Origin of the sequence: Pseudodesulfovibrio sp. zrk46 (genome assembly GCF_012516435.1) — a bacterium.
Classification (GTDB): domain Bacteria; phylum Desulfobacterota; class Desulfovibrionia; order Desulfovibrionales; family Desulfovibrionaceae; genus Pseudodesulfovibrio.
This window is the reverse complement of sequence record NZ_CP051216.1, coordinates 1,479,422-1,710,107: the sequence shown is the minus strand read 5'-3', so window position 1 is coordinate 1,710,107 and position 230,686 is coordinate 1,479,422. Positions and strand designations below refer to the sequence as shown.

General features: G+C 57.1%; 203 protein-coding genes (1 of these 203 only partly in view). 92 read left to right on the top strand and 111 right to left on the bottom strand.

Annotated features, from left to right (window positions below; all coding sequences use genetic code 11):
• The 5 genes from HFN16_RS07755 to HFN16_RS07735 form a co-directional block, all read left to right on the top strand.
• Positions 1-984, top strand: partial view of a homoserine O-acetyltransferase gene (locus HFN16_RS07755; RefSeq protein ID WP_168890213.1) — the 3' portion only. Its footprint begins 207 nt before the window's first position; the window shows 984 of its 1,191 coding nt (coding positions 208-1,191); the start codon falls outside the window, past its left edge; its stop codon occupies positions 982-984.
• Positions 974-1,576 carry a methionine biosynthesis protein MetW gene (gene metW, locus HFN16_RS07750; RefSeq protein WP_168890212.1) on the top strand — a complete coding sequence of 201 codons (603 nt, stop codon included), beginning with the start codon at positions 974-976 and terminating at the stop codon, positions 1,574-1,576. Before HFN16_RS07755 ends, metW begins: the two co-directional genes overlap by 11 nt.
• An 875-nt stretch (positions 1,577-2,451) precedes the next feature.
• Positions 2,452-3,447, top strand: coding sequence for a glycosyltransferase family 4 protein (locus HFN16_RS07745; protein ID WP_168890211.1), 996 nt, complete (start codon positions 2,452-2,454; stop codon positions 3,445-3,447).
• Between the two features lie 9 nt (positions 3,448-3,456).
• Positions 3,457-4,275, top strand: a complete 819-nt coding sequence (locus tag HFN16_RS07740) for a TatD family hydrolase (protein ID WP_168890210.1) — start codon at positions 3,457-3,459, stop codon at positions 4,273-4,275.
• A 17-nt stretch (positions 4,276-4,292) separates the two neighbouring features.
• Positions 4,293-4,706, top strand: coding sequence for a PaaI family thioesterase (locus tag HFN16_RS07735; RefSeq protein WP_168890209.1), 414 nt, complete (start codon positions 4,293-4,295; stop codon positions 4,704-4,706).
• Positions 4,707-4,818: 112 nt separating this feature from the next.
• Here the strand turns inward: HFN16_RS07735 and HFN16_RS07730 are convergent, their stop codons facing one another.
• From HFN16_RS07730 to eno, 5 genes are all read right to left on the bottom strand, one after another.
• Entirely contained in the window at positions 4,819-5,226 is a 408-nt protein-coding gene (locus tag HFN16_RS07730; RefSeq protein ID WP_168890208.1) for a bacteriohemerythrin, read from the bottom strand.
• Between the two features lie 20 nt (positions 5,227-5,246).
• Positions 5,247-7,163 carry an adenylate/guanylate cyclase domain-containing protein gene (locus HFN16_RS07725; RefSeq protein ID WP_168890207.1) on the bottom strand — a complete coding sequence of 639 codons (1,917 nt, stop codon included), beginning with the start codon at positions 7,161-7,163 and terminating at the stop codon, positions 5,247-5,249.
• 285 nt (positions 7,164-7,448) lie between these two features.
• Positions 7,449-9,521: a methyl-accepting chemotaxis protein gene (locus tag HFN16_RS18890; RefSeq protein WP_247648475.1), complete on the bottom strand. Its 2,073-nt coding sequence runs from the start codon at positions 9,519-9,521 to the stop codon at positions 7,449-7,451.
• 142 nt (positions 9,522-9,663) lie between these two features.
• The gene (folD, locus tag HFN16_RS07715; protein ID WP_168890206.1) at positions 9,664-10,521 is read right to left on the bottom strand and encodes a bifunctional methylenetetrahydrofolate dehydrogenase/methenyltetrahydrofolate cyclohydrolase FolD; all 858 of its coding nucleotides are present in this window, start codon (positions 10,519-10,521) and stop codon (positions 9,664-9,666) included.
• A 408-nt stretch (positions 10,522-10,929) separates the two neighbouring features.
• A complete protein-coding gene (gene eno / locus HFN16_RS07710; RefSeq protein ID WP_168890205.1) occupies positions 10,930-12,219 on the bottom strand; it encodes a phosphopyruvate hydratase in 1,290 nt (429 codons plus the stop codon).
• A gap of 356 nt (positions 12,220-12,575) precedes the next feature.
• Here eno and HFN16_RS07705 point away from each other — a divergent pair, with 356 nt between their 5' ends.
• Positions 12,576-14,576, top strand: coding sequence for a methyl-accepting chemotaxis protein (locus HFN16_RS07705; protein ID WP_168890204.1), 2,001 nt, complete (start codon positions 12,576-12,578; stop codon positions 14,574-14,576).
• Between the two features lie 90 nt (positions 14,577-14,666).
• Here HFN16_RS07705 and HFN16_RS07700 read toward each other — a convergent pair whose 3' ends face one another.
• Entirely contained in the window at positions 14,667-15,437 is a 771-nt protein-coding gene (locus HFN16_RS07700) for a type III pantothenate kinase (protein WP_168890203.1), read from the bottom strand.
• A gap of 123 nt (positions 15,438-15,560) precedes the next feature.
• Positions 15,561-17,702, bottom strand: a complete 2,142-nt coding sequence (locus HFN16_RS07695; protein ID WP_168890202.1) for a Cache 3/Cache 2 fusion domain-containing protein — start codon at positions 17,700-17,702, stop codon at positions 15,561-15,563.
• Between the two features lie 204 nt (positions 17,703-17,906).
• On the opposite strand from HFN16_RS07695, the gene HFN16_RS07690 reads away from it, so the two are divergent.
• The 4 genes from HFN16_RS07690 (at position 17,907) to HFN16_RS07675 (ending at position 24,672) form a co-directional block, all read left to right on the top strand.
• A complete protein-coding gene (locus tag HFN16_RS07690) occupies positions 17,907-18,950 on the top strand; it encodes a hypothetical protein (protein ID WP_168890201.1) in 1,044 nt (347 codons plus the stop codon).
• 3 nt (positions 18,951-18,953) lie between these two features.
• Entirely contained in the window at positions 18,954-21,470 is a 2,517-nt protein-coding gene (locus HFN16_RS07685; protein WP_168890200.1) for a cytochrome ubiquinol oxidase subunit I, read from the top strand.
• Positions 21,471-21,624: 154 nt separating this feature from the next.
• A complete protein-coding gene (locus HFN16_RS07680; protein ID WP_168890199.1) occupies positions 21,625-21,882 on the top strand; it encodes a hypothetical protein in 258 nt (85 codons plus the stop codon).
• Positions 21,883-22,260: 378 nt separating this feature from the next.
• Positions 22,261-24,672, top strand: coding sequence for an ATP-binding protein (locus tag HFN16_RS07675; RefSeq protein ID WP_168890198.1), 2,412 nt, complete (start codon positions 22,261-22,263; stop codon positions 24,670-24,672).
• A gap of 66 nt (positions 24,673-24,738) precedes the next feature.
• Here HFN16_RS07675 and fliQ read toward each other — a convergent pair whose 3' ends face one another.
• From fliQ to HFN16_RS07630, 9 genes are all read right to left on the bottom strand, one after another.
• Positions 24,739-25,008, bottom strand: a complete 270-nt coding sequence (gene fliQ / locus HFN16_RS07670; RefSeq protein ID WP_168890197.1) for a flagellar biosynthesis protein FliQ — start codon at positions 25,006-25,008, stop codon at positions 24,739-24,741.
• A 205-nt stretch (positions 25,009-25,213) separates the two neighbouring features.
• On the bottom strand, positions 25,214-25,978 hold the full coding sequence (gene fliP / locus HFN16_RS07665) for a flagellar type III secretion system pore protein FliP (RefSeq protein WP_168890196.1): 765 nt from the start codon (positions 25,976-25,978) through the stop codon (positions 25,214-25,216).
• Positions 25,971-26,387, bottom strand: coding sequence for a flagellar biosynthetic protein FliO (gene fliO / locus HFN16_RS07660; protein WP_247648474.1), 417 nt, complete (start codon positions 26,385-26,387; stop codon positions 25,971-25,973). The genes fliP and fliO overlap by 8 nt, the downstream gene beginning before the upstream one ends.
• Entirely contained in the window at positions 26,380-26,949 is a 570-nt protein-coding gene (gene fliN, locus HFN16_RS07655) for a flagellar motor switch protein FliN (RefSeq protein ID WP_168890195.1), read from the bottom strand. Before fliN ends, fliO begins: the two co-directional genes overlap by 8 nt.
• Positions 26,950-27,031: 82 nt before the next feature.
• Positions 27,032-27,529: a flagellar basal body-associated FliL family protein gene (locus HFN16_RS07650; RefSeq protein ID WP_168890194.1), complete on the bottom strand. Its 498-nt coding sequence runs from the start codon at positions 27,527-27,529 to the stop codon at positions 27,032-27,034.
• A 148-nt stretch (positions 27,530-27,677) separates the two neighbouring features.
• On the bottom strand, positions 27,678-28,403 hold the full coding sequence (locus tag HFN16_RS07645; protein WP_168890193.1) for an OmpA family protein: 726 nt from the start codon (positions 28,401-28,403) through the stop codon (positions 27,678-27,680).
• Between the two features lie 2 nt (positions 28,404-28,405).
• Complete coding sequence (locus HFN16_RS07640) at positions 28,406-29,227, bottom strand: flagellar motor protein MotB (RefSeq protein ID WP_168890192.1); 822 nt, start codon at positions 29,225-29,227, stop codon at positions 28,406-28,408.
• Positions 29,228-29,254: 27 nt separating this feature from the next.
• Positions 29,255-30,016 (bottom strand): MotA/TolQ/ExbB proton channel family protein, encoded by a 762-nt coding sequence (locus tag HFN16_RS07635; RefSeq protein WP_168890191.1) that lies wholly within the window; start codon positions 30,014-30,016, stop codon positions 29,255-29,257.
• A 22-nt stretch (positions 30,017-30,038) separates the two neighbouring features.
• Positions 30,039-30,746: a YggS family pyridoxal phosphate-dependent enzyme gene (locus HFN16_RS07630; RefSeq protein ID WP_168890190.1), complete on the bottom strand. Its 708-nt coding sequence runs from the start codon at positions 30,744-30,746 to the stop codon at positions 30,039-30,041.
• 326 nt (positions 30,747-31,072) lie between these two features.
• On the opposite strand from HFN16_RS07630, the gene HFN16_RS07625 reads away from it, so the two are divergent.
• Positions 31,073-32,719 (top strand): glycosyltransferase family A protein, encoded by a 1,647-nt coding sequence (locus HFN16_RS07625; RefSeq protein WP_168890189.1) that lies wholly within the window; start codon positions 31,073-31,075, stop codon positions 32,717-32,719.
• Between the two features lie 81 nt (positions 32,720-32,800).
• Here the strand turns inward: HFN16_RS07625 and HFN16_RS07620 are convergent, their stop codons facing one another.
• Complete coding sequence (locus tag HFN16_RS07620; protein ID WP_168890188.1) at positions 32,801-33,931, bottom strand: twin-arginine translocation signal domain-containing protein; 1,131 nt, start codon at positions 33,929-33,931, stop codon at positions 32,801-32,803.
• A gap of 439 nt (positions 33,932-34,370) precedes the next feature.
• On the opposite strand from HFN16_RS07620, the gene topA reads away from it, so the two are divergent.
• Positions 34,371-36,794, top strand: a complete 2,424-nt coding sequence (topA, locus tag HFN16_RS07615) for a type I DNA topoisomerase (protein WP_168890187.1) — start codon at positions 34,371-34,373, stop codon at positions 36,792-36,794.
• 60 nt (positions 36,795-36,854) lie between these two features.
• On the opposite strand, the gene HFN16_RS07610 is transcribed toward topA, so the two are convergent.
• Entirely contained in the window at positions 36,855-37,919 is a 1,065-nt protein-coding gene (locus tag HFN16_RS07610; RefSeq protein WP_247648473.1) for a TOBE domain-containing protein, read from the bottom strand.
• A gap of 176 nt (positions 37,920-38,095) precedes the next feature.
• On the opposite strand from HFN16_RS07610, the gene modA reads away from it, so the two are divergent.
• Together modA and modB are read left to right on the top strand one after the other, a co-directional pair.
• Positions 38,096-38,827 (top strand): molybdate ABC transporter substrate-binding protein, encoded by a 732-nt coding sequence (gene modA / locus HFN16_RS07605; protein ID WP_168890186.1) that lies wholly within the window; start codon positions 38,096-38,098, stop codon positions 38,825-38,827.
• On the top strand, positions 38,820-39,578 hold the full coding sequence (gene modB / locus HFN16_RS07600) for a molybdate ABC transporter permease subunit (RefSeq protein WP_168890185.1): 759 nt from the start codon (positions 38,820-38,822) through the stop codon (positions 39,576-39,578). Before modA ends, modB begins: the two co-directional genes overlap by 8 nt.
• Positions 39,579-39,636: 58 nt before the next feature.
• Here modB and HFN16_RS07595 read toward each other — a convergent pair whose 3' ends face one another.
• The 18 genes from HFN16_RS07595 to HFN16_RS07510 form a co-directional block, all read right to left on the bottom strand.
• Positions 39,637-41,361: an aromatic amino acid ammonia-lyase gene (locus tag HFN16_RS07595; protein WP_168890184.1), complete on the bottom strand. Its 1,725-nt coding sequence runs from the start codon at positions 41,359-41,361 to the stop codon at positions 39,637-39,639.
• 18 nt (positions 41,362-41,379) lie between these two features.
• Positions 41,380-42,312, bottom strand: a complete 933-nt coding sequence (locus HFN16_RS07590) for a formimidoylglutamase (RefSeq protein ID WP_168890183.1) — start codon at positions 42,310-42,312, stop codon at positions 41,380-41,382.
• A complete protein-coding gene (gene hutI / locus HFN16_RS07585) occupies positions 42,309-43,526 on the bottom strand; it encodes an imidazolonepropionase (RefSeq protein ID WP_168890182.1) in 1,218 nt (405 codons plus the stop codon). The genes HFN16_RS07590 and hutI overlap by 4 nt, the downstream gene beginning before the upstream one ends.
• A 75-nt stretch (positions 43,527-43,601) precedes the next feature.
• Positions 43,602-45,254, bottom strand: a complete 1,653-nt coding sequence (gene hutU / locus HFN16_RS07580) for a urocanate hydratase (RefSeq protein ID WP_168890181.1) — start codon at positions 45,252-45,254, stop codon at positions 43,602-43,604.
• A gap of 17 nt (positions 45,255-45,271) precedes the next feature.
• Positions 45,272-45,982, bottom strand: coding sequence for a UTRA domain-containing protein (locus tag HFN16_RS07575; RefSeq protein WP_168890180.1), 711 nt, complete (start codon positions 45,980-45,982; stop codon positions 45,272-45,274).
• 311 nt (positions 45,983-46,293) lie between these two features.
• Positions 46,294-46,716 (bottom strand): F0F1 ATP synthase subunit epsilon, encoded by a 423-nt coding sequence (locus HFN16_RS07570; protein ID WP_168890179.1) that lies wholly within the window; start codon positions 46,714-46,716, stop codon positions 46,294-46,296.
• Positions 46,717-46,728: 12 nt separating this feature from the next.
• Positions 46,729-48,126: a F0F1 ATP synthase subunit beta gene (atpD, locus tag HFN16_RS07565; protein ID WP_168890178.1), complete on the bottom strand. Its 1,398-nt coding sequence runs from the start codon at positions 48,124-48,126 to the stop codon at positions 46,729-46,731.
• A 16-nt stretch (positions 48,127-48,142) separates the two neighbouring features.
• On the bottom strand, positions 48,143-49,015 hold the full coding sequence (locus HFN16_RS07560; RefSeq protein WP_168890177.1) for a F0F1 ATP synthase subunit gamma: 873 nt from the start codon (positions 49,013-49,015) through the stop codon (positions 48,143-48,145).
• 14 nt (positions 49,016-49,029) lie between these two features.
• Complete coding sequence (gene atpA / locus HFN16_RS07555; RefSeq protein WP_168890176.1) at positions 49,030-50,538, bottom strand: F0F1 ATP synthase subunit alpha; 1,509 nt, start codon at positions 50,536-50,538, stop codon at positions 49,030-49,032.
• A 4-nt stretch (positions 50,539-50,542) separates the two neighbouring features.
• Positions 50,543-51,094 carry an ATP synthase F1 subunit delta gene (gene atpH / locus HFN16_RS07550; RefSeq protein ID WP_168890175.1) on the bottom strand — a complete coding sequence of 184 codons (552 nt, stop codon included), beginning with the start codon at positions 51,092-51,094 and terminating at the stop codon, positions 50,543-50,545.
• Positions 51,091-51,660, bottom strand: coding sequence for an ATP synthase F0 subunit B (locus HFN16_RS07545; RefSeq protein WP_168890174.1), 570 nt, complete (start codon positions 51,658-51,660; stop codon positions 51,091-51,093). The genes atpH and HFN16_RS07545 overlap by 4 nt, the downstream gene beginning before the upstream one ends.
• 24 nt (positions 51,661-51,684) lie before the next feature.
• Positions 51,685-52,107, bottom strand: coding sequence for an ATP synthase F0 subunit B (locus HFN16_RS07540; RefSeq protein WP_168890173.1), 423 nt, complete (start codon positions 52,105-52,107; stop codon positions 51,685-51,687).
• 130 nt (positions 52,108-52,237) lie between these two features.
• On the bottom strand, positions 52,238-52,606 hold the full coding sequence (locus HFN16_RS07535) for a polymer-forming cytoskeletal protein (RefSeq protein ID WP_168890172.1): 369 nt from the start codon (positions 52,604-52,606) through the stop codon (positions 52,238-52,240).
• 57 nt (positions 52,607-52,663) lie between these two features.
• Positions 52,664-53,773: a rod shape-determining protein RodA gene (gene rodA, locus HFN16_RS07530; protein WP_210772244.1), complete on the bottom strand. Its 1,110-nt coding sequence runs from the start codon at positions 53,771-53,773 to the stop codon at positions 52,664-52,666.
• Positions 53,773-55,650 (bottom strand): penicillin-binding protein 2, encoded by a 1,878-nt coding sequence (mrdA, locus tag HFN16_RS07525; RefSeq protein ID WP_168890171.1) that lies wholly within the window; start codon positions 55,648-55,650, stop codon positions 53,773-53,775. Before mrdA ends, rodA begins: the two co-directional genes overlap by 1 nt.
• Entirely contained in the window at positions 55,634-56,119 is a 486-nt protein-coding gene (locus HFN16_RS07520; protein ID WP_168890170.1) for a hypothetical protein, read from the bottom strand. The genes mrdA and HFN16_RS07520 overlap by 17 nt, the downstream gene beginning before the upstream one ends.
• Positions 56,103-57,002, bottom strand: coding sequence for a rod shape-determining protein MreC (gene mreC / locus HFN16_RS07515; RefSeq protein ID WP_168890169.1), 900 nt, complete (start codon positions 57,000-57,002; stop codon positions 56,103-56,105). Before mreC ends, HFN16_RS07520 begins: the two co-directional genes overlap by 17 nt.
• A gap of 92 nt (positions 57,003-57,094) precedes the next feature.
• Entirely contained in the window at positions 57,095-58,138 is a 1,044-nt protein-coding gene (locus HFN16_RS07510; protein ID WP_168890168.1) for a rod shape-determining protein, read from the bottom strand.
• Between the two features lie 242 nt (positions 58,139-58,380).
• Here HFN16_RS07510 and HFN16_RS07505 point away from each other — a divergent pair, with 242 nt between their 5' ends.
• A complete protein-coding gene (locus tag HFN16_RS07505) occupies positions 58,381-59,313 on the top strand; it encodes a TIGR01212 family radical SAM protein (protein WP_247648472.1) in 933 nt (310 codons plus the stop codon).
• Positions 59,314-59,325: 12 nt separating this feature from the next.
• Here the strand turns inward: HFN16_RS07505 and HFN16_RS07500 are convergent, their stop codons facing one another.
• The 3 genes from HFN16_RS07500 to hisI form a co-directional block, all read right to left on the bottom strand.
• Positions 59,326-59,940: a class I SAM-dependent methyltransferase gene (locus tag HFN16_RS07500; protein WP_168890166.1), complete on the bottom strand. Its 615-nt coding sequence runs from the start codon at positions 59,938-59,940 to the stop codon at positions 59,326-59,328.
• A gap of 118 nt (positions 59,941-60,058) precedes the next feature.
• Positions 60,059-60,937 (bottom strand): ATP phosphoribosyltransferase, encoded by an 879-nt coding sequence (hisG, locus tag HFN16_RS07495; protein ID WP_168890165.1) that lies wholly within the window; start codon positions 60,935-60,937, stop codon positions 60,059-60,061.
• Positions 60,937-61,308 (bottom strand): phosphoribosyl-AMP cyclohydrolase, encoded by a 372-nt coding sequence (gene hisI, locus HFN16_RS07490; RefSeq protein ID WP_168890164.1) that lies wholly within the window; start codon positions 61,306-61,308, stop codon positions 60,937-60,939. The genes hisG and hisI overlap by 1 nt, the downstream gene beginning before the upstream one ends.
• A gap of 335 nt (positions 61,309-61,643) precedes the next feature.
• On the opposite strand from hisI, the gene HFN16_RS07485 reads away from it, so the two are divergent.
• Both HFN16_RS07485 and HFN16_RS07480 read left to right on the top strand, forming a co-directional pair.
• On the top strand, positions 61,644-62,807 hold the full coding sequence (locus HFN16_RS07485; protein WP_168890163.1) for a DegT/DnrJ/EryC1/StrS family aminotransferase: 1,164 nt from the start codon (positions 61,644-61,646) through the stop codon (positions 62,805-62,807).
• A 1-nt stretch (position 62,808) separates the two neighbouring features.
• A complete protein-coding gene (locus HFN16_RS07480; RefSeq protein WP_168890162.1) occupies positions 62,809-63,816 on the top strand; it encodes a DUF3089 domain-containing protein in 1,008 nt (335 codons plus the stop codon).
• 77 nt (positions 63,817-63,893) lie between these two features.
• Here HFN16_RS07480 and HFN16_RS07475 read toward each other — a convergent pair whose 3' ends face one another.
• On the bottom strand, positions 63,894-64,109 hold the full coding sequence (locus tag HFN16_RS07475; RefSeq protein ID WP_168890161.1) for a hypothetical protein: 216 nt from the start codon (positions 64,107-64,109) through the stop codon (positions 63,894-63,896).
• Between the two features lie 289 nt (positions 64,110-64,398).
• Between HFN16_RS07475 and HFN16_RS07470 the strand changes: the two genes are divergently transcribed.
• Complete coding sequence (locus HFN16_RS07470; protein ID WP_168890160.1) at positions 64,399-65,085, top strand: response regulator transcription factor; 687 nt, start codon at positions 64,399-64,401, stop codon at positions 65,083-65,085.
• Positions 65,086-65,252: 167 nt separating this feature from the next.
• On the opposite strand, the gene HFN16_RS07465 is transcribed toward HFN16_RS07470, so the two are convergent.
• The 10 genes from HFN16_RS07465 to HFN16_RS07420 all read right to left on the bottom strand — a co-directional run bounded on the left by HFN16_RS07465 (position 65,253) and on the right by HFN16_RS07420 (position 73,587).
• Positions 65,253-65,885: a redox-sensing transcriptional repressor Rex gene (locus HFN16_RS07465; protein ID WP_168890159.1), complete on the bottom strand. Its 633-nt coding sequence runs from the start codon at positions 65,883-65,885 to the stop codon at positions 65,253-65,255.
• A gap of 118 nt (positions 65,886-66,003) precedes the next feature.
• On the bottom strand, positions 66,004-66,309 hold the full coding sequence (locus HFN16_RS07460) for an ATP synthase F0 subunit C (RefSeq protein WP_168890158.1): 306 nt from the start codon (positions 66,307-66,309) through the stop codon (positions 66,004-66,006).
• A gap of 76 nt (positions 66,310-66,385) precedes the next feature.
• Positions 66,386-67,108 (bottom strand): F0F1 ATP synthase subunit A, encoded by a 723-nt coding sequence (gene atpB / locus HFN16_RS07455; protein ID WP_168890157.1) that lies wholly within the window; start codon positions 67,106-67,108, stop codon positions 66,386-66,388.
• A gap of 19 nt (positions 67,109-67,127) precedes the next feature.
• Entirely contained in the window at positions 67,128-67,547 is a 420-nt protein-coding gene (locus HFN16_RS07450) for an ATP synthase subunit I (protein WP_247648471.1), read from the bottom strand.
• Complete coding sequence (locus tag HFN16_RS07445; RefSeq protein ID WP_348771074.1) at positions 67,519-67,758, bottom strand: AtpZ/AtpI family protein; 240 nt, start codon at positions 67,756-67,758, stop codon at positions 67,519-67,521. The genes HFN16_RS07450 and HFN16_RS07445 overlap by 29 nt, the downstream gene beginning before the upstream one ends.
• Positions 67,759-68,183: 425 nt before the next feature.
• Positions 68,184-69,458 carry a DUF3426 domain-containing protein gene (locus HFN16_RS07440; protein ID WP_168890155.1) on the bottom strand — a complete coding sequence of 425 codons (1,275 nt, stop codon included), beginning with the start codon at positions 69,456-69,458 and terminating at the stop codon, positions 68,184-68,186.
• A 20-nt stretch (positions 69,459-69,478) separates the two neighbouring features.
• Entirely contained in the window at positions 69,479-70,009 is a 531-nt protein-coding gene (gene hpt, locus HFN16_RS07435) for a hypoxanthine phosphoribosyltransferase (protein WP_168890154.1), read from the bottom strand.
• A gap of 22 nt (positions 70,010-70,031) precedes the next feature.
• On the bottom strand, positions 70,032-70,493 hold the full coding sequence (locus HFN16_RS07430) for an N-acetyltransferase (protein WP_168890153.1): 462 nt from the start codon (positions 70,491-70,493) through the stop codon (positions 70,032-70,034).
• Positions 70,494-71,003 carry a TlpA disulfide reductase family protein gene (locus HFN16_RS07425; RefSeq protein ID WP_168890152.1) on the bottom strand — a complete coding sequence of 170 codons (510 nt, stop codon included), beginning with the start codon at positions 71,001-71,003 and terminating at the stop codon, positions 70,494-70,496.
• 169 nt (positions 71,004-71,172) lie between these two features.
• Complete coding sequence (locus HFN16_RS07420) at positions 71,173-73,587, bottom strand: homocysteine S-methyltransferase family protein (RefSeq protein ID WP_168890151.1); 2,415 nt, start codon at positions 73,585-73,587, stop codon at positions 71,173-71,175.
• A gap of 546 nt (positions 73,588-74,133) precedes the next feature.
• On the opposite strand from HFN16_RS07420, the gene HFN16_RS07415 reads away from it, so the two are divergent.
• From HFN16_RS07415 to glpX, 7 genes are read left to right on the top strand one after another with little or no spacing between them, the layout of a single operon-like run.
• Entirely contained in the window at positions 74,134-75,216 is a 1,083-nt protein-coding gene (locus HFN16_RS07415) for an RNA polymerase factor sigma-32 (protein WP_168890150.1), read from the top strand.
• 13 nt (positions 75,217-75,229) lie between these two features.
• Positions 75,230-76,978, top strand: coding sequence for a tetratricopeptide repeat protein (locus HFN16_RS07410; RefSeq protein WP_168890149.1), 1,749 nt, complete (start codon positions 75,230-75,232; stop codon positions 76,976-76,978).
• Complete coding sequence (locus tag HFN16_RS07405) at positions 76,975-77,850, top strand: hypothetical protein (RefSeq protein ID WP_168890148.1); 876 nt, start codon at positions 76,975-76,977, stop codon at positions 77,848-77,850. The genes HFN16_RS07410 and HFN16_RS07405 overlap by 4 nt, the downstream gene beginning before the upstream one ends.
• Positions 77,847-78,161: a hypothetical protein gene (locus HFN16_RS07400; RefSeq protein ID WP_168890147.1), complete on the top strand. Its 315-nt coding sequence runs from the start codon at positions 77,847-77,849 to the stop codon at positions 78,159-78,161. Before HFN16_RS07405 ends, HFN16_RS07400 begins: the two co-directional genes overlap by 4 nt.
• Positions 78,162-78,178: 17 nt before the next feature.
• Positions 78,179-78,619, top strand: coding sequence for a ribose 5-phosphate isomerase B (gene rpiB, locus HFN16_RS07395; protein WP_168890146.1), 441 nt, complete (start codon positions 78,179-78,181; stop codon positions 78,617-78,619).
• 25 nt (positions 78,620-78,644) lie between these two features.
• Positions 78,645-80,609 carry a transketolase gene (gene tkt / locus HFN16_RS07390; RefSeq protein ID WP_168890145.1) on the top strand — a complete coding sequence of 655 codons (1,965 nt, stop codon included), beginning with the start codon at positions 78,645-78,647 and terminating at the stop codon, positions 80,607-80,609.
• A 10-nt stretch (positions 80,610-80,619) separates the two neighbouring features.
• Positions 80,620-81,603 carry a class II fructose-bisphosphatase gene (gene glpX, locus HFN16_RS07385; protein ID WP_168890144.1) on the top strand — a complete coding sequence of 328 codons (984 nt, stop codon included), beginning with the start codon at positions 80,620-80,622 and terminating at the stop codon, positions 81,601-81,603.
• 97 nt (positions 81,604-81,700) lie between these two features.
• On the opposite strand, the gene HFN16_RS07380 is transcribed toward glpX, so the two are convergent.
• Positions 81,701-82,063, bottom strand: coding sequence for a PilZ domain-containing protein (locus HFN16_RS07380; protein ID WP_168890143.1), 363 nt, complete (start codon positions 82,061-82,063; stop codon positions 81,701-81,703).
• Between the two features lie 95 nt (positions 82,064-82,158).
• Positions 82,159-83,028 (bottom strand): DMT family transporter, encoded by an 870-nt coding sequence (locus HFN16_RS07375; RefSeq protein ID WP_168890142.1) that lies wholly within the window; start codon positions 83,026-83,028, stop codon positions 82,159-82,161.
• Between the two features lie 244 nt (positions 83,029-83,272).
• Here HFN16_RS07375 and HFN16_RS07370 point away from each other — a divergent pair, with 244 nt between their 5' ends.
• From HFN16_RS07370 to ald, 11 genes are all read left to right on the top strand, one after another.
• Complete coding sequence (locus HFN16_RS07370) at positions 83,273-86,194, top strand: PAS domain S-box protein (RefSeq protein ID WP_168890141.1); 2,922 nt, start codon at positions 83,273-83,275, stop codon at positions 86,192-86,194.
• Positions 86,195-86,483: 289 nt separating this feature from the next.
• Positions 86,484-87,011 carry an RsbRD N-terminal domain-containing protein gene (locus HFN16_RS07365; RefSeq protein WP_168890140.1) on the top strand — a complete coding sequence of 176 codons (528 nt, stop codon included), beginning with the start codon at positions 86,484-86,486 and terminating at the stop codon, positions 87,009-87,011.
• A 196-nt stretch (positions 87,012-87,207) separates the two neighbouring features.
• On the top strand, positions 87,208-88,242 hold the full coding sequence (gene dsrM / locus HFN16_RS07360; RefSeq protein ID WP_168890139.1) for a sulfate reduction electron transfer complex DsrMKJOP subunit DsrM: 1,035 nt from the start codon (positions 87,208-87,210) through the stop codon (positions 88,240-88,242).
• A gap of 52 nt (positions 88,243-88,294) precedes the next feature.
• The gene (dsrK, locus tag HFN16_RS07355) at positions 88,295-89,947 is read left to right on the top strand and encodes a sulfate reduction electron transfer complex DsrMKJOP subunit DsrK (RefSeq protein ID WP_247648496.1); all 1,653 of its coding nucleotides are present in this window, start codon (positions 88,295-88,297) and stop codon (positions 89,945-89,947) included.
• Positions 89,948-89,962: 15 nt separating this feature from the next.
• Positions 89,963-90,340, top strand: coding sequence for a sulfate reduction electron transfer complex DsrMKJOP subunit DsrJ (gene dsrJ, locus HFN16_RS07350; protein WP_210772255.1), 378 nt, complete (start codon positions 89,963-89,965; stop codon positions 90,338-90,340).
• On the top strand, positions 90,340-91,110 hold the full coding sequence (gene dsrO / locus HFN16_RS07345) for a sulfate reduction electron transfer complex DsrMKJOP subunit DsrO (RefSeq protein ID WP_168890136.1): 771 nt from the start codon (positions 90,340-90,342) through the stop codon (positions 91,108-91,110). Before dsrJ ends, dsrO begins: the two co-directional genes overlap by 1 nt.
• Before the next feature lie 11 nt (positions 91,111-91,121).
• Positions 91,122-92,402 (top strand): sulfate reduction electron transfer complex DsrMKJOP subunit DsrP, encoded by a 1,281-nt coding sequence (gene dsrP / locus HFN16_RS07340; RefSeq protein WP_168890135.1) that lies wholly within the window; start codon positions 91,122-91,124, stop codon positions 92,400-92,402.
• A gap of 248 nt (positions 92,403-92,650) precedes the next feature.
• Entirely contained in the window at positions 92,651-94,276 is a 1,626-nt protein-coding gene (locus HFN16_RS07335) for an FmdE family protein (protein WP_168890134.1), read from the top strand.
• A 250-nt stretch (positions 94,277-94,526) separates the two neighbouring features.
• Positions 94,527-94,970, top strand: a complete 444-nt coding sequence (locus HFN16_RS07330) for a glycine zipper domain-containing protein (RefSeq protein ID WP_168890133.1) — start codon at positions 94,527-94,529, stop codon at positions 94,968-94,970.
• A 175-nt stretch (positions 94,971-95,145) separates the two neighbouring features.
• Entirely contained in the window at positions 95,146-95,628 is a 483-nt protein-coding gene (locus tag HFN16_RS07325; protein WP_168890132.1) for an Lrp/AsnC family transcriptional regulator, read from the top strand.
• Positions 95,629-95,664: 36 nt separating this feature from the next.
• On the top strand, positions 95,665-96,768 hold the full coding sequence (gene ald / locus HFN16_RS07320) for an alanine dehydrogenase (RefSeq protein ID WP_168890131.1): 1,104 nt from the start codon (positions 95,665-95,667) through the stop codon (positions 96,766-96,768).
• A gap of 76 nt (positions 96,769-96,844) precedes the next feature.
• On the opposite strand, the gene HFN16_RS07315 is transcribed toward ald, so the two are convergent.
• The 3 genes from HFN16_RS07315 to HFN16_RS07305 form a co-directional block, all read right to left on the bottom strand.
• Positions 96,845-97,795: an acyltransferase family protein gene (locus HFN16_RS07315; protein WP_168890130.1), complete on the bottom strand. Its 951-nt coding sequence runs from the start codon at positions 97,793-97,795 to the stop codon at positions 96,845-96,847.
• A gap of 125 nt (positions 97,796-97,920) precedes the next feature.
• The gene (locus HFN16_RS07310) at positions 97,921-98,442 is read right to left on the bottom strand and encodes a rhodanese-like domain-containing protein (RefSeq protein WP_168890129.1); all 522 of its coding nucleotides are present in this window, start codon (positions 98,440-98,442) and stop codon (positions 97,921-97,923) included.
• A 15-nt stretch (positions 98,443-98,457) separates the two neighbouring features.
• Positions 98,458-98,931, bottom strand: a complete 474-nt coding sequence (locus HFN16_RS07305; RefSeq protein ID WP_168890128.1) for a MauE/DoxX family redox-associated membrane protein — start codon at positions 98,929-98,931, stop codon at positions 98,458-98,460.
• A 305-nt stretch (positions 98,932-99,236) separates the two neighbouring features.
• Here HFN16_RS07305 and HFN16_RS07300 point away from each other — a divergent pair, with 305 nt between their 5' ends.
• From HFN16_RS07300 to HFN16_RS07285, 4 genes are all read left to right on the top strand, one after another.
• Positions 99,237-99,842, top strand: coding sequence for a MerR family transcriptional regulator (locus HFN16_RS07300; protein WP_168892288.1), 606 nt, complete (start codon positions 99,237-99,239; stop codon positions 99,840-99,842).
• 184 nt (positions 99,843-100,026) lie between these two features.
• A complete protein-coding gene (htpG, locus tag HFN16_RS07295; protein ID WP_168890127.1) occupies positions 100,027-101,916 on the top strand; it encodes a molecular chaperone HtpG in 1,890 nt (629 codons plus the stop codon).
• 185 nt (positions 101,917-102,101) lie between these two features.
• Positions 102,102-102,467, top strand: a complete 366-nt coding sequence (locus tag HFN16_RS07290; RefSeq protein WP_168890126.1) for a hypothetical protein — start codon at positions 102,102-102,104, stop codon at positions 102,465-102,467.
• Positions 102,468-102,539: 72 nt separating this feature from the next.
• Positions 102,540-102,683 (top strand): hypothetical protein, encoded by a 144-nt coding sequence (locus HFN16_RS07285; RefSeq protein ID WP_168890125.1) that lies wholly within the window; start codon positions 102,540-102,542, stop codon positions 102,681-102,683.
• Between the two features lie 114 nt (positions 102,684-102,797).
• Here HFN16_RS07285 and HFN16_RS07280 read toward each other — a convergent pair whose 3' ends face one another.
• From HFN16_RS07280 to HFN16_RS07270, 3 genes are all read right to left on the bottom strand, one after another.
• The gene (locus tag HFN16_RS07280; RefSeq protein WP_168890124.1) at positions 102,798-103,184 is read right to left on the bottom strand and encodes a hypothetical protein; all 387 of its coding nucleotides are present in this window, start codon (positions 103,182-103,184) and stop codon (positions 102,798-102,800) included.
• A gap of 200 nt (positions 103,185-103,384) precedes the next feature.
• Entirely contained in the window at positions 103,385-104,521 is a 1,137-nt protein-coding gene (locus tag HFN16_RS07275; RefSeq protein ID WP_247648470.1) for a lytic transglycosylase domain-containing protein, read from the bottom strand.
• A gap of 123 nt (positions 104,522-104,644) precedes the next feature.
• The gene (locus HFN16_RS07270; RefSeq protein WP_168890123.1) at positions 104,645-105,292 is read right to left on the bottom strand and encodes a PilZ domain-containing protein; all 648 of its coding nucleotides are present in this window, start codon (positions 105,290-105,292) and stop codon (positions 104,645-104,647) included.
• 332 nt (positions 105,293-105,624) lie between these two features.
• Here HFN16_RS07270 and HFN16_RS07265 point away from each other — a divergent pair, with 332 nt between their 5' ends.
• Entirely contained in the window at positions 105,625-106,815 is a 1,191-nt protein-coding gene (locus HFN16_RS07265) for a PhoH family protein (protein WP_168890122.1), read from the top strand.
• A 78-nt stretch (positions 106,816-106,893) separates the two neighbouring features.
• Here HFN16_RS07265 and HFN16_RS07260 read toward each other — a convergent pair whose 3' ends face one another.
• Positions 106,894-108,546, bottom strand: coding sequence for a glycosyltransferase (locus HFN16_RS07260; RefSeq protein ID WP_247648469.1), 1,653 nt, complete (start codon positions 108,544-108,546; stop codon positions 106,894-106,896).
• A gap of 364 nt (positions 108,547-108,910) precedes the next feature.
• On the opposite strand from HFN16_RS07260, the gene HFN16_RS07255 reads away from it, so the two are divergent.
• Positions 108,911-109,138, top strand: a complete 228-nt coding sequence (locus HFN16_RS07255) for a flagellar biosynthesis anti-sigma factor FlgM (protein ID WP_168890121.1) — start codon at positions 108,911-108,913, stop codon at positions 109,136-109,138.
• Between the two features lie 634 nt (positions 109,139-109,772).
• On the opposite strand, the gene HFN16_RS07250 is transcribed toward HFN16_RS07255, so the two are convergent.
• Complete coding sequence (locus tag HFN16_RS07250; RefSeq protein ID WP_168890120.1) at positions 109,773-111,710, bottom strand: PAS domain-containing sensor histidine kinase; 1,938 nt, start codon at positions 111,708-111,710, stop codon at positions 109,773-109,775.
• A 99-nt stretch (positions 111,711-111,809) separates the two neighbouring features.
• A complete protein-coding gene (locus HFN16_RS07245) occupies positions 111,810-112,535 on the bottom strand; it encodes a transporter substrate-binding domain-containing protein (RefSeq protein WP_168890119.1) in 726 nt (241 codons plus the stop codon).
• Between the two features lie 147 nt (positions 112,536-112,682).
• Here HFN16_RS07245 and HFN16_RS07240 point away from each other — a divergent pair, with 147 nt between their 5' ends.
• Positions 112,683-114,140, top strand: a complete 1,458-nt coding sequence (locus tag HFN16_RS07240; protein ID WP_168890118.1) for a DUF1007 family protein — start codon at positions 112,683-112,685, stop codon at positions 114,138-114,140.
• Between the two features lie 228 nt (positions 114,141-114,368).
• Here the strand turns inward: HFN16_RS07240 and HFN16_RS07235 are convergent, their stop codons facing one another.
• The 3 genes from HFN16_RS07235 to HFN16_RS07225 all read right to left on the bottom strand — a co-directional run bounded on the left by HFN16_RS07235 (position 114,369) and on the right by HFN16_RS07225 (position 118,797).
• Positions 114,369-117,425 (bottom strand): PAS domain S-box protein, encoded by a 3,057-nt coding sequence (locus HFN16_RS07235; RefSeq protein ID WP_168890117.1) that lies wholly within the window; start codon positions 117,423-117,425, stop codon positions 114,369-114,371.
• A 107-nt stretch (positions 117,426-117,532) separates the two neighbouring features.
• A complete protein-coding gene (locus HFN16_RS07230) occupies positions 117,533-118,306 on the bottom strand; it encodes a GGDEF domain-containing protein (protein ID WP_168890116.1) in 774 nt (257 codons plus the stop codon).
• Between the two features lie 32 nt (positions 118,307-118,338).
• Positions 118,339-118,797 (bottom strand): hypothetical protein, encoded by a 459-nt coding sequence (locus HFN16_RS07225; RefSeq protein WP_168890115.1) that lies wholly within the window; start codon positions 118,795-118,797, stop codon positions 118,339-118,341.
• Between the two features lie 148 nt (positions 118,798-118,945).
• On the opposite strand from HFN16_RS07225, the gene HFN16_RS07220 reads away from it, so the two are divergent.
• The 3 genes from HFN16_RS07220 (at position 118,946) to HFN16_RS07210 (ending at position 121,068) form a co-directional block, all read left to right on the top strand.
• On the top strand, positions 118,946-119,389 hold the full coding sequence (locus tag HFN16_RS07220) for a hypothetical protein (RefSeq protein WP_168890114.1): 444 nt from the start codon (positions 118,946-118,948) through the stop codon (positions 119,387-119,389).
• 12 nt (positions 119,390-119,401) lie between these two features.
• Positions 119,402-119,956, top strand: coding sequence for a hypothetical protein (locus tag HFN16_RS07215; RefSeq protein ID WP_168890113.1), 555 nt, complete (start codon positions 119,402-119,404; stop codon positions 119,954-119,956).
• A gap of 308 nt (positions 119,957-120,264) precedes the next feature.
• Positions 120,265-121,068, top strand: a complete 804-nt coding sequence (locus HFN16_RS07210; RefSeq protein WP_168890112.1) for a nitroreductase family protein — start codon at positions 120,265-120,267, stop codon at positions 121,066-121,068.
• Positions 121,069-121,360: 292 nt separating this feature from the next.
• On the opposite strand, the gene HFN16_RS07205 is transcribed toward HFN16_RS07210, so the two are convergent.
• Complete coding sequence (locus tag HFN16_RS07205; RefSeq protein ID WP_168890111.1) at positions 121,361-121,855, bottom strand: 3D domain-containing protein; 495 nt, start codon at positions 121,853-121,855, stop codon at positions 121,361-121,363.
• 304 nt (positions 121,856-122,159) lie between these two features.
• Here HFN16_RS07205 and HFN16_RS07200 point away from each other — a divergent pair, with 304 nt between their 5' ends.
• The 3 genes from HFN16_RS07200 (at position 122,160) to HFN16_RS07190 (ending at position 125,136) form a co-directional block, all read left to right on the top strand.
• Positions 122,160-123,485 (top strand): hypothetical protein, encoded by a 1,326-nt coding sequence (locus HFN16_RS07200; protein WP_168890110.1) that lies wholly within the window; start codon positions 122,160-122,162, stop codon positions 123,483-123,485.
• A 94-nt stretch (positions 123,486-123,579) separates the two neighbouring features.
• Positions 123,580-124,725, top strand: a complete 1,146-nt coding sequence (locus tag HFN16_RS07195) for a glycosyltransferase (RefSeq protein WP_168890109.1) — start codon at positions 123,580-123,582, stop codon at positions 124,723-124,725.
• Positions 124,726-124,794: 69 nt separating this feature from the next.
• Positions 124,795-125,136 carry an Hpt domain-containing protein gene (locus HFN16_RS07190; protein ID WP_168890108.1) on the top strand — a complete coding sequence of 114 codons (342 nt, stop codon included), beginning with the start codon at positions 124,795-124,797 and terminating at the stop codon, positions 125,134-125,136.
• A gap of 77 nt (positions 125,137-125,213) precedes the next feature.
• Here the strand turns inward: HFN16_RS07190 and HFN16_RS07185 are convergent, their stop codons facing one another.
• Positions 125,214-125,741: an OmpH family outer membrane protein gene (locus HFN16_RS07185; RefSeq protein WP_168890107.1), complete on the bottom strand. Its 528-nt coding sequence runs from the start codon at positions 125,739-125,741 to the stop codon at positions 125,214-125,216.
• 305 nt (positions 125,742-126,046) lie between these two features.
• On the opposite strand from HFN16_RS07185, the gene HFN16_RS07180 reads away from it, so the two are divergent.
• Entirely contained in the window at positions 126,047-127,672 is a 1,626-nt protein-coding gene (locus HFN16_RS07180; protein ID WP_168890106.1) for a flagellar hook-basal body complex protein, read from the top strand.
• A 63-nt stretch (positions 127,673-127,735) separates the two neighbouring features.
• Here HFN16_RS07180 and HFN16_RS07175 read toward each other — a convergent pair whose 3' ends face one another.
• On the bottom strand, positions 127,736-128,239 hold the full coding sequence (locus HFN16_RS07175; RefSeq protein ID WP_168890105.1) for a thermonuclease family protein: 504 nt from the start codon (positions 128,237-128,239) through the stop codon (positions 127,736-127,738).
• Positions 128,240-128,299: 60 nt separating this feature from the next.
• On the opposite strand from HFN16_RS07175, the gene HFN16_RS07170 reads away from it, so the two are divergent.
• A complete protein-coding gene (locus tag HFN16_RS07170) occupies positions 128,300-129,136 on the top strand; it encodes an MBL fold metallo-hydrolase (protein WP_168890104.1) in 837 nt (278 codons plus the stop codon).
• A 391-nt stretch (positions 129,137-129,527) separates the two neighbouring features.
• Here the strand turns inward: HFN16_RS07170 and HFN16_RS07165 are convergent, their stop codons facing one another.
• Positions 129,528-129,779 (bottom strand): hypothetical protein, encoded by a 252-nt coding sequence (locus tag HFN16_RS07165; protein WP_168890103.1) that lies wholly within the window; start codon positions 129,777-129,779, stop codon positions 129,528-129,530.
• 26 nt (positions 129,780-129,805) lie between these two features.
• Complete coding sequence (locus HFN16_RS07160) at positions 129,806-130,636, bottom strand: phage capsid protein (RefSeq protein ID WP_168890102.1); 831 nt, start codon at positions 130,634-130,636, stop codon at positions 129,806-129,808.
• A 345-nt stretch (positions 130,637-130,981) separates the two neighbouring features.
• Between HFN16_RS07160 and HFN16_RS07155 the strand changes: the two genes are divergently transcribed.
• The gene (locus HFN16_RS07155; RefSeq protein ID WP_168890101.1) at positions 130,982-131,263 is read left to right on the top strand and encodes a hypothetical protein; all 282 of its coding nucleotides are present in this window, start codon (positions 130,982-130,984) and stop codon (positions 131,261-131,263) included.
• Positions 131,264-131,310: 47 nt separating this feature from the next.
• Here the strand turns inward: HFN16_RS07155 and HFN16_RS07150 are convergent, their stop codons facing one another.
• The 4 genes from HFN16_RS07150 to HFN16_RS07135 all read right to left on the bottom strand — a co-directional run bounded on the left by HFN16_RS07150 (position 131,311) and on the right by HFN16_RS07135 (position 135,274).
• On the bottom strand, positions 131,311-132,255 hold the full coding sequence (locus HFN16_RS07150) for an asparaginase (protein ID WP_247648468.1): 945 nt from the start codon (positions 132,253-132,255) through the stop codon (positions 131,311-131,313).
• A gap of 139 nt (positions 132,256-132,394) precedes the next feature.
• Entirely contained in the window at positions 132,395-132,904 is a 510-nt protein-coding gene (locus HFN16_RS07145; RefSeq protein WP_247648495.1) for a DsbA family protein, read from the bottom strand.
• A 189-nt stretch (positions 132,905-133,093) separates the two neighbouring features.
• Positions 133,094-134,194, bottom strand: a complete 1,101-nt coding sequence (locus HFN16_RS07140; protein WP_168890099.1) for an ABC transporter substrate-binding protein — start codon at positions 134,192-134,194, stop codon at positions 133,094-133,096.
• 3 nt (positions 134,195-134,197) lie between these two features.
• Entirely contained in the window at positions 134,198-135,274 is a 1,077-nt protein-coding gene (locus tag HFN16_RS07135; RefSeq protein ID WP_168890098.1) for an ABC transporter substrate-binding protein, read from the bottom strand.
• A 168-nt stretch (positions 135,275-135,442) separates the two neighbouring features.
• On the opposite strand from HFN16_RS07135, the gene zupT reads away from it, so the two are divergent.
• The 6 genes from zupT to HFN16_RS07105 all read left to right on the top strand — a co-directional run bounded on the left by zupT (position 135,443) and on the right by HFN16_RS07105 (position 141,232).
• The gene (gene zupT / locus HFN16_RS07130; protein WP_168890097.1) at positions 135,443-136,273 is read left to right on the top strand and encodes a zinc transporter ZupT; all 831 of its coding nucleotides are present in this window, start codon (positions 135,443-135,445) and stop codon (positions 136,271-136,273) included.
• Between the two features lie 24 nt (positions 136,274-136,297).
• A complete protein-coding gene (locus HFN16_RS07125; RefSeq protein ID WP_168890096.1) occupies positions 136,298-137,662 on the top strand; it encodes a DUF1566 domain-containing protein in 1,365 nt (454 codons plus the stop codon).
• Positions 137,663-138,159: 497 nt separating this feature from the next.
• Entirely contained in the window at positions 138,160-138,477 is a 318-nt protein-coding gene (locus HFN16_RS07120) for a hypothetical protein (RefSeq protein WP_168890095.1), read from the top strand.
• A gap of 1 nt (position 138,478) precedes the next feature.
• Positions 138,479-140,173 (top strand): portal protein, encoded by a 1,695-nt coding sequence (locus HFN16_RS07115; protein ID WP_168892284.1) that lies wholly within the window; start codon positions 138,479-138,481, stop codon positions 140,171-140,173.
• A complete protein-coding gene (locus HFN16_RS07110) occupies positions 140,163-140,387 on the top strand; it encodes a hypothetical protein (protein WP_168890094.1) in 225 nt (74 codons plus the stop codon). The genes HFN16_RS07115 and HFN16_RS07110 overlap by 11 nt, the downstream gene beginning before the upstream one ends.
• Positions 140,387-141,232, top strand: a complete 846-nt coding sequence (locus HFN16_RS07105) for a hypothetical protein (RefSeq protein ID WP_168890093.1) — start codon at positions 140,387-140,389, stop codon at positions 141,230-141,232. Before HFN16_RS07110 ends, HFN16_RS07105 begins: the two co-directional genes overlap by 1 nt.
• Positions 141,233-141,292: 60 nt before the next feature.
• On the opposite strand, the gene HFN16_RS07100 is transcribed toward HFN16_RS07105, so the two are convergent.
• Positions 141,293-142,078: a transporter substrate-binding domain-containing protein gene (locus HFN16_RS07100; RefSeq protein WP_168890092.1), complete on the bottom strand. Its 786-nt coding sequence runs from the start codon at positions 142,076-142,078 to the stop codon at positions 141,293-141,295.
• A 203-nt stretch (positions 142,079-142,281) separates the two neighbouring features.
• Between HFN16_RS07100 and rlmN the strand changes: the two genes are divergently transcribed.
• Both rlmN and HFN16_RS07090 read left to right on the top strand, forming a co-directional pair.
• On the top strand, positions 142,282-143,319 hold the full coding sequence (gene rlmN / locus HFN16_RS07095; RefSeq protein WP_168890091.1) for a 23S rRNA (adenine(2503)-C(2))-methyltransferase RlmN: 1,038 nt from the start codon (positions 142,282-142,284) through the stop codon (positions 143,317-143,319).
• A 168-nt stretch (positions 143,320-143,487) separates the two neighbouring features.
• The gene (locus HFN16_RS07090) at positions 143,488-145,893 is read left to right on the top strand and encodes a hypothetical protein (RefSeq protein ID WP_168890090.1); all 2,406 of its coding nucleotides are present in this window, start codon (positions 143,488-143,490) and stop codon (positions 145,891-145,893) included.
• Positions 145,894-145,976: 83 nt separating this feature from the next.
• On the opposite strand, the gene HFN16_RS07085 is transcribed toward HFN16_RS07090, so the two are convergent.
• The 4 genes from HFN16_RS07085 to HFN16_RS07070 all read right to left on the bottom strand — a co-directional run bounded on the left by HFN16_RS07085 (position 145,977) and on the right by HFN16_RS07070 (position 163,713).
• Entirely contained in the window at positions 145,977-150,020 is a 4,044-nt protein-coding gene (locus HFN16_RS07085; RefSeq protein WP_168890089.1) for a FecR domain-containing protein, read from the bottom strand.
• A 223-nt stretch (positions 150,021-150,243) separates the two neighbouring features.
• The gene (locus HFN16_RS07080; RefSeq protein ID WP_168890088.1) at positions 150,244-161,904 is read right to left on the bottom strand and encodes a FecR domain-containing protein; all 11,661 of its coding nucleotides are present in this window, start codon (positions 161,902-161,904) and stop codon (positions 150,244-150,246) included.
• Positions 161,905-162,077: 173 nt separating this feature from the next.
• The gene (locus HFN16_RS07075) at positions 162,078-162,440 is read right to left on the bottom strand and encodes a hypothetical protein (protein ID WP_168890087.1); all 363 of its coding nucleotides are present in this window, start codon (positions 162,438-162,440) and stop codon (positions 162,078-162,080) included.
• Complete coding sequence (locus HFN16_RS07070) at positions 162,427-163,713, bottom strand: terminase family protein (protein ID WP_168890086.1); 1,287 nt, start codon at positions 163,711-163,713, stop codon at positions 162,427-162,429. The genes HFN16_RS07075 and HFN16_RS07070 overlap by 14 nt, the downstream gene beginning before the upstream one ends.
• Positions 163,714-163,769: 56 nt before the next feature.
• Between HFN16_RS07070 and HFN16_RS07065 the strand changes: the two genes are divergently transcribed.
• The gene (locus HFN16_RS07065; protein WP_168890085.1) at positions 163,770-164,726 is read left to right on the top strand and encodes a tetratricopeptide repeat protein; all 957 of its coding nucleotides are present in this window, start codon (positions 163,770-163,772) and stop codon (positions 164,724-164,726) included.
• 11 nt (positions 164,727-164,737) lie between these two features.
• On the opposite strand, the gene HFN16_RS07060 is transcribed toward HFN16_RS07065, so the two are convergent.
• Complete coding sequence (locus HFN16_RS07060) at positions 164,738-164,950, bottom strand: hypothetical protein (protein WP_168890084.1); 213 nt, start codon at positions 164,948-164,950, stop codon at positions 164,738-164,740.
• A complete protein-coding gene (locus HFN16_RS07055) occupies positions 164,947-165,354 on the bottom strand; it encodes a hypothetical protein (protein ID WP_168890083.1) in 408 nt (135 codons plus the stop codon). Before HFN16_RS07055 ends, HFN16_RS07060 begins: the two co-directional genes overlap by 4 nt.
• 93 nt (positions 165,355-165,447) lie before the next feature.
• On the opposite strand from HFN16_RS07055, the gene HFN16_RS07050 reads away from it, so the two are divergent.
• The 5 genes from HFN16_RS07050 to HFN16_RS07030 all read left to right on the top strand — a co-directional run bounded on the left by HFN16_RS07050 (position 165,448) and on the right by HFN16_RS07030 (position 169,059).
• A complete protein-coding gene (locus tag HFN16_RS07050; protein WP_348771073.1) occupies positions 165,448-166,587 on the top strand; it encodes a tRNA-dihydrouridine synthase family protein in 1,140 nt (379 codons plus the stop codon).
• 65 nt (positions 166,588-166,652) lie between these two features.
• The gene (locus HFN16_RS07045; protein WP_168890082.1) at positions 166,653-167,282 is read left to right on the top strand and encodes a cyclase family protein; all 630 of its coding nucleotides are present in this window, start codon (positions 166,653-166,655) and stop codon (positions 167,280-167,282) included.
• Between the two features lie 108 nt (positions 167,283-167,390).
• Entirely contained in the window at positions 167,391-168,278 is an 888-nt protein-coding gene (locus HFN16_RS07040; RefSeq protein ID WP_168890081.1) for an EamA family transporter, read from the top strand.
• An 18-nt stretch (positions 168,279-168,296) separates the two neighbouring features.
• Positions 168,297-168,506, top strand: a complete 210-nt coding sequence (locus HFN16_RS07035) for a SlyX family protein (protein ID WP_168890080.1) — start codon at positions 168,297-168,299, stop codon at positions 168,504-168,506.
• A gap of 40 nt (positions 168,507-168,546) precedes the next feature.
• Entirely contained in the window at positions 168,547-169,059 is a 513-nt protein-coding gene (locus HFN16_RS07030; protein WP_168890079.1) for a cupin domain-containing protein, read from the top strand.
• A 270-nt stretch (positions 169,060-169,329) separates the two neighbouring features.
• Here HFN16_RS07030 and HFN16_RS07025 read toward each other — a convergent pair whose 3' ends face one another.
• The 9 genes from HFN16_RS07025 to HFN16_RS06985 all read right to left on the bottom strand — a co-directional run bounded on the left by HFN16_RS07025 (position 169,330) and on the right by HFN16_RS06985 (position 177,917).
• Positions 169,330-169,797 (bottom strand): tail fiber assembly protein, encoded by a 468-nt coding sequence (locus tag HFN16_RS07025; protein WP_210772243.1) that lies wholly within the window; start codon positions 169,795-169,797, stop codon positions 169,330-169,332.
• An 8-nt stretch (positions 169,798-169,805) separates the two neighbouring features.
• Positions 169,806-170,810, bottom strand: coding sequence for a hypothetical protein (locus HFN16_RS07020; protein WP_168890078.1), 1,005 nt, complete (start codon positions 170,808-170,810; stop codon positions 169,806-169,808).
• Positions 170,811-170,812: 2 nt separating this feature from the next.
• A complete protein-coding gene (locus HFN16_RS07015) occupies positions 170,813-171,814 on the bottom strand; it encodes a hypothetical protein (protein WP_168890077.1) in 1,002 nt (333 codons plus the stop codon).
• A gap of 2 nt (positions 171,815-171,816) precedes the next feature.
• On the bottom strand, positions 171,817-172,275 hold the full coding sequence (locus HFN16_RS07010) for a hypothetical protein (protein WP_168890076.1): 459 nt from the start codon (positions 172,273-172,275) through the stop codon (positions 171,817-171,819).
• A 26-nt stretch (positions 172,276-172,301) separates the two neighbouring features.
• Positions 172,302-174,404 carry a hypothetical protein gene (locus HFN16_RS07005; protein ID WP_168890075.1) on the bottom strand — a complete coding sequence of 701 codons (2,103 nt, stop codon included), beginning with the start codon at positions 174,402-174,404 and terminating at the stop codon, positions 172,302-172,304.
• 236 nt (positions 174,405-174,640) lie between these two features.
• Positions 174,641-174,898: a hypothetical protein gene (locus HFN16_RS07000; RefSeq protein WP_168890074.1), complete on the bottom strand. Its 258-nt coding sequence runs from the start codon at positions 174,896-174,898 to the stop codon at positions 174,641-174,643.
• 76 nt (positions 174,899-174,974) lie between these two features.
• On the bottom strand, positions 174,975-175,853 hold the full coding sequence (locus tag HFN16_RS06995; protein WP_168890073.1) for a carbohydrate kinase: 879 nt from the start codon (positions 175,851-175,853) through the stop codon (positions 174,975-174,977).
• A 2-nt stretch (positions 175,854-175,855) separates the two neighbouring features.
• On the bottom strand, positions 175,856-177,208 hold the full coding sequence (locus HFN16_RS06990; protein ID WP_247648467.1) for a tetratricopeptide repeat protein: 1,353 nt from the start codon (positions 177,206-177,208) through the stop codon (positions 175,856-175,858).
• Between the two features lie 127 nt (positions 177,209-177,335).
• Positions 177,336-177,917 carry a hypothetical protein gene (locus tag HFN16_RS06985; protein WP_168890072.1) on the bottom strand — a complete coding sequence of 194 codons (582 nt, stop codon included), beginning with the start codon at positions 177,915-177,917 and terminating at the stop codon, positions 177,336-177,338.
• A gap of 252 nt (positions 177,918-178,169) precedes the next feature.
• On the opposite strand from HFN16_RS06985, the gene HFN16_RS06980 reads away from it, so the two are divergent.
• Entirely contained in the window at positions 178,170-179,417 is a 1,248-nt protein-coding gene (locus HFN16_RS06980) for an HD domain-containing phosphohydrolase (protein ID WP_168890071.1), read from the top strand.
• Between the two features lie 36 nt (positions 179,418-179,453).
• On the opposite strand, the gene HFN16_RS06975 is transcribed toward HFN16_RS06980, so the two are convergent.
• On the bottom strand, positions 179,454-180,704 hold the full coding sequence (locus HFN16_RS06975; protein WP_168890070.1) for a DUF1287 domain-containing protein: 1,251 nt from the start codon (positions 180,702-180,704) through the stop codon (positions 179,454-179,456).
• A 175-nt stretch (positions 180,705-180,879) separates the two neighbouring features.
• Here HFN16_RS06975 and HFN16_RS06970 point away from each other — a divergent pair, with 175 nt between their 5' ends.
• The 3 genes from HFN16_RS06970 (at position 180,880) to HFN16_RS06960 (ending at position 184,767) form a co-directional block, all read left to right on the top strand.
• Complete coding sequence (locus tag HFN16_RS06970) at positions 180,880-182,913, top strand: methyl-accepting chemotaxis protein (RefSeq protein ID WP_168890069.1); 2,034 nt, start codon at positions 180,880-180,882, stop codon at positions 182,911-182,913.
• An 81-nt stretch (positions 182,914-182,994) separates the two neighbouring features.
• A complete protein-coding gene (locus HFN16_RS06965) occupies positions 182,995-183,711 on the top strand; it encodes a hypothetical protein (RefSeq protein WP_247648466.1) in 717 nt (238 codons plus the stop codon).
• Complete coding sequence (locus HFN16_RS06960; protein WP_168890068.1) at positions 183,712-184,767, top strand: hypothetical protein; 1,056 nt, start codon at positions 183,712-183,714, stop codon at positions 184,765-184,767.
• Between the two features lie 71 nt (positions 184,768-184,838).
• Here the strand turns inward: HFN16_RS06960 and HFN16_RS06955 are convergent, their stop codons facing one another.
• A complete protein-coding gene (locus tag HFN16_RS06955; protein WP_168890067.1) occupies positions 184,839-185,411 on the bottom strand; it encodes a flavin reductase family protein in 573 nt (190 codons plus the stop codon).
• 356 nt (positions 185,412-185,767) lie between these two features.
• On the opposite strand from HFN16_RS06955, the gene HFN16_RS06950 reads away from it, so the two are divergent.
• Both HFN16_RS06950 and HFN16_RS06945 read left to right on the top strand, forming a co-directional pair.
• On the top strand, positions 185,768-187,108 hold the full coding sequence (locus tag HFN16_RS06950) for an NlpC/P60 family N-terminal domain-containing protein (protein WP_168890066.1): 1,341 nt from the start codon (positions 185,768-185,770) through the stop codon (positions 187,106-187,108).
• A gap of 139 nt (positions 187,109-187,247) precedes the next feature.
• Complete coding sequence (locus tag HFN16_RS06945; RefSeq protein WP_168890065.1) at positions 187,248-188,033, top strand: hypothetical protein; 786 nt, start codon at positions 187,248-187,250, stop codon at positions 188,031-188,033.
• Here the strand turns inward: HFN16_RS06945 and HFN16_RS06940 are convergent.
• Together HFN16_RS06940 and HFN16_RS06935 are read right to left on the bottom strand one after the other, a co-directional pair.
• Complete coding sequence (locus HFN16_RS06940; protein WP_168890064.1) at positions 188,016-188,264, bottom strand: helix-turn-helix domain-containing protein; 249 nt, start codon at positions 188,262-188,264, stop codon at positions 188,016-188,018. The two genes, HFN16_RS06945 and HFN16_RS06940, sit on opposite strands and share 18 nt — an antisense overlap.
• A 14-nt stretch (positions 188,265-188,278) precedes the next feature.
• Complete coding sequence (locus tag HFN16_RS06935) at positions 188,279-188,683, bottom strand: DUF5675 family protein (RefSeq protein WP_168890063.1); 405 nt, start codon at positions 188,681-188,683, stop codon at positions 188,279-188,281.
• 157 nt (positions 188,684-188,840) lie between these two features.
• Here HFN16_RS06935 and HFN16_RS06930 point away from each other — a divergent pair, with 157 nt between their 5' ends.
• The 4 genes from HFN16_RS06930 (at position 188,841) to HFN16_RS06915 (ending at position 191,871) form a co-directional block, all read left to right on the top strand.
• On the top strand, positions 188,841-189,587 hold the full coding sequence (locus HFN16_RS06930; protein WP_168890062.1) for a S24/S26 family peptidase: 747 nt from the start codon (positions 188,841-188,843) through the stop codon (positions 189,585-189,587).
• 48 nt (positions 189,588-189,635) lie between these two features.
• Entirely contained in the window at positions 189,636-190,631 is a 996-nt protein-coding gene (locus tag HFN16_RS06925) for a HEAT repeat domain-containing protein (protein ID WP_168890061.1), read from the top strand.
• Between the two features lie 297 nt (positions 190,632-190,928).
• On the top strand, positions 190,929-191,333 hold the full coding sequence (locus HFN16_RS06920) for a hypothetical protein (protein WP_168890060.1): 405 nt from the start codon (positions 190,929-190,931) through the stop codon (positions 191,331-191,333).
• Positions 191,334-191,679: 346 nt separating this feature from the next.
• On the top strand, positions 191,680-191,871 hold the full coding sequence (locus HFN16_RS06915; protein ID WP_168890059.1) for a hypothetical protein: 192 nt from the start codon (positions 191,680-191,682) through the stop codon (positions 191,869-191,871).
• Here HFN16_RS06915 and HFN16_RS06910 read toward each other — a convergent pair.
• Positions 191,868-192,671, bottom strand: a complete 804-nt coding sequence (locus HFN16_RS06910) for a 2-amino-3,7-dideoxy-D-threo-hept-6-ulosonate synthase (RefSeq protein ID WP_168890058.1) — start codon at positions 192,669-192,671, stop codon at positions 191,868-191,870. The genes HFN16_RS06915 and HFN16_RS06910 overlap by 4 nt on opposite strands.
• A gap of 223 nt (positions 192,672-192,894) precedes the next feature.
• On the opposite strand from HFN16_RS06910, the gene HFN16_RS06905 reads away from it, so the two are divergent.
• Entirely contained in the window at positions 192,895-194,151 is a 1,257-nt protein-coding gene (locus HFN16_RS06905; protein WP_168890057.1) for an HDOD domain-containing protein, read from the top strand.
• 117 nt (positions 194,152-194,268) lie between these two features.
• Here the strand turns inward: HFN16_RS06905 and glnD are convergent, their stop codons facing one another.
• From glnD to HFN16_RS06885, 4 genes are all read right to left on the bottom strand, one after another.
• Positions 194,269-196,869 carry a [protein-PII] uridylyltransferase gene (gene glnD, locus HFN16_RS06900; protein ID WP_168890056.1) on the bottom strand — a complete coding sequence of 867 codons (2,601 nt, stop codon included), beginning with the start codon at positions 196,867-196,869 and terminating at the stop codon, positions 194,269-194,271.
• 3 nt (positions 196,870-196,872) lie between these two features.
• Positions 196,873-197,514 carry a hypothetical protein gene (locus HFN16_RS06895; RefSeq protein WP_210772242.1) on the bottom strand — a complete coding sequence of 214 codons (642 nt, stop codon included), beginning with the start codon at positions 197,512-197,514 and terminating at the stop codon, positions 196,873-196,875.
• Between the two features lie 492 nt (positions 197,515-198,006).
• Entirely contained in the window at positions 198,007-198,345 is a 339-nt protein-coding gene (locus HFN16_RS06890) for a P-II family nitrogen regulator (protein ID WP_168890054.1), read from the bottom strand.
• Between the two features lie 154 nt (positions 198,346-198,499).
• A complete protein-coding gene (locus tag HFN16_RS06885; RefSeq protein WP_168890053.1) occupies positions 198,500-199,702 on the bottom strand; it encodes an ammonium transporter in 1,203 nt (400 codons plus the stop codon).
• Between the two features lie 276 nt (positions 199,703-199,978).
• On the opposite strand from HFN16_RS06885, the gene HFN16_RS06880 reads away from it, so the two are divergent.
• Positions 199,979-200,428 carry a hypothetical protein gene (locus HFN16_RS06880; RefSeq protein WP_168890052.1) on the top strand — a complete coding sequence of 150 codons (450 nt, stop codon included), beginning with the start codon at positions 199,979-199,981 and terminating at the stop codon, positions 200,426-200,428.
• 84 nt (positions 200,429-200,512) lie between these two features.
• Here HFN16_RS06880 and HFN16_RS06875 read toward each other — a convergent pair whose 3' ends face one another.
• Both HFN16_RS06875 and acs read right to left on the bottom strand, forming a co-directional pair.
• Positions 200,513-200,959 carry a PaaI family thioesterase gene (locus HFN16_RS06875; protein WP_168890051.1) on the bottom strand — a complete coding sequence of 149 codons (447 nt, stop codon included), beginning with the start codon at positions 200,957-200,959 and terminating at the stop codon, positions 200,513-200,515.
• Between the two features lie 439 nt (positions 200,960-201,398).
• Complete coding sequence (gene acs / locus HFN16_RS06870; RefSeq protein WP_168890050.1) at positions 201,399-203,381, bottom strand: acetate--CoA ligase; 1,983 nt, start codon at positions 203,379-203,381, stop codon at positions 201,399-201,401.
• A gap of 483 nt (positions 203,382-203,864) precedes the next feature.
• Here acs and HFN16_RS06865 point away from each other — a divergent pair, with 483 nt between their 5' ends.
• Positions 203,865-204,365 (top strand): hypothetical protein, encoded by a 501-nt coding sequence (locus tag HFN16_RS06865; protein WP_168890049.1) that lies wholly within the window; start codon positions 203,865-203,867, stop codon positions 204,363-204,365.
• A 133-nt stretch (positions 204,366-204,498) separates the two neighbouring features.
• Positions 204,499-205,692, top strand: a complete 1,194-nt coding sequence (locus HFN16_RS06860) for a patatin-like phospholipase family protein (RefSeq protein ID WP_168890048.1) — start codon at positions 204,499-204,501, stop codon at positions 205,690-205,692.
• 10 nt (positions 205,693-205,702) lie between these two features.
• Here HFN16_RS06860 and HFN16_RS06855 read toward each other — a convergent pair whose 3' ends face one another.
• The 5 genes from HFN16_RS06855 to HFN16_RS06835 form a co-directional block, all read right to left on the bottom strand.
• On the bottom strand, positions 205,703-206,080 hold the full coding sequence (locus HFN16_RS06855) for a hypothetical protein (RefSeq protein ID WP_168890047.1): 378 nt from the start codon (positions 206,078-206,080) through the stop codon (positions 205,703-205,705).
• A gap of 128 nt (positions 206,081-206,208) precedes the next feature.
• On the bottom strand, positions 206,209-207,093 hold the full coding sequence (locus tag HFN16_RS06850; protein WP_168890046.1) for a FlxA-like family protein: 885 nt from the start codon (positions 207,091-207,093) through the stop codon (positions 206,209-206,211).
• A gap of 77 nt (positions 207,094-207,170) precedes the next feature.
• Positions 207,171-207,863 (bottom strand): transporter substrate-binding domain-containing protein, encoded by a 693-nt coding sequence (locus HFN16_RS06845; RefSeq protein WP_168890045.1) that lies wholly within the window; start codon positions 207,861-207,863, stop codon positions 207,171-207,173.
• 162 nt (positions 207,864-208,025) lie between these two features.
• Positions 208,026-208,820 (bottom strand): transporter substrate-binding domain-containing protein, encoded by a 795-nt coding sequence (locus HFN16_RS06840; RefSeq protein WP_168890044.1) that lies wholly within the window; start codon positions 208,818-208,820, stop codon positions 208,026-208,028.
• A 57-nt stretch (positions 208,821-208,877) separates the two neighbouring features.
• Positions 208,878-209,645, bottom strand: a complete 768-nt coding sequence (locus HFN16_RS06835) for a transporter substrate-binding domain-containing protein (protein ID WP_168890043.1) — start codon at positions 209,643-209,645, stop codon at positions 208,878-208,880.
• 124 nt (positions 209,646-209,769) lie between these two features.
• Between HFN16_RS06835 and HFN16_RS06830 the strand changes: the two genes are divergently transcribed.
• The 4 genes from HFN16_RS06830 to HFN16_RS06815 all read left to right on the top strand — a co-directional run bounded on the left by HFN16_RS06830 (position 209,770) and on the right by HFN16_RS06815 (position 217,284).
• Positions 209,770-212,475: a bifunctional acetate--CoA ligase family protein/GNAT family N-acetyltransferase gene (locus HFN16_RS06830; RefSeq protein WP_168890042.1), complete on the top strand. Its 2,706-nt coding sequence runs from the start codon at positions 209,770-209,772 to the stop codon at positions 212,473-212,475.
• 277 nt (positions 212,476-212,752) lie between these two features.
• Complete coding sequence (locus tag HFN16_RS06825; protein WP_168890041.1) at positions 212,753-213,841, top strand: glycosyltransferase; 1,089 nt, start codon at positions 212,753-212,755, stop codon at positions 213,839-213,841.
• A gap of 37 nt (positions 213,842-213,878) precedes the next feature.
• The gene (locus HFN16_RS06820) at positions 213,879-214,493 is read left to right on the top strand and encodes a CPBP family intramembrane glutamic endopeptidase (protein ID WP_168890040.1); all 615 of its coding nucleotides are present in this window, start codon (positions 213,879-213,881) and stop codon (positions 214,491-214,493) included.
• 124 nt (positions 214,494-214,617) lie between these two features.
• Positions 214,618-217,284 (top strand): PAS domain-containing sensor histidine kinase, encoded by a 2,667-nt coding sequence (locus HFN16_RS06815; RefSeq protein WP_168890039.1) that lies wholly within the window; start codon positions 214,618-214,620, stop codon positions 217,282-217,284.
• Here the strand turns inward: HFN16_RS06815 and HFN16_RS06810 are convergent.
• Entirely contained in the window at positions 217,281-218,486 is a 1,206-nt protein-coding gene (locus tag HFN16_RS06810; RefSeq protein ID WP_168890038.1) for an amidohydrolase family protein, read from the bottom strand. The two genes, HFN16_RS06815 and HFN16_RS06810, sit on opposite strands and share 4 nt — an antisense overlap.
• Before the next feature lie 162 nt (positions 218,487-218,648).
• Here HFN16_RS06810 and HFN16_RS06805 point away from each other — a divergent pair, with 162 nt between their 5' ends.
• From HFN16_RS06805 to HFN16_RS06780, 6 genes are all read left to right on the top strand, one after another.
• Entirely contained in the window at positions 218,649-218,936 is a 288-nt protein-coding gene (locus tag HFN16_RS06805) for a hypothetical protein (protein ID WP_168890037.1), read from the top strand.
• A gap of 184 nt (positions 218,937-219,120) precedes the next feature.
• The gene (locus HFN16_RS18830) at positions 219,121-219,810 is read left to right on the top strand and encodes a hypothetical protein (RefSeq protein WP_210772241.1); all 690 of its coding nucleotides are present in this window, start codon (positions 219,121-219,123) and stop codon (positions 219,808-219,810) included.
• A 75-nt stretch (positions 219,811-219,885) separates the two neighbouring features.
• Positions 219,886-220,413: an RNA polymerase sigma factor gene (locus tag HFN16_RS06795; RefSeq protein WP_168890036.1), complete on the top strand. Its 528-nt coding sequence runs from the start codon at positions 219,886-219,888 to the stop codon at positions 220,411-220,413.
• The gene (locus tag HFN16_RS06790) at positions 220,410-220,877 is read left to right on the top strand and encodes a hypothetical protein (protein ID WP_168890035.1); all 468 of its coding nucleotides are present in this window, start codon (positions 220,410-220,412) and stop codon (positions 220,875-220,877) included. Before HFN16_RS06795 ends, HFN16_RS06790 begins: the two co-directional genes overlap by 4 nt.
• 89 nt (positions 220,878-220,966) lie before the next feature.
• Positions 220,967-221,587, top strand: coding sequence for a DUF3106 domain-containing protein (locus HFN16_RS06785; protein ID WP_168890034.1), 621 nt, complete (start codon positions 220,967-220,969; stop codon positions 221,585-221,587).
• 128 nt (positions 221,588-221,715) lie between these two features.
• Positions 221,716-222,432 (top strand): transporter substrate-binding domain-containing protein, encoded by a 717-nt coding sequence (locus tag HFN16_RS06780; protein WP_168890033.1) that lies wholly within the window; start codon positions 221,716-221,718, stop codon positions 222,430-222,432.
• Positions 222,433-222,443: 11 nt separating this feature from the next.
• On the opposite strand, the gene HFN16_RS06775 is transcribed toward HFN16_RS06780, so the two are convergent.
• The 3 genes from HFN16_RS06775 to HFN16_RS06765 all read right to left on the bottom strand — a co-directional run bounded on the left by HFN16_RS06775 (position 222,444) and on the right by HFN16_RS06765 (position 224,977).
• Positions 222,444-223,403, bottom strand: coding sequence for a glycosyltransferase family 9 protein (locus HFN16_RS06775; protein ID WP_168890032.1), 960 nt, complete (start codon positions 223,401-223,403; stop codon positions 222,444-222,446).
• A gap of 12 nt (positions 223,404-223,415) precedes the next feature.
• On the bottom strand, positions 223,416-223,850 hold the full coding sequence (locus tag HFN16_RS06770) for a thioredoxin domain-containing protein (protein WP_168890031.1): 435 nt from the start codon (positions 223,848-223,850) through the stop codon (positions 223,416-223,418).
• A gap of 62 nt (positions 223,851-223,912) precedes the next feature.
• Positions 223,913-224,977, bottom strand: a complete 1,065-nt coding sequence (locus HFN16_RS06765; protein WP_168890030.1) for a BON domain-containing protein — start codon at positions 224,975-224,977, stop codon at positions 223,913-223,915.
• Between the two features lie 270 nt (positions 224,978-225,247).
• On the opposite strand from HFN16_RS06765, the gene HFN16_RS06760 reads away from it, so the two are divergent.
• Positions 225,248-226,480, top strand: a complete 1,233-nt coding sequence (locus HFN16_RS06760) for a transcription antitermination factor NusB (RefSeq protein WP_247648465.1) — start codon at positions 225,248-225,250, stop codon at positions 226,478-226,480.
• 275 nt (positions 226,481-226,755) lie between these two features.
• Entirely contained in the window at positions 226,756-228,111 is a 1,356-nt protein-coding gene (locus tag HFN16_RS06755; protein ID WP_168890028.1) for a methyltransferase domain-containing protein, read from the top strand.
• Between the two features lie 67 nt (positions 228,112-228,178).
• On the opposite strand, the gene HFN16_RS06750 is transcribed toward HFN16_RS06755, so the two are convergent.
• Together HFN16_RS06750 and HFN16_RS06745 are read right to left on the bottom strand one after the other, a co-directional pair.
• Positions 228,179-229,660 (bottom strand): Rne/Rng family ribonuclease, encoded by a 1,482-nt coding sequence (locus HFN16_RS06750; RefSeq protein WP_168890027.1) that lies wholly within the window; start codon positions 229,658-229,660, stop codon positions 228,179-228,181.
• A gap of 37 nt (positions 229,661-229,697) precedes the next feature.
• Positions 229,698-230,651: a radical SAM protein gene (locus tag HFN16_RS06745; RefSeq protein WP_168890026.1), complete on the bottom strand. Its 954-nt coding sequence runs from the start codon at positions 230,649-230,651 to the stop codon at positions 229,698-229,700.
• Between the last annotated feature and the right edge of the window lie 35 nt (positions 230,652-230,686).

The following is a 230,686-nucleotide window of genomic DNA, read 5'->3' as shown; positions in this document are numbered from 1 at the left end:
TCCCACGTGGCAGGCATCTATCAGGAAGACGACCCCAAGCCGGGGTGGTGGGACATCATGGTGGGACCGGGCAAACCCATCGACACCAACAAATATTTCGTGATCTGCTCCAACGTGATTGGCGGCTGCATGGGGTCCACCGGCCCCCTGTCGCGCAATCCCGAGACGGATCACCCCTACGCCGCCACCTTCCCGGTGGTGACCATCGGCGACATGGTTCGCTGTCAGCGACGCCTCGTCGATCATCTGGGCATCGACAAGCTGCTGGCCGTCATCGGCGGCTCCGTGGGCGGCATGCAGGTGCTGGAGTGGTCAGTTCGCTACCCGGAGCGCGTCTGCGCGGCCATACCACTGGCCACGACGACCAAGCACTCGGCGCAGGCCATCGCCTTCAACGAGGTGGCGCGTCAGGCCATCATGGCCGACCCCAAGTGGAACGCCGGGGACTATTACGAATCCGGCCGCCCAGAGCACGGATTGGCCGTTGCCCGCATGGTGGGCCACATCACCTATCTTTCTGACGAATCCATGCGTCATAAGTTCGACCGCCGGTTACAGGATCGTGTCGAGCTCTCCTTTGACTTCGAGGCCGACTTTCAGGTGGAGAGCTACCTGCGCTATCAGGGCAACAAGTTCGTTGATCGCTTCGACGCCAACTCGTTCCTCTATCTGACCAAGGCTGCCGACTATTTCAATCTGGAGAACCAGCACGGCGATGGTTCGCTGGTGCAGGCCTTTTCCCGCGCAAAATGTCGCTATCTGGTCGTCTCCTTCACCTCGGACTGGCTCTACCCGACCTATCAGTCCAGAGACATGGTCAAGGCCATGAAGAAGAACGGGCTGGATGTCAGCTTCTGCGAGATCGAGGCCCCATGGGGGCACGATGCATTCCTGCTGCCCAACGAGCGGCTCGACGCCCTCATGGGCGGGTTCCTCGACCGCGTCCGAACCGAATGCCTGACCGGAGGTAGCCATGCGATTTGATCTGCAAGTCATCGCCTCATGGATCAAGCCCGAATCCAAAGTACTCGACCTCGGTTGCCGCACCGGCTCCCTGCTCGACCACTTGCGCAAGACCAAAAATACCAAGGGCACCGGCGTAGAGATCGACGAGGATGCCGCTGGGCAGGCCATTGCCAAGGGCCTCTCCGTCATCCACGGCGACATCTACGAAGAGTTGGAAGACTACCCGGACAACGTGTTCGACTACATCATCCTGTCCCAGACCCTGCAGCAGATCTACGAGCCGGAAAAGCTCATCCGAGAGATGTTGCGCGTGGGCAAGCGATGCATCGTGTCGTTCCCCAACTTCACCCACATCAAGAACCGCTTCCAGATGTTCTTCACTGGCCGTGCGCCCATGTCCAAGGAGCTGCCTTACGAGTGGTACAATACGCCCAACATTCGTGTGATTCCCATCACCGATTTTCACCGCTTCTGTGGTCAGCTCGGTGTCCCCATCGTGAAGGAGGTGGCTATTTCCACGCATCATCACGATACCAAGGGGCATGTGATCAAGGTGTTGCCGAATTTGTTTGCGACGTTTGGTATATTCATGGTTGGGGAGAGGGATTAAGGTTCCTTTTTTGGAAGAAGATAAGAGATAAGGAAGGCCGCCCTTTTTGGGGCGGCCTTTTATTGGTGGGATACGCGCTTTTCAAGCGCGAAAGCCGTCGCTTTTGCTCCTCCATGTCCTACGCGGACGGCGGTTCTTTCTTGGCTGAGCCGCCCCAAGAAAGAACCAAAGAAACGCGGCTTTTGTAGCTTGGCCGCTGCCCCTTCGGGCTAGAATCTGATCCAGATAGTCAGCCTTAGTGCGCACTGCGCGACTTGTCGCTGCCCTTAGGTGCACGAATTCAGCGGCTAACGATCTGGTCAGTTTCTACGCACGATGGGCCTTAATGCTGATTCCGGTCTTCGTTTGTAAGAAAAAAGAATGCAGGAGGCGATCGACAACTTCGTTCTCACAGACGAAGCCCTGCACCAGCCCTTGTTTGCAAGACTTAGAAGCTGACCAAGCGTCAGGCAGCGTCTCGTTCGATTTTGCACTGGAGCGCAGCGGAAGTAGGCAAAAGCGAAAGCTGCCAGCTTGGATCAGATTCTTAGTCGGCAAACACGAGGCGGCCATCCCACGCAAGCGCGCTTTTTGCTTCATTTTTGTCGCGCCAGACAAAAAGAAGTCGGCCTTCAGGGCCGAAAACTTCTTTCATAAAGAAGCGGCTGATAAGCCGCCTCCTCTCCTGATTTCTGCTTTTCTCCCCCCACAACACACGAACTTGCAACCCTATCGTCACCCTCTCGGCATGATGTACCGCGTTGGCGAACGTAGTCTTTCAAGGAAGAACAACACTCCTTCCCGTAGCCAGCGGGGCGGGCTTCCCCAACTCCGGTCCGCCCCGCTCCCACCGAGTATACTTGCCAAATTTGGGTGAGTATGCTTCCCTACACACCATGAAAACATACATTTTCCTGCCACCGGTCAAAAAGCCCACTGGCGGAGTCACGGTGCTTCGACAGATCGCAGACATCCTCCATCAGGATGGGCGTGAAGTTTTCCTTGTGGCTCGCGACCAGTCAGGCTGGCGTCCCGAAGGGCTGGCCGATGCTGCGCCAGTCATCGAATGGGCCGACATGCGCCTTGAGCGACAGGATATGTGGCTGGTGCCCGAAGGCTGGGTCAATGCGCTGGCTCCGGGGCTAGAAGCCAAATGCACCTGCATCAGCTACGTGCAGAACTGGGCCTACCTGTTTTCATCCCTACCCGAAGGCGCGGACTGGCACACCCTGCCCGTGGAATTTCTGGCCGTGTCCGAGCCCGTCTCCTACTTCATCAAGGAGACTACCTGCAAAGACGCGCCCGTGCTGCGCCCCGGCATTGACCGCTCCATTTTCCACGCTCCGGACAAGAAGCCGGAAAACAAGATCACCATCGCGTACATGCCGCGCAAGAATAAAGCGCTGGTCCAGCAGATCAAATCGATCTTCGAACACCAGTGCGGCGGTTCGGACAACACCAATATACGATGGCGTCCCATTGAAGGGCTGGATACTCACGGCGTGGCCGAGGCGCTGCGTTCGTCCCATATTTTTCTCGCAACGGGCTTTCCCGAAGGGTGCCCGCTGCCACCGCTGGAGGCCATGGCCTGCGGCTGCCTGCCCGTTGGCTTCACCGGTTTCGGTGGGTGGGATTACATGCGCCAGACGCAGCCGGAGCCACGCTTCAAGCCTTGGTGGCCCCTGCAAGAGGTTGACTGGATGGGCAACGGCCTGTGGTGTGCCGACGGCGACGTGCTGGACGCCGCCATGTGTTTGCAGGACGCCGTGACCATGATCCGCGAGAAGGATCTCTACCTTGACGTGGCTCTTGAGGCGGGGCAAGAAACCGCCAACGCCTATTCCACGGAAGAGCAGAGGAAATCGGTCCTCGCCCTGTGGGAAGCATTGTGAGCCTGAATCATGTCCAAGAAAAAGCCGCGTCCTGAACCCGAGACTCTGGAATTGCCCCTCGGCGGAGTGGACTCCCACGCCCACATCGATCTCGATGATTTCGACGAAGATCGCGAGGAACTTCTCGCCCGCGCCAAGGCTTCGGGTATTTCCCATATCATCAACGTATTTCTCGGCCCGGACGCCTTTGATGAGCGGCACGGCCTGTTCGACGATCACCCGGAAGTTTCCTTCCTGCTCGGCGTGCATCCCAACAATGCCGACACCCTGACAGAAGATGCCCTTACCCGCATGCGCGAGCTGTTCAAGACCAACCCGCGCCTCAAGGGTGTGGGAGAGATCGGCCTCGACTACTACTGGGATCGTGTGCCGCACGACGTGCAGAAGGACGCCTTCCTCAAGCAGCTTGATCTGGCCCGCGAACTGGAGTTGCCCGTCATCATCCACTCCCGCGACGCCAACGAAGACTGCGTGGCCATTCTCGAGTCCGAAGGGTTCCGTGACTATCCGGTGCTCTGGCACTGCTTTGGCTCCGGCCTTGAGCTGGCCCAGCCCGTCATCGACAACGGCTGGTATATTTCCATCCCCGGTCCCATCACCTTCAAGAAGACCGATGACATGCAGGCCGCCGTGGCCCGCATTCCCTTTGATCGCCTCCTCATCGAGACCGACTGCCCCTACCTTGCGCCCGAACCGTGGCGCGGCAAGCGCAACCACCCTGCCCTTGTGGCCTTCACGGCCAAACGCATCGCCGAGATCAAGGGACGCTCCAAGGAAGACCTCTGGCAGATCACTGGCGACAACGCCCGTAGATTCTTCAACCTGTAAACTACCGACACACGACCATGCCAATAGATCAATTCATCGAAACGGGATTCCCCTTCCACAAGTTTCTCGGCGTCAGAGTCGATGCGATCGAAGAGAACTCGGTTCGGTTGTACATCCCCTTCAAGGAAGATCTGATTGGTCACGCTGACAGCTCCATGATTCATGGCGGCGTCATCTCTTCGCTGGCTGACATTTGCGGCGGATTCGCCGTGTGGACGCGCTGTGAGCGGGATGATTTCGTGGCAACCATCACCCTTGGCGTGGACTACTTGAGACCGGCTCCGGCCGAGGCTCTCTATGCCGAAGCAACGGTCCGGCTGCTGGGCAACAAGGTCGGCAACGCCCACGTCGTCATGTGGTCTGCAAGTGATCCCACTACGCACGTTGCCGAAGGTCGTGGCGTCTACAACATCAGGCGTCGCAAGAAGTAGCGCTGACGTTCTCCACAAAGCATACAAAAGGCCGGGCTCCGCAAGAAGTCCGGCCTTATCGTTCATTTTGGCCTGATGGGTTCACCTGTCTCAGGCAAGGCCAGCTGACAGATCAGTCGATCTTTTTTCCCTTAAAAAACATCGCCATTTCCTGATCCAATCCTGTGGTATGAGTCACGAGCCAATCATTCAAAAAATCAAGAAGATCAAAGGAAATAGTCACACTGCCTTCCCGAAATTCCTCTTGCAGTTCAACCGCTTGCCTCGTCAGATCATCATGAACCTCTTTATGATCTTCGTAACCGGGATATCCGTATTCCAAAAAGAGCTTTTCCTCAGTTTCAAAATGGTAAACCGTATAGTCCACCAATTCATCCAAAATTCGGCCCAGAGCAGATTGTTCTTCACCATTGACCGTGGCTTGATGCAGACTGTTAAGCAAATCAAATAATTTTTTGTGCTGATTGTCTACTTCCGTAATCCCAACTCTATTCTTACTACTCCAATCGATAAAAGCCATGGGCGTCCTCCTTGAGGGATTTATACCGTACTGACTCCTGTCCAACCATCTCCTGGCGGAACTCGCATCATGGTGTTGCAGCGCTTTATAAAAATATCAGGAAGAGGATCATCAGAACAAACATCCTTATATTTCCTGAATTCACTCAAAGCAGTTTCGAAATTCCCCTCGCGGTAATGACGCATGGCGGCGTCAAACAATTTTTGATTTTCGATCTTGCACCTGAGCTTGTCAGGGGAATCAGCGTCAAACACCTCATACAGTTTGACCACTTCCTGCTTGCCCTTTACGCGAACTCTGTCGATGAGGCGTATGTGAAACGTGTTGGTCTCTGACAACAAATCACGAACGCCTCCTGACACAATAATATTTACGCCATAGAGCTTGGTGGAAGATTCAATGCGAGCTGCCAAGTTTACCGCGTCGCCAATTGCCGTTGTCTGCATTCTCCGATCTGTCCCCACCGTTCCAATAGTGACATCTCCACAATGCAGGCCGAAGCCACTCCCGATACGAATAGGTGAACCATCTGCGCCCTTGTACCGGAACGAGTCCAAGGCTCTTTTTATCTCAATGGCGGACTGGATTGCTCCATCGGCGCCATTCGGGAACAAAGCCATAACGGCATCTCCGATAAAGGCATCAATGAACCCTCCATTCTTTATGATGATAGGATCAAGTACCTGATAATAGGCATTCAGGAATTTCAGCACTTGCCCGGAAGACATACCCTCAGAGATTTTCGTGTATGACCGAATATCTGTAAAAAGAGTCGTCATCGGCCGTTCGACGTTGTCTGAGATATTGATTTCGGTCAGTCCACCCTTATGAAGTAACCCCAAGAACTCTTTTGGGACAAACCGCTGGTTGGATTGGATTTGTCTTAGAACCATCTCTTCCGCCATCGCTCGTTGCGTTCTATGTCGCGCCAAAATCAAGAGCAGAATCATCACGGCCAGAAGAAAGGCACCGCTGTATAATGCAAGTTCCTCAAGCAACGCATCGGAGACTTTCTCAAACTCCATTTTCGGAGTCCAAACGACCAGCTTCCACTGAGGCACATCGTGTGCTCCACGCAAACGGGTTGCTGACTCAATAACGCTGTTAAAATCGATTTTCTTGAAGGTAAACATCCCTTTTTGAGTCAAAATCTGACCTTCATCCGTTGCATTCACCAGATCCCACTCAGCAGGATTGGCCTTATCAAAAGAGGTTGCACCCAATTCAGATTTGACTGCCTGTCCACTCTGAAGAGTTGTTCCAACAAGGCACTGTCCGTTCTCGTCGAGGAGCATCATGGTGCTACCCGTACCACTTGGAATCTCGGACAATCTCTCAAGAAGGTGGGTACTCAGAAGATCAATAACAAACACACCGATGTTGCACCCGTCCCCATCGACCACAGGACTGACTAAATGAAGAAAGGCCTGGTGGCTGTCGATTCCAGCGACCCTCTCCGGGGAGATACGCATAGGTGAAATATAGAGTTCATTTAACTTAAGTTTGATGCCTTCTTTGAAGTACTTCCTGTTTGCTTTTAATCTGAGTTTGTCTTTCGTAACAATGCGGGGTGAGCCATCATGATAGTCGACCCTGAAAATTTCCATTCCGTCCTTATCAAGATAGGAGATAACGCTATAATTTCTTCGATTATAACTGAGATCAGAAAAGGTATCTTCAACCCTCTGGTTTATATCGCCATGATAAATATCCCATGTAACGTGAGACAACGCATATAGGGTCAAATCCCTAAGGACCGGTTGAAGGTTTTGGGAGATATGGTCGTCGCCCTTTTCGACAAGCTGATATCCGATAGATGACAGCAAGGTTTGATGCTTCTCCATTGAGCAAATGAAAATTGTATAGGCCGCTCCCATGGTGAGGAGAAGAATCGGAATAAACACTTTGCTTGAGAACTTGATGATTTTAATAAACATGCATTTCCCCAAATACGTCTACTTGGTAGGAGCTTTGCCGAGCACAAGAGAGAGGCAACCAATCAATTATATTGTACCTGGATAACATAGCCCCGTTTTCATTACCATATATCTTATAAACAAATCACCATATCAAAAGCCCCTCGTAATGAGGGGCTTTTGAGGGCATAGCCATTGTAATCGGCATGAAAAAACCGCTCCCAGTTTTCCCATTATCCATGGAAAACCAGGAGCGGTTACGTTCAGTGTTTATGTATCAAGCTCAACAGCTTTTTATATCCCCGACTAGAAGCGCTCGAAGTCGCCGTCGTCTTCGCCCATGTCCAGCGCCACGCCGCCGGAGGGAGCGGCAGGCTTGGGAGCGGGCTTGGCGGCCGGGATGGCTGCTGCGGGCTTACGGGTCGCCTTGACCGTCGTGCGGGTGTAACCGCCGCCCATGCCGCCATCGTTGCCGAGCTTGAAGAAGGCCACGGTATCTTGCAGCTGGGCTGCCTGACTGGAGAGTTGCTCCGAGGTGGAAGACATCTCTTCGGAGGCAGAGGCGTTCTGCTGCACCACGCTGTCGAGTTGCTGGATGGCGGCGTTGATCTGGGACGCGCCTTCGTTCTGCTCGTTGGACGCCGTGGAGATTTCATCCACGAGGTCAGCGGTGCGCTGAATGTCCGGAACCAACTTGCCAAGCAGTTCGCCTGCACGGTCGGCCACTTCCACGCTGCTGGAAGCGAGCTGACTGATCTCGCCTGCGGCCACGCCGGAGCGTTCGGCCAGCTTGCGGACTTCCGCGGCGACAACTGCGAAGCCCTTGCCGTGCTCACCAGCGCGGGCGGCCTCAATGGCTGCGTTCAGGGCCAGCAAGTTGGTCTGGCGGGCGATTTCCTCGATAATGGAGATCTTGTCTGCGATCTCATTCATGGCCACAACGGCCTCGGCGACGGCGGAACCACCGCTCTCAGCCTGTCCAGCGGCACCGCTGGCCAGCCCCTGCGTCTGGTTGGCGTTGTCAGCGTTCTGACTGATGTTGGAGGCCATCTCTTCCATGGAGGAAGACACCTCTTCCAGTGAAGAAGCCTGCTCCGTGGCACCCTGTGACAGGGTCTGGGAGGACGAGGCGACCTCGTTGGCACCGATAGCCACGCTGTCGGTTACGGTTCTGACCTCGCCGACGACGCGACGCAGGTTCTCGCCCATTTCTGCCAGTGTTGTTGCCAGTACGCCGATCTCATCCTTCTGGTTGATATCAAGGGTGGCGACCAGATTACCGGACGCGATCTCCTGAGCAAAGGCAACGCTCTTGACCATGGGATCGGTGATGGACTTGGCAATGAAGAAGACTATGACAAATATTACCAACAAGGCACCGGCTGTCAGGCCGACACTCATGTAAAGGAACTCGTTGGCCGCAGCCATGATCTTATCCGTGGGGATGGCGATACCGATGGACCATGGAGTATCTGTGCCACGCACCAGAATGGGCGAGAACAGATACATGTACTCCTGGCCGTCCATGGGGGAAACCATGAACTCGGCATACTCGTTACCGGATGCGATGGCCTGAACGATTGCAGGACCATGCTCCTTGTTCAGGTTGTCTATGACGGGCTTATTCAACAGTTCGGAATTGGGGTGAGCGACCAGTACGCCCTTGTTGGACATAATGAACGCATAACCGGTGTCCATGGGCTTGATGTCCTTCACCATGGCCTGGAAGGAGGAGAGGACAAAGTCGATACCCACGATACCGATGAACTTGCCACTGTCCTTAACCGGCACACTGATGGTGGCCATGACCACGTCAGGGCCGAGAACGCCTGTGTACGGCTCGGTCAGGATGGCGTGGCCCTTGTCGCGGGGGCCCTTGTACCATGCGCGGGTCTCGGGATAATTGTGCTTGGCGAGGTTAACGACCTTCCATTGGCCGCCTTCCTTCCACCAGTAGTTACCGTATGCGCCACCCATGTGTTCCCACATGGGATCGCCGGTAGCCTTGTACTCAGCATCCTTTCCGTCGAGAGCATTGGGCTCGAAGCAGGACTGAATACCAAAGAAAGATGGGTTGGATGCGGTTACATCCTTTTGGATTTCATCGACAACACCACGGTCGATCAGTTCCTTTTTGGTCACCATGGCTTCAAAGACCGCTGCGGTGGTCAGTGAAGCATCCAGTGCCGCTTCCATGTTGCCCTTGACCTGATTACCATAGCGATTGGCCATTTCCTGACCAATGGCCCGTGCATCGTCAATGGCGATTTCACGCGACTTGGAAACAACGATGATGGTGTACACCACCAGGATCAATGCAACTGCCAGACAAACACTACCGCCAATTTTGAACTTCAGCGGGATATCCTTAAACGACATAATCCCCTCCGCACGTAGTTTTTTAACCAATAGACGACAAAGATGGCATAGTGAACCTATGATAGATATTATAAATTTCTACTAAAAAAGGCGACATCCGAAGAAACGGATGTCGCCTTACTGAGCGAGTATGTAGCTGGTGCTACGCGCCGACGTGAAGCTTGAAGGCTTCGAGGGTGTTGACCATTAGCTGTGCGATGGTCATGGGGCCAACGCCGCCGGGAACCGGGGTGATGGCGTGGACCTTGTCTTTCAGGGCCTCGAAGTCGCAGTCGCCTGCCAGACCTTCGTCGGTGCGGTTGATGCCGACGTCAACGACAACAGCGCCTTCCTTGACCATGTCTGCGGTCACGAAGTTGGGAACGCCGATGGCGGCAAAGACGAAGTCTGCTTCCAGACACTCAGCCTTGAGGTCCTGAGTGCGGGAGTGGCAGAGGGTGACGGTGGCGTTGGCGCAGGGGCCGGACTGAGAGAGCATCATGGCCAGCGGCTTGCCAACGATGTTGGAGCGGCCGATGACGACAGCCTTTTTGCAGGCCGGGTCAAGGTCGTAGCGCTTGAGCAGGTTGATGACGCCAGCCGGGGTGCAGGGGCGGAAGCCGGGCAGGCCCAGGCTCATCTTGCCCACGTTCACCGGGTGGAAGCCGTCCACGTCCTTGTCAGGATCGATGAGATCCAAAATTTTCTGGCTGTCCAGTCCTTTTGGCAGGGGCAGCTGCACCAGGATGCCGTCCACGTTCACGTCGCGGTTGAGCTCCTGAATCAGACCTTCCAGCTCGTGCTGGCTGGCAGTGGCCAAGCGGTGCGGGATGGACCTGATGCCGCAATCCTCGCATGCGCGTTCCTTGTTGCGGACATAGACCTGACTGGCCGGGTCTTCGCCCACCAGCACAACAGCCAGACCGGGTTTGCGGCCATATTTGTTCTCAAGGCCGTCCACTTCCTCGCGGATCTCGGCCCGGATTTCCTTTGCTGTTTCCTTGCCATCAAGTAAAATCATATCGGTATCTCTCCCTTTTCCTCCGGCTGTCCTTTCTGGATGCATCCGGTGGGTTGATACGGTTGCGATTTGGGGGAAATCGCTCGGTCGTCCCTATCTCTCGTTCAACGCCCAAAACGGCATAGCCCCATGCCTTTTGATCCGTGCGATGATCGCTCCTTAGAGAAAAAGGGCACGCATTGCAAGGTGCAATACGTGCCCAATATCATCGAAACGTTTGCGAAGTCTTTTTTTCCGTTTTTCACGGAATTCCGACTTCAGTTTCACCACCGTGAGGCTTCGTAGAGTGGTGCAGCTGTAAGGCGACGGGCACGAGCCACCCGGAGGCGTAGCCTAGCTACGGTGAGGATTGGCTCGTCGCCCGGCAACGCAGCAGATGTGCCGCTATACGAAGCCGGGCGTATGGTTTTACTCTTCGTCGAAGAAAGAACCGCCCAAAATCGGGCCGTAGTACACGCCATCATCAGCCAGGTCTTCCTCGATGCGGAGAAGCTGGTTGTACTTTTCGAGACGGTCGGAGCGGCACAGGGAACCAGTCTTGATCTGACCAGCGTTCACGGCAACTGCGAGGTCGGCGATGAAGTGATCGCCGGTTTCGCCGGAGCGGTGGGAAACCACGTTGGTGTAACCGGCGGTCTTGGCCAGCTCGATGGTGTCCAGGGTCTCGGTGACGGTACCGATCTGGTTCAGCTTGATCAGGATGGAGTTGCACACGCCACGATCAATGCCGTCGGCCAGAATATCCGGGTTGGTGACGAACAGGTCGTCGCCTACCAGCTGGATGCGGTCGCCCATCTTTTCGGTCTGGAGGGCAAAGCCGTCCCAGTCAGCTTCGGCGAAGCCGTCTTCGATGGAGACCAGCGGGAACTTGTTGGCCAGATCTTCGTAGAAGTCGCACAGTTCGGCGGAAGACAGTTCCTTGCCTTCACCGGCCAGTACGTACTTGCCGTCCTTGTAGAACTCGGAAGCTGCGGCGTCGATGGCGTAGCAGATTTCCTTGCCCGGCTCGTAACCGGCTTCTTCAACAGCACGGGTGATGTACTCGAAGGCCTCGGCGTGAGATTTCAGGTTCGGTGCAAAGCCACCTTCGTCGCCAACGGAGGTCACATGACCGTCCTTGGCAAGGATGGATTTCAGCTTGTGGAAGGTTTCTGCACCCATGCGCAGGGCCTCGGCAAAGGTCTCGGCGCCCACGGGCATGATCATGAATTCCTGGATATCCAGGTTGTTGGGTGCGTGCTCGCCGCCGTTGATGATGTTCATCAGGGGAACGGGCAGAAGCTTTCCGTTGGTACCGCCCAGGTACTGGTACAGGGGCAGACCCAGGAAGCGGGCTGCTGCGCGGGCTGCGGCCATGGATACGCCAAGCATGGCGTTGGCGCCCAGACGCTCTTTGTTCTCGGTGCCGTCCAGGTCGATCAGGGCGTTATCCAGAGTGACCTGACGCACAGCGTCCATGCCGATGATGTTGCCGGCGATCTCGCCGCGCACATTTTCTACTGCGGTCAGAACGCCTTTGCCGCCGTAACGCTCTTCCTTGTCGCGCAGCTCCAGAGCCTCGCGGGAACCGGTGGATGCACCGGAAGGAACGGCTGCCCGCCCAATGATGCCGGATTCGAGGATGACTTCGACTTCAACGGTGGGGTTACCGCGGGAATCCAGGATTTCGCGGGCCCAAACGCCGGAAATGGTGCTCATGACACTCTCCTTAAATTATGTTTGATGAGGAATAGTAACCGCTAGAACGCGAGGATTCTAGACCAATTTCTCGCGATGCTCAATTCTATACACGGAAAAGGCCGCACTTGGTGTTATTATTTATAAATCCCTACCACCGACGATCTTATAATTACCATCAGTTATTCATAATACATGAATAAGCATCGCAAATATGAAGAGTTACAGATTTATATTCAATATTTACAACAATGTAAATACGCACACAGTTATTACTACTATTTCGTAGTGTTATAATCGACCAAAAATCCTTGCCCGCAAATTTCTCCTATCAGATCAATATCGCATCATCGAACTTTTTCTGCCTGGAGGAAGCTATGAAATTATCCACCAAACTGACCAGCGGCTTTGGCAGTGTGCTCGCGCTACTGCTCATCGTTTCCGGTCTGGCCCTATGGGCACTGGGGAACTCGACGGACGGATTCTCCCAGTACCGCGGGCTGGCACGAGACACCAACCTGAGCGGCCGACTGCAGGCCAACATGCTCATGGTCCGCATGAACGTGAAGGACTTCATCATCACGGGCAGCGACCAGGACCTTAAACAGTACGACGACTACTATAAATCCATGCGCGGCTTCATAGAGACCGCGCAAAACGAAATCCAGAAGCCGGAACGCGCCGAGCTTGTTGACAAGGCAGACCAACGCGTCGTCGAGTATGGCAAAAATTTCGACCAAGTGAAACAGTTCAGGGTGGAGCGTGACCAAATCGTCAACGAAATCCTGAACAAGCAAGGTCCCCAGATGGAACAGAATCTCACCAGGATTCTCGACACAGCTCACAGGGACGGCGACATGGAAGCCTCGTTCCGTGCCGGCATTGCCATGCGCAACCTCTTGCTGGGCCGCTTATATGTAGTCAAATTTCTTGATGACAATTCACAAGCGTCCATAGACCGGGTGCACAAGGAGTTTGCCGCTCTGGCCGAGGAGATGAATACTCTGGAGCAAAACCTCCAGAACCCGGAACGACGCCGTCTACTCAACGAGATCATCCAGCTGGAGAAGAGCTATATCAAGGGTTTTGACACCCTTACCGGGATCATCTTCACCCGCAACGATGTCATCACCAACAAGCTCGATGTGCTCGGACCGGAAATCGCCAAAGACGTTGAAGATGTAAAGCTGTCCGTCATGGCAGATCAGGATATTCTCGGCCCGCAGCTCCAGGCAGCCAATGACCGTACGGCCACACTCCTCCTCATACTGGGGACGCTGGCGGTAGTCATAGCAGTCGGCACCGCCTTCCTGATCATTCGCACGACACAGCGACAACTGGGACGGGACCCTGCTGAGATCGCCTCTATCGCTAAAAGTGTGGCAGAGGGAGACCTTGACCTTGAGTTCGACGAACAGACATGCGGCGTATACGGCGACATGCGCGCCATGGCATGCCAGCTCACCACAGTGGTCGGCTCTGTCCGTGAAGGCTCCGGCAATGTGGCAGCAGGCAGCACCCAGCTCTCCGCCTCTGCCCAGACCCTGTCTCAGGGCGCGACCGAACAGGCTGCCTCCATTCAGGAAGTATCCTCATCCATGGAACAGATGGCTTCCAACATCCGGCAAAACACGGCAAACGCCGCCACGACCGAAGAGATCGCAAACAAGTCGGCACAGGAAGCCGATGAAAGCGGCACCGCGGTGGTCGAAGCAGTGGAGGCCATGAAGCTCATCGCCGAAAAGATCTCCATCATCGAAGAGATCGCCCGACAGACCAACCTGCTGGCCCTGAATGCCGCCATCGAAGCCGCCCGTGCGGGCGAGCATGGCAAGGGATTTGCGGTCGTAGCCGCGGAGGTCCGCAAGCTGGCAGAACGAAGCGGGCAGGCTGCGGGCGAAATCAGCGACCTCTCCACAACCACCGTGGATGCGGCGGAAAAGGCTGGTCAGATGCTCGACACGTTGGTCCCGAACATTCGCAAGACAGCCCAACTGGTGCAGGAGATCTCCACAGCCAGCAGCGAGCAAAACGCCGGGGCAACACAGATCAACACGGCCATCACCCAGCTGGATGCCGTCATCCAGCAGAACGCGGCAGCGGCAGAAGAAATGGCCTCAACCAGTGAAGAACTGTCCGGCCAGAGTAAGGAGCTTGAACGGACCATGTCCTTCTTCCGCGTCAACTGCAATGGCAAGGGACTGGAATATGCCGGAGAGGTGACCATGGTCCGCGCCCCCCAACAGGCATTGCCCGAAGCACCACTCACCCACGCATCGGGCAATGGAAACGGAAATGGGAATGGTCAAAAGATATCAACAGCAGGCATGGACCTGATGCTGGAAGAAACTAGCGACGAGAAGTTCGAGCGTTTCTAGCAAACCAATAGACGACAGGCGCGCCAACCCCGCGCTTCTCCTTCCAAAAGCCCGGCCGTAGACCCTCGGCCGGGCTAATTTTATCAGAGGCTACTGGTTAAAGTACGCCATCCACAATCCTTCCATGACCAGTTCAGGGCGCAGTTCGTCAATGCGTTCGCTGACCTGTGCGATGTTTTTGGACAGGCCGCCGGTGGCGACCACGAAGGGATCGTCCATCTGCTGGGAGAGTTTGTCGACGAGGCCATCGATCATGGACGCGAAACCGAAGACAAGACCTTGATTAAGGCACTCTTCTGTAGATGTACCCCATGTAAGGGTGTCGCTCGTGATCTCAAGGTCGACCTCGGGCAGTTTTGCGGTGCCGCTTGCCAGTGCAGAAGTAGACGACAGGACGCCGGGACAGATCAGGCCGCCCTTGAAGGCGTTGCCCATGACACAGGCCAACGTGGTGGCCGTGCCGAAATCGATGACGATAAGGTTGCTCTGGTCATAGGTCAGGCGTGCCGACAGGCAGCCCACCAGAATATCAGCGCCGACTTTTTCCGGCCGGGCGTATTCGTTATCCAGATCAATGGGGAGGTTGCGGCCCGCGAACAGGGCTTCGCAACCGAAGAACCGGTTGGTCATCCGCGCAATGAGCGGATCGAGCGGCGGGACCACGGAGGTCACGGCGCACGCCTCCACATCCGAGGCGGCCACGCCTTCACGCGCCAGAATGGCTTCAATCTTGAGGCCCCAGTCGTCGGCGGTATTGGCCGGACGGGTCGGCAGCGTATAGCTTTCACCAAGCCCCTGATCATCGGCCAGACATATCTTCGTATTGGTGTTGCCCGCATCAAACAGCAGTACTTTACCCATGAGAATCTCCTTTCCCGCAGTTTCTACGCACTTCCCGGCAAATGACAAGTATGGCGACGGGCTCGTTCGCCCCCAAAGAAAAAGGCCGGACTTTCATCCGGCCTTGATTGTTTCGTCTTGCTCCTAGAACCGCTCGAAGCCGGAATCGTCATCTCCCATGTTCAGCGCGACACCGGAGTTCCTTGGCGCAGCGGGTGCACCCTGCGGCAGCGGCTTGGGTGCGGCCTTGCGAACGCTGACCGAAGCGGGGGCTCCCATGGCGGTATCCGTGTGGAAGAAGCTGATGACATCCTGCAACTGGGTGGCATGACCTGCCAGCTCTTCAGAGGAAGCAGCCACATGCTCGGACTCGGCGGAGTTCTGCTGAACAACCTTGTCCAGTTCCAGGATGGCGGTCTTGATCTGCACGGAACCGGTCTGCTGCTCGTCACTGGCAGCAGCGATGTCCTGCACCAGCTCGGCGGTACGGGTGATGTCCGGCACCATCTTTTCGAGCATCTTGCCTGCCTGTTCGGCAATGGCCACGGAGTTGGCAGAGAGTTCGCTGATCTCGGATGCGGCTACGCCGGAGCGTTCGGCCAGCTTGCGGACCTCGGCGGCCACGACCGCGAATCCCTTGCCGTGTTCACCGGCACGAGCGGCTTCGATGGCTGCGTTGAGGGCCAACAGATTAGTCTGTCGGGCGATCTCTTCGATGATGGCGATCTTGTCCGCGATCTGACGCATGGCGTCCACGGTCTGCGTAACGGATTCGCCACCCTGACGCGCATCTTCAGCGGCCTGACGGGCGATCTTCTCAGTCTGATTGGCGTTATCGGTATTCTGTTCGATGTTGGAGGTCATCTCTTCCATGGAAGCAGAAACCTCTTCCACGGACGCGGCCTGATTGGTGGCGCCTTCGGACAGGGCCTGCGAGGTGCCTGCCAGCTCGGCAGAACCGGAGGTAACACTGAGGGCCGACGCCTGAACATTGGCCACGACCTCGCGCAGACGGGCGGACATGCCGTTGAGGGCCTGCCCCATCTCTTCCAGCTCGTCGCGCGGTCCCTTGTGATGCACGGGGAGCTCTTCCACATCAAGTTCACCATCGTTGATGCGGGCCATAACTGTCACAGCGCGACCGATGGAGATGCTCATGCTGCGGGCGAAGTACAGGGACACGGCAACACCGATCAACAACATCAAGATGCCGATGCCGCTGGACCATGTCTGAGCGTAGGACAAGGAATTGTCAGCAATATGCTTACCTTCCATAAACTCGTCCAGATAGCCGGTTCCCATGATCACCCAGTCCCACGGCTTGAAGTAGATAGCCGTGAGGCCAACTTCCTTGCCATCCAACAGGGCCTCGGTAGAAACAGGCTTGCCGCCCGCGCTCTTGGCCTCTTCGATAAGGTTCTTGTAGACCTCATTGCCGTTGTCATCAGTGGCGGAAAGCATGCCGGTGCCTTCCTTGGAGCCGTCCTTGTGCAGCTTGACCACGCCTTCGGTCTTGCCGGAGCCGCCGAACACGGTGAGTGCGCCGGTGGAGCCGAGCACAACGGACTTGAGGCCCTGACGCAGCTGCTCAACGCCTTCCTGCAGGATACCGACGTAGATACAGCCGATGACCTTACCCGTGTCGTCCTTGATGGGACGATACTGGGTCAGGTACCAGGCGTTGACCACGTATGCAGTGCCGCGGAAGGTCTGGCCGGATTTGATGGTCTGTGCCACCGGGCTGGAGGCGGGAATATACGTGCCCACGGCGCGCTGGCCGTTGGTCTTCAAAATATTGGTTGCCACACGAAGCAGGTCACCCTGCGGATTCATGGTCTGAAAGATGGTGCAGGTGGTGCCGGTCATGGCGAGGATATCATCCACCACGGGAGTAGGAGCGTTGGCATCTTTATTCTGCCCCAGCCACTGTTCTCCAGCCATCATTTTGGGCAAAGACACCTGGCTTTGCTGCTTGGTCACCTGATTGACGGCGTCCCATTCCACCATCTCGTCAGAGGCAAGAAGGTTGCCGCTTCGCTCGACGATATCGAGCAGCACGCGCATATCATTTTCCAACTGCTTGGACAGAGTTGCGTGCTGTGTGGCGAGCAGGTTCTTGGCATCGCCCACAGCCAGCTCCATCTCATGCTGGGCTTGTTTCATGAAGTATTCGGTCAGCTTGTCACCAATAACCGTGCTCTGCCAGAAGAACACGGCAAGAATGCCCATCGCTGTAAGGGCGACCAGCGAAACCCCTAACGCTGTCAGCCTGGTTCCTATCTTCATCCAACCCCCCTGGTTACGTGTTTACTCTTGCTGCTGTATTTATTGTTACTTAGTGCGGACAATACTCTTATGAAAATTTTATGGCAATTATTTTATTTAACAACGGTTTAACACTATGCTGTGTCGAAACATCAAGATGTCTTCCGGTATTGTCGATCGAAGCCAAATCACCTATACAAGTATGTTGAAATCCAAGGAGACCATATGAATCCCGCATCGCTCATCCCGTTGGCGGAGCCGCTGCCCATCCCGTGGGCATGGTTTGACATTTTACTGATTGTCACCTTTGCAGCTCACATTCTCTTCATGAACGCCCTGCTCGGCTCGGCGGCCATCGGCCTGTTCCACGCCCTGCGCGGCAAACACGGCATTGCCCACGACGCAGGGCAGAAACTGCCACCCCTGCTCGCTTTGACCATCAACCTCGGCGTGGCCCCGCTGCTCTTCCTGCAGGTGAACTACGGCCACTTCGACTACGTCAGTTCCGTGCTCATGGGAGGATGGTGGCTGGCCGTGATCCCGGCCCTGCTTGTCTCCTACTATGGATTCTACACCTACAAGTTCGGCTTCGACGCCATGAGCGCAGGTAAACGAAACCTGCTCTATCTCATTTCCGTGGCAGGCCTGCTCTATGTGGGCTTCATGTTGACCAACAACACCACGCTCATGCTCATCCCCGAGGCATGGACACAATATTTCGACAATGCGAGCGGTTTCCTCAACTGGGGCGACCCGACCCTGTTCCCGCGCTTCCTCCACTTCATGGTGGGCGCACTCGCCATCGGTGGCCTGTTCATCGCCCTGCTGGGCGAGGTCCGCGAGAATGACGAATATATCGATACCGGCATGAAGTGGTTCACCCACGCCACGCTGCTCAATCTGGTCATCGGCGTCTGGTTCCTCATCTCCCTGCCGCGCGAGATCATGCTCGGTTTCATGGGTAATTCGCTCCCGGCCACCCTCACCCTGATGGCGTCACTGGTCTCCGCCGCCATCATGCTCATGGCCGGATTCAACAAGCGCCCCAAGCAGACCGCCGTCTGGGCTGTCCTGACCGTCTTCTTCATGGCCTGCACCCGCCACTGGGTGCGCACCCTGTTCCTTGAGCCGTGGTACCGCATGGAAACCACGCCGGTGACACACCAGTACGGCTCCTTCTATCTCTTCCTCGGATTCCTGATCGCTGGCAGCATCCTCGTCGCCTACATGTTGAAACTCTACTTCAAATCACGCCAGAGGAGGGCCTAATCCATGGAATATCCTATCTGGCAACTCACCACGCTGGGCGGCGGCTTCTGGATCGCTGTCATCGCCACTTTGCATGTATATGTGGCCCACTTTGCCGTGGGCGGCGGCCTCTTCCTCGTCATGATGGAGAAGGCAGCCTACCGCACCAACAATGTCCATCTGCTTGAATACACCCGGAAGCACTCCAAGTTCTTCCTGCTGCTGACCATGGCCTTTGGCGCTGTCTCCGGTGTGGCTATCTGGTTCACGGTAGCCCTGCTCGCGCCACAAGCGACCATCACGCTCATTCACCAATACGTGTTCGGATGGGCAGCGGAGTGGGTCTGCTTTCTCGGCGAGATCATCGCCCTGATCATCTACTATTACACATGGGACACCATGGACCGGGACGACCACCTCAAGGTCGGCTGGCTCTATTTCATCTTCGGCTGGTTCTCCCTGTTCCTGATCAACGGCATCATCGGCTTCATGCTCACCCCGGGGGACTGGATTCAGACCAAGTCTTTCTGGGACGGCTTCTTCAACCCGACTTTCTGGCCCGCGCTGGTGTTCCGCACCTTCTTCACCGCGGCCTGTGCCGGGCTCTTCGGCTTCGTCACCGCCACCCGCATTGCCGACGAGGACACCCGTCACATGGTAGTGCGCCACTGTTCCGGCTGGACCATTCTCGGCGTGCTCGCCACCATGGCCACCGGCTGGTGGTATGTGGCAGCCCTGCCGCCCGAGCAGTACGAAATGATCATGTTCAAGTCCCACCGCGTTGCCGGGTTCATGACCTGGTTCTGGGTGTTCGGCGTCGCCACCCTGCTGGGCGGTCTGGCGCTGGCCTTCCGCATGCCGCGCGCCATGAGCTTCCCGCTGGCCCTCGTGGTCCTCATTGCGGGACAGGGCTTGTTCGGCTCCTTTGAATTCATCCGTGAGAGCGGCCGCAAGCCCTATCTCATCTGGGATTACGTATACTCCAACTCGATCCTCAAGGCGCATGTCCCCATCCTGAATCAGGAGGGAATCCTCAGCCGCGCCAAATGGGCGCCCCCGGCCATCAAGACGGGCATCACCGATGACAACATGATGGAAGCTGGCGAATTCCTGTACCAGCTCCAATGTGCCTCCTGCCACTCCATTGGCGGCCCCATGAACGAGATTCGCAAGCGTACCAAGCAGTATGACGTGAACGGCATGGACGCCTTCCTCAACGGCATGGGCAAGATGAACAAGTACATGCCGCCCTTTGTCGGCACCAGTGACGAACGCCACGCGCTGGCCGTTTACATTGCCAAGGGGTTGAACAACAATCCGGACACCGACGCGCCCGTCATTCCGGAGCCCAAGGTTGCCGAGCCCAAGGACTTTGATCCTGAAACCGCCGAGTACACACTGCTCGCATGGGCGGATCAGGGTATGCGTTTCTATGCCGAGACAGAACAGTTCACCCTGCTGCCCGCGGGCAATATGGTCCGCGCCCAGCTTATTCTGCGTGACGACATCATGCCCGAAGTGGTGCTGGATGACGTGACCATCGACTACACGGTGGAGGCCGGCTTCGAAGGCGACCAACTCTCCGGTTCCCTGCACGCGCTGCCCGACGACAACCGCTTTGAAGGCCGCCTGCTCATCCGTCCGTTCCAGGAAGGCAAGTTCCAGCCCCTGCCCATCGTCAAGCTGGAAGCCAAGAACGCTGACGGTGAGGTCATCGCCGCCACCAAGGTCACCGTGCCTACCAGCGACCAGCTTGGTTGCCGCAACTGTCACGGCGGCTACTGGGACAAGGACGGCACCGGCATCGGCGAACACACTGCCGAGAACGTGCTGGCCACCCATGACCGCATGAACAACACCAACCACGTGGAGAATTCCAAGAAGGGCCGCATCCTTTGTGTGGATTGCCACGACGACCCGGCCCAGAACGCTGAAGGTCAGCACTCGCGTCCCAACCTGTCCGCCGCCATCCACGGCACCCACGCCGTATTCCTCGCTGGCCGCGACTCGGAAAAATCCTGCCTCATGTGCCACCCGCAGAACACCCTGCGCGGCCAGCACAATGATCTGGGCTTCGAGTGCGCCAACTGCCACGGCTCGGTTCAGGACCACGCCATCTCTCTGCTCCGCGCCGAGCAGGAGAAGGGCAAGAAGAGTGCTGACAAGCTCCTCGCAATCCTCACCCCCACCAGCGTGGGCAACAAGGAAGCCATCAACCCGCGCACCCCGTGGGTCAATGAGCCCGACTGCCTGACCTGTCACGTCGATTTCGGCACCCCGGAAACGGACATGGCGTTCAACACCTGGACCGAAGACGCGAAGGGACTCTACTCCGTTCGCCGCGATGATATGGGAGCGGTTAATTGTGCAGCCTGTCACGGTCATCCGCACGCCATCTACCCGGCGACTGAGCGGGATAATGTACAGCCTCTCCAGTACATGGGAGAAGCACAACCCATCGGCGCTGGTGGCAACTGCAAGGTCTGCCACAAGGAAGAGCGGGAAGACCCGCTGCATCATCCCGGGATGGGGTTGGACTAAACGAAACAAAAAGGGCCGCCTTGATGGGCGGCCCTTTTTGTTTGGGGGAAGAGGAAAGGCAGAAATCAGGTAAGGAGGCGGCTTATCAGCCGCTTTTTTATGAAAGAAGTTTTCGGCCCTGAAGGCCGACTTCTTTTTGTCTGGCGCGACAAAAATGAAGCAAAAAACGCGCTTTCTTGGGGTGGCCGCCTTGCGTTTGCCGACTAAGAATCTGATCCAAGCTGGCAGCTTTCGGTTTTGCGTACTTCAGCTGCGCTTCAGTGCAAAATCGAACGAGACGCTGCCTCCCGCTTGGTCAGCTTCTAAGTCTTACAAACAAGGGCTGGTGCAGGTCTGCGTCTGTGAGAACGAAGTTGTCGATCGCCTCCTGTATTCCTCTTCTCTTACAAACAAAGATCAAATTCAGCATTAAGCCCCATCGTGCATAGAAGCTGACCAGATCGTTAGCCGCTGAATTCGTGCACCTAAGGGCAGCGACAAGTCGCGTAGCGCACCTCAAGGCTGACTATCTGAATCAGATTCTAGCCCGATGGGGCAGCGGCCAAGCTAGAAAAGCCGCGCTTTTTTCGTCCTTTTTTGGGGCGGCTCAGCCAAAAAAGGACCGCCGTCCGCGCAGGACGCCCCCGGCAGGGATCAAATCCATAAAATCGCCGCCCGCTTCGGGCGGCCTTCCTTCCCCCTCTTTCCCACCAAAACCCTCAAGATCACTACTGACAACCTCCCCAAAAATCCGTATCTTCGAATAACGGTGATTTGGCCGTTTCAAACTCAGCCACTCAATAGGTACTTGATGAGTAAGCAATCGACCCCTTCGTTCAAAGCCCTTCCTGTTTCGAAAATGCGCGCCACCCTGGACCCGGCGCGGGTGCCGTTCAAGGACAGCACAGAGATCCCGGACCGCAATGTCTATCCCAAGTTCCAGCCCCGAGCCATCCATGCGCTGTCGCTGGCCTTGGAGATCAAAGGGAATGAACACAACGTATACGTCTCCGGCGAGCCCAACATGGGCCGTACATATTTCGTCAAGTCGTTCCTGAAGCCGGCTGCAGCCAAGAGTACGCCGCCGTGCGACTGGGTGTTCCTCTACAACTTCGAGGACAACGACAGGCCCATCTGCGTTTCCATGCCCGCCGGGCAGGGGCGCAAGCTCAAGCAGGCCCAGCAGAAGGCCATGAACCATATCCGTCAGGAAATTCCTGCGCGGTTCGAAAAGGATGCCTTCCAGAAAAAGCATGAGCGACTGGTCAAGAAACACAACACCCGCCGCGAAGAACTGTTCAGCCAGATGGACGCCACGGCCGAAAAGGAAGACTTCTCCCTGAGTCTGGACGAAGAGGGCATCCTGACCCTCTCCCCCATCGTGGACGGCGAAATCGTGTCGGACAAGGACTTCGACAAGTTCGAGCCTGCCCAGCGCAAGAAGCTCAAGGCCAAGGGCGAGGAGTTACTCGCCTCTGTGTCCTCCATTCTGCGACAGATTAACCAGAATGAAATGGACATGCGCGACTCGGAAAACGACCTGCGTCAGGACACGGCGCGCGCGGTCATGGAAGAGAGTTTCACCAAGGTCAGCGATCGGTTCAAGAACATCGAGGGCATGTCCGAATACTTCGAGGACCTGGCCGAGGAGATCATCGAGAACGTCGATCAGTTCATGCCCAAGGATACCTCTCTTGCCGGACTCCTCCCCGAAGGACTGCCCACGGGCGAAGACTTCTTCACCCGGTTCGAGGTGAACCTGTTCGTGGACAACCGCAAGACCAAGGGCGCGCCCGTGGTCATCGAGGACCACCCCACTGCCTTCAATCTGCTCGGCTCCATCGAGCGCGAGGCGGAAATGGGCGCCATGTACACGGACTTCACTCTGATCAAGGCGGGCGCCATCCACAAGGCCAATGGAGGCTTCCTCATTCTGAACATTGAGGACCTGCTGTCCAACCCCAACTCGTGGGAAGGGTTGCTGCGTTCCTTGCGCTCCGGTCAGTCGCGCATTGAGGACCCAGTGGATCCGGATCAGGTCCGCGCCCGCACCCTTCAACCCGCGCCTGTGGATCTGGAGGTCAAGGTAGTGTTGATCGGCACGGACGAGCACTACGAGATGCTGCTCTACAATGACGACCGATTCGCCAAGTACTTCAAGCTCAAGGCGCACCTGCAGCACGCTGCCGCACGAACCGCTGCCAATATCAAAAATTACCTCTACGTCATCGGCCAGACCGCCAAGGAGACCGAGACGCTGCCCTTCTCGCGAGAGGCGCTGGCAAGGCTGGTGGACTTCTCCTCCCGTTTGGTGGAAGACCAGAAACGGCTCTCCCTGTATGTCCCCCTTATCCGCGAGCGTATGATCGAGGCATCGGCCCTGGCACGTATGGCGGGTAAAAAGATGGTGGGAATGCCGGAACTGAACGAGGCCGTATACGCCAAGGATTACCGCGTGAACCTCTATGAAGAGGAGTTCATGACCGACTACGACCGTCAGGTCATCAAGGTCGAGACCTCCGGCGAGGCCGTGGGACGCGCCAACGGCCTGTCCGTCACCCAGTTCGGCGATTACGAGTTCGGCCTGCCGCACCAGATTTCCTGCACCGTGGGTGTGGGCCATGGCGGCATCCTCGACCTCGAACGGGAAGCCCAACTGGGCGGTCCCATTCACACCAAGGGCATGATGATCATCAAGTCCTATCTGGTGCGCCTGTTCGCACAGGACAAGCCCATCGTGCTGACCGGCTCCCTCTGCTTCGAGCAGTCCTATGCGGGCATCGAGGGCGACTCAGCCTCGGGCGCGGAACTGGCATCCCTGCTGTCCGCTCTGTCCGGCGCGCCGATCAACCTCTCCCTCGCCATGACCGGTGCGGTCTCGCAGTCCGGCGCAGTCATGGCCGTGGGGGGCGTGAACCGCAAAATCGAAGGGTTCTTCGAGGTCTGCCGCCGCCGCAAGCTCACCGGCAAGCAGGGCGTTATCCTGCCCGCTGACAACGTGGTCAACCTGATGCTCAAGGACGAAGTGGTTCAGGCCGTGGAGAACGGCCAGTTCCACATCTACCCGGTGAAAACCATCGAGGAAGCCATGTTCATCCTGACCGGCATGCGCTGCGGCACCCCGAACCGTCACGGCAAATACCCGACCAACTCCCTGTACCACCGCGTGGACAGACGACTGGCCGAACTGGGCAAGCTGGCTGTGCCCGGAGATGCCAAGTAGCCTCTTCAAGATCGCAAACAAAAAAGGGCCGCCCAAAGTGGGCGGCCCTTTTTTGTTCCTTGCCGATTACTGAATGTAATTAGGCAGGTTCAGGAACAAATTGGTCGTGTATGTCGTCATCTTGTCCATTATCCATGGGAACGCCACAAGGAGCGCGATAAATATCGCCAGTAGCTTCGGCACCATGGTCAGGGTCATTTCCTGAATCTGGGTGGCGGCCTGGAGAATCGACACGATGATACCGACTGCCATGCCAATGCCGAGCATGGGCAAAGAGATGATCAAAGTCATCTCGATTGCCTGTCTGGCAAAGCCAATAACGAATTCCGGTGTCATTTGTCTTTTTCTCCAAAGCGGCTGCCCATTAAGGCCCGATTGCGTCGTTGCCAACCGCAAAATGTTCCTCAACGTAGCGCTGCTACGCCTGCGGGCATTTTGTGGCTGTCGCCTAGCACTCGAACCTTTCTGCCCAGCCTAATTCTGACTCAGTCCATTTCCCATTCAGAGAAGGGACTACTCCTAGGCAACACGACGCATTGCGTCACTGGAACGTATTGACGAGGGAACCAATGAGCAAACTCCACCCGTCAATAAGAATAAACAACAAAATTTTGAACGGCAATGATACCATTACCGGCGGCAGCATCATCATACCCATGGCCAACAGAATCGAGGCCACGACCATGTCGAGGATCAGGAATGGGATGTAGATGAGGAAGCCGATGGTGAACCCGGTCTTGAGCTCGGAAATGGTATAGGCCGCCACCAACATCAAGGTGCTGACCTCTTCCTTGTTCTGAGGACGGTCTTCCTTGGTAATGGAATAGAAAATCGACAGGTCCTTCTCGCGGGTATGCTTGAACATGAACTCGCGAATAGGCTTCTGGGCGCGGTCCAGGGCCTCCTGGAACTGGATTTCCTCGTTCATGTAAGGCTGGAGCGCGGTGTCGTTGACCGTCTTGCCCACGGGGTACATGATGACCAGCGTCATGAAAATGGCCAGAGAGGCAAGGATCTGGTTGGGCGGCATCTGCTGCGTGCCCATGGCCTGACGCAGAAAGTGGAATACGATGATGATGCGCGTGAACGAGGTCATGGTCAGCATGATGGCCGGAGCCATGCTGAGCACCGTGAGCAGGAACAGGATTTCCAACAGCGTGGAGACTTCGTTCGGCTCGGCCTGTCCGGCGGCCAACTCCATGGTCAGCTTGGGAATGGAAGGTGCCTGAGCAAGACCCAGCTCAGGAATGAGCAAAACCGCCCCAAGGGCGGCCAGAAAAAGCAGGAGTGTTTTTCCGCTACTCATCTTCCGTTTTCCTTCTGAGCAAATTGGCGAAGCTGATCGGCTTGACCGGCACCGACTTTATGCTCTCTTCTTCCCATTCTTCATCCACTTCGAATTCTTTCAGCAAAGTGACGTGTTCGTCCGTAACACCGAGCATGAACTCCTTGCCACGGTAGTACACCACTGACACGTTCTGCTTGTGGCCAAGCATCAACCGCGTGACCAGTTGGGGCGCATTGCTGCCCGAACGCATACCCATGCCGTGAAAGCCAAGGCGCTTGAGCGCCCAGTAGGCGAAGTAGATCACCCCGAGCAGAAGGCAGAGGTAGCCCAGCGTGGTGAGGACGGTTCCGCCCGTGTCCACTGCCGGGAGTTGCAGGGGCGCCTTGGCGACGGCCTCTGCGGTGGCGTTGAGAGCCTCGCTAGCCAAGCTGCTTCACCCGCTCGATGGGGCTGATGATATCCGTCAGGCGGATACCGAACTTCTCGTTGATGACAACGGCCTCGCCGCGGGCCACCAACTTGCCGTTAACATAAATTTCCAGGGGCTCACCGGCCAGCTTGTTGAGCTCGACAACCGAACCCTGACCCAGCTGAAGCAGTTCGTTGATGAGCAGCTTGGTGCGGCCCAGCTCAGCAGAAACTTCCAGCGGGATATCCAGAATGAAGTCGAGATCGCGCTTGCCTGTACCGCTGCCAGCCTTGGCCTCGGGGCCCATATCGGTCAGGTCGTAGTCGTGGGTCTGCGTGGAGAGGAACGCCTGTTCCTTCTCGTGCCTGACCTCTTCCTGCTCGGTATCGGCGAGAGCGGCGGCCCACTCGTCAGCCAGTGCTTCGTCGTCGGAACCGACATCTGCGCTGCCTGCGTCGGCGGGGTCGGTTATATTCTCGAGTGCCCCAAGCGGATCATCCGGATCGGGGCCATCGTCACCGCCACCATCCAGCAGGGCGTCAGCCCATTCCTGCGCAAGTTTATCTTGATCTTCGGCCATGTCATTCACCTCGTGAAAACGTTGAACCAGTTGTGACCGTCAAAAAACAGAACGGTCCGCACAGCATTTTGCAAAATGCGTGCTACTGGATGACCATCTCGGTTATATAGACACGTAACACACTGCCTTTACCGATGATTTGGTTTAGGCGGTCCGCCACTTCCTGCTTGAGCTCCACCTTGGCCTGCATGGTGGAGAGGCCGTCATAAGTCTTGCTGGAGAGCAGGAGCAGGAGCGTGTCCTTGATCTTTGCCTCGTACTTGGACAGTGCGGCCTGGGCCTCGGGGTCGCGGACTTCCACTTCGAGGCCGAGCTTCAGATAGCGGCGGCCAAGGGGGTCTGCCAGGTTGACCAGAAATACCGGTAACGGCACCAGCTGGCCTTCCAGGGATTCCAGCGGAGCCTGCTCATCACCTTCAGCCATTTCTTCGGTGGCTGCATCTTCATCGGGCGCAGCCAGAAACATGGTGTAGCCAAAGTAGCCACCCACGCCGAGAAGAATCAGCACCACAAGGATGATGATCCATTTGAGCATTCCGCCCTTTTTTCCTTCTTCTTGTCCGAGATCTTCGTCTGCCATGGCGAACACCTTTTTCTTTTTTTTACATATCAGTCATAGCCCGATTCGCTCGGGTTTTCCAGACAAACTTTAGACTCTGCCCCGTCGCCCAAAGCGTAGAACAGAATCTCTTGAAATCTTGCTTCAGCGTCCATGCCAGCCGATCAGCCTATTGATATCCACCGATAGGCCGGGCGGTCTTGAGCAGTATCTCCACCCGCCGGTTCATGTCCGACGTCACCGGACGCCCCGACTCGTCTACCACCGGGAAATCACCGCCATAAGCCGACAGGGAGAAGCGTTCGTTAGGCACTCCAGCAGAAACCAGAAACGTCAGGACGGACAGGGCACGATCTCCTGACAGCTGCAACGGCGTCTCCGTGTTGTCCGTGGCGTCCGTGTAGCCCGCGATGTTAATGGGGGCCGGAGTATGCGTCATCATGGGTACCAGCCGATCAATCAGGAACTCCCCTTCAGGGCTCAGCACGCTGGAGCCCGGCTCGAACAGCAGCTTGTCCGTGAAGACCAGCGCCACGCCATCATTCTTGGCCAGAATCTCAAGGTTCTTGTCCAGATCCTGCTTGTCGATTTCCTCGGGCAACACGTCATCGGGAAAGAGCAGGTCCTTGATACGATTCTTCTTGTCGAGCACTTCCCACGGCTTCTCCATGAGGTCCACGACCAACCGTTCCTTGGCGTTCACCCGACCGGAACCGCGCTTGTCCAGCAGACCGAGGTCGGCAGTGTGGAGCGTCACCCGGGTCAGGATGGCATTATCCATGGACGACATGGTGAGCAACAGCACGAAAAAGGTCAGCAGCAATGTGACCAGATCCGAGAAGGTCACCAGCCACAGCGCCAGAGGCGGACAGGTTTCCTTTTTCTTCCTGGCCATGGCTACTCCAGTCCCTCAGGGGCTGAGAGGTCAAACTCAAACCCGTCCACATCGGTGGTATTCGCGGGCTGACGCACGGCAGGACTCAGCTGTTGCAGACGCTCTCCAGCATCCAGGCTGCGTTTATCCAGCACGATGTCCACACGCCGGTTCTTGGCCCGGTTCTCAGACGTATTTTGCGGATAGAACGGCTTGTACTTGCCAAAGGCTTCCACCTTGAGCATCTGCGGACGCATGCCGCGATCAATGAGGAACTGGTACACGGCCAGCGTACGGTTCAATGAAATTCTCCAGGAGAGATCCGGATTCTCGGTATCGTCACCCGGTTCGTAATTGATGCCGAGCTCGTCGCGGAGTTCAGACGTGTGTCCTGCCAGGAGCAGCGGATACTGCACCTGTGCGAATACCGGCATAAAACTCTGCAACAGGGCCTGTCCCTGAGGCGAGAGTTCATTACTGTCAGGTGCAAAAAGCAGGGTTGAATTGATGGACAGAATCTGAACGAACCGATTGGACCGGAAGTTGATGTCCTGATCCACGTTCTCCCACTGGAGTTCCTTGAGCGGCTCAAGATCACCTGAATCAATTGGGCCGGGTTCCACGGTCTTACGCGTGTCTTTCTTGGAAAACACCTCGTAACTGGCGTCCTGAAAACCAAAAGTACCGATGATGGAGCCAAGCGCCACCAGCTTGCGCCGGGAGTCGATGGTGGACATGGAGACCAGCAGCACGAAGAAGGTCAGCATCAACGTCATGACGTCAGAGAACGTGATCATCCATGGAGGCATCTCCTCGCAGATCAGCTTTTTCTCTTTCTTAGCCATGACACATCCCCCGGTCAGGGTGGAGGGTTATTCCGAAGCCACGCGATCCTTGGGCGGCATGTAGCTGTTCAGCTTCTCTTCGATGATACGCGGGTTCTCACCCTTGGAGATAGACAGGATACCTTCCATGATCATCTCGCGGAGCAGGACTTCTTCCTTGCTGCGCGCCTTGAGTTTACCCGCCATGGGGTTGAACACGAGGTTGGACAGGATCGCGCCGTAGAGGGTGGTGAGCAGCGCCACCGCCATGGCCGGGCCAATGGTGGAAGGATCGGACATGGTCTGGAGCATCTGCACCAGACCGATAACAGTACCGATCATGCCCATGGCCGGCGCGAGGGTGCCGAGCACGGCGACCACGTCTGCACCGGTGGCGTGACGTTCGCTCAGGTAAGAAATCTCCGTTTCGAGGATTTCCTGAATGGTCTGAGGTTCCAGACCATCAACCGTGAGCTGGAGCCCTTTGCGCATGTAATCGTCGTCGATTTCCTTGATCAGGGGCTCCAGGGAGAGGATACCTTCGCGGCGGGCACGGTTGGCGTAATCCTTGAATCGATCGATGATTTCGGTGGGGGATTCCAGGCTGGAAAAGAACGTGTTCTTGATGACGCCGACCACGCCAATGACATACCCCAGCGGGTAGTTGACCATTGCCGCGCCCAAAGTACCGCCCACGACGATGAGGAACGAAGGGACCGAGATGAAGATGATCAGGCTTGATCCCGACAGAATGGCCGCAACGACCAGACCGAACGAAAGCACGATGCCAATGACAGTTCCGAGATCCATACCAACCGCTTCCTTGCGTTATTTATACCTTCGGAGCCCTGGCCCCGAAAATCCTTGTACCGATTCTCACCAGTGTCGCCCCTTCTTCCACGGCCGGAACAAAGTCTCCGGTCATGCCCATGGAGAGATGCGGCAACTTTTTACCCAGCTGTTTTTCCAACTCATCCTTGAGCTGCCTCAACCGGGCAAAAACGGGCCTCGCCCGCTCGGGTTCATCGAAAAACGGCGGCATCGTCATCAAACCGACGAGTCGCACTCCGTCCATTTCCATGACCTCATCGGCCAGGACGGGCAGATTTTCCACTGTGATTCCGGACTTTTGAACTTCTCCCGCGATGTTCACCTGAATGAGGATGTCCTGAACCACCCCGAGGCTTGAAGCCTTTTTATGCAATGCCTGGGCCAGCTTACGTGAATCCACGCTATGTACCAGCCCGAATTTTCCTGCCACGAACTTGGCTTTGTTGGACTGCAACCCGCCAATGAAGTGCCAGTTGAGGTCCAGATTGACCAGTTCTTCCTGCTTGGCCACAGCCTCCTGAACATAGTTCTCGCCGAAATCCAGCTGGCCGCTTTCGGCCAACGCCCTGACATCACTGGCGGGCTTGATCTTGGAAACCGCCACCAGGGTCACGTCTTCGACCTGTCGGCCCGCTTTCCTGGCCGCTTCGGCCAGATCTTCTTTTACTCGGGCCACGTTCTCGGCCAGTTCCTGCTTTCTTTCGCTCATAATATTCAACAACTCCAGGCCGTAAGCCCTCACAGACCTTATCGACCCGTTTGATATTTAGTTTAATGAATTAATGAAATTTTCCTGATATCGTGCGTGCTGAGTATGCTTATAACATGACTCTGTTACCTGTAACCACCTGATTTTTTGCCTGAAGTAAACCAGTCGAGGAAATGGCAATTTTTTCAGACCATTAAGTCTAGAAATAGTCTACATCGTCACTTTGAACACCAAAAGAGCACTTTTTCCGCAACAGGCTAAAGCCATTATCAAAACGGGACGATAACACGGATCACAAGTCACACGCGACAGGAAGAAGGAGCGACATGAACGAACGGTATCTGCAGATTTTCCAAAACGGCATGAAGGACCAGCTCGAAGAACTGACTCTCGACGAGATGGTGCTGTACATACGCAATCATATTCATTCGTTCCTCATGGACGAAACCATCAGCTTCTGCTTCATTGAACGACTCGCCAACGACCCGGAAACGATAAGGAATCAGAAAGCAAGCGCGGCCCTGCTGTACTTGCTGGACAAGGCCGTTCAGATGCGTCCCTTCCGCCCCGGCCTGTTGGCTGCGGTAGAGAACCTGACGCGCAATCCGCATATTACCCAGCGTATCGGCTTCATGAAAGAGCACAACCAATCCATGGAGATCTACGACCAGATCTCCGCGCTGAATCTCAAGACCGATGCCGAAGACGCCCGGAATTTCATCACTCAGCTCATTCAGGCTCACCCATCACACATCACTGCCGCACAGTTTGCCCTGCATGTGGATCGGCAACTCGGCATCACGCAAGGAGAATGGCGCGAGGCCTTCACCTGCCCGCCCGCCCTCCGCCGTGACTGGGAAGTTGCCCTGTTCCAGCACCACGCAGGGATGAAAGACTATGGCCGCGCCATGGAATTGTGGGACAAACTCAAAAAGCCGAACCTGCGAGAGACCACACTTAATTTTGCCGCCGAAATGTTCGTTGAACAGGGCGACAAGGAGCAGGCACTGGAACTCTATCGAGCCTCCCTTGCCCAAGACCCGCGTCAGACGCCAATCCGCCTGCGCATTCGGGAACTGGAAAATCCTTTTGTTCCGGACACCGCCCTGCTCAACTCCTGCGAGTTCAGCATCTGCGTCTACTCGTGGAACAAGGCGGACATGCTCGGTCAGACCTTGGAAAGTCTAGCAACGACGGATTTAGGCAAAGCAAAAATTCACATCCTGCTCAACGGCTGCACCGACCACAGTCGAGAGGAGGTAGACCGCGTGCTGCCGCTTTTCAAGAATAATGAGGTCAAGCTGCATGAACTGCATGTAAACATTGGCGCCCCTGCTGCGCGCAACTGGCTCATGCATCTGCCGGAAGTGCAGGAAGGCAAGTACATCGCCTTCATCGATGACGATGTGGTCCTGCAAAAGGACTGGCTGGCCCAATTCCTGACCATAGCCGAGGCCGACGATCAGGTCGCCGTGGTGGGATGCAAGATCGTCCATCCGCAGACGCCTTCGCCCTTCCAGTATCTGTATCGACACGTAGCGTTGGCCACCCACGGTCTCCTTAAGCTCTCCATCCCTGCGCCGCCGGACCAATACGACAACGGCGTGTACGATGTCATTCGCGAGACCCGGAGCGTCATGGGCTGTCAGCACCTGCTGCGCACCAGCGCGGTGAACAAGATTCCTGCGGGCTTCGACATTCGCTTCTCCCCTTCACAGGTGGACGACATGGATCACGACATGGCCCTCTGCCTTGAAGGGTACAAGGTCATGTATTGCGGCACGGTCACCTGCCAGCACCATCAGGGCAGCGGGATATCGCTCATCTATGCACAGGAATGGAATGCCTCCCGTACCGGCAACGCCATGGGCAATGACATCAAGTTCTTCTTCAAACACTTCGATCACATGGAGCGGATGCAGGCGCTGGACAGCCTGAGTCTCGGCGAGGACGTGCCGCTTCCGGACTTCTAGGTCACTAGGGAAACATACATACGCAGAAAGGGGACCGGTGTGCGCCGGCCCCCTTTCTTTACGGAGGAAACCCAATTGTCGCTAGGCTGGCGCGACAATGGAGTGGACAGTACGGACGAGCTCGGCTTCGCCCTGTGCGGCGTAGATTTCGTACAGGGACATGATGGGAGCCTGAGAGAAAACATAATTGCGGAACTGGTTGAACGGCTTTTTGGTCAGGTCGCCCTCGGAGATGCCGTAGTCACGCACGGCCACCTTGCCCATGACCGGAATGATCCATTTGGCAGCCGGAACGGTCAGCACCCAGTCGTGGTCGCCGAGGTGGGTCACGAACCCTTCCTGACGACGCGGCAGGGGCAGGGTCTTGCCTCCCTTTTCCAGCAGTCCATATTTCACGGGATCGACTCCTGCGATGATGGACGCGGCCTGAATCCAGCCCACCACCTGTGCTTCGTCTTCGGGAGTACGGGGATGATTGTGGGCACATGCCTGCGCCACACAGACCTCGGCGGGCAGGCCGCGCACGATGGACTCGGCCACACCGAGAGGGTGGTGTTCGCCAGTACCGGCCAATTTCTGCTCGCCACGGGATTCACCGTTCTTGTCCCACTGGAAGACCCACGGCTTGTGCAGATCGTGAAGCACCTGCGCCGCGATGACCACGTCGCGGTCCAGCATGTAGCTATAGACGTCGCGGTAGCCATCATAGAGGGCCATGGACACGCGCACATTCAGGTCGGTGTGGGTGGCGAGACCGCCGGGGTAGGAATGGTGACTCTGGTAGCCGCTGCCCGGGGCGGAATAGAAAGGTTGAGGAGCCTCGGAGTAACTGGAAACCGGCGGCAGAAAATCTGCTTCCTTTACGCCTTTGATGAGCCCTTTGGAGGACAGTTCCTTGTAGATGGCTTTCTTGTCGGAACGCCCCATGCCCTTGGTCAGGGTCGGCACGGGATTCTCCAGAATGGCTTCCACACGATGACGGATGGCGGGGTTGCGAATCTCGGCCGCGGCATGACGGACGTTGCGCCACGATGCGGTCACGGCACCGGAAGCCTCGGCCATCTCCACCGGGGTCATCTCCATACATTTGGAGAGGGAAGTGCAGGAAGTGGCGGCAAAAGAGGGAGCGGACACGGAAGTCACGGCAGCGGCAGCCCCAACAGCCACGCCCAGCTTCAGAAAATCACGACGGTTCAAGATATCAGCAGACATGACAATCTCCTTTCAAACAAATTGGTTATCGATCCCTCTTTCTAGGGTTAAACCAGACTGTTTTCCCAACGATTCCGTGGCGAAGATGTCCAGGCTGCGACAATGACGTGAACATACTGTCACATATCAAAACAACTGTTTGATTTTCAGAAATTTACTCCAGTAGCAGTTCTTTTTACTGCAGCACCTCCTTAGCAACCAAAATAATTGCATAAAAAACCTCTCCACCCCATGAAAAAGAGAGAAAAGATCCATTACAGAACCGGGAAAATAACACAATTCACCTATTATCTATATATAGAGGCTTGACTACCTGCCGTTTCTACGTGCATACGACCCCATCAAAGGAGTGTCGCAGGGCTATTGCCCTCGGCCCAATCATTTAATCGGTCGTTGAGGCGGTTGTGTTTCCCCCAACAGTGCGGCCAAGAGTGAAAGCATGCCGAAAGATTTAATCATCGTTGAGTCCCCTGCCAAAGTTAAAACCATCTCCAAATTCCTTGGAAAGGATTACATCGTGGACGCCTCTGTCGGTCACGTCCGTGACCTGCCCACCCGCGATCTGGGTGTGGATGAGGAGAACGACTTCGCCCCGCAGTATGAAGTCATCAAAGGCAAGGAGGACGTGGTCAAACGTCTGAAGGCCGCAGCAAAGAAGGCGGACACCGTCTTCCTCGCTCCTGACCCCGACCGCGAGGGTGAGGCCATTGCGTGGCACGTTGCCGAGCTGATCAAGCCGGTGAACGAAAATGTACGCCGCATCACCTTCAACGAAATTACCGCCCGTGCGGTCAAAGCGGCCCTTGAGGACGCACAGGAACTCAACGAGGACCTGTTCGATTCCCAGCAGGCTCGCCGTATCCTTGACCGTCTGGTGGGTTATAAGATTTCCCCCATCCTCTGGAAAAACGTCAAACGAGGCATCTCGGCCGGTCGAGTCCAGTCCGTTGCCCTCAAGATTCTGGTGGAGCGCGAAAAGGAACGCCGTGCATTCCGGGCCGACGAATACTGGCCGTTCAAGGTATTGCTCGAAGGCACCAACCCGCCGCCCTTCTGGATGGACCTGCACAAGCTGGAAGAGAAGGCCGTCAAGCCGGGCGTCAACCACATCGGTACTCAGTCCGAGGCCGAGACCTTGCAGGAAGAGCTGGAGAACGGCGAGTTCAAGGTGGACTCCGTGCAGGAGAAGCAGCGCAAGCGCTCTCCCCTGCCGCCGTACATCACCTCCACCCTGCAGCAGGACGCCAACCGTCGCATGGGCTATTCTGCCAAACGCACCATGTCCATTGCCCAGCGCCTCTACGAAGGTGTTGAGCTCGGCGCGCGCGGCACCACCGCTCTGATCACTTACATGCGTACCGACTCAGTCCGTATTGCCAAGGATGCGCAGGACGCGGCCAAGCAGTTGATCCTCGACAAGTTCGGCGGCGACTACTATCCGCCCAAGACCCGCAATTTCAAAACCAAGGGCGGCGCACAGGACGCGCACGAAGCCATCCGCCCTGTTGACGTCACCATCACTCCGGACGACGTCAAATCCTATCTCCCGGCCGAGCAGTACAAGCTCTACCGCCTCATCTGGCAGCGTTTCGTCGCTTCCCAGATGGCTGTGGCGACCTTCTGGGACACCACGGTTCTGGTCAAGGCTCCCCGCACCCAGTGGCGCGCCAAGGGCGAGCGTCTGCTCTTCCCTGGCTTCCTGGCTGCCATGGACAAGGCCAAATCCGAAGACGACACCGAGCTGCCCAAGCTGGCCGAAGGCGACGTCCTCAATCTCAACGAGCTGAAGAAAGAACAGAAGTTCACCCAGCCGCCGCCGCGCTTCTCTGAAGCCTCGCTGGTCAAGACGCTGGAAGAACTCGGCATCGGACGCCCCTCCACCTACGCGGCCATCATCTCCACTCTGCTGGATCGTGAGTACGCCCGTCAGGAAGAGAAGCGTTTCGTGCCCACGGAACTCGGTTTCACTGTTTCCGATCAGCTCTCGGAACACTTCCAGGCCCTCATGGATGTCGGCTTCACCGCGCAGATGGAAAATCTCCTCGATGACGTGGCCGCCGGCAAGCAGGACTGGATCAGGCTCCTCAATGACTTTGGTGGCGACTTCTATCCCACGCTGGATAAAGCCCGCACCGAGATGGCCCGCTCGCAGCAGGAAACCGACATCATGTGCGAGAACTGCGGCAAGCCCATGGCCATCAAGTTCGGCAAGACCGGCGAGTTCCTTGGTTGCACCGGCTTCCCCGCCTGTCGCACCATCAAGAACTTCACCCGCGACGAGCAGGGCAACATTCAGGTCGTGGAACGCGAGAAGCCCGAAGATACCGGCGTCAAGTGCGACAAGTGCGGACGCCCCATGGCCATCAAGCAGTCCCGCCGTGGCGAGTTCCTCGGCTGTACCGGCTATCCGGACTGCAAGAACATCGTCAACTTCGAGCGCGACGAGAACGGCAAGATCAAGGTCATCGAATCCGAGAAGCCCAAGGTTGTCGGCACCTGTCCCGAATGCGGCGGCGAACTGCTCCTCAAGAAGGCGCGCACCGGCTCCCGCTTCATCGCCTGCTCCAACTACCCGGATTGCACCTACGCCGCGCCCTTCTCCACAGGCGTGCCCTGTCCCAAGGAAGGCTGCAAAGGCGAGCTGGTCGAGAAGTCCTCGCGCCGAGGCAAGCTCTTCTACTCCTGCTCCACCTACCCGCAGTGTGATTACGCTGTCTGGAACTGGCCCATCAACGAGCCATGTCCCAAGTGCGAGCATCCGATCCTCACGCGCAAGACGACCAAAGACAAGGGCGAGCACATCGCCTGCCCCAAGAAGGGTTGCGGTTACACCCGGCCCATCGAAGGCGAAGAAGAAAAATAACAAACAAGGCCCGGAGCAAACGCTCCGGGCCTTGTTCTTTTCATATATGCTGGCGCGATCTTAGGTGCTGACCGAATTCAAGACCACTGACAGGGTCTTGAACCAGAACTCCACCTCATCACCGCTTTGCAGGGCCAACTCCTTGGCGCTGCTGCCGGAAACAAGCGCACAGATGTCCGTGCCATCCTCAAGGCGCGCCACCACCTCCGCAATGACCGGAGACTCGACCACTCGCAACACCGTTCCCTTGAACCGGTTGCGGGCGCTCCCGGTCGCAACCTCGCCACACCGCACCACATTCACCAGCGGCGCTTTCACCGTGGCCACGACAGGGCTGCCCTTCAGCAGCTTGAGATTTTCCAGACTGTCACGGGTAATGACCGCCCTGATGGTCAGTCCTGAACGCGTCTCCAAGGCTACCTCGGCCATGACCGCGTCTTTTCGGACTTCCGTGATGTGCCCGACGAAGGAATTTCGCGCACTGGTCTTGTTGCGCATGGTCTCGTGCGCGTTGTGCATGATGGAGCGCATGTCCTCTGACGAGAATAGCTGAAAGTTGGCCGTCAGGTTGAGGGAGGACTGCCCCAGCACCTCTTTGACCACCGTGATAGGCACGCCGATGCGCAACATCTCGATGGCCTTGGTGTTACGCAGGACATTGGGTCCGGCCAGCTCCCGCGGCAGGTCGCACTCCTTGCCGCGCGCATAGCAAACCCGGCGGAAATAGCCGGGGTCGACATGAAAGAAATCCCCCCGCGCACCGCACCCCATGGGGCCATCCAGCACATCCATGATGTTTGCCAGCACTTCCTCGGGGATCGGGACCACACGTTCCCTCTCGGACGGGCCGAGGCGTACGGAGGAATTCCGGGTATCGAAACAACTCCTGTCATCCAGCGACAGCACCTCGCCAAGCCGCGCCCCGGTATGACGAATCAATTGAAAAATGAGCCACATTCGGGTCCGGGCCAACGTGCTGTCCGCCCGCTTGGCGTCCTTGACCCAATGCAGAAAGGCGTCTTCGAGCATCCCAAGCTGTTGAGGCTCAAGATACTTGATGTCTTCGGAAACACTGAAACATTCTCTCGGGCAAACGCCGCCCAGGGGCTTTTTCTCGATCATCATCAACCTATGAACAGTCACTCATTTATCAATTCGCGTGACACCATTGTGCCATTATCGCCTTGAACATAGTGAATGAGGGGCCAACATACAAGTTTGACACAACATTTACCCCAAAGTCCGCTCATTTAATGGAGAGTCGTATCAATTTCATGTCTGAAGAGAGGAGTCCGATGTCCATGTTCAAAAGATTGTTTTCCCTTGTAGCCCTGCTGTGCCTGTTCGCAGGCACCGCCCACGCCGGTTCCGTCAATATAGCCTGCGCTGCCAACTTCACTTCCCCCATGAAGGAGCTGGCCGCGCTGTACGAAAAGTGTACCGGCACAACCGTCAAATGCACCTTTGGTTCCACGGGCATGTTGTATGGTCAAATCACCAAAGGGGCGCCCTACGATCTCTTCTTCGCTGCTGACGAAAAACGTCCTGCCCTGCTTTTCAAGGATGGACGCTCCGAACAGCCGAAGCTGTATGCCAAAGGAAAAGTTGTTCTGTGGACCGGCAAAAAGGAACTTGCCTCCTTCTCTGACTGGAAATCCGCTGTAGCCTCACCGCAGGCCAAGGTTGTTGGCATCGCCAACCCCAAGACCGCCCCGTATGGCCTGATGGCTGAAGAGGCCATGGCCGCCAACGGCCTGACCGCCACGGTCAAGCCCAAGCTCGTCTTTGGAAAGAACGTTGGAATGACATTCCAGTACGCTTACTCCGGCTCCGCTGACATGGCTTTCATCGCCCTGTCACAAGCCTTGTCTGACAAGGGCGCTGACGGCAAATACTGGACCGTGTCCGACGCCGGTCTGGTTCATCAGGCCGCCTGTATTCTGAAGAAGGAAAATACCGACGCCGCGCTCTTCCTGAACTGGCTCAACACACCCGCAGCAAAGAAGATCATCACGCGTTACGGGTATGAGTAGCCTCGACACGACATCGCTCCTGGTCACGGGCCGCCTCGCCCTGGCTGTTACTCCTATCTTGCTTGTCGTATGCATGCCGCTGGCATACTGGCTCGCGACCGGGAGCATGCGCGGAAAACGGTATATAGAAGCCGCCTGCAATCTTCCTATGGTGTTACCCCCAACGGTGCTTGGATTCGGCATGCTCATTGTCATGAGCCCGAGTTCCCCGTTGGGGGGCTTGTGGATGGACCTGACGGGCTCCCAGTTGCCCTTCTCGTTCTCGGGACTGGTCATCGCCTCGCTTGTCTACAGCCTGCCCTTTGGCGTGCTTCCCATGCGGGCGGCCTTCGAGAAGATCGACAACGGCATCATTGAGGCGGCTCGATGCTCGGGCCTGACGTACAGCCAGACATTCCTTCATGTGATTCTGCCCAACGCCAAGGGCGGCATCACGGCCTCGGCAGCCCTGATCTTCGCCCACACGGTCGGAGAATTCGGCGTGGCCCTGATGATCGGCGGCTCCATCCCGGGCGAAACCCGGGTCGCCTCCATCGCCATCTTCGAGCACACAGAAATGCTGGATTACGGCACCGCCGGACTGCTCTCCCTAGTCCTCATGGTGGTGAGCTATGCGGCCCTGCTTTATATCGGCAAGCAGGGCCAGCCCGTATACAGGCAGCCATCGTCGCCAAAACGAAATCAGGCCACACTACGAACTGCGCGGCCTGTCAGCTGTAGAGAGACACTGCCCTCTTCCATGGAGGGCTGAGTACACAAAGGCACAAAAAAGGGCGGCCGTTTCTCAACGGCCGCCCTTTTTGATTGATTTACCAGTCCAGATCCAACTTCTCGCCCACGATCTCAAGCACTCCGCCGCAAGCCACGAAATCGGCGAGATGCGCGACGTCTTCGGCCATGTAGCGGTCATGCTCGACAACAGGGAAGAGCTTCCTGTCCGTGAGCACATCAAAGAGATGCTCGCAGGCCGGGCTGAACTTCTTCTCCTCGTCAGTAAGGGGATGTTCACGGAGCACACAGGCGTCGAAGAAGACCCCCTTGCCCTGCCCGTTCATGCGGTGTTTCAAATTACCAAGTTCTTCGTCCACCCAGCTGGGCAGTTCTGCTTCAGTAGGGATGGTGTCGAGATGCTTGCGAATGGCGATACCCTGCAAAATGAAGGCAAGCTCGATGGCGAGGATGTGGTTTGCCTTGGGCAGCGTCTTGAGGAGACGAACGGCAAGTCCGGTCCCCATGGACACATGGTCTTCCTGCCCGGAGTTGGTGGAAATGTTGAACAGATGGCTCGGCATGGAATCGCCCCAGATGGAGTTGAGGAGCGAGGCTGACGCGTATTCGAGCATCATCATGCCGGAAGAGATGGAGTTCTCGTCCTTGGACAGGCCGGGCCACTTGAGGTCACGGCCGAGCCCCTTGTTCTTGGTGGGATCGACAAAGCGGACCGAACGCTGATGGGCCAGCGAAGCCATGACGCCGAGCGCCTGCATGAGGGAATAGACATGCACGGCCACGGGCATGCCATGGAAATGGCCGCCGGAGACCACGTCAATGTGGTTGCCGTCTTCGTCAGGCAGCAGGATCGGATTGTCGGTGGCGGAGTTTGCCTCGATGACGAGGGACTTCTCAGCCTGATCAATGAGATCGTGGGCCGAACCAAGCACCTGCGCAGCGCAACGGATGTTGTACGGGTCCTGTACCTGCCCGTCTGTCTTGAAATCGCGGTGCGCGTTGCGGATGGGCGAGTCCTGCATGAGTCGCCAGATCCAGTCGGCCACGCGGGTGGAGCCGGGATGTGGCCGCACGGCGTGGAAGTCTGCACGGTAGTAAGTATCAGGTGCAAGCATGACCTGCGCGGTCAGTGCGGAGTTGATGGCTGCCGTCTTGAGCATCACCTTGAGGCGATGGCAGACATACAGGCCGATGGCGTTCATGAACTGGACACCGTTGGTCAGGGCCAACCCTTCCTTCATCATCAGCTTGATGGGCTTGAGCCCGGCGCGGGTCATGGCGACCTCGGTAGGAATCATCTCACCTTCGTAGAACACCTTGCCGCGGCCGATGACCACCATGGCGATATGGGACAACGGCGCAAGGTCGCCGCTGGCACCAACGGAACCGAGCTCGGGGACCACTGGCGTGATGCCCGCGTTGAGCAAATCGAGGATCGCTTCGACCAGCTCTGGGCGAATGCCGCTGAAGCCCCGAGCCAGTGAATTGGCGCGCAGCAGCATGGTAATGCGTACCACGGTCTCGTCCATGGGCTCGCCCGCTCCCACGGCATGGGAGAGGATCAGGTTCTCCTGCAGGTCAGCCAGATGCTCGGATTTCACGGCCAGGTCCACGTTGTGGCCGAAGCCTCTATTGAAGCCGTAGGCCGGGAATTCCTGCTCGGTGATGGCGTGTTCAATCTGTGCGCGACGCTCTGCGAGCATTTCACGAGTGGCGGCAGAGAGTACCGCCTTGGCTTTACCGGTTCCCACGGCCACGATGTCGGCCAGTGTCAGGGACCGGGTATGATCAATGCTGATGTTCATTATATATAAACCTCCGGCCTACTGTTGGCCGAACATGAATGTGTAGAGAGTAAGCGCCGCCAGACGGGAAGTACGGTCGTCCACGTCAAAGGCCGGATTGACTTCCGTGATTTCGAACACGGCGGTCCTGCCATGCTTGCGGCAACGGTCTGCGAAATAGAGCAGGCCCTTGGATGACAATCCAACGGATGCAGGAGCGGAAACGCCCGGCGCATCGGCGGCCTTGACCGAATCCATATCCAGCCCGGCAAACAGTGGCATGCCCCTCAGACGCTCAAACAGATCATAAAAATACTTGTTCGGTCCCTTGGATTGGATAGTGGACAGCGTCTCCACATGCACTCCCAGAGCTTCGGCATCTTCCATGTATCTGGGCGAATTGGCCCACGGCTGGTTGGCGATCTCATACAGGTTGGTGGGTTTCAGATGCCCACCGTCGATGAGGTTGCGATACGGGGTGCCGGAATGGATAACGTCGGATTTACGCATATCCAGATGCGCGTCCACATTGATGGCCGCGAAGCCGGGATGCACCTCGCTCACGGCCCGTGCATCCGGGAAGGAAATATCATTGCCGCCACCCAGCACCATGACAATTTTACCATCGCCCAGGGCATGGCGCACCACGGCGTGCAGGGTGTCATGCATCTCTTCCAGACTGCCGACAGGCACGTCGCCAAGGTCGAGCAGGCGCACATTGCCGTTCCGCACAGGCGGCTTGAGCTTGTAGAGGAAACGGCGCACCGTCTCGGGAGCCTGCGCCGCGCCCGGCCGTCCGCCGTTGCGTTTGACGCCCTCGTCCTGCGGACAACCGATCAGCACATGGGTGGCGAGGCCGTAGTCGTCCTCGTCAAAGGAAACCACGTCACCCATGAGAACATCCATGGGATCATGGGAAGACTGCGGCGCTGCTGGCCGCACAAGCGTCTTTTCCGGTGCCTTGGGGGTCATGACAGCCTCCCTTGCTTGATCACGCCGTAAACGTGGTTTTCTCCGTAAAAATAGCTCATCTCACGGTAGTCCGCACAGGTCAGGAGCAGCAGGTCCGCCTGCCAGCCCTTTTCGATGCAGCCCACCTTGTCCAGCCTGAGGGCATAGGCCCCGTTCTGTGTGGCGCTGGCCAATGCCTCGGGCACGGCCACGCCCATGCGCATGCAGGCCAGTGACATGACCATCTGCATGTTCAGGGACATGTTGGAGCCCGGGTTGAAATCCGAGGCCAGTACAGGGATGCACCCGGAATCGATGATTGATCGGCCCGGCGCAAACGGGATATCGAGAAACAGGGAAACGCCCGGCAGCATGACACAGCCCACATCGGACTGGGCCAGCGCGGCCACTTCGGCCTCGCCCAGCACTTCCAGATGGTCCACTGAGGCCGCTCCCATTTCAATGGCCGCTTCGATGCAGCCGATGGAGTGGAACTGATTGGCGTGGAGGCGTGGTATCATGCCCGCCTCGCGGGCACTTTCGAGGATGCGAACCGACTCTTCGGGCGTAAAATATCCCTGCTCGCAGAAGACATCACAGAACTTTGCCGCTCCGGCGGCCTGCGGCATCATGTCGAGCAGTTGCGAAATGTAGTCCGCCTTGTCCATGCCTTTGGGCACGGCGTGTGCGCCGAGGAAGGTGGGAATCAGGTCAACCGGATGTTCTTCATTGAGCTCGACCACCACTTCCAGCATCTTGAGTTCGGTTTCCGGATCCAGCCCGTAGCCCGACTTCACTTCCATGGTGGTGGTCCCCTGTCGCAGGGCACGGTTCAAGCGCGCACGAGCCTGCTCCTTCAATTCATCCTTGGAAGCCTCGCGCGTGGACTTCACGGTGCTGGCAATTCCACCGCCCTGCGCTGCAATCTCTTCATAGGTGGCTCCGGCAGTACGCATGGCGAACTCGTCCGCCCTGTTTCCGCCAAAAACCAGATGAGTGTGACTGTCCACAAAGCCCGGCACAACCGCCCTGCCCGTAGCATCAATCACTTCTGCACCGTCCGCTTCAGCGCGGAAGGACAATTCTTCCAGCGGACCGATGGCTTCAATGGAGCCGTCCACGATGTATATGGATTCGCCAGTACGCACCGACAAATCCTTCAGCCCCTCGCCCCGGATGATGCCCGGACGAGGACTGACTATCTGACTGGGATTCTTGATCAGTAATGCCGCCATGTTCCTCTCCAAAAAGATTGAGAAGGAAACCGGGGGAGCCTTTGCAAGCAGTCCCCCGGTCTTCTTTATCCCAAACTATTTGATCATGGGCAAGTTGAGGCCCTTTTCCTTGGCGCAGTTGATGGCCTTTTCATAGCCGGCATCTGCGTGGCGCATAACGCCGGTCGCGGGATCATTGTACAGTACGCGGTTGATCTTGGCGTCGGCCTCTTCGGAGCCGTCGCAGAGCATGACCAGGCCGGAGTGCTGGGCATAGCCCATGCCCACGCCGCCGCCGTGGTGGAAGGAAACCCAAGTGGCGCCGGAAGCGCAATTGAGCAGGCAGTTGAGCAGCGGCCAGTCGGAAACAGCGTCGGAGCCGTCCTTCATGCCCTCGGTCTCGCGGTTCGGGCTGGCCACGGAACCGGAGTCGAGGTGATCACGACCGATGACAACGGGGCCCTTGAGTTCGCCGTTACGGACCATTTCATTGAAGGCGAGACCAACGCGGTGACGGTCACCGAGGCCGACCCATGCGATACGGGCGGGCAGTCCCTGGAAATGGATGTGCTCCTGCGCCATGTCGATCCAGTTGTGCAGATGCGGATCGTCAGGGATCAGTTCCTTGACCTTGGCGTCGGTCTTGTAAATGTCTTCAGGATCGCCAGACAGCGCCACCCAGCGGAACGGGCCGTGGCCAGTGCAGAAGAGGTCGCGCACGTAGGCGGGCACGAAACCAGGGAAGTCGAATGCGTCCTTGAGGCCCATGTTGAAGGCTTCCTGACGGATGTTGTTGCCGTAGTCAAAGGTGGGGATGCCCATCTTCTGGAAGTCCAGCATAGCCTGCACATGCGGCACCATGGACTCGCGAGCAGCCTGCATGACGCCTGCCTCATCGGTCTTCTGGCGTTCTTCCCACTCTTCCACGGTCCAACCTGCGGGCAGGTAACCGTTGAGCGGATCGTGAGCAGAGGTCTGATCAGTGACTGCATCGGGACGGACACGGTCCTTGACCAGCTGGGGGTAAATTTCGGCTGCGTTACCGAGGACGCCGACAGTGACGGCTTCGCCCTTGGCGCAGGCTTCGCGGATGATTTCCAGACCGTGTTCGAGGGAATCAGCCTTCATGTCGATGTAACCGGTATCAAGACGCTTCTGAATTCGGCTTTCGCGACACTCGATGGCGAGCATGGAGGCACCGGCGAACTTGGCTGCAAGGGGCTGAGCGCCGCCCATGCCGCCAAGACCAGCGGTCAGTATCCACTTGCCCTTAAGGTCGCCGTTGTAGTGCTTGCGGCCCATGGAGACAAACGTCTCGTACGTGCCCTGCACGATGCCCTGAGAGCCGATGTAAATCCAGCTGCCAGCGGTCATCTGACCGAACATCATCAGGCCCTTGCGGTCCAGCTCGTTGAAGTGTTCCCAGTGCGCCCAGTGAGGGACGAGGTTGGAGTTGGCGATAAGAACACGGGGGGACGTCTTGTGAGTCTTGAACACGCCCACGGGCTTGCCGGACTGGATGAGCAACGTATCGTCGTCTTCCATGGTCTTGAGGGTCTCAAGAATGGTATCGAAGCACTCCCAGTTACGGGCTGCTCGGCCGATGCCGCCGTAAACGATCAGGTCTTCTGGCTTTTCAGCCACCATGGGGTCCAGATTGTTCTGGATCATGCGGAACGGCGCTTCGAGCTGCCAGCTCTTGCAGGAAAGATCAGTGCCCTGAGGGGCGTGGATGACTCGTTTGGACATGGATACCTCGTCTCGGTTTAGGTGCCGGGCGTGAACACGCCGCCGAAGCTGTACCGCGATGCGGGATACAATAGCTCGGCATAGGAGACCAGACGGTCGCCCGACCAAGTTTTACGCTTGAGCAGCAGGCAGGGATCGCCTGCCCGTATTTCGAGAAAGTTCTGCTGCTCCTGATTAGGGAGTGCAGCGGTCAACTCATGCTCCGCCTTTTGCAGCGGAGCTTCCTGAGAAAGATAACGGGAAGGCGAACAGGTGGTGAAATCCACTGTCAGGTAGCCGGGCACCATGTTGAGATCCACCCAGCGATTTTCCAACTGAAGTGGTTCACCGTTTTCGTAATGAACGATGATGGAGTGCGCGATGCTGGCAATGGGAACGCCGCCAAAAACATGGCTCAGCCGTGCAGACTGGTTGGCGTACCCTACATGCTTGACCTCATTGTAATAGGTCCCGCCGCGCTCCTTGATCTCGACCACGATGTCACGAACCGTGAGCAGTTCACTACGAGGGATCCGCTTTGCCACAAAAGTGCCTCTTCCACGCTCACGCAGCAGGTGGCCTTCAGCGGCAAGCTCTTTTACAGCTCGATGCACCGTCATGCGACTGGCCGAAAAGAGCGACATCAACTCCGCTTCAGAAGGAATTTTCTGACCGGTAATCCATGCCCCGTTCCGGATACGGGTCAGGATGAAGTCGCGAATCTGTAGTGATTTGTTCTGTTTTGCCATACTGTTATCTAACTTATATACGTTTAGATTAAATGTATATACATTTAATCGTTTCTCAGGTCAAGATGAGGGCATGTCCAACGCTCAATTCCTGACCTCAAAACCCTTGCCACAAACGAGTCAATACTGCGTGGTACTCCTATAGTCACACACTGGCAATGAGAGTTTGCCTATACATATGATTACACCTGCATAGACATATTTTGGGGATTATTTTTTTTGTGAGAGATACCCTTTCACCAAGGCAAAAGAAAAAGGGCAGTCCTTGCGGACTGCCCTCTTGTATCAGGGTGTAGGGTCGGGTCTTGCTGCTAGCAGGTACCTGCGGACTTGCCGGAGGACTTGCAGCTGATGCGAGAGATTGCTCTGCGCAGTGCTGCCTGGTTGCGAGCGGCGTCGACCTTTGCCTTGGCCTTGGCGGAACGCTCTTCAGCGCGGCCTTTGGCCTTCTGGGCACGGTCTTCATCGATCTCGGTAGCCATTTCAGCAACTTCGGCGAGGATGGTCACCTGATTGTTACTGATTTCGGCGAATCCACCGGAGACGAAGACGTAGTATGCCTTGCCGTTTTGTTTATAGAAGAGATTGCCGATTCCCAGGGCGGACAGGAAGGGAACGTGGTTTGCCAGGACACCAAATTCACCCATGATGCCCGGGGCTCCAACGTATTCCACTTCTTCCGACAGAACCTTGCGGTCGGGAGTGACGATCTCGAGTTTCAGCGTATTAGCCATGAGCTACCTCGCTTACTTCTTGGCTTTTTCGATGGCTTCCTCGATCGGGCCGCACATGTAGAAGGCCTGCTCGGGCAGGTCGTCGTACTTGCCGTCCAGGATGTCGCGGAAAGCCTGAACAGTGTCTTCGGTCTTAACGTAGACACCAGCAACACCGGTGAAGACCTCAGCAACGTGGAACGGCTGGGACAGGAAGCGCTGGATGCGACGAGCGCGAGCAACAGTCTGCTTATCATCGTCGGACAGTTCGTCCATACCGAGAATGGCGATGATGTCCTGCAGGTCCTTGTACTTCTGGAGCACGGACTGAACTTCACGAGCGGTGTTGTAGTGAACATCGCCGAGAACCTCGGGAGAGAGGATACGGGAGGTGGAGTCCAGCGGGTCAACTGCAGGGTAGATGCCCAGCTCAGCGATCTGACGGGACAGAACGAGGGTACCGTCAAGGTGAGCAAAGGTGGTTGCAGGTGCGGGGTCAGTCAAGTCATCAGCAGGGACGTAAACAGCCTGAACAGAGGTAATGGAACCCTTGTTGGTGGAGGTAATACGTTCCTGCAGACCACCGAGGTCAGTACCCAGAGTAGGCTGGTAACCAACTGCGGAAGGCATACGACCGAGGAGTGCGGATACCTCTGCACCGGCCTGGGTGAAGCGGAAGATGTTATCAACGAAGAGGAGCACATCCTGGCCTTCTTCGTCACGGAAGTACTCAGCGCAGGTCAGTGCGGTCAGAGCAACACGAGCACGGGCTCCCGGAGGCTCGTTCATCTGGCCGTAAACCAATGCGGCTTTCTCGAGAACGCCAGCGTCCTTCATTTCGTGGTAAAGGTCGTTACCTTCACGGGTACGCTCACCAACACCTGCGAACACGGAGATACCACCGTGCTGCTTAGCGATGTTGTTGATCATTTCCATCAGAATAACGGTCTTACCAACACCGGCGCCGCCGAAGAGGCCCATCTTACCACCCTTCGGGAAGGGGATCAGAAGGTCAACGACCTTGATGCCGGTTTCCAGCAGCTCAACCTTGGTGGACTGCTCGGTGAAGGCGGGGGCGTCACGGTGAATGGGGAGACGCTTTTCGCAAGGAACAGGACCCATTTCATCAGCGGGCTCACCGCAGACGTTCATGATGCGGCCCAGGGAGCCGGATCCGACGGGAACGGTGATCGGAGATTCGAGGTCAACTGCTTCCATGCCGCGAACGAGACCTTCGGTAGCGTCCATGGCGATGGTGCGAACAACGTTGTTACCCAGATGCTGCGCAGTTTCGCAGATCAGGATAGGAGCGTCAGTGTTGTTGGGGTTTTTAATCTCCAACGCAGACAGAATGTTGGGAAGATTCCCTTCGGCAAATTCGACGTCGACAACGGCGCCGATTACCTGAACGATTTTACCAGTATTAGCCATTTTTCATAGCCCCCTTTTATCCTTTCAGCGCTTCCACGCCGCCGACAATGTCCATAAGATCGCCAGTAATGGCGGCCTGCCTTGTCTTGTTGAAGAGCAAGGTCAGGGTGTCCGTCAGTTCATCACACGCCTTGGTGGCGTTATCCATCGCTGCCATACGAGCTGCGTGCTCGGAGCAGGAGGTGTCGAGCAGGCCACGGTAGACCTGGACTTTGATGAAGCGGGGCAGCAGCTCAGCGAGCAGGCCCTCAACAGACGGTTCGTACAAGTAGTCACCTGCGCCGCCTTCGCCTTCGGACTCTTCCTGTGCTGCCATGGGCAGAAGCTGCAGAGTCGTGGCGGGCTGCTTGGCCATGGAGATGAACTCACCGTAGCAGATGTGGACTTCGTCCAGTTCACCGGAAACGTAGCCGGCGATCAGTTCGTTACCAACGCTGGCAGCCAGATTGAAGTCGAACTTGCTCATGGCGTCAGCTTCTGCTCGCACCATTTCAAATTCGGTCTTCTTAAAGACGTCGCGGGCTTTCTTACCGATGCAGTACATTTTGACTGCTTTGCCCTCGGCGGCTTTGGCCTTGGCCAGCTTCATGGCCTTATTGATGATATTGACATTAAATGCGCCACAGAGGCCGCGGTCGGAAGTGGTGACCATGATACCCACGGTCTTTACTTCGTCCCGGACTTCCAGCAGCGGATGTACCGATTCGTCAGCGCCGGCTGCCAAGTCCCCAAGCATCTCGTAAAACTTGTCCGCATACGGACGGAAGCGTTCGATACGCTCCTGTGCGTTGCGCAGTTTTGCCGAGGCGACCATGTTCATCGCCTTGGTGATCTGCTTGGTTTTCTTGACGCCAACAATCTGATTTTGGACGTCTCTTAACGAAGCCATTCGTTACCCCTTAGTTAAGCGCTGAAGCCTTTCTTGAACTCGTCGATAGCGGCCTTGAGGTCAGCTTCGACGGCGTCGTCGATCTGCTGCTTCTCGGCGATAGCGTCCAGAACGTTGGACTTGGCGTTGTTCATGAACTCGAGGAATTCAGCCTCGAACTTGATGACGGACTCAACCGGAACGTCATCGAGGAAACCGCGGGTACCAGCGTACAGAACAGAAACCTGTTCCTGAACGGTCAGCGGCTTGTACTGGGGCTGCTTCAGGAGCTCAACCATGCGGGCACCGCGGTTCAGCTTTTCCTGGGTGGCCTTATCGAGGTCGGAACCGAAGGATGCGAATGCTGCGAGCTCGCGGTACTGAGCGAGGTCGAGACGCAGGGTACCGGCGACCTGCTTCATAGCCTTGATCTGTGCGGAACCACCGACTCGGGAGACGGAGAGACCGACGTTAATGGCCGGACGAACACCGGACAAGAACAGGTTAGGCTCGAGGTAGATCTGACCATCAGTAATGGAGATAACGTTGGTCGGAATAAATGCGGAAACGTCACCAGCCTGGGTTTCAATAACCGGCAGAGCGGTCAGGGAACCAGCGCCGAGGCTGTCGTTAACCTTACAGGAACGCTCCAGCAGTCTGGAGTGCAGGTAGAAGACGTCACCGGGGAATGCTTCACGGCCCGGAGGACGACGAAGCAGGAGGGACATTTCGCGGTAAGCAGTAGCCTGCTTGGAAAGGTCATCGTAAGCGATCAGGGCGTGCTTGCCGTTGTCGCGGTAGAATTCTGCCATGGTTGCACCGGTGTAAGCAGCGATGAACTGCAGCGGTGCGGGCTCGGAAGCGGTAGCAGAAACGATGGTGGTGTATTCCATTGCGCCGTGCTGACGAAGAATGTCGGCAACCAGAGCAACAGATGCTTTCTTCTGACCGATGGCGACGTAGAAGCAATGCACGTCGGTGGTCTTCTGGGCGAGGATGGCGTCGACGCAGACAGCGGTCTTACCGGTCTGACGGTCACCAATGACGAGTTCGCGCTGACCACGGCCAACAGGAGTCATGGCGTCAACAGCCTTGAGGCCGGTGTAGCAGGGCTCGTGAACGGACTTACGAGCGATGATGCCGGGAGCCTTCATTTCAACCGGACGGGTTTCCTTAGCGTCGATCGGTCCGAGACCATCGAGGGGCTGACCCAGCGGGTTGACAACGCGGCCCATGACGGCGTCGCCGACGGGGACGGAGTAAATCTGACCGGTACGCTTGACCGGGTCACCTTCCTTAACACCGGTATCGGAACCCAGGAGGGCGACACCAACGTTGTCTTCTTCGAGGTTGAGCACCATGCCCATCAGGCCACCGGGGAATTCCAGCAGCTCCATGGCCATGACGTTCTCAACGCCGTGAACACGAGCGATACCATCACCAACGTAGAGGACGGTACCGGTCTCGCTCATTTCAACACGAGATTCGTAATTCTGAATCTGGTCCTGAATGATTTTGCTGATTTCTTCTGCTTTGATCTGCATTGCCCTACTCACCCCTTTTAATATTTTCTTTCAGAATCTGCAGTTGAGCCTTGAGGCTGGCGTCCATTACCTTATCGCCCACCTTCAGGACGATGCCGCCAAGGATATCCTTGTCGGTGGCAAAGGAGAGTTCCAGCTTCTTGCCGGCCTGTTTCTCCAGATTGGACTGGATAGCAGACTTTCTCTCATCGGACAGCTCGCCCACCGTGATGAGCTCGCCGGTGACGACGCCGGAAACAGCGTCCATCATGGCCTTATAATCAGAAGCGATGGCGGGAAGAATCTCGACGCGGCCCTTGTCAGCCAACAGGTCGCAGAAGTTCTTGACCATCGGGTCTACCGACATCTTCTCAACGAGCTGGTTCAGCACGGCCTTCTTCTCTTCAGCAGAGAAGGAGGGGTTCCGGAAGAAACCCATGGCCTCAGGGACGTCCGTCATGGACTGACCCAGCGCAACCAGCTGCTCGCCGTACTTCGCTTGTTCTGCTTCACCTTTGGCGGCGCCAATGGCGAACAGAGCTTTAGCGTAGCGGCGGGAAACTACGTTACCGGTCAATTGAGCACCACCTTAGTTAAATAGTCATCCACAAGCTTGTCGTGGTCTTCAGCGCTCAGCTTCTCGGCGACGATCTTTTCAGCAGCGGCGACAACCATGTCGGCCATTTCGCCGCGAATGGTTTCGATAGCAGCCTGAGCTTCGTTGGAAGCGGTGCGCTTAGCTTGTTCCTTCAGAGCTTCGGCGTCTTTATGACCCTTAGCGATGATGGCTTCCTTGATGGCCTCGCCCTGCTTCTTAGCTTCAGCGATGATGGCCTCTTTCTCCTGCGCCATATTGGCAATGCCGGATTCAACTTCTTTCAGTTTCTTCTCGGCATCAGCCTGGCGGGCGGCGAGATCATCAAGCTCCTGCTTGATGCCGTCGCGACGACCAACGAAGAAATCTTTGATCTTGGCGCCAGCCAGCTTGTACAGCAGGCCTGCAAACAGGATCAAGTTGACGATACGCAGGCCGTAGTCTTTCACATTTTCAGCTGTGAAGACTCCGTGACCTTCGCTGGCAAACGCCACCGACGAGATCGCCAGGGCGATCAGCAGGACCGCAAAAAACAATGCACGTTTCAAAATGAAACCCTCCTTACCCCTCGTCTAAGCCTGGCCCAGGATCTTACCTGTGGCGGCTTCGGCGAATTTGTCAACGTCCTTGGTCAGCTGATCCATGGCTCCCTTCACCTCGGCCTCGATCTCGGCGCGGGCTGCCTGGATGGTGCTGGAGGCTTCCGCGCCGGCAACGGACATGAGTTCCTGCTCCTGAGCAGTGCCCTCGTCCTTCATGGCGGAACGGATGTCGTTGGCTTCCTTGCGGGCGGCGGCGAGCTGAGTCTCATAGTCTGCGACTTTCGCTTCCGCGTTCTTGTTGAAGCCTTCGATCTTGTCCAGCTGATCAGCCATCAAACCCTTGCGCTTCTTGATGATTTCGCGAATGGGTTTGATCAGGAGCACGTTCAACACGAAGATCGTGATGAGAAAGTTAGCCCCTTGGATAAAAAGTGTCTTGTCAGGTATTACCATACCGTGTGCCCCCAGATAGGTTGTGAATTTTGGCGCAAAGTCATTGCCGATTACGCAATTTCACGACTTGTGTCAAAGCCTTTTTGACTTTGAACAGGTCGCGAACGCTCCTCGAGCAGTCGTCGAAATGTTACTTGGAGTCTTCTTCCGGCGTTGCGGAGGCAGTGGCATCCAGACTGCCCATAACGAGCTGACCTTCCAACACTGCACCTTCTTCTACCACCAGGCTCGGAGTCCTGATGTTCCCCTGTAAGTTAGCAGTCTTATGCAAGACTACCTTATTCTTGGCCTCTACCTCACCCTGGATATTTCCAGACAGAACGAGCTGGCCCACGCGGACCTGTCCTTCTACCACGGCCTCTTGGCCGACAACCAGCGTTCCATCGGATACGACCTCACCCTGGAAATTGCCATCGATGCGGACCGCACCTTGGAAATGCAATTTGCCCTGATAGTTGGTCCCAGCACCCAAAAACGCGTTGATTTCGTCTCTCGCCATGAAAGCGCTCCTAAAAAATCCAGTTATTCCCAAAGGCTGGCTTCATCAGGCAACTTGTTACTGTTTGAACAAGAACCTGCGCATGGACACGTTCAAAACCAGCCCAACGAGACAGAAGTTCACCAGTGTGGCACTGCCTCCGTAGCTGATAAACGGAAGCGGTATGCCTACAACTGGCATTAGCCCGAGGACCATACCCGTATTTATAAGGATTTGCCAGAAGAAATAGAAGAACACGCCTGCTGCCAGATAGCTGCCAAACAGCCCCCTGGCGTCACGTGCAATGACCACCATTTGGTATAAAAAGAAGCAGAATAGTGACAAAAGTAACATAGTCCCGGCAAAACCCCATTCTTCACCGAAAACGGCCACAGCAAAGTCTGTGTGACGCTCAGGTAAAAATCGCAACTGAGACTGTGTTCCTTCCAAAAATCCCTTGCCCCAGAATCCGCCCGAACCGATGGCGATTTCCGACTGGATGATGTGATATCCGGCACCAAGAGGGTCCTTGGTAGGATCGAGGAAGGTCATGATGCGCTGCTTCTGGTAGTCATGCAGGAAGAACCACGACAGAGGCAGCAGGCAGGGAATACAGACAAGGGCTGTCTTGAAGACGCGCGGGGTCACGCCACGGAACAGCACCATACCACCGAGGATCATCAGGACAGACAGGCCGGAACCGAGGTCGGGCTGCTTGATGATGAGCCCGCCGAGGATGAGGCCCACGCCCATGACATAGGCGAGGCGCAGAAAATCGAGAGGCTCGCGTTCCTTGGACAGAATGCGGGCGCCCACGATGAGGACAGCGATCTTGGCCAGCTCGGACGGCTGAAAGTTCATGAACCCGAGATCAAGCCAACGCTTGGCGCCGTAGATGGTTTTACCCACAAAAAACACTGCCAGCAGCAACAGGACCGTTGTCCAGAACAAGGGCCAGGCCATGGTCTTGAGGTGACGATAGTCGAAGAACATGAAGACAATCATGCTGAACATGCCCATCAAACCCCAGATGAGCTGCTTGTTGAAGTACGGAGCAATGCTCATACCCTCTTCCAATCGATAACCGGAAGCGGAATAGAGATTCAGTACCCCGAGCAGAAAAAGCAGAATGGCTACGCCAAGCAGGGGCCAGTTGATATAGAAAAGGAGCCGTCTATCAATGGGCATTATTGCGCTCCTGCAGGTTTCTTTTTCTTGGATGGAACGGTGATGAGGCGAGCCTCGCGGGCCTGCTGTTTCTTGATCTCCGGCTTGAGCGTTATGGTCCCGTCGAAAAGATATTCAATGATGGCCTTGACCATGTTGCCGTTCCAGCTGCCGTGCAGGCCGTGTTCCACGAGAGCGGCGATGGCAAACTTGCGGTTGCCCTTTTCAGCGATGGCGGCCATCCACGCGTGGTCGCGGAACTTGTAGGGGATCTGTGCGTCCTTGAGCTCCTTGAGCTCGTCCGTCAGCCGCACCACCTGTGCCGTGCCGGTCTTACCGCCCACGATCACGCCTTTGGTGCGGATGCGTCGACAGGTTCCGCGAGGACTATCAACGGTCTCTATCAAGGCGTCTTCCAACATCTTGAGTTGTTCGGGGGTCAGGGGAATGCGTCCCTTGACCACGGTCTTGTCGTCTTTGAGAAGAAGCGGTTTGAGCAGCTTGCCGCCGTTGATAACACCGGCAAAAAACTGAGCCACCTGTAGCGGCGTGACCAGGGTGTACCCCTGACCGATGGCCATGTTGAAGTTGTCACCGCCCTGCCAGCCTTCGCCGAAGCGCTTACGCTTCCACTTGCGGGTGGGGATATTGCCCGACTTTTCGTGGGGGAGCTGAATACCGGTGAGTTTGCCGAAGCCCGAGTTCATGGCAAACTCGGACATGCGGTCCACGCCGAGCTTCTTGCCCATCTTATAGAAATAGACGTCACAGGACTGGACCAAGGCCTTCATGAAGTCGGTCTTGCCGTGCCCACCTTTTTTCCAACAGCGGAAGACATGGCGTCCGAGCTTGAGCTGCCCCGTACAGTTTACCGTCTCTTTAGGATCGAGCATGTCGTAGTGGAGGCCTGCGCCAGCCACTACATGCTTGAAGACCGAACCAGGCGGGTACACCGACTGAATGACGCGATTCTGCATGGGATGCAGCGGATTATCACGGAGTTCGGCCCACTGCTCAGAGCTCAGGCCCGAAGAAAAATCGTTGGAATTGTAGGACGGGGCTGTAGCGAGCGCCCAGAGCTGTCCGGTATTGGCGTCCATGACAACCACACCGCCCGCTTCCTCTTCCAGCCAATCCATGGCCAGCTTTTGCAGGCCGAGATCAATGGACAGGGAAATTTCGTGCCCTGCGCGAGGATGCTTGAGGGTGCGCTCCTGCAGACGACGGCCGTTGACGTCCACCTCGAACTGCACCAGCCCTTTCACGCCACGCATACGGTCTTCGAGCATGAACTCGATGCCCTGCTTGCCCACTTCGTCGCCCAGAGCGAGCTCGGGACGCTTCTCCATCTCTTTTTCGTTGGCTTCAGCCACGTAGCCGAGGACGTGGGCCAGAAGTTCGCCGTAGCGATACTGACGACGGGGGCGCACCTGCACCTCAAGACCGGGCCAGCGGAGTCGGTTGGCGTCGATCATGGCCACTTCGCCAAAGGAAAGATCCGAAATGAGAATGAGCGGCTCAAAGGGCTTCACCCTGCGGCGCTTCTTCTTGTAAATTTTCTTGAGCTCATCAAAGTCCCTGCCGGTCCATGCAGCCACCTGATGCAGGGTCTTGTCGATGTCCGGGCAGTCTTCGCGCACCAGACCAAGAGCATAGGCAGGCTCATTCACGGCCAGCAGGTCGCCGTTGCGGTCACGAATCAAACCACGCGGCGAAAAGACCGACTCCTGACGCATCTGGTTTTCACGCGCCTTGCGTGCGTAATCCTCACCGTGGTGGATCTGAAGATACCAGAGGCGGATGGAGAACAGACAGAAGACTCCCAGAATGAGAGCCTGGAGCAGGATCAGACCAGCCCGGGGCGGTTCCTGATTGGCGTGATTATAGAGGTCTGACATCCTGCCTCATCCTTCTGGGAAATGCTTTGTCGGCCAGCAGCCAGATCACTGGGAACAGGGCTGCCTGCGCCACACCTTCCATCACGGCAGGTTTCAGCGGGATAGTCAGATCAGCCAGAGAGGACAGACCATAGAGCAGCACGGGGTGGAGCACACCAAGACCAAGACCGAGCAGACAGACAAAGAGTATGGAGCGAGCTTCAAACAGCCAGCGCCCCATGACGTAGAACAAGGCCAACGAGCCGTACCAGGCCAACCCGTAGCCAAACGGGAGGTTGCCTATGCCCTCCTGCAGCAGAATCCAGATCAGAGCGAGCCAGATGGTCCTGTGCCCGGCCTCTTCCTGCATGGAGAGCACGATGCCCGGGGCGAGGAAATCCACGCCCGGCACGAAGCGCTGCGCCCAGACGCCGAGGATGGTGTATCCGGCCCACCAAAGGAGGGCGATAAAGTTATTGAGTTGCAGCACCGTTTTCGGCCTCCGCGTTTGCGGCCTCGCCTTCCGGGACAACTTCAGGGGCAGCTTCCAGCTGTCGGGGCTGAGACTGGAGCAGCAGCACCTCTTCCAGGCTGCCTACGTCGATGAGAGGCTCGGCTTCCACGGTCAGGAACAGGGAGATGTCTGATCGCTGCACCTTGGTCACACGGGCCACGGGGAGACCCTTGGGAAAGATACCTGAGAGGCCGGAGGTCAGCAGCAGCTCGCCGGAGTCGATGACGGCATTGAGGTTCACGAACCGAAGCTTGAGCGCCTGACCGTAGCCCTGCCCGGACAGCATACCCGGGGAACGATGGGAACCGCCGACAACAGCGATACGGGAGTTGGCGTCAGTAAGGAGCAGGATGGAAGAATTCATGGCACCGGCCTTAAGCACACGCCCCACGACGCCATCCAGCGAAAGGACGGGCATGTCAGCCTCGACTCCGGTGGCCGCACCTCGATCCACGCTGATGGTATCCAGCACACCGGCCGGCCCCATGCGATGGGCGATGACCCGCGCACCGCTGGCGTCCCACTCTTCGGGAGGCACAAAGCCGAGGAGTTTGTCGAGGCGAGCGCCATGGTCAGCCCGCTCGTTGAGGAACATGTTCTCCTGCTTGAGGCGGGCGACCTCTGCCAACAGGGTATCATTCTCCTGCTTGAGGCCCACCAGATAGATATAGCGTTCCCAGAAGCCCACCACCTGATCCTTCACCCACAGGCCGGGGCGCAGGAGGTAGCCGGAGATATCAAGGCCCGTGTAACTGGACAAAGCGTCCAGATGACCGGTGCGCAGGTTCCACGTGAACATGGACAGATACACGAAGAGTCCCGCTACGATGACAACGACTATTTTATTGGGCTTTTTCACTGGGTTCCTGCCTGACGAGTAAAAACGCACGATTGCTGTTGAGCTGCAATCGTGCGTTTCCTATCAAATTGAGCTTGGGCACTGCAGCCGATCTAGTCCGTAGTGACGTCCTTATAGAGATCGATGTTGTCCAAGGCCTTACCCGAACCGAGCACGACTGCGGTCAGGGGATCTTCCACCACGGTGATGGGCAGCTGAGTCTCGTGCTGCAGGAGCATGTCCAGCCCCTTGAGCAGTGCACCACCGCCGGTGAGGACGATGCCGCGGTCAACGATGTCAGCAGCCAGTTCGGGCGGAGTCTGTTCCAGCGCGATACGCACACCCTGCACGATGCCCTCAACCTGCTCGGAGATAGCCTCGCGGACTTCTTCGGCGGTGATGGGACGATTCTGCGGGATACCGGTGACCAGGTCGCGACCCTTGACTTCCATGATCGGTTCCTCGTCTCCCAGGGGGTAGGCGGAGCCGATGTTGATCTTGATCTGTTCAGCCGTGGATTCACCGATGAGCATGTTGTACTTGCGCTTGACGTGCTGCATGATCGCTTCATCCATCTTGTCACCACCAATGCGGACGGATCGGGCATAAACGATACCGGACAGGGAGATGACAGCGATCTCAGTGGTACCACCACCGATGTCTACGATCATGTTGGAGGTCGGTTCCGTAATCGGCAGGTTGGCACCGATGGCCGCAGCCATGGGCTCCTCGATGAGGTAGACCTCACGAGCACCGGCAGACTGGGCCGACTCCCTGACTGCGCGCTTTTCCACCTGAGTGATCCCGGTGGGCACGCAGATCATGATGCGAGGCCGCACCAGTCGACGGGAGTTGTGAACTTTTGAAATGAAGTGACGAAGCATGGCCTCGGTCACTTCGAAGTCGGCGATGACGCCATCCTTCATGGGCCTAATGGCCACGATGTTGCCCGGGGTACGACCGAGCATCTTCTTGGCTTCCGCGCCAACGGCCAGGACGGCCTTGCCGCCACGCGAGTCTTTCTTCACCGCAACCACGGAAGGCTCGGAAAGCATGACCCCTTTGCCCTTGACGTAGACCAGCGTGTTGGCCGTCCCCAAGTCAATGGCGAGATCATTGGAGAAAGAGCCGATAATTCTGTTGAGCAGGCTACCCATTGAACCCCCGTTCAATACAAAAAAACGTTAACATTATGTTTCAAATTCTATGTTTCTGTCGCACTTCCCAATGCCCCGGAAGTACGCTAGCGTACATTTTCGATTGCCGATTGGTACCAAATGTAACCCGCTCTAGCAATACGCTGAGGCCGTTTCGGCGCAATTTTCACGACTTTTTCTAAAAAAAGATGCTTCGCTACTTCGCACTCTCCTCACACACCCGCCAAACCTATGGCAAACGTGTGCAAAAAATACCACTGGATGCAGGGTTCTCCTGCCCCAACCGTGACGGCACCCTTTCCAAGGCCGGATGCATCTTCTGCAACCCCAAAGGATCGGGCTCCGGCTTCGACGAAAAGGGGCTGACCATCCCTGAGCAATGGCAGTTCTGGCATGACATTCATACCGGAAAACACAATCTGGAGCTTTTCACTGCTTACCTCCAGTCCTATTCTAATACCCACGGTCCCATCGAACGTCTGCGCGATACGCTGGCAGCGCTGGAAGGTCTGCCCGGGCTCACCTCGCTCAGCCTCGGCACCCGGCCCGACTGCCTCGACGTTGAAAAGCTGGACCTGCTGGCCGCGCAGAAGGAAATTCTGGGGCTGTCCGAAGTCATTCTCGAACTCGGCCTCCAGTCCGCGTGCGACGAGACCCTGTCCTTCATCAACCGTGGGCACGACGTACAGGCATTTCAAGACGCCGTATTTGCCGCTGCAGAACGCGGCCTGACCGTAGTTGCCCATATCATTGTCGGCCTACCAACACCCTCGGGGCGCGAAGGCCTGCCTGAATTGCTCGACTCGGTAAAGCTCGTCAACTCCCTGCCTATTCAGGGCGCCAAATTTCACAACCTCTACGTCTGCCGCGACACACCCCTTGCCTCGCTCTACGAACAGGGCAAATACACGCCCATGGAGCTTGCCGACTTCCTGCACATGCTTTCGCAGGCCCTCATGCATCTCAAGCCCACCACCGTCATTCATCGCCTCAACGGCAACCCCGGCAAAGGCGAACTGATAGCACCGGACTGGGCCGCCAACATGCGCGGCCTGCACAATGCGGTCAGAAGCTACTTTGAAGGAAATGACATCTGGCAGGGTAAACTCAATGGCGCCGAGGATGGCATCCCGGCGTGGTTCGATTCCAGCTACGATGGAGAAATTCCTCGATAGTCAACCGCCCGACTAGGGTTTGATACACAGATACTGGAACACTTCCGGCGGATAGTAGTTCTCCTGCGGGACCAGACTCACCGGATCCTGATAGTACTTTCGTGCCATCAGATACGGGATCAACCGTTTCCCCTTTCCAAACCACGTCCTCGTTTCCATGCAATCGTCCACCAGAACAACCGCACCCTTATTCAAATGGGGTTCTGCCGCGAGGAAGCACTCCAGATGCGCCTGCTCCGACGCCAGACGCTCATCAATGGCCTCTTCGGTGTCGAACAAGGAATAGTCCCACCCGTCCAGATACAGCAGGTCAATCGGCCGGTCGAAATGCTTGAGATAGCCAATGCCATCCGCAGTCACCAAGTCGGTTCGCTCCAGCGGGATATCGAACTCCTCGAAAATTTCCCGGCACAGAGAAGCAGCCTCCGAATCAATATCCACCGAGGTGAAGCTGCCTCCGAAACGGGTTACGTACCAGCCGAAGAGCGGCGTAGAGTAGCCGTCAGCCAGCCAGTTGCCTTTGTGGCGGGTGGTTCCCACCTCAACGATGACGGGATCGACCTTCTTGTCCAGCAGTTCCATGGCGCGGGTGAATCCCTGCACCCGCCCGAACGGAGGTTTGCGCATGAATGAGACTCCTCGTTTCATCTCTCATCACACAGTTGGGACAGTGAAGCAAGGCGGGCACAAAAAAAGGCCGAATCCCATCGGGATCCGGCCTTGTCGTTCATTATGAAAATGAGACTTAGATGACCTTGTTCAGCGGGTACTCGATGATACCCTCAGCGCCGAACTCGACCAGTTTCGGGATCAGGTTGCGGACAACCTTCTCCTCTACCATGATCTCAACGGACAGCCAGTTGGGGTCCTGCAGTTCGGCAACAGTCGGAGAGTTCAGGGACGGCAGGGAGCCGTTCAGCTCGGACAGCTTGTCCTTGGGCAGGTTCATCTTGAGGCCGACCATTTTCTCAGCCTTGAGGGCGCCCTGCAGGAGCATGTTGATCTCTTCGATGAGCTTGCGCTTCTTGGGATCTTCCCAGGCTTCCTTGTTGGCGATGAGCTGGGTGTTGGTCTGCATCAGCTCTGCGATGATGCGCAGGCCGTTAGCCTTGATGGTGGTGCCGGTCTCGGTGATCTCCACGATACCGTCGCACAGACCTTCGATGACCTTGGCCTCGGTGGTACCCCAGGAGAAGGAGACGTCCACGTCAATGTTCTGAGACTTGAAGTACTCTTCAGTGAAGCCCATGAGCTCAGTGGCGATCTTCTTACCCTGCAGATCCTCAGGACGTTTGTACGGGGAATCACCCTTGACGCACAGCACCCAGCGGGCCTTGCGGTTGGAGACCTTGGAGTAGATCAGGTCGTCGACGACAACGACGTCGGACTTGTTTTCCTTGATCCAGTCCATACCGGTCAGACCGACATCAAAGGTGCCGTTCTCAACGTACATGGACATTTCCTGGGCACGGGCCAGGGAGCATTTGATGCGGTCGTCGTCGATGTCCGGGAAGTAGTTGCGGTTGTGCAGCTTGATATTCCAACCCGCTTTCTTGAAAAGCTTCAGGGTTGCTTCCTGGAGAGAACCTTTGGGGACACCGAGTCGAAGAAATTGTTCAGACATTATTTATATACCTCTTTAGGGTCGAAGACGAGCGGGGAACATTCTGTCACTTCGCCGTCTTTTAATTCGCGATAAAAGCAGGAGCGGTAGCCTTTGTGGCAGGCCGCACCCCCGATCTGATCGATAAGCAGTACCAAGGTGTCGTCGTCGCAATCTATGCGGATAGATTTCACCTTCTGCGTATGGCCCGAGGTACCGCCCTTATGCCATAGCGTCTTGCGGCTGCGGCTCCAGTAATGGGCCTCGCCGGTTTCCAGGGTCTTGTCCCAGGATTCTTCATTCATGTAGGCCATCATCAGCACTTCGCCGGTTGCGGCGTCCTGTGCGATGGCTGGAATCAGCTCCATCTTTTTAAAATCAGGTCTGATCATTTGCGGTACCTCATATCAGATTGATTGTTCAATCGGCCCGGGATTGGGCCGGACGCGGAACATAGCTGATGGCTGTAACAAACGCAACTATACAACTCAGACGTAACCCGGTTGTCACTGATATGCTTTCGAATTGCCGCATAACTGCCTATAATTTCGTACCATCCATTTCCCATCAGACGATCTGATCGTCAACATGATTCCGCTTTCATTCTCAAACAGAGTATACATTTGCGCTGATTGTATCGCCCTGACTAGACAACTTTCTATCCATTTACCGCTCTTCTGTTATCTGATAAATCTCGCCACAACACAATTTATAAAGGAGTACGAACATGCCCGTTCGCTCAAAAGATAATTTCCTGGTTTTCGGTGCCCCTCGCATAGAGCAGGCTGAGATCGATGAAGTCGTTGCTTCCATGGAAACAGGATGGCTCGGTACTGGCCCCAAGGTGGCACAATTCGAGAAGGACTTCTCCACCTACCTTGGCTCCGGCCATGCAGCCGCCTGCAACTCCTGCACGGCAGCCCTGCACCTCGCACTGGTTGCACTCGGGCTGAAGCCCGGTGACGAAGTCATCACCACGCCGCTGACATTCTGCGCGTCGGTCAATGCCATCATCCACGCTGGATGCACTCCGGTGCTGGCCGATGTCGACCCGGTCACCATGAACATCGACCCGGAAGCCATCCGCCAAAAGATTACCCCCCGCACCAAGGCAATCCTGCCTGTTCACTTCGCAGGACGCCCGTGTAACATGGACGCCATCATGGCCATTGCCGAAGAGCACGACCTCAAGGTTGTCGAAGACTGCGCACACGCCATTGAGACCACATACAAGGGCCAGCACGCAGGCACCTTTGGCGACTTCGGTTGCTTCTCTTTCTACGTGACAAAAAACGTCTGCACCGGTGAAGGTGGCATGGTCATGGCTCGCACGCCCGAGGACATCCAAAACATCAAGGTGCTCGGTTTACACGGCATGTCCGCCGATGCGTGGAAGCGTTTTTCTGACGAAGGCTACAAGCACTACCAAGTGGTTCACGCCGGGTTCAAATACAACATGATGGACATTCAGGCCGCCATCGGCATTCACCAACTCAAGCGCGTGGAAGAGTACTTTGTCCGCCGCTGCGAAATCTGGGACATGTATCAGGAGGCCTTCAAGCCTCTGCCTGTCGGCACGCCCGCCGAGGAAGAGGCCAACACCCGTCATGCGCGCCACCTCTACACCATCATGATTGATCCGGTATACTGCGGCATTGACCGCGACGAGTTTTTGATGCGCATGAACAAACAGAATATCGGCTGCGGTGTTCATTACCTCTCCATCCCTGAACACCCCTACTATCAGGAACGGTTCGGATGGAAATTGGAAGACACTCCTCAGGCCGTGGCGCTTGGCCGACAGACTGTCAGTCTGCCACTCTCTGCCAAGTTGACGGATGACGATGTGGCAGATGTCATCAAGGCTGCCAAGATCTGTTTAGGAATTTAGCATGATTCATTTACCAACTCTTTACAGCGCTGTGGCTTTGGCCGTGGCGCTGTTTCTTTATGCTGCCCCGGCTTCTGCAAAAGACCAGATGCCGCCTTTTGACGTGACAAATGTGCCGCCAGAACTCAACTACTCTGAAGACGCAGCGTGGCTTGCCCTGCCTACAGGAGAGCTAAAGCACAATGTTGACATCTTCTGGGTGTACCCCACTGTACTTTTCGACAAGCAGCATTGGCTCATGCCTCCGTCTGATGCGGCACTGCAGGCAGCCGCAAAGAACACACTTCGAACGCAGGCATCTGTCTTTTCCGGTCAGGCTAACCTGTTTGCCCCGTACTACCGCCAAATGAATCTGGCTGCACTTGCCTTACCTGAAAAGGATGTGGACGAGCTTTTCGCCTATGGGAAAGCGGACGTGCTGGAAGCATTCCGATACTACCTTACGCACCTGAATCAGGGCCGCCCATTCATCCTGGCTGGACATAGCCAGGGATCAAACATTCTCGTGGACATGGCCAGAGACTATTGGGGGACATTCGGCGCAGAAGACCGCATGATTGCAGCATACACCATAGGCTGGTCCATTACGCTAGCAGATATCAAGCAGAATCCGAAACTCACCATCTGTGAAAGCGCCGAGCAAACAGGTTGTTTCATCACTTACAACACTGTTGCTCCCGGGCGGCAGGCTGTAGCACCTACACTGAAGCCCGACACGTATGTGGTCAATCCGCTGACGTGGACGACAGACAATAGCATTGCTCCTGCTTCTCTCAACAATGGAGCAGTCTTCTTTTCTGATGATGGCACACAGAAGAGCGTTGCAAATTACACGGACGCTCAGATTGTTGATCACGGGCTCGTCATCAACCCAGATGATAAAACCTATCTTGCCATCGAAGGCGGTGCATTCCCCGAGGGAGTATACCACTTCTTCGACTACTCTCTGTTCTACGACAACATCCGTGAAAACGCCGGGCAACGCATCCGCGCGTTTCTCAGTCAATAAAAAGAAAAGAGGCCGGGCTGCACCCCGGCCTCTTTTCCAAATGGATGTGAGATCGAACCAAACGACTGACAGAAACGCTAACAGTCGTGAAAATCCTTGTTGATGTAGAAGCAGAGATCAAAGAGGTTCTGGACCATCTCGTCCACCAGCTCTTCGCCTTGGGCTTCCGGGCTGTCTACACTCATTGTCTTGTTTACGATCTTTGAAAACAGCATGCCGATCAGTTGATCGTCATACATCGTCCAATACTTGCTTCCCGAAGGGAATTTCTTATCAAATCCGTGATAATACATATGTCTCTCCGTCCCTGGTGAGATTGTTTCCGTGTGAGTTAAAAAACTTATCGGCCCGGTCCGCCGATCCCTTAAGGGAGAAATTTGAGATTTATTTCTTCGTTAATTCAGTCAATTGAATAATCGATCAGAAAGCGGTGATATGAGCGGGTTTGCACGTAGAAAAACCATGCTCAGAGATAGGATATGACATTTCGTCAAGATAAAGTTACTAACTTGTAACACTATATTAACACTACTTGGGCTATAGCAGGCCGTAACAATTCTTTTCCACCAAGGAGATTATACCGTGTCTGCACAGAAAGTTCTGGTCGTCGAAGACCATCGCGACACCCGGGAATTGCTGAAATACAACCTCACTTCCGCCGGTTTCGACGTTGCTGCCGCCGAAGACGGCCAAGGCGGGCTCAACCTTGCTGCTGCCTTCAAGCCCGACATCGTACTTCTGGATCTCATGATGCCCGGCATGGACGGCCTTGAAACCTGCCGCCAGCTCAAATCCGATGCAGCCCTTTCCCGCATCCCGGTTATCATGCTCACCGCCAAGGGCGAAGAAGTCGACAAGATCGTCGGCCTTGAACTTGGCGCTGACGACTATGTAGTCAAACCCTTTTCCCCCCGTGAGCTCGTTCTCCGCATCAAGGCCATCCTGCGCCGCTCTGGCGCTCCCGAGCCCGATGCGCCCAAGTTCTGGGAACGCGAAGGCCTCAAAGTCGATTTCGAAGCTCATCAACTCACTGTTGATAGTGAAGAGATCGCCTTGACCGCTACCGAATTCAAGCTCCTCACCGTGCTGATATCTGGTGCCGGAAAGGTCCAAACCCGAGACAACCTGCTCGACACTGTTTGGGATACCCACTTCGAGGGATACTCTCGGACCGTCGACACCCACGTTCGCCGACTCCGCCAGAAGCTTGGCCCCTACGCCCCCTTCATCGAGACTGTTCGAGGCGTTGGCTATCGGTTCAAGGCATAGTCCGAAACAACACTCAATGGGAACGGCCCATCTCAGCATGTCTGGGATGGGCCGTTTTCGTATAGTAAGAGAAGATGATCACCAGATAGTTTCATCTACAAGACACCAACAAACGCAAAAAGGCGAACCCAAATGGATTCGCCTGAAAATACGGGGCGGCTTAGGCCCTAGTCGTTGCCGAGGGTAATCTGGAAAGCGATGGAATAAAGGTGGTCGAAGAAATCGACGTACTCTACCGGAATATGCGGCGGCACATTGATGCGTGCAGGCGCAAAATTGATAATGCCTCGGATATTAGCGTCAACGAGATGGTTGGCAGCGCGCTGAGCGCGATCAGGCGGCGTGGTGATGATGCCGATTTCCAGACCAAGCTCAGGAGCCTGTTCCTTCAGATGCGTCGGACAGACGATCTCGAGATCTTCGAACTCGCGGCCGATTTTATCGGGATCGCAGTCAAAGGCTGCGGCAATATGGAAACCGCGCTTCTCAAAGTCGTGATGTCGGAGCAGGGCCGTGCCCATATTACCGACGCCAATGAGGGCGCACTTCCAGACGCGGTCGATACCAAGGGACTGCTTGATGGAGGTAATAAGCTCCTGCACGTAGTACCCTACGCCTCGAACGCCGAACTCGCCAAAGTAGGCAAGGTCTTTTCTGATCTGCGACGAATTGACCGAGCAGGCTCTAGCCAGCTTCTCGGAAGAGATTACATCATTACCATCACGCAACAGGTTTTCGAGGACCTGAATGTAAACGGCAAGGCGGCCTATTGTCGCTTTTGGGATATGTTCGCTTTTCATGTCGGAGCGTCTCTATATGACGTCTGCAAAAGAGTCAAACATGTGAAATTTGTAACAAGTAAAGAGCCTGAAAAGGGAGGCCGAAGCCTCCCTCTATAAACATCTTTGTGGTCTAGAACTAGACGACGAAGAGCAGGATCAGGTTAACAACCAGGGCGTAAATTGCGAGGGACTCGATGAATGCCAGGCCGAGAATCAGGGAAGTGGAGATCTGGCCACCAGCTTCGGGGTTACGAGCGATACCTTCGGTAGCGCCCTTGACGCCCATACCCTGACCGATGCCGCAGAGACCAGCAGCGATGCCCATGCCGATGGCAGTGGCGTAAGCTTTAGCGGACATGACACCAGCGTCGCCAGCAGCGAAAGCGGTGGAAGCAACGAGAACCATAGCCAGGGTGGTGAACAGAATCTTAGCGATTTTCATTTGTAAATCCTCCAAAAAGATCAATTATTGTTTTGGTCCAAGGACCATTTCCCCAAAATTGGAATCGTGCGCGTTCTTAGTGAGCGTGCTCGATGGAACCCTGCAGGTAGAGCATCGTGAGCATGAAGAAAATGAATGCCTGGATGGTCTTAGCAAGGATGAACAGGAAGTACATCGGCAGAGAGCCAAGTACCGGTGCCAGCATGAACATCAGGATAAGGACGATTTCCTCACCGCGGATGTTACCAAAGAGACGAAGAGTCAGGCTAAGCGGACGTGCACAGTGAGATACGATCTCGAGCACGAGCATCAGCGGTGCAAGGGCCGGAACCGGACCCATGAAGTGCTTGATGTAGCCGGCTCCCCATTTCTGGATGCCAACAAAGTTGTAGTACAGGAACACGATCACAGCCATTGCGACAGGCGTGTTGATGTTGGCGGTCGGGGCGTCACAGCCCGGGACCAGACCAATGTAGTTCATCGTGAGGATGAACAGGAAAATCGTGCAGAGCAGCGGCATGAAACGACGACCTTCCTGGCCGAGGTTGGAGACGGTGAAGTCTTCCAGACCGCCGATGATGGTTTCAAACAGGTTCTGCATACCACCGGGAACGAGCTGCAGACGACTGCGAACGATCAGGCCGACAGTAAACAGAATGCCCATTGCCAACCACATGTAGAGAACGTGGTTGATGGACTCGACGCCGAGAGCGTGTTCCATCGAAGCACCCCAGTGCCCAATGGATTTCAGCATATCAGCGTACAGAAGTGGATGCGGAAGTCCGCCAGCAAAAGCCATATCCAAGCCTCCTTAAGAATTAGGCCTTGTTGTTCCCCGCCTGCATCAGGCCCGTCACCGTTAGGTTAATCGGCACAGTGCCGATGCCTGATATCAACCCCCAGTGGGGAACGCGTTCGACTCCGATCAGCCAATAAAGGGCCAGCCCGCTCAGAGTCATCTTCACCATGAATATTAAAAACAGGACAAATGGGCTCTTCTTTTGGCCGTCTGCAACATTCCGGAGTATGCGGGCTAGCGTCCAGAAGTTAAACAGGGCAAGCAATGCCCCGGCCGTAAAAGCGAAAGACCATCGGGATAACAATGTAACCAGCACGATCACTAGAGAGGTCCCCAGCGACACATAGATCTGATTGCGGACGACGATACGCGTATCGGGGTGCCTGAACCCACGCCCTATGAGCCAGCGCTCAAGCTTCCGATTGATCGTCTCCAGCACTCTTATCACCTTCCTGTTTCAAAGAACCATGTTGCTGTTCCTGCAGTCTTCGCTGCAACTTCCGGAAATCCTCCCAGACCATTTTAAATCCCGCCACGACTCCTAAGAGAAAGAAGATCATGATCAGCCACGGTTTGGTCCCGAAGTAGTCATCCAGATAGTATCCGAAGACCAGTCCGACGATGATGGACGACACTATGTGAAGTCCCATCGTGCTGGCGGTGCCCCCGACCTGCACGATGTTTTTTAATCTACCGTCTTTTGAAAAGAACATGTTCACATCCCTTGCAAGGCTTACCACCCGCCCGGTGAGAGGGCTGAAGGTGGCCACGACCTATTCGTGCAATCCTTCACAAGTTGTGGAGAAGTAGCACAGTGAGCCTTTTGCCGTCAATCCGTTTTTGAGAATTTTGCGCTTTTTTTCCCAAAGTTTTTCATGACGAAAATTCAGCCCTTTACTCCCCTTCACAACTAGACTTTTCACACAGTCGGCAATGCTCGGTTCCACACCGTATTCAGGCGGGAATCCGTACACCATGCAGCTTGCAAAGCGCCTGTCGACCATAACCACATACTACAAAAAAACGCCCCTGCACAGCATTCGTGCAGGGGCGCGAATATCACTTTGGGAACACCCTACTCAGGATCTCCGACGTCCACCACCTTGACCAGAAACTCCTTCACACCAGCCGGAGGCTCGAAGAAGACGGCCATGAATGGCGTGGATGCGCCCGGCCTGATAAAGGTGTTGTTGGAGAGAATGCCCACCTCGCTGGACAGGCCGTCCTCGATCTCTTTCTGGGTCTGCACCTGCAGTTGGAACTGCGAGAGCACGTTGCCGCACAGGAAAGCCTTGGAAGTCAATTTCTGCCCATTGCCGTCAAAGAGGGAGACCTCGACCTTTATTTGCTCTTTAGGCGTGGAGAACTTATTCACGGCTTTGCCTTCGACCACAAACAGGTTACCGGTCTTCTCGTTGCCCACATAGTACTGCTTGACGTTCTTAAGCTCTATCTTTCGAACGCGTTCGGCCGGGGATTCACCCGGAGCGGCCTCATCGCTGCCGCCGGTCTCTTCCTTGAACACCTGACTAATGTAGGGGACGTTCTGGAAGTAGGTACCCAAATCAAGGCCAACCAACTTCCAGACAGTGAAGTAGATACCTCCCCCCACACATATAGCTAGCACGATAACGATAATCAGGAAGATCAGTGCCTTACCGCCCTTCTTACGGGGCTTATCTTCATCTTCGTCGTCATCGAGGGCAAAACCGGCGGCGGTGTCATCGTCGTCGTCTTCGTATTCCTCGTCGTCCTCTTCCTCGTCGTCATCGCCGTCGGCAAAGAGGTCGCTGGTATCGTCATCGTCACCGCCGTCATCGGCAAACAGATCGCCCACGTCGTCGTCAGACTCTTCTTCTTCGCCGTCATCGGCGAACAGGTCGCTCTCATCATCACCGAACAGGGACTCCACGTCATCCGCAGTGGCTTCAGCCACCTCTTCAGCCGGAGACGGAGTATCGTCGACTTCCGCCGTGTCTTCGGCATCGTCAAACAAATCATCCATGCCGGGCATATCGTCGCTCGCATCCTCGCCAGCGTCATCGCCCAGATCCGGGAAGTCGGACTCATCTTCGGGAACCGGCTCTTCGGCAGGTTCATCGGCGGGCTCGTCGGCTCCACCGGCAGCGACCTCGTCAAAGGCCTCGTCAAACGCGTCGTCCGCGCTCTCCTCAGGTGCCGGAGTTTCTTCCTCGAGGAGGTTCTCCACCTCTTCTTCCGGAGTCGACGGCGGCGGGTCGGCCTTAAAAACGTGAGCGCATTTGGAGCACTTAACCTTGGCGCCACCCGCAGGAACCTTGTCATCGGGGAGGTTGTAGCGGGTCTGGCAATTCGGGCAGGTGACGATCATATGGCGTTCTCCAGCTATCCTTATTCAGTGGACAATTCGTAAATTCCGTCCAGTTCCCTGTAACGCTCGGCATAGTCGAGGCCGTAACCTACGATGAAGCCGTCGCTCAGCTCGAAACCGGCAAAATCGACGCTAACTTTCTTTTCCCTACGCTCGTGCTTATCAATAAGAGAGCATATTTTCAAACTCTTCGGGTTCCTTCCGCGCAAAACGTGCAGCAGAAAGTCCATGGAGTGGCCGGTGTCAACGATATCTTCGATGACCAACACGTCCTTACCCTCGATGGAAATCTCCAGATCCTTGGAGAACACGATGTCCTCGCCGCGGGAAGTGGCTGTACCATAACTGGCCAGACGCACGAAATCGACCTCGATGGGACGGTCGATGCAGCGGATGATATCAGAAAAGAACAGGAAAGCGCCCTTGAGCACGCAGATGCACACCAGCGGTTCTTCGCTGTCCTTGTAACTTTCCGTGATCTCCTTGCCCAGCGTGATGTTGCGCTCGGCGATCTGCTCGGCAGTAATGAACGGGGTGAGTTTATGTGCCATAATATTCTTCGTTATTAAAAGGTTATAGAGCCATTATCATGGCTACTTCGTTGCAGTGATCAGGAAATCTCGGGCAGTTCAGGCAATCCGTGAACACTTTCTGGTTCAGGTTGTCCATGCTCTCTTCCTCGAAACCCAGGTGCGCAAAGAAGCCGGTCTCTTCCGTCAGTGTATACACTTTATATATACCCAGCGTCACGGCTTCGCTCAAACACGCCTCCACCAGCTTTCGGCCCAGCTTCCTGCCGCGCTGAACGGGATCAACCCGCAGCGACCGGACTTCGGCCAGATTGTCCCAGATGATGTTCAGAGCACAGCACCCGACCACCTTGCCATCCGCATCCAGAGCCACGAAGAAATCGCGAAGATGGGAATACAACTGGCTCAATGACCGAGGGAGCACCAGACCTTCTTCCGCAGTATTATGCATCAGAAGGCCGTGGATAGCCTTCACATCATCCATGCGAGCTTTTCGAATATCCATTTATTGAGCCATCAATTTATCGGCCATGATCTTGAGCATTTCATACGGGAAAACGCCCGGCTGACCAAAAACCTGCTTACCGTTCTTATCAAACATCAACAGCGTCGGGATGGCCTCCACCCCAAACTTCTGTGCGATGGCCTGATCGCCATGATATACCGGCAGATCAAGCTTCTTCTTGGCAAAAAACGCGTCCAGCGCGTCCTTGCTTTCATCCAACGAGACAGCAAGGATCTTTACCTTGTCATTATAGGCCTGACTCAATTTCTCAAGCTCGGGAACAGCCTCCTTGCATGAAGGACACCAGGTTGTCCAGAACATAAGCATTACCGGCGTGCCCTTGTTGGCAGCCAGAAAGGCATCCAGATCCTTCACGCCCATGGGCGGATATTCAGCCGCAACACTGGCACTTTCCGAGCCTGTACCAGCCCCGTTGGCGCCATTGTCGCCGCACGCCATAAGGAGCATGCAAATCATAAGTATAACGGCAAATCGCCGGATATTTTTCATATTTCACCTCGTGGTTGTGGGCGGTAGTTTACCAGAGATGCAGCGCAAATAAAAGAAGAATGCCTGAGACAGGTCTGCTAGCCCCGACTTCCTCGACAAACAACTCACCCAACAAAAAAAAGACCGCCCTTTTCGGGCGGCCTTTACAGTTGTTTTTCAGCGCGGGAAGTTATTGCACCAGACTCTGCGCCAGCTTCACTGCGGCGATGGCGTCGGTGGACCATCCGTCAGCGCCGATGGCGTTGCAGAATTTCTCGGTGACGACTGCGCCGCCGATGATGACCTTGGTATCCATGGAGCGCTCCTTGACGAGCTGAACCGTGTCTTCCATGCGCACCATGGTGGTGGTCATGAGGGCGGAAAGGCCAATGATGGAAGCCTTGTGCTCGACAGCAGCATCCACGATGGTCTCGGCTTTCACGTCCTTGCCCAGATCCACGACCTCGAAGCCGTAGTTCTTGAGCATCAGGCAGACGATATTCTTGCCGATGTCGTGAATGTCCCCTTCGACCGTGGCCATGATCACGACCGGCTTTTCGGCCTCGTCGCCCTCTTCCTCGAGAAGCGGCTTGAGACGGGCAAAAGCGGTCTGCATGGTCTCGGCAGACTGGAGCAACTGGGGCAGGAAGTATTCCTTGCGCTCGTACTTGTCGCCCACGGCGAGGATGCCGGGAATCAACAGGTCGTTGACGATCGCCATGGCGGGCTTGCCACCCTCAAGCTCAGTCTCGACCAGCGCGACCACGTTGTCCTTGTCGCCCTTGATGACCGCAGCCTGGACAGGCGGCAGATCACCGGTATCCACAGACTGCGCACCGGCTGCCGGAGCAGACTGCACCCCGCCACCGCCGGTCCAATCAGAGAACTTGGCGATGTAATGCTCGGCCTGCGGATCACGGTTGAGCAGCACTTCGGTGGTGTGAAGTGCTTCCTGCAGACGGGCCGAGTTGGGGTTGGCGATGAAGGAGCTGAGACCGGAGGCCATGCCGAGGGAGAGGAACGTGGAGTTCAACAGCTCGCGGGCAGGCAGACCAAAGGAAATGTTGGACAGGCCGATGGTGGTGGGCAGCCCCCACTCGTCACGGCAGTGACGCATGACTTCCAATGCGTGGCGGGCAGCCTCGGGCTTGGAAGAAACGGTCAGAGCCAGTGCGTCGACCATGATCAGGCGCTTGGGAATGCCAAGAGCTTCGGCTTCCTTGAGCAGACCTTCGATGACGTCAAGGCGCTCCTTGGCAGTGACGGGCAGCTTGTTGCCGACGATGGGCAGCAGGATGAACGGCGCACCGAACATCTTGCACAGGGGGCCGAGAGCTTCCATCTTGCCGGGCTCGCCGGAGATGGAGTTGACCAGCGGGGAACCGGGGTAGACCCAAAGGCCTGCTTCTACGGCAGCAGAATCATTGGAGTCAATGGACAGCGGCGTAGTGAAACGGCTGACCAGTGTTTTGGTCAGTTCTGGCAGCAATGCGACTTCGTCCACCATGGGGGCGCCGACGTTGACGTCGAGAATGGGAGCGCCCAGTTCAATCTGCTCGTTGGCAAAGCGGATGGCCTCGGTAAACGTGCCTTCCTGCAGTTCTTTGATGAGCTGCTTCTTGCCGGTGGGGTTGATGCGCTCACCGATGATGGCACCGGGATGGTTGAAGCCAATGGGCACGGAAATGGAACGGGAGGTCAGCACCATCTGGGCGTCGTCAGTCTTCTCGGGACGCTGCCACGGGGTGTCGCCTACCTTGTTGCGCAGGGCGCGAATGTGATCAGGGGTGGTACCGCAGCAACCGCCGAGGAACTTGGCGCCGAGATCGACGAACTTGCATGCCTGCTCGGCAAACGGCTCGGGCGGCAGACGGAAGCAGGTGTTGCCCTCGTCGTCCAGCTCGGGCAGACCGGCGTTGGCTTCGGCAAAGGTCGGGGTGTCCAGACGGGAAGCCCAGGAGCGCAAGGTGTCCTGCATCTGCTCGGGGCCGGCCGAACAGTTGGTACCGATAAGCTCGACACCCATGTTCTGCATGGTGTCCACAAAGGTCAGCGGAGAAGTTCCGGTCAGGGAGGCCTCACCTTCAAAGGTCATGGACATGGCCACGGGCAGGTCGCACACCTGACGAGCTGCCACCACCACGGCCTTGACTTCGGCCAGATCAAAATGGGTTTCACCGAGGATCAGGTCGGCACCGCCGTCCACGCAGCCTTTGATCTGCTCCTTGAACAGTTCCACCAGCTCGCGGAAAGTCAGGTCGCCCAGCGGCTCGACAAAATGCCCGGTGGGACCGACGGAAGCAGCGACAAAAGCGTTGTCGCCAGCCACTTCACGGGCGATGGAGGTCATGAACTTGTTCAGTTCATAAACTTCCACCTCGCCGCCCAGCTTGGGACGGGTGCCGCCAAAGGTGTTGGTGGTCAGAACGTTGGCACCAGCCTCAATGTATTCCTGATGCACACCACGGATGATGTCCGGCTCTTTCATGCACCACAGCTCGGGCGAAAGACCGGCGGGCAGACCGCGGCTCTGCAACAGCGAACCGTAGCCGCCATCAAAGAAGTAGACTTTGTCGTCACGAAGTATGGACCTGAAATCGGGCATCTCTATTCTCCTAAACATCCCTGCCGGGACTGCTGAATTCGTATATCAAGATGTCTTGATATAGTCTTAGTTGTGGCGAAATGCAAGTATTTTCGATTATGCATACACGCCACCTGAAAGGGCAGAATCTTGCACCTGTCGCCACATCAAGACATCTACTCACGCTTCACGAAAGCACTCGACCACATCCACACAACAAACGCCATTATTACCAATAGGTAAAACTCACGCCCCACCCATTGCGCCGACGAGAAAACGGCTTATACATAAGACACTTAACCGCCGCCAAGCTAGCGATAGTGGTGTAACTGCAAGGCGACGGGCGCAATTGAAGCAAAGGCGTAGCAGCGCTAGATCGAGCATTCAATTATGCCCGGCAACGCCGCAGATGCCCCGCTATGCGAAGCCGAGGAGCCATGCAATTCTCTGCACATGGTTGCTGAATTGAAAAACATTGAAAAGGATTACCAAAAACTATAATGTCGTCTCCTTGTTCTTATTATTAGTATTGAACCGGGACGAACAAAAAGCCCGACACAAGATATTATGCCATCTACCGAAAGCAACACTGCCATCGAACCTGAGGTCATAGAACCCGAGGACCTTGACTCCGAACTGGAGGACGAGATCGATGAGCCGGTCATAGACGAAGCCGAGATCGTAGACGAAGCCAAGGATTCGCGTGCTGTGCCGATTAACCCGCCGGCCACCACCGAACCTCTGGAGTCATTGCTACCGGCCTTTGCCAAGCCGACTTCCAAGGAAGTCCGGATTCGCGATCCGCTTCAGATGTATCTCAAGGAGATCGCCCGCTTCCCCATGCTGGAACCGGACGAGGAGTATGCGCTGGCCAAGCGCGTGCAGGACGAAAACGATCAGGACGCGGCCTTCAAGCTGGTGTCCTCCCACCTGCGATTGGTGGTAAAGATCGCCATGGACTTCCAACGCCGCTGGATGCAGAACGCACTGGATCTGGTGCAGGAAGGAAACGTGGGCCTGCTCAAGGCCGTGACCAAGTTCGACCCGGAAAAGGGGATCAAATTCTCCTATTACGCGGCGTTCTGGATCAAGGCGTACATCCTGAAGTACATCATGGACAACTGGCGCATGGTCAAGGTGGGTACCACCCAGACCCAGCGCAAGCTCTTTTACAACCTGAACAAGGAACGCCAGCGCTTGCAGGCCATGGGATTCGATCCCACCACCGAGGCGCTCTCCAAGTCGCTGGGCGTGAGCGAATCGGAAATCGAAGAGATGGATCAGCGTCTGTCCAAGAATGACATGTCGCTGAACACGCCACTGGGTGAAGATTCCGACGCCACACGCATGGACTTCCTGCCTTCGCTGGGACCGGGTGTAGAGGACACCCTCGCCTCGGACCAGATCGTTGACCTGCTGCTGGAGAACATCAAGAAAATCCGGCCCTCGCTCAATGAAAAGGAAGTTGCTATTCTGGACGAACGACTGCTGTCGGACGATCCCATCACCCTGCGCGAAATCGGCGAGCAATTCGGGGTGACACGCGAACGGGTACGCCAGATCGAGGCGCGCCTGCTGGTCAAGATACGTGAATTCATGACCGATAAGGTCAAGGATTTTTCCCAGGACTGGGTTCTGGAACACGACTAAACACGGGACATACATGCCACGCACAAATCGGCCTTTCTCCACCCATGCCGCAGCCGCCCTGCTGCTCTGCCTTTTCATGGCCGTGCTCCCGGCCTGTACCGCAAGACAGGCTGCGCCAAAACCGCACCCCCTGTCCGCCGAGGCGCAGGCCAACTACGACTATCTGGTCTATCAGGATCAGCTGCAACGCCTCCAGCGCCATGCTGCCGAAGGCAAACAGAGCACGCTGAGCAATGAAGACGTAAACAAGATTGCAGAACGCGCCGAAATCGCCCTGAACAGACTGCTGCAGGAAGCGCCCACGCCCCAGCTCTATCTGGAAAAGGCCGCCCTGTTCTGGAATGACCCAAGCGGCGTGGCCAAGTCCCGCTCTGCACTGAAGCAAGGCCTGGCCCAGTTCCCGGACAACCAGGTCCTGACCATCTACCTCGCCAACTCCTACATCATGGACGACCGCACCGATGCAGCCATCGATGTAATGGACGACTATCTCTACCGCCACCCCGAAGACATTCAGGCCCGCGAACGACTGGGCCAGATGTTGATGGATGCAGGCAAGAATGCCGAGGCGCTGGACGAGCTCAAAAAGATCCCTGCGGACAAGCGTACCGCTGACACCCTTTATGCCATGGGCCGCGTGCAGGGGAACCTGGGCATGCGCAAGGTGGCTATCGCCAACCTGAAGAAGGCCATCACGATGGACCCGCGCTTCACCGAAGCCATGGTGGAGCTGGCCTACCAGTATGAACTGACCAAGGACTACGTGTCCGCGGAAAAAACCTACACCGCCATCCTCGATCAGGGCGACCCGTTCCCTGAAGCGCGTCTCCGCCTGATCAACCTGAATCTCAAGCTGAACAACCCTGCCCGCGCCATGAACTTGGCCCTTGGCGGCCCGCCGTCCAAGTCCTTCATTCTCGACGCGGCCCTCATGTTCATCAACGACGAATTTTACGCACAGGGCTCCACCGTGCTGGACATGCTGACCAGCGACGGTGAAATCCCGGCAGAATACTATTTCTACAAGGCCGTCATCGCCAACGAAGGCGAAAAGGATCAGGACAAGGCGCTCGGTTACCTGTCCAAGGTCAAGGAAGACGACCGCCTCTACCCCCATGCCCTGCGCTTCAAGGCGCAGCTCTACAACGCCATGGGCAAGGAAAAGGATGCCCTGAGCATTGCGCACATGGGCAAGGAGCTCTACCCCAACGGCACCATCTTCTACATTCTGGAATCCGCCCTGCTCATGGGTGCGGGCGACAGCGATGGCGCTGAAAGCGTACTCAAGGAAGGCCTCTCCCGCCTCAAGGGCAACCCGGAACTGACCTATGAGCTGGCCATGCTCTACGAAGAGGAAGGCCGCCGTCACGAAGGCCTTGAACTGATGGAGCAGGTGCTGCGCGCCCACCCCGATCACGTCAACGCCCTGAACTATGTAGGCTACACTCTGGCCGAAGAGAACCGCGAACTGGAGCGCGCCCTGGTGCTGGTCCAGAAGGCTTCCCTGCTCGACCCGGAAAACGGCTTCATCCTCGACTCTGTCGCCTGGGTCTATTTCCGCATGGGGCAGCTCGACAAGGCGTGGGAGAACATCGGCTTTGCCGTGGACATCGTTGAAGACGATCCGACTGTATGGGAACACTACGGCGACATCGCCGCTGCCATGGGTAACAGGAAGGCCGCCATCAAGGGATACAATTACTCCCTCAAATACCGCTCAAAAAACGCTGACAGCGTGAGGAAGAAGCTCAAAGCACTATGATCCGTCATATCCGGTCACTCTTCCCGGCGGTTCTGGCCGCCACCCTGCTCCTCGTGGCAGGCTTTGGCTGCACCCCCAAGAAGGTGAACGGCCCCACTGCGGACGCCCCTCAAGGCGTCTGGCAGCTCTTCCGCGCCAACTACTGTCAACCGGCCAAGGCCAGCGGCATGCTGGTCAAGGCATCCCTCTATTATACACGCACCGAGCCCACCCGCCGCACCAACCGCACCCTGCTCTCCATGTGGGGCGACTACGGCGGTCCCATGCGGCTCGACGTATCAGCAGGTATCGGCAAGCTCATCGCCCATATCCGCGAAGACAACACTGGGCTGCTGGTTTTCTACCCCACAGAGAAAACGGCTTACGCCCATGTGAACCCCGTACTCGGAGCCACGCGACTCGGCATGCCCTTCCCCTTCTCTCTGGCCGAACTGGCCAAGGTATCCATGGGAGATTTCTCAGGATTGACGCCAGAAGGTTTCGTGGATGTGACCCGAACCAAGGAAGGTTTCCGCTATACCTTGCACGGTTCGCGCGCCGGTTCCATTGTGCTGGATGAGGGCGGTCGTCCGATAATGCTTGAAGGACGGACCGCCAACGCGTATGACTCGGCCCGGACGTGGCATCTCGGCATCGACCGATACCCCACTGATGACGGCCCCCGCCCCCTGCCTGCCAGACTGACGCTGGCAACCGGCAACGGCGAGCAGGGTGTCTTGCGCATCAAGTCCCGAGAGCTTAAGATGTCGCCCTGGCCGGACAAGTCCATGGCGCTGACCCTGCCGGAGGGTGTGACCCTCCGCCGTCTGGACAACGGATACAAGGCCGGGCAACAAACTGAAATTCCTGTCGTATATGAGGACAAGTCATGACTGACGCGAGAAACGGAAACGAATCTGTCCTGGAAATTTTTCAGCTGGGCCTGAGAACCTGGCTGGCGGAGATGCAGTGGCTCTCCAAATCCCTGCTCACCCGCTTCGAGATCAGCAGGCTTGAAAAAGAGCTCAATCGGGAATATGGGGTGCTCGGACGCATCGCTGAAGCGCCCAGAGGGAAGAAGGAAGATAAGGAACAGAGTCTCCGCCAGATCGATTTTCTGAAAGAAGAGATCGAGACCCTGAAAAACGACGCAGCCCGTGACCGCGAAGAGCGGATGTCGAAGCTGCGCGAAAACCGCGACTAACCACGGGAGAGGTTACAGTGGGCAAAACCATCGTTATCGGCTCGGACCACGGCGGCTTCAATCTGAAGGCCGTATTCATCAAGACCCTTGAAGAATGGGGTTATAATGTAGAAGACGAAGGTCCTGACGGCCTCGACTCCTGCGACTACCCCATGTTCGCCGCCAAAGTCGCGAACAAGGTCAAGGAAGATGACTCCAAGCTCGGCATCCTCATCTGCGGCACCGGCCAGGGCATGACCATGACCGCCAACCGCATGGGCGTCCGCGCCGCACTCTGCACCAATGAATTTCTCGCCGAAATGGCACGCGAGCACAACGACGCCCGCATCCTCTGCCTCGGCGAACGGGTGACCGGACAGGGACTGGCCCTGGCCATCCTCAAAAAATTTCTGGAAACCGAATTCGGTGGCGACCGCCATCAGCGTCGCATCGACCTCATCGATACGGTCTCCAAATAACCATCCCTAATAAGGAACAACCATCATGAATATGACGGACAAGACGATTGCCGTGGTCAAAGGACTGATCATGGACGGTATTGCCAAAGCCAATTCAGGCCACCCCGGCGGTGCCATGTCCTCCGCGGACTTCGCCACCATCCTGTATTCCGAATTTCTGAACACCAACCCGGATGATCCGAACTGGTTCAACCGCGACCGCTTCGTGCTGGCCGCCGGTCACGAATCCATGCTTCTCTACAGCCTGCTCCACCTGAAGGGCCTGCTGTCCATGGACGACCTCAAGAACTTCCGCCAGCTCGGCTCCCTGACTCCGGGTCACCCTGAAGTAGACATGACCCCGGGCGTTGAAGCCACCTCCGGTCCTCTGGGCCAGGGCTTTGCCGTTTCCGTAGGCTTCGCCGCAGCCGAAGCCCATCTGCGCGAGAAGCTCGGCGCAGACGTCATGGATCACTACACCTACGTGCTGTCCTGTGACGGCGACATCCAGGAGCCCGTCGCCCTCGGCGCCGCCTCCCTGGCCGGTCTCTGGAATCTGGGCAAGCTCATCGTCTACTATGACTCCAACAAGATCCAGCTCGCCGGTCCCTGTTCCCAAGTTGACTGCATGGACCACCGCAAGGTGTTCGAAGGCATGTGCTGGCAGGTCATCGACGTAGACGGCCACAACCAGGACGAAATCCGCGCCGCCATCAAGGAAGCTCAGGCCAACACCTGCCAGCCCACCCTGATCATCGGCCACACCGTCATGGCAAAGGGCGCCGCCACCCTGGAAGGCTCCCACAAGACCCACGGTTCTCCCATGAGCGCCGAGGAGATCACCGCCACCAAGGAAAAGCTGGGCATGCCCGCAGAGGACTTCTACGTCCCCGCCGACGTCAAGGAAGCTTTCCAGTCCCGTTTCGACGAGATGCGCAAGATGGCTGCCGACTGGCAGACCACCGTTGACGCCAAGCTCGGCGCTGACGAAGCCTTTGCAGAGATGTGGGGCCACGTCACCAAGCCGCGTCCCGAACTGGAAATCGAATGGCCCGAGTTCACCCCCGGTGAGACCATGGCCACCCGTAAAGCCTGGGGCGCATGCCTGAACGGCGTCATGGAATCCCTGCCAACCCTGATCGGTGGTTCCGCTGACCTCGATCCGTCCAACCAGACCCAGAACTTCCGCGACACCTACGGCGACTTCGGTGTCAACGGCTACGGCTCCCGCAACCTCGCCTTCGGCGTGCGCGAGTTCCCCATGGCCGCCATCATGAACGGTCTTCAGCTGCACGGCGGCCTGCTGCCCTTCGGCGCGACCTTCCTGACCTTCTCCGATTACTGCCGTAACGCAATCCGCATGTCCGCACTGCAGGAACTGCCGGTTCTGTACGTCTTCACCCACGACTCCTTCTGGGTCGGCGAAGACGGCCCCACTCATCAGCCCATCGAGCACATCAGCTCCCTGCGCCTGATCCCGGAACTGATCGACCTGCGCCCGGCCGACGCCAACGAAACTGCCGTCTGCCTGGACATCGCACTGAAGCAGGAGAAGAAGCCTTCCACCATCTTCCTGACCCGTCAGGGTCTGCCCGTTCTCGATCCCGCCGAATACCCGGCCATCGTGGACGGCCCCCGCAAGGGCGCTTACGTCCTGAAGGACTGCGAAGGCACCCCGGATCTGATCATCATCGCTTCCGGTTCCGAAGTTGCCCTGGCTCTCGATACCGCCAAGGAACTCAAACGCAAGGTACGCGTGGTCTCCATGCCGTCCGCCAAGTTGTTTGACGATCAGCCGGAATCGTATAAGAAAGAAGTATTGCCGCCCGAGGTTACTGCCCGTGCGGCTGCCGAAGCCGGTCGTACCGGTCTCTGGCACAAATATGTTGGCCTCGAAGGCGTTGTCCTCGGCCTGGATCACTTCGGCGCATCCGCTCCGGGTAAGATCCTGTCCGACAAGTACGGCTTCACCCCCGAAAACTTTGCCCGACTCATTCGTGAAAAGTACTAGGAGTTTGTAAATGGAAGCCCCTCAAAAGAATCTCGCTCTTGACCTCGTTCGCGTCACTGAAGCTGCCGCTCTTGCCTGTGCCCGTTGGCTCGGCAAAGGCGACAAGATCTCTGCCGACCAGGCAGCGGTCGACGCCATGCGCCTCTGCTTCAACACCCTTGAGATCGAAGGCAAGGTCATGATCGGCGAAGGCGAGAAAGACGACGCCCCCATGCTGTACAACGGCGAGAAGCTCGGCCTCGGCCGCGGCCCCAAGGTCGAAATCGCTGTTGACCCGCTGGAAGGCACCAACCTGCTCGCCAACGGCCGTCCCAATGCCATCTCCGTTGTGGGCGTCTGCCCCGCCGGTTCCATGTTCGATCCGGGCCCGAGCTACTACATGCAGAAGCTCGTCGTGCCCGCCCCGGCCAAAGACGTCGTGGACATCGAAGCCCCCACCGGTCACAACCTGAAGCTCATCGCCCGTGCTCTGGACAAGGACGTAGACGATCTGGTCGTCTTCGTTCTGGACAAGCCGCGCCACAAGAAGCTCATCAGCGACATCCGCGAAGCTGGCGCTCGTATCCAGCTGCACACCGACGGTGACATCACCGGCTCTCTCATGGCCATCGACCCGCGCAGCGAAGTCGACGTCATGATGGGAACCGGCGGCACCCCCGAAGGCGTGCTCTCCGCCATCGCCATCCGCATCATGGGCGGCGAAATGTTCGCCAAGCTCGACCCCCAGAAGCAGGACGAAAAGAATGCCCTGGCCGAATACGGCATGGACATCCGCCGCGTCCTCACCGTCAGCGATCTGGTCAAGTCCGAAGACCTGTTCTTCGCGGCAACCGGCATCTCCGGCGGCACCTTCCTCAAGGGCGTCAAGTACCACGGTCACGGCGCAGAGACCTCTTCTCTGGTCATGCGCGGCAAGACCGGCACCATCCGCTACGTCGAGGCCATCCACAACTGGGATGCCCTCATGAAGTTCTCCGCTGTCGAATACGACTAAGCCGGAACTGATACGGAATATGAAAAGGCCGGAACCTGATGGTTCCGGCCTTTTTTCTTTCTGCGTGATGCTTGGTTACAGGTGCTCTCTGCACCGTCTATTTCTTCAACTTCCTGAAAATTTCCATAAGTTCCTGATCGACAGCCTCCGGATCGGGCGCATTCAGCTGGACCAGACGATGAAGGAAGGTGAAGCTCAGCTCGTCCATTTCACGAAACTTCATGGCCACAAGGCCATCACTGGCGCGGAGGACGTCCCCTTCCACCACGATACGAACACCCGGCGACAGGGGAATATTGAGTTCGGCACGCGTACCCACAAGGCAATCGTCACATCCTTCAAGCAACGCGCCGTTCATGCTGATGTTGCGCGTTTCCACAGGAATGACGATATCGCCCACATTCACGTAGGCATCAAACCCGGCACTGATACGTGTTCTGTGACGTTTATTCTCGGACATGGCATTTCCCCCATTTAAAGGAAGTATACCACGAACGAATCCCGAGGCAAAATCCGTTACGTTTTTTATAACCGGTACAATGCTACGCACCACGACTACTCTTCCAGATCAGCGGTCTGACCCAAAACCAGCGTTCCCGCTACGATCAGCAGGCCACCGCCGATGGTCCATGCATCAGGGATTTCACCGAGGAATGATGCGCCCCAGATGGCCGCAAACACGATCTCAAGACAGGTGACGGCAGAGATGCGTGCGGCCGACTCAATGGCATAGCCCCGTGTCATGTAATATTGTCCACCGTTCATGGAGAGGGCGATGCCGAGAATGTAGAGCCATTCTACAGGCGTAGGCATGACCCAGCCTTGTGCGAACAAAGGACTGACAACGGTGATGATCATCGGCGGATAGAACATGACCACGGCCGGATGCTCGGTCTTGGCCAGCGTCCGCACCACGAGAATGGCAATAGAGGTCATGACAATGCCACCAAGCGCCACGGCCAGAGCCAGCGGATCGAGCGCTGCCCCTGAGGAGCCAAAAATGAATCCGGGCCGACAGACAAGGACGACGCCCGTCAAGCTGGTGGCCACGGCCATGAGCCCTTTGGTGCCGATTTTCTCGCCAAGGATCACCCACGCGAGCAGCGCAACTATGGCCGGATGGGTAAAAAGGATGACGATGGCATCGGCCAACGGGAGGTGGACGATTGCGTAGAACTCGGCAAACAGGGCAACAAACCCAACAGAACCGCGCGCGAAGAGGAGCCAGCGGCGTGTTCCCAGCATGCCTATTCCTGCACGCCTCAAAAGCACCCAACAAAATCCAATCCCCACGACACCGCGCAAAAACAATAACTCCATGGTCGGCACACGCTCACCTGCCAGCTTGATGAGCAGGGAGCCTATAGAAAAGAGAAAGGTGCCGAGGAGCATGAATCGCATGCCGGGCGTGAGGGTCAGTTTCATGGACTGGAGATTAGGATCAACCCATAATGTTTACAAGACATTATTGATATGATGCCTTGAGCACAAAAGGTCTTTGCTCACAAGCCTTGTGGCTGATGCCCCACACACAAATACCAACGAGACCAGAACGATCCATACTTCGCCTGCCACACGTTTCCGTTGCCCTGTTCTACTCAGAACAAAATACTATTCCCTGCTCACTGTTTTTGTTATAGATTTTGGCATAAACGGATAATACTGCCCAATGAAACCACGAAAAGACATACTCAGAGAACTCGTGCTTACCAACGCTGATGCGCTGGCAAGTATTGTCATGCAGCGCGCAAGCGAGCTGGGTCTTTGCGACGGCGTGGAGATCAGCAAGCACACATGGGCCAACTCGGTGGACATGATCAATGATGCCCTTATCCGTACGCTGGACAAGTATGGCCTCGAGGGACTGGACCTTCCCGTCGATCACTCCACCAACGATCCGCTCTCAGAATTTGCGACACAGACCGCTCGTATCCACCGTGACCGGGGCGTCTCCCTGCCCATGTTCATGACCCTGCTCAAGGTCTATAGAGCCGCCTATGTCAAACTGGTGTACAAGGAGCTGGGTGAACTGCCGCTTGCACCGGCATGCAGAGATTTCGTGGTAGCCTTCTTTGACCGGGCCGAGATCGCCCAATGTGCCAACTGGGCCGAACTCCATGAGGAGGAGCGGGTTCAGGCACTGGAACAGGCCCACCGTCTGACCATGGAGGAAAAGGACCGTTTCCTCACCCTGTACGAGAGTCTGGCCACCCCGGTACTTCTGCTGGACGAGCAGGATCGGATCGAACTGCTGAATCACGCTGCCACACGGCTCATGGCCAAAGAGTTGAGGCATAGCCTCAAATATGCCTGCGCCAACGACCCCTCCATTTCGCATAAACGACAAGACGCACGTATCCCTCTGAATCAGGCCCTGCCATGGATGGACAAGGAACTCCAAAAGGCATGCCCCATCGAAGAAGGAAGGCAGGACTGCCGATTTGACACCTCCATCCTCATCGACGGCAGAGAGCGGCATTTCAACATCGCGGTCTCCAATATTTCCAGCAACCTGAGCAACTTTGTCGGCACCACCGTAGTCATTGATGACATCACCATACGGGTGGAAGTGGAACGCCAGTTGACCCAGGAACGCAACATGGCCGCCGAATATCTGGACGTGGTCGGCTCCATCGTGGTTGCCATGGATGTTTCGGGCGGAATAATGCTGCTTAACAAGACCGGGCACAAAATGCTTGGCTATGAGCCCGGCGAACTGGTGGGCATGAACTGGATTGACCTGGTGGTTCCGATCGATGAAAGGGAAGAGCTCAGAGAATATTTTTTCCACATCATGTCTGACGATCTGTCGATGGACGACGAGAACGTCAACTCCATCGTGGACAAGGATGGCAAACTGCACCTGATCCAGTGGCGCAATCGCCTGCTGCGCAATGAAGGCGGCATGCCCATCGGCGTCCTCGCATCCGGTCAGGACATCACCCACCAGCGGGAGATGGAAGATGCATTGGCCGAGAAGGAAGCGTGGCTCCGCAACACATTTGTGTCCCTCGGTGAAGGCGTGCTCATCCTGTCACCGGCAAACATCATCCTTGATGCCAACCCGGCAGCCGAGCCCATCTTCCAGATGACCAACGATGAGCTGTGCGACACCCCCTTCGAAGAACTGCACATTGACAGCGAGCATTTTTTGGAATTTGAAGAACGAGCCCAACACGCCTTTCTCCGCAACGAAGCCGCCGTTTTTGATTTCCCAATGCGGAGGGGCGACGGATCTTCATTTCCGGCCGAATTCTCCGTGTCCCGTATCACCGGCGACGATGGCAATATTCTGGGAACGGTTTGCGCGCTGCGTGATGTCTCGGATCGCGAACGGCGCGAGCGTCACCTGCGGGAAAGTGAAGCAAAATTCCGGCGCATCTTCGACACAATTGAAGAGGGCTTCATCGTCACCGACCTCGAAGGCACCATCTCCATGGTCAATCCGGCCACCTGCCGGATGCTCGGCTATTCGCAGGAAGACCTCCTGGGCCAGAGCATGGGCATTCTCTATGCCAACGAAGGGGAACGAAAACGTCTGCTGGACGGCATACAGAATCGCGGCAAAGTCCATGGCTACCACCTGGCCGCCAGACGCCGTGACGGTCAATCCATCGTGGTTGAGGCAAACGCCCATCAGGTCGTAAACGAGGATGGCATCCCCATCGCCATGGAGGGCACGTTTCGTGACATCACTGCCCGCCTGGAAGCGGAGCAGATGCTTCGTGAGAGGGAAAAGCTGTACCGTGCGTTTTTTGAAAACAACCACGCCATCATGCTGCTGGAAGACCCCAAGAGTGGAGAGATTGTTGATGCCAACCCGGCAGCCAGCGTGTTCTACGGGTACACCGTGCATCAGATGCGCGCCATGAACACTGCCCAGATCAACGCCCTGAGCGAGGAAGAGATCTTTCAGGAGATGTTCGCAGCGCGCAATGAGAAACGCAGCTTCTTCATCTTCAAACACCGCCTCGCTGACGGCGAACTTCGTGATGTCGAAGTATACTCCGGCCCAATCATGGTTCGCGGGAACCAACTGCTCTACTCCGTCATCCATGACGTCACCGATCGCATGCGCATGCAGCGGGAGATGACCCGCATGGCCACGACCGACGCTCTGACCGGCGCCAACAACCGCCACCAGTTCTTCCGCCTGGCAGAGGCTGAACTCAAGCGCACCGAGCGTTATGGGCACGCTCTGTCCGTTATCATGCTCGACATTGACTACTTCAAGTCAATCAACGACACCTACGGCCACCACACCGGCGATGTCGTCCTCAAGGCGCTGTCCGACGCAGCGGACCAAGCTCTGCGTGAGACGGATATCTTCGGTCGTCTCGGCGGCGAAGAATTTGCCGCCATCCTCCCGGAAACCGAGTTGGATGGAGCCACCAATGTGGCCGAGAGACTCCGGGAGTCGTTGGCAGCACTGAAGATTCAGGATGAGGACGTCGAGGTCAGCTTCACGGTTTCCATCGGCGTGACCAGCGCCACCGAGACGGACAAAAACATCGAGGAAATCCTGAATCGAGCCGACGAAGCCCTGTACAAAGCCAAGCGAGGCGGCAGGAACAAAGTCATGAAAGGCTGACCTTACGGGAAGCTTGCCGTCACACTGCACCTTCCAAACCGATAATTTCCCACCTTCCCTCCCCTCAAAAATGAGGCTTTTCCTGCATTAAAACGAGGCCTGAGAATCCTTCTCACAAGCGGGTTTTCCTTGAAAAAACCTTGACGTTTTCCCATGGGTTTGGGATACGGTTCTCAGTTTTTAGTGACAATTTTCACAACTTGTTAAAACAAGGCTTGGAAAAACGGCGGATCACCGGCTCACTGAGCTGGGGAAACGTCGCGTTTTTACAAGTTTTTACGAGCAGATAATGACTTTTGAATCAGAACTTGCCACGCGCAAGGATGAACTGTCGGAAAAATGGGCAGAGCTGATCCTTCAGACCTACCCCAAGGAAACCCAGAAAATCTGGACCCGGCAGAAAGATCGATTCCAGAACCCGGTGGGGGCGGCCATATTTGAGGCCACCCGGGCGCTGTTCGATCACGTCATTGAGTGGCAGGACGCCACCAAGATCGCTGAGGAGCTGGACCGCGTCATTCGCATCCGCTCCGTGCAGGACTTCACTCCTTCACAGGCGGTCAGCTTTGTCTTCCTGCTTAAGAAACTCCTCCGGGACGAGTACTTCAAGCAAATGGACAAGGAAGGCAAACTCGCCGAACTGCTCAGATTCGAGGCCAAGGTAGATAACCTGGCCATGATGGCCTTCGACATTTACTCGAAGGACCGGGAACAAGTGTTCCGAATGCGCGTGGATGAAGTGAAGCGCGCACAGAGCCAGCTCTTGAAGCGGGCCGGAATGATAGCGGACGTTACGACCGATTCATCGGTCGATTAAGGGCGCGCCACGGGGTTGTGTTGGTATAGGGAGTCGGGCTTTATCGGGTTTGGTACCGGGGGGTACATATCGGAATTGAACCCACGCATCTGACTGATTTATCATAGGAACACAATCTTTCGCGGCTCGTACCGAAAGTGGCAGGCCTCCCGGCGTGAGACCCGGCAGGTCCAACATTCAAGCGAGGTGACGGTAGATGAATGCTCTTTACTCACTTCTGTTCGTCTTTCTCCTGGTGTTGATCCCGTTGTTCGGGGTGGACGCAGCGCACATGAAGACTTTCTTCGGTGTCTGCATCCCCGTGACGGCGTTCATCATCTTCATTATTGGCTTTGCGAGCAAAGTCATCAACTGGGGCCGGAGTGCTGTGCCGTTCCGTATCCCCACAACCGGTGGTCAGTTCAAATCCTTTGACCCCCAGCTGTTCAAGCAGAACAAGTACGACTGTCCTCAGACCGGCGCTCAGACCTTTGTGCGCATGGTTCTGGAAGTCTTTGCTTTCCGCTCCTTGTTCCGCAACACTGAGGTGTCCCTGCATGAGACCAAAGACGGCCCTGTGGTCGCCTACAAGTCCAGCAAGTGGCTTTGGCTCTTCGCCATCATTTTCCACTATTCTTTCTTCATTGTCGCTCTGCGCCACCTCCGCCTTTTCCTTGAGCCGGTTCCCTTCTTTGTGAACGGCCTGGAATTCGTGGACGGCATCCTGCAGATTGGTGCTCCCACCATGTACATGGCCGATGCCGGTCTTGTCGCTGGTGTGCTCCTGCTGCTCGGCCGCAGACTGATCAACGCCCGGATCAACTACATCTCGTATGTATCGGACTTCTTCCCGCTGTTCCTGATCCTGGCCGTCGCTCTGTCGGGCATTTACATGCGCTACTACGCCAAGGTCGACGTCATCGCGATTAAGGAACTCACCATGGGTCTGGTCACGTTCAGCTACGTGGTCCCGGAAACCATCAGCGTATCCTTCTTCATTCACGTCTTCCTGGTCAGCGTGCTGATGATCTACTTCCCCTTCAGCAAGCTCATGCACATGCCGGGCGTCTTCATGTCTCCCACCAGAAACATGCCCAACGACACCCGTGCAAAGCACCATGTGAATCCCTGGAACCCGGACATCAAGCCGCATGCCTATGCGGACTACGAGAAGGAATTCGGCGTGCCCATGGCTGAAGCCGGCCTCCCCCTCGACAATCCGGATAACGGCAAGGCCCCGGAAGAGGCCTAGGGTTCTCCCTAGGTGATACTTCTTTATTTAGGAGAGAAGAAATATGTCCGACATGCCTAAAGCTGATGAGCTTTTCAAAAGCATAGACTATGCTCCGCCGACCACTGGTTGGATGGAGACCCCGGTGGACTTCTCGCCGGGCAACTGGTGTTACCCCGCAAAGCCCGAGAAGATTCAGTACATGGAATCGAAGCTTCCCGGTCTGTGGGGCGAAGCCCGCGAATGGTCCCCCGGTGACGAAGACTGGAAACTGCCTTCCAACTGGAAAGAGATCGTGGTCAACGGCTTCCGCGAGCGCCTCGACAAGTTCCGCACCCTGAAGCTGTTCATGGACATCTGTGTCCGTTGCGGCGCCTGTGCTGACAAATGTCACTACTTCATCGGTTCCGGTGACCCGAAGAACATGCCTGTTCTCCGCGCCGAGCTGATGCGCTCCGTCTACCGCGGCGAGTTCACCCTGGCAGGTAAGATCCTGACCAAGCTGACCGGTTCCCGCGTCATGGAAGAAGATGTCCTGAAAGAATGGTTCATCTACTTCTACCAGTGCACCCAGTGCCGTCGCTGCTCCCTGTTCTGCCCCTACGGCATCGACACCGCAGAGATGACCATGATGGCACGCGAGCTCATGCACCTGGTTGGCCTCAACACCAACTGGATCATGGAGCCCGTCTCCAACTGTAACATCACCGGTAACCACCTCGGTATTCAGCCCCACGCCTTCAAGGACATCGTGGACTTCATGGTTGACGACATCGAGGAAGTCACCGGCCGTCGCGTCAAGGCTCCCCTCAACGAGAAGGGCCACGACATCCTGTTCATCACCCCGTCCGGCGATGCCTTCGCCGATCCGGGCATCTATACCTTTATGGGCTACCTGACCCTCTTCGATTACCTGGATCTGGATTACACCATGTCCACGTATGCATCCGAGGGTGGTAACTTCGGTTCGTTCACCAACAACGAAACCATGAAGAAGCTCAACGCCAAGATGTACGCCGAAGCCAACCGCCTCGGTTGTAAGTGGATTCTCGGCGGCGAGTGTGGCCACATGTGGCGCGTTGTCCATCAGTACATGGACACCATGAACGCAGACCTGCAGGGCGATCAAATGACCACTCCGGTCAACCCGATCACCGGCACCGTCTTCGACACCGCTGCTGCAACCAAGATGGTCCACATCACTGAGTTCACCGCTGACCTCATCAAGCACGGCAAGCTGCCGCTTGATCCCAGCCGCAACGATCACCTGCGCGTCACTTTCCACGATTCCTGCAACCCCGCCCGAGGCATGGGTCTGCTGGACGAGCCGCGCTACGTGCTCAAGGCCGTGTGTAACAACTTCTTCGAGATGCCGGCAGGCACCACCCGTGAGCAGACCTTCTGCTGCGCAGGCGGTTCCGGTCTGAACACCGAAGAAATCCTGGAAATCCGTCTTCGCGGCGGCCTGCCTCGCGGCAACGCCCTGAAGTACGTCCAGGACAAGCACGGCGTGAACACCCTGGCTTGTATCTGTGCCATTGACCGCGCCACGCTCATCCCGCTGGCCGACTACTGGGCACCTGGCGTAACCGTCACCGGAACTCACGAGCTGGTCGCCAACGCTCTGATTCTCGAAGAAGGCGAAGAGCGTACCATGGATATGCGCATGGAAGCACTGCCCGGCTACGAGGATGAGGACGACGACTGGACTCCCCCGAACATGTAGGAGACGGATATGAAAATGCACTACGGTTTCCCCATCATCGCCGGGCTCGTCATCTTCATCGGTCTGCTGTGCGCTCCCTTTGCGCTCGGCACCGGTAAGACCTACAAGCAGCCCGAGGTTAAGCTTCCCGCAGGCGAAAAGGAATGCATTGAGTCAGTGGAATTCATGCGCGAACAGCACATGGTTCTCCTTGACCAGTGGCGTGACTGGGCCCTGCGTGACGGCAAGCGCATCTACACCAACCACAACGGCAAAGAGTTCGTCATCAGCCTGCAGAATACCTGCATGAAGTGTCACACGAACAAGGCAGAATTCTGCGACAAGTGCCACACTGATGCCGGTGTCTCTCCCTACTGCTGGGATTGCCACACACAGCCGGAGGGTTTGAAATAATGAAGAACAACAGAAGAGCCTTCATCAAGCTGGCCGCTGTTGCCGCTGCAGGTCTGGCTGTTGCCCCCAAGGCAATGGCTTCCTCCGGTGGCCACTCTCCGGTCAAAGCAAATCCCAAGGGCCTCCATGCCAAGCAGTGGGCAATGGTCATCGACTCCACCAAGCTTCACTCCGAGGAAGAGATCGCAAAGCTGGCAGACTCCTGCCACAAGATCCACAACGTTCCCGAGTTGACCGGCAAGAAGGAAGTCAAGTGGCTCTGGTCCGACATCTACCCGCACACCTTCCCCGAGCAGGAAAACCCGCATCTGGCAGAAGAAGTGCACCATCGTCACTACCCGCTCCTGTGTAACCACTGTGAGCACCCGTCCTGCGTGCGTGTCTGCCCCACCAAGGCGACCTTCAAGCGCCCTGACGGCATCGTGGCCATGGACTACCACCGCTGCATCGGCTGCCGCTACTGCATGGCCGCATGTCCTTACGGCTCCCGCTCCTTCAACTGGGGCGAACCTCGTAAGAACCTGGACCTCGCCAACCTGAACCCCAAGTTCCCCACCCGCATGCGCGGTGTTGTCGAAAAGTGCAACTTCTGTGTGGAACGTCTGGCGGTCGGCGACATGCCTGCATGTGTCGAGGCTTCCGAAGGCGCGATCGTGTTCGGCGATCTCTACGATCCCGAATCCCCGGTCCGCAAGGTGCTGCGCGAGCGGTTCACCCTTCGTCGTAAACCTGCCGCAGGCACCGAGCCCTGTGTCTACTACGTGATTTAGGAGGAATCAGAATGCTTGAATTAGCTCTCAAAGGTTCCAAGAGATACTACGCCTGGATTGGCTTCCTCCTGGTCCTGATTGGCATCGGTTTCACCGCCTGGGTCGACCAGATCATGAACGGTCTGGAGATCACCGGCATGAGCCGTGACGTGTCCTGGGGTTTCTACATCTCCCAGTTCACCTACCTGGTCGGTCTGGCTGCCTCCGGCGTCATGATCGTGCTGCCCAACTACTTCCACTCTTATAAGACCAACAAGCACATGGTCATCTTCGGTGAATTCATGGCAATCGCCGCATGTATTATGTGCCTCGGTTTCATCATCGTGGATATCGGGCAGCCCACCCGTATGATGAACATGATCTTCCATCCCACTCCGAACTCCATTCTGTTCTGGGATATGATCGTTCTCAACGGCTACCTGTTCCTGAACTTGCTCGTCGGTTGGACCTGCCTCCAGGCAGACCGCGCCAACCTGCCGCATCCGAAGTGGCTCAAGCCCTTCATTTATACGTCCGTCATCTGGGCTTTCTCGATCCACACCGTGACCGCATTCCTGTACCAGGGTCTGCCCGGCCGCCACTACTGGCTCACCGCCATTCTGGCTGCTCGCTTCCTGGCATCTGCGTTCTGCTCCGGTCCTGCGATCCTGCTGCTCGTCATGATGGCAACTGAAAAGTTCACCACCTTCAAGATGCCCAAGAACGCTCTGAAGACCCTGGTGAAGATCATTGCTTACGCCATGTGTGTAAACATGTTCTTCTTCGCCCTGGAAATCTTCACCGCCTTCTACTCCAACATCCCCGGCCACATGCACTCCATCGTGTACCTGTTCGCCGGTGAACACGGCCATCATGAACTGGTCGGTCTGATGTGGACCTTCATCGGCATGGCTGCGATCGCCATCACCCTGCTGGTGACTCCGAAGCTCCGCAACAACCTCAAGCTGCTCCCCTACACCCTGGTTATCCTGGTTATCGCAACCTGGATCGACAAGGGCCTGGGCCTGCTCATCGGTGGCTTCAACCCCACCCCGTTCGATACCATCACCCCTTACTGGCCCACCGGTAAGGAGCTAATGGTCTCCATGATGATCTACGCTCTGGGCGCACTCGTTGTGACCGTTCTGTTCAAGATTGCAACGGAAGTTAAAGAAGAAATGGGTCACTCCCAGGAACTGCCCTGCGGCTGTTCCACTGAAGACAACTGCGATTGCACCCTCGAGTGCGGCTGTCCCAAGGACAACTGCACCTGCGAAGAGGAAGCAGCAGAAGAGGCTCCCGCCGAGGCCTAATTCGGCAGCCATAGCCTAGCCACAAACGTCACCTCGCTAGGCCTACCGGCAACACTAAGGCCCCCGCTCCACTTGGAGCGGGGGCCTTTCACATGCATATTTCCCCACCACAGCTCTCTGGTTTACCTTCCGTTGCATTGGAATAATTGCACCCAAGGCGTGACCGTGGCATAGTCCTTTTCCTTGACGTGAACGAAGCGCCAATATACCCCTATGGGGTATTTTACCAACTCAAGTACGAGGCAGATATGAACATCGGCGAATACACTTTTGAAGAGTTTAAGCAGAAGGCAAAGGATTTCCATGGATATCCGGCGCCGGGACTGCTGATCGGCGGCTACATGGTAGAGGCTGCCAAGAAACGCATTCCTGAAGGCACCCTGTTCGAGGCCATGGTGGAATCCGGCAAATGTCTGCCTGATGCAGTGCAGCTTTTGACGCTCTGCTCAATCGGCAACAACTGGATGAAGATCAAACTGCTGGGTCGCTATGCCGTGTCCCTGTATGACAAGTTCACGGGCGAGGGCTTCCGCGTGGCCATCGACCAGAAGAAGCTCGAGGACTGGCCTGAAATCAAAGGCTGGTTCATGAAGGAAAAGCCCAAGGCCGAGCAGGACACGGACAAGCTCTTCGCCGAGATCGAAGAGGCGGGCGACACCATCTGCTCCATTCGCCCCATCAAGATCGCCAAGAAGTATCTCGGTCATGGTCACATGACATCCATTGATGTCTGCCCTGTCTGTGGAGAAGCGTATCCCGGTTCGGACGGCTCCATCTGCCGCGGCTGTCAGGGAGAAGATCCATATGAAGTCATGGAAGGCATGGAATGCGCTGCAGACGTTCCTGACCTCAAGGCCGTTCCCGTCGAGGAAGCCGTGGGCAAGAAAGTCGTTCACGACATGACCGGTATTGAGCCGGGTGAATCCAAAGGCCCCATTGCAAAGGCTGGAGACACCCTTGATATCGGCGACGTGTGCCGCTTGCAGCGTATCGGCAAATACAATGTCTATGATGAAGAATCTCTGCCCGGCGACGAGTGGGTACATGAGAACGAAGCGGTCAAGGCGTTTGCTTCCCGTATTGCAGGTGAAGGCATCTCCTATGATGACAACCCAGAAGAGGGCAAGATCAACTTCTTTGCTGATCGAAGAGGGCTCCTGTCCATCGATCTCGAAGCGCTCGCCCGGTTCAACCTGACGCCGGATGTCATGCTCGCCACACGTCACGACGGTGCGCTCATCCCCAAAGGAAAAGGCGTTGCCGGAACCCGTGCCATTCCGCTCTACATTTCACGAGACAAGTTCAACCGCGCCCTCACCGCCCTCGGCCACGGCCCGGTTCTGTCCATTCAGCCGCTGCGCAAGGCCAAGGTCGGTATCCTTGTAACCGGCACCGAGGTCTTCCAGGGGCTCATCGAGGACAAGTTCGTGCCTATCATCACTTCCAAGGTGATTAAGCTCGGCTCCGAAGTCCTCAAATCCGACATCGTGCCCGATGACCGCGAGGCCATCACCAGCGCAGCCAACGCCATGCTCGACGCCGGGTGTGATCTCATCATCACCACAGCAGGCATGTCCGTTGACCCTGATGACGTGACGCGCCCTGCGCTGATCGATGCAGGCCTTGCCAACGACCTGTACGGCGTGCCCATGCTGCCCGGCACCATGACTCTGGTGGGCAAGATCAAGTCCGCCCAGATCATCGGTGTCCCGGCCTGTGCGCTCTTCTACAAGACCACGGCCTTTGACATCGTTCTGCCCCGCCTCCTCGCCGGACAGGAACTCACCCGCAAGGATCTCGCCCGACTTGGCGAAGGCGGTTTCTGCATGACCTGCAAGACCTGCTCCTTCCCCAAGTGCCCCTTCGGCAAATAGTCGATCACAACACCAACAGAATGAGCCCCTGCCAGCGATTGCCGGCAGGGGCTTTTTTGCGTTCCAGCGCCCAGCTAGTACCCTTTTTTTGCATTGTGGTGCGCAATATTTTTCATCACATGCGGGTTGAATTGGTATCCATCAAAAAAATATCAACAATTCCAGTCAACCTTTCCTCGGCACGCCCGTTGCTACTTATAAGACAAAGATTTCAAGGGTTGGCCCCACCAACCATCAGGAGGAAACACCAATGAAGAATATGATTGCTATCGTGATGCTGCTGGCCCTGCTCACAGCCTGTAAGACCACTACCGCCCAGAACGCTGCCACTCTCGGCACACTGGCTGGCGCCACCGTGGGCGCGCTGACCTTCAAGAACAAGGTCTCCGGTGCCGCCATCGGCGCGGGAGCGGGTATGCTGGTCGGCTACATCGTGGGTAATGAAATGGACAAGTACGACCAGACGCAGGTTGCCAGTGCGCTGGAGACCACGCCTTCCGGTCAGGCCACTACGTGGACCAACCCGGACACCCAGACCTATTATGAGGCGATTCCTGAGCCTGCTCGTCAATACGATGATGGACGCGTGGAACGAGACGTCACCCTGCGTGCCCGCATGGCAAACGGCGAATACGAGACTGTCTACGCCAAGGCATACCGCCAGCCTGACGGTTCATGGCAACTCGTCCAATAGACTGATTTTCCCCCACAAACACCCTCTCCAGGAGAAGGCCGCATCCCAATTGCACATGGGATGCGGCCTCTTCTTTTTGCCTTAAGAAAAAATCATTGACATAATTTTTATCTATTTGATAAAAAGTGCTCATCTTGATTTTCAGAATCGAAGAATCGAGAAGAGAGAGACACCAATGAAGAATACTTTGGATCAAAACGACAAACGACTGGTGGCAGCCCTGACCCGTGATGGACAACTATCTCCGGGCAAGGTTGCGGAAGAGATCGGAGTGACTGCACCCACGGTTCGCTCCCGCATGAAAAACCTGATCAAGGCTGGCGCACTCAAGATCGCCGGGCTGGTGAACCCCATGAAGGCCAAAGGGCTGACCGTTGCCCTTGTTGGTATCACCGTCAACAGCCATGAGCAACTGGGCGAAAAGCTGGATCAGGTGAGCGCACTTCCCCGCGTCAACTGGTGCGCCGTTGTCACCGGCCGTTACGACATGATCGTCGAGATCATCATATCCGACGATATTAAAGACCTCTACGACTTCCTGGACAAGGATCTGTCCCAAGTGGGCGGCATCAACTCCAGTGAATCCTTTGTTGTCATGAAATCCCGGCGCAAGTGGATCTGCCTGCCTGACGCCGTAATGGAAGAATTTCAGGAATAACCCTTATCCCAAAGACTTTTTTCAAGGAGTGAAGTGATGATTATCGGTATCCCAAAAGAGATCAAGACGTTGGAAAACCGCGTTTCCATGACCCCCGGCGCGGTTGAATCCCTGGTCCGTCAGGGCAACGAAGTGCTGGTCGAAGCCGGAGCCGGCCTAGGCAGTGGCCTGACCGACGAGGAATACACCGCCGCTGGCGCCAAGCTCGTCACCGCCGCAGAAGCCTGGGGTGCCGAAATGGTCATCAAGGTCAAGGAGCCGCTGCCTTCTGAATTCCAGTATCTCCGCAAGGACCTCATCCTCTTCACCTACCTGCACCTGGCTGCCGCAGAAGACCTGACCAAGGCTCTGCTCGACGCCGGCACCATCGGTATCGCCTACGAAACCGTCGAGTCTCACGACCGCACCCTGCCCCTGCTGACTCCCATGTCCGAGGTCGCAGGTCGTATGGCCACGCAGGTTGGCGCACACTATCTTGAAAAGACCCAGGGCGGCCGTGGCATTCTGCTCGGCGGCGTCCCCGGCGTCTATCCCGCTGAAGTTCTCGTTATCGGCGGCGGCGTGGTCGGCACCAATGCCGCCCGCATCGCCATGGGCATGGGTGCCCGCGTCACCATCCTGGACCTCTCCCACGCTCGTCTCCAGTACCTTGACGACGTGTTCCAGGGACGCATCACCACCATGATGTCCACTGAGCCGAACATCCGCGACATGATCCAGAAGGCCGACCTCGTTATCGGCGCAGTCCTTCTCCCCGGTGCCAAGGCCCCGAACCTGATCACCAAGGACATGCTCGCCGACATGAAGGAAGGCTCCGTCATCGTCGACGTCGCGGTTGACCAGGGCGGTTGCGTCGAGACAATCAAAGCCACCACCCACGACAACCCCACCTACGTTGTAGACGGCGTTGTCCACTACGGTGTGGCCAACATGCCCGGCGCTGTACCGCGTACCTCCACTTTCGCCCTGGTCAACCAGACGGCTCCCTATGCCATGCGTCTGGCCGCCAAGGGCATCGACGCCCTGCGCGAAGACCCGGGTCTGGCGCTCGGCCTCAACACCTATGAAGGCAAGCTCACTTGCCCCGCAGTCGGCGAAGCCTTCGGCATCGACGCCGTCAAACCCGAAGACGTGCTGTAAGTCGAACCAACAACACCATCCCCTTAGGTCTCTCGGAGCAATCCGGGGGGCCTTTTTCTTTGCCCTGACAATGGAATTAGAGAGGCTGAACCAGCAGACGTGTAACCCTTGCCACAACGTCAGAAGACAACACCCAGCAAACGACCAATGCCATGGGGAGCATCAGCAGCGGCGCGTCACCGATGGCCTCATAGGCCGCGGGCCAGGCCCGGTAGAGAGCGAGCAACGGGGTGTGCAACAGGTAGATATGTAATGACTGCGTGCCGAACCGTGTCAGCGCACTGATCCTGTTCGGGATCAGGGACAGGACAGCCAGCCCGACACCAAAGGCGAGCAGGAGCTGCAGGACACGAAAGAGCGGCCCGGCAGAAAGCGGCATGCCCATGGCGGAATAGGAGAACGCCCCATAGAGAAGCATGTGAAGGTTGTACCGGGCGATAAAGACCGCAGCCCCAACACCTAAGAGAATAAACACGATAGCGGCCGGACGCCCAACAGCGTAAGCAGGGGAAATCCCGCGACTGCGCATCAGGTGTCCCGCGACAAAGAACGGCAGAAAATTGATGGTTCTCGCCAGACTGAATTCCAAGCCGAGCTGCGGCAACATGCCACATGCAAGCGCCAGCAGAATGGACACGACAAACGGTCGTGGCAGGCGCATCAGCCATGGCAGGACCATGCGCCAACAAAAGAGGCTGAAGAGAAACCAGAGCCCGAAGTGCCCTTCCGTAATGGAATACGGTTCCTTGCCCTGCAGGAGCATGATTCCCCATTGAATGGCCATGAAGACGCCATATGGTAGCAGCAGACGTTTAACGCTCTTTCCCAGAAGCCTATAGCTCCACTCTGCCCGGGACAGGTAACCGGAAACCAGGGCGAACATGGGCATATGGAAGATGTACACGAACAAATAGAATGTATCGGCAGACTCCGAGACACTCGGCACCGGCCAAGCGAGATGCCCGAACAGGACCAGCAGGATGAGCAATCCCTTGGCGTTATCCAGTGAAATGTCGCGACTCTTCATACCCCGATTCTATCAGGAACCACACAAGGGCGAAAGAGGACGATAGAAGGCAATGAAAAAAGGGACCCTGTCCACATATGCAGACAAGGTCCCTTTGCTTTGATGATCTGATGATAATGCGATGACTAACCGTCAGCACCTTCGGCTACGGGGTAGCTGGCACCCCTCCATGCGTAGATGCCGCCGGGCAGGCGCTTGACGTTGGTGTAGCCCATCTTGGTGGCCCAGTAGGCGCCGTTGTCGGAACGGCCGCACTTGACGAAACCGCAATAGACTACAATGAGCTTGTCCTTGTCGGGACCGAGCAGGGCGGCGTATTCAGCCTGGGTCTTGTCTGCGGTCTCGTTGGTGTCCCAGGAAGTCATCAGCTTGATGGGGAAGAGGAACTGCTTGGCACCGGGAACGTGACCTTTCACGTAGCTGGCATCGTAGGGCATGGTGTCGACGATAACCATGTCGGTGTTCTTGTCCTGAAGATCCTTGAGTTCAGCAACAGTGATGAGCTCGTAGCCGCCGCGGACAACTTCCTTGGCGAGCTTGACGGCTTCCTGTTCTTTGACGACTTCACGGGCGAATTTGTCTTCACCGCCGAGACAGCCGGCGAGGAGGATGGAACAGGCCAAGAGAGAAAAGAGAACTTTTTTCATGAGAGTATCACTCCGTTAGTTGGGGGATGTGCGTCGCACCAGAGAGCGCGGAACAAATCCCGCAATCCGGCGTTGCCAGTACATGAGCAGACAGGCTCCGAGCATGAGCAAGTCTCGGATCAGCGTCCCCCACAGTCCACCAGGTTCCCCTGCACCGGGGTCGTTCGGACCGAAGCAGCCGCAATCCACGTCCAGTCCCATGTGGATGCCGTAGGCGAGCACGCATACGAACCCCAACAACTGTGCGACAATCATCCCCAAGGCACCCCGCACATCGAAAATCAAGCCGAGACCGGAGACGATCTCGACAACCGGCAGCACCCGGGCCAGCAGGTTGGCTATCCGCCACGAAACCAGTCCGTAGCCGTCAATAGCCATGGCAAAACCATCCGGATCAGTGATCTTGGACAGTCCGGCGTATACGAATACGCCGCCAAGGGCGATGCGAAGAGCGAGGTACAACAGCTTGGAAGTGAAGATTTTTTTCATGATCCTCCAGGCCGCCCGGGGATGATCCGGGACGGACTTGGATTGTATATTATAGGACGAATCTATTTGTTAAATAGATAATCTCAATAAAGATCTGACACCAAATAGGCAATGTGAGGATATTTGCACCATTAGCAAAAGTCTAGAAAAAGTTAAGAATTACAACCTTATCTACCCTTATCTTAATTAAAAAATCAGTAAATCAAGTAAGATAAATCAACTTTTCTATTGAGATGATTCGTTTTTTTCTGTACTCCAATGAAGAACAACAAAGTGTGACAACTTTTCATTTGGGGGAATGAATGATGACTGGCAAGAAAGTGCTTTCTGTGGCTGAAATCGCCCGCGAACTCGAACTGCCCGAATCCACCGTCCACTATTGGAAGAACCGGTTTGCCCAGCACCTGCCCAGCGTAGGACGCGGCAGGCAGAAACGGTTCAAGCCGGAGGCGGTGGAAGTATTCTCCACCATTTCCCGACTGCTCAAGGAAGGGCACACCGCCCGCGACGTCATGGACCAGCTTTCCCAGGCCTACCCACTTCAGGCCGACGCCATGCCGCAGGACGGCTGCGTGGCCCCGGTTCAGATGAGCGGCGCTGCCATGGAGCCCGCCATGCAGATGGCCGCAACCATCGGCCTTGAGATAGCCAAATCCGTGTCCGAAGGCATCCGCTCGGTCATGGCAGGCGGCGGCGAAGGCGGCCCTGAGGTGGCCGAGGTGAAGCAGGGACTGGAAGAGGCTGCCACCCGCATCACCACCACCATGGAAGAGACCGCAATGCTCCGCAGCGAAAACGAATATCTGCGTGAAAAGCTCAAGGTCATGGAAGCGGAAATGATCCGTCTGCGCAAGGATCGCCGCGAAATGGAAAAGTACCTCCTTGACAAGATCAAATCCGTATCTACTTAGACTCCGTGTCCACGGGGTCTGATTCCCCCTACACACACTCTCAATCATATATTCTGCGGACCATGCCCAGCCGGGTGCGGTCCGCAGGTGTCATAGTAGGACTTTTTTTACGTACTGAAAACAGCAGTGCGGCCTGCTCCACGCTTTGCCGCATGGGGCCATGCCGCCACGGAGGTTCAACACAATGGGCAAGAAAACCACCCACAAGTTCAAGGCTGAAGTCAGCCAGCTTCTCGATATCCTGGTCCACTCCCTGTACACCAACAAGGAAATCTTCCTGCGCGAATTGGTGTCCAACGCATCTGACGCGCTGGAAAAGGCCCGCTTCAAAGCCACCAGCGACGGTACTGAGGACAATGTCACCCCCGAGATCCGCGTTGAAGCCGACAAAGACGCCGGCACCGTGACCATCACCGACACCGGTGTCGGCATGACCCGCGATGAGCTGATGAAGAACATCGGTACCATCGCCCACTCCGGCACTGCCGAGCTGACCCGCATGGCTGCCGAGGGCAAGGAATCCCTCGACTCCCTCATCGGCCGCTTCGGCGTCGGCTTCTACTCCGTATACATGGTTGCCGAGGAAGTGACCGTCACCACCCGCTCCATGGAGGAAGGCAGCAAGGCCATCACCTGGACCTCTGACGGCAAGACCGACTACAAGCTGCAGGAACTGGACGAAGACCTGCCCCGCGGCACCAAGATCGAGGTCAAGCTGCTGGAAGACGAGAAGCCCCGCTTCGCCAACAACGCCGCCCTCAAAACCATCATCAACAAGCACTCCAACTTCATCAACTTCCCCATCTACGTGGGCGAGGAGAAGGTCAACACCGTCACTGCCCTGTGGCGCGAGCCCAAGTTCCAGATCAAGGACGAGCAGTACGCCGAATTCTACAAGTTTCTGACCTACGACTCCGAGGACCCGTTCGACACCCTGCACACCTCCGTGGATGCGCCGGTACAGTTCAACGCTCTCATGTTCATCCCCAAGAGCGATGAAGATCCGTTCGGCATGAACCGCGACAACCGCGGCATCGACCTGTACGTCCGCCGCGTGCTCATCGAGAAGCAGAACAAGGACCTGCTCCCCGAGTACCTCGGCTTCGTCAAGGGTGTGGTAGACACCGAAGACCTGCCCCTGAACATTTCCCGCGAGACCCTGCAGGACAACGTGCTCATGCGCAAGATCAGCTCCACGCTGGTCAAGCAGGTCCTCAACCACCTCGACAAGATGGCCAAGGACAATGCTGAGCGTTACGACGAGTTCTGGCACGCCCACGGCAATCTGTTCAAGGCCGGATACATGGACTTCTTCAACAAGGAGAAGTTCGCCAACCTCGTGCGCTTCAACTCCTCCGAGTCCGAAGACGCCAAGGGCCTGACCTCCTTCGCGGACTACATCTCCCGTGCCAAGGAAGACCAAAAGGAAATCTACTACGCCTACGGCCCGTCCCGCGAGGCTCTCGGCCTGTCCCCACACCTCGAGGTGTTCCGCAACAAGGGTATCGAGGTCCTCTACCTCTACGAGCCCATCGACGAGTTCGTCATGGACGCCGTACGCGACTACGAAGGCTACACCCTGACCGCTGCCGAGCATGCGGACATGGAGAAGCTCGACAAGTTCGAATCTCTGGTAGAGGAAGAGAAGCCGGAAGCCCTGTCCGATGACCAGCAGTCCACCCTGGACAAGTTGATCACCCGCATCAAGGACGTGCTGGGCGACGCCGTGACCGAGGTCAAGGCATCCCAGCGTCTCTCCAACTCCCCTGTCTGCCTGTCCAACCCGGACGGCAACGTGACCTCCTCCATGGACAAGATCATGCGTGTGGTCTCCAAGGACAACTCCATTCCCAAGAAGGTATTGGAGATCAACCCGGACCACGTTCTGGTGCGTAACATGCTCACCATCTTCGAACAGGACGAGAACGACCCGTTCATCGATCAGGCTGCCAACCAGCTGTTCGAGTCCGCCCTGCTGCTGGAAGGCTACCTCACCGATCCCCACGCTCTCGTGGGCCGCGTGCAGGAGCTGCTGACCAAGTCCAGCGGCTGGTACGTGGACACCAAGAAGTAGTTCTGAGCACAACACAAACAGGAAAGGCCTCCGGCGATTCGTCGGAGGCCTTTTTTTGATGGCTGAAACGGAGCCATTGACAAACGGCATTGAGGGCGTACTTTCACACACGGCCAAGCTCGACGCGTCATCCTTGCATCGTACTTGTCTGGACTTGAAAACGAAACAGCCAACCCCTGCGTAACATGTTAAATAACAGAGTATGTAAGATATCGTCGCGAGCAGTCTCCCTGCTGCTGATGCTCTATCTCCTGCCGTTCATGGCAGGCTCTGCGCTGTTTGACAGCAACTCACCAGACCACTGCGCGCCATCGGCCCAATTCGCTTCGGGGATTCTCGAGACGGCATTTGAATCCACCGAGCCTACGCAACAGCCCAGCTTCACACACCTCGACGAAGAATCCTCTTTTGCGTTGGCTTCCGGCAAGGTCTCCATTGACTTCACCGCGCTCACCGCGTCCTTTCCCTGCGGAACAGTTCAGCACCTTGTCCCGCAGACGCCGCCCAAGGCCACACCCATTCGGGCCCCTCCGTCTTCTACGATCAGTTAGCACTTCCTACTCTTGTTGCCGGGGCATCCAGCCAACGGCCAGATTCTAACATTCGTACAACGGAGAATATCTATGCGTATGGACAAAGCCACGTCCGCAGCGGAAATCGATTACACCCCCAGGGAACGCTCTTTCAAAGAACAGCTCATGGTGGGACTGAAAATGGGCGCAGTAGTCGCCGTCTTCTTCCTGCTCCTCTGGTATGGCGAGCACTAGTCTTGTAGTTTCGCGACGACATAACTGAAAAAGGACATTACTCACTCAGGAGTAATGTCCTTTCTTTTGGGCAATGAAAAAAATATAAGGCCTGATTACAGGTGAATACGCAAACTACCGGGAAGGAGTATAGGTCAGCCACAGCTTGGCGGCTTCGATGTCGTCAAAGACTCTGGAGTTGAAGAGCCCCGTGGAATTGGCCAGCTCCTGCAAATGACGGTAGAGCTGCATACTGTGCGGGGCACAGACAACGGCCACACGGACTCGCTTGCGGTCTGCTGCTGAGTTGCGAACAGGCTGGGAAGCGACTGCGGCCTTATGAAAATCAAGATGAACAGACACGCGGGTTTCATCAACAAGGAACTTTTCGAGCCCTCTCTCAAGGACTTCGGCATAGACTTGCTGAATATAGGCGAACATCTCTTCAGCGGACGCGGGTGAACCGCTCGAAGAAACGAGCAGGTAGTCTTCCACTTTTTCCGCGTCGTACCGTATCGGCATTACTACTCTTAACCTCACGCAACAGGAGGGTTTATATTCAGAGACAAGGCCCTACGTTATCTCTGCAACCAAAGTAAAGAAGTAGCAATTATAACTGTGTGGAAAGCCACCAACAATTTTGATCAGGGCCTGCCAAGAGCTTTCGGCCCTATGAACATATCAAGGGAATCGACAACAACCTTGGCCCTTATCCGCCTTTCTTACTTCATGATAACCAGCTTCTGGCCCGGTTTGATCACGCTGTTACGGCTCAGGTTGTTCAGCTTGAGCAGCTTCCAGAGCGGAATCTTGTTTTTCTGGGCAATACGGGTCAGCGTGTCGCCGCGACGAACCGTGTAGGTCCTGCCCTTGAACTGTTTCCGGTACTTTTCGATGAGCGGCTGGTAGCGTTTGGCAAACCCCTTTGCCGCTCCTTCGGGCAGGAAGACCGTGTTCTCACCACCGGGGATGACATGATTCAGGAACTGCGGATTCATGTCCTTGATGGTCTTGTAGTAGGTGCCTGCGGCCTTGGCCACGATGACGATGGGGGCACTGTACTTGTGCTTGAGTCGTACCCGGTCATACTTGCGCGGCCGATAGTAGTCACCGGGCTGCATATCGAACCCGTAACGGGCGGGATCTGCCAGAATGAGCTTGGCCGCAATGGCGCGCAGCACATACCGCTCTGTCTCGTTGGGCAGGTCCAGACGGTAGTAATCCTTGACTTCCTGATGCTTGATGCGCTTCTCCAGACCGGACTCACCCATGTTGTAGCCAGCGCAGGCCAGCGTCCATGAACCAAACTGTTCCTTGAGGTCTTTCAAGTATTGCAGCGCAGCCTTGGTGGCCAGACGGAAGTTGCGGCGCTCGTCGATATAGCGGTTTACGGTCAGCCCGTACTTGCGCCCGGTAGCGGGGATGAACTGCCAGACACCGCGCGCCCCTTTGCTGGACCCGGCATGCGGTTTGAGGGCGGATTCGATGACCGCCACGTATTTCAGGTCCGACGGCATACGCGCTGCGTCGAGAGCAGTCTGAATGTAGGGGAAGTAACGTCCAGTCCGTTTGAGCCACAGAATGATCTGTGCCCGGTCCCACAGCATGAGCAACAATTCCTTTTCCAATCGCTCGCGCACCTCGGGCAGATGAATAGGCACGAACTCGCCGCAAAAGGTGATCGGCCCCTTGATTCGGATGGCCGACTCAAGGGATGGAAACGCAGAGGTTTCCATGGGCTGGAACATCTTGGGGCCGGAGCCGGTGGAAAAGCCTTCGGAAGCGGCCGGAGCCACGGCTGTCCAGGACAATATGAGAAGTCCCGCTATGATCGGGATAATGGTGCGTAAGGAAAACAAGTTTCCATCTCCTTGGAGCTGTTGAAACATCAAACAACAGCACCCTACCCCATCTAACGCGTGGGAACAACAGGAGATGCGTAACGTTTTCGCAGGAATGGCGCCAACTATGACGCGACAGGGTTACGGCTGATATTCCTCGATGGCCTTGACCTGTTCATCACCGATGTCGATGAAAAAGACACCCATGCCACAGTGCTTTTTGTCGTCCCCTTCACAGCGCGTCCAGCGAACACTGGAAAAAATGGGACGGTTGCAGCCCAGCTCAGGGATGCACACATGAAGAAAGGGCTGTCCGTCGGGCAACTGATCGGTACTGATGAAGCACCCACCAGAAGAGATATCCCGAATGGTGGCTTCCATGGGCTGAGCCATACTGGGATCGTCTTCGCTGGAAAATGAGCAACTCAGCGTCACCTTTTTGCGTTCATGGCTACGCCTTCGTTTGCCTTCAACGGCCTCAAGGTTGGCGAAAAAGCTATCCTTGGAATCAAGAAAAATCGGGTATCCGTGACGGGCGTTTATCTTGGTCCGCAGCACAGGGAATGTGCCGGAGTAGCTGAACAGCCGGTCACGGTCTTTCCGCTCGGCCTTCATGACCTTGGAAATTTCGAGCACCATGCCGGCCACGGTGACGTCGGCCAGACGGGTGATAAGTGTATCGATATCGCGCACGAATACGGGCGGCACGCCGCCGCGATCCATCTCGGAACCATATATGGCGGGTGTATCGGTCAGAACGAAGATGATGCCTTGAACAGTCTCAGCCATGTAACTCTCCCCTAGTGAATGGCACTTTTGAAACTCAAGAATACACCACCCCGGCCTTCTGCGTAAAGCAGGTTATAATAGCAATTGACGTATGCCCGTTTCCTCGATTTCACGATCGCCCGACTTCGTCACCTGGCTGACATGACGCCAATACGGCCGTGGGGCAAGATCACATCTAGACTTTTTCGTGAAAACTGTTCATGGTTCTATTAAGGGTTGAAAAAGCCCGGAACCTGCATGGAGGTGCCAATGAGATTGATTCGCTGATTCCCGCCGCAAGGCTGAATATCGGAGATGCCAGGCAATCAACTTCAACACCCGGACGGGGGATTATGGCCCAAAAGCACTTTGTCCTCGATACCAACGTCCTTATTGAAAACCCGAAATGCATCACCGCCCTGAGAAACGGGGTGGAAAACCAGATCTACATTCCTTACACAGTCCTGACCGAACTGGACGGACTGAAAAAAGACCCGCGCATCGGCCACATCGTCTCTCAGGCCGTTCGCGCCATCCTCAACGACGAAGACGTCCACATCTTCCCACCCAACTATGCGGAGACCCTGACCGATCCGGTCATGGACGATCGCATCCTCAAGGAAACCCTTCACTTCGGCCACGAAGACGCGGTGCTCATCACCAATGACCGCATCCTGCAGATCAAGGCCAAGTGCTTCGGCATTCCCAGTGAGGAATATCGCGACTCCGACCCGTTCCGGTCAGAATCGCAGCGCTACACGGGATTCGTGGATGATGAAGACGACCTTGTTCACAACTGCTTCCGCTGGGAATCGGGCACTCCGGTCTTCTTTGGTCCGGAAGGCCCCAAAGCCATCGGCTACTCCCATGAGATATGGGGGGTGAAGCCGAGAAGCATATACCAGAACCTTGCCCTGGAGCTCATGCTGCAGGAGGGTATCGATCTGGTGTCCATCCAGTCCGAGGCAGGCTACGGCAAGACCTTCCTGTCATTGGCCGCGGCCCTCTATCTCATGCTGGAGCGCAAGGACAACCCCTACCGCAAGATCTATCTGGTCAAGCCGGTGGTGGAGATCGGCGCCAAGATGGGCTACCTGCCCGGCGACATCGAGGAAAAGATGCTGCCGTACGTCAAGTACATTCAGGACCTGCTCATCAAGCTGCACGACATCCGCCCCTGCAACCGCATCTGGGCAGACCCGGAAAGCGACAACCTCAAGCTCAACCCCAAAAGGTTCGAAGTCCAGCCCGTGGCCTTCATCCGCGGCATGAATATCGAAAATGCCGTGGTTATTGTAGACGAGATGCAGAACCTGTCACGCGGCGAGACCCGCGCCCTGCTCACCCGCATGGGCGAAGGCGTCAAGTGCATTTGCCTCGGCGACACCCGACAGGTGGACAACCCCTACCTCAACGAAGCGAACAACGGTCTCAACTGGACCGTGCGCAAGCTCAAGGGCTACAAAAACTACGCCCACATGGTCCTCAAGGGCGATCGTTCCCGCGGTCCCATCACGGACATCGTACTCAAGTCCAAGCTCTAATCATTGCCCAAAGGAGAAAAGCAACCCGGCTGTCGATCACACGTCAGCCGGGTTGCTTTTTTTGGGATATAGAAAAGTCTAGCCCAATCGGGCAGCGAGCAGACCGCTCTCATCTCGAGCAGCCAATGCCTTGGCGAACATTGCTTCCTGTCCCTGCTGGCGAGCGATCTCGCGGGCCACGTGCAGTTCCTCCATTCCGGACTTGAGGCGGTAGGACTTGAGGTTGGCCAATGCAATCTCAAAGGCGAGTCGCCAGTCATTGCGCTCATGCAGGGTGAGGATGGACAGATACCCCACACGGGCCTGCTCCAGTCCCACCACAGGGCGAAGCATGGTGTCGAGCAGCCTGAGGGTCGGCAGATGTTCCGGCATATCCTTGAGAATAAGCATGAGGCAGTCCGTGGCCACCTTGGGGAGATGGGCATTCGGGTCATAGGGGAAGCCCGCCCGAATGATCTGATCCCGGCGCTTGAGGTCCTTGGCCCACAACGTCAGCAGTTGCCACGGTTCAGTGGGCGGTTGCGGATCGCGCCCCGACAGGGTCTTGAGGTGGCGATACCAGAATGCCTTGGCGCCGTCCCAATGCTCCACTGCCAGTGAGGCCATGGAGCCCGCCATGTTGAGAACCGGAGAATCCGCATAGTAGTCGGCGGCAAGGATGGTCGTCAGGTTATCCTTCATGACCTTGTCCATGCCTGCGCGGGTCTGCACCTGCAGCAACGCCGCAGCCACTTCCGGCCCCTGCTCAAGCTTTTTGAGCCGCTCCAACAGTTCCCCCATGGGGATGGGCAACAACCCTGATTCCCACATGGCGGCAGCGGTCAGAGCGAGCCACTTCTCGGCATCAGGGCCAGTAGCCCTTCGACGGGACGCATCGGCCGCGAACTCCAGCATACTCTGCGCCCGGTTCTTCGGAAGATGGTCGGCCAACACCCGCTCACGGGCAGCCCTGCCCATGGTCTGCATCAACCGCGGATTCTTGAGATACCTGCGCAGTTTGTCATCCAGTTCCACCACGTCGGAATAGGTATCGAACTCACGCCCCGGCTCAAACAGTGCTTCCTGTTCATCTCCCAGATTCTGGCTCAGCACGAGGCAGCCGCAGGACGCCCCTTCGAACAAACGGAAATTGACTTCACCAAAGATGGATTCATTGGGAACGAGACGGGAGTCCTCATACAAATTGAGCATGTCGCCATAGGTCAGGCTGTGCTCAAGCGCCACGTCATATTGCTCGCCATGGGAGCGAAGGAGTTCAATCATCCACTTACGCGCCGGACGATGAGCAGAGACACGCCCCACAAATGTAATGTCGTGCGCTCTGTCCGCCATATCCTTCCAGCCGCGCTCACGGCCGCACATGGGCAACCAGCGCACGTCCTCTGCACCCTGCTCCCGTAAACGAGGCAACAGCTTCCGCTGCGTGGAACAGGTTACATCGAACAGGTTGGCGTATGCGCTGTGCCAATACGCGTTCAGGTGCGGGTCCATGGCCCAGAACAGTGTCGGGCAATCCAGCGTATCCAGCCCGACCACCAGCGACCGGTTGGCCAGCGTCTCGGTCTGGACGAGCATGTCCGGCACAAAACCATTTTCCTCCAGCACAGGAGGCAGGTTAAAGAAACGGGTCTGACCTGTTGAAATACGAAGGACCTCGCACCCCGCCTCTTCAAAGGCAGCAGCGATGAGCGGGTTGGTATCTATGAGGCAGACGCGATGGATATCCGGCATGAACGCCTTATAACTCGTTTTCCCCTGACTTGTCATGGGGATGACGTATTTTAGCTCCACAATAAATCTGCACCTTTTTTCCTCCACCCTCTCTCATCGTAAAATATCAACGCGCTGATATTGCAGATAAAACTATTTCGGGAAAAAGCGACTTTAGGCCTAACTATTCCTGCCGAACCGTCCGATAAGTAGTTCAACCGCGAACGGATGCACCGAGTGATGGACTCAGTGTTCGCACGCATCCCGGGTTGCGGGAGAAGCTGTCTGCAGGGACGCGGACGGAGGCTGCCGCAACGGGATGGGGAGAGACAGGGGAGGATTGGGAGATCCTTCCCACTGACTTCAATAACCCAGGGAGGGGTTAATGAAGGGTTATGAGAAACGCCGTGCCGTAAGTGCGGCGGATATAGAAACCGAACGCGTGTTCGATGAATTCGACGCCACCAAGTCCGAAAGGGGCATCAGGCACGAAGAAAATGACCGCGCAAGCAAGATCGCCCGCCTCAAGGAGGAAGTGCGCTCAGGCAAGTACCGCGCCGATGTCCACGACATCGCCCGGCTCCTGACCTCAGCCATGGATCCCACCCTGTAAAGGCAAAACGAGACTCGCATCGGCAAAATCCGGGCAGGACCAAATGGTCCTGCCCGGATTTTTGTTTTTTTTCGCCTCCGGCGGCCAAGGGGGGAAGGGGAGAGAGGGAAACCATTTGAAAATGGTTGTCCCTCTCTCCCCTTCCCCCCTTGGATCCCCCCAACCCCTCTCTCCCTTCCTAAACTTTTTATCGGCGCATCCGCGCGGGCGAAGGAGCCTAACAGGCTCTATCTTTTACTCCATCTGTCAGTTGAAAAAGATCAGCATGGATAAGAAGAAGATTTGCCGAGTTTCAACACCCAAATAAAAGCATCCTGCCGCTTGGTGGAGAAGTGCGCGGAAGTTGTTCCGAGAAGCATCACAAACTCGCACTCGCATTTATCCATCAAACGGCATTACCGGCCACGGCAGGAACGAACGAAGCTGAGAGCCTGCGACACCTCATACTAACGCGCACCCCGAACGAAGTGAGAAATGGGATTCCAAAGGCCCTCGGCCTTTGGCAGGTGCAGGACAGCGTCCTGCCCGTCGGAGACGCCCCTCCGGCGAGGAGGCCCCGCTGGCAGGCGCCGCCGGAGGCACAAAAAAAGGCCCTCCGTTTTGGAGAGCCTTTTGAATCGTCGTATTCCTGCGCTTACTGGGAGACTGGCAGGGTGAAGATGAAGGTGGACCCGTGATCGCCTTCGGACTCGACCCAGATGCGGCCACCGTAGTGTTCGATAATCTCGCGGCAGATGGTGAGTCCGAGACCGGTACCCTTGGGCTTGTCTTCCATGGTGTCGGTGCGGGTCTGATGGAACTTCTCGAAAATCTGAGCCTGATCTTCGGGGAGAATACCCATACCGGTATCCTGGACCTCGACGCGCACCTGCCCGAAACGGGGGAAGGCACGGACCGTGACGGTTCCCTCTTCGGTAAACTTGGCCGCATTGTTGAGCAGATTGATGAGCACCTGCTGCATGCGGTCGGGGTCGGCCAAAATAGTCGGGAGCGTCGGATCGATCTCAGTGACGAGGTCAACGTCAGGATTCTGAGAGAACATACCGGTAACAGCCTGCACGGCGAACTCGATGATCTCGGTCAGATTGATGCGCTCGTCACGCCAGCCCATACGCCCGGATTCGATCTTGTTGAGATCCAGCACGTCGTTGATGAGACGGGTCAGACGCTCGCCTTCATGACTGATGATGGAGAGATTCTCCTGAATGCGCTCACCACGCTTGAGCAGCGGCTTCTGGTCCGCGGCAAGGGGCAGGAAGTTGCGGGCAAATTCCTTGTGCAGCAACTTGGAGAAACCGAGAATGGAGGTCAGCGGCGTACGCAGCTCGTGAGAGACTGAGGAGAGGAAGGCGGACTTCATCTCGTCAAGCTCACGCAATCGCTGGTTCGCTTCTTCGAGCTCACGGGCCTTGTTGACCAGATCCTCGGTACGATCACGGACGAGCTGCTCCAGATGACGGTTCAGGTCAGCCAGATCCTGCTCAGCTTTCTTACGATCGGTGATATCCTCGAGAATACCTTCGATGAACACCAGCTCACTGGTCTCACCGTAAATGGCGCGGGCGTTGAGGGAACCCCAGATGGTCTTGCCGTCGCGGCGGTAGTACTCGGCCTCGAAACGCTTGACCTCGCCGCGGTCACGCACCTGCTGATAGAAGTCCTGCATGGAATCGGGATTGACCATAATGCGGGAACCGAGAGAGCGGACGTTGGAAAGGAACTCATCGAGGGAGTCGTAGCCAAAGATACGGGCCATGGCCGGGTTGGCGCGGCGCAGCACACCGTCGGGCGTGGCCTGGAAAATACCTTCAATGGCGTTCTCAAAGATGCCGCGGTATTTTTCCTCGGCTTCCTGAAGCGTCTTGTTCATGGCCTGCAGTTTCTTCTCACGGGCCTCAATCTCGGCGGACATGCGCCGGAACCGCTTGGCAATCTCCAATAACTCCGCATGGTACACTTCTCCGAACTCGTAGGAGAAGTCACCTTTGGCGACTCGGGCAATGCCCTGCTGGAGCACCTGAAGCGGTTTGTTGAGGAAGACTCTGAGCAACAGACCGGTGATGGCGAGAATAACCGAGATGGCCACCACGATAATCATACTCGAAACGAACATCTGCTCGTTGAGTCGTTTCTTGTCTCGGGCAAGGGTAAAATCTATTTCGGCACGACCGATGGTGCGCCCTTCAAATACGATGGAGCGAACCTTGCTGAAATCAGCCTGGGTGCCGGAAAATTTCTCGTGGGCAAAAACGACCTCGTTGCGAGAGCCATAGATACGGATGCCCTGCACCATGTCGTCGTGAGTGTAGACCGAACCGATGAGGCGGGCGTTGTCGTAGTCGAGGTTCCAGATGGGAACGGCCAAGATTTCGGCCACCGAAGTGATGGTGTCTTCGCCTTTCTCTTCAGCAGTCTCCCACATCTCCTCGGATTGCTGCCAATAAATATAGCCGCCCATGGCCGTGGCAATGACCAGAACGATCACGACCAAGCTGCCCGTCAGGTCACGGGAGATGGAGCGGCTGCGATTGGCGAAAAATGATCGCCGGACTTTTGGCTTTTCGGGGCTCATTAATCCTTCCGAGAATTGTGCACGTACGTCGATGAAGAACTAACCTTTACTAATCGGACCAGATATTTCTACACAATCCTCACGGCGGTGTCATCCACGTTATAATGAATATTTTGATACAATATTTTTAATCGTTCCATCCGAGCCAAGGACTTCCAATGCCTTAGCCAGACGGTCACGCATTTCGGGCGAATCAGATTTTGTTGAAAGAAACAGACACGCCGGGGTCGTCGTCACGACAAACGGCTTGCCAAACGCCTTTGGGGGCAGGCGCATCTTTTCCACCGTATACAATAACCCAAGCCGGGGACCGATCACGCCGTCCACCCGCCGGGCAAGGAGCATTTTCACTCCCTGCTCGTAATTCTCCACCGGCTGGAGAATCACACCGTTGCGCTTGCATGCACCACTGTCATAGAGGGCGCCACGCACGGAAGCCAGCGTCTTGCCTCTGAGGTCCCGCTCTGAACGAAGCACCGTCTCGGACCGCGCCAAGACTACACATTGCACATTCATGACTGTGCCAACGCTATGGGCGACACGCTCTACATTGGGTGTGGGAAACATGATGACCACATCAGTGGTGCCGGAGGCGAGATCATTGACGGCCCGGGCCAGAGGAGCGAGCTTGTTGTTCGGTTCATAACCGGATTTCTCCGCCAACGCGTTGCCAATTTCATAGCTCATCCCGACGAACTCCCCCTTGTCCTTGTATCCGTACGGGGGCAGGCCGACAGTGGTAATACGCAGCGACTCGGCCATGGCTGTGGCAGCCGAAAAGACCAGTACGCCGAGCACCATAATATATGGAATAAGCTTCTTCATGACCGCCAATATTTTATTTGATCAATCTATAAGATATAGATGAACACAATCAAATTAGCAAGCATCCATCAATAATCACCTCACGACATTTTCCTGCAATCCGTTGCCCAGACTTGCCAAGCAGACCCCGGAAGCATAGAAAACCGCATGACCAAACAGCGAAGCCCTTTTTTCTTTCCTGCCCTGCTCCTTCTGGCGCTACTCCTGCTCACCCCGGCAACCCCGGCCAAGGCTCACCCGCACGTATACATCGATGCGACCCTGACCTTTAAAGTGGACGAGTCAGGCCTCAAGGCCCTGCATCAACACTGGCTGTTCGATGAGATCTTCAGCAGCGCCATCATGGCAGACCTGGAACTGACGCCCGAGACACTGGGCACCACCCTGGGGCAGGAAAAACTTCGCAATGGCGCCTTCGCCTACCTCGCCAACTACGACTACTTCACCTTTGTGGAGACCGGCGGCAAACGCGTTCCCATCACTGAAACCACCGGATTCAAGGCCACTGTTTCCGAAGGCCGCCTGATCTACGACTTCACGGTCCCGCTCAATCTGCCCTTTGATCAACTCAAGGATTGCCGCGTGGCTGTCTTTGACAAGGAATATTACTCGGACATCCTGCTGATGAAGGATGCCATCGGCTTCGAGGTGGACGGCATGGTACAGGTCAGCCACGTGGTTCGTCCGGCCAAGGACCAGACCTATTGGCAATTCATCGTACCCGAGGCGATCCATCTCTCCCTGTCCAACACACCCGGCTCGGACACGGACCTCCCCTTGGCCGCCATGGAAGAAGCCGAAGCTCCCAGCCTCATGGAACGGGTCATGGGCATGGTGCGCGACATTCAGAAGCAGCTCACCCTCAAGCTCAACGGCTTCGGCATGGACATTCGCGGCAACCCGTTCGGCTCGGCCCTCTGGATGTTCCTCGGCCTGTCCTTCCTGTACGGCGTGGTCCACGCAGTGGGCCCCGGACACGGCAAGAGCGTTGTCTGCTCCTATTTCCTGTCCAACCCCGGTTCACTCTTCACGGGCGCAGTCATGGGTAATGCCATCACCTTTGTCCACATGGGATCGGCCGCCGTTGCCGTGGGCATAGCCTATCTCGTCTTTTCCTCCGGCATGGGCGGATTTGCCGAGGCCAGCCGCGCACTCCAGCCAGCCAGCTACGCCCTGCTCGCCCTCATGGGACTCTTTCTCTTTGGCAAGACCATCCGCGATCTGATCAAGGGAGGCCTGATTCCGGCAGCTTGCGAACACGGCGAATCCCTCGAAGAAGACCAGAACATGCGCCGGGTGCTCACGGTATCCTTTGTGACCGGCCTTGTGCCCTGCCCGGGTGCAGCCGTCATCCTCGCCTTTGCCATCGGTCAGGACATATTCTGGGCAGGCATGCTCGCCCTCTTCGCCATGGCCGTGGGCATGGGCGTCACCACCACCCTCTTTGCCTGGGCCGCGGTGGCCGCCCGCAACGTGACCCTCAAGCTGTCCGGCAAGAACCGCTCCCTGTTCAACTGGGTATACGGCGCCCTCTCCCTCTGCGGAGCTGCCGCCATCGCCCTGTTCGGCGCCGCTCTCTTCATGAGCAGCAACGTCTGGCACTAATAATTTTCTGAGAATCTCATTACTATCACCTCCGAAGCTTCACAAGGTGAGGCTTCGGAGAGTGGTGCAGCTGCAAGGCGACAGGCACGAGGGAACCACAGGCGTAGCAGCGCTACGACGAGTATTCACTCGTAGCCTGGCATACCTGAGGCATAAGATCTTGTACGGCTCGAAGACTCGCCTACAATTCACTTAACGCCGCAGATGCGCCGCTATCCGAAGCCGAGACTACCCGACCACAACGCGGTTGCGACCGGACTGCTTCGCTTCATAGAGGGCGATGTCCGCCCGCTTGAGGAGTTCCTGCGTATTGACGGTGGCATCGTTGAAAATTCCGACGCCGATGGAGACAGTGATGTTGAGCGGCCCGGCAGAGGTGTTGATAACGTTGCGCTCAATGGAGACACGCAAACGCTCGGCGACCTCCTGAGCGGCAGGCAAGTCGGTTTCAGGGAGAAGCACGCCAAACTCTTCGCCACCGAGACGGCCAAGAATATCAGCCTTGCGCAAGGCCATGATGGCGATCTCGGACAGGGAACGAAGTACCTGATCGCCCACATCGTGACCGTAGGTATCGTTGACGTTCTTGAAATGATCGATGTCCAGCATGAGCATGGCGAGCGAACGGCCATAACGTGAACTGCGCGAAAATTCCCGCTCGGACAATTCCATGAACCGACGGCGATTGAACAGGCCGGTGAGACTGTCCGTAGTGGCCAATTCCCGCAGCTTGGCCTCGGTGCGCTTGCGCTCGGTGATATCGCGGATGGTGGCTACAGCATACCAGCGGCCGCCGAGTCGAAAACTGGAGGTGGAGCGTTCCATGGGGAAGGAGGAACCATCCTTGCGCATACCCTGCGTCTCGACAATGGCGTCCATGGCAGGTCCGTCCCCGGTGCGAGCAAATGTATCCATGCTCGCCTCGGAACCTTCTCTATCCTCTGGAGTCAAGATCAGCGTGTTCACATTCTGCCCAAGAGCTTCCTCTTCGGTGTAGCCAAACATCATCTCTGCGGAGTCATTCCAGAAGGTAATCAAGCCCTGATCATCCACCGTGATGATGGCGTCGTAGGCTGACTCGGCCAGAGCGCGCAGCTTGCGCTCATTTTCCTTGAGGGCCACCTCGGCCTGCTTGCGATCCGTAATGTTCATGGCCGCACCGCGATAGCCCAGAAATTCTTCATCCTCGCCAAAATACGGCACGCCGTTGACCTGAAGCCAGATCACCGTGCCATCCTTGGTGACATTGCGCACTTCCACGTTGCTGAAAGAACCATGACGGGCGGCCAGGTCTTCATACCAGCGATGGTAGTCCTCGACATCCTCTGACGGGAGCAAAGCCTCAGGATCCCTCCCAAGCAACTCTTCAGCCGTGTATCCCAGCACGGCAACCACGTCCTCGGTGAGGAACTTGAAGACTCCTTGCGCATCGGTCTCCCAGATATACTCACCGACCGCAGCACTGACGTCCCTGAAACGCTGCTCGGAATGCAACAGGGCCGCCTCGGCCTGACGCTGCTCGGTGACGTCTCGGGCAAACAGGGCCACCTTGTCGACAGAGCCATCGGGATTCTTGACCGGATAGGCATTGATGAGCATCCGCCGACCGCGGCGCATATCTTCGAACGTGACGCCCTCGCCTGTCTGGAGCACCTGACGGATATGACCACGGCGTGTATTTGCCAGCTCCGGCTCGACAAGGTCAAAAATATTCTTCCCGGTGATCTCTTCCACGTTGCCACCGAGACGGAACGCACCGACCTCATTGATCGCTACAATCGTACCACCCGGCTGGATAAGCATGGCGCTTTCCGTGGGTGCGTTGAGCAAGGCGCGGCTGGTCTCTTCGCTGCGCTTCAACTCCAACTCGGCCTGCTTGCGGGCAGTGGCGTCACGCAGGGCGCCCACCGCATACCACTCGCCCTTGAACTGGAAAGAGGAGATGGCCAGCTCCACAGGAACAATGCTGCCATCCTTACGCACACCTTCCAATTCAAGCACCTTGCCGACGACATGCCCGCTGCCGTCCTTGGAAAACTTCCACAGCCCCTTTACCACCCGTTCGCGATACATCTCGGGGGCAAGCAGCTCATGGGCGTCTCTGCCCAAAGCTTCATCTTCACTGTAACCAAACAACCGCTTGGCGGCCGGGTTCCAGTGGGTGATGAGTCCCTTTGCATCGATCATGATGATGGCGTCCTGAGAAGAATCGCTGATGGCCATGGTGCGCTCTTCGTTCTCGCGGAGCCAGGCTTCTACCTCGGCCTGATGCACCCGGTTGTCCGCCAGATACCAGCAGCCGAGTGCCAGGAAGAACAGACAGAGGGACACCAGAGTGATGTACAGATCCTTCCACGGCACGACCAGCAGGTCCGGAGCCACCAGTGTCACAATCTTCCAGCGCTTGGTGTCCGGTATGTTCGGCGGTGAATCCCCGATCAGGATGACGCCCGGTATGATATTTACGGTAGCCGAGGTGAACAGCCCATACTCATTCGTCAACTGGGTCTTGTCATTGGCCTGAATAACCCTCCAGGCAGCAGGGTAACGCTTTGCCATGGACGGACCATCGTCGTCACCCAGCATATGGCCCCACTCATCTTCCTTGCTCGGGCCGAGCATCCAGTAGCCTTCGCCATTGCAGAGCATGACCGAGCCGTCGGCCTTGTTTGCATGCATGCTGAGCTGGTCAAGCAGCATGCTGCCTTCATAATTGATCACCACGATACCCATGCGCTTGCCGTCACTGTCAAAGACAGGACTGCCAAAACGCAAGGTCGGGCGCAGGGGCTCTTCAATCTGGTCGTGTTCAATATTGAGATCGAACCGGGAGATGTAGACATCATTCTTCCCGGCGCGCATGGTTTCCTGAAAATAGTATCGGCCGCCCTTATGCTGAAGCTTGTCCCGCGGGCTGATGACAGGTCCGGCATAGGACTTGTCCACCCGCACCTGCTCATCGCCGGAGTTATCGATGTAACGGATTACAAAGTAATCGCTACGACTGCGCGCAAAGTCGGAAAAGGCTTCTTCGATGTGGACATAGGAGGGGTCTTCCTCCAAATGACGGGCTACCAACCGGGCAAGGAAGCTGGCATCGTGGGCATGCCTGACCATGCCCCGCTCCACCGTAGTGGCAACGATCCCTACCAGTGTCTTCTGACGACTGCCGGCCACTTCCAGATGGCTCTGATTCCGATTGTAGATAAACCAGGTGGAGACAACAAGAATCCCCAGAGCCAGCGGCCCGAAGAGCTTGAGAAATTCTCTGATTGTCTTTGGCATAATAGTTCCTGCCGGCAAAATAGTTCCCGGTATCTATTACAATAAACACAAGGCCACGGGATTTGCCATACTTTTCTGGCTCCCCGGCGGACAGGAGGAATGCGGAATCAGCTGCGGCTAACCACTACGCAGTTCTTGCCCTGACTCTTGGCTCCGGTCAGGGCAGACTGGATACGATGCAGGAAAGTCTCCATGGAATCGTCCTCAGCCCCCTGAATCACGCCCAGGGAGAGAGTCATGCGAATCTTGCCGCCAAAGAGCTTGTGCCCCACGATCTGGCGCAGTTTTTCGGCCACGATGGCAGCCTTTTCGATGTCGGTATGGGGGGCCAGAATGATGAACTTGCCGCCGCGCCACCGGAACACGTAGTCCGAGTTCCGCAGCTTGCCGCTCACGAACTGGGCGAGGCTGGCCAGCAGCTTGTCTCCTGCGCGGTAGCCATTGGCCTCGTTGATGACCTTGAAGTCATCGATATCGAACATGATGCCAGACAATGGGTGGGAGTAACGGCGCACGTTTTCCAGCTCGCGTCGAACCACGTCTTCGAACTTGTGCCGGTTATAGACCTTGGTCAGGTCGTCATAAACCGACAGCTGCTCGATCTGCTCGTTCATTTCCTCGAGGGCTGCCGCTTCCTTGCCGAGCATGGGGATGAAGCGCGTGAAGATAAGCAGGGCCTGGGCCGCCAGAATGAAGAAGCCCACCACCATGACGATATACACGCTCTTCATGACCGAGGCAGGGTCTTCAGGCGGGGTGACAACAAGGGTGTAGATGATGCTGAAATTGGCACACAGCAGCACACCCAGCGCCACTACGCTCAGGACGTAGAAGAGCTTGTATCGCAGCTTGAGCTTTTGGACGGGACGGTTCTCGTTCATGGCCTTCTTATCGTTTTTCTGGTGACGAAAACTTAGTCGAGTTTTCCTTCGTAAGTATATATGAGTCCGCCTGTCTTGGCATCATCATTATAGTTGATCTCGACAGAAAAATCGGGCCACATCCAGCCGTAGCGCGAGCCCACGCCGCGTCCGCGGCCATACATGGACAACAATCTTTCCTTGATCAGGAAGTGGTTGCCCCTGCCCTCGAAGGCGACGCCCACACGGTATAACTTGCCCTTGCGGAAGTAGTACGCCACCGAGGTAATCTTGGCATCGCCGAACGTCATGCGCTCGTCTTTGCGAAAATAGGTGTCTTTGTACGATGCGCCTTTCACGGCCAACAGGTCGGGCACATCCTCAAGAGCGGTGCCCCACTCTAGCCCACGGAAGCTGGTGGGATGCCCCACCGGCACGTAATCCCCTGCCCAGGCGATGCCCGCACAGGCGAGGAGCAGACATACAATAACGGAATACTTAACTAATCTCATTGGCATAATCTCATCTTGAATTCCTGTCCCGGCCCGGCAATTTCGAGCCTTGCGCATTGTACGGAATTGCCACGCAAAATCAAGGTTCACACTGTCGCCCCATTCACTCCATTGTCAGCACGTATCCGTATGTGATACCCCTGTTTCCATGAGAAACATCACCTGCACTCCTTTTGTCGCGGCGCTGATTCTGGCCCTGTGTCTGGCCCTCACCGGTTGCGGACAGGATTCACCGTCCGGGCTTTCCGCTCAGGACAAGGAACGGCTGACCGCCCTTGAAAACGAGGTCAGCACCCTCAAGGCCGATGCCGCTGCGCGTGAACAGGCCTTCAAGGAAGAGTTCGCCCAGATTCGCGAGAACCTCGATGCCATCCGCGCCCTCATCAAGCTCGACAAGGAGCGCGCCCAGGCTGTCCCCAAGGTTGACGGCGACAAGCTCGACGAAGAAATCGACACCAAGGCAAAATCCTTTGTGAGCGAGAATCTGGATCGCCTCCTGTCCATCACCAAGAAGCTGCTGGACAAGATGGAGAAGGAACTCGACAAACAGATCGAAAAAGAGACCCCCGCCCCTGAAGGCAATGAAATCTAGCGGAGATACCCCATGACCAAACGCATTTTCCCGGCAGCCCTCTGCCTCATCCTGCTCCTCGCCGTCGTTGGCTGCGCCAGCCACAACGCTGTCAAACTCACATACGCCATCGGCCAGTCCACGGCACCCTGCTCCGGCGACGTCACGGTCTTCAAGTTCGAGGACAAGCGTGACCAGTCCAAGCTCGGGTCCGACAGCAACGGGCAGGCTATCAACACTCTGTCAGACGTGGCCGACTGGGTTGGCTGGGCGCTCTTCGACGAGCTCAAGGCCGCTGGCAGCAATCCCAAGTATCGTACTTCCACCGTCACCCCCGGCACCGGCACACTCATCACTGGTGAGGTCTTGGCTCTGAACCTGAACCAGACCGGCACCACTACCTATGCCGGCAAGCTCACCGTCAAGTTCATGGTCCAGAAGGACGGCAAGACCGTCTTGGCCGAGAAGTACACCAGCGAAGTGGAGAACCTCGTGGTTCCCGGCTACGGCAGCCAGTCTGACATTCTCGCAGAAACCCTGCGCACCCTGATCGGCGAAGCCCTCCCAGCTATTTGCGCTAAAATTTAATTCGCCTGCGGCGAACTGGGGGAAGGGGAGGAAAAACCCTTTGGAAAGGGTTGTTTCCTCCCCTTCCCCCAGACCCCCATCCCCTCCTTTTCCCAAACTTTTTATCGCTCGCTTCGCTCGAGGGCGGGTGAGAGGCGATTATTTGCACTGCTTTTCGTATAGGCGTATTGCATATTAGTGGCTGATGTCAGGCGCGTTAAGATATGTAATTGGGTCTGGACAAAGGGTAGGTCATTTGATTACGCACGGCGTCTCAGGCGCGGCCGACCGAGCTGGCGCCCTACCCAAATCAACATCACGAGAACACCATGTTTGTGGATAAAGAGAAATGTAAGCAGTGCGGCGGATGCTATTCCGAGTGCCCGTACCAACTGATTGTAGAAGGCAAGGACGAGTTCCCCAAGCTGCGTCTGGCAGCCAAGAAGACGTGCATCGCATGCGGTCACTGTGTGGCCATATGCCCGGTGCAGGCCCTGACCCTGCCGGAAATGCCGGTGACGCCCGAGCTCACCCCCGAGCAGTGCGACAAGGTCGCGCGCGATCTCCGCGTCAGCCCGGAGCAGGCCGACCAGTTCCTCATGAGCCGCCGCTCCATCCGCACCTACAAGGACAAGCTCATCCCACGCGAGACCATCGAAGAACTGCTCTCGGTGGCCACCTTCGCACCCAGCGCCAAGAACGGCCAGCCCGCCCAGTGGATCGTGACCTCCAACCCGGAAGTGACGCAGGAGCTGGTGGGACACACCGTTCACTACATGGCCATCAACAACGTCTTCCCCGGCGTCATCAAGAACTGGAAAAAAGGCATCGACATGATCCTGCACGGCGCCCCGCACGTGGCCATTGCCCACGCCTCCGAGGATGGATTCCATCCCGCCGAGGACTGCTCTCTTGCCGCCGCCTATCTTGAACTGGCCGCCCATGCCCGCGGCATCGGCGCCTGCTGGGCCGGATTCCTCATGGAAGCCGCCGAAGGCTGCCGCGACCTCCGTGACCGCCTCCAGATCCCCGAAGGCCACGGCGTCTACGCCGCCCTCATGCTCGGCTACCCCAAATACCGCTACCCCCGCATCCCACGACGCTGGGATGCCAAAGTCCGCTGGCTGGACTAACCATAGCCACCAAATCTATTAATAAGAGCCCATCCGACTCCCCGTCAGATGGGTTCTTCTTGTATATGTCACCCACCCCTCTTCTCCCCTGACCGCGTGAGGCTTGCGAGAGTGGTGCAGCTGCAAGGCGACGGACACGAGGGAACCGGAGGCGTAGCAGCGCTACGGTGAGGATTCACTCGTCGTCCGGCAACGCCGCAGATGCGCCGCTATCGCAAGCCGGGGAAACGCAAAAAAGGCGTGCTCCGAAAAGGAGCACGCCTTTTTGAGGCCAACCAAAGGTGGGCCTTAACTAGATTTCGAGTAGGGCGGCCTTGATGTTCTTCTTGCCAAACTGGCGGGCCTGGTTTTCATCCCACATGAATATATCGATTCGCTGTGTAAAGCGTTTGTTCATGAGATCATTGATCTCGAAAATGCCGTACCCTTCGATGCGGACCTTACGGCCAAAGACCCAACCCTGATCAAAGAGATCGCGGGAAACGGCGATGGTGCCGGAACGAACCTTGCGCATGGAAGCGGCGATAAGCGGATCCTCATCACACTGGGCGGTGGTGGGGTTATAGGCAGTAACCGTGACTTTTCGCACGGGCGGCTTGGACATGGCTTTCTGAAGCAGACGCGCTTCCTCGACCATGGCTTTGCGGGCCTCGGCGGTCTGCTCTGCAAGCACGAGCTTGTGCTTGAGGCCGTCGACTTCCTGCTGTTTCACTACAACAGCCACGGCCAGGACCACGACAACGGCGCAAAGCACTGGGGCGAGTGTGTAGTTGATAAGTAACTTCATTATGTAAATGTCTCCTGTGACGTTTGTGTTGCAGGCCATATAAAGACGCATTTCTTCCTTGTCAACTTTGGTACAATGGCGTACGAAGGACTGTTTATCCACACTGCAAATATCTGTTTTTACATTAAGAACTACTACTATTTGCACTCAGTCGTGAATATTCACTCCTCCATAGGCCTGATTTCTTGATCATTTTTTTTGTCATTTTTATGTTTTTATCGTTCGCAACACTATATAGATTGACATATTCAATATCGTATGACCTAATATCTATATCGCTTTTACGAATACTCATGCAGAACAAATGACAGAATTCAGGGTACTTCCAATCAGGTGCGGCGACTCCTATCTCATCAGAAGCGGTGGATGCGGCGATTTTCTCTTTGACGGCGGTCAGGACGGATGCGGTTTGCACGAACTCCTGGAAGAGCGGAAGGTGAGAAAACTTCGTGCCGTGTTCTGCACCAATACCTGCCGGGAACGGCTGGGCGGCATCCTCGACCTGATGGAAACCGGGATGGGAGTTACAGAATACTGGTTCCCTGAATCCCTGGATCTGTTGATGGAGTCGGCCCGGCGGTTCGACGGCGACTGGCAAGGCTGGCTCGCACAGGGCAGCAATGGTAAACAGATACCCTACCTTGCAGATCCCCAATGGAACACCTTTCCCGACATACTGCCGCGAGACTCGGCCCGGCGACGCATGGAAAGCGTGGCAATGCTCATCGCCCTTGGCATGACACTCTGCCTTGGCGAGACGCCCTATGCCCATCTGACTCGTGACTCCTTCATAGTGAAAGACAACGACGAAGCAGAGGATGGGTTGACGAAATTTTTCATCTCGACGCTGGAAACCCTGAGTGACCGTGCGGCCTGCCGCTGGCAGGGAGAAGGCGCGCCTGTGAACCGGGCCATCACGGTCATCGGCAAACGGCTGATGCGTGGCGGCACCACTGAAGACGTGGCCCACCTGTGCGGACGCCTGCTGCTGGCCGAGGCTGACCTGCTGCCCGGCGGCGCGGAACGGGGCGTCCGCTCGCTGGTCACCACGCTGGCGCTCACCGCCATTGCCGGAGCGCTCATACTCAAAAGCCCTGCCCGGGTCCGGTTCATGTCCAACGCGGATTGCTGCCAGTATGCCGGGTTGTCACGAGTCCCGGTCAAATGCATCAACGGCTGCCCGGCCGAGGACAGGTATACCCTGCCAGACCTCATGTCTCCCAAGGAAATACTGGAGCAGGCACGACAGACCATCGATTTCCGCAACGGACTTGTCTACCAGTATGGCAACCGCGACTGCGGCGTACTGCTCTGCGGCGACACCCGTCTGCCCTTTCTCGGCAACGGCGAAGCCCTCGTTCTGGATCGGCCCACCATCATCGCTGCCCCGCGTCAGGGCGGCCCGTCCACTGAACGTGCATACGCACACATCCATGCCGATGATCCCAACAGAAACATCTGGGTGCGCACCCACTACTCCACGGCGCGCAAGGTAGCGACCAGTTTTTCCCTCCAGCCCAACAAGCTCTGCCTCAACAACTGCGGAGACACCACGCTGCAGGAGATCCTCATTCGCCGCACCAACGGCAACTGGGAACAGGTGTCCGGCGGAAGATGCGCCCGCTGCTGACCACCCTGCATTTCGTGCAGCTATGGTTTTTTATCTTATATGATGATAGGCCAAGGCTGCCCGCCAAAGAGACACTGGTGGGCGGACAATACTCATGAAAAAAATACTGCACGTCATAACAGGCCTGGATGTAGGCGGAGCCGAGACCATGCTCTACCGTCTGGCAAAGGGCATGAATCGCAAACGTTTCACGTCGCGAGTGGTCAGTCTCATTGAGCCCGGCCCCATGGGCACGCAGCTGGAAGAAGCAGGCATTCCCGTGCACACGCTCTCCATGCGCCGCGGCGTTCCGTCCCTGCCCGCACTGCTGCGCCTGGTCCGCATCATCCGCAACTACAAGCCGGACGTGGTACAAAGCTGGCTCTATCATGCCGACCTCGCCGCCCTCGCCGCCACCAAGATTGCCTATCCCATGGGCGGCCCTAAGATAGCATGGAACATCCGCTGCTCCTTCATGGCGCTGGATGAATATCGCCGCATGACCGGCGTGACGCTCAAATTGTGCGCCGCCCTCTCGCGCTTTCCCGATGCCATCCTGACCAACTCCAACGAGGCGCGCCGCTTCCATAAGGCGTTGGGCTATACCTCCAAACACTTTGAGGTCATTCCCAACGGATTCAACGTGGATCACTTCCACCCCGACCCGACAGCGCGACAGGCTGTGCGGGAAGAGCTCTCCATCAGTCCGGACAAGGTCGTCATCGGCCATGTGGCCCGCTTCGACGCCATGAAAGATCACCAAACCCTGATTCGGGCTGCCGCCAAAACGACTCAGAACTGTAACACAATCTTCATGCTGGCAGGCCGGGGTGTCGACTACGACAATCTCGACATCGCCACATGGATGCGCGAGGCAGGACTGCCCGCCGACAGGGTACGCTTGCTTGGTGAGCGCAACGACGTTGCTCGACTGATGGCTGCCATGGACATCCACGTGTCGTCGTCCACTGGCGAGAGCTTCCCCAACGTGGTGGGCGAGGCCATGTGCTGTGGTGTTCCCAATGTGGTCACTGACGTCGGCGACTCCCGCATTCTGGTGGCCGATACCGGCCGCGTGGTCGGACCGGGAGATGCCGACAAGATGGCAAGCGCCTTGACCGAGCTAGCAACCATGTCAAACAATGGCAGGGAGTTGCTTGGAGAAGCAGCCCGACAACGGATTGTCGCAGAATACTCGCTGCCTTCGATAATCAACAGATACGAAAAACTATACGGGGATCTTTGTAACGGCTCGTTATAATGCTTCCAATGCCCTGAAAGGGGTGGTACGGGTCAACTATCTGCAAGATTTTTCAAACGGAGATTCAACATGACAGCCATTTTCAATGAGACTCAATTCCTGCAGAGCCTTGCCGGAGACAGGGAGCTTGCCCTGGAACTGTTGGGCGCATTCATGGACGACAGCCCGGAACGTGTTACCTCGCTCAAAGAGGCACTGGACGCCGACGACATGGGCAAGGCATCGCGCCTGGCACACTCACTCAAAGGCATGTGCGGCGTGGTCCGCACCGACATTCTGGTCAGCCTTGCGCTGGGCATGGAGAATGCCGCCAAGAATGGGGACAAAGCAAAAACCGTGGCCCTGTTTACCGACTTCAAAAGCAACCTCACCGCAGCCCACGACGAGATGCATAAATTCATCAACGGCTGATCATTACTTACATAACAATAAAAGAGGCCTGTCCGCACAAGCGGACAGGCCTCTTCTTTCTTCATATTGCGGCCGGACTATTCTTTGGTCTCGGGCTTGGCTTCTTCAGCGGCCGGAGCAGCAGGTGCTTCGGGCTTGGCGAAGTCCACTTCGAGCTTGTCCATGGCAGCCACGATGTCAGCGGTGATGTCCACGGTCTCGGCAGAGGAGATGACGGACTCGCGGCTGAGGATCAGGGTCAGGCCCTTTTCAACGCGGTAGGCTTCCAGCACTTCGTTGAACTTGGCGTCAACCAGACCAACGATACGCTGCTGTTCACCGTTCATGACGGCCTGCAGCTCGCCCATGGCTTTCTTGTATGCAGCCACGGTGGTCTCGTTCTGGTCAGCCTGCATGGCCTTGTACGCTGCTTCAGCTTCTTTCTGCAGCGGTGCACCCATCTCCTGGAGGTAGGCCATGGCCTTGGCAGCCAGCTGATTCTTCTGGAAAGCAGCGGCTTCATCCACAACACCAACGGTGATGGAAGGAGCTGCCTGCTGGTTACAGCCGGTCAGCATCATCAGGCCGAGGGCAACGGCACAGAGCAGGGTGACAATACGTTTCATATACATGACTCCATTCAAGTTATTGGTTTGGTCACTCTCATTTTTCAAGTTGAGCCACCCTACGCATGCTTCCACCGCATGGCAAGCGATTAGGTTTTCCGGTCACAGAATCCCCTTTTCTCAAGTTATGGAAGGTTCTGCCCACTTAATTTAGGTTTCTTTATGCTGAAATAATATATCTTTTCATATGGCACACCCTTTGCTCATATCCCTGTCGAGAAGGAATCGGGAATTTTTTTCCGGGATTGGTCTCCCGGCACATTCCCAGGCCACATCCGGAAGGGTTACCCGGATTGGAGGACAGTATGAGTTTTTCAACAATGTACGTAGGCGCCACAGGTGTGGTGGCACACGGCGACAAGATGCAGGTGGTTGGCAATAATCTCGCCAACATCAGCACGGTCGGCTACAAGAGGGCGGACGCACGGTTCGCGGACCTCATGAGCACGACAGTCGCAGGTGCCAGCGCCCAGTATCAATCAGGCGCGATCCAAACCAGCCAGATAGGCAAAGGCGTGGGCATCGGAGAGATCCGCAGCATCTTCAATGAAGGTGGGCTGGAGAACACCGAAACAACCACTGACCTTGCCATCACAGGCAACGGTTTCTTTGGCGTGCGCAAGGTAGTCGGCGCAGATGTCGTTGCCACCGGAGCATCCCACTTTACCCGCGCAGGCAATTTCCGCTTCAACAATGACGCCTATCTGGTGGACCCGCACGGGTACCGCCTGCAGGGCTATTCCGTTGACCGCGAAACCAACGTCGTGTCCACTTCCCTCTCCGACGTTCAATTGCCCTACGAAGACGTTATCATCGACGGTCAGCAAATCCGTCAGGTGCGATCCGATCCAAAGATGACCTCGTCCATCGAGATGATCACCAACCTCGATGCCCTGGCCTCGGATCTGCACACCAGCACCAGCAATCCATTTTTCGCCATGCTCGATTCCTATAACGGCAATCTGAGCAACGCATCCACGCCGTTTGGCGACAGCCCGCCGGCCTATTCGTCCAGCCTGAATATTTTTGACGAGGACGGCAACACCATTGATATGACCGTCTACTTTGATCCGGTCAGCAGCAACACCATTTCCAACGCCACCCCGGGCTACAGCTACTGGGAATACGTCGTGGCCGTACCGGGAGACAATGACGGCACCAGCGCCTACGGCACCTCTTCCGCCGGACTAATGGGCCTTGGAGTTTTGACCTTCAACGGTTCAGGCGAGCTGGTCAATCACGCTGCCTACAGTTTGAACACGGCGAGTGGTGCGGGCGGCAAGAGTCTGGGAGCATGGCAGGCTGCCACATTCGACGAAGAAGGCCATCCACAGATGGCCATGACCTTCGGCAGCAACGGCTCGGCCATTGGTACAACCCAGACCATGTCCCTTGATTTCGGCCTCAACTCCACCACCGGCAGTTGGGTCTCCAATACGGGCACCCCTGCATCCGTGGGTGTGAATGCCAACAACCTGCTGGACCTGGCCAACGAAGAACGAGAAGTCCGCTCCTCCACCAGCTTCGACTCGGGCTCGGCCACCATATACCAGAATCAGGATGGTTACAGCTGGGGCTATCTCCAGAACACCAGCATCGACCGCGACGGTTTCCTGACCGGGCATTTCTCCAACGGTCAAAGCGAGAAGTTCTACCAAATATCGGTCTTCCGCTTCAACAGCGAATGGGGTTTGCGCCGGGTCGGTAACAACAACTTCGTCGCCACCGAGGCCTCTGGTAACGCCATCGCAGGCAAGCCGGACGAGGGCGGTCGAGGCACCATGCAGCAGAACACACTGGAGCAGTCCAACGTGGACATGGCGCAGGAGTTCGCCGACATGATCCTGACCCAGCGAGGCTATCAGGCCAACACCAAGGTCATCACCACGGCCGACACGCTGCTCAACACCACCATCAATATCAAGCGATAAAGAGCACCAATAAAAAAGCCCCGGCAACCAGAGTTGCCGGGGCTTTCCCTTTTTCTCGAAGACCTACTTCTTTCTGTGCGACTTGCGCCATTCATAAGGCGTCTGTTTCAGCCCGCCGCGCAGCCAGAAGCCGTTGCGCTTGGCGCGCGCCTCTTTCTCGGCACGCTCAAGCCGCTTCTGATATTTCACGTTGGGCTCATACCGCACCGCCAGCGCCAACCCGGCCCGCACCAATTCCTCATTGAGCATCCGCTTACCGCAATACACATAGGCAAGCAGACGGCCATACTTATCCTTGCGGCCTTTATCGAATTCCAAGGTAAGTTGTTTGCCGTAACAAAAATTCAGCGCATGGGATTTGGCCTTGGTGCCGTATTCCTGTCCCCACTCCGGCGCATCGATGCCGATGAGCCGGACTTCACGGGAGCGACCCTGGTATTCCACCCACATGGAGTCGCCATCAATGAGGTTCAGGAACAGTGCCTCTTCCGCCGCATTTGCCGGGGCGGACATGACAATCAGGGAAAACAACAGGAGAAGAGTGAAAAGTCGGTTGCGATTGGGCATGTGTCCGTCATATAGATTTTTGCAAGCAACTTCCAGATGCAAATATCAAAAGGACTTCCAATGGAACTCACATTTCTTGTGGACAACAATGCCCTGGGCGGCAAGCTCCTTCACGCCGAGCCAGCCCTTTCCATGCTCATCGCCGACGACGAGACGCGCGTGCTCATGGACGCCGGATACACCGACGCCTTCCTGAACAACGCCCGTCGCATGGGTATCGACCTGCTCGACATTGACCACGTCGTCCTTTCCCACGGCCACTATGACCACACCTGGGGACTCGACGCCCTGATCCGTCACTACTACGAAGCAGGTCGTCTGAAGCTCACCGTGCCCCACCCGACCCTTGTGGCCCATCCCCGTGTGTTCGAAACCAAATTTGATCCGAACGAGCCCGAGTTCGGCCCCCTCTTTTCCAAAGACAAGGCCCAACGGCATTTCAATCTGAAACTCTCTGCCGAGCCCCGCTGGATCACCAAGCGCATGCTTTTCCTCGGTGAGATCGAACGCCGTTTCGATTTCGAAGCGACCGCGCCATCCGGCTACCGCATGACAGCGGAAGGTTCCATCAAGGATGATCTGCTCGATGATTCTTCCCTCGTCTACGTCACCGACACCGGTCTCGTAGTCATCACCGGCTGTGCCCACGCCGGGGTATGCAACACCGTGGAGTACGCCCGTCAGGTCACCGGCGTCGACAAGGTTCGCGCCGTCATCGGCGGTTTTCATCTGCGCAACGCCAAGCCCGAACGCCTCGATCCCACCACCGATTATCTGGCCAATCTTGAGCTCGAAGCGCTCTACCCCTGCCACTGCACCGATCTCGCCGCCAAGATCGCCCTGGCCCGCAAGTGCCCTGTAGTGGAAGCAGGGTGTGGATTGAAGCTGGAGTTTTAGGAAATCAGATTGGGAGATCGGCCTTCGGCCTCCTATTATTAGATGATTTCGTCTATCTCTGCTGTCTACATCCGTAAAGCTTGAAGACTCGCTAACGGCTGAAGCCCGGCGGCCAAAGGGCTATAACCCTTTGGAAACCCATTCTGCGGCTGTCGCCGCTAGTTTATTCTATAGAAGTTGGTCCAAACCCGAAGCGCCCCGAGCGAAGCGAGCAACGGGATTCCAAAGGCCCTCGGCCTTCGGTGCCAGCTGCATAACCTGCCCCGCCGGCGAGGCGGCCCCCGGCAGGGTCGCCAAAGGCACCAACAATAAAAAGGGAGAGACTCCCCGATGGAGTCCCTCCCGTGTCCATGTCTGAAGGAAGATCTTTTAGTTAAAGGTTAATTTCGCTTTAGCTGCCGTTGACTACAGTCACGGCACCACTGGTGTTGGTGGCCACCAACAGGTCGATGGCATCGGCCTTGGTGGCACCGGAACAGACGATGATGATATCGCCGGTATCCAAGTTGTAGTCCTCCACGGCCTGATCAAAATAACCACTGACCGTGATGTCTGCGATGAGCTCGGAGCTCCGATAAGTAAAGAGCTGCTGCCCGGGCACACCGCCCATGAGACGCATGTCGTCTGCCTGATATCCTGCCATGTGCTTTCTCCTTTAGCTGAAGGTTGCTAGGCGATGACCGCGTCGTCGTCGCACTTGATTTCCACAATGCCTTCGGGATCGATGAGGCAGGCCCCTGCGGACAACATGTGGTCCACGAGATGGGCGGCCTTCTCCGGCACCCAGTCCACGAACGCCTTGATCTCCTGACCTTCGGCAAGCCCCATGGCGTTGCGATGGTAGATGAAACAGGAACGGATTCCTGCATCCAACGGCAGTCCGGTGTGGAACATCCAGGTGATGCCCAGCCAGGTGCGGGACTCGGTGCCCGCCAGCCAGGGATACTGCTCGCCGGAGAAATCGCTGGACTTGAACTCCTCGATGTTGAGCAGCTCATTCCACTGATGCGGACCGACCACGGCGAAACGATGACCGTCGTCAGCCACGTCGTTGGCGTTGAGGGTGCCGAAGGCCTGCAGAATCTTGTCCTTGGTCAGACCGGAGGACGCCTCGGCCACGATGTTGGATGCGCCGACCATTTTGCCGATGACGAGCTCGTCGATCTTGCGGCCCAGAGCCCATGCGCCTGCTTCGGCGGCCACTTTCTTTTCGTCCTGCTTGTCCTTGAGCTCATCGAGCTTGTCCACGTATTCGGCGGCGTACCAGTCGGACAGGGTGCAGGACACCGAGGAGTGGTTGAGGTTCATGAGAGGCACGTTGCCATGCCGGGTTTTCTTGCCTGCCGTGCCTTTGCCGACCTTCTGAAAGACGCACTTGGAGCCTTCCACGCCGGACTGCAGGCGCACGGTGTTGCGGATCTTGGACCCGCGCTGCTGATAGGACTGGTGCACCATCTCGGTGTACTCGGTCACAAACGAATTGGTGATCGTGGTGGACATATTCCACTCTCCTTGTTCACTCGCTATAGGGTTTCAACCAATCCGGGTGTCCGGCAGCGCGGTCTCACAGGGTGTCTGAATCCCTTGAACGGAACCATTCCGCAACAGGCTTTCAGGCCGTGAAACCTCACCACTCCGGGCCGGAGGGAGAACCCTAACCCCGACTTTTTCGCCGGGATGCGTACGGGTGCTGAGGATATGAATCGGGGCGTGAGAAGAATGAAATAAGGTGTTGACGGGGTGGCTACGAGAAGCCTCTGTGCAGGTGTTAAGAATCATTCAGCATGCACTAGAGCCATTCCCCATCAGCCTGACATGTGGCATGATGACAGCGAGGAGGCCGCCATGAAAAACGCCATCTTGATCGCCATAGCTTTAACCCTGTTGATCGCTTTGCCTGTTATGGCAGGAAGCGATGACTACACGACTCAACGGTCGAGTCAGAAACAAAGCTATCAGGACACGATCGCCAATCAGGCCTTGCAGCAATACTACAAGAACAATCCGGAACAATCGCCCAACTACACCGGCGCCTCCCAAAAGAAGGCCAGCAAGAAAAAAGGCAGCCTCCACCAACGAACGTGGGGAAGTGAAGACAGCGGCGAGACTTGGGGAACCAAGGAATAGATAACTAGAAAAGAAGAAGCCCGGCTCAGTGAGCCGGGCTTCCTGTATTACGCGTCTTCGAACATGTCCCGAATCTCGTCCGGGTTCGAGGTAAGACCGAGGGCACACATCAACCGGATGCGCGCCTTGGGGCCGCCGAGCCTTCCGCAGAGAATCGCACCGCGATCCTGCAGATCGGCACCGCCGCCTTCGTAACCGTAAATGGGCCAGACACCACCCTCGATACAGCGGGTGGCGAGAACCACCGGAATACCGGATTCCATGCAGTCCACCAGTCCGGGGACGACACCGGGAGGCACGTTGCCTGCGCCGAATCCTTCTATGACAATTCCTTTACTGCCAATGCTTCTTGCATGATCGATAGCCGATCGGTCCATTCCCGTATATGACGTAATGAGCGGCACGTTGAGCTCGATGGACTCAGGAGACAATTTGCGGCGCGGGGAATGGTGCAGAGGGCACCCGGCAAGGATGACGGACTCACCAGCAACGTACCCGACGATGCCTGCCTCGCGAGATTCAAAGGCGTCGACGTTGAGCGAGTTGACCTTGACCGCTTCACGGGCGGTGAAGATGCGGTCGGTCATGAGAACGCATGCTCCGGTGCCGGGAGGAATGGGTAGCAACACGGCGCGGACCGCGTTGATGAGATTGCGGATGCCATCGTAGCCGGACTCGGAGTAGTAGCGCATGCTGCCGGTGAGCACCACGGGCTTGTCCGAGTCGATGACGAGGTCACACATGTATGCGGACTCGGCCAGTACGTCGGTGCCGTGGAGCACCACCGCACCGAGCACCTGCGGCTCGGCCAGCACTCCCTGAATCTCTCTTGCCAGTCGAAACATGTCGGCAGGTGTCATGTGCGGACTGGGCTTGTCACACCACTCCACAGGTCGCAGACGGATGCCGTCTTCCTGCGGAGCGAGCTGGTTCAGCAACTTCTCGAAGTTACCACCTGGAGCCACGCCGTGCACTCCTTCGGCAGGAGACATTCCTATGGTTCCACCAGTGAAGAATACTACTATTTCTTTAAAATTCTCAGCACTATGCATCGTGTTGTTTTTCGTTGTGGTTGATTGTGGATAATACGCATCTTCTCACGAAGACATTGGCTGATAAACAGGCCCGCCGTTACTCTTCTACAAGGGAATCCAAGATCTCACGAAAGCGGTCTTCGGGGATGGCGCCAGTAATCATGGGCATGTCCTCGATGAAAAAAGCGGGAATGGCGGTGACGCCTGAATCCCTTGCTTCGAGACACCCCATACTGACCGCCTTCCGGTAACTCCCTTCCTTTAAAGCGGCTTCCATGGCATCCGGATCCAGCCCGGCATCTTGAGCCACATCACGCAGCACTTCCATGTCGCCGATGTCTCGACCATGGGAATAATACGCCTCAAACACCTTATGGTGAAACTCGTGATACCGCCCCTGACTCCGGGCGAACTCCGCAGCCTCCAGAGAGAGGCGCGTGTTGCTCAGATTGACTATGTCGCCAAAGTGGAGACCGTAGGGCTCACCACGGCGACGGCATTCAGAGGTCAGCTGCTGGATGTCAAAATACGTGAACAAGTCACTCAAAGGACGCCCCTCCGGCGGAGTTTCCGGATGGATCTCCTGAGGCACCCAAGTGTCCTCGATGTCATAGTCCTTCTTGAGCTTGTCGACAATACCCGTGCCGACATAGCAAAACGGTCAAACGAAATCCGAAAAAATCTTGATCTTGATCGGCATAAAGCCTCCTCGTTTTCGTTGCCAATACGTATTTATACCAGCGCACGCACCACGCGTGAAGCATCGAGGAGGCCTCTTTATCAAATAATAAAAGGACTAACGCACTTGTTCAAGTACTGCTTTAAGGGAGAAATCGTATTCTTTCACCTCTGGATTCAACACCTTAGAGAACTTTCGGAAGTCTATCTGCCCCCAGTCGTTGGTGCCGAAGTGATTGATGTAATCATCCACGTTTTCCCGTGTCAGCAACGAAAAACGGGAACGGCTAAGGGGTGACACAGCCACGCCGTGGATAAGATCATACAACATGACCAGTGCAAAACCGCCATCCATAAAGTGACCACCCGCAGAACCGGCCAATCGGCCGTCACGAATCAAGGGAAGCGCGACGTTCGACCAATCCACGCCGCCGACAATGATGTCTTTGCCCGGCACTTTTCCCCGCTCTCCCATGGCGTCCACTGCCCCCATGGCAATGAGGTCACTGGCCGCCCAGCACACCGACAGTTCAGGATAGCGGTCCATGAGTCGTAAAGCGAGATTATGCGCCTTGTCCCGACGCCATCCTGCCGAGACCGACTGAACCAGTCTCGCCTGCGGAAACTCGGCCACGGCTTTGCGTACCCCCTGCATCCGCAGGATTGAAGCAGCAGATTGGTCGTGACCACTAATAGCAGCAATCACAACACTTCCATCATTATCGAAAAGTTTCCGATCAACTGCCGATTGAATGAGTTTTTTCCCCAATATGTATCCAGCATGAACGTCATCTGGGAGGTACTCGAAAAGCCAGTTCTTGTAGTTTTGCCCCGGCATCCCCATACGGGTCCGCTCTTTGTGCAGAAAACTCTGATTGACGAAAATCGTCTTGATCCCCTGCTCTTCGCCCATGGCGAGCATGACCGCTCCAGAGCCACGAGCATCCATGCCGATGACGTAATCCGGTCGCCTGTCGCCCTTGTAAATAGTGCGGATATTCTCATCAATAAGCACATGGTTGCGCTCACCATAGAAAACCTTGAGCTCAAAGCCGAGGTCATCTGCTGCGGCCAGCATGAAATCGGTCATGAGGCCAAAAAAGGAATCATCCTGATAGCCGGGGTTAGCAAAGTAAACCAACGGCTTTTCCTGTGCCGAGGAAACTACCGGCAACAAACAGACAAGGCATACAAGCCACCCCAGAATAAACTTTGGCATATACTACTCCCCACGCAACTGCCGCAACACGGCTTCCAGACCAAAGTCATATTGCTTCATGCCGGGATTGTATTTCTTGGAAAAACGGGTGAAATCAATGGTGCTCCAGTCCTGCGTTCCGAACCGCTCCAAATATTCTTCCACATTATCCGGCGTGATCAATGAAAACTTGGACTGCATGCGCCGCTGTTCAAGCGCAATCCCGTGATACAAATCATACAGCATCACCAGCGCCCATCCACCATCCATGAAATGACCGCCCACGGTGGCGGCAAAACGCCCCGCCTTGACTTCATAAAGGGCAAACTTCGCCCAGTCGATTCCGCCCAGCACAGGCTTTGACCCCCAACCGCCGGGGAGTCGAGCCAGCGCCGTTTGCGCACCGCGCGCCATCACGTCACTTGCCGCCCAAATCACGGACGTGCCGGGATACCGCTGCATGACACCGTTCACGACCTTTTCGGCGTGGGCTTCTTCCCAGTAGGCAGGAACCACCTGCAGCAGATGGACCCGTCCCTCTTCTTCCACGGCCTGACGCAAACCCATTACACGCTGGGCCGAAGACCCGGTTCTGTAATTCCCACTGATGGCAACCACGGACACACCGGCACTTGGCAGCCCGCTTCCCCTGTTCCTTGCAGCCTGAATGAGAGCCTTGCCCAGCAGATAGCCGGCCTGTCGGTCGTCAGGAAGATACTCAAGAATCCAATTGGACAGTATCTCTCCCGGTCCACCGAAGGCATCACCATACTCTCCGTTCAAACCTTCATTGATCAGGGCGACATGCACCCCCTTGTCTGCGGCAAGCCGAAGCAGTTCACCCCCTGCATCCTTTTCATTGATCAGAATGAGATGCTCGGGAGGATCAGGGCGATTCAACAGGCGCAAACCTTCATCACGCATCTTGAGATGATTGCGGTCGCAATAGACTACTTCCAATTCCACGCCGAGATCATCGGCTGCCGCCTGCATGAAGGAGGTCATCATGCTGAAGAACTCATCATCCTTTCCACCGGGATTCAGGAAAGTCGCGGACATCCTGTCTGATGCCCATGCGGACGAGACAGCAAAGTACGCCATAAATACGAAAAACACTCCCGCCACGAGCGTGGCACGAACACACATGAAAGATCTGAAAGGAGCGCATTTCATAACATTCCTCATATCACACCCCGCCTACTCGCCGCCAGTAAAAGAAAATCCTCAAGCAGGTAGCACAACCCCACCATTTTCAGTATATATGCCTACATGGATATGCAAACCGTACTTTTCGCCTTTGGCCTCACCATATTCGCGGGCCTGTGCACAGGCATTGGCTCGGCCTTCGCCTTCTTCTCCAAACGGACCAACACCAAGTTCCTGTCCCTTGCGCTCGGCTTCTCTGCTGGCGTCATGATCTACGTCTCCTTCTGGGAGATCGTGCAGAAGGCCAATCACGCTCTGACCGCAGAACTCGGCGACGTCACGGCCCAATGGGTCACCGTCGCCTCCTTCTTCGGCGGCATCGCCCTCATCGCGATCATTGATAAATTCGTACCCAGCTACGAAAACCCCCACGAAATGCACTCCATCGAAGAAATCGACGCGGGCAAGGATGCACTGCCCAACGACGAGACCCACAACTTCGACAAACTCAGGCGCATGGGCGTGTTCGCGGCCATTGCCATCGCCATCCATAACTTTCCCGAAGGTCTGGCCACTTTCACCGCGGCCCTGACCGACCCCAGCCTCGGCATCGCCATTGCCGTTGCCATCGCCATCCACAACATCCCGGAAGGCATCGCTGTTTCCATCCCCCTCTACTACGCCACGGGCGACAAGAAGAAGGCGTTCCTCTACTCCTTCCTCTCCGGCCTGTCCGAACCCATAGGCGCGCTAGTGGGATACCTGATCCTCATGCCGTTCTTCACCCCGGTCATGTTCGGCGTGCTCTTCGCGGGCGTAGCGGGCATCATGGTTTTCATCTCGCTGGACCAGCTGCTTCCCGCTGCCGAGGAATATGGCGAGCACCACCACTCCATCTTCGGTCTGGTTACCGGAATGGGAGTCATGGCACTTTCGCTTCTTCTTTTCCTCTAGCCGGAACTACGCTACAACCGTCCCATGAAAATAGGACGTTATGAAATCAAAGGCCTGCTCGGTCGCGGCGGCATGGGTGCGGTATACAAAGCCGCCATGCCCGTCACTGGCCGCATCGTGGCCCTCAAGGTGCTCAAGCCCGCAGAAATCATGGAAGACCTCGTGGGCATGGACAAGCTCACCTCCATGTTCCTCAAGGAAGCCGCCACCATGGCCTCCATTTCTCACGCCAACATCGCCTCCATTCTGGACGTGCATGACGGCTCGGACAACGATCTCCCGTTTTTCACCATGGAATATTTCTGCGGCAACCTCGGCGTGCTGATGGGCGAGACCTACGAAGTGGAGCAGCCTTCCCGTCGGCTTGGCGTGGAAGCCTCCCTGCACATCGCCCGCGAGATGCTCGCCGGGTTGGATCGTCTTCATTACGAAGGCATCATCCACCGCGACATCAAGCCCTTCAACGTCATGCTCGCCGAAGACGAAGGCGGCACCGGCCACGTCAAGCTCATCGATTTCGGTCTTTCCAAGCTGCGCGGCGAGACACAGGACGGCCCCAAAGGCATGGTGGTGGGCTCCCCCTATTACACCGCGCCCGAACAGGAAGCCGATCCAGACTCTGCCGATGCCCGTTCCGATATCTACTCCGTGGGCGTCACCCTCTACCGCATGCTCACGGGAGCGCTCCCTGCAGAACGCGCCGCCGACCGCCGTCCCATCTGCGAGATTCATCCGGACCTCGACTGTAAGTGGGACGAGATGTTTGCCAAGGCGCTCGCGCCCAACCCCGACGACCGGTATCTCGACGGCCCGTCCATGATCGAAGAACTCGACCGCCTCGAAGCCATCTGGACCGAACAGAAAGACGCTGTCTGTTCCGGCGCAGACCTGCTCCTCGAGCCCGCTCATCATGACGCCGACTGGCGACCCCGCGCGACCCCCACCAAGGTTACGCTCAAGGCGGCCCGCGACACCTTTGATCTCGACGATCTCTGGCGGCCCAACCAGTATGCCCTCGGCAAATTCACGGACAACGAGAATTTCACCATCACTGATCGCGTCACCGGGCTTGTCTGGGAGCAGTACGGTTCCCGCTATCCCCTCACCTGGGATCGCGCCCACGCCCATGTGGATCGGCTCAACAAGAACGCCTACGGCGGACACACCGACTGGCGATTGCCCACCATTGACGAGCTCATCACTCTGTTCACTGGTTCCACCGAGCCCGGCGATTTCTGTCAACAGTCCGCTTTTGATCCGCAAAAGGCGCGGCTCTGGTCCGCAGATACCAAGGCGTTCACCGCCGCATGGTATGCCGATGCCCAGCTCGGGTTCGTCGCGTGGCAGGACCGGACGTGTCGGTTCTTTGCCAGAGCTGTGCGCGGGTAGAGACTGAGAAGAAGGAGAGGAAGCCGCTGCGCGGCGATTGTCAGGTGATTTCGCCTCCGGCGGCCAAAGGGTTCTGACCCTTTGGAATCCCATTTTGTTTGAAATAGTTCGGCCGAGACATCCCCGAAATTGAGAAGGGATGACTCGGCCGAACTATTTCAAACGGTAGCCCACGCCGCCCCTTCCGGCATTCGACCGCAAGAAAATGTGTTGCGGCGTATTGAACAGAACTCCACATAGTTTTCTCGCGCGCCCTCGAGCGAAGCGAGCGACAGGATTCCAAAGGCCCTCGGCCTTTGGCAGGTGCAGGACAGCGTCCTGCCCGTCGGAGACGCCCTCCGGCGAGGAGGTCCCCGGCAGGGCCGCCGGAGGCCACCCTGTCAACACCTTATTCTATCCCCATCACACCCATCCATCCCCTGCTGATGCCCATTAACGTCCTTGGTTGAAACACCGGGTCTATGCTCCTGCAAAACCATTTAACAGGAGGAATTCCAATGGGCGGAGCAATGGACGTAGTTCAAACCGCAATCGGGTTCATGGGTGGCGCCATGGGCCAGCAACCGAAACAGGACACGTCTTCGCGAGCAGCCGACCTTAAGGCGGAACGCGAGGCACAGGAAGAACAGCAACGACAAAAAGAGGCCGAAGAACGCAAACGTGAACGGGAAAAGGTCACGGAAGCGCGCGAAGCAGAAAAACGGCGTGAAGCGGCCAAGGTCAATGGCGGCTCTACACTGACCAAAGGCGGCATCGGCATCATCGACGAACCGGAACTGCGCAATCCGGCACTGAAGGAGAAATTCGGTGAGTAGAATGGAAAGCAAGGAACTGGCGCGCTCCCTGCTGCAACGATTCGAGGGACTGGAGGAAACCCGCCAGCCATGGGTCGGCACTTGGCAGGAGCTGTGCGAATACATGCTGCCGAGAAAGAATACGTTCACGTCGAGCGGATTGCAGCGCGGCAGCAGCGGCGACGAGCGCATCTTCGACTCCACGCCCATGTATGCGCTGGAACAACTGGCATCGAGTCTGGGCGGCCTGCTGACCAACCCGGCCATGCCGTGGTTCGACATTCGGGTGAAGGACACGAAACAGGGCGATGACAAGGCGGTACGCAGCTTCCTCGAACAGACCCGTGATCGCATCACCGGACTGTTCAACAGTGAGCGCACCGGATTCCAGAGCAACGTGCATGAGCTGTATCTGGATATCGCCCTGCTGGGCACGGCGGTGATGTACGTGGAGGCTGACCCGGAATCCGTGGTTCGGTTCTCCACAAGGCCACTGGGCGAAGTGTACGTGGCCGAGTCCAGCCGCGGCGTGGTGGACAGCGTGTACCGCAGGTTTGAGATGACCGCGCGACAGGTGGCCCGGGAATGGGGTGCCAGTTGCTCGGACGAGATGCGCAAGAAGTCGGAGGACAAACCGGACGCGAAGGTGGAAATCCTGCATGCGGTCTTCCCGAGGACTGACCGCGATCCGTTCGGCATCGGCTCGGTCAACTTCCCGTATGGCTCCATCTATCTGGAGATCGACACCGAAACCGTGCTGGAGGACTCCGGCTATCTGGAGATGCCCTACCTTGTGCCGCGATGGGCCAAGGCTGCGGGAGAAACATACGGACGCGGGCCGGGGCTGACGGCTTTGTCGGATACGCGTGTGCTGAATGCAATGGCGCGCACCGCATTGATGGCGGCGGAGAAGATGTCTGACCCGCCGCTCATGGTGCCGGATGACGGTTTCCTTGGTCCGGTGAGGTCTGGCCCGGGCGGACTGTCATACTACCGAGCCGGATCAAGCGACCGCATTGAGCCGTTGCCTGTGCGCGTTGACCTGGCAGCCACCGAAAACATGATGGAACAACGCCGCGAGTCCATCCGGCGCATCTTCCTTGGCGACCAATTGAAACCGGAAGGCCCGGCTGTGACCGCCACTGAGGCGGTCATCCGACAGAGCGAGAAAATGCGCGTACTCGGCCCAGTATTGGGGCGTTTGCAGACAGAACTGCTCAGCCCGCTCATCAAGCGTGTCTTCAACATCATGCTGCGTGCGGGCGAACTGCCCCCCTTCCCGGAAGGGCTGACGCCCGACGACATCGAGGTGCGATACACCTCGCCTGTAGCCCGCGCTCAAAAACAGTACGAAGCGCAGGGACTGCCGCAGGTCATGCAGTACCTCTCGCCGCTGGTGGGCAATGGCGACCCCATGGGGCTGCTGGACAACTTCGATACCGACCGCGTGGCCCGTCATGTGGCCGAACTGTTCGGCACTCCCGCCGACTATGTGAAGTCGGAAGAAGACGTCGCTGTCGTGCGGCAATCCAGACAGCAGGCGCAGGGTGAGGAACGTATCAACCGAACCATCGCAGAGCTGGCAGGCGTGGCCAAGACATTGTCCGAGGCATACACGGACCGCCCCAACGCGCTGACAGAGCTGTGGGGCATGCTGACAGCAAAACCGCCCGCAGCCAAGGCCGGCAGCCCGCAGGAGACGCCTCATGCTGATTAGCCCGCTGGAACTGCACCGCGCCTACAAGCGCATCTTCGACACTCCCGACGGCATGGCCGTCATGGACGATCTGGAAAAACGGGGCTGTTTCCTGCGCTCCACCTTTTCCACGGACCAGGGACGCACCGAGTTCAACGAAGGCCGCCGCTCTCTGGTGCTACACATGAAGCACATGTGCGACGAAACCAACTTCATCAATAAGGATCACGAATAATGGATACAAAACTTATGCAAAAAGAACAGGACTGGCAGATGACCCTGCCCGAGGAATGGACCATCAAACAGATCGGCGAGGACGGCAGGGAACAGGAAATCCCCCTGCGCGACCATCCTGCCCTCAAACGATACAAGACCAAGGACGAGGCCGTGAAGGCGCTGGTTCATGCCCAGCGCATGCTCGGCAAGACACCCGAAGGCTACGTGCGTATTCCCGGTGCTCAGGAGAGTGACGAACTGCGCGACGCCTTTTTCGCTGCGCTGGGACGCCCCACCGATGCACAGGGGTATGCATTCCCGGACATCGACCTGCCCGAGGGCTATGAGATGCAGGAGGCCATGATTGAGGGGTTCAGGAACACTGCCTTTGAGCTGGGTCTGACTCCTGATCAGGTGGCAGGCCTCTACCAATGGTTCGTGCCGCTGGTGCTGGACACCCACCACGGGCTGAAGGCCGAGGCCGACAAACTACGCGATCAGGAGCTGGAGTCCCTGCGCTCAGTTCATCGCGCCGAGACGCCCCGCATGCTCGACACAGCCCTGCGCGCGGCCGAGGCCATCGGCGGCAAGGAACTGCTTCATGCGCTGGACTCCACCCGCGCTGGCGATCGTGCCGCGGTCATCAGCGCCTTTGCCAAGATCGCCCCGCTGGTACTGGAGAGCGGCATGCGCTCCACCGGCTCGGGCTGGGGCGAGGAGCTGTCCCGCGAGAAACTGCGCGAGATGATGCAGGACCCGCGTTACCACGATCCTCTCAAGCGCGACCCTGAGTTCGTCAGCAAGGTGCGCAAGGGCTTCGAGGCTCTCTTCCCCGGCGACTATGTGCCGGGCAGCCGAATCTAAACTCACAAAAAAGGCCGGAGATGCATCATCTCCGGCCTTACATTTTTCTCTCTTATTCAACTAGTTCTCGTTCTCGTGGGGCAGCTTCACCCACGGATCATACTGAGAGAATATCTTTTTATACTCGTCGGTCTGCTTGTACCGCTCCAGCTCCTTGGAGAAGCGGTCCACGAATACCTTGTCCACCCTTTCCTTGCTGAAAATGACGTAGAGCGGCTCCTCTTCCAGCACACTATCCAGCAGAGGAATGGCCTTGTCCTTGGCGTGGAGTTGTTCGAGGATATACATGCCGGGAGCCAGATCTTCGAAGACGAAGTCTACACGGTCGTCCAGCAACAGATGAAAATTAGTAGTGGGATCAGCAGCATACCGGATGGTCGCATGCTTCTCGGCATAGGCAACGATCTCCGGCGGATAGTGAAACCCCTTGACCAGACCAATGCGGCGGCCATTCAGGTCTTCCAAAGAGCGATACCTCAGCACCTTCCGCCTGTCCGTCTTGACGAAGAACACCCTGTAGGCAGTGGTCAGCGGCTCATCCGGATACCAGGCATACTGCTCGCGTTCGCTTGTCTTCACGGCAGTAAGCGCCAGATGGTCGTCACCGATACGGACATTGTTCAGGCACCGCTCCCAGTTGGCAGAAACCAGTGAACACTCACCATGCCCCATGCGTTCAAGGACCGCCTTTGCAGCCTTCACGCAGATACCCTCTATCTGGTAATTTTCCTTGTATTCATAGGGAGGCCAATCATCCACGCACATCTTCAACGGCTCGGCGGCATGCGCCGTGAGCCCCAGAAAAACAAGAAAAATGAAGAGAGTCGCCCACAAAAATCGTCCCATTAACAACCGATAGCATAAACCTCTACCAGATCAAATGATAAATCACTTATTTCTATACCGTTTCCAACCATGCACCACCTGACTGGTTCAATCCAATCCCCTCGCCAAGGGCCGCTCCTTGTGGCAAGCTGAGGCTGCGGCACCACGACTGACCGAAATCCTGCCCTTGACACCGCCGCCCAATGCCCTACAAGGAACGCGCTATGCAAAACCTCATCGAGCTGAATAAGAACGACCTGGAAGCCTTTGTTGTCGAAGACCTGAAACTCCCCCGATTCCGGACGGAGCAGATCTGGCAATGGCTCTGGCAGAAACGCGTGCGCGACATCGACGGCATGACCAACCTTTCCAAGCCGCTTCGAGAACAGCTCAAGGGCATGGCCAATATCGTCTGGCCGGAGATCGCCAAGGTCCAGCAATCCAAGGACGGCACCATCAAGTTACTGCTCCGCATGACGGACGGCGCGCTCATCGAGACCGTGCTCATCCCCATGCAGGACCGCTACTCCCAGTGCCTCTCCACACAGGTGGGCTGCGCCATGGCCTGCACCTTCTGCAACACCGGCAAGCTCGGCTTCGAGCGCAACCTGACCTACGGCGAAATCATGGGGCAGATTCTGGTGGGCCGCCAATATCTTGAGGATCAGGACATGAACCCGCTCAAGAACCTCGTGTTCATGGGCATGGGCGAACCGCTCCTGAACCTCGACAACCTGCTCAAGGTGCTCCACGACCTGCCCTGCGAGCGCGGGCTCTCCCTTTCCTGGCGTCGCTCCATGGTCTCCACCGTCGGCTTCCCCGACAAGCTCAAGATCCTCGGCGACCTCGAAGTGGCCTTGCCTGCCATCTCGCTCCACGCTCCGACGCAGGAGCTGCGCGCCAAGATCATGCCCAAGGCCGCCAAGGTCCATCTGGACGACCTCATGCGCTGCCTGAACAACTATCCCATGCGGCCCCGTGAGCGGATAACCTTCGAGTACCTGCTCCTCAAAGACGTCAACGACTCCCTTGAGCACGCAGACCAGCTGGCCAAGCTCATCAACCGCAAGAAGGGCAAGATCAACCTCATCGCCTACAACGCCACCGAGGGCATGCCTTACGAGGCCCCGGACCGCGCACAGGTCGAGGCATTCGAAAAGCGCCTCTGGGACCACGGCCTCACCGCCTTCATCCGCCGCTCCATGGGCTCGGATATCAAGGCCGCCTGCGGCCAGCTCAAGGCCGGCGAAATCAACAAATAGAGAGCCCTCTCTACCTCTCTGTCCACACCCGCATCGTTCACTCACCCGAGTGAACGACTACAGGACTTGACGTCATTTTTCACGGGCGTATATATTATATATGTCAGAATGCCATTATTGGCGTCTTTTTGGCTGACCAGGGACGGTCGGCTCTGGCGGGAGTAGACAATGTCTGTAACCGACTTCATCGTGGCTGGCCCGGCTGGTCATGTGACGGCGGGACCTGCGGGATCGTTTAAGGCAGGTGAGGCAGGACGTGTGATTACGGGCGAGCCCGGCCACGTTCCTATCGACACCACACCTGCGCATGTTCCCATCGATACATCCATGGCGAGAATACCGTATGCCGCACCCACTGGCGGCACAGGCGGTGGTGCGTTCTCCGGCGTCGGCACATCCGGCGGCGGTGGAGGCGGTGGTGCGACCGGCGGTGGCGGCTTTATTGGCGCCATGGGCGGTGGCGGTGGCGGCGGTGGAGGCGGCGGCATGGCCGGCGGCTCATCTGCAGCCCACATCGGCGGTGGCGGCGGTGGCGACACGGCCAAGGACAACACCGGCGGTGGCGGCGCTGGTCAGGCCACAGGTGCAGGCAGCATCGGCGGCGGTGGAGGCGGCGGAGTCGCTACCTCCAACACAGGTGGCGGCAACTTCATCGGCGGCGGCAATGTTCCTGCTTCAGTCGAAGCGGGCAGACCTCCCATCTCCCCCAGCACCGGAGGCGGTGGCGGCGGCGGAGGCGGCGGTGGCGGCCCCATCGAATCGCCCGGACACAAGCCTGCCGATACCGTCGGACAGGTTCCCATTGCCCCGAGCCTCGGCATGCAGCCCATCTCCCCGGCAGGTCGCGTCCCCATTGCGCCTACGGTCGGCTTTTCCATGCCCACCCTGACGGGAATCGTCCCCATCACACCCGGCGGACAGATTCAGGCCATGCGATCCACTACGCCTCACGGCATGTACTTTGGCCACACCCAGCACTGGCCAAACGACGTCCTGCACCACAACACCCACTCGGCGGGATTCAACCCCAAGCACGTCAACATGGCCCCGTGGATTCCCACCATGGACGGCTATGAAGAACCGTATCACCCGGAAGTGGATTTCGTCGGGGACGACGGCCGCGCCACGGGCATCGACATGTCCTCCACCTACAACCTGAACATCGATCAGGCGCAGGATATCGAGAACATGCACACGACCTCCTACAAGGAGAACGTGGACCGCTCCATGGACCAGTCCATCAACCCGATCATCCACAACAAGGAAGTGAACACCACGGACAACGCCATGGATTACTCCACGGCCGTCACGCAGGACCTGAGCGAGCATATGGACACGCAAAATGCCACCCACATCTCGCAGGTAACGAACCAGCAGAACATCGTGAACAGCGACCGGCAGGTCAACAACCAACAGGACAACTCCACGAACTTCGAAAACACGGAGAACCGCAACATCAACGTGGAGAACGAAAATACTGAGGTAAAGCAGGTTGACGCGTCGCAGACCAACAACGAGACCAACGTGACCGACCGGTCCGAGATGGACAACTCCTCTGTGGAATACGAGACCAACAGCGATCAGAATATCCATTACGACAACTCGGTCCATCAGACCGAAGACCACTCTACCTCCACCAACGAGACTCACCAGACCAATTTCAATCAGGTAGACAACTCGGTTCTCGAGCAGAACGAGAACAAGCAGTCTGTCATCGACTCGAACTACGAGACTTCGGTTACCTACGACGACACCTACATCAGTCAGAACGACAATTCCAAGACCGTTCAGACCGACACCGACTTCATCAACCGCACCGAAGACAACTCCGAAACGACCTATGCCTCGGACAACGACGTTATCTTCACCGAGCAGCGTAACTACAACGAGGTCAACACCGAGAACCACGTTGCCGAGAATGACAACTCGAGTCACGTCGAGAAGGACCTCCACTACAACTACACCCAGCAGGACAACTCGGTGGACAACTTCGTGGACAATAACTCCACGGTCATCAACGAGCACAGCGAGCTGGAATTCTCCTACAACATTCAGTCCGAGAACAACTTCGACCAGTCACGCATTATCGATCAGTCCACCAGGTTCGTGTACGTGGATCAGGACAACTCCAAGGAGACGTTCGTCGACAACGTCACCAACAACATCATAGACAACAACGAACTCTCAGTCGTCTACAACACCTCCTCGGAGAACAACTTCGATCAGTCGCGTATCATCGACCAGTCCGCCACCTTCAATTTCGTGGACCAAGACAACTCGGTGATCAGCTATGTGAACGACAACGACACCACATTTGTGGACACGGACAACACCACCATCGCGTTCCCCGAGACCCGCATCATCGAGGCGGACAACTCCAACAACGTGGAAATCAATAACGACTTCAATCAGGTGGAGGTCGACAACTCCGAGACCAACTATGTGGACGCCAGCCAGATGAGCGTGGTGAACATCGACAACCCCACCTTCAACATGGACCTGTCCCAGAACCTCACCATGACCTTCCAGGCACCGGAACGGGTCGGCGGCGACCTCATTATTGGCAACGCGTAAGCACTGACCCGAGACAGTCTATTGCACACAAAAAAGGCGCCCCTCATTTGAGGGGCGCCTTTACTTGTTCCAAATAGATACCACTAGCTCATGTAGATATCCGTGGCGTCGATGTCCTCACCATTCTCGATGGTATAGAGGGCGTCTTCACCACCGGAAGACACACCGTTGCTGTCGTAGTAGAACTCATGGATGGTCGAAGTGTTCACGTAGACGAACTGCTCCTCAGTCGTTGTCAGACTGGCACAGGTGCCGGTGGACATATACGTGGCCGCCTCGGCGTCATCGGTAATGACAGTATAGCGATCAGAGTACTGATCCAGTGTCTGTCCGCCGGATTCGTACAAGAAGTCGGCTGCCATGAACTGGAGCTTGTCCGATTCAGTGGTGGTATTGAAATCCGTAATCGTGTCCTTGGCTTCGGACGGGAAATCCATATGGAAGGTGTCGTTTCCGGTCCCGCCTGTCAGGACATCGTTACCGTCATCACCCTTCAACAGATCTGTTCCGGCTCCGCCCAGAAGCGTGTCGTTGCCGTCACCGCCTGTGAGTTGGTCGTTGCCGTCGCCGCCGTCAATTTTCACAGCCGCGTTCCAGGAGGAAATCACGTCATCTCCACTGCCACCTTCAATAATGACAGTGTCATTGGTCGAGTTCCAGCTGGAATAACTCGATAACGATGCCGAGCTCAGATCAAGGCTGTTCACGCCACCCGAATCCGTGATCAGCAAGGTGTCACTGCCGGCATCTCCGGAGTCGCCAAACAGGGAGGTCAAGCCGTTGAGGAACGTGTCCATCCCAAAATCCAAAGTGGCTTTGGTATTGGCAGCCAACTCCAGCTCTTCAATGCTGGTTTGGGTATTGGATGCCTCGAACGAGGTATCAGACTGAATCAGGAAACGATCGATGCCGGAGGCGCCACCATCAAAGGAGGAACCGCCCTGCACATCGCCGGTGAAGGCGAACGTATCGTTACCCGCACCGCCGTCCACGACATTGACGCCGCATTTGGCATTGATGAAATCATTGCCGCTGCCGCCGGTAATATTGTCGTCACCATAGGAGCCTGTGATCTGAAAAGCGCCATCGGTCTCGGCAGAGCCGTCAAAGATCATGGACGATGCCGCTGTGGCGTCGATGATCAGCGTCGCGCCGGAGGAAACCATGTCATTCCCCTGTACCGTCTCGTAGACGCTGCCGCTTCCCTGGAACTTGATATATTCCATATTCTTCACAAAACCCATGTCATTGTCGTTGGAAGCGTTGTCCGTGATGTAGAGGGAGTCGTTCCCGACGCCGCCGTCAATGATGTCTCCGTAAACGACGTCACTGCCCATTTTGAACAGATCATCACCGGCGTTACCAATGATATCGCCGGCACCAAGGGCCATTTCAAACGTATCGTTACCCGAACCGCCCCACAGGGAATCATTGCCCGCAGCAGCGATAAACTTGATGCCGTCGGTTTCGTTTGCTCCATTGAAAAAGAGAGAGCCTGTGGCAGAGGAATAATCAACGACAAGAGTCTTGCCTGACTCGATCAGGTTGTCAGTGACGCTCGAGACATTCATGGACGTGGTAAACTCCAAGGACTCGATACCGGACACATTGGTAAAGGAACCGGAGAAGCTGCCAGTGGTCAACGAGTCGTCACCAGTACCGCCAACCACGGTGTCATTGCCGTCAAAGCCCGTACTCATGTCGAACTTGTCGTTGTCATCGCCACCATCCAGCGAGTCGTTGCCGCCGTTGGATTCGATTTCATCATTACCCTTACCAGCGGTGATGTTGTCGTTGTAAACGGACCCGCCAATGGAGTCATTGCCGGTGCTGCCCGTGATGTTGATGACATCGTAGCCCGCTTCCCAGTTGGTAAAAGTCGTGTCCTCAAGGCTGATGTCGCCGCCATTCTCCGAGATAATAATATTGATCGTCTCAGTGGTGGTATTGGCGGAGTTGACCGCGATATAGGGATCGGAGTTGTCCGGTCCGAAATCGGTAAAGTCACCGGTTTCAACTGTGACCGATGCGCCGTTGTCCTTGAAGTAAAAACCTTCAATCCCCGTAACCGAAGCCAACCCGGTCAGATCGTTGGTGCCGGTTCCCCAGATCTCGATAACATCCGTATCGTCTCCACCGTCAACCACAACGTTGGACAGGCTGGACGCATCATGAAATTTGAAGCGGTCGTTTCCGGCTCCTCCATACAGGGAGTCCGTACCTCCGCCGCCACCCCAGATGAGATCGTCGCCGTCATTGCCATACAGGGCGTTGCTGTCGGAAGAACCCCAGATGGTGTCAGCCTCATTGGAGCCGTCTACATTTTCAATGGTGTACAGCTTGTCCGTGATCGTAGGATTGCCGACAGGGTATTGGGCCTGCTCGGAGCCGAGATTCACACTCACGCCTTCGGTGAACGAAAGATAGGAGATCATGTCGTTCCCACCTTCGCCGTAGTAATCATCACCGTTGGCGCTGGCAAAAAAGGTATCGTCACCGAGGCCGCCATACATGGTGTCGGACGCATCGCCGCCCGTAAACTGGTTGGCGTTGTCATCGCCGGTCATGGTGTTGGCCTGAGTGGAAGAGCCTATGACGTTGACCACTGCGGAATCAATGGAGGATCGCGTGGTGGAGTCGTCAGTGGTCTCATAGTAAGAAGGAGATTCGGACAGATTCACCGTCAAGGCAGAGGAATAGGAAGCCAGACTCAGGGTCGAGTTGTCCACAACCACAGGGTCGTCATCGGTGGTGTCATCTTCCTCGCCCTCATCACCACCTGTGGCAGCAGCGGGCGGAGGAGGCGTTGTGCCATCGTCGCCGCCCTCAATGATGCCGTCCATGCCTTCAGCAGCTCCGTCGCCGGATTCGCTGTCTGCACCGAAATTCTGAACCACATCTTCGCCGCCGCCTTCTTGAGCGTCATCATCGGGATCATCATTGGGTTCAGCCCCATCATCACCGGTGTCGTCGCCATCGTCTTCCTCGTCCTGTCCACCATCAGCACCAAAATCACGGGTGCTGAGTTCTTGCTGTTCGGCCTCGAATTCAGCCCTTGCAGCCGCAGCTTCCTGCGCCTCCCGGGCGGCAATGGCTTCTGCCTCTGCCCGAGCAGCAGCGGCGGCCTGTGCAGCGGCCTGGGCTTGTGCGGCAGCTTCGGCGGCAGCCTGTGCAGCAGCGGCCTGAGCAGCAGCTTCGGCCTGCGCGGCCTTGGCAGCGGCCTCGGCAGCGGCAGCTTCAGCAGCAGCCTGCGCGGCGGCTTCGGCAGCGGCGGTGTCTGCGGCGGCCTGCGCGGCCAGTTCGGCAGCCTGCGCGGCTGCGGCCTGGGCAGCGGCTTCCGCTTCAGCGGCAGCCTGGGCGGCGGCATCGGCGGCAGCCTGGGCTTCGGCTTCTGCATCGGCAGCAGCCTGGGCCTCGGCCTCGGCCTGTGCAGCGTCTTCGGCAGCCTCTTCGGCAGCGGCCTGTGCTTCATCAGCCTCGGCCTGTTCCCGCTCCGCCTCTTTCTGTGCCTCGGTCTTGCCCTCAGCATCGCGGTAAATGGGGACGCCCTGCTCCAGAGCGCGAGAGGAAAGCTGTTGGAGATTGCTCAAAACATGAGCCGGCGCCCTACCGACACCAGAGAGACTATCTGGCGTGGCGGAAAGCCCTTCGCCATCCTGCGACATGACCCGAGCCTGACCGCCCGAATGGGACTGGACCACCACCGGACGATCCACAAAATCCAAGAGCACCACTTGTTCGGGCGCACCGGGCGTGATGTCCGCACCCACCGTGGTGCCTCGAATACCGATGGTGGTACTGGGCGTGTCAATACGGAACCCTTCCGGGTTCATATCCACGATCTCACCGGTCACCGAACGGAAGGTACCCTCGAGGAGCTCCATGGTCATCTCGCCCGCGTCCTGATCGGGATCAAAGACGTAATCGTCGAGATGGACCTTAGAATTAGGCCCCTGAGAAAGGATGGCCCCGTCATTGAAAAGAATCTCCACTGCGGATTTACCCTCAGTGGTAATCACGTCGTCGTTGTATATGGGACTGCCCACGGCAAGTTCGCGAGCGCCGGACGGGCCCTCGGCAACTGCCTCACCGTGAAGGATGGTAATTTCGCCTATTGCTTCTGGCATGAATGTTCTCCCCCCATTTCATACAGTAATAGGAAATTACCCATTAGCAGCAACCGCCAAAAGCATCAAGGCTCTTAGAAATTTATAACACCCTGTAATTAAACATATTAATATCGTTATCGATATTAATATTACACATTACATAAAGCCGTTTTCTCATCAAAACACAAAAAGACATCCGCGCATGGCAGATGTCTTTTGATACAATCCAAGAGAAGAGAGCTTACGGTTGGGGGATCGAATATCCTATGAAATCAGTGTAATCGAGATCGTTGTCAGTCTCGTTTCCAGACACATCGAACTCCACGATGTCAGCTATTTTGTACTCGTTTCCTGAAGTGGAACGTTCCATATCGAACCAGAGTTCTCCTGTGGTACCGTTGGAGACGTAAACAAGCCCTTCGCCACTATCTGCCCCGGCAATGCCGTCATACGACACGGCCACTTCCAGAGAGAACTCGCTTGCGTCAATACCGCCGCTCAGCAACCCACTGAAATAGTCGCCACCGAGGGCGATGCCATCAAGGCCGGACTGGAAGTCCTGAATGGCCAGTCCGGTTTCCGTATTGTCGGCGATGAGGAAGAGATCAGCACCCTGTACGCCATAGAGCTCATCCGCTCCGCCGTTACCGAACAGGAAGTCGGCACCGGCGCCGCCTTCAAGAATATTGACGTTGGCGTCACCCACAAGGGTATCGTTGTAGCTGGATCCGGTCACGTTGGCGATGCCATTGAAGGAATCGGCAGAGCCTCCTCCATCCACGGCACTGTTACCGCCTGTGCCCCAGAAGAGACTTTCCGACAGATCCACGGCCACAGCGTTTTGATCATAGGCATAGGAGACGGTATCGTCGCCGCCGTTACCCGTAATGGTGTCCAGCCCATCGCCGCCGATGAACGACTCAGCAGTGGCTGTGCCGTTGAGTTGGTCATTGCCATCATAGCCGAATAGCGTATCCGAGTTGCCCGTCGCGGTCAGGGTGTCGGCACCAATGGAGCCCGTCATGACCACATTGCCGGTGCCGGGATCAGTAATGGTGGTGTTCTCGGCGAAAATGTCACTCATGGATAAGATGCCACCGTCCATGTCGGCCATAACGCCTTGGTACGCGCCGTCGCTGTCCTGCGGTTTGTCATCGTACCAGAGGACACTGTTAGCGCTGTCCCAGACCAGCACAGGCTGATCAGTGGCCGCTGTATCGATAATGCCGTCATAGTTGTCTTCAACGTACCATTCCAGCGGTGTATCAGCCATGGTGCCCACCAGCCAGAAACGATCGGTGCCGCTCTCAAAGCCGCTGATGGTATCGCCGGAAACAGCCAGATTGATGGCAGAACCGTATTCGTATTCAAAGACATCGGAGCCTATGCCACCGGTCATGAAGTCATCGCCGTCACCGCCCTTGAGGGTGTCGTCGCCGCCGTCACCAGTCAACGTATCGTCACCAGCCCCGCCCAAAATCAGGTCGTGCCCAGTGCCGCCATAATAGTTGTCATCGCCGCTGCTGCCGATGACCGTGTCGCTGTTGTCGCTCAGATAGACCGTCATGTGACTACCAAAACCGCTGAGGTCGAGGCCGGAGAAATCAAAGTTGTCCATGCCGGAGGTGCCGTAGGCCGTCAGGGAGGTATAGAGACCGCCCGAAATCACATAGCTCTGACCGCTCAGTTGCGAACCGTCAAAGGTGTAACTCTGGCCCGTGGGGTTATCCACGCCAAACTCGATGTGCTCGAAGTTGAGCAGGGTCATGTTGCGGAAGTCCACGGTCTGGGCCATGTCCATCAGGGTATCCGAGCCTGCCCCGCCATCCAGCGTATCGGCTGTGGCAATGGAAGAGGAATCCTCAATACCGTAGGCCATTATGGCGTCGTCACCATCGCCACCGGAGATACTGTCATCACCGTCGCCACCCATGATCTCGTCATCGGAGAACGAGCCGATGATGGCATCGCTGCTGGCTGAACCGGTCACGTTTATCTCATCCACAGTGGAGTCCCAGCTGGAATCAAAGGTTAGGCCGGAGAGGTCCAGGTCCTGTGTCGACACCAACTCAATATTGATCACTTCCATCCCGGAGTCACCGAAGATGTTCCATGTCTGGGAATCAATGGCCCAGGCGTCAAACAGCGCCGAACTGTCAGTGGTGAACTCCACATTCTGGATATTAAAGGCCTCGGACAGACCGAGCAGATCCACGTTGCCGTCAATCTGGATGATGTTGCTGCCGGCATCACCGTCGACGATGGTGCCGTAGTCAGCGTCAACGGTGAAGACAAACGTGTCGTCGCCGTCGTCACCGAACAGGCTGTCCGCACCGCCCAAACCATTGATCAGGTCGTTGCCTTCGTTACCGTCGATGAGGTTCATGCCGCTGTCGCCCATCAGGGTATCTTCGAAGTCCGAACCTTCCACGCCCTGTATGCCGGACAGGGTATCCGTGTTGCCCCATCCGTCCGTGGCAGTACCTGCTTCCTGATCAACGGCAACCCCTACTCCAAGGGCTGTGCTGCTATAGGAGACCGTGTTGAAACCGCCTCCGCCCACAAAGCTGTCAGCGCCTTTCCAGCCAGCAAATTCGTCGTCATCCGAGCCACCTATGAAGGTGTCATCACCCTCGGTGCCTTCGATGGATTCAATATTGTACAAGTGATCGGTGAAACCGGCGCCAGTATTGGCTGCCACCCACTTGGTCCCGTCAAAGGTGAAGGACATGGCGTCCTCCAAATCCCAGTACGTGACATTATCCCAGTCTTCGCCGTTGGCTCCTGCCAGCGTCGTCTCGAGACCGTCCACCGTATCATTGCCCAGACCGGGCATGAATTCCTGCTCGCCAGCGCCGCCGTTGAGGGTGTCTGCGTAGTCGGTACCGATGATCAGGTCGATGTCGGTCAGGGTATCAACATCCCCGCCCAGCGTAACCGTACCGGCCTGCCCGTTCATGGAGGTGATGATGCCCTGCCCCGCGAACTCGTAGGACACGATGTCGAAGCCGAGATCCGTGGTATAGTCATACACCGAGTTGCCATCGATAATGTCGCTGCCGCCTGCATCCACAAACACATTGGCCCACGTGTTGTCGCCAACGAATTTATCGGCATAGGCCGTACCACGAACGCCCTCAATATTGTTGAGGACATCACTTCCATCCCCGCCAGAAACAGTGGTCGATCCGTCCCAACCGTTCACGCTGTTGGACGTGAGGTCCGCATAGATGCCCTGCGAAGAGTTCATGTAGTCCGCAATGTCGAACTCCCGCTCTGCCTCATCGTTGTCACCGCCATTGATGGAGTCATTCCCCAGGCCGCCTTCTATGCTGTCAGCCCCGACCTGCCCATACAGGGTGTCGTCGCCGTCGCCGCCGGACAGGGAGTCATCACCTGTACCGCCAAGGAGCGTATCGTTGCCCACGCCGCCCAGTAAGAGGTCGTCGTCATCACCGCCATCGATGGAGTCATTGCCGTCCGCACCGTTCAGCGTGTCGTTTCCGGCCAGGCCGAACACGGTGTCTCCCGCCGAGGTGCCCACATAAGTGTCGTTCCCCGTAGTGCCGGTCCAGCTCTCACCTGTACCGAGCGTCACCGAACCGCCATCCACGACAATATCGGTCATGGCAATGGGGCCGCCGGAGAAATAGGCGATAACGCCTTCGCTGGCGCCATCCGCTGTGGCGGAATCACTATCCACCCAGAGCTTCTGGTTGGTGCTGTCCCAGATCAGGGAAACCGCATCGTTCACGCCACCCGTGACCGTACCGGAATATTCGGCACCGCCAGAAATCTCAAACCAGAGATAGGACAACGAGCCGAAACCACTATAGAAATACAAGCTGTCCGTACCGGAGACAAAGTCCGTAATGGTATCAATGGCGCCGCCATAAACGGCGTTTTTATCAGCATACTGGAACTGGTCCGCTCCATCCCCTCCGGTCAGGCTGTCATTGCCTGTACCGCCGTTGATGGTATCTGCTCCCAATCCACCGTCAATGGTGTCGTTAAGCGCCTGACCGTAGATCAGGTCATCGCCGATGCCGCCGAAGATGATGTCGTTACCTGTGGTGGACAGGCCTGCACCTTCGCCCCATATGGTATCATTACCTGCGCCGCCATCGATGGAGTCGTCACCATCGATGCCCGTGCCGCCTTCACCCGCGATATAGTCATCGCCATCGCCGCCCAAGAGAGTATCATTACCCGCCTTGCCGATCAGACTGTCATTACCGGCACCGCCGTCGAAAATATCGTTGCCGTCGCTGCCGTTGGCGCCCACGCCAGTGATGGTGTCGTCTCCTGCGCCACCTTCCACGGAGTCCGCGCCTGTACTCGTCTCAATGCTGTCCTTTCCGTCACTGCCCACAATGGTGTCGTCACCAGAGGTACCCACGGCCTTGATGTAACTGTCGTACATAGTCCAATTGGTATCCAGGCCGGAATCGGTCAGGTTGCTCAGGTCCAGAGTGGTGCCGCTCATGGACACCTGGAACACCTTCTGCGAGCTGATATTTGAACTGAGAACCCAGTTCGCGCCCGTTGCGACCGTATCGGAGACAATAACGGTATCAGTGGCACCGAAGACGATATTCTCAATGCCTGTGATCGACGTATAGCCGGTCATGTCGATGGTGGAGTTGACGCCAAAGGTCACGGTATCGATATCGTCACCGCCGTCCAACTCACCGGAGCCAGCCGTGGTTACGATGAAGGAGTCGTCACCCGCGCCACCGATCAATGTGTCGGTGCCGCCATTATTCAGATTCAGGGTATCGTCGCCATCGCCGCCATCAAGGTAGTAATTGCCGTCAGCACCGGTGGTCAGCGTATCGGAATAGTCGGAGCCGATGACGCCTTCTATGCCCGAGAGCACATCCAGTGCTGCGTAGCCGCCAATGGTATCGTTGGTCGCCAGATTGATCCTGACGCCTTCGGTGGAACCGGAATAATCCACGGTATCGCTGCCGTCACCGCCGACCATGGTATCCGCGCCCAGATGACCGATAAACAGGTCATCGCCGAGGCCGCCCACCATGGAGTCGTCACCGGTATCACCGGCCAGCGTATCGTTGCCGCCATTACCAATCAGGGTGTCCTCGCCCTGTCCGCCGGACAGGGAGTCAGCCAACGCGCCGCCAGTCAGGCTATCGAGATAGTCTGATCCGGTGATGTAGAGCTGTGCGTCGCTCGCACTGGTGCCGTCGATTTCGGCAAAATCGGTCAGGGCCGTAGCATCGATGGTCAGAATCGAATCAGTGGTGAAGAGATCTGCGCCAACGGAAGTGTTGATGCCTGCGCCGGTCAGAATGACGCTCTCCACATCGAACAGGTTGGCGAAGTCGTCGGTATAGTCGTTGGAAATGGAATTGGCATCGCTGTAATTCAAGACATCGGTGCCGGCACCGCCGTCCACGTCCATGGTGCCGTCCAGACCCAGATTGGTGATAGTGACCGTGTCGTCACCCACACCCATATCCGCCTTGAGGATACCTGTGTACCCCGAAAGGATAAGGTTGGAGAGGTCAAGGTCATCATCCCCCGAGGTGCCGTTGACCAGCATGGCGCCAATGCCCGTCACCGTTGATGTGGCCTGATCTCCCTGCGCAAATGTGAAGGTTGCTGTGGAGGTACCGGACTGGAATTCAAAGGCGTGGATATTGGAAAGCGTCACATCACTGAAGTCCACGTCGGCAGAGGTGATGATCGTGTTGGTCGTCCCTGAGCCACCGTCAATGGAGGCCCCACTGCTGATGCCGTTCGCATAGAAGGTGTCGTTGCCTGCACCGCCCAACAGGGTATCCTCGCCACCGCCGCCGTTGATGGCGTCATCGCCGTCACCGCCGTCAATGGAGGTCCTGCCCGAAGTGCCCACTATGGTGTCCGCACCGCTAGAACCGATGACGCCCACATAGTCGCCTTCACTGGCATAAAATTGCTCAAGCGTTCCAATATTCAGTGTCTGGCCCGCTGTATCGACATGGATGAGGAGCGACTCGGCGCCTCCACTATCGGCGCTGCCATACGTTGTCCACCCATCATTGTACTGCGTGCTGGTGAAGGTTGCGGATTGTCCCTGCTCCAGCATTACCCGTTCGATTCCCTGGAAGGTGGACGCCAGCCGGAAGTCCGTGCTGGAGTTGACCACGATGCTGTCTATGCCGCCTGAATCAGCGCCATCAATGATCTCGCCCGCTTCCACATCGCCGGTGTCGAACTCGAAAATATTGTTGCTGTCATACGCTCCGTACATGGAGTCGACGCCTGCGCCACCGACCAAAGTGACAGAGCCGCCATTACCGGATGCGCCACCGTTCAGGGAGTCGTCGCCTGCGCCGCCGTTCAGGTAGGCGCTATCGTTACCGTCCACCTTCAGGATATCGTTGCCTTCACCACCCAGCAGGGAGTCGTTGCCTGATCCGCCGTCAAGGGAGTCATGGCCCACGCCGCCGTCCATGGTATCATCTCCGGCCAGACCAATGTAGGTATCCTGCCCGCTGCTCCCGGAGAAGGAGTCGTTCATCACGGAACCGGTGATGTGTTCACTGCCGCCCGCGATGTTGTGAATCTTCAAATAGTCGCCGTCCGCTCCGTCCCAGTTGGTAAACGTCAGGCCGGAGAAATCATAGGTGCCGTCATTGGTAAAGCCCTGCATGCTGATGAACTCGGTCGAGCTCGTCTGCCCCTGAACTTCCCATGTTTTTCCGGTCGCCAGATCAGCGTCGAACGCGGTGGATGTCCCTGCTGACATCTCAAGAATCTCAACGCCATCAAGGGCCGTCAGTTCGGTCATGCCACGCGTGGCCACAACCTTCAGCACATCGGCAGTACCGTCACCGCCATCGAAACTGGAACCGGCCTCAACATTGGCCGCCAGCTCAATGGTGTCATCGCCCACACCGCCCTGCAGGGTGGCGACACCGTCCGCATAGCGAAGAACATCGTTGCCGTCTTCGCCCTGCAACAGGGTGTTGCCATCGCCACTGATGAGCGAGTCATTGTCGAGACCGCCCACCAGCGTATCATTGCCCGAGACGCCCCACAGCGTATCGTTGCCGGCTTCGCCGAGCAGATACTCCGTCTTGGCCGAACCGGTAATGGAGTCCGCCCCGTCACCGCCCGCGAACTTGAGGATATCGTCAGCCCCGTCCCAATTGGAGCCAAGGGTGAAGTCCGTTGTTGTCGAAAGAGTGTAGGTATCGCCACCCGTGGTGCCCACGAGGTGCAGGGTCTGGGTATAGGCCGACGCCGCCGCGCTGACATTAATCGTCCAGCTCTGCACATCGCCCAGATTGAAAATGGCCTCGGAATCGGCAGAGGAATTGCCAAACTCCACCACCTCGATCCCGGTGATGGTAGCAGCGGTCAGGTCTTCGGAAGTGCCCGCAATGAGGATGGTATCGGTATCGTCGCCACCGTCGATGGTGCCACCAGCGGTTACTACCGGATTGACGGCAATGGTGTCGTTACCGGCATCGCCGTAAATGGTATCCGCGCCGCCTGCGCCATACAGATAATCCGCACCGTCACCACCGGACATGTAATCGTCTCCGGCACCGCCGGTGAGGGAATCATTGCCGGCCTCGCCCAGCAGGGTGTCGGCCTGGCCACTGGTCAGCGTGTCGTTGCCAGCGCCGCCCTTGAGAACTTCCACGTTCGTGGAACCGGTCAGGCTGTCATTGCCCGAGCCGCCCAATACGCCCTCAAAGTCCGCCGCAGAAATATCGTCACCCTCAGCATGACCGCCAGAGGTCGCACCAGTAGCCAGGTTGACGGACACGCCTGAGGTGTCACTGGCATAGGAGAGGGTGTCATTGTCATCACCACCGGACAGGGTATCCGCACCCGCGCCACCCTCAATGGTGTCCGCGCCCAGATAGCCGTGGATAGTATCGTCGCCCGCCCCACCGGACAGGGAGTCATCACCGGACCAGCCGTCCATGGAGTCGTTGCCGTCACCGCCATCCATGGTATCGTTGCCCGTTCCACCGTTCAGGTAGTCGCCGCCAAGCCCGCCGGACACGACATCGTTCGCGCCCTCGGCCCAGATGGAGTCATCCCCTGCGCCGCCGTCAATGGTATCTGCGCCATCCGTACCGTCTGCCGAATCCGCGCCATAGATGGTATCCGCACCTGCGCCGCCAAGGATGGAGTCTGCGCCGGCATCACCCATGATGAGGTCACTTCCGGCACTACCAGTGATGGTGTCATCGCCAGCTTCGGCATCCACGGACAGGACGTCGCCGGAGGTGTCCCAGTTGGTCCCGAGAGTCAGCGTGGTCAGGTCGATGTCCTCGCCGCTCACAGTGCCCAGCACTTCAAGGGTCTGCTTGTAGGCGTCCGCCGCTGCCGAGACAGTGACGGTCCACGCCATCAGATCGGCCAGATTGAAGGTGGTGCTGCTGTCTGCCGAGGAATGATTGAACTGAAGGACCTCGAAATTGGAGAGGGTCGACGCCGTGAAATCTTCGCTCGCGCCGTCAAAGCGCATGGTATCCGTGCCGTCTCCGCCGTCTGCGGTCTGGGCCACGGGATTGAAGGCGATGGTGTCGTCACCTGTACCGCCAAGAACGGTATCGCTGCCGCCACCGCCGTAGAGGAAGTCGTTTCCTGCCCCGCCCGACAAGGTCTCATTGCCCGTGGTTCCGGTGATGGAGTCGCCGCCCGAGCCACCGACAATACTGGAGAAGGATGCCCATGTAATCGTATCTCCGGTCGCGTGACCGCCAGAGGCCGTCTGCCCTGTCATGTCGATAGAGACACCCACGGTGGAGCTTGCATAGGTGAGCGTATTGGTTCCGCCACCGCCGTCCAGCACGTCCGCACCGTCGCCGCCCTCGATGATGTCGTTCTTGGCGCCGCCCGTAATGGTATCGTCTCCGCCAAAGCCTTCCAGCTTGAACAGGTCTTCGCTTCCCCAGTCGAGGAAGGTGGCTGATACGCTGCTGATATCCAGCGAATCGTTGCCGTCAGTCCCCTGATATCCGAAGGTCTCCACGGCAGTGGTCCCGGAGGCGATTATCGTGGTCAACCCACCCAACAGGGCGGATTTTCCGACATCAAAGGTAGCGGTCTGCCCTGCCCAAATCTCCACCTTTTCAAGGTCGGTCATGGTGGCGTGGGTAAAATCGGTGGACGTTTGTACCGAGATCATGTCCCCGGTTCCTGCGCCGCCGAGCACTTCCTCACCGGTCACTATGTCGCCGGTATTGAAGCGGAACGTGTCGTCACCGTCACCGCCGGACAGGGTATCGACACCGCCGTTGCCTATCAGCAGGTTGCCGCTGGCATCGCCGGTAATGGAATCATCCCCGCTGCCGCCAGCCGCGCTGGTGAACGAAGACCAGACAATGGTATCACCAGTGGCAAGGAGGCCGGATACGGAATCCGCATCCAGATCGATGACCATGTCATCCACGGCAATGGAGTAGGAAAGGAGGTCATTGCCGAGCCCGCCATCCAGCGAATCTGCTCCGAGGCCGCCTTCAATGGTATCTTCCTGCCCGCCGCCCACGATGGTGTCCGCACCGCTGGTGCCGATGATGTGGAAGGCGTTGTCAGCGCTCATGCCGCTGGCGTCGAAATCAAGGGAAGCGGCCCAGGTGCCGTTGATGGTAGCGGTCTCGCCGCTGCCGACAATGCCGTCCGCATCAATGGCGATGGTCGTTGCCGTGGTGCCCAGAATGATGGTCTCCACGTTGGACACGTTGTCCAGATCGTCGCCGCTTGATGTGGCGTCCGTAAAATTCAAGGTATCGTGACCGGAACCGCCGTCGATTACATCGTTCACGTCCAGTTTGGTGCCCATGTAGATGGCATCATCGTCATCGCCACTGGCAATGGAATCAGCGCCGCCCGAGGTGCCCGCGATAGTGTCGTCACCTGCGTTGCCGATCAGACAGTCGTCGCCCAATCCGCCGAACAGGGTGTCGGCCAGAGTCGAGCCAGCCAGGGTGTCATTCCCGGCACTGCCCACCATGTAGAAAGAGCTGTCCGTGTCGTTGTCACCCATGAACCGGACGGACGAAGCAAGGGATGCGTCAAGCTGCAACGTGGTGCCGGAATCGACCAGCGCGTCCGGCGTGGAAGCGATATCCACCGCCGAGTTTCCTGTCACGATGTATTCAATGGACGACACATGGCCGAGGGCGCCGCCGTCCAGAGTATCCGTACTGTTGCCGTCAAATTTCAGCGTATCGACGCCATCACCGCCGGCGATGGAGTCGTCGTTGGAGATCTGCCCCAATGTGTACACGTTCGTGGTGCTGTCATATGACCCCACTGCCAGCAGGTCATTGCCGAGACCACCATCCAGCGAGTTGGCGCCCGTGCCGCCATACAACTGGTTGTTCACATCATTGCCGATGATGATGTTGTCGTAGCTGGTTTCACCGAACACCGTGGTGACGGTAAATGTCTCAAGATTGGTGTTCACCAGATTCACCTTGGTGGAATCGTCACCGGTGGTCTGGTAGTAGGCCGGACTGGCGTCCAGATCCACAGTCAGATTGTCACCCCAGTTAGACAGATCCAGAATGACCACGTTCTCAGTGTTGGTGTTGCCGTCATCAATCGGGTCTGGCTCCGGTGCTGCCGGCGGGGGCTCCGGAGTCGTTGGCGCTGTCGGCGTCGGAGTAGTAGTCCCTGTCGTGGGCGGAGGCGTCGTCGTTGTCGTCGGCGGAGGCACCACTGGATTAGTGGGCACGTCCTGCCCTGTCGGATCAGGAGTATCGTCGGGATCATCACCGGGGTCGCCACCATCATCTCCGTCGTCGCCATCACCATCTTGCCCGTCGTCGCCCTGATCGGTCTGCGGGTCTGTGGTAGGCGCAGGCACGGTAGCGGCCTGTGCGGCAGCGGCCTGTGCAGCGGCAGCTTGGGCAGCGGCCTGCGCGGCAGCGGCTTCGGCGGCGGCCTCGGCGGCAGCCTGTTGAGCAGCCTGAGCGGCAGCTTCGGCAGCAGCCTGGGCGGCTTCGGCAGCAGCCTGTTGAGCAGCGGCTTCGGCAGCGGCCTGCGCAAGGGCGGCAGCTTCGGCAGCAGCGGCTTCGGCAGCGGCTTGGGCAGCGGCATCCGCAGCAGCCTGTGCGGCCAACTCGGCGGCGGCCTGTGCAGCAGCTTCCGCTTCAGCGGCGGCCTGTGCGGCAGCTTCGGCAGCGGCCTGTGCAGCGGCTTCGGCGGCCTCGGCTTCGGCTTCGGCAGCAGCGGCCTCTTCCGCGGCCTCTTCTGCGACCTCTTGGGCTTCTTCTGCAGCCTCTTCGGCTTCTTCTGCGGCTTCTTCCGCAGCTCTGGGATCAACTACAGGTGCCCCCTGTTGCAAAGACTGACTGGAAAGTTGTTCAAAAGAGGCCAGCTGAGATTGAGTGGCCCGGAAGACAGGAGAAATACCTGTCGAGGTAGCAGACACAGACATTCCGTCCTGCGTCACAACACGAACAGGTCCGCCTGTAGCGGAACGAATGACAACCGGTTTGTCCACGAAGTCGACAACCACGTGGGCTTCCTGCCCATTGGGAGCCACGGTGTGGCCGGTGGTGGTACCGCGGATACCGATAGTGGCCAGCGGGGTTTCAAGAGAAAAGGCCTCGGGATTCAAGTCCACGATCTCACCCGTGACCGAACGGAAGGTGCCTTCCAGCAGCTTCACGGTCATTTCACCAGCGGATTGATCGGGATTAAAGACGTAGGAATCGAGGACGATGGAGGAATTCGGCCCCTGCGAAAGCAGGGCACCGTCAATGAATTTTATTTCGACAGCCGAGCCGGGACCGGAAGTTTTGATCAGGTCGTCGGCAAAGACAGGGCTCCCCGCAGACAGGGGTCTGACACCCTCGTCGCCTTCTGCGGTAGTGGTTCCATAGGCAATAGTAATTTCACCAATTTGGCTTGCTGGATCGGCCATGACTCCTCTCCCATATAATATTCCTACAGTATGCTGTATAACATTCTGCCAACACCCACACAAGCGCCACGCAAAAAATAGGGATTTCTCCCGAGTCTAGACATAGTCCAAACAAGAAGAAATCCCTATACAAACGAACTTTCTTCGTCATAAGAGCATTTTACACCAATCGTTCAATCTAACTCCATGGTCGCGAATTGCACCACGCTCTGCTCGGAAAATCCGAAAAGACGGGCGAAGCGAAAGAGTTCAGGCGCAAACACCCCGCTCGCATCCGCCCTCATTCCTGTGATTCGTGACACTCCCAACCGTCGACCTTCACCCTTGAGCCACTCCACGTCCGAGACCATGCTCCGACGAATATTCGGCCCCCATCGTGTGAGCGACACATGCAATTCGAGCATGGCCTTTCGCTGGCAAATGGCGGCATGGCCATAGCTGCCAACCGGGTCAAACAACTCCAGCCAGCGATACCCTGCCCCGTCCGGGAAATGCGCCAACTCATCGGGCTTGATGACCAATTCACGCACGCTCATGCTGTCTCCCGAACGGATTGTAATCATTGATGGATCGAAGCGGACGCGGTCCACCGTCCCGCTGGCGAAAGCCCACGGCGAAATAGCGGAAGGCGTCCACGGCATGGCTGGTCCAGTCATGGAGCGGTCGGGCCGAGAAATCGTTACGCGCTTCGTCGAATTCACGACGGTAGTTACGCAGGGCTTCGATCCCTTTTGCGCAACGCTCCTCATCGAACCAACAGCACGGCAACAGGGTGCGCACCGCATTGATGCCGTCCTGCACCGGGATATTGGGCGCGATCTCGAATCGAACCCCAAGCCCGCGGGCTACCTCCAGCCTCGACTTGCCCGTTCCCAGTTCCCGCACCCGGATATCGTGGGGCGCAATATGGGTGCCATACTTATACCCTTTCTCGTCCAGCACCCGGGCATAGTGTTCCATGCCCTCACCGCTGGCCTCATAGTAATCCACCACCGCGTAAGAACCGCCCGGCCGTGCCTGCACAAACCAGATGGAAGTGGAATCGGACATGCCCAGATCCCAGGCCGTATGCACAGGCAACGAAGGCTCCACCGGCACACGCGTAACGCGTCCCTCTTTGTCCGCCTCCCCCATCAATTTGCCGAAATACGCGCCTTTGATGGCGGCAGAAAAAGAGCACTCGAACTCCTGCTCATACTCTTCGGGCGACATCTCCCGGGAGGCAGCTACCAACTCGTCCGGGTCAATGACTCCGGTCTCTGAGGCGCGGTACATGGCCGTGAACCACTCGGGATCGCGGCGCCCATCCTCCCATATCTCCCACAGGGCATTCTTGCCACGCGGCGTGCCGATGAAGATGGCCCACCCCTTACGGTCAGCCAGTGCCGGACGGATCACTTCGGTCCACGTCCGCTTCTGCATCTGGGCCACCTCGTCAAATATGACGCCATCCAGATAGATGCCGCGCAGGGAGTCTGGGTTGTCCGCGCCGAACAGCCGGATACGTGCGCCATTGGCGAAATCAGCACGCAGTTCTGTCTCGTGGAATTTGACCGTGCAGTCGTCACGCCCGAGACCACAATAGGTTTTGAGCGAGTCCCAGACCACGGTCTTGGCCTGCTTGTAGAGGGGCGCGATATAAGCACCACGCCAGTCGGGTCTGTCGGTCTCTCGAGCCGCCCTGATGAGTTGATTGACCGAGAGCGCGGTTTTGCCGAAACGACGATGGCAGACCAACACGGAAAAGCGTTTCAGTCCCGCCTCGATTTCCGCCTGATGCGGGCGTGGGGTATAAAGATTGTTTGTCACGTTTTATCAAATCCTTAATGTTGACGGACAGGACAAGCGAGGGTATCCCCAAAGCTATGCGTAATCCCATCCTGGTTGTTATCTTGTGTACGGTGCTGATGTGCGCCGGCTGTTTCGGTTCGTCACGCCCATCGGGTGCTCGCCCTGGGCGCACTGCCGAACAGGTTGAAAGCGAGCAACGCCGGGCCACAGCGGCCGACGCCATGGACAAGGCGCGCCAACTTTACCATGACGGTGAATACCTGGATGAGGATGCAGCCCTTGAATATTTGAACGAGGCCGTTGAACTGGACCCCAATCAGGCAACCGCACTCTTTCAGCGGGCGAAGATTTATATGACCAGAGGCATGCTCTCCGAGGCTTCGCAAGACGTAGACCGAGTTCTCAAGATAAAACCCGACGATCTGGAGGCACGCTTCACCAAGGGAGTGCTCATGTATCAACTGGGCAATTGCGTGGAAGCCAACCGCGCCTTCTCCGCCGTCCTCGAAAGAAACGACAGTATCTCCGAAGCGTTCGCCATGCGCGGGGCTTGCTACGTCAATCAGGGCAGATTCAAGGATGCTGTGTACGACTTCTCCAAGACACTCGCCCTCAACCCGGCTCACAAAGACGCCTATTACAACCGCGGCATCGCCAACCTGTCGCTGGGGTACAACCTGCGCGCCCTGCATGACCTGACACAGGCCATGACCCTGGATTCCGAATCCATCGAGATCCTGATGATGCGCGGCGCCATCTACATGAAGCTCAATCAATACGAAAACGCGCTCGGCGACTTTGAACGTGCGGCCGAGCTCGAACCCAATGGACACGCTATCCTCGGCCTGCTCGCCGAAGCTCAAGCCAAGATGAAGCACTATGACAAGGCGATCAAAACTGCTCGCCGGGCACGCAATCTGGCCAGCGCCATTGGCGACCAAAAGGCAGCCGCCGCTTACGGTGAAGTGATCGATTCGTATACAGCCATGGGCCGAGAAGCCGAACAGGCTGCCCCAAGCGAATCCCAGTAGACCGCAAGACGTCACTTCAACGTCTCCCAGACAATCCGCGCTCCCAGTCCGGCCACTCCGGCCAGACAGCCCCAGACCAGTCGTTCCAGCGTCCGAATCTTGACCTGATGACTGGCGCACTGCCGGGCCTGATTGATTTCACGAATGTCTTCCTGAATCGCCTTGACCCGCTCGTCGATACGAACCAGCAGCTCCTGCAATTCGGAACGCTCCATGGCGGTCATCGCGGCCCTCCCAAAGCGTCCTTGAGTCCTCGCACGGCACCGGGCAGATAGTCGCCGATCTTTTTGACCCCGAGCACGGCGGCCACAATCCAGAACGTCACCTGCAGGAACCAGTCTGGCAGGTTCTCCCACGAGCGTATCACCTCGCCGGCCCGCTCCGGGTCCACCCCGGACCAGACAAAGAATCCGATCCAGGCAAAGAACAGCACGTCGTCTTTCCACCCGGCGTTTTCCAGTTGCTTCATCTCCCACTCATGATTGAACTCCCGGTCGGACCGGGCCAGCCGCATCCGGTTCTCCATGACCGTGCGCTTGAGCTCCTGTTTCTGCTTCATATGGCCCGTGATTCCTTCCACCACCGTGGTCAGCAACCCGGCCACCGCGCCCAATATTGGTATTGGCATGTCTCTGCCTCCTTGCTTTTCTTCAGACGGCCACAGTGTACAGGCGGTTTTGAGTGTGGGACGCCTCCGGGTGTCAGGAGGAAGAGGCTGGGCATGGCGGTGACGGGATCAGGTGTTGACAGGACGTGGGAGCGAGATGGAAAGCGGTTGACAGCAGGGCCCGCAGACGTTCAACTGCCGCCCATGGCAAACGACGTTCTGAAGACACTGGCAGACAGACTCAACCAGCCCCTTTCCGTAGGCGGAAAGCCCGTGAAAAATCGGCTGTGGCTCGCGCCCATGGCCGGGCTGGGACACATCGCTTATCGTGAGGTACTCGAGCAATATGGCGGCTGCGGCTTGGCCTTTACCGAGATGTGCAGCGCCAAGGCTGTGCCCACAGAGAACCGTAAGGTCTCACCCGTCTTCCGCTGGCGTGATGAAGAACTGCCCAGTCTCGTCTGTCAGATCGTGGGCGCCACCCCAGAGGAGATGATCCCGGCGGCCCGCCGCGTGGAGGACGAAGGGTTCTTCGGCGTGGATATCAACATGGGCTGCTCCGTGCCCGGCATCGTGAAGCGTGACGCTGGCGCGGCCCTGCTCAAGGAACCGGACATGGCTCTTGCCGTGGCCGAGGCCGTCCGCAAGGAAGTGGACATCCCCGTATTCGTCAAGTTCCGCACTGGCTGGTCTCCCGATGTGGAGCCTGCTGTGGCCCTTGCCAAACGCTTTGAATCCGCTGGCGTCGATTGCCTGGTCTTCCATCCCCGTGTGGCTCCGGATAAGCGCACCCGCCCGCCGGTCCGTGATCATATCCGCGCCATTGCCGAAGCGGTCTCCATTCCGGTCATGGGCAACGGCGATGTCATCACGAAAGAGGATTGTCTCTCCATGCTCGAGGACACAGGCTGCGACGGCGTCTCCATCGGTCGCATGGCCATGGCCCGCGCCTGGCTCTTTGCCCGCTGGACAGGCGACCCTGCCTACTCCGGCGAGCTCGATCCCAATATCTTCCGCGACTATGCCATCCGTTTGGCCGAAGCATTGGACCACTACTACGACCCTATCCGCGCGCTGAAGCGATTCAAGCTTTTCACGGTCTATTTCGCGGCCAACTTCACCTTCGGTCACAGCCTCCAGTCCCGATTCCTCGGCGCCAAGAGCATGGAAAAGGTACTTGAAGTAGCCCGTGAGCACGTCAAACCGGACATGACGTTGGTCAAGCGTCCGAACATGAATCTGTACAATACATAATTTTAATCAATACTCTATAAAATCAATTTGTTGCAGAATCGTAGATTCAATCAGCGAGGAAAACCATGCACGTAGTCGACCTGACCCACCCCATGCGCACCGGCATGCCTGTTTTTCCCGGCGATGAGCCAGTCAATATCCGTCGCACCCACTTCGTGAACAAGGACGGTTTTGCCAACACCCAACTTTCCTTCAATACCCACGTAGGAACCCACGTGGACACCGCCGCCCATCTGTACGCTGATGCGCCCGGTCTCGACTGGATGGGGCCGGACAACTTCGTGGGCTGGGCTGCCGTGGTCGACTGTACGGACGCCAAGTTCATCGACCACCCCCACCTCGCGCATCTGGCGCAGTTCGATGTCCTCGACTTCGTGCTCATGAAAACCGGCTGGGACCAGCACTGGAAAACCGACCAGTATTACAAGGATTTCCCTGTCCTCACCGAGACCGCCTGCCGTTTCCTCGGCGGCCTCCAGCTCAAGGGCATCGGCCTCGATACGCCCTCTCCAGACCCAGTGGACTCCCGCGATCTGCGCAACCACAAGGCACTTCTGGACCACGGCCTTGTCATCGTCGAGAACCTCACCAATCTCGACGAGCTCCCCGAGCAGGACTTCATGTTTAGCTGCCTGCCGCTTCGCATCGCCGACGGCGAAGGCTGTCCGGTCCGCGCCGTGGGCATGACCTTCTAATCCGGGTTTCCAGCCTCCACACATCTGCCCCCAAGCCGCCCGAGGGCGTCTTTCCACTTCACATCGGACTGTAACAGGCATATACCTCTGTGCCAGAGAGTCCTTATTATGCAGCAGAAATCCCTTTCCTACGTCTACACACTACTGATCGTTTCCATGGCCCTGTGGGGCGGAACATGGGTGGCCGGCCGCGTGCTGGCGCAATCCATGCACCCCATGACGGCCGCTTTCCTGCGATTCACCGTAGCCTCACTCGGCCTGTTGATCATGTGCTACCGCTCGCAGGGCGGCATGCCCAAGATCCCCCGGGACAAGATCCTCCCCGTGATCTTCCTCGGTGCCACCGGTGTTTTCACCTACAGCTACTTCTTTTTCCACGGCCTGCAGACCACCAATGCAGGTCGGGCAGCCCTGATCGTAGCCTGCATCCCGGTGTGCATATCCATAATCTCCGCCATCTTCTTCAAGGAAAAATTCGGTCCCGTTCGCATCATCGGCGCGCTGACGTCGCTGATCGGCGTCTCCGTCGTCATCGCAGACGGCAACCCGTTGGCGTTGCTGTCGGGTGGCGTGAGCCGAGGCGACTTCATGATCCTCGGTTGCGTGGCGAGCTGGACCGCATACTCCCTCGGCGGCAGGGCCGTCATGAAAAGCGTACCGCCCCTGAGCGCAGTGGCATGGTCATCGATTGCAGGAACGGTGATGCTGTTTCCGGCTGCCTTGTCAGAAGGGTTGATGGCCGACATCATGCGGGCACGTCTGATCGACTGGGGCTGCATCCTCTATCTCGGCGCACTGGCGACATCGCTGGCCTATTTCTGGTACTATGAAGCCATCTCGATCATCGGCGCGAGCCGGGCAGGCATTTTCATCAACACCGTTCCGGTGTTCGCGGTCATCATGGGTTTCCTGCTGCTGGGTGAGCCCATCCACCTCACGCTCATCACAGGCGGCCTCATGGTCGTGACCGGCGTGTATCTGACCAACAAGCCATAGGGTCGAAAGGAGACCATCATGGAAGACAGGATAGAACGTTTGGAAAATCTGGTGACGTTGCAGGACAGAACCATCGAAAGCCTGAACGATCAGATTTACGAGCAGCAAAAGCAGATCAACGATCTCCAAAGACTGGTCGAACGACTGGCCGGGAAGGTGCGCGATCTTGACGCCGCCATGGATTCCGACGGTCCTCTCGACGTGCCGCCGCCCCACTACAACGGGTAACATCGGCAACTTAACGAATCATATTTATCTGTCTACTATCATGAAACAATTATCAGCTCAGCAAGTTATCGACGCTCTTGGCCTACAACCTCATCCCGAAGAGGGCGGGTTCTTCATCGAGACGCACCGGGCCGACGAGTCCTTTGCCAAAAATCTCCTGCCCGCCCGTTACGACGGCGATCGCTGTCACGGCACGGCCATCTATTACATGCTCACGCCCGAGACCTATTCACACATGCATTTGTTGCAGTCCGACGAGATCTTCCATTTCTATCTCGGCGATCCGTGTGAGCAGTTGCAGTTGCATCCCGATGGTTCCGGCGAGGTCATCACTTTCGGCACCGACATTTTGAATAACCAGCGCCCCCAGATCATCGTACCCCGTGGTTCATGGCAGGGGATGCGGTTGCTCCCCGGTGGCAGTTTTGCCTTGATGGGCTGCACTGTGGCGCCCGGGTTTGAATTTGCCGATTACGCCCACGGGAAGCGAAGTGCGTTGGTGGAGCAGTATCCGGACTTTGCGAAAGAGATTGCGCTGCTGACTGCTGAGTAGGGAGAATCAGGTTGGGAGGTCGGCCTTCGGCCTCCATTGATAGGTGATTTCGCCCCCGGGGGCCAAAGGGTTCTGACCCTTTGGAATCCCACTCTCGCCTTCGGCGAAACATTTTAATAATAAAAAGCTACGGTTCAACCGTAGCTTTTTTTAGTCACTTCACGCCAAAGGCGCATATGGGATTCTTAAGGCCCTCGGCCTTAAGCCCGCCGGGAGGCGAAATCACCCGACAATCGCCGCTCGCAGAGCGGCATCCTATTCTCTCCCCTCCTACTCCATCTCTGGTTGGACAGGCCACTCCACCTCAATCGGAAACCCGACCTGCTGCGGCACATCCCGCAGCGCCTGTCGATAACTCTGCCACAACACGACGGCCGTATCATCCAAGTTGTTATCCTTGAGCTGCGTCCAATCGCAAAGCGACAACCTACGGTCCCGCTCATCGCGGACCTCGGCAGCCTTGGCACTATCGCGCGCTGATTCATCCAGCGTGGCCGTAAGCACCTGCTCGCGATAGATGAGGTCATCATCTTTGCCCCACTGGGTTGTGTAAGCGGTAAAGGGCTCCTGCACCGCAGAGATTGCCTCGTTGTAGCCAACCTCATCCCACTGCTCGCGGGTAAACGTCGCTGTCGATACGTTTACCGACTCGGTGCTGCCGTTTTCCATCTCCTTTGCTATCACCACGAAACGAGGCAGCGTAACCGCCTGCGCCGTATTGCCTTCAAAAATCCACATATACCCTCCTAATTGGTCGGGGTGTTAGTCGACCGGGAGCCCGTGACAACCCAGTCGTTGTTGTTTGTACTGCTGTCATTGCCAAGAGCTGCTTCGATAGCGAAGTCGAGATGCACGCCGCTGTCGCCATAGGTAAAGTCCTTCAGGGTGAAGAACCTGAGCTCCGCACAAGAGATGTATCGACTACTCTGCGTCACGTTGGCATTCACCAGGCCTCTGAGAAAGCGAAACGTTGTCACGACATCGCTTGAAGCCACCAAGTGCTGCTCATTGCTTACGGAACCTGTCCAGAGCACTGAACCAAGATTTGTCCAATCTGCGCCATCCGGGCTCCCCAGTAGAGTCAGCATCTGCGTGCCCGTGGCGCCGTAGACCGTCCCGTAATTATTGGGGCCATACCATACGGCTTTGCTGACACGCTGTTCATTTCCAAGGCCGTAATCTCTGCCCAACGCACAGGATATTGCTCCTGCCGAAGAGCTGAAAACGGAGCGGGCTGCCACATCATGCCTTTGGCTGATTACGCTGTCGAAAGCAGCCTCAGGTCGCTCCGGCACGTTGACCGAAACAAGCGCCCCCAGGGTTGGATCAATTAATACTTCTTCCTGCGCCGTGGGGATCACCACCTCTCTGGGCACCCAAGTCAATGGACTGACCGGGGAAGGCTGACCGAACACCGAAGCCTCAAGCCGCTGATCACAACAATGCAGATCGGAGTGCAACCCGGCAAAGCCACCTTTGTAATGTGTAAGCACATTTTTGAGGAGATCAGCGTAAGAGCCGCCCAAAGCTCCAACATAGGTTTGCGCTTCGCCGTTGTTGAAATGAACCGAGATAGCGGAACCGTTCTTGTCGATATGAACATGCTCGTAGCCGCTGCCACCATCGAACCAGTCGGAGAGAGTGGCCTTCTCCGGCAACGACTGAGACGAACTAAAGTCCGTGAGATTGGCAGCGTAGGGAATTCGATACGGATACAATCCCACGCCGCATGTTTCTTTGGGAGACAACACGGTTAGGCCTCCATATTCTGCAAGGAGACAATGGACTTACGCGAGTTGTACTGCTCCACCACGATGCGTACTTCCCCGGCAGCGGACGACGGAGCAGGCAGACCGCCATCCGTCTTGTAGCTGGCTGCAAGCCCCAACACATGGGAAGCCGGATACACATGAAAAACATACGTACCGTCATAAGGCAGCGACACATCCGAAAAGCTGCTGTCCGAAGCGAGCGTCCACTGAATGTGATTCCGGGTCACGGTGAGACCAGACAGGTCCGTGCCTATGTGTACTTGTGCTTCGTCGCCATACACTGCCTGCAGCAAATCAGCAGTATCCGCCTTGAGGATGTCCGAATCCGCGGGCTCGACTCCAGCCGCTACGAGCGTCTCCGGAGTGTCGGCCATAACCATGGCGCGTCCCATGGGGGTCAGCCCCAGATTGGTCAGGGCTTCTTCTGCGCCCGAAGCGCCAGTGCCGCCATCATTCACGGACAGGGGCAACAACGCCACGCCCAATCCATCGATATCCTTGATGTCTCTGTTGGCGAGGTTGGTCCCGTCATCATTCCAGCCGAGCACCCGCCCTGCGTCGGGATTGGGCAACTCCACACCAGTCACGGCAGAGGAGACGCGAAACGTGATGGTCCGATCCAAGCGCTCGGCCAGGGTCTGGCAGATCATGGTGAGCTTATCCAGCGCCGCCTCATGGGTGGCAGCCGGGAACGCGTCGTTCTCCACGTAATCCACCTCCTGAATGATGGCGGGATTACGCAGAATGACGAGGGTTTGCCCAGCTTCGGGCGGTAGCGTCATGATACAGGTGCCGCCCAGGGATTCGCCCATGCCTGTCAGTTGATAATCCGTACCCAGCGTCTGCGGCACTTCCAATCCTTCAATGTCCGTGAGCACCACGTCGATGTCTTCGTTGCGGTGAAACATGAAGGGAATGGCAAACACCTTGGTTGATCCATTGCCGCCATATATGGTTTTGTTTTCTGTTGATGCGATGGTCATGCTTATCCCTTGTATTTGTAGATGGTTGAACCGAGCGACAGCGTGGAAGGTTTTAATCCGCGCCGAATGCGGTAGCGATTTGCGTCGCGAAGGCCTCTGTCGAGGACGTCCTGTTCCTTGAGTTCCCCTTCAAACAGGACGTCTTCCTCGTCTTCCTTGTCGCGCTGCCGGGTCGCATCTCTGACCAACTGTTTGGAGCCGTTCATGGCCAGACCGGAACGCCCCCACCGGGTGTTCTGTTTGCCGCGCTCCAGCTCCCGCTCTTCGCGCAATGCGCTCGCCTGTTTCTCTGCCTGTCGAGCGACCTCGGCAGCATCGGCTTCAGCGTCCAGCTCCATCATCCGGGCCTCTTCATTGTACTCGTTGGAGTAGTTGCGGCCGTCCAAAGTTCCGTTAAGAGAGCCATTGAAAACTCTGAGGCCATCTGCGAGAGTTTGAGCACTATTAGCATTTATTCCCATTAGTTATTCCTTGTTGTAGTCTGTTGTTATTCATTAATGACCGCGGTCGGAACGATCAGCAGAATGCTCATGGGCAACGGCTGATCCTGCACCACGGTCAATACGGATTCCCGTGTCCACCCTTTGGGAAAGAGCACGGTCTTGTCACCGGAGAAAACGTCCACGGCCTTGCCCATGGGATTGCTCGGCGAGCGGAAATGGACAGCCTCAAGATGCGCCTCATCCGGGCCGATACGACCGCCCAATGTGTTGTAGAATCGGACGCCCACGCGGGTGATCCGTTGACGCTTGGTCTGGCTGGTTCCGCGCTGGCTGCCGCTCTCCAGCCGCATGGGCTGCACCACGGACTGATACGGAAGTCCTGCATGAACTTTGGAAGCAGGACGGGCCAGCGTTATGGAGCCATCCGAGGCCACGACCTGATCCGGTTGCACGGCACCATCGGCCAGTACAGCAACCTTTCGGCCAGCAAGATGATTGAGACCCTGAATGGAGGTAGCAGGTTCGCCGTCATAGGAAAGGCCGCTATCCACAAAAAAGGCGTCCTCCACCTTTCCGTTGAAGGCTCCTTCCAGATATTCCACATACCTGCACTCCACGCCGTTGACGGTTCGCCGTATGATGGCCCACAACTCATCGTGTTTGCACACATCGCTGTAGATGGATGCCACCGCCTCCACCACGCCGTCAGTCTCCAGACGGGACCACGCGGCCACCTCCTGCACCGGGTCATAGGTCAGGGCCAGCAGTGCGCCGTCTTCGCGCACGCAGTACACAGTTGATTGAGGTTCCTGCACATAGGTCATCTGGCGCAGCCCCGGTTCGGTCAGGTGATCGGCAAGAATGGAGAGATCGCGTGACACATAGGCGTTGGACTCCAGCCGGTACGCCATCTCGCGAATCTTTTTCCCTGCACGTTGGATATAGAGGGTGGCAAAGCCCACGGCTTCCGGTCGCGCCGACGAGGCACCGCAGGTACCTTCATGACTCGCCTTGATGTTTTCCGGCGACACGCCTTCATTACTGGCCGCTTCCACGGCCCATTCACCACCTGCCGTGCCTATCCAGAGCTTTTCGCGCGGCACCACGAACTCAATGGCGTTGGCCTGCCGACCTGAGAGCGTCGCTTCAATGGCGTCGTCCGCCAGCGGCGTATCTCCTGCCTGTGCATCGGTCCGGTCGCCCACTTCAAAGCACTCCCAGAACTCGTCCTGCAGATTGTCATCTGCACCCCAGATGGCCTCGATGCCGTTGTCGCCCACAGTATCCTGAAACGTCAGTGTGAGGTCCGCCCCCGAAGCCACATGGTTCTTTGCGCCCTTGTAGCGATAATACCGTGTGCTGCCGTCGGGGTGCTGTCCTTTGAGGCCGTCCAGATTTTCAAAGCCGTCGCCGTCCCTCAGCACCATGGTGTCACCGTTTTTCCCTGCACGAACCGTATGGCCGCCGGCTGCTACGATCTCCCGATCACGCCAGCCATCCAATGGAACTTCTCGGGTTTTCAATCGAAAATCCGTCATCTCGCCCGTGCGTGACAGCCAGAGCGTCCCCGGCTCACGCGGTGTTCCCGCCAGCACCAGCCGTTGCTCGTAAAAGCCCACAGCAGACGGATAGTTGCCTTCTCCCCACTGCTCGGGCTGACCGATGAACGTCAGCTCTTCCAGCGTCCATTCGTCGTGGTTTACCCGCGTCAGTTTCCGTACCGGATGCTCCGGGTGGGCGATAACCAACACTTCGGCCGTCTGTGCGAATCGCAGCCGATCAAACTGATCTGCCTTGTAGGGAATATCCCGCACATACTCCTGAGCCGTGCCGGACTTCAGGACCACGCCGTGGTCCGCGAACACACGCATGCGCCCCTGCCCTGCCGCGTCTTCGCTCAGTTCCAGCACATACGTCTGATTGCCGTTGAACTCGAACGGGATCAGCAGCCCCGGTTTGGCAGACTCCATTGCCTCGGTCACAAACCGAAACCCGGAACGCCGGGTGATACCGCCATGGGGGTGAACATGGAAATTCACCAGCTTGCGGCAGCCGTTGTAGTATTTTGACAAGTCCACCCGCCCTTCCAAGCGCGGGCTCATCTCCCCAGCCGTGAAATTGGTGATTGTCGGTGTCGCTATGCTCATGCGACCATCTCCTCCTTTCGCTCTAAGCCGGGGACGATTCCCAGGCATTGCAGCACCCTAGCCCCGGGTTTTCAGGGCTGGATGCGAACGGGCGTCAGCAAGGCGCAATCAGGTACGGTAGGGATGAAATGAGGTGTTGACGGGGCGCGGGAATCCGCCCCCCCAAAATGCGAAAAGCCCGCCTCCCGGTGGATACCGGGGTGCGGGCTTACGATCGTATAGAGAGGACGTGAACCTTAGTTGGCCACGGCGGGCATGGGTTTATGCCCTTCCTTCTCTCGGTTGAGCCGGACAACCTGCGTGGTGAAGGAGGTCTCGCCCGGCTTACAGGCGGGGCACCCTTCGGACATAATGACGCAGCGTTCATCCAGGCTGGCGGGGTCGATGTCCGCCATTTTGAGTAGTCTGGTTGTCAGGCCGTGCTTCCACAGGACCGGCTGGCCGCAATGGTTGCATTCCACATACAACAGCTCGGGATCAAATATTCTAGACATGGTTACACTGTAAACATCCCACCACTATATGACAAGGGCAGAGGCGTTATTATAATGAAAAAACGGGAAAAATCCGTCAGGAGAGGCGCAGTGAACCAGGAACGGGAGGCATGGCTCCGGCCTGTGTGCAGACGTATGCCGCCACGCTGGCGGCGTACTGGTTAACCTCGTCCAGAGAGCGCCCGGACAGGTAAGCTAGAGCCATGGCAGCCGTGAACGAATCTCCTGCGCCAATGGTGTCCACGACCTCGGTGGGCTGGCCGGGCAAGTCCGAACAATCGTCAGCAGACAGAATCAAACTTCCCTCACCGCCGCGCGTCAGCACGGCCAGCGTCAGGTCGTGAGCTTCCAGCAAGGCCTGCATCGCCTCGCGTTCTCCCCTGGGCAGCGAAAACATCTGCGCCACAAGAGCGAGCTCTTCGTCATTGATTTTGAGTACATCGGCCACGATCAAAGAGTCACGAACACGCTCTGGAGTGTAGAACTCCTGACGCAGATTGATGTCGTAAATCTTCAGCGGCTTGGTGGCGTCCCCCAACACATCGAGGATGGCGTCTCGTGACACGGACGAACGCTGGGCCAGCGTGCCGAAACAGATGGCGTCTGCCTCCATGGCAATTGCTCTCTCGGCCTCGTCAAAGGCAAGGAAATCCCACGCCACATCATCAGGAAAAGTATAGGTGGCCACACCATTGGCGTCGATGGCGGCGTCCACCGTACCTGTAGGATGCTCCGTGTCCACGGAGATCTGATCCGTGGCAACACCATGCTCGCGCAGGATATCCAAGGCCTCACGGCCCAAATCGTCATCACCGATGCGGGAAAATGGAATGCCCGTGCCGCCCAACGCGTTCACATGGTAAGCGAAATTGGCAGGCGCGCCCCCGAGCTTTCGGCCTGTGGGCAATACGTCCCAAAGTATTTCTCCCATGCCGACGGCTGTGAACTGCTTCATGACTACTCCGCCCGCTCCACAATGGCCCGCAGCTTGGCTTCGGCCAGAGCACGCATGCGATCGGACCTTGGACGGGTGCCGGTTTTTTCCAGCAACACCAGGTAATTGTCCAACGCGGATTCCATAAGCGGATGGCCGGGACCAAGACTCTTCTCGTAGGCGGCCAGTCCCTGCTCATACCACTCGGCGGCCTCGTCGGTGCGGCCGGCGTTGTCGAGGCAGAGGGCAAGGTTGCATAGAGACTGTGCGGTTTCGGGGTGATCTTCGCCATAGGCCTTGCGGCGAACGTCCAGACTTTCGCGGAAGGCCTGTTCGGCTTTCTCAAGATCGCCCAGTCCGTCACAAAGGAGCGCAATGGTATTGAGATCGGCAGCCACTTCAGGATGGACGTCGCCGTAGATGGCGCGGTTAATCTCTAGAGATCGCTCGGCCAGTCGCAGGGCCTCATCGTTGCGCCCAAGGGCCTCGTACAGAAGGGCCATGTTGCCCAGACAGGATGCGATGGCGGGATGGCCTTCGCCGTGGGCCTGCGTCAGTACCCGCAGACACTCCTTGAAGGTTGCCTCGGCCTCTTCCAGCTTGCCCATGGATTGGCGTACCACGGCGAGACTGTTGAGAATCGGGGCCTGCATGGGATTGTCTTCGGTGAAAATTTCGAGTTGCAACTTGTAGCATCCGGCAAAGACGGCCTCGGCTCGCTCAAGATCATTGCCAGCCCAGAGCACGGTGCCGAGTCCTTCGAGATCGGAACAGATATCCGGGTGTTTGTTGCCTTTGAGCGCCACATCCACGGCCAGCGCCTGATCCAGCAGGTCTGCGGCCTCACGGTAACGATGCTGATGGTAAAGGGAAAAGCCCGCCTGATGCAGCACGCGGTTGGCAGCAGCGGTCTGCACGCCGAGGCGCTCCACCAGCTCGGAGGTCGCATGCACATGGGGCATGAGCCAATGCACGGTGGGCCAGTTCTGAGGCTCGGCATCGGGCAGGACCAGATTGAGTCCATAAATGGCACGGCCGGCCCACTCCGCCTCTTCCTCCGGGTCAAGCGAAGCAAGAAGCGCCTCGCGCACATCTTCATGCAGTTGAAAAGCCTGACTATCCACGTCAGCCTTAATCAAGTCTCGCGTCACCAGCGGGTCGATGGTGGCTGTGGCCGCGAAAAAGGCGGCCGCCGGATTGATGAGGGAAGGATTATGCAGTGTGCCGTCCAAGGACAAGGCAAAGTCGTAGGGCAGCGGCGATCTGGCCAGCATAGCTGCCATGAACAGGGCCTCGGCCCCGCCAGCCGCCTCGTTTTCCACTTCCCTGACCAGTGCCAGGATATCCTCTTTCGACCTCATGGGTGCGTCGCTCACAACCGATCTCCTTGATACGTCCAATTACAACCCCACCTCTCTATCCCCTTTGCGGGTCGAAGACAAGAAACCCACGGCAAAAGCTCAAACAAAACGGCCTCCGAAGAGATCGAAGGCCGAGATGTTGTTACACGCCGGATCGGGCACCGAGCCAACTGGTGGGCGTGACAGATTCAGGCACGCCTTCACGAGCGTCCACTCCACGGGCCTCGGCCAGCTTCTTCTGGTAGATATCCCAATGGGCCTGCGCCAGACTGGTGGAGCCAGACAGGGGATATGCCAACGTGGCTGCCAATCGTGCAGCCAGCGCCTCGTCCAACAGGGCGTCATACCGGTTGGGATCGGTTTCGCGCCGCACATAGGAGATAAAGATGGGGGCGGCCTCGTTGCACAGAATGATGCCGCCCTGAATCTCCCAGTCGCGGATGGCCGAGCCATCCTGTCCCACCAGATGCACGATGCGCAGGAAATCGGTGGGAAGATTGTATTTATACTCCCACTTCCATAGCGGTGCTGCCGTGCCTGCGGCCAGCTCGGCCTGCGCCATGGCGCAGTTCCACGGATGGGCGCGTAACACGGCATCGCGCACGGTGGGCCAACGGTGATTGCACAGCCCGGCGGCCTTGGAATCATCCCCCAACGATATGATCACGTCTTCGCCCAGATCGAGCAGGGCATTGTTGCAGATTTCGATTACACTGGTTGCCATATGTACCTCGTTGTCGCTTGCTTCACGACATGAACGAAGCAAACGTAGCATCGTGATTTCCAATGTAACCGTGAACGGGTTCCTACAGGTTTGCACGGGGGAAAGAAGAATAAAAACAGGTGTTGACACACACGGGACAGAACGCTTGCTACAATACTGTAACCCATCGGTTTTATGCTTTTTAACCGAAAGGAAAAATGATAAAGGTTAACATTCCTTTATAGGGATTCGTACAAAAACGCCCAGATTAAAATGCAAGACGTCCTACTACTCGACCTGGTTATCGGTGTATCCAGCGCCCTTGACCACATCAGCACTACCGTCACCGGCCACCACCGGCGTGTCGGCATCGCCACAGCCATCATGGCCGGGGAGATGGGGCTGGACAAGCAGGATGCCACTGACCTGATCATCGCCGGACTGCTGCACGATATCGGTGCTTTTTCCATGGCGCTGAGGCTGGACGGCATGGACTTTGATGCCGACCTGACCGAGCACTCCTCGCTGGGCTACAGGCTGCTGCGCGGCCACCACCTGCTCGAGCGCCCCTCCCATCTGATCCGCGATCACCACACCACCTGGCAGACCCTGCAGTCCCGAAACGGCGACGACAAGCCCAAAACGGATCTTCTTGCCAACGTCATCAATCTCATGGACCGAGTGGACATCCTGAACAAGGTTGGCACTTCGGTCTTCGCGTGGCAGCATGTCCGCAGTGTAATCGGCAACTACTCCAAGTCTCTCTATGCTCCCCAGGCAGTGGAAGCGTTTCTGGATGCTTCCATCGGCTCCGAGTTCCGGGAGAAAATGGAAGACACCGAGACTCCTATACGCTCGCTGCTTTCCTGTAATTTCGAGGACGTAGAGATCCCCGAGGAGCAGTTGCTGGAGTTCTCCACCTTCTTCTCTCACATCATCGACTTTCGTAGCCGTCACACGGCCACCCACTCCATCGGTGTGGCCGAAACCGCAGTGGAAATAGCGCGATTGGCCGGGATGAGTGCGGAAGATCAGAACCGCATGCGACTGGCGGGCAACCTGCACGACATCGGCAAGCTGGCCGTGCCCACCAAGCTGCTCGACAAACCGGGGGCATTGGGCAAAGACGAGTATTCATCGGTCCAGCTGCACGCCACGGTCTGCGAAAAGGTCCTGAGTTCCATTCCGGGCCTGGGCAGCGTCACCCACTGGGCCTGCCAGCACCATGAACGCCTCAATGGCAAGGGATATCCCAACGGCCTGACCGCAGAGCATCTCTCACTGGGCAGCCGCATCATGATGGTGGCCGACGTGTGCACCGCCATTGCCGAAGACAGGCCCTACCGTAAAGGCATGGACAAGGAGCAGGTCTTTGAAGTGCTCATGAGCATGGCGCGCAAAGGCTTCCTCGACAAGGATCTGGTCACCCTCACCATCGATAACTACGAGCATATCGACGCGGTCAGGCGCTTTGCCCAGACCAAGGCGCTCATCAACTTCCGCCGCTTCAACATCGCCTAGCAGAAACAGCCACTTGATGGAATCGGCACCCTTATTTTATTGATAATCAAATAGATGCAGCATTCGAAAGTGACCGACAACTTTCGGATTCGCCTTGCCCAGCAGGTCCATCTTGCGTGTGAGCCACCCCATATCCCAGACAGTAATGACCATGGGATAGCCTGCCCTGTTAAAGGCCTCACAAACCACGCCCGCATGGTCCGGCACGATGGTACCGTCTGAAGAGGTGGTTCCGAAAAAGACGATATCGCCTCCTTCGAACGCAAAGGGGTCTTCCGTCACTGACACAGGCAGGGAAAGGGTGTGCCGCTTGAACCAGTTGAACAGCACTGGAATGCGACGGTGCGCTCCGGCTCCATCCGGTCCGGCCTCAAGTCCGGAATAGGCTTCAGGCGCAAGCACCATGTCTTCATGAACCAGAGCCTGCAAATCCACTCCGCCCTTTCGGACAGCGCGGACCACAATATCAGCTGAGGTGGCGAAGTCCGGCTGGATGTCACCACCCGGATAACTGAGGTGAGGCACACGACTGGATGGTCCGAGCCCGGCAGCGGGTGATTCCAGTTGCGCCCACGCCCCCATGTGAACACGTCGAGACAGATCGTCCGGGCTGTTGATGCGGACCTTTTCTTCATTGTCCGAATAAAATTCGACTCGGACGTAATCCGACACCGACTCCATGAGCTTTCGGAATTTTCCGGCAGGCATCGTGATGACGCAGGATTTGCTCTTGTCGCCGGCGCTGCAAAGAGCCAATCGGTTGCCGTGAGCATCAACATCCCTGCGCAGAGACTGGACGTAGACAGGGTAGGTCATCTGCCCCTTGGCAAGCAGATTGCGCATGTCGTGCCGATTGGGCCAATCGAACTCCAGACGGTTCCCCTGCTTCCGGGCGAAGTATCTTCCTCCACCCATTTTATGGGCGTTAGGTTGCCTGACGGATGCGGTCAAAGACAGTGATTTCCCATTAAAGACTTGCAACTCACGCTTTTTATTGTCTATAGACACCACGATTTTAGAAAGAAGATCGCTTCGTACCCATCCCTGTACACCGTCCGGGCGTACAGCCCGGAACCATGCTCCTCGCTTTTCCAGACAGAAAAGGGAGTCGTTGCCGGATATCTGGCCGACCAAGGCATGATGTGTATCAGGCCCGCTGCGCAGATTGATAACCGGGCTCGCGGCATAACACGGCCCGCTTTCGGCACGACTCATGACCGGAAGGAGCAACAGCCATCCGGTGACCAGTGCAGCAAGAGCATACGTTTTTATGATCGAACGAAGCATCGACACATACATATGGCAAGAATTGCGTAAATGGAACCCATTAAAACTTATCAAGAAGACATGATTATAATGGACCGTTAAACGCAAAAAACTGATAGAGTTTGATCTAGGGTCCGAATGTTCGGGGAAGAGCGGTGGCTTCTCCTAGCATATAATTTAGGGAAAGGAGTCAGCTATGGGTTGGAAAAATTGTAAATTGTGCTTTAAATTCGGGATCGGCTTTGGCCTTGTTCTCCTGCTTTTGGTAGGACTTGGCGGATGGTCCACCTTTGGCATTGACGGCATTGTAGGGAATGCCGAAGAGGTCATCGACGGCAACAAACTAAAAGGGAATTTCACACAGAAGGTGGTTGACCACCTCAAATGGGCCGAAAAGGTCAACGAACTACTAGCCGACTCCAACGTCCACACGCTTAACGTTCAGACCGACCCGCACAAATGTGCTTTCGGCAAATGGTACTACGGCGAAGCACGCACCGAAGCTGAACATCTGGTTCCCAGCATCAAGCCGCTCATGGCCGAAATCGAGCAGTACCACAATAACCTGCACAAATCCGCCATCGAAATCGGCAAAGCATATGCTCCTGCTGACGTAGAACTCGGCTCCTTCCTCCGCGACAAGAAACTCGACCACCTGGTCTGGATGGGCAAGATCAAGGACGCCCTGATCAACCCCAGCGCCACCTCCACTGATGTACAGACAGATCCGCACAAATGTGGCCTCGGCAAATGGCTCTACTCCAACGAAACCAAACAGCGCGCCCAGCAGGATCCTGATTTCGCCAGACTCGTCGACGCCATCTACGAGCCGCATCAGGAACTCCACAAGTCAGCCATTGCCATCAACGATCTCATGAACGTCGACAGGGCTGAGGCGCAGCAATTCTTCCGCAGCGAAACCGACCCTCTTGCCCAAAAGACCCTCGCCGCCATCGACGGCGTCATCGGCCTGAACGACCATCGTCTCCTCGGCTACGAAACAGCCAAGGAAATCTTTACCGACAAGACCATGCCTGCACTGAGCAATGTCCAGCGAATCCTCAATGCATCCATGGACACCATCTCACGCAATATCATGACCGATGACGAGATGCTCAAGGCAGCTTCCACCACCCTGAACGGCGTCATTATTTTCAGCATAGTCTCGGTTATCATCGGCATTCTGCTGGCAACCCTCATCGCACGCGGCATTATCGGCCCCCTGCGTTTGGGTATGGACTTCGCCACCACAGTTTCCACCGGTGATCTTACCGCCAAGGTAGACCTGAAGCAGGACGACGAAGTGGGCCAGCTGGCTGAAGCCCTCACTGTCATGGCCGACAGGCTCAAGGGAGTTGTGGGCGACGTGAACACTGCCACGGACTCCGTATCCGCAGGCAGCGAAGAGCTGTCCGCCTCTGCCGAATCCTTGTCCCAGTCTGTCACCGAGCAGGCTGCCGCCATCGAGGAGATCTCCGCCGCCATGACCCAAATGCACCGTGGCGTCAGCTCCAATGCCGACAACGCCAAGGAGACCGAGACCATCGCCTCCAACGCCGCCAAGGGCGCCGAAGCCAGTGGTCAGGCCGTGAACGAGGCCATGGACGCCCTCCGCTCCATTGCCGAGCGCATCACCATCATTCAGGAGATCGCCCGTCAGACCAACCTCCTCGCCCTGAACGCAGCCATCGAAGCGGCCCGCGCAGGTGAGCACGGCAAGGGATTTGCCGTTGTCGCCGCCGAAGTCCGTAAGCTGGCAGAGCGTTCCGGTCAGGCAGCCGAAGAGATCGGCGAGCTCTCCAACACCTCCATGGACGTGGCCGACCGCGCAGGCACCATGCTTCAGGAGCTGGTCCCGCAGATCGGCAAGACCGCCGAACTGGTTCAGGAGATCGCCGGCAGCTGCACCGAGCAGGATCAGGGTGTGCAGGAAATCAGCGCCGCCGTTACCCAGCTCGACAAGGTTATCCAGGGCAACGCCTCGGCTGCTGAAGAGATGGCTTCCACCTCGGAAGAGCTCTCCAGCCAGGCCATGCTGCTCAATCAGGCAATGGCCTTCTTCACCACCGACAACAGAGGGAACGGCAACCGCCAGCGAAAAGCGACCGTAGTTACCCGCCCCACTCCCAGAAGCCTGCCTCAGGCACCCACGGTCAAGCCGACCCAGCCTCGAGCCATCGGTGGCGGCGTGGATCTGGGCATGGATGACGACGAGTTTGAGAAGTTCTAGGCGAACCCCACATTGAACAAAACAAGGCCGCGCCTCCATGGCGCGGCCTTTTCTTTACTTGGAACAGACACACGGGTTATCATGCAGCTTCAACCCGAACAGGAGCCTCTCATGTACCGCATCCTTGCCACCGCCCTTGCGCTTCTCTGCCTTGCAACCTCTGCTCACGCCATGTCCTTTAACAAGGCCATCAAGCAGGCAGACCCCACAGCCAAATATCTCTTCTATCTGCACGGCGCCATCGTGGAAGAGATGGGCAAGGCTGCATCCAGCAAACGGTATGGGGTATACAACTACGACCGCATCATCGAACACTTCGAAGATCGTGGCCTGACGGTCATCGACGAAGTGCGCGGCAAGGTAAATCCCAACAAATATGCAGCCAAAATCACCAAGCAGGTTCGCATGCTCATGACGGCAGGCGTCCCGGCACGCAACATCACCGTCTCCGGTTTTTCCAAGGGCGGCTATATCACTCTGCTGGTGGCCTCCTCCCTCAATAATCCCGAGGTGGGTTACGTCATCATGGCCGGATGTGGTCGAGGCAAGGATGCCCGGCCCTTCGAGCTGTTCCTGAAGAACAAGCGTGGTGCACGCCTCAAGGGGCGCATTTTCTCCATATACGCCAGCAGCGACATGGAAGCCGGCTCCTGCCGCCCTGCCATTGAACAGGCTGACGCCCGCGCCATCGAATTTCGCGAAACCCGCATCAAGTCCCAAAAGGGCCACGGTCTGTTCTACCAGCCCCGCCCTGACTGGATTGAACCCACAGCCATCTTTGCCAAGGGCGGTCGCTAGATGCTGCCCCTGGACGTCCCATTCGTGGCGGAAGGCGATTATCCCGACTTCCTCGCCGATCACGCAGCCTCACTGGCGTCCGTCCATTTCAGCCTGTCCGACCCTGCCATGGCCGATGCGCGCCAGCGCATGGAGTCCACGGACCTGACCACCCTTGCGACAAGCCTGCTCAAGCTGCCCGGTGTTCCCAAATACGTGCTCATGAACACCCGGCTCCATGCGCCGGAAAAATATTTCTCACCCGAGGCACTGAACAGCACCGCCAGTCTGCTGGAACGCCTTGTGGAACAAGCCGGAATCAACGGCATCATCTTCAGCGATCCTTATTATCTCCAAGCCCTGTCCGATGCGCATCCTGATCTGGCGGCACTGCTTGAGGCCATCCCCAGCGTCAACGCCATGATCGCTTCGGCGGCACAGGCATTCGCGCTCATCGACCTCGTGGCAGCCACCCGTTTTCAACCGCCCACCAAGCTCGTCCTCGACCGCAACGTCAACCGTTGTTTCCCTCGATTGAAGCACATTTCAAAGGAACTTGGCGCCCGTCGGCCAAACCTCAAGATTCATCTCATCGCCAACGAAGGCTGCCTGCTCAACTGTCCCTACAAGCCTGCCCATGATGCCCATGTCGGCATCGTCAACGAAGGACTGTGCGGGGACCGGACCTTTGCCATCAACCGCGATCTCGGCTGCATTCGCCGCTTCCTTGGCGAGCCCGCCCAGTTCCTCGTCTCGCCGTTCATTCGCCCAGAGGATACCGACAGCTATGCGCCCATGGTCGATGCCATCAAGCTCTGCGGGCGCAACAAGGGCATCCCTTTTCTCAAGCGTGCCGTCTCCGCCTATATTTCCGGCACCTACGACGGCAATCTTCTCGATCTCATGGATGCCATGGGCGACCTCGGCGATCAGGTACGCATCCCCAACAAGTCGCTGCCCGCAGATTTTCTCAACCATGTCACCACCTGCGCCAAGGATTGCCGCGACTGTCAGTGGTGTTCAAGGCTGGCCGATAAGATCGTTGAGCGGTTCGACCCCGGCTTGCCGCAGCTCTAACCACTTTCCCCAAAAAACAAAGGCCGACCCGGATACTCCGGATCGGCCTTGTTTCTGACTGTCGATGGCGGCTACTTCATGTACTTTTTGCCCATGCTGAAGCCTTTGCCCACGAACTCACCGATGGTGTGGTAATTACGCACACCGGGAGAGAAGACGAGCGGCAGGATTTTTTCCGGGTCAGGATTCTTGCCGCCGATGAGTTTGTCCTCATCGCACTTCACATCCTTGATTTCACCCACCAGCATAATATGAACGCCGACCTCGATGGTTTCGGTCAGGGCGCATTCGATGACCAGCGGAAACTCATCAATATACGGAGCATCCACCACGTCGCTCTTGACCGGGGTCAGGCCGGTTTTGGCGAACTTGTCTTCCTTGCTGCCGGAGACCATGCCCAGGTAATCGGATTCCGCGGCCAGCCATTTGGGGCAGACCGAGATGGTGAAGGCTTTATTTTTCAAAATGCCCGCGTAGGTGTGACGGCCCGGGCGAACGGATACGGTCATGGATGCAGGGTCAGAGCTGGCGATGCCACCCCAAGCAGCGATCATGGCGTTGGGTTTGCCATCTTCGTCGTAGGCGCCCACCGCCCAAACAGGCGTGGGCTGGGCCAAGGTCTTGGCGCCAAGAGATTTCTTCATAATCAGGACTCCTTTGTGATGATTCATTCAATCTAATGCAATAATCTGGAAATGCAAGTTTGGGGAAAGGAGGAGAGGAGGTCGGCCTTCGGCCTCCTTTTTGTCAGGTGATTTCGCCTCCGGCGGCCAAAGGGCTATACCCTTTGGAAACCCACTATTGCCTTCGGCAAAAATGTTCGCGCCGAAGGCGCATAAGGGGGGATGCAAGGGCGCGAGTCCTTGCCCGCCGGAGGCGAAATCACCTGACAGTCGCCGCTCGCAGAGCGGCATCCCTACCTCTTCTCCACTCACAACATTGACTTTTCCCGCGAAAACGGGTGGATAAAGGGAGTAATCCTCTGACCCGGAGTATATCCGTGAAACGTACCGCCCTCATACTCACTCTTTGCCTTGCCATGCTGACGGCCTGCGCCGTGAGCAAACAGGATGTTCCCATCGCCGGACTGGCTGACGTGACACAGGACGCGGGCATGTACCACGGCCTGAACGCAGACACGACTCTGCTCCCGGAGGATATCCAGCAAGAAGCGTATGCGCGGTTACTGAAAGAACACTTTTCTCCGTGGGAACGAACAGCGCCGAAACATACTGCTGACGAGGCATTCTGGGGATTTGACTCCTTCGGGCCAAAACAACTGTACGGCGAAAACACGCTGCTCAGATCGCGGGGCTGGATGGACCGCATGCGGGAATACTCGCGCATCCCGCAATACCCCTCGCTGAACAGACGCGCCATTGCCGTGAACAATACGAGCATGCGCGTGTTTCCGACCCATGAACCGGCCTTCATGGACTTCAAGAAGGCAGGCGAAGGCTATCCCTTCGACTACATTCAGAACTCGCTGGTGCTGGCCGGTACACCGCTGTACGCCGCACACCTGAGCGCAGACCGGGCGTGGGTGCTGGTGGAATCGAGGTTCGCCTTTGGCTGGGTCCCGATCACGGATATCGGCTGGGTGGATGACGGATTCGCTTCGATCTTCATGACCGGAGCCTACGCCGCCATCATGCGGGATGACGTGCCTATTATGGATACGGATGGCAACTACCGCTTCACCGGGCATGTGGGCACCCTGCTGCCGATCATGCAGACGGACATCGTCACTGGCGCACTGCCATTGATCATCCCGGTGCGGAACAAGAACGGCTCGGCCATCCCCATGGTATCGTTCGTGCCAACGACGTTTGCCGAGAAAACACCCATCGCACCGACTCCGGCCAACTTCACGCGCCTGATCAACGCCATGCTGGGCCGGCCCTACGGCTGGGGCGGCCTCTATGAAGACCGTGACTGCTCCGCTTCACTGATGGACCTGATGGTGCCCTTCGGCATCTACCTGCCGCGCAATTCCAGCCAGCAGATCAAGGAAGGCACCTTTGCCGATATGGAGACCATGTCCCATACCGAGAAGAAGCAGTTCATGGTGAAGACGGGGACGCCGTTCCTCACGCTGGTTCGCAAACCCGGCCACATCATGCTCTACATCGGACAAAAGGATGGCGAACCCGTCATCTTCCATTCCGTATGGGGCATCAAGACCGAGCAGAACGGCAAGTATGGAAGGCGTGTCATCGGCGGTGCGGTCATCTCCACTCTGGAGGCGGGACATAACCTGCCCGATCTGGCCGACAAGGGCGGCAACTGGCTGGATACGGTCAGAGCCATTTCAACCCTGCCCGGCACAAGCACGCAGTAAGCACAACAAGTGACCAATTCTTGACGGTTGGAGCCCCATATTGCCTCTCCCTTGAAAACAGGGCGTTGCAACCCATTCATTTTGCCTGAAATCACAAAGCCGGAACACGGTATGCATCTGTCACGACATGAAGCGTACAGTGTTCAAAACCATTCTCTTCGCGAGCCTGGCAGCAACGCTCTCGGGCTGCGTGTTCATCAACGCCATGCTAGGCGTGGTGGGCCTGGTGACATCCGGCCCCATCCAATACGCAGGCACGATCTATTCCGTGAGCGAATACGCCTACGAGTACGCAGCCAACGACAAGACACCCGATGAAGTCATCGTGGAAAAAGTCGCCTGGCTGATCGGTGAAGACGAAGAACCTGTACAACTCGCCAAAACAGACATCGCCATCCCCAAACCGCCTGAACTGGATTGGGATGCCGAACTCCGCATGAAGGCCGAACAGGCTTCACTTAGGAAGCCGACACCCATCATGCCGCCGTTGGCCAAGGCAAAGCTGGAGACGCCCACAATGGCCACTCCAAAGCCCACGAGCCACCCTGCTCGCGTCGCCACCAAGGCCGCTCCCAGAAAACCGGCCCGTGTAAAACGAACCGCTCCGGCAACTCCGGTCCCGGTCGTCGTGGCCGAGGCGATTCCCACGCCGTCACACACCTATATCCATCACTCTCCCGATCCGGTGCAGGACCGCATGAACCGGATGGAACACGCCTTTGGCAGGGCCGAGCAGATGACAGGCATCACCACTTCGCAGGGCATCCGCTACTCTCTGGGCAATAAAAAAACCGGACGAACCATCACCGCCATCAACGGCGATTGGTCCATCCGGCATGAACTCATGGAGCTTCCGCCTCAGGAGACACCACTCAAGTCGTCTGCCGAGGAACTCCCTCACTCCGATTTACAGGTTGCCTCCTGACGGGCCAGCACTGTCCTTGATCCCACGCGCATAGACGTAGAAGCCGATGTTTCGGTCACGCTGATCCTGAATCCACTTTCGCAAATCCTCGTGGAGCGCTCTCCACGATCCCCCCGGGCCGCGCTTCCATGCGGGCAAGCCGTGGTCGCGTACCAGTTCGTGGATGCATTTGGGGTTCTCGCCGACTGCCTCGCATATCTCCTGTGCCCCTTTCAGGCAGAACGGTTCCATATATAAATCACTCCTTAGGCTATGTTTTCTACGACAAACGGGAAGACTTCCACTCCGGAACATTTCTCCATGAATCCGGAAAAAGCCCTGCCCGATTCCAGCACTGCGCGGTTTCCCCTGAGCAGTCCGAATCGACTGCCAAGCAGCACGCAGCCGCTGGTGTCCTCCACCATGTTTCCCGAATGCAGCAGGATGTGGCTGCGTCCGGGCACGCCCTTCACTTCAAAGGTTCTTCCGAACCGGGGCGAATCCACACGGCGGCATTGGTACTCTCCGGCGGGGATGCATGAGACATTCACCTTGTTTCCCCTGTCCGGTGGCTCCAGCGTCACACAGAAAACGCGCTCGTCGACACGCAACACGCCGAAAGTACCCTCGCCACTTCTCTCAAGCCGTAACAATTCTACTTTGTTAACCATTCCATAATTCTCAACCCCCCTTCATACAGGCTTGGACGTCTATTGATAGACGTTTGACTATTTGTAAGTCAACTATATTTGCCAAATTTCTTTAGACATTCATCAAAGAACATGCTTAACCAGTTCAAAAGCTGCACCATTCAAGGGAGAAACAGGCATGGGATTCACTGATGACATTCGCAAGGCGCTCCTCGAGCGCATCGGCAAGGGGAAGCGATACCCCAACAACAAACGAATGGCAGACGAGCTCGGTGTGGACCCGTCACAGCTCAACCGTTTCCTGAAGAAGGAGCGAGGGCTCAACGCGGACTCACTGGGCCACATCCTCGACCGCATCGGGGCGACCATCACCTTTGGCGACGAGCCGGCAGACGCGGCCCGCGAGCTCTGTTTCCGCATGCCCGGCAAGACCCAGACCGACACCAACGTGCCTGACCCCCAGGCCGACGACTATCTGGCCGTCCCGCTGGCAGCCTCGCCCGTAGCAGCCGGGCCCGGCCTGATCCCCGAAGACAAGGTCGAAGGCTGGGTGCTGGTCTGGCGGCATCAAGAGTCCATCCGCTTCCGCAGCAACCTCGTAGCCGTTGAGATCGGCCGCAACGAGCTCTCCATGTCCCCCACCCTGCTTCCCGGTGACATCGTCCTCGTGGACCGCAACGACCGCGACCCCAGCCCGGCCGGAAAGATCATGCTCGTCTGCGAGCCCGGCCACGATGGCGGCACCATGGTCAAGCGCGTCAACACCAAACGCCTTGACGACGACGTGGAATTGATCTTCTACTCGGATAACAGCCGTGAATTTCCGCCCACCACATACAGGCTCAACCGTGACTACGACGGCGACATCACCCGGGCCATCGGCGGCAACGTCGTATGGGCGTGGAGCGACATGACCAAAAAGTAGCGACCAACGCTACACCATCGACATGGTCATTACTTCGAGGAACAGAATATGAAATTAGTCATTCGGCATTTTTTGCAATCAGGCAAACAGATTTTCTTCACTGCATTACTTTGTCTCACCATGGCTGTTCCGGCCATGGCCTCTGCCAGCCTGTCCACCCTCGACAGCCGCGATCTCGTCACTCGGCTCGCCGACGACGAACGCACTGTCCGCACCGCCGCCGCTCTGGAGCTGCGTATGTACGGACAGGATGCAATCACCTTTCTTACCACCGCAGCACACGCCCCAGACCCAATCCAACGCCGAGGCGGCGTGGCAGGACTGACGCTGCTGCCCGATCCGGTCATGGCCATGGACACACTGCTTGGGGCGCTCGGCGATTTCGACACTGCCACCCGCAGTATCGCCGCCCACGGCCTCGCCCTCATGGGGTGCACCGCAGCCAGGCCGCTGGCCACCAAGCTGGCCGACCCCAGTCCCATGGTGCAGAACGCCGCCGGGTATGCGCTGGCATCCATGCGCAAAGCAGCAATCCCAGCATTGATCGACACCCTGCACTCTCCCGACCAATACGTTCGTTCAAAGGCCGCATGGCTGCTCGGACGTATGGGCCATGATGCCCTGCGTGCTATTCCAGCACTGATCAACACGCTTCCTGCTGACGACGACCGCGTCATGCATGTGGTGGCCGAGGCTATCGACCAGATCGGCCCCGACCCAGCAACAACTTCATTTCATCTCATTCAGCTCAGCAACACGACCGTCGGTTGTCTGGCACGTCGAATCGGCGCTGATGCCGCACCCACCTTGATTCGATTACTCACCCGGCCCGGCACGCCGCTGGCCCAGATCGCGTTCCGAACCCTCGCGTCCATCGGCCCCGGCGCCAAGCCTGCTCTGCGCAAGACCATCGTCTCCGGCAGCGAAGGACAGCGCATTGCCTGCGCTCTGCTGCTGGTGGAGATTGACCCCGACGAGGTGTTCGCGTTACCTGAAGATGTCCGCAATACGCTCGCCAATGTGCCTCGTGGACCAAAGAAGTAATGAATGAGGATACCGCTCCGCGGCGATTGACAGGTGATTTCGCCTCCGGCGGCCAAAGGGCTATACCCTTTGGAAACCCACTCTGCGCCTTTGGCGCAAATCATCCCGCGCCGAAGGCGCAAGTATGGGATGCAAGGGCGCGAGTCCTTGCCCGCCGGGCTTCAGCCGTTAGCGAGTCTTCGAGCCTTACGGATGTAGACAGCAGAGATAGGCGAAGTCATCTAACAAATGAAGGCCGCAGGCCGACCTCATAATCTGATTTTTTTCACAACATGGGCCACCCCCAAAGGAGAGAACATGCCCAAACTCGTTTACGCACTGATGTGCGCCGACCTGCTCATCGACAAGGATTCCAACTCCACTTCTTTCATCCGCACCATCGAACACGCCGTGGTGCCGGAGTTCCCCACCGTGCTGCCGCCGATTTACTTCGCCAGCCTGTGGGAAATGGGCGACACCATCGGTAAACCGTTCACCGTCTCTCTGGCGATCACCCCGCCCAATGGCGAAGAAACGCTGCTGGGCATTCAGGAAATCCAGCCCGGCGAGACCATGCTGCACAAGATGAACTTCCAGTTGCCGGGCCTGAAGGTGGAAGGCGAAGGCAAACACACCGTCAGCGTCGCCGTAAAAGTTGATGAAAAGTGGGAAACCCTGGCTGAACTGCCGCTGTTCGTCTTCAAAAGCGAAAGCAACGCCTAGCCCTTACAGACCAATCCAAATTGAAACGCCCGGTGCATACTAATGCACCGGGCGTTTTCTATTGCAATAATAAGCAACCGCAATACAACTCTCACCCACTCGACACAGTGCTGTCTTCAATAGATGAATCAAAACAACACGACACAATGCAGTATCAAAACTTAAAAAGTTATTTTAAGAAAAAATCAAAGTAAAATAGGCTATTACGTAGTAAAATTTTCAATTTTAACTAGACTTTCGGCACCCTCTTCCATATCGTTGCATCGGTTTTTCGATATTAATAGACAACACTACATTTCGCTCGCAGCTACATCGGGAACCATACTGCAGACAGCAAGGAGAAACGATGCGCAAGGCGATCATGATATTTCGCATACAGGACAAGAAGCAGCCCAAGGCCAGAGAATTGGCTGAAGCAGGCTTTCGCATCTCGGGCGCAGTGGCGTGTTCAGACGAGGATAAGGCGGAAACAAAAAACGTCCCCTGCCCGAATCATCAGGCAGGGGACGAAAACAATGCGTATTCGAAAAAGGACTAGAGGATGTCCTCGTAGCCTTCCAGCGCGGAGTCCACATCCATGTCGTCGTGGACAATGCGGCTAAGCACTTCCACCAGACGGGTAGAGTCGCGATGCTGGAACACGTTACGGCCAACAGAAAGGCCTGCGCCGCCAGCGTCGATGGAGACACGAACCATGTCGAGGAAGTCGCGGGTGGAATCAAGCTTGGCACCACCGGCGATGACCACGGGGACGCAAGCGCAATCCACGACGTGGGCGAAAGATTCGGCATCACCGGTATAGTTCACCTTGACCACATCAGCGCCCAGCTCGGCACCGACACGGGCGCAATGAGCCACCATTTCCGGATCATACTCGTCTTCCACTTTGGGACCGCGAGCATAGACCATGGCCAACAGCGGCATGCCCCACTCTCCGGCAGAGGCGGCAACGCTGCCCAGATCGCTGAGCATCTGACCCTCGGTCTCGTCGCCAAGGTTCACGTGAACGCTGACACCGTCAGCGCCAAGGCGAATAGCCTCTTCCACGGTGGTGACCAGTCGCTTCACATTGGGAAACGGCGACAGACAGGTACCTGCGGACAGATGCACGATGCAACCGAAGTCGCGGCCCTGCATGCGGTGGCCCAGCTTGACCTGTCCCTTGTGAACCAGACCGGCGTTGGCGCCGCCCGCTACCAGATTGGTAACAGTGTCCCGCATTTTTTCCAGACCGCTGATGGGCCCCACGGTCACGCCGTGATCCATGGGCACAATAATGGTCTTGTTTGTGTTGCGGTTGAAAATCCTCTCCAAACGTATGGCTTTGCCTATGTGCATCGAAAACCTCTTCTCGTGTTTTTCATGCCCCCGACGGGATCTCTCTATGATTTGTTGCAGATGACATAATACACTCGGGCAAAAGAAGAAAGGGGCAAGCGTCGCTTGTTAAGTAAACGTTACAGGTTCTCTGTTTACGCTATAAGACCCCATCCAAACATTGACATTTTTCGCTAATCCATGTGAATCTGCTATCTCTATATATATCCCCGAAGGACCTATCATGACAGAAGACAGAGCCTACGAATCAATATTCATCGCCCGCCAGCCCATTTTCGACTCTCATAACGAAACATGGGGCTACCTGATGCTGTTCCGCGACAGCGACGATGCGGATCGCGCAGTCATCAGCGACAACTCCGAAGCCACCATGAATCTGGTAGCCAATCTCCCCTTGTGCGGCGGCCTCGGCGGCGACAAGGCCCGACTCATGATCCACTTCACACCCGAAGACGTCATTCGCGGCACCCACCATGCGATCCCCTGGAGCAATACGGTTGTCATCCTCGAAGAACTCGACGACGCCAGCCCGGAACTGCTTGGCGCCTTGCGCGACCTCAAGGAAGGCGACTACGAAGTGGCCGTAAACAATTTCGAAGGCAAACCCGGCTGCGAACCGCTGGCCGAACTGGCCGACATCCTCATTGTGGATGTGGAAGGCAAATCCGACGCCGATCTGGTCCAGATCATGGCCAAAGGCAAAAAGATTGGCTCGCCCATGACCATCGCCAAGCGCGTGGAAACCGCCGACGATCTGGCCCGGGCCAAGGAAGTCGGTTTTGACCTGTTCCACGGTTTCTTCTTCAAGCACCCGCGCACCGAGTCCGGGCGCAAGATCACGTCCTCGGAAGCCACCCGCCTCAAACTTTTCGAGATTATCGAAAAAGAAGAGCCGGACTTTGATTCTCTGGCTCCGGCCATTGAGGCGGACGTCTCCATCAGCTATCGGCTGCTCAATTTTCTGAACTCGGCCAACTTCAGCTTTGCCACCACGGTCACGTCCATCAGACAGGCCGTTGTCCTCGCGGGCTGGAAGCCCATCCGCAACTGGCTCAGGCTCATCATCCTCACGGACATGACCCCGTCCGAGAAGAGCAAGGAGCTCGCCTACCTGTCTGCCCATCGCGCCAAGCTTTTCGAGACTGCGGCTCTGGGCGGCGGCTACGAGGACGAGTCCGACAAGCTCTTCATGCTCGGCCTCTTCTCCCTGCTCGGCGCCATGCTCGACACCGACATGGAGACCATTGTCGAACAGCTCCCTGTGGATGATCAGATCAAGGCCGCCCTGTGCGGAAAGGTGAACCGCTACTCCCTCTGGCTCGATCTGGCCCGCGCCATCGAGCAGTCCGACTGGGACGAAGTAGGCGTCACCGCCAAGGAGCTCAACCTCCTGCCCGGCACCGTAGCAGTCAGCTACCAGCATGCCTTCACATGGGCCGACGCATTCTTCGCCGAAGCGCCCAAAGAGCCCGTTCAATAGGATTATTGTTTCCAAAAAACGCGAGGGCCATTCCAGTCGTCACTGGGATGGCCCTCGTTTTTTGGGCTGCATGCAAAACCAACGAGTTGAACCTGCTCTCCCACAGGTTCGCCCCTTCTATGCTTCTGCAGCAGCCAATAAATCCTTTCGGATGTCGCTCAGACGCTCCTGATCAGTGATCTTGCCACCAACCTCGTCACGAACATGGAAAATATCTGCTGCACGCCCTTTGATGGTCGTGATCTTGGCGAGGTGAATGGACACCCGGTGCGCCGCAAGGGTGCGGGCCATGTCAAAGAGGAACCCTGTCCGGTCCGTGGCCGCCACCTCTATAAGGGTGTAGAAATCGCTGGAGTCGTTATCCACGGAAACGATGGGCTTGAGCTTGGGACCGTGGCGATCCTTGTGCAAGGGCGACTTGCGTCGATCCTCCAAGCGGGAGGCAATGTCCAGCTTGTCGACCATGGCGTAGGAGATGGAACGGGAGATGCGCGCCCACACTTCATCCGGATACAGATTCTCCGGCGGGGACGTCACGGTGAACACGTCTACGGCGGTACCGTCCTTCCAGGTAAAGAGATCAGCGGCGAGGATGCTCAACCCATGCAGTGAAATGGCTCCGGCCAGAGTCGCAAACAGACCGGGCTGGTCCAACGCCGCAATGGTCAATTGATAGGTGCCGGATGCCCTGCCCGGGGCGACCTCGATGAGATTCACGCCCTTGCCCGCAATGCGCGACGGCTTGCGGATGCGGTCCTGCGCCACGGCGTCCCACAACTTTTTCACCTGCCGGGCGTGGGCGACCAGCGTCTCGGCATCCAGCGCAAGAAACGCACGGGGCGGCATGGCATTGAGCGCCGCATCCAGAAATTCGGGGTCCAGTCCGTGCTCCAGTGCCAGCACCTCTCCCCTGACAGTCTTCAAGCGACGAGTGCCATCTGGCGCGGCCAACGAACCTTGATCCAACAGATGGCGAACCTTGAAGTAGAGCTCGGCGAACAGGGATTTGGTCCAGTTGTTCCAAGCCCGCGGACCAGTGGCCATGGAGTCGGCCACGGACAGCAGGTAGAGCATGTTCAACCGCTCCAGCGAGCCGACAACGCCCGCTACCTCAGCAGCCACCCGCTCGTCAGAAAGATCACGCCGTGTGGCGGCCTTGGGGATGAGCAGATGCTGCTCCACGAGAAAAGCCACGTCGTCGATCTGCTCCATGGGCATACCGAACCGGGTCAACACCTCCCGAGCGATACTGCCGCCAGCTATGGAATGGTCGGGCTCGTCCTTGCCCAGATCATGGAAGAATCCGGCGAGGATCAACACCTCTGGAGCCTTGATCGTCGACGCAATTTCAACGGCCCATGGCTCGGAATTTCCATGCAGGAATCCCGACATGCGCGAGATGGTCTCCAGGGTATGCCGCCCCACTGGGTGGACATGGTAGTCATTGAACTGAATCAGATGCTCCACATCGCCGAACTCCGGGAAGATGGCAGGCAGCAGACGGGTCTCGAGTAACCCGTCGCAAGCAACATCTGCATGCTCCGAGGTAAAAATCTCCACCAGAGAGTTGAGCGTTTCGGGGCGGTCAATCAGACCGCTGGCGTAACGCCCGGGATACTGCCGGATGAGTCGGCGCGCACGCCATGTCAGGGGCAGCCCTGTCCGGGCAGACTCGCTGAACGCAGTCAGTACATTGTCCGGGGATACGGCTGACTGACTCTTGAAATAGATGCCTCGCGGCCCTGCGCCGAGGTTGGGCGCTGCAACCGCAACCGGCGCGGCCGACTGAGGGAAGCCCTCCTGAAACAAGGTCTCACGCATGGCCTTGATGCGGGTCATGGCCTGATGCAGACGGGACAGGAAGAACTCGACGCCCCGGCCGGTGTCCTTGGGCGAGCCATCCCGCGCAGCAAAACCCATGAGGCGCGCCGTGGGCGGCTGGAGATCAAAAAAGAGACGGTCGTTCTTGCGTCCGGCGGAAAGATGCAGCGCAGTGCGCACGCGATTGACGAAAGCCTGATCTTCGCGCAGTCGGGCCAGCTCTTCGGGAAGGAAGACCGGCTTCTCACCCATGGCCGACATGACGCGTGACAGCCAGAAAACCTGCTGTCCGTCCCGCAGACCACCCAGCCCGTTCTTCAATTCGGGCTCGAGCATTCCTGTGGAATCTCCATACTGGTCAGCGCGGGTGACGTTGTGGGCGCGCAGACTTTCGGCAAAGTCATGGCCCCGCTTTTTGAGCACCTTTTTGTCAAAGGCGTCCCGAAATGCATGAAAAACCTCGGCATCTCCGGCCAGCGGCCTCGCATCCAGCAGGGAAGCCAGCACCTGAAAGTCTTTTTTGGCCAACGAGGTGCAGTCCGAAATGGTGCGAACACCGTGGCCGAGATCGAGATTCAAATCCCACAAAGGAAAAAGGAGCGCTTTGACGAATGCCTCGGCGGCGCGGGGGATACGTCGCTTGAAGAGCAGAAGAACATCGATGTCCGAACCGGGACACAGGCGCCCGCGGCCGTAGCCTCCCACCGCCACCAGCGCAAAGGAGAACGGCTGCTTTCCGGCCTCGAGGACACGCTCCCCGAAGTAGCCGTCCACCAGATGGGTGTGTTCCCATGCAAAGCCACCCACCGAACCTTCCTTGGCACGCTCCCACAGGGCGAGACGGGCCGCTTTCAATCGCTTGGCGGATTCGGGGAGATGACTGTCAGGCTGGGTCATAGGCTACTGCTTGATGATGATTCGTGGCTTATCCAGTTTCAGGGGCGAACCGTAAATTCTGAGTTCCGTAATCTTCACTTCATCGTCGTTGTGGACCTTGACGATGATGTTGCGGGTGATCTCACCCACGAAAAACGTGTGGTCCGATCCGTGCTGCTTGATGTCCACATTTTCGGCAACCGGGATGCGGTCGGCAAAGATATCTACAGTGGCGTTGTGCTTCTTGCCGATGTTGTCATGGGCCTTGAACACGATCTTATCCACATAGGCAAACTGACCAAGGCTGTAGATGTGCTCCTTTTCGCCACCGGGGCAACGGGAGCCGCCAATGCATACGCCAGTGTATTTGGCGATCATGCCCGCCTCAATCTCCTGCTGTTCTTCCAGCCGGGTCTGCTCTGCCTCTTTGCGAGCCTGCTCAAGGCGCACCTTTTCCATTTCAATGGCGCGCTCCTGATCGAGCCTGGCCTGCCGTTCGCGGGCGTCCATCTGCTGCTGTGGCGAGAGGCGGGTCCACTCCTCTTCGGTCATGTTCAGAGGATAATGGGCGCACCCCGCAAGGAGCAGCGCGACCATAAACACAGGGATAATTCGGGCGATGATGTTCTGCATGGTGAAATTGATATCACATGTCATGCCATTCATGTGCAAGCCCGGTATGCCGCTTGTGACATACTTTACCCCTTTGTCAGCCATTTATGTCTGCCCGCAGTCCGGGCAGCGTTGGTGCAGGTCGGACAACAATTGCGCACACAAGAAAAAATGGGGCGGCCCGCCGGGAGGGTTTGGTTCAGGTGCCCCGGCGGGCCGTGCCGCCCCAGTTTGGGGTCTGGGGCGGCTGCCGCTCTTGCGGCGTGATTCGGTCGGCTGCCTGCTCGGGACTCTCAAACCGCTCAGGGGTGGACCGATTCCAGCCCGGTCTGGGATGATGACCGGACAAATGGGAGTTGGTGAGGTTACGGGTTACGGGTTATGGCAAAGTTGTATCATCCCATTCTGCGCCTTCAGCGCGGAGTTGGTTGTGCCAAAGGCACAGAACGGGATTCCCGAGGCACTATGCCTCAGGCCGGATGCAGGGTGGGAAGCCCTGCTAATCCGATTTTGATCCCGCCAAAAGGCGGCATCCTTTCCTCTTCACTAGATGGCATCATCGCCGGTCTCACCGGTGCGGATTCGGACAACCTCTTCCACGGGTGAAACAAAGATCTTGCCGTCGCCGACCTGACCGGTCTGGGCAGCCTTGGTGGCAGCCTCGACGACTTCGGAAGCGAAATCGTCCTCGACAACCACGTCGATCTTGATCTTGGGGACAAAGTCCACCTGATATTCTGCGCCGCGGTAGACTTCCTTGTGTCCACCCTGGCGTCCGAAGCCTTTGACTTCGTTCACAGTCATACCCTTCACGCCGATGCCGGTCAGGGCCGTCCGAACCTCATCGAGCTTGAAGGTCCGGGTGATGATTTCAATCTTTTTCATATCTGCATCTCCTTGGGAGAAGTTTTGTTCCAGGTTGGCGAGGGTGGTTAGAGTGCAAGGCGCGAATCAAGCTCAAGACCGACGCGTACTCCTCGTACGCAAGGGTTTGAGGTTGATGAGCAACGCGACAATCGGGCCTCCATCGCCTAGCTGACTACCACTGATAGCCGGTTTCAGAATGCTCAGCGATGTCCATGCCCTTGTCCTGCTCTTCGTCAGAAGCCTTGAGGCCGATGGTGGCGTCGACAACCTTGAAGATGATGAAGGTCATGGCGAAACAGAATGCCCAGGTGGCGACCACGGAAACGAACTGGATCCAGAGCTGGTTGGCGTTGCCTGCGATGAGGCCTTCAGCGCCCACAGTGGCGAATACGCCAGTGACCAGAGCGCCGTATGTGCCGCCAAGACCGTGGATACCGACCACATCGAGGGCGTCATCGTAACCGAACTTGTTCTTGAGCATGATGCCGCCGTAGCAGATGACGCCTGCGCCCAGACCGATGACGATGGCCCACATGGGGGTCACGAAACCGGCAGCCGGGGTGATGGCGACCAGACCCGCGACTGCGCCGGATGCGGCACCCAGAGTGGTGGCTTTGCCGCCGTGCATCCACTCTGCAACGATCCAGGAGAGGGCTGCGGCTGCGGTAGCCATGTGTGTGGTGACGAATGCGTTGGCTGCAAGGCCATCAGCAGCCAGAGCGGAGCCGGCATTGAAGCCGAACCAACCGAACCAGAGGATGCCTGCGCCCAGAATGGTCATGGGCAGATTGTGCGGGATAAAGGCAGTGGAGCCATGGCCTTTGCGCTTACCGATGAGGATGGCGCAACACAGTGCCGCGGCACCGGAGCTCATGTGAACGACTGCGCCGCCAGCGAAGTCAAGAGCGCCCATTTCACCCATCCAGCCGCCGCCCCAGACCCAGTGGCACATGGGGGCGTAGACCAGGATCAGCCACAGGGCCGAGAACACCATGAAGCCGGCAAACTTCATGCGTTCGGCGAATGCGCCTGAGATCAGTGCGGGGGTGATGACTGCGAACATGCACTGGAAAATCATAAAGGTCAGGTGAGGCAGATTGTCTGCCGGGGAATTAAGGTTGTCCATTCCCACACCATTCAGGAACGCGAAGTCCAGACCGCCGATGAGGCCGCCGATATCGGAACCGAAGGAGAGAGAATAACCACAGATAGCCCACAGTACGGACACCAATCCCAGCATGATGAACGACTGCATGATAGTGGCAAGGACGTTTTTCGAGCGGACCAGACCGCCGTAGAACAGAGCCAGGCCCGGGGTCATGAACATGACCAGGGCAGCACAAATAAGGATGAAAGCGTTGTCTACAAGATTCATTGAATACCTCCGAGCCCCACTATGTGCAAAACAGATGCCAACTTTTTTTGGCTGTTTTCCTTGGTTTTATACAAAAATGAACTTCTTTAGATTGACAAAAGTGCAAATTTGAATCGAAAAATGCTAAAATTGTAATTTTTGACCATTACATATTTGATAGGAGTGTATAGACACTGGCGAGGCTCAGGACAGCTCAGGAGGGGCATTTGACCATCGACCTTGAGGAGAGTATATTAATAGTTAATGATTCCGCAGACTCCAGTCGGGAGGATGACCATGACTCGTTGGAAGTATGCATTAATTGTCTTTCTTGTAGTAAGTACGGCGGGCATTGCTGCCCTCACGCTCGACTACACCGATACCTATGTGGCCAATCGGTTCCACAAAGCGCTTGCCAGTGACCGCTACGATCACGACAAGCCCTTTTCCCTCGATAGCTTCCTGGAATATTACGACTTTGACGAGGTCTGTGTGGTCACCCACGACACGCCCTACCCCGAACTGAAGACACAGTTCGGCATGCCCTTCAAGCACCACCAGGTCGACGAAGAAACGTGGTGTCTGCTCTTCGTGAAGGAATATTTCGTTGTGGCCGAGATCCATATCCCCCGTTCGGAATTGGAAAAGCCTTCTGAACTGACGGTCAACTGCTTCAAGCGCTGGGAAGCCATTGTCGAAATCATCGAAGAGGACGGAGCCAAGCGTCTGGAGTTCGTTGGAAACTAGTTTTGGTCAAAATCAACGCAAAAAGCCGCCCTTGAGGCGGCTTTTTTATTAAATATGGTCTCGCCATGGACCAAAACGGTCACATCACCGCTCAATCACCGTCTCATACTGATCCGTGATGACGCGATATTCACCCCGAACCACGGTACACTTCTTTCCATCCTTGTTGATGATGGCTCCTGAAAGTTTGATAGAACCTTTCTCAAACGACTTCACCTTGCAGGCGATGGTGACAGGCTCACCGATGTAGACGGGTCGGAGAAAACGAAAACTCGCATTGATGGTGACAGCCTCCTTCACGCCGGTCTGGGCATACCCTGTCCACCACATGGCTTCATCGAGGAGTCCCATCTGCATGCCACCATGGAAGACGTGGCCCTGCCCCTGAAATCGCTGCTCCGGGACATACTCGCAGACCACTTCCCCGGCCTCCTTGTCGTGCTTGAACTTGAGATTAAGCCCATCAGCATTGTCAGGGCCGCAGAAGAAGCAATGCCCATCTTCAAATGGATTCTCGATATATTCGCTCATAGTTGTCTCCATCGTGTTTGCTGCACCGTAAGCACATCAGCCAACCATAGCAACTGGTGCAAAGAATCCCCTTGCGGGGCCCTTTCGCCGGGGAGGCGTCTTCGACGACCTAAGAACCTTTTGTAAAAGGTTCTCAGGAATCTCCAAAACTTTCTATCGCTCGCTTCGCTCGAGGCCAAACGTATTTAAAAAACTGTCTCTACCTAACTTTGCGGCGGCAGCCGCAGACGGGATTCCAAAGGCCCTCGGCCTTTGGCCAGGTGCGCGTCAGATCTTAGCGAGTCTTCGAGCTTTAGAGCTGTCGACAGCAGCGATAGGGCGGGAAGCCCTGCTAGTTCATTCTTCATCCCGCCGCAGGCGGTTCCACCCTCCCATCTCCCAAAAGCGAAGCCCCGCACCTTTCGGTACGGGGCTTCTATCTCTCTCTGAAAGGCTTCGGCTAGCTGACCAAATCCTTGTTTCCTTCGACCAGATCGGTCACGACACCCGGATCGGCGAGTGTGGAGGTATCACCGAACTCGTCGGAACCTTCAACGATCTTGCGGAGCACTCGACGCATAATCTTGCCGGAGCGGGTCTTGGGCAGACCGTCTGCGAACTGGATGAACTCGGGAGTGGCGATGGGGCCGATTTCCTTGCGCACCCAAACCTTGAGTTCCTTCATCAGATCGTCGTCGGGCTCGATGCCGGACTTAAGGGTGACGTAAGCGTAAATGGTCTCGCCCTTGATGTCGTGCGGCATACCGACGACTGCGGCTTCGGCCACGTCGGCGTGGGCCACGAGGGCGGATTCGATCTCTGCGGTACCCATGCGATGACCGGAGACGTTGATGACGTCATCAAGACGACCCATGATCCAGAAGTAGCCGTCATCGTCCACGCGGGCGCCGTCACCGGCTTCGTAGGCTCCGGGGAACCCGGCGAAGTAGGTGGACTTGTAACGCTCGGGGTTGCCCCAAACATTGCGGAGCATGCCGGGCCACGGCTTGTCGATGATGAGGTGCCCGCCTTCGTTGGCATCGGCAGGAGAGCCGTCGCGGCGAACGATCTTGGCGGAAATGCCGGGCAGCGCGCGAGTGGCGGAACCGGGCTTGAGCGGGGTGGCGTACGGCAAGGCGGAGATCATGATACCGCCAGTCTCGGTCTGCCACCAGGTATCCACGATGGGCAGCTTACCGCCGCCGATGTTGTTGTGGTACCAGAGCCATGCTTCGGGGTTGATGGGCTCACCGACCGAACCGAGCAGACGCAGCGAGGAGAGATCGTAATGCTTGGTCCACTCTTCGCCTTCACGCATGAGGGCGCGGATAACGGTAGGTGCGGTGTAGAAAATATTGACCTTGAACTTGTCCACGATCTGCCAGAAACGGTCCGGCTTCGGATAGGACGGAACGCCCTCGAACATCACGGAGGTGGCGCCCAGAGCGAGGGGGCCGTACACGATGTAGGAGTGACCGGTGATCCAGCCGATATCAGCTGTACACCAGTAAACGTCGTCGTCTTTCACGTCGAACACGTACTGGGTGGTGTGGGCTGCGTAAGTCAGGTAGCCGCCGGTGGTGTGCAGCACACCCTTGGGCTTGCCGGTGGAACCGGAGGTGTAAAGGATGAACAACGGATCTTCGGATTCCATCTCTTCACAGGGACAATCGGAAGTGATGTCCTCGGCGGTCATCTCGTCGTGCCACCAGGAGTCGCGGCCTTCGACCATGTTGATCTCGTTGCCACCACGCTGAACCACGATGCACTGCTCAACAGAGGGACAATCCTTGAGAGCTTCGTCAGCGTTGGGCTTGAGCGGGATGGTCTTGCCAGCGCGCAGAACGGCGTCGGCAGTGACGAGCACTTTGGCCTCGGCATCTTCGATGCGGGACTGGAGCGCAATGGAGGAGAAACCTGCAAAGACGATGGAATGCGGTGCACCAAGGCGGGTACAGGCGAGCATGGCAATGGCCAGCTCGGGAATCATGGGCATGTACAGGGAAACACGGTCGCCACGCTTAACGCCTTTCTTCTTGAGGACGTTGGCGAAGCGGCACACCTCGGTGTGGAGCATCTGGTAGGTGTAGACGCGGGTGTCTTCTTCGGGCTCACCCTGCCAGATGAGGGCTGCCTTGTTGCGGCGGCCATCGGTGAGATGACGGTCCAGGCAGTTGTAGGAGACGTTGGTCTTGCCGCCTGAGAACCACTTGAATTCGGGTTTGTCGTAATCCGCTTCCAATACCTTGTCGAAATCGGAGAACCAGGAAAGAAGGTCATTGGCGCGCTCGCCCCAGTAGGTTTCGGGGTCGTTCAGGGCGCGCTCGTTCTCGGCCTCGTAATCTTCCATGGACTTGATCCAGGCCTGGCCCTGCATATCCGCATCCGGCTGAAATATCTGTCCTTCTTTTTGCAAACTCTCGATTTTCTTCTCTTCGCTCATGATCTCTCCTGACTTCGTTGATCTTCTCTCTCGTGAAATCCATTTGAGGACGGACCGCAACCCGCTCACGGGCTGACCGGCCGTGGCAGCTGGTGCCACGTTGGATGAGTAACATTTATAGAAAGGCGGACGCAACCGTGATCATTTTTAGGTGAACGGTCCCGAATCGGCCGGTGAACGGTTGGACTTCGACGAGAGGTCAGGGATGCACACGGTGAATGGTTGGTTATTTCCGTGAACGGCAGAAGTCGAATTGGAATGGATAAATTGGTAAATCAAAAAACCAGTCAATAGGAAATGTCATCATTCTCACGCCTAATGGATATCCGGCCACACCCGTAGACGGTTTGGCGCAAAAACAGGGCTTACGCTGACAGCGGTTTCGGGGAACGGCCCCGTAAATAGCTTTCGCCGAGCGGTCAGATTGCCCGGCGAAAGGAAATGCAAACGGTCTCAATCAACCCATTCCAAGGAGGAATATTCATGACCAAATGCAAAATCTCCCTGTTGTCTCTGGCTCTGCTCATGCTGCTGTGCGGCGTGGCACAGGCTCAGACCACCTGTTTTGGCGCACAGGGTGGCACCGTAGTGCCCGGACTTCTCACCTATTACAGTTCCACCACCGCTAATGCGGCAAGCCACTTGTACGTTTCAAACGTGTCGGGCAGCAATGTAACATGTAAGGTGACTGTGTTCGACAAAGACGGCAACGACGTTACCGCCTCCTATTCACAGGTATTCAGTGGCGGAACCAACGTGTCTACCGGCACCGGTACCTTTGACCTGCCTGCCGGTTCCACCCGCATGTACCGCTTCAAAACGTCTCAGGGTGGCGGCAGCATTTACGCATATGCGCTGATCGAATGGAAATCAGACGATCCGAGACTGCGCAAGGCCCTGGTCGCCATGCACTATCGCCAGCAGGCTATAGGCTCTTCCTACCAGATGTCTGACACCTCCGTGAACGGCGGCATGCCCTTCTAACCAACCACCTCAACCAAAGGCGCGACAATAGACATGTCGCGCCTTTCTTATATCGGGACAAACAAACCAACTTGGCAGCCCCCGCCTAGTGGCTTATAGCTACCGAGTAGCACCCACCTTGGGCGGAGACATCATGAAATACATTTCCCGAATACATCTTTGCACACATATCGCGATGGCCTTGCTCTTGATGACCACAATGGCTGGTTGCGGCCTTAAACGACAGGCCGTGCCAGTGGAATTGCAACATGAAGCGGTCATGCCGGATTTCGATGAGATCCGTTTCTACGGCGATACTGTTTTCAAGGCCCCGGAAGAGATGGCCGAAGACTGGAAAAAAGGCGCTGCCCTGTATGCCAATGACGAGCCGCTCATTTTTCTGAGCCTGTCCGGTGGCGGTGCTGATGGCGCCTTTGGAGCCGGATTCCTTTCCGGGTGGTCGGCCCGCGGAGACCGTCCCGAATTCCGAGTGGTATCAGGCGTGTCCACCGGCGCACTCATTGCGCCCTTTGCCTTCCTCGGGCCGGAATACGACAATCTCGTGGAGATGTTCTACACCACCTTCGACACAGACAAGATCGCCAAGATGCGCCCCATTGGCTCGGCGCTGGCCGGGGATTCCCTCATGACCACCGAGCCCCTGCGCCACCAGCTCAAGACCTTTGTGACTGCAGAGGTCATCCGCAAGATCGCCAAGGCCCACCGCAAAGGGCGGCGGTTATTCATCGGCACCACCAACCTCGACGAGATGCGGCCCGTGTATTGGGATATTGGCGAGATTGCCCAGTACGACAACCCCAAGGCGCACCAACTCATTCGCGACGTCATTCTCGCCTCGGCCTCGGTGCCGGTGGCCTTCCCGCCCGTATATTTCCATGTGGAAGCAGACGGCGTCACTTATGATGAAATGCACGTGGACGGCGGCGTCACCAATCAGGTGTTCGCCTACCCCGTGTCTGTTCGACTGGGGGAAGTGATGGAAAAGATGGGCGACACCCGAAAGGTGAAGCTCTACATCATCCGCAACGACGCGCTGGTGTCCAGCGGCATTCAGGTGGAGCCGACGCTGAACGCCATCGCCACCCGGTCACTGGCAGGACTGATCCGTAATCAGGGGATCGGCGACCTCTATCGGATGTACGCCACAGCGCAACGGGATGGTGTGGACTACAATCTCGCCTTTATCCCGCCCTCCTTCAATGAGGAGTCCGACGAGATGTTCGACCCGACATACATGAAGAAGCTCTACCGCGTGGGATTCAAGATGGCCATGGGCGACAATCCCTGGCACAAATGCCCACCAGAAGATCTCGCTCCGCACCATTAAACGGAGCAGTTCAAGGTCTCAGCAGCCACTCCAGGGCCGAATCCATGGTCGTGAACCAGCGAAAGGAAAAGCTCCGGTTGACTGCCAGGGATTCGAGACGGGAATAATGGGCCTTGTTGCTCAACCCCGAAAGGACCGCCGTTCGATTGCCGATCAGATTTCTGCCCTTGATCAGTATATCGTCCATGAACGCGATGAGATCATGATAGTCTAAGCCGGCATAGTCGACTTTTCGAGAATCAACCAACACCCTTCTCAGACCGCTCTCATCCAACTCCTTAATGTAGGACAGGTAATAGGACCTGAACTCATCAAAGGACGCAGGGCTTCCTTGCGATTCGATCAGCAAATAGTCCCCCATGGGGATTACTTTGAACGTTATGGGCATAGGGCTCTTCTCCACTTATCAAAATACGTGTGTGGGGTGAGCCTTGTCAAACATGTTATAGTACATGAATAAGGCGCGGCAACGTTCTGTTGCCGCGCCTTGTGCGCTTTCATGTTGGATCAGATAATCTAGAAAGATGCCACGCTGTTACCGAAGCCGTTGGCTCGAGTACCACCGCCGATGGCCTGGCCAGACTCCTTGAGCTGTTCCTGCTGGACCTTCACGAGCTGATCATTCAGCTCCATGAGCTGGGCCTGCTTCTGCTGGAGTTGGCTGTTCTTTTCCTTTTCGGACAGAGTGTCGTTCTTTTCCAGTTCCTTGATCTCTTCCTCGAGCTTCTCGATCTGTTCCTTGAGGCGATCTATGGTCTGGTCAGTGGTGGAAGTGGCCTCTTCCTTGGTTTCCTGCTTGGGCTGCATGGCTTCGGAAGAGATGTTGATTTCTCCATCCTGCTCGGCGAACTCCGCATTCTGGAAGATGGATTCGATCTCGTTCTCGAGCTTCAGAGCCTGCTTCTCCTGTTCCGGAGTCAGCTCTTTATTGGCGTAGATGGAGTCCAGTTCCTTGAACAGGGCATCGAGTCGCTTCTCGTCTTCAGCGGACAACCGAAGTTCCTCTTCCACCGGGAACATGGAGTCCAACTCGGTAAAGATGACATCAACGCGCTGCTCCTGATCCGAGGTCAACTCCTTGCCCGAGCCGAAGATGGTGTCCAACTCATCGAACAATGCGTTGGCGCGCTGCTCCTGCTCGGGAGTCAGGCCAAAGGCCTGCCCCATGCTCAAGGTGAGCCCTTTCTCGGCCTCGCCTTTCGCGTTGTTGGAATCGCCGGAATTCTCCGGGGCAATCAGTGCGCGAGCCTCAGGGGAAATGGTGACGATGTCACCGCCCTGATTCGGGTTGCGAGCTTCCTGTCCCTGTTCCTCAACAGTTTTCTCCAAAGCCGGAGCCTGTCGAACATTCAGAGAATCAGTAAATTGAGAGACCTGTGAAATGCTGGATTCAAAAACCATGTGAGTTCCTCCTGTCGTGGAACATTACCTTCCCTAAACAGGACATTCGGCAGGAGAACGAATAACTTTAGGGGTTATCAACGATATTTGTTGATAATGCGCTCGCAGGTGCCGTCTTCCTTCATTTCCTTGAGGGTGTCGGCAAAGGCGTCGGCCATTTCACGGGACATGGTTTCCTTGGAAAAAGCGAGGTAGGATTTGACCGAATCTAGAACGAGCGGCTCACCGTCCGGCCCACGGACAATGGACACGATATGCCCAGAGGCGCGCTCCTTCAGAAAATACTGCGCCAGCGCCAGATCGGACAGGAACACATCGATCCGCTTCTCCAGCAGCTTGAAAAAATTGGTCTCAATGGCCGGAGCGGTCTCAATGGATTCAAACTCCGCATTATCAAGGAATTCCTTGAGTTCCGGGCCGTAGTAATACCCGAGCCCCAGACCAAGGCGGACTTCCGGATAATCGGTCCGGTCGCGGGAGAAGCCAAAGGATTCACCTGCCCGCTTGAGCATGACCGTGGTCTCCATGACCAGATGCTCATCCGGGAAGTAGAACCATTTCCGCCGCTCGACGTTTTCCACCATATAGAAAATGGCGTCGGCATCGCCGAAGCGCGTCATGTGGACCGCCCGTTTCCACGGAATGATGTTGACCGTCGCGGTGTGTCCCATACGGCGCAGCCCTTCACGCACCAAATCGACACCGAAACCGGTAATCTTGCCGCCTTGTTCAAATGCAATGGGAGGAGAATGAAGGGTGACTATGCGCAACTCGTCTGCGTGCGCCTTTGGTGCAAGCAGACAAATCAGAATCAATATGAGCCCAAAGAAATACCGCATGGAACGACGATAACCAAATACAAGAAAAGGGGATATGATTCTTTTCCCCCCAAGATCGGAGGAACTCTTACCGGGAAATGAACACCTTCCCTACTACTGCTCCTCAAATTGGATATCCAAACTCATCACGTTGTAACGCTTGAGGATTGTATAGTATGTGCCGTCCGCCTTAATAGCCTTGAGTGCTTCGGAAAACCGCTTGGCCAAATCTTTGGAGGAGGTCTTTTTGGAAAAGGCAAGGTAGGTGGGAGCTCTGCTGAACACGATCTCATGCCCCTCTTCGTCGACCAGAGTTTCCAGACGGTACACCATACCGTGCCTTCTGGCGGAGTAGACGGCCGGGATTTTGTCTGCCAGCACGACATCCACTCTGCCAGCCAGCAGTTTCTCCAGGCTCCGCTCCACGGTAGGAGCAGGATCGATCTTCTTGAAAGGATTCTTCGCAATGATTTCGTCCACCGGAGAGCCGTAGATAAAGCCGGCCCCCACACCGAGCCGAATGGACTCCGCGCCGGAAAAGTCCTGACCAAGCCGAACGTTGGTGTCGTCAGCCTTGAACCCGACTGTTCGCTCCAGAACGAGCGGTTCCTCAGGAAAATGCAGGTATTCCTCCCGCTCGGTAGACTTGAGGGCTTTGAAGATGGCGTCTGCCTGACCGACGCGCACCATTTCCAATCCCCACTTCCACGGCACAATGGTAATCTCCGCCTCGTAGCCGATCCGGCCGAGCCCTTCCCGCACAAGGTCGGCCGCGATGCCTTCAACACGGTCATCAACTTCATACCCATAGGGCGGGCCGTATAACGTAACGACACGCAATGACTGCGCATGAGCAGCCGGAACATGAAGGCAGAACAAGAAAAGGAAGATTCCAAGAAGGTATCGCATGGAATCAACTATAGCCCATGCAACAGCATGGAGACATGATTATCGTGGAGTCAACGACTACTTGCCGCCGAAGATGGCATCATAGGTACCGTCCCGCTTTATCTCCCTGAGCGTTTCGGTAAAACGGGCGACCAGCTCCGGCATCACGGTCTTTTTGGAGAAGGCGAGGTAGTTGTCATCCGTCACATAGACGACTTCCCGGCCCTGACGATCAGTGGCGACCTCCACCTTGTCCTCCAGTCCAAGCTGCCGTGCCGTATGCCATCCCACAACCTTGTTGACGAAGAGAAGATCGATCCGATCTTCCATGAGTTTCTTCATGTTCTGCTGGGTGGTGATGCCGTAATCCACCTTGGCAAAGCGGGCGGCCTTGAAGTTTTTGTCAAACGCTTCACCATAGGAGAACCCTAGACCGATACCCGTCCGCAGGCCCTGCGCATCTGTGAAATCCACCGATACGGCAGCCTCCGATCCCTTACGTCGAAAGGCAACCACCTCGCCGACATCCAGCGGCTCGTCGGGAAACAGCATGTAGCCTGTGCGATTCTCTGTCAGCGAAGCCCGAAAGATGGCATCTGCCTCGCCATTCTTAACCATCTGCAAACCCCGCTTCCAGGGAATCATGGCAAATTTGCCTTCGATGCCCATGCGACGGAACGCCTCCCGGACCACTTCGGTGGCCATGCCAGCCACGTGCCCATCCTCCTCATAATTATAAGGGGGGCTGGGGATGGTCAGGACAAACAGCTCCTGCGCCCCGGCAACCGACGGGGATAACAAGAAAAATGTAAGGAGCAAGGCAGCACACAGTCGTATCATGATCATACATAATGTCAGGTCAGTGTTGTTATTACCAGTATATTCTAGGTTACATTACGTTGTTGCGCCCTATGGGCAAAAAAAGGTAATCTCACAAGAATACGACACCATACTCAAAGCACGAGGCAGCATGAGCGTCATCAATCTCGAATATCTGTTCAAGCCGAAGTCCGTCGCGGTCATCGGCGCCACCAATGATCCCCGGAACGCAGGCAATATCGTCATGCGCAACATCATGGCAGGCGGCTTCATGGGCCCGGTCATGCCGGTCTCCAATCAGGCCGAGGCCATCGCAGGTGTGCTGACCCACAAATCCGTCAAGCATTTGCCCAAGTCGCCGGATCTGGCCATTGTCTGCTCGCCGCTGGACGAGGTGCCGGAGATCATCCACTCCCTAAAGGAGCGCGGCACCCGCGGCGCCGTCCTCATGGGCTCCGGTTTTGCCTCCATGTCACCGGAGGAGCGGCTGGACATCAAGTCCACCATCCTGTCCATCGCCAACACCCCGGACATCCGCCTCATCGGGCCAAAATCCCTTGGCTTCATGGTGCCGTCCCTGAATCTCAACGCCTCGCTGGCACACTCCGACCTGAAGCCCGGCAAGGTGGCCTTCATCTCCCAGTCCGACTCCCTGTTCGCCACGGTCCTCGACTGGGCGCGCGCCAAGGGCATCGGTTTTTCCCACATGATCGCGCTGGGCAGTCGCATCGACGTCTCCTTTGCCGATATTCTCGACTATCTCGGGTCGGACCCGCTGACCCGCTCCATTATGCTCTATGTTGAGTCCATCAAGGATGCCCGCGAGTTCATGTCCGCGGCCCGCGCCGCCTCGCGCAACAAGCCGGTGCTGGTCATCCGCCCCGGGCAGGCGCTGGATACGGTCCTCGCCGACCTCAAGCTCAAGGAAACAGGCGACCACCGTCTGGTGGATGCGGTCTACGACGTGGCCTTCCGCCGCGCAGGCATGTTGCGCGTGGAGAACATCGACGGCCTCTTTGACGCAGCCCAGACACTGGGTACGCCCAAGGCGGTATACGGAAAGAAGCTCGCCATCCTGACCAACGGCACCAGCGCCGGCATTCTCGCGGCAGACCGCCTGCTGGCGGGCGGTGGCGAACTGGCGGAACTGTCTGACACCACCATTGAGGCCATCGATAACATTTTGGGCGCCGAAAGCTGGTCCCGCTCCAATCCGGTAGACATACCGTTCAACGCCAACGGCAAGGCATACTCAGATGTGCTCAAGCTGCTGCTCAAGGACAAGGGGTCCAACGGCATCCTCGTCATGCACGTACCGTGGACGGCCCAGCCCGATGTGGAGGTGGCCGAAGCCCTGACCGAATCCCTGAAACGGGTCAAACGCATGGTCCTGACCGCATGGCTCGGCTCCGGCGCAGCCGACGAATCCCGCGAAGTCTTCCGCAAGGCGGACATCCCGACCTATGATTCGCCCACCCACGCAGTCCGCGCATTCCTTTACATGGCCGAATACCTGCGAAACCAGGAACTGCTCATCGAGACACCGGATTCCCTGCCCACAGACTTTTTCCCGGACACGAACGCAGCCCGGTCCATCGTGGCCAAAGCGCTGGACGAAGGCCGCGAGTCGCTGACCGAGCCCGAGGCCAAGGACATCCTCGCCGCCTACGGCGTGCCCGTGGTGGAGACCCGCATCGCGGTTTCGGCCAAGGAAGCGGTCATTGCGGCCGACGCTCTCGGCTATCCCGTGGCCCTGAAGCTACGCAGTCCGCAGATTCCCCAGCCCTATGACGTGGGTGGAGTGCTCCTTGATCTGGAGACGCCTGAACGCGTCTGGGAAGGCGCGGCCTCGATTCTGGCCCGCTGCACCCGCGAGCGGCCCGACGCCTATATCGAAGGCTTCACGGTCCAGAAGATGGGTCGTCGCCCCGGCGCGCATGAGCTGTTCATTTCCGGCAACGTGGACCCCGTCTTCGGCCCGGTTCTCTCCTTCGGCCATGGCGGCATGGCCCGCGAGATGATTCAGGACACGGCGCTGACCCTGCCGCCGCTCTCCATGTCGCTGGCCAAGGAACTTGTCGGGCGTACCCGCATCGCCACCCTGCTGGAAGGCACCCCTTCCCAGCTCCCGGCCGACGTGGACGACATCTGTCTGACCCTGATCCAGATTTCCCAGCTCATCGTGGATGTGCCGCAGATCACTTCCATTGACATCAACCCCCTCTACGCCGACTCCGAAGGCGTGTTGGCGCTGGGCGGCAAGATTGCCATTGCTCCGTTCAAGGGCGAAGGCGAGGCCCGTCTCGCCATCCGGCCCTACCCCCGCGAACTGGAGGAGATCGTCAGCCTCAAGACCGGCCGCAAAGTCACGCTCCGTCCCATTCGTCCCGAGGACGAGGACACGCACCGCGCCTTCCTTGCCAGCCTGTCCGACGAGGATCTTCGGCTCCGCTTCTTCGGCGTGGTGCAGCGCGATTTCGACCACAAGGACATCGCCCGCTTCACCCAGATCGATTACGACCGCGAGATGGCCTTCATCGCATCCGCCCCGGACGAGGATGGCAACCTCGAAACCCTCGGCGTCATGCGCACCAACACCAAGCCGGACAACACCGAGGCGGAATTCGCCATCGTGGTCCGTTCCGACCAGAAGGGCGGCGGACTTGGCTCGCTGCTGTTCGACAAGGGTATTCGCTACACCAAGGAGCGCGGCACCAAGGTGCTCTCCGGCCAGACCATGATCGAAAACAAGGCCATGCAAGGGCTGTCCAAGAAGTTCGGTTTCGTGGTCACCCCCGATCCCCATGATGAAGATCTGGTGGAAATGATATTGGATATGGAGAAGGTCGGGGAGTAGAAATCAGAATGGGAAATCGGCCTTCGGCCTCCATTGTCAGGTGACTTCGCCTCCGGCGGCCAAAGGGCTGTACCCTTTGGAATCCCATTCTGCGACTAACGTCGCAAGACCGTGTAAATTAAATATCCAAACTCGCAGGACCTCGAGCGAAGCGAGCAATAAAAAGTTTAGGAGGGTGTCGGGAACCCTTTACAAAGGGTTCCTGACCCGTCGGAGACGCCTCTCCGGCGAGGAGGCTCCCGGCAGGGCCGCCGGAGGCATCAAATAAAAGGAATACATGCCGTTACCTGAAGCGATATATCACCACACCGGACTGGAATCGAGCGGCGGCGCGACGCGCGTGGCGCGTCTGCTCATAGACGGCCTGAAAGAACACAACGTGGAATGCAACCTGAGTTTTGAACTGGGCGAAGGCCCGGACACGGCTGCGATCCTGCCGGATGACTTTGGCCGATATCTGCCCCGGGCTGCCATGGCACATATCCATTGTACCGGGAACTGGCCCGCCCTGCTGGCTTCGGTGCCGAAAAAAGCAAGCTGCGTGATTACACTGCACGATTGCGAATTGTTCACGGGCGGCTGCCCCTATCCGCTGGGCTGCAGCGTGGTGGATGCCGACTGCGCCAACCCTTGTCCGCGCAAATTTCCTGACTCCGAAGAGCTTCGGAAACTCAAACATGAATTGATCCAGCGACTGGACCCGGTGCTGGTGGCACCATCAAGATGGCTGGCGAAACTGGCCAAGATGCACCTGTTCCGAGAGGTGAAGATCATTCCCAATGGCATTCCGTGGCCGGAAGCCCCGCCGAAGAAATCAGAGGCCCGCCGACAACTGGGCATCAATCCGTCAGCCAGGGTGGTCCTGTTCGTGGCCCATGGCGGCACGAGCGCGGCATACAAATCGGGCAGCGCATGGCGCAGGATCTGGGAACAGGTCAAGGCGCAGGTTCCTGAGGCGCTGTGCTTTGCGGTGGGTGGCGACACGGCCGGGCGCGACGGCGATCTGGTCATCTGGCCCTATGTGGAGCGCGACCGACTGGCCCTGCTCATGTCTGCGGCAGATGTGCTGCTGTATCCGACCATGGCGGACAACCACTCGCTGGTGGTGCTGGAGGCCATGAGCCAGGCCCTGCCTGTGGTAGCCTATGGCGTGGGCGGCATACCGGAACAGATAACCGACCGCGAGACCGGCGTCCTGATCGAACCGGAAAACGAAGCCGCGCTGATAGAGGCGGGCATCGAGATGCTCACCTCGCCGGGTGTGGCCCGCGATCTGGGACGAACCGCATTCTCCATGGGACAGCGGCGATTCTCGGCAAAACGCATGGTGGCGGACTACATAAAACTCTACCGAAAGCTGGTCTGATTTTTAACGACCTGAATGAATACGGAAGGAGGAACGGATGCGGATTACATGGATTCTCGTGCTGGCCTACCTTCCCTATTACCTGAACGACTTCGCTAACATATGGGTCACGGACTACACGACGTGGGTGGCTATCGACTACGGAGTGCGCCTCGCCATTCTGGGCTTCCTTCTTGTCATGTGGCGGCGCGGGAGCGTGTCTGCCGATGCCCTCATGGTGCGCCTGCCCAATGTGACGGATGGCCTGTTATGGACTACGGGAACCGCGCTGGCAGCCATGGTCTACCTGTGGATCTCGGAATTCGTCATCCCGGGCTGGCCCAAGGGTTCGCTGGGCGGCGTCCCCATTGACCCGGAATCCCCCCTGTTCGCCTTTGATGCCAGCGTAGGGCTGGTGCTGGTGGGTATCAGCGAAGAAGTGGTCTGCCGTGGACTCACCTTGACCGTCCTGTTGCGGCGATGGGGCACAACCACATCCGCGGTGGTGTCGGCCCTGCTCTTCTCCCTCATGCACTGGTCGCTGTCGGTACATACCCTGACAGATGCCTTTGTTTACGGGCTGTTATTCGTACCTGCCACGCTGGTCACCCGGTCCATCTGGCCTGCTGTCGTGGTTCATTTTCTGGTCAATTACGTGCTCTATTCCCTTTAAAGAAGAAATCGTTACGCAAGTGATACAGGGAATATCCGTCTTCACCTTGCGCTGATCCGCTTTTTCTGCGATTTTGATAGGGCTGGATTTTCCCCTCTATCATCAGCGGAGAACGGGCATCTACATGGACAACGACCATACCAAATCCACGGAAGCGCTTGAAAAAGAGCTGGCCGAAGCCAGAGCGCGAATCCGCGAATTGGAACAACGGATCGCGCCGGATAGCGCGGAGCAGTTAGGCAACGATGTCTTCGAGCATCACCGTCACGCCGTGTTTTACCTTGATCCGTCCAATGGTGATATCCGCTGGGTCAATCTGGCTGCCACCGAGCTGTACGGATACACCCGTGAAGAGATGACCTCCCTCAACGTCTCGGACATCAACATCATGCCCCTCGAGGAAGTGGCCCCGCTCATGAAACAGGTACGGGACCGCCAGCGAAGCCGATTCCTGTTCACCCACCGGCTCAAGGACGGCAGGCTGCGCAATGTCGAAGTCTACTCCGTCCCCATGACCCTCGAAGGGCGTGACATGCTCTGCTCGTTCGTGCGCGACGTCACGGACATGATGGACGTCCAGACCGTGGCCGAGAAGAGCGAGGCCATGCAGAATTCCGTGCTCTCCTCCATGAACTTGGTACCTTTTTCCATGCGCAAGAGTGGTAGCTACGAACTCCTGTATATCGGCGCCACAGTGGAACGCATGACCGGCTATCCCGCCGAACGGTACTATCGTGAACCCGAGCTGTGGCTGTCCCGTATCCATCCCGACGACATCGGCCGGGTGGGTTCGCAGTTCCGCCGCCTGGAAAAGGAAGGCGCGAGCCGATGCGACTTCCGTTGGCAGGTGGCCGACGACTCATGGCGATGGTTTTCCCTGAATATGCGTCACGCACCGTGCGAAGATGGCAATGAAGATTGCATATGCGTCATGGGACTCTGCTGGGACATAACCCAGCGCAAGCGAGTCGAAAAAAAGCTGCTGGAACGCGAAGAGCGGTACCGCACCATCGCGGACTTCACCCATGACTGGGAATTCTGGCTCGGTCCGGAAGGCACATTTCTCTATGTATCGCCCTCTTTCGAGCGCATGACCGGATACCGGCCAGAGGAACTCAAGGCTGACCCGGACCTGCTGTTCAACAGCATCATCCATCCCATGGACCGGGACTATGTCCACAACGCGCTTATCGACGGGTTGCACTCCACCGACACCCTCTCCTTTGATTTCCGCATCGTCACCCGCTCCGGCGAAGTGCGCTGGATTGGGCACGTCTCACAGGTGGTGTATGACGACAAGGGCGACCCCATGGGACGGCGGGCGAGTAACCGCGATATCACCGGCCTCAAGGAGACCGTGCAGGCCCTCAAGGACCGCAACAAATTCATCGACTCCTTCATGGAGAACTGCCCTGCCACCATCTACGCCAAGGATGTGGACGGTCGGTATCTCTTCGGCAATCCCCGCTTCATGGAATACACTGGCCGCCCCGCCCACGAGGTGCTCGGTAAGACCGACTACGGCCTGTTCCGCAATAACATCGCCGAGCAATTCCGCAGCGGAGATACCCGGGTGGTCCAGACCGGCAAACCATTTTTCGAAGAAGTGACCCTCGTCCTGGAGAGCGGCATCGAGCACTGGACCTCCTCCAAGTTCCCCCTCGTCAATGCCGAGGGCCGGACTCTCGGCGTGTGCGGCATTTCCATGGACGTGACAAAATGGCGCGAGACAGAGGTCTCCCTGCGCCAGATGACCCATGCTGTGGAACAATCGCCCGTCTCCATCGCCATGCTGGACACGGCAGGCCGCATCATTTCCGTAAACCCATATTTCTGCACCAAGAGCGGCTATACGGAAAAGGATATCCTTGGTCGCAAGCTCGGTTTCCTTCAGGCGGACGAGGACGATCTGTACGACCGCATCTGGAAGCAGGTACGTGAGGGCAGGGACTGGCACGGGGAAATCCGCAACCGGACCCGCTCAGGCGATATTCTGTGGGAACGGTGTTCCATTTCCTCGGTCCGTGATCCCAACGGGCACATCGTCAACTTCGTGGTGGTCAAGGATGACATCACCGAGCGCAAACGACTGGAGAGGCTGGAAAAGGATGTGGAGCGCATTGTGCGCCACGACCTCAAGTCGCCCATCATGTCCTTCATCTGGGTACCCCGCTCCCTGCGCAAGGCAGAGAACATCACGGAAGAGCAATCCCTCATGCTGGCGGACATGGAAGAATCGGCCCACCGCCTGCTCCGCATGGTCAACCTCTCGCTGGACATCTTCAAGATGGAGGAAGGGTCCTACGAATTCTCACCAGAAGACCTGAACATCATGCGCGTCATCCAGAACGTGCTGCGCGACCTGGCCGGAGCCACCCGAAGCCTCAAAGTGGAAATCAATGTCTTGCGCGACGGCACCTCGGCTTCGGACGGCGAGTGCATGGTTGTACGCGGGGAAGAGCTGCTCACCCACTCCATGCTGTCCAACCTGATCAAGAACGCGGTGGAGGCCTCGGACAAGGGCGACACGGTCACCGTGGATTGCCGTCAGGACAAAGAGAACACCACCGTCCGGGTCCATAATCGGGCCGAAGTACCGGAAGATATTCGCGACACATTTTTCGAGAAGTATGCCACCTCGGGCAAGAAATTCGGCACCGGACTCGGCACCTACTCTGCGCGCCTCATCGCCGAAACCCAGGGCGGATTCATCAATATGAAAAGTGATGCCGAGAATGGCACGACCGTGGAAGTCTCCTTCCCGACCCGGTCCAACGGGGCATGCGATTAACCCGCCAGGTCCACGACCATTCCGTCTTTGATGACCAATGAAGGCCGCCCCAGTGCGGCCAGATCCGTCAGCGGATTTTCCGCGACCACCAGCACGTCCGCCTTCATGCCCGGTTCCAGCAGTCCCCGATCATAGAAGCCGCATGCCATGGCGCTGTGGAATGTTCCCGCTGTAACAATCTGCATCTCTGAAAGCCCGGCCTTGCCGAGGAGCCGCATCTCATTGAGCGGCATTCCGGCCGATGTCCGCCGGTAGGGATGATCATTGCCCAGCGCCACGGTGCCGCCCTGCTCCAAGAAATATCGTACCGGCTCATACAACTGCGGCCCTTCCCACATGGACCGGGAGAACACGTCCAACGTCGGTGTGAGGATAATGCCATCGTTCACCATGCGATCCAGCAGCCGTCGGTATTGCGGGATCACACCACCCTCATCCAGAACCGGGCGTGGCAGGCCCTCGTGTCGCCAACGGTGCGGCACATGCTCCACGGTATGCACGCCCGCGTTAAGAGCTGGCTCCAGCCCGGCGAAATCCTCCACATGGCAACGGACAATCAACCCCTGCTTCCGCGCTTCGTCACAGATGGCTCCAGCCGTAACTGCGTCGAACATGGGCCACTGCTTGTCGAGCACGCCCGGCTCAAAGGCGATCTTGACCATGCCCGCACCGAGATCAGCCAACCGCTGCACCGCTTCTCGCCCCTCTTTTGGCGAAGTAATGATCATGCCGTGTTCTGAACTGTGCACGGGCAACGGATACCCGCCCGGCGGGCACAGTAAGGGGCCTGTGCAGGCAGCGGTGGCAGTGATTCCCGAGGGAGATTGCAGCAGTTCCGGCACCGCCTTCAGCGGAGAGGCGACATCACCGATGGAGGTGACGCCGTGGCGCAGGTAACGCTCCCGCCGCTCCTCATTGTCGTGAATTCGGTGGCAATGGCAATTGATGATGCCCGGAAGGATGAAACCTTTGTCCGGCCCAATGATCTCCCTGTCCCCAACCATGTTGACCGGCACGATATCACTGATGCGGTCGCCGTCCACCAGCAGCGCATAATCAACAAGTGGCGGTGTCCCGTCACCGGAGATGACCGTCCCCTTCACGGCATACAGCTGCGGGGCGCCCAGCGCAGGAACGCCTGTTGTCAGCATGGCCGCGAGGCCTGCCATGGACGAGATAAATGTGCGGCGGGAGAGAGTCATGCCGGTAAACTAGGCCATCCAGAGAAATGGAGCAAGCCATGTCTCCGTTGGGTTGCGTATTTTTCATTTTTCCCGGTCAACCGATGGCAAAACCCGCCGTTTGAAGGGAGTAACGATGCATGAAAATCCACTGCACAAGGAGAATAGATTATGAAGACCACCATGTTTCTCAGCACCGTTTTTGCGCTGCTCCTGACCGCAACCTGCGCTATTGCCGATCCCGGTGACCGGATCAACAACTACTATGACAAGCTGGCCGTGGCCGCTGCGCTGAACGGCAACATTGCCCAAGCCATCGCGCTGGATGCCAAGGGAGACCGCATCGAGGCGGCTATGGACGCTGCTGCGGCCGCCCGCGCCGTCAAAATCGAACGGCACGAGGTACGCCATGCAGCCAAGGTTGCCGCCCACAAAGCGTACGTTGCCCGCCACTGGCATAAGTATCACTAACATTTGGATTAAGGGGCGGCGACGGCCATCCCTGTTTCCTCATAACGGGCTCCACCCGCCCATGACCGCTCCGGGTTTCCGGGGCGGTCTCCTTTTTCTTTCATTTCCCTGTCAACCGGAGATGACGCAAGGCGTTTCACTCAATATACGCGCGCAGAAACCTTCTTACACAGAGGAGATTGAAATGAAGTCCTTAACCATGATCGTATTTCTGGCTCTGATATTGCTCGCCACATCAGCACAGGCCGATCCCGGCGACCAAATCGAGAACTGGTATGACATCCAGGGAGACCGGATCGAAAACAATCTGGACATCAAAGGCAACCGCATCGACCATGATCTGGATGTCAGAGGCGACCGCATCAATGACCGGTATGACGCCATGGCCGAACAGGCGGCAGAAAACGGCAACTACAAGCGAGCCGAATATCTGGATACCAAGGGCGATCGAATCGACCAGCGGCTGGACAACAAGGGTGATCGCATCAATGCACAGCTCGACAACAAGGGCGAACGCATCAACAACCGCATGGACAGGCAGGGTCAACGCATCGACAATCGCATGGACCGCCGAGCCAATAGTCGCCAAAGTGCCCGGCAAGGTTATACCGGGAGCATCAACCCTAACGGGTTTCAAAACAACCGAAGCAGCGGACAACTCTACGCCAGAAACAACGGCCAACGATGCAACTGGGGTGACCAGTCCGGACAAAGGGCGTACAACGGACAAAATCAAGGACGTCAGAGCCAGGCTCGCCAGGGCGCTCGTGGGAATAATAGCCGTCAGATGAGGCAGGGCTCTTGCATCAACAGCAGCACCAGTGGAACCGCCGGAAGTGGCGGCTCCAGACGTGGAAACGCTCAAAATTATTAGCCAGATTATTTGGGGGCCCGAACGGGTCGGGCCCCGATATGATAACTCTCAAACTGTTCTTTTGGGACTTTGAACATGGAATCGTTCCTGAAATCCATCGAAGGAAAAGCATACCGGATGGCGCTGATGCAATGCAGCCATCCGGATGATGCTCTTGATCTCGTGCAGGATGCCATGTTCAAGTTTGTGGACAAATATGCCACAAAGCCGAAAGAACAGTGGAAACCGCTCTTTTACACCATCCTGAACAACCGCATCAAAGACCTGTACCGGAAACGGACGGTGCGCCGTAAATGGCGGATGTGGTTCTCCTCGGACAAGGACAGCGACGGGGTCGACGTCGATCCCATCCAGACCATGCCCGATGAGAACGGAATCGACCCGGAGCACGCCACCAAGGTGGGGGACGCCTTTGAACTGCTGGAGACGGTGGTCAAGACCCTGCCCCAACGGCAGCAGCAGGCGTTCCTGTTGCGCACCTGGGAAGAGATGAGTGTGGCGGAGACGGCCCAGGCCATGGGCTGCTCTGAAGGATCGGTAAAAACCCACTACTCCCGCGCCGTGCATACGCTGCGGGACCAACTTGGGGACCATTGGCCATGATGGACAAGGATAAGCAATTCATAGAGAACGCGCGGCAGGTGCTGGACGATTCCGTCCGTGACCTGGACGCGGCCACGCTCTCGAAGCTGGCCCGCGCCCGCAATGCAGCCCTTGACGAAGGCCTGCGTAAAAAGCGCAGACGCCACAGGCTGCTGGCCTGGGGCTCTCCGGCCGTGGGTCTTGCCGCCGCCGTGCTGGTAGGCGTGATGTTGCTGCGCGAGCCGCAGGTGCACACCGACCAGTTCGTGGCTGATCTGGATATCCTTGCCGGGGAAGAGTCCCTCGAATTTTACGAAGAGATGGAGTTCTACGAGTGGTTGGCAGAAGGGGTGGAGCATGAGGAAATTTCTGGCGATCGGGGCGGCAACGCTGCTCCTGTCGCTACCCGCGCACGCTATCGCGCAAGACGAGACCGGGGACGAGCAGCCAAGCATGGAGATGCTGGAGTTCCTCGGCGAGTTTGAGGATGAGGACACCGGGTGGGTGGACTTCTTGACGACATTGGAAACAACCGATGGAGAAACAGATAATGCGACAACACAGGAGGCACAAGATGAGCAGTAAGCGCACCATGCGTGGGCTGTGCCGTGTCCTTCTGGGGCTCATGGCCTGCGTTGTCATCACCCTGTCGTCCACTCCGGCTATGGCCGAGAGCTACGACGACCTGACACCTCAGCAGCAGAAGGTACTGGCTCCCTACGCGGACCAGTGGGACGGATTCACTCCCGAAAAACAGGACAAGCTCAAGAAGGGCGCGGACCGTTGGTCCCAGATGACGCCCAACGAGCGCCAGACCGCGACCTCCCGCCTCAAGCAGTGGAAGTCCATGTCCCCCAAGCAGCGGCAAAACGTCCGCCAGCGTTTCCAGCAGTATAAACAACTGGGGCCGCAGCAGAAGCAGCGTCTGCGAAATGCCCGCCAGAAGTACCAGGGCATGTCGCCGGAACGGCAGCAGCAGATCAAGCAACGGTGGCAGAACATGTCGCCCGATCAAAAGCAGCAATTCAAGGACCGGATGCAGAACCGCCAGCAACGGCAGAACGGTCAAAATGGTCAGAATCGCTGGAACAATGGCCCGAACAGGCAAAACAACGGGGCCGGGATGCACAATTCCGGCCCGTCGTCGCGTCCAAAGAATGGTGGCCCAGGTAAGGGACCGAGAAGACATGAATAATTGATCTCAACGGCCCGTTTCATTGAAGCGGGCCGTTATTTTTTGGCTATAAACCCTAGCCAAGCAACACACGAGTGTATATGTGTTCTGCGAACGCGAACTGGTTATCCGGTACACGAACACGCTCAATGAAACAGCAAGCACTCGCATACATCATCGCATTGGTCCTGCTTATCCCGGCCATGGGAAACGCCGCTGAGACCATTCGGGTCAACACCTCCATCAAGCCCCCCTTTTCCACTGAGGACGAGACGGGCTTTTTTGACGTGCTTTTAAAAGAACTGGCCAAGCGAATGGATGTGGATTTCCAATTGGTGCGCCAGCCGCCTGAACGCGCCCTTGTCTCCATCAACAATGGTGCCAGCGATATGGAGCTGCCGCGCATAGCCGGACTGGAGAAACGATACAAGAATCTCGTGATGGTGCCGGAGAAAGTGATCGACTACAACTTCGTGGCCTTCTCCCGCACAAAGATGTGTCTGCGCTCGTGGGACGCGCTGAGCAAGTTGCGGGTCGGCTATCTCATCGGCTGGAAAATATTCGAAAAAAACGTCCCTGACGGAACCAGCATTACCAAGCTGAACAGACCCGATCTGATGTTCGACATGCTCGATATGGGCCGTATCGATATTGGCCTGTACGAACGCCACGCCGGCTGGCACATGATCCGCGACCACGGGCACGACAGCATCAAGGAATGCGACCCGCCATTGGCTGTGCGGCCCATGTACATCTACCTGCACAAGAGCCAGGAAGGCCTCGCCCCGCTCATCGCCTCACAGCTCAAGGCCATGAAGTCGGACGGGACCTATAAGAAGATCATGGATGCAACGCTACGGAAGTAGCGCGGCGTCTACTATTTCTCCAACATCCCTTCAACGGCCTCAAACACGGCGTCGACTTCGACGTTGGTGACGGTCACGCCTTCCAGTCCGGATTCCACCAGACTGTGGATATCGGCCATGGGGCGCCAGCGTTCCATGGTGAAATCGGCAAGAATGGCTACCATGGGAACATCCACGGCTGCGGCGAGGTGCATGGGACCGGAAGAGCTGGTCACGAACAGATCACAGTTCTTGAGAAACGCGCCGAGCTGTTCCAGCGTGCCGCCGGGATAGAGCTTGCACTCGTCGGTCCATGTGAAGCCTTCCAGCAAGCCCTCGTCGCCGGGACCGGCCACGATGTAGACCTCGGTATCGCCACGCTGCACGATGCGTTCAGTCAACTCCACGAACTTGCCTTCCTGCCAGCGGGTGTCCTTCTTCTTGGCATTGCCGATGAAGATGGCCACGCGTTTTTTGGTGTCACGACGGGGATAGCGGGCCTTGGCCCACTCAATGGACTCCTCGGCCACGGGAAAGACCATGGAGACATCGTCACTGGGCGCACCCACGGCTTCAGTCACGGCCAGCATGTGCTCGATGGTGTGCATGCCCGCGGTGATGCGCACGGTCTCGGGGTAATACTTCTCGGTCTTGCGGGTCCATGTGCCCACCAGACGCGGCGCGTTGATGAACTTGGCCAGACGCGAGGTGGTGGAGGACTCACCATTGAAGTTGATGACCAGATCATACCCGGCGAAGCGAAGCTTCAGGAAATGATAGAGCCATTTCCACGGCTGCTTCACGGGGAAGACGTAGAGGTTGTCGATGTCCGGATTCTTGACCACCACGGCGCGGTTGCCCGGGCTGGCGAGAAGATCGATGCGCGCATCGGGATACGCCTTGCGCAGAGCGCGGAAAGCCGGAGTGGTGCAGAACATGTCGCCGATGCGGTCGGCACGAAGCAGCAGGATTTTCTTGATGTCTCTGGTCACGGTGCTGAGTGGTTAGATGTATTGACGGGCCCAGGACACAATCTGCTGGGCATTCATGGCACCGGGCTGGCGAGCCACTTCCTTGCCGCCCTTGAACAGGGCCAGAGTGGGCACGGCCTGAATGCCGAAGCGTCCGGCAATGGCTTGTTCCATGGTGGTGTCGATCTTGGCAAGACGAACCTGAGGATGCAGCTGCTTGGCGGCATCATCGAACTGCGGGCCCATCATCAGGCACGGGCCGCAACTGGGGGAGTAGAAATCCACCAGTACGGGGATTTCATTCTTGGCGATATGGCGGTCAAAGGTGGCGCCCACCAGCTCGAGCGGCTGGGGTTCGAACACCTTGCTCTTGCACTTGCCACAGGTGGCCTCGGCCTCACGGCCGGAGATGACGCGGTTGATGGCCCGGCAATTGGGGCAGACGATGAGATGATTGTCAGCAGTCATTGGGCTCCTCCGATGATGAATGTATCCCATAGGATAATCATGTTCGGCAGGAGCGCAAGACGTTAGTTCATCGCCAGGGTGTGCAGACGCTCCGCGCGATGCGGAGCCACGTCGTTCAGGATGGCCTCCACCTGGCGGCGGACCTCAACGTTATCGGTGCTGATCAGGGTACGGACCAGACGGCTCTCAATGGAAATATGGGTATCTTTCAACACCTGCGAAGAGAGCGTAATAAGCTCACGGCGGGCCTGTTTGTCCTGCTCACGGTTCGCGGTACTCAGAATGCGATGCTTCATTTTCAGGCGCGCCTTCTGCCACGGGGTGCGTTCGGCGGGGAGCAGAAAGGCCAGCTCCTCCAGATCGCGCCAGTTCTCGACAGCCGCGGCCTTGCGAACCTTTTCGGAACGCTCGGCCAGCATCTGCGCACGGGTCTTGAGGGCAAACAGATCATTGGGCTGGGACACACCGTTCTCATGAGCCGACTGCAAGGCCAGCAGAGAGGTCACGCTCACCGGATCTTCCTTGCCGGGACGCAGGTCCCGCACCAGAGTCTCCACGCGCTCGGCTTCGGTTTGATCCTTGACCACGCCGAAGACCACGGCCTCGCCCTGCACCACGAACACATCCACATTGGCGGATTTGATGTGCAGTTCTTTGATCAGACCGGCCTGAATCACGCTCTCGGCGTGTTTGTCACGAATGGTGGGTTCCACCTGCGCCACAAGGCTGGTGGGGGTCTGCTTGAGCACGCCTTTGACGGACTTCACGCCCTTGAGACTGCCCAGTTCCCTGATGACGGTCTCGCGGTCCTCAGGAGTGTCGTACTCACCGGCAACATACATGTCACCGTTCAGGCACATGGCCTCCACGTCGGTACCCGGCTCGGTCAGCAGGATGGCTTCGGCCTGAATTGTCAGCATTTTATCGGACATCATGTCGTCCACATCGCGCTCATCAGCAGCGACCAGAGCGGTCTTGTGCACGGTGCCTGCGGCAGTGATGGCCAGCGACGCGGTTTGCGGCACAGCCATGGAAGCCCCGGTGGTCACCAGCGCGGGAACCACGGCGCAACCGCCCGCCAGAGCGGCCAGCAGCAAAAGCGTAAGGATGACGGCAAGTTTTTTCATATAGGTGTTTCTCTCCCCCCACAAAGCTCCGCAATGCAGGAGCGTGCCGTCTATACACATTATAAGAACGAGGCAAGCCCTTTTTCCAAGATTGTAAAAAATCACCCTGCGGTGACTTAATCAATATTAGAACGAACCAACTGTTTTTGTTGAAATCCTTTGTCACAACCCATTATTTTTGCACTCCTGCATCTTGCCTCAACCCCATTGTCGGCGTATGCCAACGGCATGAAAGCACGTTCCATTAAGCCCCTTCCTCCGGCGAGGCGGGTGGCGCTCGAAGCACTTTTCCGTTGCCTGTTTTCCAAACAGGACATTCAGGCCGCCCTCGACGTGGCCCTTTCCTCCGGCAACATAGACCCGCGCGACGTGGGCCTCGCCACCGAACTCTCTTACGGTTATCTCCGCCTCATGGGCAGGATCGACTACGTTCTTTCCCGGTTCCTGCAGGACCCGGGCAAGCTGCCGCCCAAGATGCGTCTCGCCATGGGCGTGGCCGTCTACGAGATCCTGTTCCTCAACAAGGTGCCCACCTACGCCTCCGTGGACTGGGCTGTGGAGTTCGCCAAGACCAAACCCGGCGCACGTCTTTCCGGCCTGTTCAACGCCGTGCTCCGCCGCATCTCCGAACTGGGAGACCGGGCGCACGACAAGAACTTTTACCGGGAAAACGCCTCCCTGCCCGAATTCCTGAAGCGGTGGTATTCCTGCCCACAATGGATGGTGGACCTGTGGTGGCGCACCTACGGTGAAGAGACTGCTCTCCAGTATCTGGAAGCACAGCTTTCCCCGCCGGCCATGGGCATCAACCTGTACGGTCATCCCGACGCAGACGAACTGTTCAGCGACCTCGCGGCCCTGCCCGAAGTCATGGATATCGAAGGCATGAGCTTTGCCCTGCCGCCGGGCACCTCCTTTGAGGAGGAACCTGTCCCGCCGCTGGCCCGCCAGTCCTTTGCCGCGCGTCAGGCCATTGAGGCTCTCAACCCGGATTCCTGGGCAAGCCCCGTCTGGGACGCCTGCGCCGGACGCGGCGGCAAGACCCGCATCCTGCTTGAGCACGGACTCAAGGTCTTTGCCTCTGACCCGCACAAGGGCCGCCTCTCCGCCCTGAGCCGTGAGTTGCCTGAGGTTGAAACCTTTGAAGCCAACGCCGCCACTGCCGTGCCGCCGCATGAACCCGGCACCATCCTGCTGGACCTGCCCTGCTCGGGCCTCGGCGTGCTTTCGCGCCGCCCGGACACCAAGTGGAAACGCAAGACCAAGGACCTCGACGACCTGGCCAAACTGCAGGCCGAAATCCTTGAAAACGCTGCCCAGCGCGTCAAGCGCGGCGGACAGATCGCCATCATCACCTGCACGCTCAATCCCGACGAGAACGAAGGCCTCGTGGCCAACTTCCTCAAGGCGCATCCGGACAGTGTTCTGGAAACCGAATGGACCACCTCACCCCACTCCGGACTGGGCGAGTTCTTCTACAGCGCCCTGTTGACCGTGAAGTAATTCAGCAAACTGCCATTAATAAAAAAGCCCCGCATCAGCTATGCCGATGCGGGGCTTAATTTGTTATGGCCTCTCCCGGAAGTCTCTTACAATTCTCCCTATCTTCCATCGACAAGCAGCACCGAGTGACAACCGTTTTAATTCACATGTATTCTACAAAAATCGCTTGATATAAAACCAATACAAATGTCACCAAATTTGATAACGATTATGTTCTTCTCACGACACCATCGAACACTTTTGAGCCTCAGCAGATAAAACCAAGAGAGATCGTCATGACGGGCAATCAAACTGTAGCAATTATCAGAGCCAATATTCAGTCAGATACGAACATCGATCAAAAACTACATGATCTGATTTCAACATTGAGGGCTGTACCGTCCATCTCCAATATCGTTCTCGCCGTTCCTGACAATCAATTCCACAGGGCACTCAATGCCAATGAATACCCGTGTGAATTATTTTTGGGAAGTGAACAAGACATGAATTTGCGCCTCATTGAGGCTGCCCATCATTTACATGCAAAAACAATTGTAGACTGTTCATTACTGACCTGGTGCAATGAGCCAGAACTATTTGACCAAATGATACATTTCCATGAGTCCCAACCTCATCCATTCACCACTCCCAGCATGTGGAGCAATGCCTTTCTACCCAAAATCATAAACACTGATTTTCTCAAAAAGCTGACTGAAAGTCATACTTGGCCATACTATCTTCATGTTCTTCCGGATGAATCCAATAGTTTCACACCAGACTTTAATGAGATGAGACGGAAGGCCAATCAATTGGACTCCTTAGGCTACAACCTCTTCCATGAAACCATGTTGGCTGGCGAAGGAGCAAGCCAGATTCCTCCGCTGGCCCCGCCAGTGCAAGATTGGATTAAACGAACCCAAGACATACTCAATATTGTTGATAGCCTATTTGCCAAAAAAGATATTTCCATGCTTGAAGTGGGATGTGGCAGGCTCTTTGGGGCTGGACTGCTTCTGAACCAGCTTGGGATAAGCAATTACACCGGCATCGATCTTTTGCGGATTCCAATTTCGAACGAAGAAATCGAAACCTTTCATCAACTCATCCAACGCTGGTCAGAGCGAGGCAAAATTTCCATTAAAGATCCTCGACCACTTGTTGTGGATTGCAACACTCATACTCATTCTTCCTTTTTCCAGGGAGCGGTCCAGCACCACATAATGAGTGCCACTGAAATGTCATTCCAAGATAACCACTACGACTTCGTATACACAGGCGGAGTCATGGAGCATATAGGCGATTACCATGGTGCTATCCAAGAGATGTTCAGGGTCATGAAGCCCGGAGCCTATGGCTGGCACTATATCGGCTTTGATGATCACTTGTGCCCTTCGCCAGGAGAGCCAAGGCAAACACACCTCCTCGTGTCCAAAGAAACATGGCAAGGGCAGGGCCACGACTACATAAATCTTGTCAGGCCACAGGAGATGTACCAAGCCTTTCTAGACACTGGATTCGAGATCATATCCAATATCGAAATCAAAGACATGTCCCTTGGTATCAACCAAGTACATCCGGATCATGCCGCATATGGGATCTCCGACATTCAGACCATCGCCTCCACCCTCATTGTGCGAAAGCCAATGGAATAAAAACATATCCACAAAAAAGGGCCGCCCGAAAACGGGCGGCCCTTTTATTCATAGCTGATAGATCGACCTAGTCGTCGTATTCGTAATCGATGTCGATGGTAATTTCCTTGCCGTACTCGTCTTCCATGTCGGCGAGGATTTTGCGTTTGTTGTTGAGCAGGTAGATGGCGAGTTCTTCCTCTGCCATGTGCTCTACACGCTCCACGCTGGGCTTGCGGATGTCGCGGTGAATCTCCTTGAGGGCCTGCAGGGCCTGCCACTCGAGATTGCGACGGATGCCGGTGCCCTTACAGCAGGGACAGGGCTCGGTGGAGATGGCGATGGCCGAAGAACCGAGGCGCTGGCGAACCAGTTCCATGAGGCCGAAGGACGAAATGCGGCTGACGTCGGTGCGGGCGCGGTCGTTCTTCAATTCGGCGCGCATGACCTTTTCCACCTCGCGGCAGTCCTTGGGATTCTTCATCTCGATGAAGTCGATGACCACCTGGCCGCCGATGTCGCGCAGACGAAGCTGGCGAGCGATCTCTTTTGCGGCTTCGACGTTGGTCTTGAGGGCCATCTTCTGGAAATTCCGTTCGCCGCCGATCTTACCGGAGTTGATATCCACGGCGGTCAGGGCCTCGGTGGCGTCAAAGACAAGACGGCCGCCGGAAGGCATGGAGGCTTCGCGGGAGTAGATCTCCTGCACCTGCTTGACCAGATTGAAGCGCTCCAACAGGGACAGGTCAGTGTCCTCGTGCAGCTTGACCAGATTGTTCTTGCGCGGGAAGGCGAGCTTCACGAACTGGCGAACCTGCTCGTAGGTCTCCTTATCGTCCACCCAGACTTCGGTCACGTCGGAGGTCAGGTAGTCGCGCACGGCGCGTGCTGCCAGACCCAGCTCTTCGTAGACCATGGTCGGAGCCTTTTCACTCTGGGCATTGGAGCGAATGTCGGTCCAGAGACGGTTCAGGTACTTGAAATCGCGCTCCAGAGCGGCCTTGGACTGCCCCACGGCAGCGGTGCGGGCGATGAGGCCCACGCCTTCGGAGGTCTCAAAGGACTCCAGCGCCTTCTTGAGGCGGGTACGTTCCTTCTCGTTCTCGATCTTGCGGGAGACGCCCATCTGGGAGCGGCCCACGGTGTAGACGAAGCTGCGGCCGGGCAGGGAAAGGTAGGAGGTCAGGAACGCGCCCTTCTTGCCGGTGGGTTCCTTGACGACCTGCACCAGCACTTCCTGGCCGGGCTTGAGCACCTTCTGCATGAGCGGGAAGCGCTGGCCCTTCTTGGTGGCCGGGCTGCCTACATAGTATTCCGGGTGCACCTCGTCGATCTGGAGGAACCCGTTGCGCTCGGCGCCGTAGTTGATGAATGCGGCCTGAAGGCCGTTGTCGATGTTGTGGATATACCCTTTGTAGATGTTGCCCTTGGTCTTGGCCTGATGGACCATCTCAACGTAGTACTCGTTGACCTTGCCTTCTTCGGCTATGACAACTTCAACCTGCTCACCCGGCAATACCGAGATGAACATTTTCTGCCGCTTTTTCTTGTTTGCGGTAGCTGCGGTCATAAAAACCTCGTGTGAAAAAAAGTTGATTCACGGCGCATCACTCCTCAATAACGTGGCCCGTGCCGTGGTAGTAGGTCTCTCCCCGGTCCTCCCGGGGGATGACAGCGCTCTCTGCCTCGAGAGCTTCCACAGCCTTGCGAACCGCTTCGCGGTCCACATTCAGGGCTCCAGCCATCTGAGGAATGGTCTGCGGTCTGCGCGATATGGATGCCAGCACGAGCTCAATCAGATGCTCTTGGGCGATCTCTTCGATCTGGACGCAGTCCGTCGGGCAGGCCTTTCGCTTGCCCCGTTCCAATTCCATGCGCCAGCGACTCAGTGTCTCCCCATCAACGGGGAGCGCTCCCCGCACCGTGCCGGGACGGGTGGAAGTCACCACATCCACGCGGTCGGGTGCGAGCCGCTTGCAAAAATCCGTCAGCTTCTCGAGGTTTGCGTCACTGTCGTTGACTCCCTCGATCAGCAAAATTTCCAAAAATATCTTTCCCTTGAATTCCTTTTTGAATTCAAGCAGCCCGTTTGCGACAGTCTCGGGCGTTACCCCTTCACAGGGGCGGTTCACAGCGGCGAATTCCTCGTCCACCAGAGAATCCATGCTGGGCAGGATCACATCGGCCCTGGCCAGCTCTTTGCGAAGCTCGGGATCGGTCATCAGGGTGGAGTTGGTCAGCACCGCGATGTCCGTATCCGGGAAAAGCTCCCTCGCTCCTTCAATGACCGCGCTCATATCGGAATTGAGGCACGGTTCTCCGAGTCCACCCAGCGTTACCATATCCGGCGGTGTCATGCCCTCATCCTTCCATGCGGCCAGTTCGGCCAGGATGTCTGCGGCGGGCACGTAAGGCTTGCGCTTGAGCGTCAGATCGCGGGTGGCTCCCACCTCGCAATAGATACAGTCCATGGAACAAATCCGGTCGCCCAGCAGGTCGAGCCCCAGGGAGCGGCCGAGTCGCCCGCTCATCACGGGTCCGAAGACGTATTTGTAAGCCATGGTTGTTCCTTCTTTTGGCCCACATGCCGGATACG

Coding starts and splice junctions, on each gene's coding strand:
- metW (WP_168890212.1), top strand. CDS start 974: ATGCGATTTGATCTGCAAGTCATCGCCTCATGGATCAAGCCCGAATCC.
- HFN16_RS07745 (WP_168890211.1), top strand. CDS start 2,452: ATGAAAACATACATTTTCCTGCCACCGGTCAAAAAGCCCACTGGCGGA.
- HFN16_RS07740 (WP_168890210.1), top strand. CDS start 3,457: ATGTCCAAGAAAAAGCCGCGTCCTGAACCCGAGACTCTGGAATTGCCC.
- HFN16_RS07735 (WP_168890209.1), top strand. CDS start 4,293: ATGCCAATAGATCAATTCATCGAAACGGGATTCCCCTTCCACAAGTTT.
- HFN16_RS07730 (WP_168890208.1), bottom strand. CDS start 5,226: ATGGCTTTTATCGATTGGAGTAGTAAGAATAGAGTTGGGATTACGGAA.
- HFN16_RS07725 (WP_168890207.1), bottom strand. CDS start 7,163: ATGTTTATTAAAATCATCAAGTTCTCAAGCAAAGTGTTTATTCCGATT.
- HFN16_RS18890 (WP_247648475.1), bottom strand. CDS start 9,521: ATGTCGTTTAAGGATATCCCGCTGAAGTTCAAAATTGGCGGTAGTGTT.
- folD (WP_168890206.1), bottom strand. CDS start 10,521: ATGATTTTACTTGATGGCAAGGAAACAGCAAAGGAAATCCGGGCCGAG.
- eno (WP_168890205.1), bottom strand. CDS start 12,219: ATGAGCACCATTTCCGGCGTTTGGGCCCGCGAAATCCTGGATTCCCGC.
- HFN16_RS07705 (WP_168890204.1), top strand. CDS start 12,576: ATGAAATTATCCACCAAACTGACCAGCGGCTTTGGCAGTGTGCTCGCG.
- HFN16_RS07700 (WP_168890203.1), bottom strand. CDS start 15,437: ATGGGTAAAGTACTGCTGTTTGATGCGGGCAACACCAATACGAAGATA.
- HFN16_RS07695 (WP_168890202.1), bottom strand. CDS start 17,702: ATGAAGATAGGAACCAGGCTGACAGCGTTAGGGGTTTCGCTGGTCGCC.
- HFN16_RS07690 (WP_168890201.1), top strand. CDS start 17,907: ATGAATCCCGCATCGCTCATCCCGTTGGCGGAGCCGCTGCCCATCCCG.
- HFN16_RS07685 (WP_168890200.1), top strand. CDS start 18,954: ATGGAATATCCTATCTGGCAACTCACCACGCTGGGCGGCGGCTTCTGG.
- HFN16_RS07680 (WP_168890199.1), top strand. CDS start 21,625: ATGAAGCAAAAAACGCGCTTTCTTGGGGTGGCCGCCTTGCGTTTGCCG.
- HFN16_RS07675 (WP_168890198.1), top strand. CDS start 22,261: ATGAGTAAGCAATCGACCCCTTCGTTCAAAGCCCTTCCTGTTTCGAAA.
- fliQ (WP_168890197.1), bottom strand. CDS start 25,008: ATGACACCGGAATTCGTTATTGGCTTTGCCAGACAGGCAATCGAGATG.
- fliP (WP_168890196.1), bottom strand. CDS start 25,978: ATGAGTAGCGGAAAAACACTCCTGCTTTTTCTGGCCGCCCTTGGGGCG.
- fliN (WP_168890195.1), bottom strand. CDS start 26,949: ATGGCCGAAGATCAAGATAAACTTGCGCAGGAATGGGCTGACGCCCTG.
- HFN16_RS07650 (WP_168890194.1), bottom strand. CDS start 27,529: ATGGCAGACGAAGATCTCGGACAAGAAGAAGGAAAAAAGGGCGGAATG.
- HFN16_RS07645 (WP_168890193.1), bottom strand. CDS start 28,403: ATGGCCAGGAAGAAAAAGGAAACCTGTCCGCCTCTGGCGCTGTGGCTG.
- HFN16_RS07640 (WP_168890192.1), bottom strand. CDS start 29,227: ATGGCTAAGAAAGAGAAAAAGCTGATCTGCGAGGAGATGCCTCCATGG.
- HFN16_RS07635 (WP_168890191.1), bottom strand. CDS start 30,016: ATGGATCTCGGAACTGTCATTGGCATCGTGCTTTCGTTCGGTCTGGTC.
- HFN16_RS07630 (WP_168890190.1), bottom strand. CDS start 30,746: ATGAGCGAAAGAAAGCAGGAACTGGCCGAGAACGTGGCCCGAGTAAAA.
- HFN16_RS07625 (WP_168890189.1), top strand. CDS start 31,073: ATGAACGAACGGTATCTGCAGATTTTCCAAAACGGCATGAAGGACCAG.
- HFN16_RS07620 (WP_168890188.1), bottom strand. CDS start 33,931: ATGTCTGCTGATATCTTGAACCGTCGTGATTTTCTGAAGCTGGGCGTG.
- topA (WP_168890187.1), top strand. CDS start 34,371: ATGCCGAAAGATTTAATCATCGTTGAGTCCCCTGCCAAAGTTAAAACC.
- HFN16_RS07610 (WP_247648473.1), bottom strand. CDS start 37,919: ATGATGATCGAGAAAAAGCCCCTGGGCGGCGTTTGCCCGAGAGAATGT.
- modA (WP_168890186.1), top strand. CDS start 38,096: ATGTTCAAAAGATTGTTTTCCCTTGTAGCCCTGCTGTGCCTGTTCGCA.
- modB (WP_168890185.1), top strand. CDS start 38,820: ATGAGTAGCCTCGACACGACATCGCTCCTGGTCACGGGCCGCCTCGCC.
- HFN16_RS07595 (WP_168890184.1), bottom strand. CDS start 41,361: ATGAACATCAGCATTGATCATACCCGGTCCCTGACACTGGCCGACATC.
- HFN16_RS07590 (WP_168890183.1), bottom strand. CDS start 42,312: ATGACCCCCAAGGCACCGGAAAAGACGCTTGTGCGGCCAGCAGCGCCG.
- hutI (WP_168890182.1), bottom strand. CDS start 43,526: ATGGCGGCATTACTGATCAAGAATCCCAGTCAGATAGTCAGTCCTCGT.
- hutU (WP_168890181.1), bottom strand. CDS start 45,254: ATGTCCAAACGAGTCATCCACGCCCCTCAGGGCACTGATCTTTCCTGC.
- HFN16_RS07575 (WP_168890180.1), bottom strand. CDS start 45,982: ATGGCAAAACAGAACAAATCACTACAGATTCGCGACTTCATCCTGACC.
- HFN16_RS07570 (WP_168890179.1), bottom strand. CDS start 46,716: ATGGCTAATACGCTGAAACTCGAGATCGTCACTCCCGACCGCAAGGTT.
- atpD (WP_168890178.1), bottom strand. CDS start 48,126: ATGGCTAATACTGGTAAAATCGTTCAGGTAATCGGCGCCGTTGTCGAC.
- HFN16_RS07560 (WP_168890177.1), bottom strand. CDS start 49,015: ATGGCTTCGTTAAGAGACGTCCAAAATCAGATTGTTGGCGTCAAGAAA.
- atpA (WP_168890176.1), bottom strand. CDS start 50,538: ATGCAGATCAAAGCAGAAGAAATCAGCAAAATCATTCAGGACCAGATT.
- HFN16_RS07540 (WP_168890173.1), bottom strand. CDS start 52,107: ATGGTAATACCTGACAAGACACTTTTTATCCAAGGGGCTAACTTTCTC.
- HFN16_RS07535 (WP_168890172.1), bottom strand. CDS start 52,606: ATGGCGAGAGACGAAATCAACGCGTTTTTGGGTGCTGGGACCAACTAT.
- rodA (WP_210772244.1), bottom strand. CDS start 53,773: ATGCCCATTGATAGACGGCTCCTTTTCTATATCAACTGGCCCCTGCTT.
- mrdA (WP_168890171.1), bottom strand. CDS start 55,650: ATGTCAGACCTCTATAATCACGCCAATCAGGAACCGCCCCGGGCTGGT.
- HFN16_RS07510 (WP_168890168.1), bottom strand. CDS start 58,138: ATGGGTAGCCTGCTCAACAGAATTATCGGCTCTTTCTCCAATGATCTC.
- HFN16_RS07500 (WP_168890166.1), bottom strand. CDS start 59,940: ATGCGCAAACCTCCGTTCGGGCGGGTGCAGGGATTCACCCGCGCCATG.
- hisG (WP_168890165.1), bottom strand. CDS start 60,937: ATGTCTGAACAATTTCTTCGACTCGGTGTCCCCAAAGGTTCTCTCCAG.
- hisI (WP_168890164.1), bottom strand. CDS start 61,308: ATGATCAGACCTGATTTTAAAAAGATGGAGCTGATTCCAGCCATCGCA.
- HFN16_RS07485 (WP_168890163.1), top strand. CDS start 61,644: ATGCCCGTTCGCTCAAAAGATAATTTCCTGGTTTTCGGTGCCCCTCGC.
- HFN16_RS07480 (WP_168890162.1), top strand. CDS start 62,809: ATGATTCATTTACCAACTCTTTACAGCGCTGTGGCTTTGGCCGTGGCG.
- HFN16_RS07475 (WP_168890161.1), bottom strand. CDS start 64,109: ATGTATTATCACGGATTTGATAAGAAATTCCCTTCGGGAAGCAAGTAT.
- HFN16_RS07465 (WP_168890159.1), bottom strand. CDS start 65,885: ATGAAAAGCGAACATATCCCAAAAGCGACAATAGGCCGCCTTGCCGTT.
- HFN16_RS07460 (WP_168890158.1), bottom strand. CDS start 66,309: ATGAAAATCGCTAAGATTCTGTTCACCACCCTGGCTATGGTTCTCGTT.
- atpB (WP_168890157.1), bottom strand. CDS start 67,108: ATGGCTTTTGCTGGCGGACTTCCGCATCCACTTCTGTACGCTGATATG.
- HFN16_RS07445 (WP_348771074.1), bottom strand. CDS start 67,758: ATGGGACTTCACATAGTGTCGTCCATCATCGTCGGACTGGTCTTCGGA.
- HFN16_RS07440 (WP_168890155.1), bottom strand. CDS start 69,458: ATGATCGTCACCTGCCCGAATTGCCAGACCCGCTACAACCTCCCCGAT.
- hpt (WP_168890154.1), bottom strand. CDS start 70,009: ATGGCACATAAACTCACCCCGTTCATTACTGCCGAGCAGATCGCCGAG.
- HFN16_RS07430 (WP_168890153.1), bottom strand. CDS start 70,493: ATGGATATTCGAAAAGCTCGCATGGATGATGTGAAGGCTATCCACGGC.
- HFN16_RS07425 (WP_168890152.1), bottom strand. CDS start 71,003: ATGAAAAATATCCGGCGATTTGCCGTTATACTTATGATTTGCATGCTC.
- HFN16_RS07420 (WP_168890151.1), bottom strand. CDS start 73,587: ATGCCCGATTTCAGGTCCATACTTCGTGACGACAAAGTCTACTTCTTT.
- HFN16_RS07415 (WP_168890150.1), top strand. CDS start 74,134: ATGCCATCTACCGAAAGCAACACTGCCATCGAACCTGAGGTCATAGAA.
- HFN16_RS07410 (WP_168890149.1), top strand. CDS start 75,230: ATGCCACGCACAAATCGGCCTTTCTCCACCCATGCCGCAGCCGCCCTG.
- HFN16_RS07405 (WP_168890148.1), top strand. CDS start 76,975: ATGATCCGTCATATCCGGTCACTCTTCCCGGCGGTTCTGGCCGCCACC.
- HFN16_RS07400 (WP_168890147.1), top strand. CDS start 77,847: ATGACTGACGCGAGAAACGGAAACGAATCTGTCCTGGAAATTTTTCAG.
- tkt (WP_168890145.1), top strand. CDS start 78,645: ATGAATATGACGGACAAGACGATTGCCGTGGTCAAAGGACTGATCATG.
- glpX (WP_168890144.1), top strand. CDS start 80,620: ATGGAAGCCCCTCAAAAGAATCTCGCTCTTGACCTCGTTCGCGTCACT.
- HFN16_RS07380 (WP_168890143.1), bottom strand. CDS start 82,063: ATGTCCGAGAATAAACGTCACAGAACACGTATCAGTGCCGGGTTTGAT.
- HFN16_RS07375 (WP_168890142.1), bottom strand. CDS start 83,028: ATGAAACTGACCCTCACGCCCGGCATGCGATTCATGCTCCTCGGCACC.
- HFN16_RS07370 (WP_168890141.1), top strand. CDS start 83,273: ATGAAACCACGAAAAGACATACTCAGAGAACTCGTGCTTACCAACGCT.
- HFN16_RS07365 (WP_168890140.1), top strand. CDS start 86,484: ATGACTTTTGAATCAGAACTTGCCACGCGCAAGGATGAACTGTCGGAA.
- dsrM (WP_168890139.1), top strand. CDS start 87,208: ATGAATGCTCTTTACTCACTTCTGTTCGTCTTTCTCCTGGTGTTGATC.
- dsrK (WP_247648496.1), top strand. CDS start 88,295: ATGCCTAAAGCTGATGAGCTTTTCAAAAGCATAGACTATGCTCCGCCG.
- dsrJ (WP_210772255.1), top strand. CDS start 89,963: ATGCACTACGGTTTCCCCATCATCGCCGGGCTCGTCATCTTCATCGGT.
- dsrO (WP_168890136.1), top strand. CDS start 90,340: ATGAAGAACAACAGAAGAGCCTTCATCAAGCTGGCCGCTGTTGCCGCT.
- dsrP (WP_168890135.1), top strand. CDS start 91,122: ATGCTTGAATTAGCTCTCAAAGGTTCCAAGAGATACTACGCCTGGATT.
- HFN16_RS07335 (WP_168890134.1), top strand. CDS start 92,651: ATGAACATCGGCGAATACACTTTTGAAGAGTTTAAGCAGAAGGCAAAG.
- HFN16_RS07330 (WP_168890133.1), top strand. CDS start 94,527: ATGAAGAATATGATTGCTATCGTGATGCTGCTGGCCCTGCTCACAGCC.
- HFN16_RS07325 (WP_168890132.1), top strand. CDS start 95,146: ATGAAGAATACTTTGGATCAAAACGACAAACGACTGGTGGCAGCCCTG.
- ald (WP_168890131.1), top strand. CDS start 95,665: ATGATTATCGGTATCCCAAAAGAGATCAAGACGTTGGAAAACCGCGTT.
- HFN16_RS07315 (WP_168890130.1), bottom strand. CDS start 97,795: ATGAAGAGTCGCGACATTTCACTGGATAACGCCAAGGGATTGCTCATC.
- HFN16_RS07310 (WP_168890129.1), bottom strand. CDS start 98,442: ATGAAAAAAGTTCTCTTTTCTCTCTTGGCCTGTTCCATCCTCCTCGCC.
- HFN16_RS07305 (WP_168890128.1), bottom strand. CDS start 98,931: ATGAAAAAAATCTTCACTTCCAAGCTGTTGTACCTCGCTCTTCGCATC.
- HFN16_RS07300 (WP_168892288.1), top strand. CDS start 99,237: ATGACTGGCAAGAAAGTGCTTTCTGTGGCTGAAATCGCCCGCGAACTC.
- htpG (WP_168890127.1), top strand. CDS start 100,027: ATGGGCAAGAAAACCACCCACAAGTTCAAGGCTGAAGTCAGCCAGCTT.
- HFN16_RS07290 (WP_168890126.1), top strand. CDS start 102,102: ATGTTAAATAACAGAGTATGTAAGATATCGTCGCGAGCAGTCTCCCTG.
- HFN16_RS07285 (WP_168890125.1), top strand. CDS start 102,540: ATGCGTATGGACAAAGCCACGTCCGCAGCGGAAATCGATTACACCCCC.
- HFN16_RS07280 (WP_168890124.1), bottom strand. CDS start 103,184: ATGCCGATACGGTACGACGCGGAAAAAGTGGAAGACTACCTGCTCGTT.
- HFN16_RS07270 (WP_168890123.1), bottom strand. CDS start 105,292: ATGGCTGAGACTGTTCAAGGCATCATCTTCGTTCTGACCGATACACCC.
- HFN16_RS07265 (WP_168890122.1), top strand. CDS start 105,625: ATGGCCCAAAAGCACTTTGTCCTCGATACCAACGTCCTTATTGAAAAC.
- HFN16_RS07260 (WP_247648469.1), bottom strand. CDS start 108,546: ATGCCGGATATCCATCGCGTCTGCCTCATAGATACCAACCCGCTCATC.
- HFN16_RS07255 (WP_168890121.1), top strand. CDS start 108,911: ATGAAGGGTTATGAGAAACGCCGTGCCGTAAGTGCGGCGGATATAGAA.
- HFN16_RS07250 (WP_168890120.1), bottom strand. CDS start 111,710: ATGAGCCCCGAAAAGCCAAAAGTCCGGCGATCATTTTTCGCCAATCGC.
- HFN16_RS07245 (WP_168890119.1), bottom strand. CDS start 112,535: ATGAAGAAGCTTATTCCATATATTATGGTGCTCGGCGTACTGGTCTTT.
- HFN16_RS07240 (WP_168890118.1), top strand. CDS start 112,683: ATGACCAAACAGCGAAGCCCTTTTTTCTTTCCTGCCCTGCTCCTTCTG.
- HFN16_RS07235 (WP_168890117.1), bottom strand. CDS start 117,425: ATGCCAAAGACAATCAGAGAATTTCTCAAGCTCTTCGGGCCGCTGGCT.
- HFN16_RS07230 (WP_168890116.1), bottom strand. CDS start 118,306: ATGAACGAGAACCGTCCCGTCCAAAAGCTCAAGCTGCGATACAAGCTC.
- HFN16_RS07225 (WP_168890115.1), bottom strand. CDS start 118,797: ATGAGATTAGTTAAGTATTCCGTTATTGTATGTCTGCTCCTCGCCTGT.
- HFN16_RS07220 (WP_168890114.1), top strand. CDS start 118,946: ATGAGAAACATCACCTGCACTCCTTTTGTCGCGGCGCTGATTCTGGCC.
- HFN16_RS07215 (WP_168890113.1), top strand. CDS start 119,402: ATGACCAAACGCATTTTCCCGGCAGCCCTCTGCCTCATCCTGCTCCTC.
- HFN16_RS07210 (WP_168890112.1), top strand. CDS start 120,265: ATGTTTGTGGATAAAGAGAAATGTAAGCAGTGCGGCGGATGCTATTCC.
- HFN16_RS07205 (WP_168890111.1), bottom strand. CDS start 121,855: ATGAAGTTACTTATCAACTACACACTCGCCCCAGTGCTTTGCGCCGTT.
- HFN16_RS07200 (WP_168890110.1), top strand. CDS start 122,160: ATGACAGAATTCAGGGTACTTCCAATCAGGTGCGGCGACTCCTATCTC.
- HFN16_RS07195 (WP_168890109.1), top strand. CDS start 123,580: ATGAAAAAAATACTGCACGTCATAACAGGCCTGGATGTAGGCGGAGCC.
- HFN16_RS07190 (WP_168890108.1), top strand. CDS start 124,795: ATGACAGCCATTTTCAATGAGACTCAATTCCTGCAGAGCCTTGCCGGA.
- HFN16_RS07185 (WP_168890107.1), bottom strand. CDS start 125,741: ATGAAACGTATTGTCACCCTGCTCTGTGCCGTTGCCCTCGGCCTGATG.
- HFN16_RS07180 (WP_168890106.1), top strand. CDS start 126,047: ATGAGTTTTTCAACAATGTACGTAGGCGCCACAGGTGTGGTGGCACAC.
- HFN16_RS07175 (WP_168890105.1), bottom strand. CDS start 128,239: ATGCCCAATCGCAACCGACTTTTCACTCTTCTCCTGTTGTTTTCCCTG.
- HFN16_RS07170 (WP_168890104.1), top strand. CDS start 128,300: ATGGAACTCACATTTCTTGTGGACAACAATGCCCTGGGCGGCAAGCTC.
- HFN16_RS07165 (WP_168890103.1), bottom strand. CDS start 129,779: ATGGCAGGATATCAGGCAGACGACATGCGTCTCATGGGCGGTGTGCCC.
- HFN16_RS07160 (WP_168890102.1), bottom strand. CDS start 130,636: ATGTCCACCACGATCACCAATTCGTTTGTGACCGAGTACACCGAGATG.
- HFN16_RS07155 (WP_168890101.1), top strand. CDS start 130,982: ATGAAAAACGCCATCTTGATCGCCATAGCTTTAACCCTGTTGATCGCT.
- HFN16_RS07150 (WP_247648468.1), bottom strand. CDS start 132,255: ATGTCTCCTGCCGAAGGAGTGCACGGCGTGGCTCCAGGTGGTAACTTC.
- HFN16_RS07140 (WP_168890099.1), bottom strand. CDS start 134,194: ATGCCAAAGTTTATTCTGGGGTGGCTTGTATGCCTTGTCTGTTTGTTG.
- HFN16_RS07135 (WP_168890098.1), bottom strand. CDS start 135,274: ATGGCGTACTTTGCTGTCTCGTCCGCATGGGCATCAGACAGGATGTCC.
- zupT (WP_168890097.1), top strand. CDS start 135,443: ATGGATATGCAAACCGTACTTTTCGCCTTTGGCCTCACCATATTCGCG.
- HFN16_RS07125 (WP_168890096.1), top strand. CDS start 136,298: ATGAAAATAGGACGTTATGAAATCAAAGGCCTGCTCGGTCGCGGCGGC.
- HFN16_RS07120 (WP_168890095.1), top strand. CDS start 138,160: ATGGGCGGAGCAATGGACGTAGTTCAAACCGCAATCGGGTTCATGGGT.
- HFN16_RS07115 (WP_168892284.1), top strand. CDS start 138,479: ATGGAAAGCAAGGAACTGGCGCGCTCCCTGCTGCAACGATTCGAGGGA.
- HFN16_RS07110 (WP_168890094.1), top strand. CDS start 140,163: ATGCTGATTAGCCCGCTGGAACTGCACCGCGCCTACAAGCGCATCTTC.
- HFN16_RS07105 (WP_168890093.1), top strand. CDS start 140,387: ATGGATACAAAACTTATGCAAAAAGAACAGGACTGGCAGATGACCCTG.
- HFN16_RS07100 (WP_168890092.1), bottom strand. CDS start 142,078: ATGGGACGATTTTTGTGGGCGACTCTCTTCATTTTTCTTGTTTTTCTG.
- rlmN (WP_168890091.1), top strand. CDS start 142,282: ATGCAAAACCTCATCGAGCTGAATAAGAACGACCTGGAAGCCTTTGTT.
- HFN16_RS07090 (WP_168890090.1), top strand. CDS start 143,488: ATGTCTGTAACCGACTTCATCGTGGCTGGCCCGGCTGGTCATGTGACG.
- HFN16_RS07085 (WP_168890089.1), bottom strand. CDS start 150,020: ATGCCAGAAGCAATAGGCGAAATTACCATCCTTCACGGTGAGGCAGTT.
- HFN16_RS07080 (WP_168890088.1), bottom strand. CDS start 161,904: ATGGCCGATCCAGCAAGCCAAATTGGTGAAATTACTATTGCCTATGGA.
- HFN16_RS07075 (WP_168890087.1), bottom strand. CDS start 162,440: ATGAGCGTGCGTGAATTGGTCATCAAGCCCGATGAGTTGGCGCATTTC.
- HFN16_RS07065 (WP_168890085.1), top strand. CDS start 163,770: ATGCGTAATCCCATCCTGGTTGTTATCTTGTGTACGGTGCTGATGTGC.
- HFN16_RS07060 (WP_168890084.1), bottom strand. CDS start 164,950: ATGACCGCCATGGAGCGTTCCGAATTGCAGGAGCTGCTGGTTCGTATC.
- HFN16_RS07055 (WP_168890083.1), bottom strand. CDS start 165,354: ATGCCAATACCAATATTGGGCGCGGTGGCCGGGTTGCTGACCACGGTG.
- HFN16_RS07050 (WP_348771073.1), top strand. CDS start 165,448: ATGGCGGTGACGGGATCAGGTGTTGACAGGACGTGGGAGCGAGATGGA.
- HFN16_RS07045 (WP_168890082.1), top strand. CDS start 166,653: ATGCACGTAGTCGACCTGACCCACCCCATGCGCACCGGCATGCCTGTT.
- HFN16_RS07040 (WP_168890081.1), top strand. CDS start 167,391: ATGCAGCAGAAATCCCTTTCCTACGTCTACACACTACTGATCGTTTCC.
- HFN16_RS07035 (WP_168890080.1), top strand. CDS start 168,297: ATGGAAGACAGGATAGAACGTTTGGAAAATCTGGTGACGTTGCAGGAC.
- HFN16_RS07030 (WP_168890079.1), top strand. CDS start 168,547: ATGAAACAATTATCAGCTCAGCAAGTTATCGACGCTCTTGGCCTACAA.
- HFN16_RS07025 (WP_210772243.1), bottom strand. CDS start 169,797: ATGTGGATTTTTGAAGGCAATACGGCGCAGGCGGTTACGCTGCCTCGT.
- HFN16_RS07015 (WP_168890077.1), bottom strand. CDS start 171,814: ATGACCATCGCATCAACAGAAAACAAAACCATATATGGCGGCAATGGA.
- HFN16_RS07010 (WP_168890076.1), bottom strand. CDS start 172,275: ATGGGAATAAATGCTAATAGTGCTCAAACTCTCGCAGATGGCCTCAGA.
- HFN16_RS07005 (WP_168890075.1), bottom strand. CDS start 174,404: ATGAGCATAGCGACACCGACAATCACCAATTTCACGGCTGGGGAGATG.
- HFN16_RS07000 (WP_168890074.1), bottom strand. CDS start 174,898: ATGTCTAGAATATTTGATCCCGAGCTGTTGTATGTGGAATGCAACCAT.
- HFN16_RS06995 (WP_168890073.1), bottom strand. CDS start 175,853: ATGAAGCAGTTCACAGCCGTCGGCATGGGAGAAATACTTTGGGACGTA.
- HFN16_RS06985 (WP_168890072.1), bottom strand. CDS start 177,917: ATGGCAACCAGTGTAATCGAAATCTGCAACAATGCCCTGCTCGATCTG.
- HFN16_RS06980 (WP_168890071.1), top strand. CDS start 178,170: ATGCAAGACGTCCTACTACTCGACCTGGTTATCGGTGTATCCAGCGCC.
- HFN16_RS06975 (WP_168890070.1), bottom strand. CDS start 180,704: ATGCTTCGTTCGATCATAAAAACGTATGCTCTTGCTGCACTGGTCACC.
- HFN16_RS06970 (WP_168890069.1), top strand. CDS start 180,880: ATGGGTTGGAAAAATTGTAAATTGTGCTTTAAATTCGGGATCGGCTTT.
- HFN16_RS06965 (WP_247648466.1), top strand. CDS start 182,995: ATGCAGCTTCAACCCGAACAGGAGCCTCTCATGTACCGCATCCTTGCC.
- HFN16_RS06960 (WP_168890068.1), top strand. CDS start 183,712: ATGCTGCCCCTGGACGTCCCATTCGTGGCGGAAGGCGATTATCCCGAC.
- HFN16_RS06955 (WP_168890067.1), bottom strand. CDS start 185,411: ATGAAGAAATCTCTTGGCGCCAAGACCTTGGCCCAGCCCACGCCTGTT.
- HFN16_RS06940 (WP_168890064.1), bottom strand. CDS start 188,264: ATGGAACCGTTCTGCCTGAAAGGGGCACAGGAGATATGCGAGGCAGTC.
- HFN16_RS06935 (WP_168890063.1), bottom strand. CDS start 188,683: ATGGTTAACAAAGTAGAATTGTTACGGCTTGAGAGAAGTGGCGAGGGT.
- HFN16_RS06930 (WP_168890062.1), top strand. CDS start 188,841: ATGGGATTCACTGATGACATTCGCAAGGCGCTCCTCGAGCGCATCGGC.
- HFN16_RS06925 (WP_168890061.1), top strand. CDS start 189,636: ATGAAATTAGTCATTCGGCATTTTTTGCAATCAGGCAAACAGATTTTC.
- HFN16_RS06920 (WP_168890060.1), top strand. CDS start 190,929: ATGCCCAAACTCGTTTACGCACTGATGTGCGCCGACCTGCTCATCGAC.
- HFN16_RS06915 (WP_168890059.1), top strand. CDS start 191,680: ATGCGCAAGGCGATCATGATATTTCGCATACAGGACAAGAAGCAGCCC.
- HFN16_RS06910 (WP_168890058.1), bottom strand. CDS start 192,671: ATGCACATAGGCAAAGCCATACGTTTGGAGAGGATTTTCAACCGCAAC.
- HFN16_RS06905 (WP_168890057.1), top strand. CDS start 192,895: ATGACAGAAGACAGAGCCTACGAATCAATATTCATCGCCCGCCAGCCC.
- glnD (WP_168890056.1), bottom strand. CDS start 196,869: ATGACCCAGCCTGACAGTCATCTCCCCGAATCCGCCAAGCGATTGAAA.
- HFN16_RS06895 (WP_210772242.1), bottom strand. CDS start 197,514: ATGAATGGCATGACATGTGATATCAATTTCACCATGCAGAACATCATC.
- HFN16_RS06890 (WP_168890054.1), bottom strand. CDS start 198,345: ATGAAAAAGATTGAAATCATCACCCGGACCTTCAAGCTCGATGAGGTT.
- HFN16_RS06885 (WP_168890053.1), bottom strand. CDS start 199,702: ATGAATCTTGTAGACAACGCTTTCATCCTTATTTGTGCTGCCCTGGTC.
- HFN16_RS06880 (WP_168890052.1), top strand. CDS start 199,979: ATGACTCGTTGGAAGTATGCATTAATTGTCTTTCTTGTAGTAAGTACG.
- HFN16_RS06875 (WP_168890051.1), bottom strand. CDS start 200,959: ATGAGCGAATATATCGAGAATCCATTTGAAGATGGGCATTGCTTCTTC.
- acs (WP_168890050.1), bottom strand. CDS start 203,381: ATGAGCGAAGAGAAGAAAATCGAGAGTTTGCAAAAAGAAGGACAGATA.
- HFN16_RS06865 (WP_168890049.1), top strand. CDS start 203,865: ATGACCAAATGCAAAATCTCCCTGTTGTCTCTGGCTCTGCTCATGCTG.
- HFN16_RS06860 (WP_168890048.1), top strand. CDS start 204,499: ATGAAATACATTTCCCGAATACATCTTTGCACACATATCGCGATGGCC.
- HFN16_RS06855 (WP_168890047.1), bottom strand. CDS start 206,080: ATGCCCATAACGTTCAAAGTAATCCCCATGGGGGACTATTTGCTGATC.
- HFN16_RS06850 (WP_168890046.1), bottom strand. CDS start 207,093: ATGGTTTTTGAATCCAGCATTTCACAGGTCTCTCAATTTACTGATTCT.
- HFN16_RS06840 (WP_168890044.1), bottom strand. CDS start 208,820: ATGCGATACCTTCTTGGAATCTTCCTTTTCTTGTTCTGCCTTCATGTT.
- HFN16_RS06835 (WP_168890043.1), bottom strand. CDS start 209,645: ATGATCATGATACGACTGTGTGCTGCCTTGCTCCTTACATTTTTCTTG.
- HFN16_RS06830 (WP_168890042.1), top strand. CDS start 209,770: ATGAGCGTCATCAATCTCGAATATCTGTTCAAGCCGAAGTCCGTCGCG.
- HFN16_RS06825 (WP_168890041.1), top strand. CDS start 212,753: ATGCCGTTACCTGAAGCGATATATCACCACACCGGACTGGAATCGAGC.
- HFN16_RS06820 (WP_168890040.1), top strand. CDS start 213,879: ATGCGGATTACATGGATTCTCGTGCTGGCCTACCTTCCCTATTACCTG.
- HFN16_RS06815 (WP_168890039.1), top strand. CDS start 214,618: ATGGACAACGACCATACCAAATCCACGGAAGCGCTTGAAAAAGAGCTG.
- HFN16_RS06810 (WP_168890038.1), bottom strand. CDS start 218,486: ATGACTCTCTCCCGCCGCACATTTATCTCGTCCATGGCAGGCCTCGCG.
- HFN16_RS06805 (WP_168890037.1), top strand. CDS start 218,649: ATGTTTCTCAGCACCGTTTTTGCGCTGCTCCTGACCGCAACCTGCGCT.
- HFN16_RS18830 (WP_210772241.1), top strand. CDS start 219,121: ATGAAGTCCTTAACCATGATCGTATTTCTGGCTCTGATATTGCTCGCC.
- HFN16_RS06795 (WP_168890036.1), top strand. CDS start 219,886: ATGGAATCGTTCCTGAAATCCATCGAAGGAAAAGCATACCGGATGGCG.
- HFN16_RS06790 (WP_168890035.1), top strand. CDS start 220,410: ATGATGGACAAGGATAAGCAATTCATAGAGAACGCGCGGCAGGTGCTG.
- HFN16_RS06785 (WP_168890034.1), top strand. CDS start 220,967: ATGAGCAGTAAGCGCACCATGCGTGGGCTGTGCCGTGTCCTTCTGGGG.
- HFN16_RS06780 (WP_168890033.1), top strand. CDS start 221,716: ATGAAACAGCAAGCACTCGCATACATCATCGCATTGGTCCTGCTTATC.
- HFN16_RS06770 (WP_168890031.1), bottom strand. CDS start 223,850: ATGACTGCTGACAATCATCTCATCGTCTGCCCCAATTGCCGGGCCATC.
- HFN16_RS06765 (WP_168890030.1), bottom strand. CDS start 224,977: ATGAAAAAACTTGCCGTCATCCTTACGCTTTTGCTGCTGGCCGCTCTG.
- HFN16_RS06755 (WP_168890028.1), top strand. CDS start 226,756: ATGACGGGCAATCAAACTGTAGCAATTATCAGAGCCAATATTCAGTCA.
- HFN16_RS06750 (WP_168890027.1), bottom strand. CDS start 229,660: ATGACCGCAGCTACCGCAAACAAGAAAAAGCGGCAGAAAATGTTCATC.
- HFN16_RS06745 (WP_168890026.1), bottom strand. CDS start 230,651: ATGGCTTACAAATACGTCTTCGGACCCGTGATGAGCGGGCGACTCGGC.